The following is a 222,686-nucleotide window of genomic DNA, read 5'->3' as shown; positions in this document are numbered from 1 at the left end:
GATGACGCTGAACGGCATCCCCAAGCCGCCCGCCAACGAGTGGACGTGGATCACCGCCGGCATGTACCCCTCCAAGGTGCACACCGACGAGTGGATGCAGTGGGACAAGAAGTACGGCGACCAGTACCGGCACCTCCAGACCTCCCTCAAGGGGATGGAGAGCATCCAGAAGCGCTTCGACTCGACGGGACAGAACGACCTGCCCGAGGCGTACCTGCTCGGCTTCAGCCCGGAGGGCAACGGCCGCGCGATCGTTGCCAACGGAAACCCGGACACGGCCGCGCACCAGGCCGTCTACGTGCCCGGTACGACCTCGAACCTCGGAAGCATCGGCGGGGACATCGGGCGCATGGAGAACGTCTGGCGTTCGGCCTCCGACGCGGCGGACGGCAAGCCGGTCTCCACCATCACCTGGCTCGGCTACGACGCCCCGCAGGACATCGTCAAGGACTCGCCGTTCAGCCACTACGCCAATGACGGGGCGCCGGCCTTCAACCGGTTCATGGACGGCCTCGACGCGTCGCACACCGGAGACTCGGACCCGCACCGCACCGCGATCGGCCACTCGTATGGTACGACCCTCATCGGATCGGCGGCCCGGCAGGGCGACCTGAACGCGGACGACGTCATCACCGCGGGCAGCCCCGGTGTCCAGGTTCCCAAGGCGGAACAGATGGACGTGCCCAAGGGGCACGTCTGGAACCAGGAGGCCGACGGGGACCCGGTCCCGGACATCGGCCGCTTCGGTCACGGCGGCACCGACTGGGACGGCCCCTGGCGGATCCCCAGCGACGAGGTGTTCGGGGCCAACCAGATGACCACCGGCAGCAACGTCTCCGGCCACAGCGAATACTGGAAGGAGGGGTCGGAGAGCCTTCGGAACCAGGGTCTCGTCGTGGCGGGTCACAGCGAAGGCGTGACCTTGAAGCCGCCGCCGAAGCACTGGGAGCACATGAGGTAGCCGTGACGGCGCCCGCAGGCAGCCCTTCCGGACCGAACGACGATTGCGACCACCCGACGTGAAGATCAAACCGGGCGCTCCGGCGCTCTTCCTGTCCCTCGCCCTCATCACCCTCACTGGATGCAGCATGAATGACTCCCCAGGCCCGGACGAGATCCCCGTCGTGGGCACCAGCACCTCGCGCGATGCCGCCGACGCGGTGGAGAAGGTGTCGAGCGGGCTGTACGACCTGATCGGAGTCAAGGGGAAGGCGTCCGAAACCCGTTCCGGCGTCACGGAGTGCGAGGGCAGGGACCCGGAGAAGTACTTCCAGGTCTTCCACCCGTGGAGCTTCTACCCCGCGTCGGCCGACCAGCTCGACGAGGCGATGGAGCGGCTCAAGACCGAACTCCCCAAGCACGGCTGGAAGATCGTCCGCTACGAGAACGACACGAGCCAGTCCAAGAACCTCAACCTCACCGCCGACAACACCGAGAAGAAGTACAGCGTCAGCGTCGTCCAGATGAAGAAGAACGACCCGCCGAAGCTGAGCCTGACCGTTGTCTCCGGCTGCTATGAGGTCCCGGAGGGCAAGGAAGTCGACAGGTTCTGACCCCAGCGGGCCGCGGGAGACGGCAGGCACTTCCCCGGACAGGCCCTAGGTGACCGGTTCGATGACGACGATCGGGATCTCGCGGTCCGTCTTGGCCTGGTACTCGTCGTACGCGGGCCAGTGCCCGGCCATCACCGGCCAGTACGCGGCGCGTTCCCCGGGGGTGGCGGTACGGGCCGAGCCCTGCATGATCTTCGGGCCGACCTGGATGCGGACCGTGGGGTGCTCGGACAGGTTCCGGTACCAGAGCGGGTGCGCCGGGTCGCCGCCGTTGGACGCGACGATCAGGTAGTTGCCGTCGGCCTCGCCGTAGATGAGCGGGGTCCGGACGGGCCTGCCCGACACCCGGCCCAGGGTGGTGAGCAGGAGGGTCTGGGTGCCGTTCCAGTACTGGCCCTCGGAGCCGCCCGAGCCCACGTACGCCTTGACGTGGTCCAGTTGCCAGGTGCCCTCCCTGGGGTCGGTCGGGTGGTCCCAGTCGATGTCGGTCGTCATGGGGATCTGCCTGCCTTCGCATCGGACGGTCAACGAACCTCACCAACGAGTGCCAACGGCCGTGGGCACGGTGTCCGTTCCGGCCGGGAGCGTGAATCCGCCGAACAGCGCATCCATCGCCCGCTGCGTGGCCCGGGCCGGGGTGGCGCGGACGGCGAGGTCGCGTACGGCCACGGCGAGGGGGTGGGTGACGGCGGCGATCCGGCCCGCCCGGCGGGCGCGGACGCGGATGGCGTCGGTGCGCGCGCAGCGGGCCGCGCTGTAGGCGGCGAGGGCGGCCGGGAGGTCCTCGGTGCCGGCGCCGGCCAGGAGATGGGCGAGGACCGCCGCGTCCTCGACGGCCTGGCAGCCGCCCTGGCCCAGGTTGGGGGTCATGGCGTGGGCGGCGTCCCCGAGCCAGGCCAGGCGCCCGTGGTGGAAGCGGGGCAGGGCGGCAGCCAGGTCGTACAGGTCGTGCTGGAGCACGGCCGCCGGGTCGATCCGCTCCAGCAGGGCCGGGATCGGATCGTGCCAGCTGCCGTAGCGGCGCAGGAGTTCGGCGCGGACGTCGGCGGGACGGTAGCCCTCGGGGGCGACGGCGGTGGCGTAGACGTAGATCCGGCCGTCGGCGAGCGGGACCACGCCGAAGCGCTCGCCGCGGCCCCAGGTCTCGGCGGTCACCGTTTCGGCGCGGCTCGCGGCGGCGGGCAGGACCGTGCGCCAGGCGGTCTCCCCACTGTGGCGGAGGCCGGGGTGGGCCGGGAAGTACTGGCGGCGCAGCGGGCTGTGGATGCCGTCGGCGGCCACGACGAGGTCGGCGCCGTCGAGGTCGCCCGAGCCGGTGCGGACCACCGGCGAGCCCTCGGCGTGGTCCACCGAGGTGACGGCAACGCCGTAGCGGATCGTTCCCGCGGGGAGGGCGGCGGCCAGGGCGCCGGCGAGGGCCGAGCGGTGCAGGGCGAGCGGCGGCCCGCCGTAACGGGCGGCCGGCGCGGCGGTGTCGGCGCGGCTGAGCCAGCGGCCGTCCGGGCGGCGCAGGCCCATGGCGGCGGGGAGGGTGCGGCCCGCCGCGCGGGGAACGTCGAAGCCGATGGTGTCGAAGGCGCGCAGGGCGTTGGGAGCGAGCACGATCCCGGCGCCGACGGCGGCCGGTCCGGCCGCCCGCTCGCACACGGTGACCCGCCAGCCCCGGCGGTGCAGGGCCACGGCCACGGTGAGCCCGCCGATCCCCGCACCTGCCACGACCGCGTGACGCTGAACTGCCGGCATGACGAGTCCCCCTCTTCCTCTACGCTCCGGTTCCTCCGCCGGATCCTCTACATCTGTAGAGTCCAATGCCCCCACTCTACAGCTGTAGAGTGGGCTGATGTCCACCACCGCGGATCGCAGAACGCTGATCGCCGACACGGCGATCGACCTCGTCGCCGCCGTCGGGCTCCGGGGTCTGACCCACCGGGCGGTCGACGGCGCGGCGCGCCTGCCGGCCGGGAGCACCTCGTACTACTTCCGGACGAGGACGGCCCTGATCGGTGCCTGCTACCAGCGGTTGGCCGAGCTGGACCTCGGCGACATCGGCGACTTCGGAGGCGATCCCGGCGGCGATCCCGGCGGTGATCCCGGCGGTGATCCCGGCGGTGATCCCGGCGGTGATTCCGGTGGTGAGGGCCCGTCCGTGCCCGCGATGGCGGACCGGGGGACGGCCGCGGCCGCGCTGGCCGGGCTGCTGCACCGCTGGCTGACCGTGGGGCGCGAGCGCCAGCTGGCCCGCTTCGAGCTCAGCCTCGAGGCGGCCCGCAATCCCGAACTGGAGGCGGACTTCCACCGGGCGGGCCTGGGGGCCCGGGCCCGGGCCGCGGGCATCCTCGCCGCACTCGGCGCCGAGCGGCCCGAGGAGGCCGCCGAGCTGCTGGTCGCCTGGGCCGACGGGCTCCTCTACGACCGGCTGGCGGGCGCTCTCGCCCGCTCCCGCCCGGCGCCGGACCTCGCCGAACTGACCTCCCTCACCCGGCGGATGATCGACGCGGCCCTGGCGCAGCCGCAATAGGATCCGGTCATGATCGCTGAACTGCAGTGCGTGGTCCTGGACTGTCCCGAGCCGCAGCCGCTCGCCGAGTTCTACCGGTCCTTGCTGGGCGGGACCGTCAACCGGCCGGACCGGCGCTGGTCCGTCGACGAGAGCTGGGCGACGCTCCACACGCCGTCGGGCCCGGTCCTCGCCTTCCAGCGGGCCCCGGGCCACGTGCCCCCGCGCTGGCCTGATCCCAGCCGGCCGCAGCAGTTCCACCTGGACCTCGGCGTCCCGGACCTGGACCGGGCGCAGGAGGAGGTGCTGGCGGCCGGCGGGACGCTGCTCGACGGCGCGGACGGGCGCGGCTGGCGGGTCTATGCGGACCCGGCGGGGCATCCCTTCTGCCTGGTCCGGCACTGACCCGCAGGCGGGGTTGCCGCGGCCGGAGCGGTCGCAGCGGCTGTAGGGGTCAGTCCGCCGACCGGGTCCAGCCGATGGCCTCGATGCGGTCGGCGTCGGCGGGGCGGTCCTCCGCGAAGAGCAGGCGACCCGGTTCCGCCACGCGTACGACGTCCACGTACACCCCGCGCCCCACGTAGCGGCCGGTCGCGGTGTGGCGGAAGCGCAGCCGGACCGCACGGCCCGCCCGGTCGGCCGTGAGGGGAGCTTCGAGCCGGTGCCAGACGCGGCCCGACCAGCCGCTCACCTCGCCCCGCGGCCACTGCTCGGGGGCGCCGCCCGTGGACCGCACCGTGCTGAAGGGCAGTGGCTCCCACCGCTCCCCGTCGGCGGAGGCCTCCAGGTGCAGGGCGCCCTCGCCGGGCACGGTGTCCCACCACACGGCGCAGCGCAACCGGGCCCCGGCCGTGGCGGGGGCGAGCGGCGGCAGGGTGAGGGTGCCCGAGGCGCCCGGCCGGATCCCGGAGAACCAGGCCGCGCCGCCGTGCCGGGTGCGGACCGGGACGGCCCGGGCGAAGCGGTTGCCGACCGCGACCCGTGGCGCGCTGCCGGCCCGCCAGGTGCGTACGGGGTGGACGGAGTTGCCGAGCAGGATCAGGAACGAGTCGGTGGAGGGGTCGAGGACGAGGGAGGTGCCGGTGAAGCCGGTGTGCCCGGCGGAGTGCGGGGTGGCCATGGCGCCCATGTACCAGTGCTGGTAGAGCTCGAAGCCGAGGCCGTGGTCGTCGCCGGGGAAGGCGGTGTTGTAGTCGGTGAAGAGCAGCTCGACGGAGGCGGGGCGCAGGATGCGCTTGCCCGCGTAGACCCCGCCGTCGAGGAGGGCGCGGGCGAGCACGGCCAGGTCCCAGGCGGTGCCGAAGATTCCGGCATGGCCCGCGACGCCGCCCAGCGCGTACGCGTTCTCGTCGTGGACCTCGCCCCACACCAGCCCGCGGTCCAGGCCGGACCAGGGTGGGCGCTGCACCTCGGTTGCGGCGATGGAGCGGCGCCAGGAGAGCGGCGGGTTGTACCGCGTGCGGTGCATCCCGAGCGGAGCGGTGATCTCGTCGCGGAGCAGGACGTCCAGAGTGCGACCGGTGATCTGTTCCAGGAGCAGCTGGAGGGTGATCAGGTTCAGGTCGGAGTACCGGTAGACCGTTCCGGGGGTCTCCTGGGGCCTCACCGACCACAGCAGCCTCAGGCGCCCCTCGCGCGTGGACTCCTGGTAGAAGGGCGCCCAGGAGCGCAACCCCGAGGTGTGCGTCAGCAGCTGACGGACCGTGATGACCTCCTTGCCGCTCCCGGTGAACTCCGGCAGGTACCGGCGCACCGGGGCCTCCAGCTCCAGGCGCCCGCGCTCCATCTGCTGCACGGCCAGGATGGAGGTGAACAGCTTGGTCAGCGAGGCCAGGTCGAAGACGGTGTCCTCGGCCATCGCGATCTGCTCGGCCGCCGGGAACGCGCGGACCCGGTCGGTCCGCCCGTCGTAGTCCGCGTACCGCACGGCGTCGCCCATGGCGCGGTGCAGGGCGATGGTGCGGCCCCGGCCGGCGAGGACCACCGCCCCGGCGTAGTAGGGGTGTTCGGGGGAGGGGCCCAGGAACCGCCGGGCCTCGTCCGCCACCCCCTCCAGGTGCTTCTCCAGCAGCCCGGCCTGGCGCGCGGATCCGTACCGCAGCCGCAGGCCCTGGAGCGCGCGCCGCTCGGCCGGGCTGCCCGCCGCGCCCGCGGCCCCCGGGAGCGCCGCGTGCAGGACGAGCACCCCACCGAGCGCCAGCAACCGCGCTCCGAGCCGCCGCCGGCTCAGCCCGCCACCTGCCGCCCCGGGTCCGCCGCTTGTCTTCCCGGGCCCGCCCGTTGCGGCCCGGGCGGGCCGGGCTTCTCCGCTCGCCACGCCGAAAGCCCCCGTGCGTACTGTCATGTCCGCCCTCCTGTCCGCTGTCCACCTGCGGCGTCGTCTCCCAGGGCTCCGCCCCGGACCCCGCGCCCCAAACGCCTGCGGGGCCGGGATAGCCCGGCCTGCACCGTCGTCTCCCGGCGCTGCGCCCCGGCTTCCGCGCCTCGCGCGCCGCCGGGGCGGACTGCCCCGCCGACCACTTGCGGCGTCACCGCCCAGGGCGCCCGCCCGGGGGTCCGGGCCCCGGAACCGCCGAACGCGCCCCGCGGGCGAACAGGTCCCGGCCTCCCGGATCCGCCGAGCGCGCCGCAGGCGCCACCGCACGCTAGTGGGTATCTGCCCGCCCACCGGGCACCCTCCGCACCGACCGGCCCGTAAAGAATCTGACACTGCATCAGAAAACCTCTTCCCTCGGCCGCCGGGCTGCGGCATCCTGCCGCCCATGGAGACGGAGCTGAGCAAGAAACTGGGAGTCGAGCACGCCATCTTCGGCTTCACGCCCTTCCCGGCGGTCGCCGCCGCGATCACCCGCGCCGGCGGATTCGGCGTACTCGGCGCGGTCCGCTACACGGCCCCCGACGACCTGGCGCGCGACCTCGACTGGATGCAGGCGCACACCGACGGCAAGCCCTACGGCCTCGACGTCGTCATGCCCGCCAAGAAGGCCGTCGACGGCATCAGCGAAGCCGACATCGAGGCGATGATCCCGGCCGCGCACCGCGCCTTCGTCCGCGACACCCTCGCCCAACACCACGTGCCCGAGCTCGCCGAGGGCGAGGCCTCCGGCTGGCGGATCACCGGCTGGATGGAGCAGGTCGCCCGGGGCCAGCTCGACGTCGCCTTCGACTACCCCATCAAACTCCTGGCGAACGCCCTCGGTTCCCCGCCCGCCGACGTCATCGCGCGCGCCCACGACCACGGCGTCCTCGTCGCCGCCCTCGCCGGCAGCGCCAAGCACGCCCGCCGCCACGCCGAGGCCGGCATCGACATCGTGGTGGCCCAGGGCTACGAGGCCGGCGGCCACACCGGCGACATCGCCACCATGGTCCTCGTCCCCGAGATCGTCGAGGCCGTTGCCCCGCTCCCGGTCCTCGCCGCCGGCGGCATCGGCAGCGGCGAGCAGATCGCCGCCGGACTCGCCCTCGGCGCCCAGGGCGCCTGGCTCGGCTCCCTCTGGCTCACCACCACCGAGGCCGATCTCCACTCGCGCGCCCTCACCGCGAAACTGCTCGCCGCCGGCTCAGGCGACACCGTCCGCTCCCGGGCCCTCACCGGCAAGCCCGCCCGCCAGCTGCGCACCGAGTGGACCGACGCCTGGGACGACCCGGCGGGTCCCGGCGCGCTCCCCATGCCGCTCCAGGGCCTGCTCGTCGCCGAGGCCGTCTCCCGGATCCAGAAGTACGAGGTCCAGCCGCTCCTCGGCACCCCCGTCGGCCAGATCGTCGGCCGGATGAACGAAGAACGCAGCGTCCAGGCCGTCTTCGACGACCTCACCAGCGGGTTCGAGAAGGCGATCGACCGCATCAACCGCATCGCCGGCCGAGTCCGAGAGGCGTGACCGACATGACCGCCACCACGTCCACCACCCCCGCCGCCGACCGGCAGCCGCCCAACGGCTTCTGGGCCCAGGCCGCCGCCGACCCCGGGCGCACCGTCCTGGTGACCCCCGAAGGCGAGGAATGGAGCGCCGGCCGCCTGCACGCCGACGTCAACCGCCTCGTCCACGGTCTGCGTGCCGCCGGCCTGGAGAAGGGCGACGTCTTCGCCGTCGTCCTGCCCAACGGCGTCGAGTTCCTCACCGCCTACCTGGCCGCCTCCCAGGCCGGTTTCTACCTCGTCCCCGTCAACCACCACCTCGTCGGCCCCGAGATCGCCTGGATCGTCTCCGACTCCGGTGCCAAGGTCCTCGTCGCCCACGAGCGCTTCGCCGACGCCGCCACCGCCGCGGCCGACGAGGCCGCCCTGCCCGCCGGCCACCGCTACGCCGTCGGAGCGGTCGCCGGCTTTCGGCCGTACGCGGAACTGCTAGAGGGGCAGCCCGGAACCGCCCCCGAGGGCCGGACCCTCGGCTGGGTCATGAACTACACCTCCGGCACCACCGGCCGCCCGCGCGGCATCCGCCGCCCGCTGCCCGGCAAGCTCCCGGAGGAGACGTACCTGGGCGGCTTCCTCGGCATCTTCGGCATCCGGCCCTTCGACGGCAACGTCCACCTGGTCTGCTCGCCGCTCTACCACACCGCCGTCCTGCAGTTCGCGGGCGCCGCCCTGCACATCGGGCACCCGCTGGTCCTGATGGACAAGTGGACCCCGCAGGAGATGCTCCGGCTCATCGACGGCCACGCGTGCACGCACACCCACATGGTGCCGACGCAGTTCCACCGGCTCCTCGCGCTCCCGCAGGAGACGAAGGACGCGTACGACGTCTCCTCCATGCGGCACGCCATCCACGGCGCCGCGCCCTGCCCCGACCACGTCAAACGGGCCATGATCGACTGGTGGGGCCGCTGCGTGGAGGAGTACTACGCGGCCAGTGAGGGCGGCGGCGCGTTCGCCACCGCCGAGGACTGGCTGAAGAAGCCGGGCACCGTCGGCAAGGCCTGGCCGATCAGCGAACTCGCCATCTTCGACGACGACGGCAACCGGCTGCCCGCCGGGGAACTGGGCACCGTCTACCTGAAGATGAACACCGGCGGCTTCAGCTACCACAAGGACGAGGGCAAGACCCGCAAGAACAGGATCGGCGACTTCTTCACCGTCGGCGATCTGGGACTGATGGACGAGGAGGGCTACCTCTTCCTCCGTGACCGCAAGATCGACATGATCATCTCCGGCGGGGTCAACATCTACCCGGCCGAGATCGAGTCGGCCCTGCTCGGTCATCCGGCCGTCGCGGACGCCGCCGCCTTCGGAATCCCGCACACCGACTGGGGCGAGGAGGTCAAGGCGGTCATCGAACCGGCCGAGGGCTTCGTCGCGGGCGACGCCCTGGCCGCGGAGATCCTGCACCACTGCGAGCGGCAGCTCGCCGGGTACAAGCGCCCCAAGACGGTCGACTTCATCGAGACGATGCCGCGCGACCCGAACGGCAAGCTCTACAAGCGGCGGCTGCGCGACCCGTACTGGGAGGGCCACGAGCGGCCGCTGTGACCCCGGCAGCGCTGCCCCCGGCCCTCACCGCGCAGTGACGTCAAGGCCCCGGAGGCGTGCCTTGCGCCGCACTGGCGGGATACTTCTGGCAACTTGGCTGATATGAGGACGACTGCGAGCGGATCCCCCCTGACCGATTGGACCGTGGTGGTCCCCGTGGTGGCGCTGGTCGCGCTCGCCCTCAGCTGGGGGCGGGACCTACCCGGCTTCGCGGTGGCGGTCGTCGCCCTCTGCCTGGGCGGCGCGGTCCTCGCCGCCGTCCACCACGCCGAGGTCGTCGCCCACCGGGTCGGCGAACCCTTCGGCTCCCTCGTCCTCGCCGTGGCGGTCACGGTGATCGAGGTGGCGCTCATCGTCACCCTGATGGCCGACGGCGGCGACAAGACCGCCTCCCTGGCCCGGGACACGGTCTTCGCCGCCGTCATGATCACGTGCAACGGGATCGTCGGCCTGTCCCTGCTCGTCGGCGCCCTGCGCAACCGGATCGCCGTGTTCAACCCCGAAGGATCCGGTGCGGCCCTCGCCACCGTCGCGACCCTGGCCACCCTCAGCCTGGTCCTGCCGACCTTCACCACCAGCAAGCCGGGCCCGGAGTTCTCCACCGCCCAGCTCACGTTCGCCGCCGTCGCTTCGCTCGCCCTGTACGGGCTCTTCGTCGCCGTCCAGACGGTCCGTCACCGCGACTACTTCCTGCCCGTGGCCACCGGGCGGCCCGCCGGCGAGCAGGAGGACCACGCGGAGCCGCCCACCGCCCGCGCCGCCCTCATCAGCCTCGGCCTGCTGCTGATCGCGCTCGTGGCCGTGGTCGGCGACGCCAAGGCCGTCTCCCCGACCATCGAGCGGGCCGTCGCGGCCGCGGGCCTGCCCCAGGCGGTCGTCGGTGTGATCATCGCCCTGCTCGTCCTGGCGCCCGAAACCCTCGCCGCCGTCCGCGCCGCCCGCCGCGACCGCGTGCAGACCAGTCTCAACCTCGCCTACGGATCCGCCATCGCCAGCATCGGCCTGACCATCCCGGCGATCGCCCTCGCCTCGATCTGGCTCTCCGGCCCGCTCCTGCTCGGCCTCGGCCCGATCCACATGGTGCTGCTCGCCCTCACCGTCGTCGTCAGCGCCCTCACCATCGTCCCGGGGCGGGCCACGCTGCTCCAGGGCGGCGTGCACATCGTGCTGCTGGCCGCGTACCTCTTCCTGGCCGTCAGCCCGTGAGGGGCCGGGGCCGGGAAGGGGCACGCGGGAGAGTGATCACCGCCGTTCGCGCACCAGCACCACCTTCAGCTTCGGCGAGGTGAGGATGTCCCGCTCGCAGAAGCGTGCCGTGACCCAGCGCTGCTCGGAGTACAGCCGGGTCTGGTCGGCGTAGTACGGCGAGCCCGGGTTCGAGGACTGGCTGTACGTCAGCAGGGTGCGGGCCACCGGGCAGTGGCCGCCGTCCCAGCCGACCGCCTGGATGTGGCTGGAGCCGTGCACGACCTCCGGGTAACCGCCGGCCGCCGCGTTCCAGGGGGCCTCGATCTTGTTCCACACGCCGAGCGCCTCCGTACCGCCGCCCACCGGCAGCTTGCGGCCGCCCCGGACCACGAACTGGTGCTCACCCAGCGGGGCGTCCAGCGCGATCCCGGCCGCCTTCAGCTCCGCCACCGCGTCCGCGAGCGCCCGCCCGATGCCGGGCGCCGCCTGGTTGAGCGTACGGGGGGTGCGTACGGGATCGGCCGCCGAGAACGGCACCAGCCACAGGTCCCTGGCCGGGGTCGACGCCGTCAGCCTGCGCCAGAACCGGTCGAAGAGCAGCGCGCCGCGGCTGGCGCTGTCGGTCGTACGGTCCCAGCCCGCCAGCACCCCGCAGGCCGCCGAGACGTCCACCGCAGTGCCGTCGGTCGCCGTCGCCGTGCCGCCGGGCAGGGCGGCGCAGGCCTTCGCCGCGTCCGCGGCCGCCAGATCACCGGCCGGAGCCCGGTCGGCGAACTGCTGCTTCTGCAGGTCCGCCACGGTCAGCCGGCCCTTCGCGGCCATGGCGGACACGTCCTCGACCGCGCCGCGCGTCCGCAGCGAGCGCGGGGTGGCGACACTGCCCCAGATCCGCTCGTAGCCGGTCAGCGGCCGGTCGGCATTGGCCAGCCAGGCGCTGTCGTTGGAGTTCTCGGCGTACGGGGCGCCCTGCAGCGTCGGTGCCTTCCCCGGGCCGAAGACGCCCGGCTGCACCGCGTCCGGATCCGAGCCGATCGCGCAGTCACCGCGGGAACCGTCCAGCACCGCCAGCCCCGACGCCGGGTAGGTGGCCCGGCCCAGCGCTGTGGAGCAGCGGGCCGCCAGCTCGTCGGTGATGCGGGGGAGCACCTGGGTCTGGGTGAAGAGGGTGCCGCCGGCGGAGTCGGCGGCCACGGTGTTCACCCAGGGCAGGCCCTGGGTGCGCTTCAGCGCGTCCTGGATCCCGGCCACCGAACGGGCCCTGCCCATCGCGAGGGCGGTGTCCGAGCCGCGCAGGTTCGCCGCGTTCGGGTCGTTCAGCGCGTACGCCGTCTGCGCGGTCCAGGGCAGGGGCAGGCCCGCGCCGAGGTCGGAGACCACCGGCCCGAAGCGGGTCCACCACTGGGTGCGGGTGACCGGATCGCCGCCCGCCACCGGGACGGTGACGGTCCGCCGGGTCATCCTCTCCGGCTTGCCGTCGACCAGGTAGGCGGTCGGATCGGCCGGGTCCAGGACGAGCTGGTGCAGGTTGACCGGGGTGCCGGTGGCCACCGTGTGGCTCCAGGCCACCTTCTCGTTGAAGCCGATGTTGACCACGGCGGTGCCGAGGAGGGAGGCGCCCGAGACGTTCAGCTCGCCCGGGATGGTCTGCTGGAACTGCCAGAAGCGGCGTCCGCCCTGCCACGGGTAGTGCGGGTTGCTGAGCAGCAGGCCACGGCCGCTCGCCGTGGTGGAGCCGGCGAAGGCCACCGCGTTGGAGCCCATGTCGTAGCGGCCGGTGTCGAAGAACTCGCGCGCGGCCTCGGCGGCGGCCGCCGGATCGGTCCCCTCGGGGGCGGCCGCAGCGCTCGCCGCGCCTGCCGCGCCCGGGGCGCCCGGGGTGCTCGCCGTGCCCGGGGGCTGGGCGGCCGTGATGCCGTCGACGCCGCGGCCCTGGCCGCCGAGGACGGAGACCGCGAAGCCGCGGGCGGCCACATCGGCCGTGGTGACCGGGCGGACCCAGCCGGCGCCCTTGCACGCCGGATCGGTGACCTTGTTCTGGGCCAGCCAGGCGTTGTACCCGGCGGCCCAGCCGCGCATCAGTTCCTTGAGGTCCTTGGTGGGCCCGGCAGGGGCGGGGGTCGCCAGCAGCTTCTCCACCGTGCCGGACTCCCGCACCCCCTTGAAGTAGAGGTCGCTGGAGAGGTTCTTCGTGGCCGAGGAGAGCGAGAAGTCGGGAGCCGCGTCGGCGCCGAACCAGCGCGAACGCTCACCGGCGACGGTCACGAACCCGTCCGCGAGGACACAGACCTGGTCGGCGGCCTGGGCCCAGCCGGTGCCGAATCCGAGCTGCGCGTAGTCGCGGGCGAAGATGTGCGGGATGCCGTTCTCCGTGTACCGGATGACGGCGGACAGCCCGCCGCCGCCGACCGGTATCCGGTCGTCGGCCGCCGCCGCGGCCTGCGGCATCGAGGCCGTGGCGGCGAGCAGGGCGGCGCCGGCGAGGGCGACGCGGCGGAGTATCGGACGAGTGCTGAGGTGCAACAGTCCTCCCAAGTAGCCTGTGGATGGGCGTGGTTACCCGTTGGACAGGCGGTGCGTCCGTGCCCCCACACTCATGCAGGCGGTCCGATGATCTGTCAACATCCCGTTTGGTATCCGGTTATTGACCTTGGGCGTACCGGAGGACGAGGATCGCGCCATGACGGCAGCGCGGGCAGTGCGGGACAACACGGTCGACGGACTGGTGCACGACAGCGCGCGGCGGGTCCCCGACCGCCCTGCCGTCCGCTACCGCGAGCGGAGCTGGACGTACGCGGAGCTCGACGCGGCCGTCAGCACCGGCGCCGCCGTCCTGCGGGAGCGGTACGGTCTGGCCGTCGGGGACCGGGTCGCCACCTTCGCCCACAACTGCGACGCCTACCTCCTCGCCTTCCTCCCCTGCGCCCGGGCCGGGCTCACCCACGTCCCGGTCAACCAGAACCTCACCGGCGAGGACCTCGCGTACATCCTGGACAACTCCGCGTCCGCCCTGGTCCTCGCCGATCCGGACCTGGCCGGACGGATCCCCGACGGACACCGGGTACGGGCGCTGCGCGACGCCCCCGGCTCCTTCCTGGCGGACCTGGCCGAGCCGCTGCCCTTTGAGGCCGGCCGGGACCCGGGCGCGCTGGCACAGCTCCTCTACACCTCGGGGACCACCGCCCTGCCCAAGGGCGCGATGATGACCCACCGGGCCCTCGCCCACGAGTACGAGAGCGCGATCGAGGCTCTTGACCTGGCCGAGGACGACCGGCCCGTGCACTCGCTGCCGCTGTACCACTCGGCGCAGATGCACGTCTTCCTGCTGCCGTACCTGGCGGTGGGAGCACGGAACACCATCGTGGACGCGCCGGTCGCGGAGCGGATCTTCGACCTCGTCGAGGCCGGGGAGGCGGACAGCCTCTTCGCCCCGCCGACGGTGTGGATCGGCCTGGCCAATCACCCGGAGTTCGAGGCGCGGGAGCTGGGCGCGCTGCGGAAGGCGTACTACGGGGCTTCGATCATGCCGGTTCCGGTCCTGGAACGGCTGCGCGAGCGGCTGCCGGGGCTCGGCTTCTACAACTGCTTCGGGCAGAGCGAGATCGGACCGCTCGCCACGGTGCTGGGGCCGCTGGAGCACGAGGGGCGGATGGACTCCTGCGGGCGGCCGGTGCGCCACGTCGAGGCGAAGGTCGTCGACGAGGACGGCAAGGACGTGCCGGACGGAACGGCGGGCGAGGTGGTCTACCGCTCGCCGCAGCTCTGCCTGGGGTACTGGAGCGATCCGGTGGCCACGGAGAAGGCGTTCCGGGACGGCTGGTTCCGCTCGGGAGACCTCGCGGTGCGCGATGCGCAGGGGTACTTCACGGTCGTGGACCGTGTGAAGGACGTCATCAACTCGGGCGGGGTGCTCGTCGCCTCACGGCAGGTGGAGGACGTGCTCTACACCCATCCGGGGGTGGCCGAGGCGGCGGTGGTCGGGCTGCCCGACGAACGCTGGATCGAGGCGGTCACGGCCGTGGTCGTACCGCGCGGGGAGGTGACGGAGGCGGAGCTGATGGCGTACGCGCGGGGGAAGCTCGCCCACTTCAAGGCCCCGAAGCGGGTGCTGTTCGTGGACGCCCTCCCGCGCAACGCCAGCGGCAAGATCCTCAAGCGGGAACTCCGCGACCGCTTCGCGGAGCCCGGCCACTGACGCCGGCGGCCCGGGCTGCCGTCATCGGGCAGCCCGGGCAGCCCGGTCAGCCCGGTCAGCCCGGTCAGCCCGGTCAGCCCGGTCATGCTCAGCGCGGATGGCCCGGTCAGGCTGAGCGTGGAGGGTGTGCGGCGGGGTCCTCGGGAGGGGAGAGCCCGCTGCGCCGCAGCCGCCGCAGGGTGAGGTGCTCGTGCACGAGCCGGCCGACCAGCGCGCCGCCGTAGACCACGAAGCCGACCCCGACCAGCCAGGACTGGACGACGAGCAGGGTGCCGAAGGGGCCGTAGATCACGGCGTTGGACGCGATGAGCGGGGAGAACACCAGCTGCGAGAAGATCCGCAGCCCCAGCAGCCCGATGCTGGTCGCCACCGCCCCCGGTACCAGGGCGCGCCAGCGGACCCGCCCGCCGAGCAGCAGGCGCTGCGAGCCGACGAAGAACAGACAGGTGCTGAGGAGGTCACCCGCAGCGCCGAGGATCGTGCCGATGGCGTCGTGCGACGGCGCGGGGATCCCTACGAGCAGGCCGAGGTAGCAGACCAGCAGGGCCAGCCAGACGACGTGCCGCCACATGGTGTGCCAGCGCATGGTCGGCAGGTCCCAGACCTTCTCGTAGCCGGTCTGCACCGCCGAGCCGAAGGTCAGGCCGAACACCGCGAGGGCGGCCAGACCGAACGCAGTGGTGCGCTCCAGCGCCAGATCCGCCGCGCCGAACAGCATCTCGACCCGGACCCGCGAGGCGGTCGTCACCCCGAGGGCCTGTCCGAGCCAGCGGCCGAAGCCCGAGCCGCTGCCGGGTGCGGCGGCCGCCACGACCACCAGCAGCGGCACCAGGGTGAGGAAGCCGAGGGCCGCGAAGCCCATCGCCCGGTGCATCAGCTCCATCTCCCGGCCACGGCTCCAGGCCAGCCCCACCTGGGAGCCCTGGAGCCGGTCGTAGAGCAGCCGGATGGTGGAGATCACACCTCATGCACTACCCGCGAGCGTCTGCCCGCTCCCGGGGCCCACCCCGAAATGGGCCCGAAGGGGTGGTTTCAGGTGCCCGGACCAGATACCCCTTAGGCGGTCTCTGCGGCCCCGCGGAGGTCGACCAGCCTCTTGATCTTCCCTACCGAACGCTCCAGCGTCTCCGGGTCGACGACCTCGACCCGGACGGATACCCCGATCCCCTCCTTGACGGCCCGGACCACGGCGGCGGCCGCATCCAGCCGCCGGTCGGCGTCCGTCTCCCGGCGCGCCTCCACCCGTACCGTCAGGGCGTCCATCCGGCCTTCGCGGGTCAGCCGCAGCTGGAAGTGGGGCGCCAGGCCGGGCGTCCGGAGCAGGATCTCCTCGATCTGGGTCGGGTACATGTTCACCCCGCGCAGGATGATCATGTCGTCGCTGCGGCCCGTGATCTTCTGCATCCGGCGGAAGGCCGGCCGGGCGGTGCCGGGCAGCAGCCGTGTCAGGTCCCGGGTGCGGTAACGGATGACGGGCATGGCCTCCTTGGTGAGGGAGGTGAACACCAGCTCTCCGGGCTCGCCGTCCGGCAGCACCGCGCCCGTCAGCGGATCGACCACCTCGGGATAGAAGTGGTCCTCCCAGATGTGGAGGCCGTCCTTGGTCTCCACACACTCCTGCGCCACTCCCGGTCCGATGACCTCGGACAGGCCGTAGATGTCCACCGCGTCGATGCCGAGCCGTTCCTCGATCTCCCGGCGCATCTCCTCGGTCCACGGCTCCGCTCCGAAGATCCCCGTCCGCAGTGAGGTCGAGCGCGGGTCCACGCCCTGACGCTCCATCTCGTCCAGCAGGGTGAGCATGTAGGAAGGGGTCACCATGATGACCTCCGGCCGGAAGTCCTCGATGAGCCGGACCTGCCGGTCCGTCATCCCGCCGGAGGCGGGCACGACCGTACAGCCGAGGCGCTCGGCGCCGTAGTGCGCGCCGAGGCCGCCCGTGAACAACCCGTACCCGTAGGCGATGTGGATGATCTGGCCGGGCCGTCCGCCCGCCGCCCGTATGGACCGGGCGACGACATCCGCCCAGGTGGCGAGGTCCCCGTCGGTGTACCCGACCACGGTCGGCCGCCCGGTGGTGCCGCTGGAGGCGTGGATGCGGCGCACCTGAGAACGCGGAACGGCGAACATCCCGAAGGGGTACTGGTCGCGCAGATCGGCCTTGGTGGTCAGGGGGAACAAGGAGAGATCGGCGAGGGAGTGGCAGTCGTCGGGATGGACACCGGCCTTGTCGAAGGCCTGCCGGTAGAACGGCACCTTCTCGTAGGCGCGGTGCAGGGTCTCGCGCAGCCGCGTGAGCTGGAGGGCGGCCAGCTCGTCGCGGCCCAGCCGCTCGCCCTTGTCGTGGAGATCCGCGTACACCGCCATGCCGTCACCTCATCATGAGAACCGACCGATCATTCGGTAGATTGCCAGGAATTCGCAGGTGAAATCAATGACTCGAACGAGTGATCGTCTTTTGTGTTGGCCGGCACGCCTACCTTCACCACCTTCGACGGAACCGAACTCGCCTATCACCTCCAGGGGGCCGGCGAGCCGCTGATCTGCATCCCGGGCGGCGCCATGCGGGCCTCCGCATACCTGGGAGACCTCGGCGGCCCGGCGGACCGGCGTCTTCTGATCCTCCTCGACCTGCGCGGGACGGGCGACTCCGCGGTACCGGCGGACGAGTCGACCTACCGCGTCGACCACCAGGCCGGCGACGTCGATGCACTGCGGGTGCACCTGGGCGCTGGAGCGCGTGGACCTCCTCGCCCACTCCGCCGGCGGCAACCTCGCCCAGCTCTACGCGGCCGCGCACCCGAGCGGCTGCGCCGGACCGTCCGGGTCACCCCGACCGCGTGGGCGGTGGATCTCCCGGTCACCGCGGAGGACCGGCTGGAGGGGGCCCGGCTGCGGGCGGGCGGCGAGCCGTACGACACGGCCATCGCGGCCTACGAGCGGATCCTCACGGACACCGCCCACGGCGAGGAGGACTGGGAGCGGGCCGCGCCGGTGTTCTACGGGAACTGGGACGAGACGGCCCGGGCGCACTGGGCGGCGAACGCGTGGCAGCAGAACGAGAAGGCCGCCGAGGCCTACGCGGGCCCCGGCGCCTTCGACCCGCCGGCCACCCGTGAGGCGCTCCGCCGGGTCACGGGCGAGGTCCTGGTGCTGGCCGCGGAACTGGACGGCAACCCCCGCCCTGCTCTGGCGGCCCGGCTCGCCACGCTGTTCCCGCGGGGCTCGGTCGACGTCCAGCCCCGGGCCGGCCACTTCCCGTGGCTGGACGACGCGGCCTGGTTCGCCGCCCGCGTGGAGCGCTTCCTGGCGGCGGGTGCCTGACGACGTGATGCCGGGGGGCCGGGGTTCCGCCCCCCGGATCCCGCTCCTCGAACGATCCCGGTGGCCGGTGGCCGGTGGTTCATCAAGATCAGCGGGATGGCAGACTGGCCGGCCGTACCGCGAACCGAGAGGACCACATCATCGTGCGACGGAGACAGGCGCGCACAGCCCTGGCATCCCTGGCCTTGACGGTACTGACGGCGGCGACGGCGACTGCCTGCGCGTTTCCGTTGCGGGACTCCGGCCCCCTGCCCCCGCGATTCTCGGGTCCGCCGCTGCCTGCCGACACGGTGGTGTCGGAGGTGACGTCAGTACTGGCGGCGGAGGGCATCACGGTGGAGAGGGAACCCTCCGGGGCTCTGGGCAGATGCTGGGAACGGCTCTCGGGACGTCATGCGCCGGAGACGGTGGAGGCCGCCCTGAAAGCGGCCTTCGCGCGGGCCCGTTCCGAACACGGCTGGCAGGCCGGCCCCGACACGGGCGGCTGGGAGAGGCTGACCCTGATGAAGGGCAACTGGACGGTCACGACCGGCTTCCCGGGTGAGCCGGCACAGGGTCTGCAGGCACCGGTCATCGTGTCCCTGACGTGCGTGGACCCTGTCGACACCCCCACGGCCCCCACAACGCCTTCTGCCCCGGCCCTCGCCCCCGCACCCGCGTCGTCCTGAGCGAGCGCCCGGGGGCATCCCGTACGGCTCGCCGGCCGGGGCCCTTTCGACGGGCCCCGGCGGCATGTCGGCGGGGCCCGTCGCAGCCGCCTGCGGACGGCATCCGACGCGGGCCCGTGAACACCGCCCGGACAGGGCCCCCGGCTAGGCCGTGTCCGCCTCCGTCGCCACCGCCTTCGCCCAGCGGTAGTCCGCCTTGCCGCTCGGGGAACGCTGGATGGCGGGCGCGATGACCAGCTGCCGCGGGATCTTGTAGCCCGCCAGCCTGGTGCGGCAATGGCTCTGGATCTGGTCCAGGGACGGCGCCGGGGCGCCCTCCCGGACCTGGACCACCGCGGCCACATGGCTGCCCCAGGTCGGGTCCGGCACCCCGGCGACCAGGGCGTCGTACACGTCGGGGTGGGACTTCAGCGCCTGCTCGACCTCCTCCGGATACACCTTCTCGCCGCCCGTGTTGATGCACTGCGAGCCGCGGCCGAGCACCGTCACGATGCCCTGGTCGTCGACGGTCGCCATGTCGCCGAGCAGCACCCAGCGCTCGGTGCCCTTCTGGAAGAAGGTCTCCGCGGTCTTCCCCGGGTCGTTGTAGTAGCCGAGCGGCACGTGCCCGCGCTGCGCGAGGCGCCCCGGCTCCCCGACCGCCACCGGCTCGTGCGTCACCGGGTCCACCACCTGCGTACGGTCGTTGACCGCCAGCCGGAAGCCCTTCTCCGGGCCGGAATCGTCCGTGGCCCGGCCGTTGGACCCCGACTCGGAGGACCCGAAGTTGTTCAGGAGCAGCACGTTCGGCACCAGCCGCTGGAACTCGGCGCGCACCGTCTCCGACATGATCGCCCCCGACGAGGAGACGCTGAACAGCGACGACAGGTCCGTGCCCTTGAGCGGGCCGTTCAGGGCGTCGATCAAGGGCCTCAGCATCGCGTCGCCGACCAGCGACACACTGGAGACCTTCTCCTTCTCGATCGTACGGAGCACTTCCTCGGGCGCGTACTTGCGGTGGATGACCACCCGCTGGCCGTAGTTGAAGGCGATGAACGAGGTCAGCGTCGACGTGCCGTGCATCAGCGGGGGCGCCGGAAAGAAGGTGAGCCCGGCGCCGCGTGCCGCGACCCGCTCGGCCAGTTCCTCGGGCCGCTTCACCGGCTCGCCCGAGGGCTCGCCGCCGAAGAGCCCGGCGAAGAAGAGGTCCTCGGCCCGCCACATCACGCCCTTGGGCATGCCCGTCGTGCCGCCGGTGTAGATGATGAACAGGTCGTCGGGACTGCGCGGCGGGAACCCGCGTCCGGGTGATCCGGCCGCCTCGGCGTCCGCGTACGGGACGGGCGCGATCGCGGGCTCCGGGGCACCCTCGGGGGCCTGCCCGACCCGGATCAGGTGCCGAAGCCCCGGGGTCTGCGGCAGCGCGGCCGCGACCCGCTCGGTGAACTCGCCCTCGAAGACGAGGGCGGCGAGATCGGCGTCGTTGTAGAGGTAGACCAGCTCCTCCTCCACGTAACGGTAGTTGACGTTCACCGGGACCAGCCGGGCCTTCAGGCAGGCCAGTACGGTCTGCAGGTACTCGATCCCGTTGTAGAGGTGCAGGCCCAGGTGCTCGCCGGCCGTCAAGCCGCTGTCCAGCAGGTGGTGCGCGATCCGGTTCGCCGCCGTGTCGAGCTCCGCGTACGTCAGGCGGCGCTCGGCGCCGGTCCCGGGGTGGTCCACGTACACAAGGGCCTCGCGGTCCGGGACCACGTCCACGACCGACTCGAACAGGTCGGCAAGGTTGTACTCCACCGTTCCTCCTGACCCCGAATGTTCCCGATGTGCCCGACGACTGGCCCTGTGGCCGGCCTGCTCCGGCGGTCATTAGAGCGCCGCAGAGGGCAACTGGGAAGGGCGCCACCCAAGAAATCTGACTGAGTGTCAGAAAACTATTGAACTGCACCCGCCCCTACTGCAACCTGTTCTAGGTCTTGAGACGGGAGGACGGCAATGGGTGGGACAGAACACCTGACCGTGGATCGGCACGGCGCCACGCTGGTGCTCACCATGAACAGGCCCGAGGCGAAGAACGCGCTCTCGCTGCCGCTGCTGGTGGGGCTGTACGACGGCTGGCTGGAGGCGGACGCCGACGACGGGATCCGCTCGATCGTCCTCACCGGCGCGGGCGGGGACTTCTGCGCCGGAATGGACCTCAAGGCCCTGGCGGGCAAGGGAATGGCCGGCGACCAGTACCGGGACCGGCTCAAAGCCGACCCCGACCTGCACTGGAAGGCGATGCTGCGCCACCACCGGCCGCGCAAGCCGGTGATCGCGGCGGTGGAAGGCTACTGCGTGGCCGGCGGGACCGAGATCCTGCAGGGCACGGACATCCGGGTGGCGGCCGAGGGCGCCACGTTCGGGCTGTTCGAAGTCAAGCGCGGGCTCTTCCCGATCGGCGGTTCCACGGTGCGGCTGCCGCGCCAGATCCCGCGTACGCACGCCCTGGAGATGCTGCTGACGGGGCGTCCGTACTCCGCGGCGGAGGCCGAGCGGATCGGGCTGGTCGGGCGGGTGGTGCCGGACGGTACGGCGCTTTCGGCGGCGCTGGAGATCGCGGAGCGGATCAACGAGTGCGGGCCGCTGGCCGTGGAGGCGGTCAAGGCGTCCGTCTACGAGACCGCGGAGCTGACGGAGCGGGAGGGGCTGGCCTCGGAACTCCTGCGGGGGTGGCCGATCTTCGACACCGCCGATGCGAAGGAGGGGGCGCGGGCCTTTGCCGAGAAGCGGCCCGCGGTGTATCGGCGCGAGTAGTTCGGGCCGCGCCTCTGCCCGTGGCTGCGCTTGCGCCCGGGTGCGGCGCCGATGCCGGGGGCGCTGCCCCCGGACCCCCGCGCCTCAAACGCCGGCGGGGCTGAAAGGGCGCCTCGAACGCCGGCGGGGCTGAAAGGGCGCCTCGAACGCCGGCGGGGCTGAAAGGGCGCCTCGAACGCCGGCGGGGCCTGACTGGCCGGCGGGGCTGAAACCACCGGAATCGATCGCATCGGAGAATCGCCATGACAGCTGCCTCCCCACCGGAGGTGCTCCGCGCGCCCCTCGTCGTCGAGTTCCCCTTCACCCGGTCCCTCGGGCCCGTGCAGAGCGCCTTCCTCACCGGCCTGCGCGAGCGCACCGTCCTCGGGGTGAGGACCTCCGACGGCAAGGTGATGGTCCCGCCCGTCGAGTACGACCCCGTCACCGCCGAGGAGATCCGCGAGCTCGTCGAGGTCGGCGCCACCGGGACCGTCACCACCTGGGCGTGGAACGACCGGCCCCGCCCCCAGCAGCCCCTGGACACCCCCTTCGCCTGGGTGCTGGTCAAGCTCGACGGCGCCGACACCGCCCTCCTGCACGCCCTCGACGCGCCCGGCCCCGACGCCGTCCGCACCGGCATGCGCGTGCGCGTCCGGTGGGCCGCCGAACGCACCGGTGCCATCACCGACATCGCCTGCTTCGAACCGTACGAGGGCCCCGGGGGCGCAGGGGCCGTCCCGCACGACGGGGGCTTCGCCGACGCCGTCACCGGCATCGTCGCCGAGGCCCGCCTCGACTACGTCTACAGCCCCGGCCGCGCCCAGACCGCGTACATCAACGCCCTCTCCGAGCGGCGGACCGTCGGCGAGCGCTGCCCCTCCTGCCACAAGGTGTACGTCCCTCCGCGCGGCGCCTGCCCCACCTGCGGGGTCGCCACCACCGACCAGGTCGAGGTCGGCCCGGCGGGCACCGTCACCACCTACTGCATCGTCAACATCAAAGCCAGGAACCTCGACATCGAGGTCCCCTACGTCTACGCCCACATCGCCCTCGACGGCGCCGGCCTCGCCCTCCACGGCCGGATCGGCGGCATCCCCTACGACCAGGTCCGCATGGGCCTGCGCGTCGAGCCCGTATGGACCGAGGGCGGCCGCTACCCCGACCACTACCGCCCCACCGGCGAGCCGGACGCGGACTACGACGCGTACAAGGAGCTCATCTGATGGCCCGATACGCCCGCGAGGTCGCGGTGGTCGCCTTCGCGCAGAGCGACCACCTGCGCCGCACCGACGAGCTCAGCGAAGTCGAGATGGTCATGCCGGTCCTCCACCGGGTGCTGGCCGCCACCGGTCTGAAGGCCGGCGAGATCGGATTCACCTGCTCCGGCTCCAGCGACTACCTGGCCGGCCGGGCCTTCTCCTTCACCATGACCCTCGACGGGGTCGGGGCGTGGCCGCCGATCTCCGAGTCGCACGTCGAGATGGACGGCGCCTGGGCCCTCTACGAGGCCTGGGTCAAGATCCAGACCGGCGAGGCCGACACCGCGCTCGTGTACGCGTACGGGAAGTCCTCGCCGGGATCGGTGCGCGACGTGCTGACCCGCCAGCTCGACCCGTACTACGTCGCTCCGCTCTGGCCCGACTCGGTGGCCCTGGCCGCCCTCCAGGCCCGGGCCCTGATCGACGCGGGCGAGACCGACGAGCCCGCCCTGGCCGCCATCGGGGCGCGCAGCCGGGCCGCCGCCGAGGCCAATCCGCACGCCCAGCTCAGTGGCCCCGTCCCGCAGGGCGACTACCAGGTCCGGCCGCTGCGCACCGGGGACTGCCCGCCCGTGGGCGACGGGGTGGCCGCCGTCGTCCTGGCCGCCGGCGACCTGGCCCGGCGGCTGTGCGAACGCCCCGCCTGGATCACCGGCATCGACCACCGCATCGAGGCCCACAGCCTTGGCCTGCGCGACCTCACCGACTCCCCGTCCACCCGCATCGCCGCCGAGCGCGCGGGAGTCTTCGAAGCCCCGGTGGACACGGCGGAACTGCACGCGCCGTTCTCCTCCCAGGAGGTCGTGCTCCGCAAGGCACTCGGGCTCACCGACGACGTGACCGTCAACCCCTCCGGGGGCGCACTCGCCGCCAACCCGATGATGGCCGCCGGCCTGATCCGCATCGGCGAGGCCGCCGCCCGCATCCACCGGGGCGCGTCCGACCGGGCCGTCGCCCACGCCACCTCCGGCCCCTGCCTCCAGCAGAACCTGGTCGCCGTCCTGGAAGGGGACCGAGCATGAGCAAGGAGCCCGTGGCCGTCGTCGGCATCGGCCAGACCAAGCACGTGGCGGCCCGCCACGACGTGTCCATCGCCGGACTGGTCCGCGAGGCGGCGGCGCGCGCCCTCGCGGACGCCGAGCTGACCTGGGCGGACATCGACGCGGTCGTCATCGGCAAGGCCCCCGACTTCTTCGAGGGGGTGATGATGCCCGAGCTGTACCTGGCGGACGCGCTCGGCGCCGTCGGCAAGCCGATGCTGCGCGTGCACACGGCCGGTTCGGTGGGCGGGTCCACCGCCCTGGTCGCCTCGAACCTGGTGGCGGCCCGCGTCCACCGCACCGTCCTCACCCTCGCCTTCGAGAAGCAGTCCGAATCCAACGCCATGTGGGGCCTGTCGCTGCCCGTCCCGTTCCAGCAGCCGCTGCTCGCCGGCGCCGGCGGGTTCTTCGCCCCGCACGTGCGCGCGTACATGCGGCGCACCGGCGCGCCGGACACGGTGGGCTCGCTGGTGGCGTACAAGGACCGGCGCAACGCGCTGAAGAACCCGTACGCGCACCTGCACGAGCACGACATCACGCTGGAGAAGGTCCAGGCCTCGCCGATGCTGTGGGACCCGATCCGCTACTCGGAGACCTGCCCCTCCTCGGACGGTGCGTGCGCCATGGTCCTCACCGACCGGGCGGGCGCGGCCCGTTCACCGAAGCCGCCCGCCTGGGTGCACGGCGGGGCGATGCGCAGCGAGCCCACCCTCTTCGCGGGCAAGGACTTCGTCTCGCCGCAGGCCGGCAAGGACTGCGCGGCCGACGTATACCGCCAGGCCGGGATCACCGACCCGCGCCGGGAGATCGACGCGGTGGAGATGTACGTGCCGTTCTCCTGGTACGAGCCGATGTGGCTGGAGAACCTCGGCTTCGCGGCGGAGGGCGAGGGCTGGAAGCTCACCGAGGCCGGGGTCACCGAACTCGACGGGGACCTCCCGGTCAACCCGTCGGGCGGCGTGCTGTCCACCAACCCGATCGGGGCCTCCGGCATGATCCGCTTCGCGGAGGCGGCCCTCCAGGTCCGCGGCCAGGCCGGCGACCACCAGATTCCGGGAGCGCGGCGGGCGCTCGGGCACGCGTACGGCGGCGGCGCACAGTTCTTCGCGATGTGGCTGGTGGGGGCACAGGAGCCGACCTCCTGAACACAGGCCCGGCCGACGACGGAGGGGCCGGCCGGGGAGCCGGACCGGCCACGGGTGACTCACCGTGGCCTGTCCGGCACCCGCCGCGGTGGTTAACCTTGCCCCCGGACGACGTACCGGGAGGAGCACGCACGTGGCCGAGAGCATGACTTCACAGCCCCTGGCTGGCTGGGGGAAGCCGGACCTCGATCTCACCGAGGCGGACTGGCAGTCGAGCAGCCGGGGAGTGGGCGACGTCCAGATCGCCTTCGTCGAGGGCTTCATCGCGATGCGCAACAGCGAGCGTCCCGAGAGCCCTTCGCTCATCTTCTCGCCGGACGAGTGGCACAAGTTCGTACTGAACGCGCGGGGCGGTGAGTTCGACCTGACCTGAGGGGTCGGCACGGCGCACCACCGGGGCACGGAGCCGCCGCCCCGGTGGCCGCCGAATCCCTCTTCACGCCGCTGCGCTGTGCCCCGGCAGGCCGGGGACGTGAGGCTCATCGTTGCGGCCGGGGCCCGGCGAAACGGGCATAGCCGGAGCAATGGGTAGGGTGGTGGGATGAGTGGAGAGAGCGATCTGCGGACACTGCTGAGCGGTATGCGGCCCGAGCTGAACGAGGGGCGGTACGTCTTCTGCACCGTCGAGGGCGACACCGTGCCCGCCGGGACCACCCCCGTCGCCACCGTCCGCGAACCCGAGGGCCTCACCCTCGTGCTGCGCCGGGAAGAGGCCGACGCCGCCGGGCTCGCCTACGACTACACCGCCGGCTGGATCACCCTGCGGATCCACTCCGCCCTCGACGCCGTCGGGCTCACCGCCGCCTTCGCCGCCGAGCTCGGCGCACACGGTCTGAGCTGCAACGTCATCGCCGGATACCACCACGATCACCTCTTCGTCGCCGTCGACCGGGCGGAGGAGGCCATGGCCGTCCTGGAAGGGCTCGCGGCCCGTTCCGTACACCCCTGATCCTCCTCGGAAAAGAAGATCGGATTCTTTTCCGCAGTGGCATCCCCCGCGCTGTGCGCCGGGCGTACGCTGAACCCCCGAACAGGCCTGGGGGGTACCAGCCATGACGGACCGCCGGACCCGCACACGGCGCACCATGGTCGAACGCGATGCCGAACTCGCGATCGTCGACGAAGCCCTGGACCAGCTCACCGGTCCCGGACCGGACGCAGGCGGCGCGCTGCTCGCCTTCTCCGGCCCCGCCGGCCTCGGCAAGACCACCCTGCTCGCCGAACTGCGCCGCCGCGCCCATGCCCGCAACTGCGCCGTCCTCGCCGCCCGCGGCGGCGAACAGGAGCAGAGCCAGCCCTTCCACGTCGCCCGCCAGCTCATCCAGCCGCAGCTGGCCGGCACCTCCGAGCAGGAGCTGCGCGCCGCCCTCGGCAGCTGGTACTCCATCGTCGGCCCGGCCCTCGGACTCTGCGCCCCCGAACAGGGCGTCCCGCCCGACCCCCAGGGCCTGCGCGACGGACTCGACTGGGTCCTCACCCACCTCGTCGTCAAGCGCGCCCCCGTCGTCCTCGTCCTCGACGACGCCCACTGGGCCGACCCCGAGTCCCTCGGCTGGCTCGCCGCCTTCGCCCCGCGCGCCGAACACCTCCCGCTGCTCCTCGTCGTCGCCTACCGCCCCGACGAACTGCCCGCGCACGCAGACGCCTTCCGTACGCTGCCCGGCCGGGCGGGGCAGCGCCCGCTGCCCCTGGCCCCGCTCACCCCGGCCGCCGTCGCCACCCTCGTCCGCGAGGCCGTCGGTGATCACGCCGACGACGCCTTCTGCCAGGAGGCCTGGGCGGTCACCACCGGGAACCCCTTCGAGGCCGTCGAACTCACCGCCAAGGTCCGCGGCAAGGGCCTGCCCCCGGTCGAGGCCAACGCCCCGCAGCTGCGCGACCTCGCCGCCGCCCAGCGCGGCAGCGGCCTCGTCACCCGGCTCGAACGCCTCGGCCCCTCCACCGTCCGCTTCGCCTGGGCCTGCGCCGTCCTCGGCACCGCCATCCCGCAGGACCTCGCCGCCCGGGTCGCCGCCCTCGGAGCCGAGGAGGCCGCGGACGCCACCCGGCGGCTGCGGGACGCCCGTATCCTGTCGGCCGCCGCTGCCGAGGAGTCCGACGCCGGGCTGGAGTTCGTCCACCCGCTCATCGCCACCGCCATCTACCGCGCCATCCCCGACGCGCTCCGCGTCGCCCTGCACGGCAAGGCCGCGGCGGCCGTCGTCGACGCCGGACTCGGCTCCTCCGCCGCCGCCCGCCACCTGCTGGAGACCCACCCCGAGAACGACCCCTGGGTGGTCCGCACCCTGCGCGAGGCCGCCGGCGAGAACCTCCGGGCCGGCGCCCCCGAGGCCGCCCGCCGCCAGCTCGCCCGGGCGCTGCTGGAACCCCCGGACTTCGACGAACGCGCCGCCGTCCTCTACGAACTGGGCTGCGCCTCCCTGCTCACCGAGCCCGCCAACACCGTCAACCACCTGCGGGCCGCCCTCGCCGAGCCCTCCGACGACCCGGCCCTGCGCCAGGGCATCGTCATCAGGCTCGCCCAGGTCCTCGCGCACAGCGACCGGCTCGCCGAGGCCTCGGAATCGCTCGCGCGGGAGATCCCGAACACCCAGGACGTACGCGGCCGGCTGCGCCTGCAGTCCGAGCAGTTCATGTGGGACGCCTTCAACGCCGCCGAGACCGACTCGCCGGTCCGCTCCCGGCGGCTCGCCCGCCTCGCCGACCGGCTGACCGGGCGCGACCTCACCGAGCGGTACATCATCGGGCTCCGCGCCTGGGACGCCTGCCTGCGGGGAGAGCCCGTGGACGTGGTGCTGCACCACGCCGGACGGGTCCTGGAGCAGCACTTCAGCTGGGCCCACGAGGACCGCGGCTTCGAGGTCCCGGTACTGGCCGCGATGGTCCACATGTACGCCGACCGGCCCGGACGGGCGGAGGAACTGTTCGAGGTGGGCACCGCCGAGTTCGAACGGCACGGCTGGCGCGGGGCGCACCTCTCCTTCGCCTACAGCCTGCGCGCCTACATCCGCTACCGGCGAGGGCGGCTCGCGGAGGCCGAGGAACTGGCCCGGGCCGGGCTGCGCCTCGCCGAACGCGTGGGCCGGCGTACCCCCGTGCACTGGTACGCCATAGCGATCCTCCTCACCACCCTGCTCGCCCGGGGCCGGGCCGACGAGGCCTGGGAGCTGGCGCAGGAGCACGAGTACGGCAGCCCCTTCCCGGCGGCCGTCGTCTTCCCCGACTCCCAGACCGTCTACGCCGAACTGCTCCTGTCCCGCGGCGAGCTGCGGGCTGCCGTCGCCGAACTGGAAGCGGTCGACCGCCGGTTGACCCCGCGCGGCATCCAGAACCCGGCCTGGTGCCCCTGGCAGCTGCACCTCGCCCGGGCGCTGGCCGCGGACGATCCGCAGCGGGCCCGAGCCCTCGCCGACGACGCCGTCCGGCGGGCCCGCGCCTTCGGCGCCGCCTCGGGCATCGGCCAGGCCCTGCGGGTGACGGCGCAGGTCGCCGCCCCCGAGGAGCGGGCCGGGCTCCTCCAGGAGGCGGTCACCCTGCTCTCGGCCTCCCCCGCGGGCTACGAACTGGCCTGCGCCCTGGCCGCGCTCGGCGCCGAGCTGGGGGACGCGGACCTGCTGATGCAGGCCGTGGTGACGGCGCGGGAGTGCGGCGCCGACGGCCTGGCCGCGGACACCACCGCCACCCTGCTGCGCCTGGGCGCCGCGCCGCCGAACGCACCGGCCAGGGAGGACGCGCTCACCGAGGCGGAGCTCCGGGCCGCGGACCAAGCGGTGCGGTCCGAGAAGGAGCCGGTCCCGGAGGCCGTGGTGCTGCCCGCGCCGGACTGGGCACTGTCGGCCGCCTGCCGCAAGCTGGGCACCGACCGGCCCGGCCTCAGGGCGGCACTGGAGGCGTTCGCCCGTAGCTCAACGTGATCGGACCGGCCGCCCGGTGGGCAGGGTGGACCGTATGGATCACGTCGACAGACTCGCCCCCTTCCGGACCGAGGCGGCGGCATTCGAGAAGGCGGTGCGCCGGGCGTTCGACCTCGGAGAGCCGGTGCCGACGGTCCCCTCGTGCCCCGGCTGGACGGTCACCGACCTCGTCCGGCACCTGGGCGGAGTGCACCGCTTCCTCGCGTACGTCCTGCGCGAACGGCTCACGGCCCCGCCCGACCCCGCCGGACTCACCCTCCCCGAGGCACCGGACGGCCCGGACGCGCTGACCGACTGGTTCGCCCAGGGCGCCCGGGAGCTGACGGAGCTCTTCCGCGAGCTGGGGCCGGACACGACCGTCTGGACCTGGTCGGCGGAGCAGACCACGGGATTCTGGCTGCGGATGCAGCTGATCGAGCTGGCCGTCCACCGCTGGGACGCCGAATCCGCGACCGGCACCCCGGGCCGCCTCGACCCGGCCGTCGCGGCGGACGCCGTGACCCAGACGATCGAGGTGATGGCCCCGGCCCGCCGCAGCTGGCAGCAGGCACCACCGGGCACGGGGGAGACGTACCGCTTCCGGCGTACCGACGGTCCGGAATCCTGGACGGTCGTCTTCCCGGGGGACCAGGTCCTGCTGGAGCCCGGTCTCACCGCCCCGGCGGACGTCGAGGCGGCGGGCACCGCCGGCGACCTCGCCCTGTTCCTCTGGGGCCGCCTTCCGCCCACCGCCCTGCGGGTCGAGGGCGACGCCGGCCTGCTCCCGCACTGGTTCACGCTCGTCCCGCCGGTCTGACGGCCCGGGCCGACGGGCCCGGGCCGGGCAGGTCCCCGGATGCGGGCCCCCGGACCGGAAAACTCGCGCGGCCACGTACCATGGCGGCATGTCCTTCCTCCGCCGCCACCGCGCCGCCACACCCGCCGGCCCGGACTTCGACGTCCTGGCCATGGACCCGGGGGACTGGCCGGGCAATCTCGGGGCCGGGCTGCTGCCCGCGCCCGACGGCAGCTGCCAGGGCGTCTTCCTCCGCTACGACCTGTTCGGCGGACGCGGACCCGCGATGATCATCGGAAACCTGCCCGAGGGCTCCCCGGCCCGGGACCTCACCGAGAGCCAGATCCCCTTCGAGGTGGCCCAGCTCCTCGACGCACTGGAGAACGACGAGGACGTCGAGGTCACCGGCGTCGAGGACTGCCCCGTCATGCAGGGCGACAACCTCCTCATCGTCCGGAAGATCAAGCTGTCGGAGTCCCGCATCTCCTGCGTCCAGTTCGACCGCAGTGACAACGTGCTGGTCACCATCGCCAGCTGGGACCGCCCGATCACCGATGACCTCTACGCCCTCCTGAAGCCGCTCCCCGCCGAGCTCTTCCAGCAGGGCTGACCGTCCCCGCGAGCGACCTCGGGCGTCACGCGTCCGCGATGGCGTTGGCCGCCACGTAGCCGAACGTCATCGCGGGGCCGATCGTCGAACCGGCCCCCGCGTAGCTGTGGCCCATCACCGCCGCGCTCGCGTTGCCGGCCGCGTACAGACCCGGGATCACCGAGCCGTCCGGCCGCAGGGCCCGCGCCCGGGCGTCCGTCACGATGCCGCCCTTCGTGCCCAGATCCCCCGGCACGATCTTGAACGCGTAGAACGGCGGGACCCAGACGGGCGCCAGACACGAGTTCGGGTGCACGCTCGGGTCCGTGTAGTAGTGGTCGTACGCCGTGTCTCCCCGGTGGAAGTCGGCGTCGTTGCCGCTCCACGCCTGCGCGTTGAACCGGCCCAGCGTCGCCCGCAGCGCGCCCGCCGGGACCCCGATCTGGCCCGCCAGCGCGTCCCAGGTCCACGCCTTCTTCGCCGCGCCCGCCTGGTACCACGAGTCCGGGAAGGGCAACGTCGGCAGGACGTCCTTGAACAGGTACCTGTTGCGGTAGTTCTGATCCACGATCAGCCACGCCGGGATGTGCGAGCCGACCGCACCCCGGTCCTTCTCGTACATCACGTGCACCACATCGCTGTACGGCGCCGCCTCGTTGACGAACCGCGCGCCGTTCGCGTTCACCATCAGCCCGCCCGGCAGGGTCCGTTCGGCGAGGCAGAAGTACGGCTCCCCGGGCAGCGGGATCGACGGCCCCCACCACGCGTCCTCCATCAGGGCCAGCGAGGCCCCGGCCCGCTGCCCCGCCCGGATCCCGTCGCCGGTGTTCTCCTTCGCGCCCACCGACCACTGGGTGCCGACCGGCTGCTGCTGGTACTGCGCCCGCATCGCCGCGTCGTGCTCGAAACCGCCCGAGCCGATGACCACCCCGCGCCGGGCCCGTACGGTGCCCCGTACGCCCTCCTTCTCCACCACGACGCCCGTGACCGCGCCACCCTCCTGGACCAGGTCCACCAGCGGGCTGTTCAGCCACACCGGCACTCCGGCCCGCTGGAGCCCGGCGCGCAGCCCGGCTGCCAGGGCCTGGCCCATGGTCAGCGGCTTCTCGCCGCGCAGCGCCGCCTTCGCACCGCGTGCCAGGCACTCCGTGGACACGGCGAGCCCCTTGGCGCTGACCGCCGCCAGGTTCAGCCACTTGTAGTCCTGGCTGAAGACCACCATCCCGGCCGGGACCGGCATGTATGCCGGGTTCAGGCGGGCCAGTTCGGCGCCCAGGACGTTCCCGTCGATCTGGTCCGGCTCGACGGAGCGGCCGTTCGGCAGCCCGCCCGGCAGTTGGGGATAGTAGTCGCTGTACCCCTCCATGAAGCGGAACCTCAGCGGGCTGTTGGCCATCACGAAGTCCAGCATCCGGGGCCCGTTGGCGAGGAACGCGGCCTGCCGGTCGGCCGGCACCTCGGGCCCGACGACGGCCGCGAGGTACGTCGCCGCCTTCTGCGGGGTGTCCGGCACCCCCGCGCCCAGGATCACCGAGTTGTTCGGCAGCCAGATACCGGCGCCGGACCGGGCGGCCGATCCGCCGAAGGTCGGGGCCTTCTCGACCACCAGCACACTGAGCCCCCGCCCGGCGGCGGTGAGCGCGGCGGTCATCCCGGCGGCCCCGGACCCGACCACGACGACGTCGTACTCGCCGAGCGGGGGCCCGTCCTGGGTGCTGGTGGCCCGGGCCGCGGCGGACGGCAGCACGGTGGCGGCGAGCACACCGGCCCCCGTACCGGCGAGGACCCCGCGTCTGGAGGGGAGGGCGGCGGGGGAGGTGCGTGAAGCGCTTGCGGACATGGGCAGGCTCCAGCGATGTGGGGAGGAGGGGAAGTGCCTCCAGCATTTCTGATGCTGAGTCAGAAAAGGTGTTCGGGGGATCATGTGATGTCAAGGCATCCGGCGCCCGCACCTGAGACCGGGCACTCGGAGACCGGGCACTCAGCCCTGCGCCTGCGTCCGAGCGTCCAGTTCCTTCACGTGCCGCTTCAGGGCCACGGTGCGGTAGCTCTCCTCCACCCACTCGCACAGCACCTGCACGGACGGCGCCCCCTTCTCCGCCAGGGGGACCGACACCCAGCCGGACCGGCCCAGACCGTATCCGGTCGGCTCGGCTCCCGGCGCGGCCATCGCGTGCCCGTGCAACGCCTCGTCCTTGAGCTTGACGGACAGACCGGGCTGCCCCGGCCCGTCGGTGTTGCCCAGGAAGACGAAGATCTTCTTGTTCACCTTCACCACGCAGTCCTCGGGACCCCACGGATGATCCTCCACCGCCTCCGGAAGGCCGAGGGCGAACTCCCGCACCGCCTCCCACTTGCGCACTCCGGACTTCATCAGCGCCTCCCGTCGGTCGTCTCCCCACGCTAGCGGGAGCGCCCGCGAACGGGCGAAGCCCCGCGGCGGTGGGGGCCACGGGACTTCGCGTACGGGGGGACGACGGTCAGCGCGTACCGACCGCCGCGCGGACCGCTCGGCGCGCCATCCCTGCATCGTCGTGCAGACGGCGGAGCAGCAGCCGCTGCTCCTCACCGCAGGACAGGGCGCCCACCGCCGGCGGCTGGGCCGGGACGGTCGCCAGCATCGAACGCTGCACCGCCGTCTCGGACATCCGGATCTCCCTCGTCAGCACCAGCATCAGGTTGACCAGGAACGCGTCCCGCGCGGCCGGACCGGCCGACTGCGCGAGCCGGCTGATCTGGGCGCGGGCGGCCGGGGCGTCGCCCAGCACCGTCCACAGCGTGGCCAGGTCGTATCCCGGCAGGTACCAGCCCGCGTGCTCCCAGTCGAGCAGTACGGGACCGGCCGGGGACAGCAGCAGGTTCGACAGCAGGGCGTCACCGTGGTTGAACTGCAGCGCCGTGCCCGACAGCTTCACGCCGTGCAACAGCTTCTGCAGGTCGCCGAGGTCCCGGTCGGTCAGCAGGCCCAACTCGTAGTCGCGGGCGATCCGCCGCGCATAGTTCATCGGGGTGCCGAACAGCTCCGCCGGCGGCCGCCACTGGTTGACCCGGCACACCGCGCCCAGGGCCGCCCGGAGGTCCACCCGCGGAGGCGGCTCCACCGGGTGCCGCTGCAGGGCCGCGACCCGGCCCGCCATCCGCTCCACCACCAGCGTGCAGTTCTCGGGGTCGGCGGCGATCAGCCGCGGTACCCGGACCGGTGGGCGGTGCCGGACGAAGGCCCGGTATGCCGCTATTTCGTGCCGGTAGCGCTCACGCCATTCCGGCGAGTGATCCAGTAAGACTTTCGCGACGGCGGTCATCCGTCCGGTGGTGCCGACCAGGAGGACCGAGCGGCCGCTGCGCCGCAGTACCTGCACCGGCGCGAACTCCGGACAGATCCGCTGCACCGAGGCGAGCGCGGTGCGCAGTTGCGCCCCCTGCGGCCCCGAGAGGTCGATTCTTCCGCTGACGGGCTGTGATCCGGTACCCGGCATCCGCCGCGCCCGGACGACGCCCTGCGCGGGAGCCGAGGGGCGGCCGGGTTCGAGGTAGGGGCCGCCGCCCGCCGGAAGCGTGCGGTGCGGCCGGACCGGTGCGGACACGGAGGACGTTGCTGCGTACATGGTGATACGGATCCCTTCGTGCGCCGACGATTTTCGTACGCCGCCCCGCCGGATCCCGTACTTCACCCTGGGGAGTTCCGCCGGTGAACCGGGTCGGGGAGGCGCATTCCTACCTGACACCCGGCGCAAGGTGGCGAACCATCGGGCGTGCCCTGGCGAAGCCTGGCGAATAGTCGCTGGGCATCTGACGGCGGGCTACTGTCAATTCAGCCGAGAACCTGGGGGCTTGACGTGAGCAAAGGTCCAAACACCCGCTTGAACGACCTGTTCGGCCTGGCCGGCTGGTCGAAGGGCGAACTGGCGAGGATGGTGAACCGGCAGGCGGCGGCCATGGGCCACCCCCAGCTGGCCACCGACACCTCGCGGGTGCGGCGCTGGATCGACATGGGGGAGGCCCCCCGCGAACCGGTGCCCACGGTACTGGCAGCACTGTTCACCGAGCGGCTCGGTCGTGTCGTGACCATCGAGGACCTCGGGTTCGTACGGCAGCGGCGCACCTCCAGACGGCAGCCGGACGGGGCTCGTGAGAACCCCGACGGAATGCCGTGGGCGCCCGAACGCACAGCCGCGGTCCTCACCGAATTCACGGGAATGGACCTCATGCTCAACCGTCGCGGTCTGATGGGCGCGGGAGCGGTGCTCACCGCCGGCTCCGCCCTCAGCAATGCCATGTACGACTGGCTGCACACCGACCCCGCCCTGGCCAAGGGGGCCCGGAACTTCGGGGAGTCCTTCCAGGCCGATCCAGCGGGCTACGACCGCTACGAGGCCGCCCCGATCGGGTCCCAGGAGATCGAGGCCCTGGAGCGCTCCGTCGACGTGTTCCGCGCCTGGGACGCCTCCAGGGGTGGCGGACTCCAGCGCAAGGCCGTCGTCGGCCAGCTCAACGAGGTGGGCGGGATGCTCGCCTACCACCACCCCGACCACCTCCAGCGGCGGCTCTGGGGGGTGGCGGCCAACCTGGCGGTCCTCGCCGGCTGGATGTCCCACGACGTGGGACTCGAGCCCACGGCGCAGAAGTACTTCGTCATCGCCGCGCACGCGGCCCGCGAGGGCGGAGACCGCCCGCGCGCGGGCGAGGCACTGTCCCGCGCCGCCCGCCAGATGGTCCACCTCGGCAAGCCGAACGAGGCGCTGGACCTGATGAAGCTCGCCCAGTCCGGTTCGGGCGAGCAGACCCTGCCGCGGACGCGCGCCATGCTGCACACCATCGAGGCCTGGGCCCAGGCCGCCATGGGCAAGGGCCAGGCCATGCGCCGCACCCTGGGCGAGGCCGAGGAGCTGTTCGTCTCCGACAAGGGTGACGTGCCGCCGCCGAGTTGGATGCAGCACTTCGACGAGGCGGACCTGCACGGCATGCAGGCCCTCGCCTACCGGACCCTGGCGGACCACGACGCCGCGGCGGCGCCGGTCGCCGCGCGCCACGCCAAGGAGGCCCTGCGGCTGCGCGGCGAGGGCTACCAGCGCTCGCAGATCTTCGACTACATCTCCATGGCCTCGGCCTGCTTCATCGCCGACGAGCCGGAGCAGGCCGACCGGTACGCGCGCCTCGCCCTGGTGTCGATGAACGAGACCTCCTCGCACCGGACCTGGGACCGGCTGCGCGAGATGTACCGGCTCACCGCCCAGTACTCCGGGTACGCGCGCATCGAGGACCTCCGCCAGGAGATCAAGCTGGCCCTGCCCGACACCCCGGCGGCGCGCGGCCCGCGCGGTACGGGGGTGTAGTCCCACGCCGGCCCGCGCACGCCCGGTACGGAGCCTTGTCATACGGGGCCCGGAGCCTTGTCCGGAGACGAGAAAGGCCGCGCCTTCCGGCGCGGCCCCGAAGCCCGTACAACCGGCGCCCGTTACCCGCCGACCCGGGCGACGAGCACGCAGGCGTCGTCCTCCCGCTCGCTCTCCCCGAACTCCTCGATCACGATCCGTACGCAGTCCTGCGCCGACCGCGCCGCCGCGAACCGGGGCGCGAGCGCCAGCAACCGCTCGGTCCCGTCCGCCCGGCTGAACTCGATGCTGCGCGGGGTGAGTCCGTCCGTGTGCAGGATCAGCAGATCGCCCACCTCGAGGCGTTCCTCGGCCTGTCCGTACGAGGCTCCGGAGGTCGCGCCCAGCAGGACGCCCTCCGGCGGGAGCAGGGAGCGTCCCGACCCGCGGCGGAACAGCAACGGAGCCGGGTGGCCCGCCTGCGCCCAGGAGAGGACCTGGCGCGCGGGATCGTAGCGGCAGCAGACGGCCGACCCGAGCGCGGGCTGTACGGAGGTCTCCAGGAGCTGGTTGAGCCAGCCCATCAGCGGACCCGGCTCGATCCCGGCCATGGCCATGCCGCGCAGGGCGCCCAGCATCATCGCCATTCCGGAGGTGGCGCTGACCCCGTGTCCGGTCAGGTCGCCGACCGTCAGCATCGAGCGCCCGTCGGGCAGTTCGAGTGCGTCGTACCAGTCGCCCCCGATCAGTGCGCTGGTCGCGGAGGGCAGGTAGTGCGCGGCCACGTCCAGCGTGCCCGCGCTGCCGTACGGGAACCGCAGGGAGCCGCGCCACGGGGGGAGCACGGCTTCCTGCAGCTCGACCGCCAGCCGGTGCTCGGTCTGCGCGATCTCCCGCTGGCGCTGCAGCGAGTCACGGGACTCGCGCACCGCACGCTGGCTCCGGCGCAGTTCGCTCACGTCCCGCATGACAGCCCACATCGAGGCCGTGCAGCCGTCGGAGTCGATGACCGGCTCGCCCCTCATGTGCAAGGTCCGGACCCGGCCGTCGGCCCGGACGATGCGGAACTCGCCGTCGATCGCCTTGCCGTCCACCAGGCAGGCGGTGACCCACGAGGTGAGGAGCGGCTGGTCCTCGGAGAACAGGGTCGAGCCCAGTTCGTCGAGGGGGAGCGCGCCGGACTCGGGCGAGCGGCCGAAGATCTGGAACAGCTCGTCGGACCAATTGACCTCGTCGGTCAGCAGGTTCCACTCGGCGCTGCCGACGCGGGTCTGGGCCTCGGGCCCGGCCTCGGGCGCCGCCTGCGGGTACTCGACGGTCTCGGGCGCCGGCGGCAGGCCCTCCTTGAGCTGGCCGAGGTGCTCGCGGAGGTCGTCGAGGTGGTGGACGGCGAGATCGCACAGTGCGCGCTGCCAGCGGCCCTGGGCGTCGTCGTCGTCCACGACGGTGTCGCGGCGGACCGCGTCCACTTCTCCCCGCAGTCGCCGGGTCTGCGAGATCAGCGCGTCCACCGACCCTGGCTCGGGCGGTTGCGCGGGACGGTCCGCGAACAGGTGGGACGGCATGAGAACTCCGATACAGGCGCGGCACGGCCAAGTCTGAAGGAAGGACCGGTAACGACTGTTGCACAGGGCGCGACGGCGTGTAAGGCGTTTGGCAACATCCGCTACGTCCTTGCTTCTGGTATATGCCGCAGGCCTTCCGGGCGGCCCGGCACGTGCGAACGAATCCGGTCAGGCCCACTCCGGGCAGCGGACCGGCACCCGCCGGTGGAGGTGGCGGCGCGCTGCGAACTGCGGTCGGAATTCGGCCATCCGGCGCCCGGGTATCGATCGTACGGTCGAGGTGTACGAGCCCCGCCCGCGGCGGGAATCGCGTGAGGAACGGATCAAGGCGGCCCCTCGCGCTACCCCCGAACGAGTGATGACGCCGATAGGTCCCGGCGGGATCGGGGCTTCCCACCACGTCACGCGGTCGCTACCCTACGTGCCGGTAACAATCGGGGGTGGTCTGCACGGGCGGGCCCGCGCAGCGTGGGGACACTTGACGAACATGACCGGGCCGAACGACGCCGCGGGGGACGACCGGGCCACGGGGCACGACCAGGTCACGGGGCACGACCGGGCCACGGGCCGGAGCCGCCGTTCCTTCCTCACCCACCTGGTGGCCGCGCCGACCCTGGCCCTGGTCACCCGGGCCGGAATCGACGCGCTGGCCCCGCAGCCCGCCCACGCCGTGGTGCCGTCCCTGCCCGCCATCGCCGACGTGATCGACCTCGGTGACCTGTTCATCCTGGCCGGCGCTCCCACCTCCGCCCTGCTGGCGCTCGCCGTCGGGGCGGACGGAGCCATCCGCTTCCGGCTGCCGCGCGAGGAGGTCGGCCAGGGCCTCACCACCGCGGTGGCCATGCTGGTCGCGGAGGAGCTCGACGCGCCACTGGCCGACGTACGCGTGGAGTTGGACGACGCCCGGCCCGAACTGCTCTTCAACCAGCTCACCGGATCCTCCAACTCCATCCGCTCCCTCTACGGGCCGGTCCGCCAGTGCGCCGCCACCGCCCGGGCCCGCCTCGTCGCGGCCGCCGCCCACCGCTGGAGCCTGTCCCCGGCGTCACTGACCACCGCGAACGGCGCCGTCCGCGCCCCGGACGGCCGCACCGCCGACTACGGGGACCTCGCCGTGGCCGCCGCGGACCCCGGCCTCGTCGTCCTCGGCGCCACGCCCAAGAAGACGGCCCGGCACACCCTCGTGGGCCGGCCGACCGGCCGCGTCGACGCCCGCGCCATGGTCACCGGCGCCCTGCAGTACACCCTCGACCTCGACGTGCCCGGTGCCAAGCCCTGCGTGGTGCGCCGCCCGCCCACCCTCGGCGGCTCGGTCCGCACCGTCACCAACCTCGCCGCCGTCCGGGCCATGCCCGGCGTCCTGCACGTGGTGACCGTCCCGACCGGGGTCGCCGTCGTCGCCGAGACCTTCGGACAGGCCATCGACGCCAAGTCCGCCCTCCAGGTCACCTGGGGCCCCGGCCCCGCCGACGGGCTGTCCGACGCGCAGGTCCGCGCGAAACTGCGCGCCGCCATCCCGCCGTTGTTGGTCCCGCCGCTGCTGACCCCGTACGTGGACGCCGAGTTCGACTTCGCCTTCGTCAGCCACGCCCCGATGGAGACCAACTCCGCCATCGCCGACGTGCGCGAGGACCGGGCCGAGATCTGGTCCGGCCTCAAGTCCCCGATCGTGGCCCGCGAGACCATCGCCGCCGACCTCGGCCTGCCCCTGTCCCAGGTCGAAGTGCACGTGGTCCAGGCCGGCGGCTCCTTCGGCCGGCGGCTCTTCTTCGACGCGGCCCTGGAGGCCGCCCGGATCTCCAAGGCCTGCCGCCGCCCGGTCCGGCTGATGTGGACCCGGGTGGACGACACCCGCCACGGCCGGATGCGCCCCGCGACCCACCACAGGATCCGCGCCACCCACCTCCTGGGCGAGGTGCTCAGCTTCGAGCACCGCGTGGCCGCTGCCGAGACCGACTTCCGGCACGGGCTCGGTGAGATCATCACCGCCACCGCGGCCACGCTGCCGCTCGGCATCGGCAACGCGACCCTCGCCCAGACCCTCTTCCTGACCACGGTGAAGTCCCCGTACCACTTCGGACTCACCACCCAGGCGCTCACCGAGGTGCCCACCGGCATCCCCACCGGTTCCTGGCGTTCGGTGTACTCCGCCAACACGCGCGGAGCAGAGGAGATCGTGGTCGACGAACTCGCCGCCCGGACGGGCCGGGACCCGTACGCCTTCCGGCGCACCTTCCTGAAGACCGACGCCCAGCGCGCCGTACTCGACAAGGTGGCGAAGGAGGGGAACTGGGGGCGGCCGATGGAGGCCGGCCGCGCGCAGGGCATCGCCTTCCACGAGGAGTACAAGTCCCGCACCGCGTGCCTGGTGGAGATCGACACCCGCGACCCGGAACACGTCCGCGTCACCAAGGCGGTCATCGCCGTGGACGTGGGCCTCCCGGTCAACCCGCGCGGACTGGAGGCCCAGATGATCGGCGGCCTCACCGACGCGATCTCCACCACCCTGCGCGCCGGGCTGCACCTCGAGAAGGGACTTCCGCTGGAGGGCAGCTACAGCCAGTTCCACTGGGCACGGCAGCGCGACACCCCGCGTGACGTCCGGGTCTTCGTGCTGCCGGCCACCGGCGAGGAGCCCGGCGGCGCGGGCGAGCTCGGCGTGCCCGCGGCGGTCGGCGCGATCGCCAACGCCTGGGCCCGGGCCACCGGTTCCAAGCCCCGCAGCTTCCCCCTCGACTTCGACGTCGACTTCACCCCCTACCCCCGATAGCCCGGATCCAGGAGTCCCCCGTGCCCTCGCACACCTTCACCGTCAACGGGCGGAGCGTCACCGTGGAGGCGCCCGACGACCTGCCCCTGCTCTGGGTGCTCCGCGACATGCTGGGAGTCCGCGGCCCCAAGTACGGCTGCGGGGTGGACGTCTGCAAGGCCTGCACCAGCCACCTGGACGGCGCCGACATCCGCCCCTGCGTGGTGCCCGTGTCCGCGTGCGCGGGCAGGACGGTGACCACCATCGAGGGCCTGGCGAACGGGGACGACCTGCACCCCGTGCAGGAGGCCTGGCTCGAACAGGACGTCTCCCAGTGCGGCTTCTGCCAGCCCGGCCAGATCATGGCCGCCGTCGCGCTGCTGAAGCGGACGAGCGAACCCACGGACGAGGACATCGACGCCATCGCCAACATCTGCCGCTGCGGGACCTACTTCCGCATCCGGGAGGCCATCCGCAGCGCGGCGCGCAGGATGTGAACGGCGGCCGGATCCCGGGGCCTTCCCCCGTGCCCGATCGCATCGAAGCCGCCGGGACCCTGCCGCTCGTCGCCCAACCTATGCGCTGGACGGGACGTTCGCAGGGTTCGCCGTGCCCAGTGACGGGGCGAGACGGGTATCACAGCGCACAGTGTGCGGCGGGTGGTTGAATGCCGCCGTGTCCCGGTCCGACGACGTACTCAAGGTCCACCGGCTCGCCCACGCCGGGGGATCGGCCGCGCTGCTGGAGTGGCTCGTCTCCCACCTCGGGGGATGGGTCGGAGTGGTGGATGCCGACGGGGAACACGCCCAGGAGCACGCACACGCCCCCGAGGCCGCGGTGCGCGGCGCCGCCGAGCTGGGCGCCCGCGGCGTACGGTCGGCGGTCCTGCACGGCGCCGGCTCCGCGACCCTGCTGTTCGCGCTGGACGGCCGGCGCGCACTGGCCGCCGTACTGGAGCAGCCGCACCACCCCGACGCGCCCGCACTGCTCGCGGACGCCGCCGTGCCACTGGCCCTCGTCCTGCGCGCCGAGGAGGCCGTACGACGGGAGGAACGGGTCCGGCGCGCCGAGGCGCGGGTCCGCGAGGCGGTCCTCCACCTGCTGATGAACGGCGGGCTCTCCGCCGCCCACCAGATCGCCGGGACGCTGGGTCCCTCGCTGCCCGACCCGATGCGGATGTACGTCGTCGAATGCCCGACCGGCCGGCGCGGCGAAGTGGCCCGACTGTGCCGGGAGCTGACGGGCGGCCGCGCCTGGATCGTGCGCTGCCCGGTCTACGTACGCCACCTCATCGTGCTCGTCCCGGCCGACCCCGCCGTGGTGTCCGACGGCGGCGACCCCCTGGCCGGGGCCCTGGTGGAGGTGGCCCCGGACTGCGCGGTCGGGGTCAGCGGGCAGATGCAGCTGCGCGAGGCCCCCGCCGCCTACACCCAGGCCTTCCACGCACTGGCCGTCGCCCGGGGCCGGGATGACCGCAACGCCCGGTTCGGGCCCGGCCCCGAGCTGGCGCTCGCCGCGCACGAGGCGGGCGCCCGCTGGGCCGAGGCCCTGCTCGCGCCCCTGCACGCCTACGAGCCCCGGCGGCCCCAGGATCCCGACGGGCGGGAACTGCGCGCCACGGCCCACGCCTGGCTCAACTTCACCTCGCACGCCACCCGGCTGCTGAAGATCCACCGCAACACCCTGGCCGCCCGGATCCGCCTGGTCGAGACGCTGCTCGGCCTGGACCTGGCACGGCTGGCGGACCAGGCGGCGCTCTCACTGGCCCTGCGGCTGACCCCGGGGGAGCGGCGGGGGGAGGGCGCGACCGCGATCGCGCCGGCCGCCCCCGAGCTCGACGAGGTGCTGCGCGATCCGCGCCTGACCGACTGGGCCCGTACCCACCTGGGCGCACTGAGCGGACCGCAGGCCCCGCCGGGAGCCCGCGACACGGTCCGCGCCTGGCTCGCGCACGGCGCCCAACTCGTCCCGGCGGCCGCCGCGCTGGGCGTCTCCGTCCCCGGTGCCCGCAAGCGGCTGACCCGTATCGAGGCGCTGCTGGAGCGCTCCCTGCTGCAGTCCCCGAGCGCTCGGTACGACCTGTGGCTGGCGCACCGGGCGGAGGAGCTCGCCGGGTGACACAAGCCCCAAAAGGGCTGATAGATGAAATAGATGAACGATCATGCCCAAATGAGGCGTATCAATGCGAAACGCATGCTGGTCGGCGAACCCCTCGACACCGCCCGCCTGGGCGAGACCCTCCTCCCCAAGAGGCTCGCCCTGCCGATCTTCTGCAGTGACCCGCTCTCCTCCGTGGCCTACGCCACCGAGGAGATCCTGCTGATCCTCGCCCTCGGCGGCGTCGCGCTGCTGCACCTGACCTGGTACGCGGCCGCCGCGATCGTCTTCCTGATGGTCGTCGTCATCGCCTCCTACCGGCAGACCTGCCACGCCTACCCGGGTGGGGGCGGTGCGTACGTCGTCAGCTCCGAGAACCTCGGACAGACCGCCGCGCTCACCGCCGCCAGCGCCCTGCTCGTCGACTACGTGATGACCGTCGCCGTCTCCGTCGTCTCGGGCGTCTCCGCCATCACCTCGGCCATCCCCTCGCTGAACGACCACGAAGTGGCCCTGTCCGTTGCCTTCGTGGTGCTGCTGACCCTGATGAACCTGCGCGGCGTACGGGAGTCGGGCCGCATCTTCGCCATCCCCACCTACGGCTTCGTCCTCGTCATCTACCTGATGTTCGCCGTCGCCGCCGTACGGCTCGGCACCGGCGACACCATCCGCGCCGAGTCCGCCGACCTCCCGATCACCGCGGTCGGTACGTACACCGGGCTCGCCCTGGTGTTCCTCGCGATGCGCGCCTTCGCCTCCGGATGCACCGCCCTCACCGGCGTCGAGGCGATCAGCAACGGCGTCCCCGCCTTCCGCAAGCCCAAGGCCAGGAACGCGGCGACCACGCTCGCCGCGATGGGCGTGCTCTCCGTGACCATGTTCGCCGGCATCACCGCCCTCGCCATGTCGTACCAGGTGCACGTCGCGGCCGACCCCACCGAACTGGGCCTGCCCCCGGGCACCGCGACCTCCACCGCCCTCGCCCAGATCGGCCGCGCCACCTTCGGCAGCTGGCACTTCCTCTTCTACCTGCTCCAGGCCGTCACCGCGGGCGTGCTGATCCTCGCCGCGAACACGGCCTTCAACGGCTTCCCGATGCTCGCCTCGATCCTGGCCAGGGACCGGTACGCGCCCCGCCAGCTCGCCAATCGCGGCGACCGGCTCGTCTACTCCAACGGGGTCGTACTCCTCGCCCTCGCCGCCATCGCCCTCATCGTGGCCTTCGACGCCGAACTGACCCGCCTCATCCAGCTCTACATCATCGGCGTCTTCGTCTCCTTCACCCTCTCCCAGTCGGGCATGGTCCGGCACTGGCGGAAGGAACTCGCCTCACCCGCCACCCCGCGCGAGGAGCGGGTCCACATCCACCGCAGGCTCGGCATCAACGCGGTCGGCGCCACCCTCACCGCCCTGGTCCTGGTCATCGTCCTGCTCACCAAGTTCACCCACGGCGCCTGGCTGGTCGTCATCGCCATGCCGCTGCTCTTCCTCGGCATGAAAGGCGTGCGCCGCCACTACGACCAGGTCGCCCGGCAGGTCGCCATCGCCCCCGACGCCACGCCGCGCAGGCCCGCCCGCCACCACGTGGTGGTCCTGGTCGCCGCCGTACACGCCCCGACGCTCAAGGCCATCGGCTACGCGCAGGGGCTGCGCCCCGACACCTTGACGGCGCTCACCGTCGCCGCGGACGAGGGGGAGGCGGCCCGGCTGCGCGAGGCGTGGGCCGAGCACGACACCGGCCTCCCGCTGAAGATCCTGCACTCGCCCTACCGGGAGGTGATCGGCCCCGTCCTGACCCACGTCGAGGAACTGGCCGCCGACACCTCGACCGACATGCTGTCCGTGGTGATCCCCGAGTACGTGGTGGGCCACTGGTGGGAACAGCCCCTGCACAACCAGAACGCCCTGCGGCTGAAGGCGCGGCTGCTGTTCACGCCGGGCGTCGCGGTGATCGACGTGCCCTACCTGCTGGAGTCGGCGAAACGCGCGGATCCGGCGCGGCAGGACGGGTAGCCGCCTGCTCGGTGCCCCGCTGCAGCACCGCCGAGTGCGCCAGCGCCAGCTCCACCACGTGCCGCGGGTCGGACAGGGAGCGGCCGGTCAGCTGCTCCAGGCGGCGCAGCCGGTTGGAGACCGTGTTGCGGTGGCAGTACAGGCGCTGCGCGGCGTACGTGGTCGAGCCCTGACAGGCCAGCCAGGTGCCCAGCGTGGTCAGCAGTGTCCGCCGGTCCTCCGCGGGCAGCGCGAGCACCGGCCCCAGCACCACCTGGCGCAGACGGGCGGCGAGTTCGGCCTCGGCGGCGACCAGCGCCGCCGGCAGCCGCTCGTCCAGCAGGGCGGTGCGCGGTCCCTCGGAGTCGGGGGCGGTGCGCAGGGCGAGGGCGGCCAGCCGGTGCGCCCGGGCCAGCTCGGCCGGCGCCCCGACGACCGGGCTGACCCCCGCGCGCACCCCGAGCGGCGCGAGGAGCTCCCGTACGGACTCCAGCGGATGGTGGCCCAGCTCGATCAGGGCGATCTCCCCGTCGGCACGGATCCGCCACAGCACGCGCGGAGCGGAGGCGGCCCCGCCGGGGCCGGCGGGAGGGCCGGCAGGGGCGGGGGAGCCGTCGGAGGCCAGCACGACCACCGCGAAGCGGCCCCGCTCCGGCAGGCCCAGCTGCGCGGCGGCCGCTTCGGCCGCGGCAGCCGACGGGCCGTCAGTACCGTCAGTACCGTCAGTACCGTCAGTGCCGTCGAACAGGACGTCCAGCAGGGCCGACCGGCGCTCCCGGTCGCGGTCTCCGTGCGCGGCCTCCGTACGCCGGTAGGCCTCGCTCACGGCGTCCGTCATCTGGTCCAGTACGTCCCACAGTGCGGTCGCGCCCGGGAGCAGCCGGGGCAGCGCCGCCCGGTCGTGCGCGGTCACGGCCTCGGTGAGGCTCTGCCAGAGCAGCCGGCCGCCGCGGCGGTAGGTGCGCAGCAGGGAGGCGAGCGGCAGCCCCTGCCGGGCACGGAGCTCGCCGACGGCGCGGGCGTCGGCGAGCTCCACCGGCAGGCCGCGGGAGCTGCGGACCAGGCCCTCGACGGCCTGGCGGAGGTGGTGGTGGATCCGCTCGCGCAGCTCGGCCCGGCCCAGCAGGGCGGCGTAGACGGGGTCTTCGGTCAGCGTCCGGTCGGCGAGCCGGTCCGCCGCCACGGCGATCCGGCGGGACAGGTCCTCGCGTATCTCCTCGATGATCCGCTCCATGACGCGCAGCCTGACACGGGGGAGGGGGTGGTGGGGAGGGCCCGGACCGGCCGCGTCCGCTACCTTGTGCGAAGCACTGCACCTGCAGTGATCAACCCGATGTGCCCCACCCACACCCAGGGACCGCCCATGCGCCAGAACCCGCAGCGCCGCGCCGCGCTCCTCGACGCCGCCATCGAAGTCCTGGCGCGCGAGGGCTCGCGCGGTCTGACCCTGCGCGCGGTGGACGCCGAGGCGGGCGTGCCCACCGGCACCGCCTCGAACTACTTCGCCAACCGGTCCCAGCTGCTCGTGCAGATCCTGCACCGCACCCGGGAGCGGCTGGTCCCGGACCCGGCGGACCTCACCGGCCCGCTGGACACCGAGGTGCTGCTCAACGCGCTGCTGGACCGGATGCGGCGCGAGCGCAGTGTGCACATCGCGATGCTGGAGCTGCGGCTGGAGGGCACCCGGCGCCCCGAACTCCAGGCGGAGCTCGCCGGGTTCCAGGGCGCGGAGCTGGAGGCCAACATCGCCTGGCACCTGGAGGCGGGCCTGCCCGGGGACCGGCAGGGCGTGGCCCTGATCTACCTGGCGATGCTGGGTCTCATCGTGGACGACCTGACCGCTCCCGCGATGCTGGAGGCGCACTCGGTGCAGGGGCTCATTCGGACGATGGTCGAGCGCCTCCTCCCGGAGAAGCCCGCGGACTGACTATCGTGCCGGTGAACAAGCACCGGCGGGGTGGGGAAACCGTGGGGAGTGCGGACATGGCGGACATCGCAGAGGACTCGGCGGACGGGATCCGGTGGCTGGCCGACTGGGACCAGTGGTTCGCCGGTCTGACCTTCGCCCGGGGCATAGGCCCCGACGAACTCGCCGCACGGCTCGGCGCGCTGCCGGGCGTGCGCCCCGGACCGCTGGGTGCGCCGGCCGCCTGGAGCATGGTGACCGAGACCGTGGACGGCGACGGTGTGGCCCGGGTCGGCCGGTGGGGCGACTGGTCCTTCGCCGTCGAACACGGACTGCCGGCGGGGGCGGAACGCCTCGCCGAGGTCTCCCGGGCGGGTGTCGAGGCCGTCCACCTCGACCCGCAGCCCGACCACCCGCCCAAGCAGTTCGCGTACGCCCGCGACGGGGAGCTGATGTGCTGCTTCGGTCTCGGTGAGGAATGCTGGCGCGGCGGCCACCGGCCGGACTTCCTGCTTCCGGAGCTGATCGCGGCCGGGATCCTCAGTCCGGCCGGCGCGTGCGCCCGCCCGGCCGACGAGCCGGAGCAGGACCGCGACCGCCACACCCTGGCCGTCCTGGAGCGCCGTTTCGGACTGTTCCTGCCGCGCCATCTGATCGCGGACACCCCGCTGCCGGCGTACGTGACCTGTACGCGCTAGGGGGGTGTCTTGCCGTTCCGGGGCCGGGATGCGGTGATCTTATGCTCAGGTTTACGCGAGTCCGCTGGTTTTGCGCCCGGTGAGCGACTTTGATGGGTTTGCCAGGCCTCGTACCGAAGCAGGGGGACCAGTCATGGACACCGACCACAGTCAGAAGGACAGCACGCCCACCCTGATCGGTTCCGTGCAGCGCGCGCTGCGCCTCCTGGAAGCGATGTCCGCGGAGGGCGGGGCGACGGCCAAACGTCTCGCGCGGCTCACCGGAATCCCGTTGCCCACCGTTTACCACCTGTTGCGCACCCTCAGCCACGAGGGTTACGTGCAGCGCGAGGGAGGGGCGTTCCGTCTCGCGGACGATCTTCCGCTCGCGTCGTGATCAAATTCCGACGCGTTCCGGCCAAGCTCTCACGTCCTTCCTGGCACGTTCCAGCGGAAAATGCCAGAACGCCCTTTCGTACTGTGGAAGTTGAGTAAGTTCCCTCCTGTTGCGCCGTACGACCGTGCACCCAGCACGTCCGGCCGGGAGGGGAGCCCGCGTGCCCGGGATCGACGAATGCCTGCTCGAAGCCATGGCCCTGCCTGGTGCGCGGGGGGCCGCTCTGGTCGACTGGAGCAGCGGACTGGCCCTCGGCACCGCGGGGGAGTCGCCCGTGGGCGACCACGAGACCACCGCCGCCGAGACCGCCGAACTGGCCCGGGCGGCCGCCGAGTACGAGTCCTTCGCCCCCGCGGAGGCCGACCCGGCACACGGTGGCGGAGCCGTCCCCTCCGCCGGTTCGTCCGCCGGCTTACCGGCCGGCCCGCCCGTCGAGGACCTGATCGTCACCACCCGCACTGGATACCACGTACTGCGCTTCGTCGAGACGAGCTTCGACAGCAGCGTATTCCTGCACCTGTGGCTCGACCGCACGGAGGGCAACCTCGCCCTCGCGCGCCACAGGCTCCGCACCCTGGCAGAGGGGCTGGTGCTCAGATGACCACCCCGGCCACGGCGGCGAACGCCTTCGCCGCCGTCTCCCCCCTCCTCACCCGGCTCGCCGCGGAGCGCGCCACCGGCGCCCTGCTCCGCGACCGCGGCACCCTGTTCCTGGAGGACGGCCGCATCGTGCATGCGGAGAGCCCGGCCACCCCCGGCCTCGACGTACTGCTCACCACCGGCGGCGGCCTCGCCCCCGAGCGCTGGCGGGAGGCCGTGGACCGGGCCGGTGCCCGCCGCCAGGTCGCCCGCTTCCTCGTGGACAGCGGCGGGCTCGCCGGCGGGGAGCTGGAGATATGCCACCTCGCCGCCATCTTCGACGCCGCCTTCTTCGCACTCTCCCCGGGCAGCGGCCCCTCCCGGTTCCGCCGCGGGGCCACCCACTGGATCGGCTCCGTCCGCTCCGTCCCCGCCGCCGCCGTCGAGCGGGAGACCCGGCGCCGCCGGGACCTGCTCGACGCCGTCTGGCCCTACCCCCTGCTGGACACCTCCCCGGTGGTTCCCCGGGCGGCCGCGCCCGGCCAGACGATCACTGCCCGGCAGCGGACCCTGCTGGGCCGGGCCGACGGCCTGCGCACCCCGGCCGACCTCGCGTGGGTCCTGGGCCGGCCCGCCTTCCACACCCTGCTCGACGTACGGCGCCTCGCGGCGGCCGGACTGGTCGAGACCCCGCACACCCCCGCCCCGCCACCGGCCGTGGCGCCCCTGCCCGACTGGATGACCGAGGCCCAATCCCCGGACGTGGCGCTGCTCCGCCGGTTACGCGACGCACTGGAGGCAAGCCTGTGAGGCTCCCGCTGCGACCGGCCCTGCGCGCCGACCGCTCCGAGCGTAGGCAGCCCGAAAGGAGAAAGGCCGACATGAGTACGGTGCCCCCCGAGACGGAGGCCGAGATACTCGCCGAGCTCCGCAGGCTGCGGGCCCGGGTACCCCAGCTCACCGGCGCCCTCGCGGCGAGCGCGGACGGCTTCGTCCTGGCCCAGGACAGCGCCGCCGCCGAGGCCGAGTCCGTCGCGGCACTGACCGCCGCCGCCCTCGGGGTGGCCCAGCGGCTCAGCGACAGCACAGGCCAGGGCGCCTTCCGCGAACTGCTCGTGCGCGGCGAGGACGGCTACGTCGCCACCTACGCGGCGGGCATGGCGGCCGTCCTCACCCTGACCGCCGGGCCGCGCGTCAACGTCGGGCGACTCCACCTGGAGGCCCGGCGCTCCAGTCTCCGGATAGCCGAACTGATCGACCACACCCTCGGGCGACGGGGTCCCGGCGCCCCGCCCGGCTGATCCGCGGTCCGGCCGGCGGGAGGCCCCGGCCTGCCCCGGCCCGCCTGCACTGCCACAGCCAGCCACAGCCAGTCACATCCGAGTCACGTTCCAGTCAGTGAAACGAGAAAGAGGACCCTCTCATGGTCAATGTCGAGACCGCACTCAAGGAAGCCACCACCACCATCGAAGGCGCGATCGGTGCCGCCCTCGTCGACTACGGCAGTGGCATGGCCCTCGGCACGATCGGGGGCGGCAAGGACCTCGACCTCGCGGTCGCGGCGGCGGGCAACACGGACGTGGTGCGCGCCAAGGTCCGCACGATGGAGATGCTCGGCCTCAAGGACGAGATCGAGGACATCCTCATCACCCTCGGCAGCCAGTACCACCTGATCCGGCTGATGAAGAGCCGCGGTTCCACGGGCTTCTTCCTCTACCTGGCCCTCGACAAGAAGCGGGCCAACCTCGCGATGGCCCGTCATCAGCTGAAGAAGATCGAGTCCGAGCTGGAGGTCTGACCGGCCCACCGGGCCCGGTCGGACCGCGTCGAACCGCATCGTCGAAGTGGCGGACGGCTGAATTCTTTGCCGTCCGCCCTGGCGATCAGCTGGCTATGCCCCATATGGGTGGAGTTTATGACTCTGTTACAGAGTAAGATGCTGTGAGCAGCTGATCATCGATAAAGCATAAAACGCTGGAGAAACCGCCACCCATGCCCCCGCGCCTGAGCATCGTCGTCCCCGTCTACAACGTCGAGCTCTACCTCGACGAGTGCCTGGAATCCATTGCATCCCAGACTTTCGACGACTTCGAGGTCATCCTCGTGGACGACGGGTCCACGGACACCAGCGCCGTCATCGCGAAGGCGTTCGCCGCCCGGGACAAGCGCTTCCGGGTCGTGATGCAGGACAACGCCGGACTCGGTGCCGCCCGCAACGTGGGTGCCCGCCACGCCGACAAGGACAGCGAGTACCTGGCCTTCGTCGACAGTGACGACACGATGCCGGACTACGCCTACCAGCGGCTCATCGACGCGCTCGACGAGACGGGTTCGGACTTCGCGGGCGGCAATGTCAAGCGTTTCCGCTCCGTCGGCATGCAGCAGTCCTGGGGGCACCGGGCCGCCTTCGCCCGCACCCAGCTGAAGACCCACATCTCCAAGTTCCCGGCGCTGGTCACCGACCGCACCGCGTGGAACAAGGTCTACCGGCGCAGCTTCTGGGACCGGCACGGCTTCCAGTATCCGGAGGGCATCCTCTACGAGGACGCCCCGGTCAGCATCCCCGCGCACTACTTCGCCTCCAGCGTCGACATCATCAGCGACTGCGTCTACCACTGGCGGGTCCGCGAGACCGGCGAGCGCTCCATCACCCAGCGCTCCACCGACCCGGTCTCCCTCATCGACCGCGTGACCTCCGTCCGCCTGGTCCGCGAGGCCCTCAAGGCCAAGCAGGGCGCCAAGTACACCCGTTACCTGCGCGACTACGACTACAACGTGCTGAGCGAGGAACTCCCGCTCATCTACAAGTACGTCGGTGAGGGCGGCCCCGACTTCCGGGCCGCGTTCGTCAAGGAGGTCGGCGGCCTCGTCCGCGAGATCGGCACCGGACCCTGGTCCGACCTGACCGTCGCCGACCGCCTCAAGGCGTACCTCGCCGGCGAGGGCCGGGTCGAGGACTTCATCGCGCTCCAGCACCACCAGCGCGACTACAACTACAGCGTGCCGGTCAAGGGCCTCGCCCGCCCGCAGGCCGACTACCCCTTCCTGCAGGGCCGCCCGCCGGTTCCCGCCAAGATCCTCACCCTCGGCCCGCGCGAGCGCCGCGTCGTCAGCCGCCTGGAGCAGGCGGCCTGGGCCGACGGCAAGCTGCTGCTGCGCGGCTACGCCCTCCCCGGCCACCTCGGCGCGGAGAGCCGCCTCGGCTCCCGCAAGATGCTGGTCTTCCGCGAGGGGGGCAAGCGCCGCCGCTCCGTCGTCAGCACCCGTACCGTCGCCTCCCCGATGGCCACGGTGAAGTCCCCGCACCTCGCCCTGCGGCACGCCGACTGGGCCGGCTTCACCTCCGTCGTGGACCCCTCGATCTTCCAGTCGGGCGGCAAGTGGCGCGAGGGGATATGGACCACGTCCGTCGCCGTCACCGGAGCCGGCGGCCTGCACCGCGCCCGGCTGCGGGGCGGCGAGCACGACACCGGCCAGAACCCGCCGCCGCACTGGGTGGCCCCCGACGTCCGGATCGTCCCGGCCGTCTCCGGAGCCCTCACCATCCAGGTGGAGATCGCCCGCGCCCGCGCTCTGGACGTCCACCCCGCCGGTGACGACGCCGTCGAGATCACCGGTGAACTCTCCGCCGAGGCCGTCGGCGCCACCACGCTGCGGGCCGTCCACGTCACCACCGGCACCGTCCTGCAGTTCCCGCTGGAGAGCACCGCGTCCGGCGCCGGACGGACCCCGTTCACCGCCCGCGTACCGCTGGCCGAGCTGGCCGCCGTACCGGACGCCGTGTGCGAGCCCGGCGAGTGGGCCCCCGAGCCCTGGGGCCTCTCCGTCATCGGCGCCGACGGCACCGAGCACCGCCTGGTCCACGACGAGCGCAGCGGATTCGACGGCCTGGTCCTGCCCCTGCCCGGCGGGGACGCGGACCGCTCCCTCTTCGCCAAGCGCGGCAACACCGGACACCTGACCCTCTCCGTGCAGCCCTCCCCGCCGCTGGTCGACGAGGTCACCGCCGAGGACGGCACCCTCACCCTGCGCGGCCGCTTCGTCGCCCCGGTCGACGAGCCGTACGAGCTCGTCCTGCACAACGCGTACGGCGTGGAGTTCAGCTACCCCGTCGCCCGCGACGGCGACGCCTTCGAGGCCACGTTCGAGCCCGTGCTGCCCGAGGCCTACGCCGGCCGCACCACGCTCCCCGAGGGCCGCTGGTGGCCCACGCTGCGCCCGGCCGCCCTGGGCGGAACCACCGCCGGACTGCTCGGCGTCGACCGCGGCGCCCCCGTACAGATGGGCCCCGGGCTCCTCTTCTCCGGGCCGCACGCCTTCACCGTGCACGGCCGCCGGATGCGGGTCGAGACCCGCTTCCACGACCGCACGGTGCTGGTCGCCGACCCGCTGATCAGCCCGCACGACCGCTCCCACTACGCGCAGCGCGTCGCCCGCTTCGAGACCTACCCGGCGCAACGCGCCCTGCCGGTCAAGGACATCGTCGTCTACGACACCTTCCAGGGGCAGAGCACCGGCGACTCGCCGCGCGCCATCCACGAGGAACTCGTGCGCCGCGGCGAGAAGCTGGAGCACATCTGGCTGGTCCGCGACGGCCGCGCCGAGGTACCGGCGACCGCCCGCGCCGTGCAGTACGGCAGCGTGGAGTCGTGGGAGGTGCTGGCCCGCGCCCGCTACTTCGTGACCAACGACAACGTGCCGCGGCGTTTCCAGCGCCGCACCGGCCAGGTCGTCGTCCAGACGTGGCACGGCACGCCGATCAAGCAGATCGGCCACGACTTCGTGCACGACTACTACACGAGCCCGGAGATCCTGGAGGGGCTGGCGCACGACAGCGCCCAGTGGTCCCTGCTGGCCTCCCCGAGCTCCTACGCCACGCCCGTCCTCAAGCGCGCCCTCGGCTACGACGGCGAGGTCATCGAGGCCGGCAGCCCGCGTACGGACGCGCTGGTGCGGCCCGACGCGCAGCGGGTCGCGGAGGTCCGGCGGCGGCTCGGTCTGCCCGAGGGCAAGAAGGTCGTCCTCTACATGCCCACGTGGCGGGAGAACTGCGAGGGCTGGTCGGGCGGCTACAAGCTCGACCTGCGGATCGACCTGGACCAGGCCCGTCGCGAGCTCGGCGAGGACCACGTCCTGCTGATCCGCGGCCACCACCACGTGACGGAGCAGGTCCGCGACGGCGTCCGCGACGGTTTCGTCGTCGACGTCTCCCGCTGGCCCGACGCGGCCGACCTGCTGCTGGTCGCCGACGTGCTGATCTCGGACTACTCCTCCGCGATCTTCGACTTCGCGCACACCGACCGGCCGATCCTGCTCTTCACGTACGACCTGGCGCACTACCGCGGCACGCTGCGCGGCTTCAACTTCGACCTGGAGGCGAAGGCGCCGGGACCGCTGCTGGCGGACTCGGCGAGCCTGATCGAGGCCGTGCGCAACGCGGACGCGGTCGGGGCGGAGTACGCCGAGGCGCGGGCGGCGTTCCGCGCGGAGTTCTGCGACCTGGACGACGGCAGCGCCACCGAGCGCGTCGTCGAGCGGATGCTCGCAATGGGTGCGGCGCCCGCGCAGTAGCGGCCGCGCCCGTTGAGCCGTACGGGCGAACCTCCGGCTGAACACGGACCGGCCCCGGACCCACCGATGAGTTTCGGGTCCGGGGCCGGTCTGTATGTGAGGGACGGTGTCCGCCGTCCCCCACCGGCCTGGAGGCAGAGATGAGCGGCAACGGATTCACCACGTGTCTGTGGTTCGACGGCACCGCGGAAGCGGCCGCCGACTACTACCTGTCCGTCTTCAAGGACGGCAGGCTCGGCCGGATCGGCCGGTACAACGACGCGGGCCCGGGCCCGGCCGACTCGGTGATGGTCGTGGAGTTCGAGATCAACGGCCAGAAGTTCATCGGCCTCAACGGCGGCCCGCAGTTCACCTTCAGCGAGGCGATCTCCTTCCAGATCCACTGCGCCGACGACGCGGAGGCGGACTACTACTGGAATGCCCTGAGCGGGGACGGCGGCGAGGAGGGCGTCTGCGGCTGGCTCAAGGACAAGTTCGGCGTGTCCTGGCAGGTCATCCCGGCGGGCGCCATCGACCTGATCGCCGACCCGGACCCGGGCCGGGCCTCCCGGGCCACCGCCGCGATGATGGGGATGAAAAAGCTGGACGTGGCGGAGATGCGCCGGGCGGCCGACGCCGGGTAGCGGCGCGGGCCCGGCGCCCGGGCCGGGAGGCAGGCCCGGGCGCCGGGCCCGGACGCGGGCCGGCGCCCCCTAAGGTGCGGCGATCCTGGCCAGCAGGGCCGGCAGGGCGGTGCCGATCGGCTCGCGGACGATCTCGTCGGCGAGCGGGTCGTACGGGGTCTCCTCCGCGTTCACGATGATCAGCCGGGCCCCGGCCTCCGCGGCCATCCCGGCCAGTGACGCCGCCGGCTGCACCTGCAGGGTCGACCCGACGGCGATGAAGATCCGGCACCCCTTGGCCACCGCGACCGCCTGCCCCAGCACCTCCGGGTCGAGCCGCTGCCCGAACATCACCGTGGCCGACTTCAGGATCCCGCCGCATACCAGGCAGGCGGGATCCGGCTCCCCGGCAGCCACCCGGGCCAGCGCCTCCTCCATGCCCGACCGGGCGTGACAGGCCGTGCACACCACCGAGCGGGCACTGCCGTGCAGCTCGAACACCTTGCGGTCGGGCATCCCCGCGAGCTGGTGCAGCCCGTCCACGTTCTGGGTGATCACCCGCACCGGGGTGTCACCGCGCTCCAGCTCCGCGACGGCCAGGTGCGCGGCGTTCGGCCGCGCTCCGAGAGCGCCGATCTCGGAGCGCATCCGCCAGGAGCGGCGCCGGATCTCCGGATCGGCCATGTAGTACGAGTAGGTCACCAGCTTCTCGGCGTCGGGCTCCCGCCGCCACAGGCCCTGGGGCCCCCGGTAGTCCGGAATCCCGGAATCGGTGGACATCCCGGCCCCGCTGAACACTGCGACAAGTGGCTTCCCCATGCATCGACCCTACGTACCGGCGCGGGCCGCCCGCGAGCCCATTTCCGTGCACCGGCCGGAGGGAGGCGGCAGCGGGCGGGGCAGGAGGTGGAAGGGTCGTTTCTGCGGTGAATCCCGACCCCCCGCAGGAGTGAGATCCGGGCCCCGCCCTCCCGATCCGGCGGCCCGGCGGGTACAAGACCGGACATGATGCTCAATCCGTACCGTCTCGGTGCCCTGCTGCTGACCCTGCTCGCGCTGCCGGTCATGCCGTCCGCCCCGGCCCTCGCGGCGCCCGCCGCGGCAGTGAAGGGGCACACCGCCGCCCAGATCGAGGACTTCCTCACCGGCTTCTACGGGGACCACGGTCCCTCGGTGCAGGACCGGGAGGACTACGTATCGCAGATCCTCAAGGAGAGACAGCAGGTCAATGAGGAGGTCGACGTCCTGCTCTGCGCCCAGAACGAGCCGCAGGACATCAGCATCGGCCCGGTCACCGTCGCGAAGACCGCTTCGGTGGGCTGGGCCACCGTGACCACCCACTGGGCCTCCGGGGACACGGACACCTTCACGGCGTACGTACGCCTCGACTCCCAGCCCATCCGGCTCGACGACGTGATCTGCGCGGGCTGAGATCCGTAGGGTGGGCGGATGTCCACGACCGCGGCGACCACCACCGTCCTCTACTGCTCCGACCCGCTGAACGAGCGCCGGGCCGACGCCCACTTCGCGGCGGAGGCCCGGCAGTTGCGCGCCGCCGAGGGCACGGTCGTGCTCCTCGACCACGACGCGCTGCTGGCCGGGGACACCGAACGGGCGGTGGCGCGGGTGCCCGGCGGGGCCGGAGCCGTCTGGTACCGGGGGTGGATGATCCCCGTGGACCGGTACGCCGAACTGGACGCGGCCCTGCGCCGGCGTGGCGGCGCCCTCGCCGTCACTCCGGACGCGTACCGCCGGGCGCACGAACTCCCCGGCTGGTACGAGACCTTCGCGGGCCTGACCCCGGTCAGCGGCTGGCTGCCGACGGCGCCGGGCGTGGTCCCGGACCCGGAGGTTCTCGCGGCCCTCGCGGCGGGCCTGCCGCCGGGAGCCGCCATCGTCAAGGACTACGTGAAGTCCCGCAAGCACGAATGGGACGAGGCTTGCTACGTGCCCGACCTCGCCGACGCGGCCGCCCTGCACCGCGTCGTCGCCCGTTTCGTCGCACTGCAGGGCGGGTTCCTGGCGGGCGGGGTGGTGCTGAGGGCCTTCGAGCACTTCGTCGCGCAGCGGGCGGCGGCCGCGGAGGTACGGGTGTGGTGGCGGGACGGTGCGCCCCGCCTGGTCACCGCTCACCCCGACAGCCCGGTCGCCGAGGTTCCGGCACCGGACCTCGAACCGGTCCGGGCGGCCGTCGAGGCGCTGGGCTGCCCCTTCGTGACCACCGACCTCGCCCTGCGCGCGGACGGGGTCTGGCGGGTCGTCGAAGTCGGCGACGGACAGGTCAGCGACCTCCACCGGGAGGCCGATCAGGCCGCGTTCATCGGCCTCTTGACGGCCGATCAGGCCCCCCTGCGCACGCCGTCCCCATCTGGTACAACACCGGCATGACGGGATTCGAGATCACCGGTGCGAGCGCCGCCGACATGCAGCTGATCCGTGACTGGGCCGACGAGGAGGGCTGGAACCCGGGGGACTCGGACCGGTTCGCCTTCGCGGTTGCCGACCCGGAGGGCTTCCTCGTCGGGCGGCTGGACGGCGATCCGGTGGCCTGCATCTCCGCCGTGCGCTACGGCGCCGGTTTCGGCTTCATCGGCTTCTACATCGCCCGGCCGGCCGTCCGCGGCCAGGGGTACGGCATCCGGCTGTGGCACGCGGGGATGGAACGGCTCGACGGGCGGCTCGTCGGTCTGGACGGAGTCGTCGACCAGCAGGGCAACTACCGGAAATCCGGTTTCCGTTGGGCCTGGAACAACTTCCGCTACGAAGGCGCCCCGCAAGGGGAGGACGGCGCCGGGGTCGAGATCGTGGACGCGGGCACCCTGCCCTTCGGCCTGCTCGCCGCCTACGACCGGCGGTTCTTTCCCGCATCACGCGACGCCTTCCTGTCCGCCTGGACCGGGCTGCCCGGCCGGACGGCGCTGGCCGCCGTCCGGGACGGCCGCATCGAGGGCCTCGGTGTGATCCGCCCGTCCAGTGCCGCCCACCGCATCGGCCCTCTCTACGCGGCCACCCCGGCAGTGGCGGAGGCCCTGCTGCGGAGGCTGGCCCGGCACGCACCCGACGGCCTGGTGTCCGTGGACGTACCGGACGCCAACCCGTCGGCCGCCGCACTGTTCGAGGACCTCGGGCTGGCGCCGACGTTCGAGACCGCCCGGATGTACACGGGCTCGGCCCCGGAGCTCGCCCTGAACGAGCTGTTCGGGGTGACCAGCCTCGAACTGGGCTGAAACACAGGGTGGTTGGGGTGGGTCGGCTCTAGACTGCGCGTGGCCCGAACGTCGCCACGCTGTTCCGGGGGGAACGCCATGTCGTACTTGCTGCTGCTCGTCGCCGCCGTGCTCAGCATCCTGGGCCTGATCAACGACAGTGACGGCCTCACCACCGCGGGCTGGGTGGTCTGGGGCGTCGGCATCCTCTTCCTCCTGCTCCGATGGCGGCGCGGCCGCCGCAGGTTCGCCTCGCTGGAACACGCCGAGACCGCGGCGGCCGCCGGGAACACCCACGCGATGCGGGCCCTCGCGATGCGGCAGAAACTGCTGGACGACTTCACCGAGGCCGAACGGCTGCTGCGCGCGGCGGTCGAACTGGGGGACGTGGAGGCGATGTGGGAGATGGGACGGCTCGTCGAGCAGCGGGACGGCCTGGCGGCTTCCGAGCCGTGGTTCCGGATGGCGGCGGAGCGCGGGCACTTCTTCGCCAAGCGGTTCTTCCGGCCCGGACACGCGCTCAACATGGACGGCGGCAACCCCCTGTGAGCCGGACGGCGGTCGCACGGCGCCGCCCGGCCCACCGCTTCACGCGGGGTCAGATGCCGAACAGCGAGCCGGTGGTGTTCCGCAGGCCGCACGGGTTGGCGAAGGTGTACGAGTAGCTGAGCCGACGGCCCTGCCACACCCCGACGGCCGTCACCGTCATCGGATTCCACTCCCTGGTACAGACGGCGCCGGCGGCCGGTGCCGCGAGCGGGTCGAGCTGCGAGCCGTGCGTGCGTAACTCGCGGCACGCGGCGGCCGGGTTCGGGTGCGTCCCGCCCGGCGTCGGCGAGCAGACGAGCGTGACCGCGCGCAACACCGTGCCCGCGTCGGCATCGGGCCCGGCCGTCACACTGAGCACCAGCGCGGACGGCGCGTACAGGCTCGCCGTGCCGGTCGGTGCGGCGCCGGCCGTGCCCGGCCAGGCCAGTGCGGTGAGCGCGGTGAGCGCCATGGCGGCGGAACCGAGCCCGAGACCCTTTGCGATGGACCGCATTGCGAACACTCCCTTGGGTTGGTGTTTCGGATAGCGGACAGAGTCTTGCCGAGCCGGAGCGTGAACGCCCGTTCGTACCCCCATTTCCCGTCACCGATCGTGTACGAATGACTGCAGACCGCAGCGGCGTGCGCGAGCTGACCTGTGCGGGAGCGGGCGGCCGAATCGGCCGAACACCGACCGGGAGACCCCCCCGAAACACGCCGCGCCCCGGGCTGTGATCTGCCGGTACGGGGGCACGTCAGCGCCGCCGCTGCGGCCGGGCGGCCCCCGGGGGCGGCCTTCGGCGTACGGGACCAGCAGGCGTCCGGACGGCTCCTAGGCGGGACTGGTCAGGCGGGGGGCGTACATCTCCAGCAGGCGGGTGCGGGTCTGCTGGAGGCGCAGAGCGAGGACGCGCCCGACCCAGTGCCCGACCGCCGAGCCGAAGGTGGGGTCGGCGTCCATCAGCATCCGCACGGTCGCGGCGTCGAACTCGTACGCCCGTACCGGCGTCATCGCCTCCGCGCTGAGCTGCCACACGAACGGGGGGAAGAGCCACGACCAGCCCACCAGCTCCCCGGGGCCGAGATTCTCCACGGGCGCGGGCCGACGGCCCGCCACGGGGATCTCCAGGGTCACCGTGCCGGAACGCACGATCCAGAAGGAGTCCGCGCGCGTGCCCTCGTCGAAGATGCGCGCGTTCTCCGGGAAATTGACCTCACGGGCCTGGGACATCAGCCGTCCACGGTGCTCGGTGGACAGGACGGCGGCGATCCGGATGGTGGAAGGTGTGCTCACGACGGCCTCCGATCGGCCCCCCACAACGCTCCTGCTCTCCCCAGTGTCGCCGACGCCCGCCATATCGCGGCCGGACGGGCCACGGTTTCTTCCGCGCCCGCTGTGAGACACCCCCTACGGGGTGTCCTCGGCGTTCGCTTCCAGGCAGGCCAGCTCCATCGCGTCCAGGACCGCCTCGTGACTGCGTCCGCTCAGCTCGGCGACGTTCTCGATCTGGGCCGTCGCCCAGGCCGCCAGCGTCATCACCAGTACCCGGAGCCCGTCGGTGCCGTGCTCGGCCAGGACCGCGTCGGCGACGACCATGGCCTCCTCGGGGACCTGCTCGGGCGGTTCGAGGCCCGCGAGGCCGCGCAGCAGGGTGAGGGTGCGGCGGGAGATCTCCGGCGTCAATCCCGCCAGCCGCATGTCTTCTTGCTCGTCCATCCGCCCCGCCCTCCGGTGCCGTGCCGCCATCGCCTCAGGGCACGGTAGAGGGGCTCGGCGCCACGCGGGGCGGTTTCCGCAGGGTGACAGCGCGTGATCGGCTCCCTCCGGCCGGATCCGGCCCGTGCCGGGTGGCGCCGTCCGGCGCCCGGAAACGTCCGTGCGTTCGACTTCCGCCGGTGGCGACCCGCCGGTAACCTGCCCCGCGGCAGCCGCCCGCCCGGACGGCCGGACCCCTGGCAGGAGCGAGATGAAGAGCCTCTTACGTGCGGTCCTCTGCGCCCTCCTGCTGGGAGCCGGTGCCCTGACGGCGCCGTCCGCGCAGCCCGCCGCACACGCCGTCCCGGCGCCCACGGCCGGCGGTGAGGCCTGGACCCCGCCCCTGTCCACCCGCGGCCGGTACATCGTCGACGCGCAGGGCAACCGCTTCCGCCTGCGCTCCGGAAACTGGGACGGTGCCCAGGGTTCCTGGAACGGCTCGGGCGACCGGGGAGATCCCGCCACGCACCACAGCGGGCAGAACGCCCACGGCATCCCGATCGGCCTGGACCGGGTGCCCCTGCCCACCCTGCTCGCCGACTTCCGTGCCCTCGGGCTCAACAGCATCCGGCTGCCCTTCTCCAACGAGATGCTGCGCGACACCACCCCCGTCCCGGACCCGGCCGTCGCCGCCAATCCGGCCCTGCGCGGCCGCACACCCCTCCAGGTCTACGACGCCGTGGTCGCCGCCCTCACCGACGCGGGCTTCGCCGTCATCCTCAACAACCACACCGTCAGCACCCGTTGGTGCTGCGGCCTCGACGGCAACGAACGCTGGAACAGCGGCCGCTCCACCACCCGGTGGGCCGACGACTGGGTCTTCCTCGCCCGCCGCTACCGGGACAATCCGCGCGTGGTCGGCGCCGACCTCTACAACGAGGTCCGCCGCGACGTCCTCGACGACCCCAACTGGGGCCTCGGCGACAACCACGACTGGCACGCGGCCGCCCAGGAGGCCGCCGACCGCATCCTCACCGAGGCCAACCCCCGGCTGCTGATCGTCGTCGAGGGCATCAACTGGACCGGGCTGCCCGTGGACGGCTTCCCGCACGGCCGCCCCACCCTGACCCCCGTACGCACCCTCTCCCACACCCTGGTCACCTCGAACAAGCTGGTCTACTCCGCCCACTTCTACGGGTACACCGGCCCCCGGCACAGTGGCGCGACCGGCATGGGGGAGACCAGCGATCTCCGCTACCAGGACATGACCGCGGCCCAACTGCAACAGACCCTCTACGACCAGGCCTTCTTCGTGTCCGCGGAGACCGGCACGCACTTCACCGCCCCCGTGTGGATCAGCGAGTTCGGCATCGGGGCCGACGAGAGCGTCGCCGCCCCGCGCGCCTGGTTCGACCGCCTCACCGGCTACCTGACGCGCTCCGACGCCGACTTCGCGTACTGGCCCCTCGTCGGCTGGAGCACCGACGCCCAGGGCGCCCCGGGCGGCGACACCTGGGCCCTCCTCCGCTACGACGCGACCGGCCGCCGCTCCGGCGTCCTCGACCCGGGTGACTGGCGCACCGCCCGCTGGTCCCCGCTCGCCACCACCCCCGGCCGCACCGGGCCGGTCCCCGCGACCACCGCCTGGTACCAGCTGACCACGGACCACCGCGATCACAACGCCTCGCTGCGCACCCGCGCCGCCGGTGACTGGGACAACGGGGCCCGCAAGGCGGTCTGCCCCGACGGCGCCCGCCTCACCGGGCTCGGCCACACCGGCGGCCGGGGCCTGTGCACCACCTCCGACCTGCGCGCCCCGGCCGGCGGGCACACCGTGGTCCGCGACGAGACGTACGTCCCGGCGGGCGGCGACTGGGCCACCGGATACACGAAGTTCCAGTGCCCGACCGGCCAGTTCCTGATCGGCTACAGCCTGCGCGGCGAGCGGGTCTCGGCGGCCCTGTGCGCCCCGGCCCGTACGGCCCTTCCAGGGGGCGGCCGGACCCTGTGGTTCGACCGCGGTGACAACCGCCCGCCCGGCGGCCCCGGCGGGGACTTCGCCTACGGGCACTACAAGGGCCAGTGCCTGCCCACCGAGTACGCGGCGGGCATCGCCTTCACCACCCGCGCCGCCACCCGCCCCTCTCCGGCCGCACTGCTGTGCCGTCCCCTGCCGGGACCGGACGGACGCTAGTCCGGCGAACCGCGGCGAACCGCGGCGGCTGCGGAGGCGGCGGTGACGGCGAGCGCGACCAGGACCAGGACCGCCGCGACCAGGAAGGTGAACCGCATCCCGGTGGCCACGGCCGCCGGGGGCGCCGCGGCGAGGTCGGCCGCCGCCGACGCGTGCGCGAACACGGCGCCCATGACGGACGCACCGGTGACGAGTCCGAGATTGCGCGAGAGGCCCAGCATCCCGGAAACGGCGCCCCGCCGGTCCGGGGCGACGTCCGCCATGACGGCGGTGTTGTTGCCGGTCTGGAACACCGCGTAGCCGGCCGTCACGACCGCGAGGGGGGCGAGGTACCCGAGGACCCCGATCGACGCCGGCGTCACCGCCAGGGTGACGGCGCCGCCCGCCATCGCGGCGAGCCCGAGGAGGGTCGTGCGCTGCGCGCCGAACCGGTCGGTGAGACGGCCGGCCGGCACCCCGGTCACCGCGGCGACCAGCGGCCCGACGGACAGGACGAGCCCGACCGCAGCCTCGCCCAGCCCGAGCGCCCGGGAGAGGTAGAACGGCCCGACCACCAGCGTCGCCATCATCACCGTCGAGACGAGCGCGCTCGAGGCGAGGCCGCCGCCGATCACCGAATCGCGGAAGAGCGCCCGCTGGACCAACGGCGACGCCGCTCTCGCCTCGGCGCGCACGAAGAGGGCGGCCCCGCAGGTGGCGGCCAGCAGCAGCGCCGTGTTGAGGGCACCGAAACGGCCGCCGCCGAGGGTCATGGCGAGGGCGTAGGCCGCGAGCGTCAGCGCGAGCAGCAGCGTCCCCGCGTGGTCGAAGCGGGCCCGGTCGGCCCCGGACCCCTGCCGGTCGGCCGGCAGATGACGGTGGGCGAGCAGGAACGCCAGGATGCCCAGCGGAACGTTGACGAGGAAGAGCGCCCGCCAGCCGAACCCGGCGAGCAGGGCCCCGCCCAGCGAGGGACCGAGAGCGGTCCCCACGGCCGACATCGTGCCGAGCAGCCCCATCGCGCTGCCCGTCCGCTCCTTCGGGACCGTCTCACCGACGAACGCCATGGTGAGCGCCATCATCACGGCGGCTCCCAGGCCCTGCGCCGCCCGGGCGCCGATCAGCAGCCAGAGCGTGGGCGCGGCGGCGCACAGCACCGAGGCCGCGGTGAACAGGGAGATCCCCGCCAGGAGCAGCCGCCGGCGGCCGACCACGTCACCGAGCCGTCCGGCGCCGACGACCAGGGTCGTGAGGGCGAGGAGGTAGGCGAGGACGATCCACTGGACCTCCTGGAAGGAGGCGGAGAACACCTGCGCCAGGGTCGGCAGGCCGACATGGGCGATGCCGGTGCCCAGCGAGGACAGCAGTACGGAGAGCGAAAGGCCGGTGAGGGCCCACCGGACGGCGGGCCCGTGCGCGGCTGCGGGCGCGGTTGCGGAATCACTGTGCGGGGTCATGCCGGGAGGGTGGACGCGGTGCGGGCCGATCGGCAAACCTTGTTGCCGTTTCCGGGACGGCCGAGTGGAATGGCCCCATGGACAAGCCATCGCCCCACCAGGCGGTCCTCGACGAGGTCGCTCCCCGGCTCCGGCAGCTGCGCGCCCGCCGCGGCCTCACCCTGGCCGCGCTCTCCGAGACGACCGGCATCTCGAAGAGCACCCTGTCCCGGCTGGAGTCCGGGCAGCGCCGCCCCAGCCTGGAACTGCTGCTGCCGCTCGCGGCCGCGTACCAGGTGCCCCTTGACGACCTCGTGGGCGCTCCCGAAGTGGGCGATCCCCGGGTACGGCTGACTCCCCGCACCCTGCCGAACGGCGGCACGGCCGTCCCGCTGACCAGGGGCCCCGGTCCCCTCCAGGCGTTCAAGATGCTGATCCCCGACCGGGGCGGCGAGCCGGTTCCGCGGACGCACGAGGGCTACGAGTGGCTGTACGTGCTCGAGGGCCGGCTGCGTCTCGTCCTCGCCGAGCACGACCTGGTCCTCGGCCCCGGCGAGGCCGCCGAGTTCGACACCCGGCTGCCCCACTGGTTCACCAGCGCGGACGGGCGGCCCGTGGAGATCCTCAGCCTCTTCGGGCGGCAGGGGGAGCGCATGCACGTCCGCGCGAAGCCCAGCACGTGACGGCGGGGCACGCGCGCGGGTCCGGAGCGAATTGCATCAGATATGCCAAGTGGGATGAATCAAGCCCTGCATCGCTCTAGGGTGCGCCCGTAGGCATGGCTGTGGACTGCTGTTCGGCGGCTTTCGGCCATGGCTCGTCCGGCCGCACCCTACGGCCGGACCGCACACCGAACTGGGGGATTCATGCGCAGATCCCGAGGGGCGGCGGCCGCTCTCGCCCTGTCTCTGGCCGGAACCGCCGCGGGCGCGGGCCTCGGCCTCGTCCCACAGGCGGCGGCGATCACCCCGCCCGTCGCGTTCACCGCCGACCCGCTGTCCACCTGGCAGCCCAACGGCGTCGTCTGGGCCCTCGCCGAGGCGGGCGGTCAGGTCTTCGCCGGCGGCACCTTCTCCGCCGTGCGCCCGCCCGCCGGAGGCTCCGGAAGCGAGCAGCCGGCCGTGAACTTCGCGGTGCTCGACGCCGCTACCGGCGCCCCGACCTCCTGCAAACTGTCCTTCACCGTCGCCTCCGGCACCGCCACCGTCCGCGCGCTCGCCGTCTCACCGGACAAGGCGACCCTGTACGTCGGCGGCTACTTCGGCGCGGTCAACGGCACCGCCGTCTCCAGCCTCGCCGCCGTCGACGTGGCGACCTGCACGGTGAAGCAGGGCTTCCGCCCGGCCTTCGCGGCCACCGTCCGCGCCCTCGCCGTCACCGGCGACACCGTCTACGCGGGCGGCGACTTCCTGACCGTCGCGGGCCAGCCGCGCCAGCGGTTCGCCGCCGTCGGCGCGGCCGACGGGGCGCTGAGGCCCTTCACCGCCAACGCCGACGAGCCCGGCCGCGCCGTCGAAGTCTCCCCGGACGGCAGCAACGTGGTCCTCGGCGGCGACTTCTTCACCGTCAACGGCACGAACACGCACGCACTGGCCGTCGTCGACGCGACGAGCGGTGCACTCACCAAGTCCTACGCCGGCTTCATCGAGACCAACTCCGTGGTCAAGGACCTCGCGGCCGACGCGAACGGCGTCTACACCGCCAACGAGGGCACCGGCGGTGGCGTCTTCGACGGCCGGATCGCGCTCGACCCGGGGACCTTCGGCCAGCGCTGGCGCGACACCTGCCTCGGTGCCACCCAGGCCGTGCTGCCGTACCGGGACGTGCTCTACAGCGCCTCGCACGCGCACGACTGCTCCGGCGTCGGCGAGTTCCCCGACGGCCAGCGCCACCACCTCCTCGCCCAGCCCACCAGCGGCACCGGCAAGCTCGGCTGGGCCCCCGACACCAACGACGGCATCGGTGAGGGCATCGGGCCGCGCGTGATGACCGTCGGTTCCAAGGGCGGCGTCCAGTACCTGTGGGTCGGCGGCGAGTTCACCACCGTCAACGGCGCGGCGCAGCAGAGCCTGACGCGCTTCGCCTCCACCGGGGACACCGGCGCGCCCACCGTGCCCGTGACGAGTGCGGTCAGCTTCAAACCCGGCGAGGTCCAGGTGCGCTGGCGCACCAGCCTCGACCTCGACGACAGCGCGCTGACCTACCGGATCTACCGCAACGGCGCGGCCACGCCGATCGGCACGGTCACCGCCGACTCGCTGTTCTTCAGGCGACCGCAGGCCTCCTGGACCGACACCACCGCCGCGGCGAACCAGACGTACACCTACCGGGTGACGGCCACCGACGCGGCCGGCAACACCAGCGCCCTGTCCGCGACGGCGAGCGTGACCGTGCCGACCACGGCGGAGGCCTACCCGAACCGGGTCCGCACCGACGGGGCCGAGCTGTTCTGGCGCTACGACGAATCGGCCCTGCCCTTCGTCGCCGACTCCTCGGCCGGCGGCAACCAGAGCGGCGTGCACAACAACGCCCCCGCCCTGCGCCAGACGCCCGGCGCGGTCTCCGGTGCGAGCACGGCCATCGGGTTCAACGGCTCGTACACCCATGTGTACGGGGACAAGCGGCAGACGGTGGGCAGCACCTACACCGTCGAGACCTGGTTCAGGACGAACACCACCCGGGGCGGCAAGCTCGTCGGTTTCGGCAACAGCCAGGCCGGCACAAGCCACCAGTACGACAAGCACGTCTACATGACCAATGACGGCCGGCTCGTCTACGGCGTCTACACCGGAGCCACCCGCACCATCACGACCCCGGCCGCGTACAACGACAACCAGTGGCACCACGTCGTCGCCACCCAGGGACCGGGCGGGATGACCCTCTACGTGGACGGCGCCCAGAAGGGCACCCTGAACGTCACCACGCACGAGAACTACACCGGCTACTGGCGCACCGGCGGCGACAACCTCACCTCCTGGCCGAACCGTCCGGCCGGCGACTACTGGACGGGACAGCTCGACGAGACCGCCGTCTACCCGACGGTGCTCAGCGCCTCGCAGGTGCAGAACCACTACGCCCTCGCCACCGCCCCGGCGGACTCGGTGGTCCGGGTGACCGCCGCGGAGGACACCTACGCCAACGCGGGGGCGCCTTCCACCCACTACGGGACCTCGGGATCGCTCGCGGTGCGCGGCACCTCCTTCTACGCGAGCTACCTGCGCTTCGACCTGCCCGCCGCGCCCGCGGGCACGGTGCTGAAGTCGGCCGCGCTCAGCGTGAAGACGAGCACGATGAGCGGCGCCGGTACCGCGGACACCGTCTCGGTCGTCCCGGTCACCGGATCGTGGAGCGAGGGCGGGACGACGTACAACAACCGCCCCGCGCTGGGCGGACCGGCGCTCGGCGGCTTCGCCGGGATCCCGGACGGCTCGGCCGTGCACACCACCGGGCTGGCCACCGCGAACGTCGCGGCGGCCCTCGGCGGCAGCTACGGCCTGGCGCTGAGCAGCACCGGTACGGACGCCCTGTGGCTGTGGTCCTCCGAGGCACAGGCGAACGAGGGGACACCGCAGCTGACGCTCACCTTCGGCGCGATGTGACCTGACGGGCCCCGTATACAGGGGGCGCGGGCCGCAACGGCCCGCGCCCCCTCCTGGGTCAGAGGCCCAGGTCGTAGCTGAAGGTGTACGCGACGGAGGTGTCGCCGTGGCGGTAGGTGAAGCCGCCGGAACCCGTCAGCCCCGCGAGGTCACCGGTGCCGGAGCCCGGGACCACCTCGAAACGGCAGACCGTGCCGCCGGCGTCGAAGCTTCCCCGCTCCTCCAGCACGAAGCAGCCCTTGCGGCCGTCGACGCTGCCGGCGACCAGTTCCATGCCGCTGTAGGAGCCGAGGTTCTCCCCGGTGTAGGCGATCGTGTAGTCGCAGGCGGTCGCAGGAGCCTCGATCCCACCGGTGAAGGCATTGTTGACATGGGCGTGGGCGAGCCGCGGGACGGCGTCCACCGCGCCGACGGGGCTCTCCTCCCAGTTGGCGAAGGTGAAGCGGCCAACGGTCTCAACGGGCGTGGGCATGACGGTCCTCCCGGCCGGCCGGACGGGCTCTCCGCCCGGCGTGCCTCCAGGCTGGCAGCCGTACCTGACATCTTCTGTCAGGTACCGGCGACAATGACGTCATGCGTGCCGACCGCCTCCTCTCCCTGCTCCTGCTCCTGCAGAACCGCGGCCGGATGACCGCGCCGCAGCTCGCCACCGAGCTGGAGGTGTCCGTACGCACGATCCACCGCGACATCGAAGCCCTCGGTGCCTCCGGCGTCCCCGTCCTGGCCGACCGCGGCCCGGCCGGCGGATACCGGCTGGCCGAGGGCTACCGCACGCGCCTCACCGGCCTCACCGACACCCAGGCCGGCTCCCTCTTCCTCGCCGGTGCCCCCGGCCCCGCGCAGGAGCTCGGCCTCGGCGCCGATCTGGCCGCCGCCCAGCTGAAACTCCAGGCCGCGCTCCCGGCGGCCCTCGCCGAACGGGCCCGCAGGATCCAGGACCGCTTCCACCTCGACGCGCCCGCCTGGTTCCGGGAGGCCGATCCCGTCCCCCACCTCGCGCAGATCGCCCAGGCCGTCTGGGACCGGCACGTCCTGCGCACCCACTACCGCCGCTGGCGCGGCGAGGTCCGGCGCGAGCTGCATCCCCTCGGCCTCGTCCTCAAGGGCGGCATCTGGTACCTCGTCGCCGATGTCGAGGACGCCGTACGGACCTACCGCGTCTCCCGGTTCCTGGCGGTGGACACCGCGCCGGAGCGCTTCGAACGGCCCGCCGGATTCGAACTCGCCGCCTACTGGCAGGAGTCCACCCGCCGCCTGGACGCCGTGCTCCACCAGCAGACCGCCGAACTACGGCTGTCCCCGCGCGGTCAGCAGCTGCTGCCGATGCAGTTCGGGGCGGCAGGCACCCGGGCGCTCGCCGACGCCGCCCCGCCCGACGCGGACGGCTGGGTCCGGCTGCGCCTGGGCGTCGAGTCCCAGGCCGTCGCCGTCGGCGACCTGCTCCGGCTGGGCACCGAGGCCGAGGTGCTCGGCCCGCCCGAACTGCGCCGCGCCCTCGCCGAGACGGTGACCGCGCTCGCCGCACGCTACGCCTGACGGGGGCCGCCGGGCGCCCCTCGTAAGGTGGGCCGTCATGATCGGACAGCAGGGGAGAGGGCGAACGCACATGCGGATCGAGCTGCGGGGGACGTGCGACGACGACCTGGCCGTGTTCTGGGAGCAGCTGAGGCACCCGGGCCTCCAGCAGATGGCGGCGATCACCAGGAAGTACCACTACGACCGGGGCCACTTCGACACGCACTGGGCCAAGGTGCGCAACGACCCCACCGTGATCCTGCGTACGGTGCTGGCCGACGGGGCCGTGGTCGGTCACGCCGCCGTCTTCGGGCCGCCCGAGGAGCGCGAGGTGACCTACGTGATCGGCCCGGAGCACTGGGGCCGGGGCATCGCCACCCGGGCGCTCGCCGAGCTGATCCGGCTGGAGGACACCCGCCCCCTGCACGCCGGGGCGGTGGCCGACAACGCGGGCTCGATCCGGGTGCTGGAGAAGTGCGGGTTCACCGTCACCGGACGCACCCGTGACTTCGCCCAGGCCCGCGGCCGGGAGGTGGACGTCGTCCTGCTCACCCTGAGCTGAGCGGGCGCCCGCCCGGGCCGCCCGGGGGCTCCACCTCCAGGAAGCGGCGCCGGCGCGGGCCCCGGTAGAGCAGGCACACCCAGCCCAGCCGTTCCAGGACGGCCGCGCAGTCCGTCAGCCGCTCCTGCTCCTCACCGCCCGCGCCGCCGCCCGCCGGGCCGACCCAGGTCACCTCCACCCGCCCGGGCTCCGCCGCGGCCGCCACGCGGTAGCCCGTCCGCGTACGCAGCCCCCGCGCGTCCAGCGCCGACGGCTCGATCCCCGCCGCCTCCAGTACGAGGGCCACCGCGCGCGGCAGCTGCCGTACCTCCCACGGCGCGGGAACCGCCGCGCCCGCCGGGCCGTTGACCAGGCGGCGGATCTGCAGCAGCCCCTCGTACGCGGTGCGCAGCTCCGCCCGGCGCCCGGCGGGCGGAGCGGCCGGGCCGTCGCCGGTCGCGGGCTCGAAGCCCTGCCCGGGTACCACCATCACCCACCATCCGTCACGTCTGAGTACCTCACGCCCAACGGCCTGAGTATCCACCCCGATTCCCCGGCGCCGCTGCGCTGGTCGAATGGGGGCATGACCTCACACGCCCCGGGCACCGCGAGCGCCCGCCCGCGCATGCAGCACATGACCACCGCCGGCTCGGCCCTGGCCGTGGCCCTGGTCCCGCTGGTGGTCGGCGTGCTGTTCGCCAAGGCGATGGCCGCCGACCCGATGACCCCGGTCAACGCCCTGATCGCGGGCGGCGGCCAGCGGGCGGTGCTGCCGCGGGGCGAGTGGAAGCGGCGCGGTCACAGCACCGTGCGCAGGCTGCGCACGGCCCGGCGGGACACGGCCCGGCGCTGTGCCCGCGCCTGCGGACGACGACCCTGAGGATCCGGGTCAGGAGGTGCCGGCCAGCGGCTCCTGGAGTTCGGTGACCCACTGCTCCGGGTCCTGCGGGCAGGCCAGGGTCAGCTCGCGCGCGTACCCGGCCGAGCGGTGCCCGTGCGCGTCGATCCACCGCGCCAGAGCCTGCGCCGTCGGCAGGACACCGTCCATCGAGCCCCGGTGCACCACCGTCGCGGCCCGCTCCACCGCGGGCAGCGTGACGATCCGTACCTCGCCCCCGAGGTCCTCGGCGCGGACCGAGGCCGCCACCGGCAGTCCGGCGTGGACGAGGACGGCCCCCGCGGGCTCCGTGCCGGGCGCGTCCTCGTAGTAGGCGGTGCCGGGACCGGTCGGGACGACCCCGGCCCCCTCGATGCGGCGGCACAGCTCGTCGTAGAGCGGGCCGATGACCGGACCGATGTCCCGGGGTTCGTAACTCCCGGCCGTCCCGGTCAGCTCGGCGAGCCGGACGGGCGGGAGGCTCTTCACGACGATGTCGTCGGCAGGCATGGTTCCCTCGTTCTCGATGGTGCGCAGCCTCGCCTCGACCTGGACCAGCCGGGCCGCCGCGGCGGCCAGGGCGGTCTCCAGCTCGGCCTGCCGCAGGCGCAGCATGCCGCGCAGCTCCTCCGCGCCCACCCGCTCGTCGAGGATCGACCCCACCTGGTCGAGGCTGAAGCCGAGTTCCTTGAGCGCGATGACACGGTTGAGGCGGGCGAGCTGCCCGGCCTCGTAGGAGCGGTAGCCGGTGAAGGGGTCGACACGCGCCGGGCGCAGCAGTCCGAGGGCGTCGTAGTGACGCAGCATGCGGACCGATACCCGGCCGTGCTTGGCGAAGTCTCCGATGGTGAACATGACGCTCTCCACTACAAGGTCTGACACAGGGGGAGGGTCAAGCCTCGCATCGGGTGCGGACGCGGTCAGCGGCCGTACTGCCGCAGGCACAGGTCGACGATGGACGGCGGTACCGCGCCTTCTGCTGCCGCGCAGATCCGGTCCATGCGGGGAGGCGGGGCCGGCCGCCGGCGCGGGTGGGCCGTGGCGGGCCCCGGCAGCCGCTTGCGCCGCGGCGGCGGCGCCGCCTTCGCGGGGGCCCGCCCGCGCGACGGCTCCGGCTCCGGGACCGGCTCCCGCGCCGACTCCGGGGCGGGGGAGGCGGCCCGGGGCAGCGCCCCCAGCGGCAAGGCCAGGGGCGTCGGAGTCCCGGGCGCTCCGGCGGGCGGTACGGAACCCCGTACGGCAGCCGGAGCCGCATCCTGCGGACCGACGGAGACACAGCCGGTGCTCGCGAGGAGCACGACGAGGGAAAGGGGCACGGCCCGGCGTAACTGCATGCGACCACCTTGCCGTACGGCCGGGCCGCCCCGGCTCCGCTCTCACGCGTGCGGGTGACACCGGCGCTCACGCGACCCCTGCAGCAGGCCCCGGGCGGGAATGCCCGGGGCGTGTGGGAAATTGGAACGGCAGTACGGATGAAGGGGGAGGCGCGACCCCCGGCTCTCCGTGCCGTGGTGTCCTGCCCGCCGATCGCCCGTACGGAGAACCGATCCATGACCTCAGCTGCCGCGCCCGGCAACGATTCCGCGCCGCCCTCGACCTCTATAGCCCGGCCGGGTACCGGATCCCCACCGGGGAGCGGCGCCGCCCCATGGAAGGGCTGGGCGGCCGTGTGCGCCGTCTCGCTCGGCATCTTCTGCCTGATCACCTCCGAGCTGCTGCCCGTCGGGCTGCTCACCCCCGTCGGCGCCGACCTCGGCGTGTCCGACGGGACCGCCGGCCTGATGGTCACCGCCCCCGGGCTGGTCGCCGGCTTCTGCGCGCCGCTGGTCACCGTCGGCGCCGGGCGGCTCGACCGGCGGCTCGTGCTGTGCGTGCTCATCGCCCTGATGATCGCGGCCAACCTCGCCGCCGCCGTCGCCCCGAACTTCTCCGTCGTACTGGCCGCCCGGCTGCTCGTCGGCGTCAGCGTCGGCGGATTCTGGGCCATCGCCGGCGGGCTCGCCGTCCGCCTCGTGCCCGAGCGGCACGTCGGCCGGGCCACCGCGCTCGTCTTCGGCGGTGTCCCCACCGCCTCCGTGCTCGGCGTCCCCGCCGGAACCCTGCTCGGCGAACTCGGCGGCTGGCGCATCGCCTTCGCGGCGGTCGGCGCCCTCGGCCTCCTCACGCTGACCGCCCTGCTCCTGCTGCTGCCCGCGCTGCCGCCGACCCGGCACATCACCTTTCCCGAGCTCCCCGCCCTGCTCCGCGAGAACCGCGCCGTGCGGGCCGGCGTCATCGTCACCTTCCTCGTGGTGACCGGGCAGTTCGCCGCCTACACCTTCGTACGGCCGATCCTGCAGGACGTCTCCGGCATCGACGCCGACTACATCAGCACCCTGCTGCTCGGCTACGGCGTGGCGGGCGTCGCGGGCAACTTCCTGGCGGGGGCGCGCGACGCCTACCGGACCCTGCTCGTGGTCAGCTCGGCCCTCACCGTGCTCCTCGCGCTGATCGCCGTCCTGCCGGGACCGGTCGCCGGGACCACCCTGCTGCTGGGCTGGGGACTCGCGTACGGAGGGGTCTCGGTGAGCCTGCAGAGCTGGATGATCAAGGCGGCCCCGGATGCGACCGAGGCCGCGTCCTCGCTGATGGTGGCCATGTTCAACTTCGCCATCGCGGCGGGCGCACTGTGCGGCGGCCTCGCGGTCGACGGCATCTCCGCACCCGCCGCCCCGCTCGGCGGAGCCGCCCTGATGCTCGCGGCCGCGGGCACCGTCTGGGCCACGGCGATCCGCCGCACACCGGACGGCACCCTCGCCTGACCGACAGATCGGATGGACGGGTGCGGATCGGACATCCGGCTTGACCAGGCCCCCGCCGGAGGGCGAGAGTGCGCCGATCAAGGACCACTGCCCCAGCCGCCCTTCGGAGACACGCCAGATGCCCATGTCCACGCCAGGCGCCGCCGGCGCGGCCCCGGCTCCCGCCGCCCGGCGGCGCGGAGCCTGACCGGACCGGGTGGGGGCCGGTACCGCACCCGGTCCGGTCAGGCTCCGCGCCGGCCCCCGTCCCAGCCGGGAGACCACCATGCCCCAGGACCCTGATGAGAGCGGGACCGTCCCCGACGGCCAGCCGCTCGTACGCCCGTACGTCGCCCCCTCGGGCCGACCGCCCCGTTCGACGGCGCCCGCCTGGCCGCAGGCCGGCCCGCTCGCCTTCCCCGGCCCGGCGCACGGCCCGGCGCCCGGCGTTGCGCCTGCCGCTCCCGCTCCCGTTTCCGGCCCCGCCCCGGCGGTCGGCCGCAGCCGCCTTCCGTTCGCCGTGATCACCCTGCTGGCGCTCGCCGCGGTGGGCGGCCTGGTGCTCCTGCTGAGCGGCCCCGACCCGCTTGTGCCCCGGGCCGGGGCGCCCGCAGAGCTGTCCGTTCCGGTGCTCCCGGCGCGCAGCCCGGACTCCGCCGACGATGCCGGGGTATCCGGGCCGACCGCGTCGGTGCGGCCCGTCGCGCCGTCACCGTCGCCGTCGCCCTCGGCCACCGACCGGAGCCCGGAACCGCCGTCGGCGCCGACCGCCTCGGCCCCGGGCCGGTCCGGCTCCTCCGGCACGCTGCGGATGGGGGACAGCGGCCCCGAGGTACGCGCCCTGCAGGAGCTGCTCTACGGCCAGGGGTTCACGTACGTCTCCGTCACCGGGGTCTTCGACCACCCGACCAAGCGCGGCGTCAGCCAGCTGCAGCGCGACCGCTCCATCAAGGGTGACCCCAACGGCGTCTACGGCCCGGCCACCCAGGCGGCGATGCGCTGACCGGCCGCCGCTGCCCGCCGCAGCCGTCCCCGTGGGATCAGCGGCCGCCGGAGACGCGCAGCACGGTGCCCGTCGTGTACGAGGCGTCCGCGGAGAGCAGCCAGGAGATCGCCCCGGCGATCTCCTCCGGCCGGCCCGGCCGCCCGAGCGGGATCCCGGCCGCGGCCCGGGCCGGCCGGCCGGGATCGCCCATCGCCGCGTGCATGTCGGTCTCGATGATGCCCGGCGCCACGGCGTTGACCCGGATCCCGTCCGGGCCGAGCTCCTTGGCCAGCCCCACCGTGAGCGCGTCCGTGGCCGCCTTGGTCGCCGCGTAGTGCACGTAGTCCCCGGGGCTGCCGAGGGTGGCGGCCGCGGAGGAGACGTTCACGATCGCCCCGCCGCCGCCCTCCGCCATGTCCCGCGCGGCCCGGCGGCAGCACAGAAGGTACCCGAGGAGGTTCACCTCCACGACCCTCCGCAGATCCTCCGTCCGGGCATCGGCGAGCCGGCCCAGCGGGCCGGTCACCCCGGCGTTGTTGACCAGCCCGGTCACCCTGCCGAGTTCGGCGCCGGCGATGTCGAAGAGCCGCTCGACGGCGCACTCCTCGGAGATGTCACCGCGCACGGTCACACAGCGGACCCCGAAGGACCGCACGCCCGTGGCGACGGCCTCGGCCGCCACCGCGTCGCGGGTGTAACCCAGCGCCAGGTCATGCCCGTCGGCGGCCAGCCGCAGGCACGTCGCCGCCCCGATGCCCCTGCTGCCGCCGGTGACCACGGTGACGGGACGAGGTGACATGGGGCCTCCTGGGTGGCGCGGGCGCGGGGCGGCAGGCTAACACCGTGATAATCGCTGGACCAGCGGAAATGGCCGCAAGCAGAGTGGTCGTCACCGACGCGCCGCACCACCGCGTGTCGTCCCGTCCCCGAGGAATGCCGGAGCCGCACCATGTCGACCCTGCGCGTCACCGCCGAAGAGCTGACCGTCCACGAGCACCCGAACGCCGACGCACTGGAACTGGCCCAGGTGGGCCTGTACCGCGCGGTGATCGCCAAGGGCGCCTACCGCACCGGCGAGTTCGCGCTCTACATCCCCGAACAGGCCGTCCTGCCCGCGGATCTGATCGAGGAGCTGGGCCTCACCGGCCGGCTCGCCGGCGGCTCCGCCGACCGCGTCAAGGCGGTCCGGCTGCGCGGTGAGCTCTCGCAGGGCCTGGTCTGCCGGCCGCGCGCGCTCGCCGACGTCGACCTGGCGCAGGCCGCCAAGGAGGGAGCGGACTTCGCGGAGCTGCTGGGCATCACCAAATGGGCCCCGCCCATACCCACGACCATGAACGGCGACGTCGAGGCCGCCGCCGACCTGATGCCGTGGGTCGACATCGAGAACCTCCAGCGCTACCCGCACATCTTCGAGCCCGGCGAGCCGGTCGTCCTCACCGAGAAACTGCACGGCACCGCCTGCCTGTTCACGTACGTGGCGGACGGCGAGCGGTCCTTCGTCTCCTCCAAGGGGTTCGGCTCGAAGGGGCTGGCGCTCAAGGAGGACGAGCGCAACCTGTACTGGCGGGCCGTCCGCGGCCACGACGTACCGGCCGTCGCGGCGGCCCTGGCCGGCCGTCTCGGCGCGACCCGGATCGGGATCTTCGGCGAGGTGTACGGCGCGGGGGTCCAGGACCTCTCGTACGGCACCGACGTACGCACCGCCGACACGCCACCCGGATACGCCGTCTTCGACGTGTCCGCCGAGATCGACGGACAGGTGCGCTGGCTGGACCCGACCGCCGTCCTGACGGACGGTGAGCTTCCGCTGGTGCCAAGGCTGTACGAGGGACCGTACGACCTCGACACGGTGCTCGAGCTGGCGAGCGGCCGCGAGACGGTCTCCGGGAAGGCCGTGCACCTGCGCGAGGGCGTCGTCATCCGGCCGTCGGCGGAGCGGTACAGCCCGGTCGTGGGCGGCCGAGCCATCGCCAAGGCGGTCAGCCCGGCGTACCTGACCCGCAAGGGGGGCACCGAGTACGAGTGACCGCCCCTCTCGGCACACCGTGCGGTGCAACGCCGCGCCGCGCCCGCCCCGCCTCGTGGGGCGGGCGCTTCGTGCATGGTGGGATGGCCCGGGGGCGGGTTCCACCAGTACACGGAGAGGTCGGGTACATGTCCCAGTCGGGCCGGAGCAGCCAGGAAACCATGCGGGCGATGGCGTACGAGACGTACGGAGGGACGGAGGTGCTCGCCGAGACCCGGCTGCCGATGCCCAAGGTCGGGCCCGGCGAGGTGCTCGTCAGGGTCAGGTGCGCCTCCGTCAACCCCGTCGACTGGAAGATCATGTCGGGCGGGCTCGACCCCTTGATGGACGTCGTCTACCCGGTGGTCCCCGGCTGGGACGTCGCCGGCACCGTCGAGCGGGTCGGCATCGACACCCCCGAATACGCGGAGGGCGACGAGGTCATCGCCTACGCCCGCAAGGACTACGTCCACGGCGGGACCTTCGCCGAGTTCGTCACCGTGCCTGTACGCGCCCTCGCGCACAAGCCCACCTCGCTCGACTGGGCCGAGGCCGCCGGACTCCCGCTCGCCGGGCTCACCGCCTACCAGCTGCTCACGCGGCTCGGAACCGGCAAGGACGACACCGTCCTCATCCACGGCGCGGCGGGCGGCGTCGGCTCCTTCGGCGTGCAGATCGCCCGCGCACTGGGCGCCCGTGTCATCGGTACCGCCTCCCCGCGCAACCACGACCGGGTGCGCGAACTCGGCGCCGAGCCCATCGAGTACGGGGACGGGCTCGCCGAGCGCGTGCGCGCCCTCGTACCGGACGGCCCCACGGTCGTCGCGGACTTCGTCGGAGGGGTCGGCGCCGTCACCCGGGCGGTGCTCCACGACGACGGCCGGCACGCCTCCATCGCCGATCCCAGTGTGCTGGGCGCGGGCGGTGAGTGGATGTGGGTCCGCCCGGTCGGCAGCGATCTGGCCGAGCTGGGCCGGCTCGCCGACAGCGGACAGCTGAAGGTTCCGGTCGCCACGACCTTCCCGCTGGGGGAGCTGGCGGCCGCCTTCGAGCTGAGTCAGGGCGGGCACACGGCCGGGAAGATCATCATCGAGGTCTGATCCCGGATCCCGCTGATCCCCGGGCACTGTCTCCTCACGTCAGGTCCGGCACCTCGCCGCAGGCCGCCCAGGAGACCTCGACCCCCGGCAGGCCGGTCCGCCAGGGGCCGGCCAGGGCGGCCAGCCGCGCCGCGCCGGGCGGGGTGGCACCGAGGCCGATCGCGTAACGGGCCAGGGCCGGACCGGACTCGAACGGGCGGGGCCACGCGTGCGCGTCCGGGACCCCGGCCTCCTCCAGCGCGCCGAGCAGGGCCCGCAGCCGTCCGCGCACCCGGCCCAGGGTCTCCTCGAACTCCCCCTCGGAGGCCGTCCGTACGGTGACCACCGCCCAGGCGGCGTGCCGACGGTGCAGCGGCGGCGGCCCCGGGGCCGGACGGCATCGCGGGGTACCGGACTCCAGCAGCTCCCAGGCCGCGTACAACTCCTGGACCAGCAGGTCGCGCAGGCCCGGTCCCACCTGGGCCGTGCAACTGCGCACCGGCTCCGAGGGGGTGAGCACCGTGACCGGATCCGGCCCGGCCGCCGGGCCCGGGGCCACCGGCGACAGCGAGACCGGCTCCCGCCAGTCCCAGGCGGCCCACCTGCCGAAGAACTCGCGCAGCAGGGCATCGGGCGGCAGCGCCCCGGTCTCCTGGACCGTGCGCGCCGCGAGGACCGCCCACGCCAGCCCGGGCAGCCCGCCGAACGGCGCCGCGTCCAGCCCCCGGGCCCGCGCCCACGCCTTCACCTGCCGCGCCAGCCCGGCGAACGCGGCCTGCTCCGCTCCCACCCGCTCCCGTACGGCATCGGCGTCGCCGACCGCGCTCAGCGCGAGCGCGGCCGCCTCGCCGAGCTCCGCCCGCCGCGCCACCGCGTGCGCCGGATCCAGCCCGCCGGTGGCCACCGCCACCAGATCCACCGACAGGCCGCCGACGCGGAACCGCAGCCCCGGTACCCGCGCCCCCGTCACCTCGCGCAGCCGCCGCGCCTCGGGCAGCGCCGCTGCCACCCGGTCCCGTACTGCGGTGACATCGGCCGGTCCCGGCAGCGCCGCCACCAGGTCCAGGTCGGCCTCCGGCAGGGCGCAGCCCATACGACGGGACCCGGCCAGATGTACCTGGGCCCCGCCCAGGGCCGCCCTGACACGCGCGATGACCGACGCGGCTGCCTCTTCCAGGACCGCGGGCGCGGGCGCGGCGCGGCCCACCGGCTCCGGTTCCGGCTCCCAGCGCACCTCGCCCGTCCCCAGCGCCACCGTCGCCCGGACCCGCATCGGCCCGTCCCCGCGCCGCGAGAGCACGGCCAGCTCCCCGACCCGCGCGGCCACCGGGCCGCCGAGCCGCGCCGCGAAGGCCGCGATCGCCCGCTGCGGGTCCCGGCTGCGCCCCAGCGTCAGATGCGGGGTGTAGCCGTGGTGTTCACCCGTACGCCCCCGGCAGCCCGGGAACCGCTCCGCCAGCGCGCGCCGGAGCTCCTGCCACGGCGCCTCACCGGCCGCCGCCGGGTCCAGCCAGACGGTGGCGTCCTCGCGGTGCCCGAAGCTGTGCACACCCTCCAGCCGGGCGGGGAACGGCCCGGTCGCGGCGGCCGCCTCCGCCAGCAGCGGCAGGGCCTCCGTGAAGGAGGACTCCGGCACGAAGCCGAAGAGCAGGTTCACGTGCGCGGGCCAGCGCCCGGCCTGCGGGTCGTGCTCCCCGCGCAGCTCCCGTACCGCCTCCGGCAGGCCGGGCGGCAGCCACGCCACCGCCGTCCGGGCCGTCGCCGGTACGTCGAGCCGTGCGGGCCCGCCGTCCCGCGCACCGAACCCGACCGTCGCCTCCACGCCGAAGTGGTCCGAGATGAACAGCCCCTCCGGGGCGGGTGAGTCGCCGCGCAGCGCGGCCCGGGTCACCCTCGCCGCCGTGGAGCGCAGCAGGATCCGGTCCAGCCGGGCCGCCCGCCCCGACAGCGAGCCCACCGCGGCCAGCGGATTGGCCACCGGATCGAAGGTCGGCGTGGCGTCCGCGGCCCCGTGCACCTCGCTCCAGGCGTCCCGCATGCCGAGCGCGGCCGCGGGCCCCTCGGCGCCGTGACGGCCGTCGTTGAAGTCGCCCAGCAGCGCCACCCCGGCCTCGATGCCGCCCAGGCCCTCCGCGAGCCGGGCCAGTTCGGCATCGCGCCGGGCGTGCCCGTTCTCGGTGTGGTCGCTGGTCAGGTGCGTGGCGGCGACCACCAGGGGGCCGGCCGCGGTGTCCACGGTCACGGCGGTGACCGCCTTGTGCGGGCGCAGCACGTGCATTCCCGCCTCCCGCACCGGCAGCCGGCTGAGCACCAGCAGCCCGCACTCGTCGACGTCCCGGCCGCCCGGGTCCGTGCCGAGGGTGTACCCGGCCCGCACCCACGGCGCCGCCAGCAGCATGCGGAGCAGCGCCGGTTCGACCTCCTGCAGGGCGATGACATCGGCATCGGCGGCCTCGAGATCGGCCAGCAGCAGCGGCCTGCGCCGGGCCGTGGCGATGTGCGGAGCGTCGTACCGGTCCCAGAGCGTGTTCCAGGTCAGCAGCCGCACCGTGGTGGCGGCGGACACCGTCGTCGCGCCCGGGGGCACGGGCTCGGCGGGGCGCCAGGCGCCGCCCTCCGCCGGGTCCCACGCGTGCGGGGTCCGTGCGGTGAAGAACGGCGCCCGCAGCAGCCGTGGATCGCGGACCCGGCCCGCCGCGGTGACATCGATCCGGTCCACGCCGGTGGCCCGGTCCCACACCAGCTCGCCGTCCGCCTCGACGAACAGCACCCGGTGCCAGGGGATGTCGCCGCCGGGCACGAAGGAGGGCAGCGGGACCCGCTTCGGTGCGGCCCCGCGCTGGAGCAGCCCGAGCACGAACCGCGCCGGATCGAACCGGGAGTCCCAGCGGACCCGGTGGTAGAGCTCCTCGCTGGTACGCATCAGTACCGCCCCCGACCCGTGGCCGTGACCCCGGCCGCGGCATCGGCCGCGGGGCCGGCATCGAGCCCGCCGGCCGTGTCCTCGACGTCCCCGGACGCCCCGATGTACCACGTGCGGTGCGCCTGACCGGCGTACGGCGGGCTGAACCGGTGCACCTGCGAGGCCAGCACCCGCTCCGGCACCGGATGCGGGCGCACGGCGTTGCGCCGCGCCAGCTCCGCCTCCTCCACCAGCACCACGGCGTGGGTGACCAGCGCGTCGCGGCGGCGCGCGACCGAACCGGCCAGCCCGCGCTGCTGGTCGGTCAGCGAGGTGGCGTCCCACACCACGGTTCCACCGCCGGCCAGGGCCGCGTCGAGGCGGTCCAGGCCCTCGCTCAGCACCTCGCCGTTGGCCTGCTGGTCCGCACGGGAACCCCGGGCCGTGCGCAGATCGTCAAGACTGATGTACGTGTCCACGCCGGGCAGTTCGCGGGCGAAGGTGCTCTTCCCGCTGCCCGAGGGCCCGCAGAGCTGCACCAGCCGGGGAAACGTTCCCTCGCGCCACTGCCACGTCGCCGCCACCGCCTCCTCCACCACGGATCCGGAGATCCTGCCCTGCGCGAAGGCCCGCCGGGTCTGCGCCCAGCAGCGGTCGGCAGCGTCCGGGCCCAGCCCGGCGAAGGACTCCCGCAGCCCCGCGCGCAAGGACTCCAGTGGATCGGGGCCCAGCAGCCCCGCCTCCTCGGCGCACAGCGCGGACCACTCCACGCACTCCCGCGCCTCCGGCTCGTCCGCCAGCCCCCCGGCGAGCGCGTGCAGCACCCCGAGGTCGGCCGCCGCGGTCATCCGGACCAGCCCGGCCCGCCGGTCCGCGTCCGGGAACGGCCGCTGCAGGTACGGGTACAGCCCCACCAGGTCGGCGACCCGCCGCCCGAGCCGCATCCCGGCCGGACCCGCCGCGAGGCGCGCCGCGACACGGGCCCGCGGCTCGCGGCGGAGCACGGCGGCCAGGACACCGGCCAGCCGGTCCTCCCCGGTCCGGCCCGCCCCGTCGATCCGGGCGGCGACCTCGGCGATCCCATCGGCCTCGGCGGCCCCGGCCACCTCGTCCGCCTCGCCGTCACCGACCCCGACGGCGGCGCACAGCCCCGGTACGTCGGCCTCGGCCCCCGAGCGCACCGCCCACAACGGGGCCGCCGGCCCGAGCCCGTTCGGCACGACCTGTGCGAACATCCAGTGCGTACTCGTCTGCACATGGCCGCCCCGCACCCACTTGGCCACGCACCGCCCGAAGTCCTCGCGCGCGAAACCGTCCGCCGTGCGGACGACGTAGCCCTCCTGCCGCGCCGTGTCGAGCTTCAGCCTGCGCAGCGCGCGCTCGTCGAAGGTGCCCCGCCACAGCACGCGCGGGGTGGGCACGCCCAGGCCCCGCAGGAACCGTACGGTCCGGTCCCAGTCCAGGCAGTGCTCCCCGTCCCACACCGAGAACCCGTAGAACCAGCTGTCCAGATCCTCGTAGGGGATCGAGTGCCGGGCGTACAGATTCTCCCCGCACACCCGCCAACCGGCCGGGATCCCGGCGCCGATCCGGCCCTGTAGGCCCTTGACCCACGCCCGTGAGGGGTGGTGGGCGGAGTCGAGCGAGCGCGCGTGCAGGCCGTCCGCGTACAGGGTGGTGTTCTCCCCGTCGAGCTTCTCCGTCACCACGACCTCGCGCCCGGCCAGGCCCGACAGCCCGGTGGGCCCGACCGCCCGGACGTCGTCCGCTGCGACCCCGGGGGACCAGGGCAGATGCGGCGTACGGGGATAGTGGATGCGCATGATCCGCTCCTGCTCGACGTCGGGGGTGCCTGGTCACTGTAGGTAGCCCGACCGGACGCATCCACCCAATAACGGCCTCTCGCCCGCTCAGTGGGCGACGGTGAACCGCCGGCCCGCGTGCGCGTCGCGCTCGATCTCGTCGACCAGCGCGACGGCGAAGTCCTCCGTGGAGATCCGGCTCAGGCCCTCGTCGTCGACCACCAGGTCGTCGAGGCCCAGCCGGTACGTGCCCGTGCGCTCGCCGGGCGCGATCTGAGCGGCCGGGCTCAGACACGTCCACCGGACCTCCTCCACCGGCACGGTCCGCAGGTAGTCCAGGGCGTCACCGTGGGCGTGCATCAGGGCCAGGACGGGCGCCGGAACGCCGGGCTGGTCCCAGACCCGAGGGCCGCCGGGGGTACGCAGCGAACCGGCCCCGCCGACGATGACCACCCGCGGCGCGGGAGCGTCCGCACCGAGCGAGCGCACCCCGCCGATCAGCGACCGCGCGGCGGTCACGAGGACGGCGGGGTTCCCGGGGCCGGGACCGAAGGCACTGACCACCACGTCGTGTCCGGCGACGGCTTCGCCCACCGACGCCGGGTCGAGGACATCGCCGCGCACCACAGCCCCGGCTCCCGCCCCGCTCCCGGAGCCGGGGAGCTTCGCCGGATCGCGGACGACCGCCGTGACCTCGTGGCCGCGCCGGAGTGCTTCGTGCAGCACCCGGGTTCCGATGGTGCCGGTCGCACCGAAGAGGGCGATCTTCGTCATGGCGACTCCCTGGGGGTGGAGGGCGGTACGGGGCTCCGGTCGGGCCCCGCCCGGCCCATCCAAGCGAACCGGCCCGCCGGCCCGGGGCAGCCGGGCCGGGGCCAGTCGGATGATCCGGGGCCGGACCACCTGTCCCGGACCACCTGTCCCGGACCACCTGTCCCGGATCGTCAGCCCCGCGCCGGTACCGCGGCGGCCAGTTGACCGGCCGCCGCGAAGTGCAGCCGTTCCAGCCGGGCCGCGTACGGCCAGCCGGCCGCCCGGTAGAAGCACAGGTCGCTCGGGATCGGTACGGCCCGCAGATCGGCGGCGTGCGTCCCGTCCGGCAGTTCCGTGGCCACCGCGAGCAGCGGGTCGGCCGAACCGGCCCACTCGCCGACCGGCGCGGGCCGCGGCCAGGGCTCCCCGGTGTTGGGGAACAGCCACCGGGTGTCCCGGGACATCCGCGCGGCGAAGTCGGGGCCCTCCGCAGCGCGCCGGGCCAGCCGTGCGAAGGTCAGCAGCAGGTCCGGCAGGGACTCGGCGAGCAGCGCCAACTCCGGGTACTCCCGCAGTTTGTCTCCGTCACCGGGCACGGAGACGACGTAGCCCCAGCGCCCCGTGGCCGGGTCGATGCGGATCTGCGCGAGGGCGTGGCTGCGGCCGTAGTCGATGCGGGCCAGCGGCCAGTACGAACCGTCACCGCCCAGCATGCGGTGCAGTTCGGGGTCCACCGCATGCTCGGGCGCCCCGGGCAGCAGCCGCAGCGCGGGCAGTCCGGCGATCGCCACCCCGCCGATCTCCCGGAGCACGACCCGGGCCTCCTCGGGGACCGGCACCGCCCAGCCGTCCATGACGGAGTCGGCGCAGCCCGCGTCGAGTACGACGAAGTCGGGGTGTCCGGCGGCGAGTTCACGCAGTTCGGCCACGGCGCGGCGGGCGGCGTCGGCGGGCGGCCTGTGGCGGCGGACCGCCCGGCCGAGGAAATCCCCGCTGACCACGCTGTGCAGCAGCAGGGCCCGGCCTTCGCCGGCGATCTCGAACTGGACCTCGCTGCTTCCGGTGTCGGCCGTGTTGTGGACGGTGGAGAAGTACGGCTCCCAGTCCACGGCGCACGGATAACCCGGCAGGCCGCGCAGGTCGACGACATCGGTGAGCGAGTCGCCGCGCCCGACGAGCGCGACGAGCTCCGGGTCGCCTCCCGCGGCCCCCTCGGCCAGTTCGACGGTGGGGGTCGCCGGTACGGAGAACCGCCCCCTCGGCCGGTCCGCGACGCCGTCGGCGAACCGCTCGGCGAAGCCGGCGAGCCAGGCGGTGAAGTCCGGGGCCTCGACGGTGACGTCCGGGTCGGCGCCCCACGGGTTGACGGCCACGACCGGCCCCCACCCGGCGGCCCCGATCCCGACGATCAGCGAGCCCTCACCGAAGTCGGTCTCCCCGAGGGTCCAGCAGCCGTCCGCGAACGTCTCCCGTCCGCGCGGTCCGAACCGGTACTCGTGGTCCTCGGTCTCCAGGCCGCCGATCTCCCGCAGGACCTCCCGGACCTCCTTCGGCACCGCGACGGCCCAGCCGTCCAGCTCGGCGTCCGTGAAGCCCTCGAACAGCTCCAGTTCGTCCGGCCGCTCCCGCGCCAGCTCCCTCAGCGCCCGGACGGCTCCCGCCGCCTGCGGCCCCGCGTCGTACATGTTCTCGGCTCCCCGTGTCGTCCGCTCTGCGGCTCCGAGGGTATAGCCGGAGATCACCCGGACATGACCGAGTCGGGCAACCGGGCGTCTTGCTGGGCCGTCCCGTTCGACCGGTGGGTGCGGCCCTGCACTTCGCCGCCCGGTGACCCCTTCAGCGGCAGAGGGCGACGATCGACGGTGACACGGTGCCCTTGGCCGCCTCGCACAGGGCCGCCATGTCGAACGAACGCTGTGGCGCGGGCGGTCGGGGCCCCTTCGCCGCCGGCGGCCGCTTGCGGGGCTTCGCCGGGGCCGCGGGCTTCGCCTGCTTCGCGGGCCTCCGGGACCGCGGGGACTTCGCCTCCGCCCGGTGCGGCCGGTGCGGCCGCTCTGCCGCGGCCGGTGGTACGGGCACGGAGACGGCCGCGGGCGGCGGACCGGGCTCCGCGGCCGCGGGCGACGCGGGCCCGGCCGAACCCGGCAGAGGGCCCAACGGCAGCGCGAGGGGCGCCGGTTGCCGTGCCTGCGTACGGGCCGCCTCGGGCCCCGGCTGCGGCGCGTGCGGCGGAGCGGCGGGATGCACCGTCACGCACCCGGTGGTCATCACGAGCGCGGCAAGGGTCAGGGGCAGGGCCCGGCGCAGCTGCATCCGCCCACCCTGCCGTACCGGCGGCGCGCGGGCCGACCCCATCACACGGACGGGTGACGGCTCGCCCTCAGGCCCGGCTCCGCCCCCGCGCGGCCAGCCGGAGCGCGTGTTCCAGGGGGCCGCGCCGCAGCGGGCTGTCCGCCCAGATGCGCTGCCACACCCAGGTCAGGGCCAGCGCGGCGCCGCTGAACGCCAGCCAGGCGGACCAGGACGCGGCGCCGTGCGCCGGACCGGCCAGCACCAGTGCGTGGACGACGTACGCGCTCAGCGCCATCGCCCCGAGCACCGTGAGCGGCCGCAGCAGGCGGGCGCCCACCCCGTGCCGTGCGGCCAGTGCGCACAGCCCGATGAGGGCGCAGCCCACGCCCGCGTTGCCCAGGGTCTCCAGCGGGGTCTGGCTGTAGGGGTCCGCCACCAGCAGCCAGTCCCAGGAGGTGCTGGGCACGGCGCCGTACTGACCGCGCAGCACCTCCCGTACGGGATCGGCGGCGGCCAGGGCCTGTGGGTGGTGGACCGCTATCGCCTCCAGCAGCCGTTCCCGGGCGCCGAACACATGGCTCGCGAGCCAGGCGGACCCGTAACCGGCGAAGGCGGCCGCCGTGCCCCACACCGCCATCCGCCGGGCCACCGGGCGCTCCCGCACGTCGCACAGCCGGGCCAGGGCCATCCCCGCCAGGACGTACGGGAAGTAGGTGGCCAGCGGATAGGCCCCGGTGAGCAGCAGTTCGCACAGCACCGCGCCCAGCCCGGACCAGCCGGTCAGGTCGGCGGCCTCGGGGACCAGGCCGCGCCCGGACGCCTCGTAGCCGAACACCGGGCCCAGCAGGAACGACAGCAGGGGACCCGCGACCACCGAGACGCCCGCCACGGCGGTGAGTACCGGGGTGGAGAGGCGGGTGAAGGGTTCGGCCGCCAGGAAGTACACGGCGAAGAAGGCCAGGATGACCAGGATCCCGGGCCACAACGAGGCCAGCCACAGGCCGAGTACGGCCAGCACCGCGCAGCGGATCAGCAGGGGACGCCAGCACCCGGCCCAGCCCTCGGGCAGCTGCGCGGGGTCCGTTCCGCGCTGGGCGAGGACCAGGGAGAAACCGGCGAGCAGCGTGAAGAGGGCCGGGGCTCGTCCGTCGGCCGCGACGAGGAGGTAACCGGCGCCCTCGGGCTCCGGGCTGGGGCCGACGTGCACCGCGAACATCCCGAGGACGGCCAGGCCGCGCACGGCGTCGACCCCCGCCAGCCGGCCGGACCCCCCGGCGCCGCCGAGTCCCGTCGCGGTCCGCCTCCTTCCGGGTTCCGCCGGGGTGCCGGTGCCCGTGGGGAAGGCGCGTCGCATGTGTGGGTCTCTCCTCGGCGCGGTCGCGTGCGGTCGCGTGCGGTCGTGTGCGGCGGGTGGAAAGTGGTCGGACCGGCGGGTTTCATACCGCCGGTCCGCATTCGGAACGTACCAGGGAGCGCCTAACCAAGTAATAAAGAGGTATAGGGGTGGCAAAGACGTGGAGTGTCGGCACGGGCGGGCGGGGCGCCGTAACCCGCGGGCCGTGCCCGCTGTTGCACAGACCGGCGGGTCCACCCACGGTGAACGGAGTCCGATGCCGCAGCTGACCGACCAGGGCGCGATCGACGAACACGAGCAGGCGGGGACCTGGATGACCCCGGCGGAGTACGGGGCCTCGCGGGCCGCCGTGTGGACCGCTGCCGTCGTCCTCGTCACCGACGTCCGCGGCCGGATCCTCGTCCAGAGCGTCGACTACCGCGCCGACCGGCTGCTCCCCGGCGGAGCCGTCGACGCGGGCGAGGCGCCGTCCGCGGCGGCCGCCCGCGAGCTGCGCGAGGAGCTCGGCGTCGACGGCCGGTACCCGCGCGGCCTCGCCGTGGACTGGATCCCGGCCGACACCCCCGGCTTCCCGCCCGAGATGCGCTTCCCCGGCGAGATCCTGCACGTCTACGACGGCGGCACCTGGACCCCCGACCGCATCGCGGCCGTCCGCCTCCCGGCCCAGGAGATCACCGGCATCCACTTCGCCGAACCGGCCGATCTGCCCGCCCTGATGGACCCGGGCGACGCCCGCCGCGCCCTGTCCGCCCTGCGCGCCCGCATCAACGACTCCGGCACCGCCCTGCTGGAGGACGGCCGCCCCACCGCCCCGACCGCCCTCGACCGGCTCGGCGTCCTGCGCACCCGGCGGACCCCGCAGCACGACCCCTGGCGGCCGGGGCCGGTCCCGGAGGGCCGTGCCGTGCGGGACCGGAGCGCCTGGCTGTTCGCCCCCGACGGCCGGGTCCTGCTCCTGGTCTCCCGGGCCACCGGCGCCGCCCACCTCCCGCCCCCGACGGCCGGAACCACCGCAGGCGCCGCCCCGCTCGGCTACCGGGACGGCGAGCAGGGCGCCCACGCCCGCGCCGCGGCCCGCCTCGCCGGTCTCCCCCCGGCCGCGGACCCGGAGTGCGCCCGCCTGCTGGCCACGCCCGAACAGGTCCGCGAACTGAGCGACTGGGGGCAGGCGGGCGACGACGAGCTCGCGGCGGTCCACACGGCCCGCGCCCGCCTCGGCCTGCCCGCCCCCACCCGCACCCCGCCCACGGAACTCCCCGAGGAGGGCGCTCGCTGGTGACCTGTCAGTCGCGTCCCGTATCCGGTGGGCGGGCCGGCCTTCCACGCGTACCGGCCGCGATCCCGGCGGCGCATCCGGGATCGCGGCCCGCCCCGCGGCCACCGCCGTGATCGGGAAATCCGGCGTCCGCGGTCCGCGGTCCCGCAGCATGGGCCCATGAGCGACAGTGCGATCACCTACACCCTGTACATCCAGGCCGATCCCGCCCGGGTCTGGCAGGCCCTCACCGAGCCCGCCTTCACCCGCAGGTACTGGGGCCTGAGCTTCGAGACCGACTGGGCGGTGGGCTCGCCGATGGACTGGATCGAGCGGGGGGCCCGGACCAGCGACCCCGAGCAGGTGGTGCTCGGCTGCGTCCCGGACCGCCTGCTCTCCTACACCTGGCACACCTTCACCCCGCAGTGGGCGGCCTCGGTCGGCATCGGCGAGGAGCTGCGGGCCGAACTGGCCGAGGAGCGCCGTACGACGGTGACGTACGAGATCGAGCCCGTCGGCGACACCCTCGCACGGCTGACCATCCTGCACGAGGGCTTCGAACCCGGCGGCACCCTGATCGGCATGTGCGGGCGGGCCTGGCCGATGCTCGCGTCGAGCCTCAAGACCCTGCTGGAGACCGGGGCTCCGCTGCCCGAGCCGGATCAGGAGACGGACGAGGGCTGACCCGCGCCGCGGAGAGCCGGCCCGCACCCGTGCCCCCGACGGACCGGCCCTCCGCGGTTCCCCCCGCCCAACCGCCCCGCACCGCACCTGAGATCATGTGTAGCGACCACGAATCAGGAGCGCAGACATGACACTCGAGCACCACCGCGTCGTCATCACCGCCGCCGGCCGCGACTTCGGTCGTACCCTCGCCCTCAGCTTCGCGAGCAGGGGCGCAGAGGTCCACCTCTCCGCCCGCACTCTCAAGGCCGCCGAACGCGTCCGCGAGGAGATCCGCGCGCAGGGCCACGACGCCGATCGCGTCCACGCCTACGCCTGCGACCTCACCGACGCCGCCTCCGTGCGGGAGTTCGCCGCCGCCGTCGCCGCCCGCACCGGGCACATCGACGTGCTCGTCAACAACGGCTCCCGCTACCAGCACGGCACGGACCTGTTGTCCGCCTCCGACGAGGACGTGACGGACACCCTCGCCTCCGGCGCCACCGGCACGGTCCTGGCCACCAAGGCCTTCCTGCCGCTGCTCCTGAAGTCGCAGAAGCCGGACATCGTCACCATGGTCTCCGGCTGCGGAGAGACCGGCTACCACCGGTCCGACGCCCACGCGGCCTTCTACGCCGCCAAGAGCGCCCAGGCCGGTTTCACCGAGATCCTCTCCCGCAGGCTGCGCGACCAGGGCGTGCGCGTGATCTCCCTCTACCCGCCGGACTTCGACAACCACGACCCGCTGTCGGAGTCCTGGGAGGGAGCGCCGCGCACGGCGAAGGACCCGCTCACCGCACAGTCGCTGGTGGACTGCGTCTTCTTCGCGATCGGCCGGCCCCGTGACTGCTTCATCAAATCCTTCCACTTCGAGCAGGTCTGACGGACATGGGGCAGACACTGACGGAGATCCTGGACGCCGCGGCCGAGGGACGGTTCCCGCCTCCGGACGGCGGCACGACCGTGGTTCCGCAGGAACACCGGCGGGACGCGGGCGTCCTCGCCTTCACCGCGCACTCCGTGGTCTTCACCGACGAGGACCCGGACTGGGTGCACGCCACCCTCGCGGCGCTCGACTGCGACGCCCTGGCCGCCACCATGAACCCGCGGTTCCTGGCCGCGCTGCTCGACCGCACGGGACGCGGCACCGACACCATCGACCTGCTCACCGTCGCCGCCCCGCTGCCCGGCAGGCCCGCGCTCGAGCTCGTGGAGACCACCGACCCCGACCACCCCCGCGTACGCAGGGCCCAGCGCCGCCGGGACGACGTACGGGTCTGGTCGGCGGACGGGGGAGTCCTCGTCCTCGGCCGCGGCGTCGCGGGCCGCTGGGAGGCGGCGATCGAGGTGGACGAGGCCGTCCGCCACCGCGGCCTGGGCCGGGAACTGGCCCGCGCCGCCCGCCACCTCGTGCCCGGCGGGCAGCCCGTCTGGTCCCAGCAGGCCGCAGGCAACGCGCGCAGCATCCGCGCCTTCCAGGCCGCCGGCTACCGGCCGGTCGGTTCGGAGGCCTTGATGCTGCCCCGGAACCGCTGAGCACGCCCTGACGGCACCCTGACCGCCGACCCCTCACGGGGGTCGTGTGGAATGGGTGCCCATGGGGAGAGGAAAGAACCAGCAGCCACCCGGGTGTGCCCGCGCAGGCACAGTCCGCGCAGGCATCGTCTGCGAAGGCGCCGTCGACGAAGGAACCGTCCGCGAAGGTGCGACCCGATGAGCGGGCCCGGCGACGGCACGCCCCCCGAGCACTGGCGCTACGCCCGCCACCTGGACGCCCTGGCCGTGGCACCCGGCGGCGGAGCCGAGGCCGAGGTCGTGGCCGCCGTGCTGGGCGATCCCGACCGGGTGATGGCCGAGAGCGCGGTGGTCACCCACCTCGACCGGCGCGCCGTACACCTGCTCGCCGACGAGGAGTTCCCCGCCTGGGCCCGGGCCATGGCCGACGTCCTCGCCGGCCGGGCGTTCCCCGAGCGCCGGCTGCGGGAGTGGACCCTGCTCAAGGCGGTCAACCGCGGCGAACCCTGGGCCGCCGAGGAGCTCACCGCCGCCTCCGACTGGTGCCAGCGCACGGCCGCCCGGCTGCTGACCTCGTACGAGGCCCTGAGCCTGCTCGCCACAGGAGCCCGCACCCGCCGGGTGCGCAACGCGGCCGCCGAGCGCCTGCGCCGCCGTACCGAGGTCTGAACCGGACCCGTCACGGCCGTCCGGCCGGCGCCCGCCCCGGCCCGTGCAGGGGGCAGGGGCCGGCCGGGTTCAGCGGCGCCGGCACCGCCACCAGCGGCAGCCCCCACGCCTCCCGGATCGCCGTGAGCAGCGGCCGGGCGCTGTACGGGGACACCGCCAGCTCCCGCCGGGCCTCGGCCAGCATCTCCGGGTCACCGTACGGGCCGTTCGCCGCCGCGCTCTCGCGGCGACGGCGCAGGCCCCGCGCGCCGAACACGTCCAGCAGGGTGAGCGAGAAGTACGAGTACACCGACGCCTCCGCGATGAGCTGCCGGGCGGCGTCGGTCAGCTCCGGAGCCCCCGGACCGGTGGGCGTGTACGGGGTGCGCAGCGCGAAGTCCTCCAGCGCCCACTGGAGTTCGGAAGCCTGCGCGGAACACGAGCACGCCGCCCGCAGCCGCCCTGCCAGGGTCCGGAAGGAGACGAGCACGACCGCGTTGTCGGGATTCCACTGCTGCTTGCCCAGCAGGGTGCGGAAACCGGCCAGGGTCTCCGACAGCTCCTCCAGGATCATCGCCCGGGAGATGTCACGGAGTTCGAGGGAGGAGGTGGCACGCTCGACCTCGACGATCCGCCGCCCGTAGCGGATCAGATCGCGCGGCAGCCCGCCCGACAGGGCGTGCGCGAGCAGCACGTACGGGCCGGAGATGCCCGGAGCCCGCATCTCCAGGATGGCTGCCGAGTCGGCGAGCGTGCCCGGCTGGACGTGCACGATGTCGTCCAGGGAGCTGTCGGTGACGTCCCGGTACGGCAGGCCGCGGCGGACGAAGGCGGCGCCCACGTCCTCGGCCACCGAGATCAGGTAGTGGACGTGCGCGATCCCGAGGATGGCCTTGATCTCCCCGAGGAACTCCAGGGCCTTCGCGTCCGAACCGAGCCGGTCCACCTCGTCGATGGCGATGACCACGCTCTGGCCGCGCGCGTGCCGCTCCGCGGCGATCCGGACGAGCAGTTCCCGGAAGTCGGCCACCAGCTCCGGGAACTTCGGCGGGACCGTGGACAGCGAGGTGGTGTGCGAGGTCCCCAGGGTCAGCAGCTGGGTTCCGCTCGAGGTCACACCGGCCGAGGAGCTCTGCACCGTCCGCAGCCGGTACAGCTGGTCCCGGCACTCCCGCACCAGGGGCGGCTCCGCCGGCCGCGGCCGCCACTCGATCAGCCGGGCCAGCAGCAGCCCGGTGACCAGCGCCGCCAGCCGGGCCGGGTTCCCGCCGTCGGTGAGGGCGGCCCGCATCTCCTCGGACCGCAGGACCAGCAGGGCGACGGTGGCCGGGAGCGCGAGCCGCAGCGGTCCGTACACCCGCGCGCGCGGCAGCTCCCACCGCCACACCCGCACCGGGCCGGTGATCGCGGCGTTGTCGTAGACCTGGACGCAGCCCGCGAGCAGCAGCGCCACCGCCAGGGTCCACCGCCAGTCGGACAGGGCCGACGCCGTGTGCCCGCGCACCTGGGGGTCGAAGGCCAGCGACACGAACGGGCCGAGCAGCAGCGCCAGGGCGCTCATCGCGACCAGCGCCGTGCCGAGGTCCTTGAGGTGACGCCGGGCCCCCGCGTGGCGCCGTGCCCGCCACAGCAGGATCCCGGCGGCCGTCACCGCGAGCGCCGCGCCGAGCTCCTCGCCCCGCCACACCCGCGGCACCCAGTCGCCCACGAACTCCGCGGCCGCCTCGTAGGAGCGCCGCAGCGGTGATCCGGGCCGCTCGACGAGCGATCTGACGGTCGGGAACAGGCCGAGTACGACGAGCGCGGCAGCGGGCAGTGCGAAGGCGAGCCGGCGCAGGGCGCGGCCCGCGTGCGGCCGGATCACGCGCAGCGTGCGGCGCACCGCGGACAGCCGGACGAACTCCGGTGCCTCGAAGCCCTCGTCCTCGATGTGGCGACGGCACAGGGTGATGAAGAGCGAGAGCAGGAAGTCGTGCGGCGCGTAGGTGGCGGGCGCCGACACGAACACCGAGAACCCGGCGTTCTCCGTGCAGCCCTTCAGCAGGGTCGTCTTGCCGACGCCCCGGGGGCCGCAGACGGCGATCGTGCCGCCGTCGATCTGGTCCATGCGGCGGCGCAGCTGGTCGGCGGCGCCGCCCGGCACCAGGAAGCCGGGCCCGTGGGAAGCGCGTAACCCGTCGTGGTGGTCCGCGGTGAGCAGCGCGTCGGAGTCCTCTCCGAGCAGCGCCTCCACCACTCGCTCCAGCAGCGGCCCGGTGCCGTGCGCGCGGAGGTCCTCGTACCAGGACTGCTCCAGCCGGTCGGCGCGGACGATCAGCAGCGGCACGTAGAAGACGCCGAAAACGATCACCAGCCGGTCGGTGAGGTCCTGCCCGGACCGCGCGGTGCGTACCGCGAGCGCCACCGAAGCGAAGGCCCACAGGGCGCACACCAGCGCCGTGCCGGCGCGCCCGGCGCCGAGGGAGGCGGCCAGGAAGGCGAGGGAGCAGACCACGGAGAGGAGCCGCCAGGTCGCGGCGGCGACGGAACCGGCCCTCCCACGGCGCTCGCGCACGACGTCGAGCCGCCGCAGCGCCGTCCGGAACGCGTCGAGGGACCGCCCGGTCGGCGTCAGCGCCCGGTGCACGTTCGCGGGCCGCCACATCGCGCGGCGCACGGCGCCCCGGCTGACACCGGGACGGGCGCCGAGCAGCCGGCGTATCCCGGGATCACGCAGGCACTCGTTGACGCTGCGGCGGAAGGTGTCCCGCTCGCGCTCGCACTCCCATATGTGAAGCGGCAGTTCCAGCAGTTCCGCCAGATCGATTTCGCCGGTCGGGTCCGCCCCCGTGCCCCTGTGCATCCGCCGATGCTAGACCGGCAACAGGCCACAACACTACGTAACGGACGGGTAGTTGTGGCGCGGGGTCGATGATTTCCGCGCTTCCCGTCCGGAAGGCCGGTGGCGAATGACATCGTGGGGCCGTGACTCCCTCCAGCCCCGCCCGGCAGCTTGCCGACCACGTGCGCAGGGTCCTCGGCGACGGCCCGTTCCGCCTCCCCGGCGGCTGGTTCCACATGGGGGCCGTCATCTGCGACGCGAGCTTCCAGGCACGCACCCGGTACGTGTCGACCCTCCGGCCGCGCCTGCTCCGGCTGCAGGAGGAATGGCCCGATGGCCGGAATGGACGGACTAGTGCTGTGGCCGGAAAGGTGTGCCGGGTCGCGGCGTCCGGTGCGGTGCATCGCCAGGCGGAGGGCCACGGCTCGTACTACTAGACGTCCTTCCGTGGTCCGACAACGCCGCGAGGTGCCGTGCCGGGCCTCGCGACCCGGTGAACCTTTCCGGTCACAGCACTAGACGCCCCGGCGCACCCGGGCCGCGCGGCGGGCCTCGGCCTGCTGGCGGGCCTCGATCGTCTTGCGCGACTCCTTGCCCCGGCCCGGGCGGGTGCCCATGCCGCGGAACGCGAGCTCCGATCCCGAGGGCCTGCCCTTGGCGTCGGTCGGTGCGGAGCCCGCCAGCGGCACCCCGGAGGGGGCCTTCGCGCCGGTGATGCGGCTCAGTGCCGCCTCGCCGGACCTCACCTGCGTGATCGTCGGCCGGATCCGGGCGTCGGAGAGCAGGCGGACCATGTCCCGGCGCTGGTTCGGCGTGACGAGGGTGACGACCCGGCCGGACTCGCCGGCCCGGGCGGTGCGTCCGCCCCGGTGCAGGTAGTCCTTGTGGTCGGCGGGCGGGTCGACGTTGACCACGAGATCGAGGTCGTCGATGTGGATGCCGCGCGCCGCGACGTTCGTCGCGACCAGGACGGTGACGGCCCCGGTCTTGAACTGCGCCAGGGTCCGGGTGCGCTGCGGCTGCGACTTTCCGCTGTGCAGGCCCTCCGCCCGCACGCCCATGGCCCGCAGGTGCTTCACGAACTGGTCGACCCCGTGCTTGGTGTCGAGGAACATCAGCACCCGGTTGTCCCGGGCCGCGATCTCGGTCGCCGCCGAGATCTTGTCGGCCGCGTGGATGTGCAGCACGTGGTGGTCCATCGTGGTCACCGCGCCCGCCTGCGGGTCGACGGAGTGCGAGACCGGGTCCTTCAGGTACTTCCGGACCAGCTGGTCCACATTGCGGTCCAGGGTCGCCGAGAACAGCATCCGCTGTCCCGCGTGGTGCACCTGGTCCAGGATCTCGGTGACCTGCGGCATGAAGCCCATGTCGCACATCTGGTCGGCCTCGTCGAGCACGGTGATCCTCACGCGCTCCAGGTGCACGTCCCGCCGCCCCACCAGGTCGCTGAGCCGCCCGGGGGTGGCCACCACGACCTCGGCGCCGGTCCGCAGGGAGCTCACCTGGCGGCCGATGGACAGTCCGCCCACCACGGTGGCCATCCGCAGCTTCAGCGCCGCGGCGTAGGGCTCCAGCGCCTCGGTCACCTGCTGCGCCAGCTCGCGCGTCGGTACGAGGACCAGCGCCAGCGGGCGCTTCGGGTCCGCCTGCTGCCCCGCCGTACGGGCCAGCAGCGCCAGGCCGAAGGCGAGGGTCTTGCCGGAGCCGGTCCGGCCGCGGCCGAGGACGTCCCGGCCGGCCAGCGCGTTCGGGAGCGTCGCGGCCTGGATCGGGAACGGCTCCGTCACGGCCTGCGCGGCCATGGTCTCCACCAGCTCAAGGGGCAGGTCCAGCTCGGCGAAGGACTCCACCGGCGCCAGGGCCGGCTCCTTCGGCGCGTGCATCGTGAACTCACCCTGCGGGCCGAGGCTCCGGGGGGCCTTGGCCGGGGTCCGGGTTCCGGCCTTGGCACCGGCCTTCACACCGAAGCGCCCATGAGCTGACGGGTTCCTCATGCAGAACCTTTCGAAGCAGAAAGAAAGAAGATGGTCAACCGCCCATGGTACCAGCGGGGCCTACGCCTCCCGGGCGTCCAGTTCCCCCGACCGCACCTGCGCGCAGTGGGCGCGCACCTCGACCGCCGCGCGCTCGAACCAGTCGGCGATCACGGCGATCTCGTCGGGTGTGTAGTCGGCGAAGAGGGCGCCCAGCCGGTCGTAGAACGGCTGGTACACGGCGATCACCCGCGCGGCGGCCGTGGGGTCGGCCACCACCCGTACCCGGCGCCGGTCGGCGGGGTCGGGCTGGCGTCGCGCGTACCCGGCGCGTTCGAGGCGGTTGAGCACCCCGGTGACGGCTCCGGTGGTGAGGTCCACCAGTCCGGCGAGGTCGCCGGCGGCGAGCGGGGTCTCGCCGGCACCCAGGATGTGGCCGAGGCAGGTCAGGTCGGTGACGTTGAGCCCGAGCCGCTGCGCCACCTCCTGCTGGCCGACGATGCCCAGGGCCACGTACTGGTCCATGCGCGAAAGCGCCTCGGCGGCCGTGGCCGGGGGGCGGGTCTTGCCCTGCACGCACACACTCCTTAGTATCTAAGTTACTTAGTCACTGAGATACTTACCTTGCGAAGTAAGCATCCACTTCCGAGCCTACTGCTGTGGGCAGACCAGGGGAGAACCATGAGCGCGCACGGCCACGTCGACCTCGGCCACACCGTGGCGGGCTGGACGGGAACCGGCCTGGCCCTGCTGGGCTTCGCCGGAGCGGGCGCCTCCGTATGCGCCGCCTGGGCCCCCGGGATCTGGATCGGCCTCGCCGTCGTCGCCGCGGCCGGCGTCGTCACCTGGCTGCTGCACCTCGCCGGATGGGGCAAGCCGAGCGGGCCCAGGCCGGAGACCGACTGGAACTGGCGCACCCGGGACACCGCCGCCCGCACGGGACATGCGGACTGCCTGGGCTGCCGCGTCACCGTGCCGCGGCGAGGCCTCGCCGCGGCAGGCCCTCGGCCTCGGTCCGCCGCGTCGTTGCCCGCTGCGGACAGCGGTGCCTGAAGGGTCCCCGGAGTGGTTTCCGACGGGCTCCGAGGGCTCCGGAAGGGGCCGCTCCCTCGTTTCACGGACAAGGCGGCCAGAAGTTCGAATGTGCGCCGCGCCCCGGTTGGCCGCGTTCAGCGTGTGCTCTGCGGGACCGTTGGGCAGGATCGAGACGGCCGCGTGTGCGGCCCGCAGTGGAACGTTGTGAAGGATCAGCCAGATGGCAACAGGCATCGTGAAGTGGTTCAACTCGGAGAAGGGCTTCGGCTTCATCCAGCAGGACGACGGCGGCCCCGACGTGTTCGTTCACTTCTCCGCGATCGAGGCCCAAGGGTTCAAGTCGCTGGAGGAGAACGCGCGCGTCGAGTACGACGTGTCCCAGGGCCCCAAGGGTCCGCAGGCTGAGCGGGTGGTTCCCCTCGGCTAGTCCGCTTCACGAGCCGAGTCCGTGACGCGTCGCCCCGCCGGTCCGCCCGGCGGGGCTTCGTGCGTTCCGGGGCGGGGCAGCGGCCCGTCCGGCCGGGCTGTCAAGACACGGGATGCAGCGGCATGACGCGGTGCGCCCGCCCGGGCCCAATGGAGGGACGGGCTCACGCGAGGCACGGTGAAGCCCTCCGCGGCGTCCGCGACGGCCCCGGCGCGGGCCCCTTCACGAGGAGTGTCCCCATGGCCCGCACCCAGACCCGGCGTCTCGTTCTCCTCGCCGCCGCGACCGCCCTGGCCACCGCCGGGGTCTCGCTCTCCGCCGCCGCGTTCGCCGATCCGGTGGTGCCGCGTCCGGACGGCAGCGGGCCGATCCTCGTCCGCACCGACCGTCCGAGCATTCCGCCGTGGGAGGTGACGTACCTGCACGCGGGCCGCTACGGCGTCTGAGCCGCCCGCGGTCCGCCGCCGTGGCCGATGGCGCGGTGGAGGGACAGGAGCAGCCGCCACAGGTGGTCCGCCAGGGCCTCCGGATCTGCCGGGATCTCCTCGTGCAGCCAGTCCGCGAGGACACCGGTGAAGGCGGCCGCGACCGCCGACGCGACGAGCTCCGGCTGGGGGGCGCCCACCGCCGCGCGCTCGGCGCGGGCGCGGGCGCGCAGCTCCCGGTGGAGGCGGTCGCCCAATGGGCCGCCGCCGCCCGGCAGGAGCAGGGTCCGGTAGAGCGGTGCCCGGGCGGCGGCCCCGGCCAGGAACTCGGCCAGCGCTGCGGGCGGCCGGGCCGGCGGGAGCGCCGACGCGCCCGTCTGCCAGGCGTGCAGGGCGTCGACCGCCGCGTGCACCACGTCCGCGCAGGCGTCCACGGCGAGCGCGGTGAGGTCCTCGTAGTGCAGGTAGAAGGTGGCGCGCCCGACACCGGCCCGGCGCACCACCGCCGAGACGGTGACCTCGGCCAGCGGCCGGTCGGCGCACTCGGCCAGCAGGCTGTCGCGCAGCCGCCCCTTCGTCCGGGCCGTCCGCGGGTCCTCGGGGCTCACGCGGCCAGCAGCGCGGCGCCGAGGGCGAGGGCGCCGGGCAGGGCCTGGGCCACGAGGATCCGGCGGTTGGCGGTCGCGGCCCCGTACACCCCGGCGACGATCACGCAGACGAGGAAGAAGACCTGTGTGGCGAGCGAGTCGATGACGAGCGACCAGACCAGGCCGGCGGCGAGGAAGCCGTTGTAGAGGCCCTGGTTGGCGGCGAGCGGTGCGGTGACGCGGGCGGTGTCCGCGTCGAAGCCGGACAGTGCGCGTCCGGGGGGCCGCTGCCACAGGAACATCTCCAGAACCATGAAGTACAGGTGCAGCGCGGCCACGAGGCCGATCAGGATCTGAGCGACCGTGTGCATGGCCGCCTCCACTTCTCGAGTTCCGGGATCCGGGTGCCGGCCGATTTCCTGGACAACTGTACAGGAAGTCAGCTGTCAGACCCCGTCGCGCTCCTGGGACCCCTCAGAGGTGGGCGTCCAGGAACGCCCGGAACTCCTCGCGAGTCATCGGGCCGGCCTGGCTCGCGACCGCCTCGCCGGCCTTGATGAGCACGGCGGTCGGTGCGCCCGTCACCCCGTAACGCCGGGTCGGTTCCGGGCAGCGGGTCATGTCGGTGCGGACGGCGGTGAACCGCGTCCCGTACTCCTCGGCCAGTTCGCCGACGACGGCGTCCATCGCGCGGCACGCCTCGACGGCCTTGGGCCAGGTGCCGCAGAAGTACGCGAGGACGGGCCCGGTCGTCATCGAGAGGATGAAGTCGAACTCCTGGTTCTCCAGTGGCTGGTGCACCCGACGTGCCATGCGTGTCGCTCCTTGCTCCTGTGCCTCCCCGGATCGGGAGGGCGGCCCCCATCATCGCCGCAGCGCGACCGGGCGGCCGCCGGGCCCGTTGTCAGTGGCGGCTGTGAAGCTGAGCGGTATGGACGACAGGATGCTTCGGCGCCGGGTCTACGGCGCCGACCACGAGGACCCCGACCCCGGACCGCGACCCGGCCACAGCTACGGCGAGCTGGTCGGCGGGCCGCTCGACGGGCTCCTCCTGGACATCACCGGCTGGAGTGCTCACCGGCTCGCCGAAGAGGCCAGGCTCCCCACGGAGATAGGGCGCTACGGGGCGGGTGGCCGGGCCCACTACCGACGCCGGGCCGGGGACCCGGGCCACTGGGACTGGACGGGCGACAGCCGCTGACGGCGGGGCGCCCGTCGGTCTCAGGCGTCCCGGCTCACCTTGCGGGCCCAGAGCACGAGCGGGACCTGGAGCGGCAGCCGGGCCAGCGCCACGGCCCGGACGGCGGGGGATCGGCGGCGCGCGTCGGCGGCCATCTTCACGTTCGCCGGGAACACGCCGACGAAGAACGCCGCCGTGGCCAGCGCGGCCGCCCGACGCGTGCGCGGATGGGCGACGCCGGCGGCGAGGGCGAGCTCGGCCACCCCGCTGGCGTACGTCCATGCGCGCGGGCTGCCCGGCAGCGAACGGGGCACGGTCGCGTCGAACTGCCTGGGCGCCGCGGCGTGGGCGACCGCCGCTCCGGCCAGGAGGCCGGCGAGCAGAATGGGGGAGGAGATACGCGCCATCGGGGGTCCTTTCGGAGGTGCTGGGCACGCGATCCTACTCACGAGTAGCCGGGTGGGGGCGAGCCCCGGGGGATTCCGAGCCGCCCAGGTGGGCGGCCCAGAAGCGGCTCTCGCGTAACAGGGGTCCGCGGCGGCCGGCTGTCCAGGCTTCCCGCCCAGTCCCTTGCAGAAGTCATTCAGCACCGGGTTGCCACCCCGCCGACCGGTAGGCGAGCGCCGAGTCGTCGTTCGGACAGCGGTCGGGCAAGGGGGCCCGGTCCAGCACACCGCCGACACCGCCGATCGGGGCCGCTGTCCAGAGGGCCGGAGAAGGCCGGAGGAGGCCGGGTGGGCCGGCCCCGGGGCCGCCCCGGTGGTCGCCCCGGGAAATTCCTCGAAGAATTTTCCCGGAGCTGTCGATCCGGGCGTCTCCCGTTCGACGCAGGGGTGAGAGGCGGGGAAGGCCCCCGCCCTCCGGACCGAGGAGTCACCATGCCGCGCTTCCTGACGATGATCCGCATCAACGAGCGGGATCTCCCCGCCGACACCTCCTTCCCGCCCGAGTTCGAGCAGCGCATGGGCGCCCTCCTGGAGGAGATCACCAAGGCCGGGGTCATGCTCGACACCGCCGGGCTGCTCCCCACCTCCGAAGCGACCCGCCTCAGCTGGTCCGGCGGGAAGATCAGCTACACCGACGGTCCCTTCACCGAGACCAAGGAGGTCGTCGGCGGCTACTCCCTCTCCCAGTGCAAGGACAAGGCCGAGGCGATCGAGTGGACCCGGCGGTTCCTTGAGATCCACCCGGCGGAATGGAACGTGAGCGCCGAGGTCCGGGAGATCCAGGAGATGTGATCCCGGCGCGCCCGCGCCGCGTTTGCCCTGCCTCGTCACGGCTGCTCTGATGGGTGGCCGTGACGGCAGTGAGTGCGGCCCAGGCGGTCGAAGCGGTGTTCAGGATCGAGTCCGCGCGGATCATCGCCGGTGTCGCCCGCATCGTGCGGGACGTCGGCATCGCCGAGGAGATCGCCCAGGACGCCCTCGTCGTGGCGCTGGAGCAGTGGCCGCGAGCGGGCGTCCCGGACCGGCCGGGCGCCTGGCTGATGACCACCGCCAAACATCGCGCGATCGACCTCGTCCGCCGCAGGGAGACGTACGCGCGCAAGCTCGCGGAGGTCGGCCGGAGCCTGGAGGACGTGCCACCGCCCGCCGAACCGGCCGACCCCGAGGACATCGACGACGACCTGCTCCGCCTGATCTTCACCTCCTGCCACCCCGTCCTCGCCACCGAGGCCCGGATCGCGCTCACCCTGCGCCTGATGGGAGGGCTGACCACGCAGGAGATCGCCCGCGCCTTCCTCACCTCGGAGGCCACCGTCGCCCAGCGCATCGTCCGGGCGAAGCGGGCCCTGGCCAAGGCCGGGGTGCCCTTCGAGGTCCCGTACGGCGCCGATCGCGAGGCGCGGCTCTCCTCCGTCCTGGAGGTCATCTACCTCGTCTTCAACGAGGGGTACTCGGCCACCGCCGGGGACGATCTGGTCCGCCCCGCCCTGTGCGAGGACGCCCTGCGCCTGGCCCGCGTCCTGGCCGCCCTGATGCCCGAGGAGCCCGAGGTGCACGGCCTGGCCGCCCTGCTGGAGTTCCAGGCCTCCCGGATCGCCACCCGCACCGGACCCGACGGGGAACCGGTGCTGCTCGCCGACCAGAACCGGGCCCGGTGGAACCGCATGCTCATCCACCGGGGCGCCCGGGCGCTGGGCCGTGCCGGGAACGGCCCGTACTCCGTCCAGGCCGCGATCGCCGGCTGCCACGCGGCGGCGGTCCGCTACGAGGACACGGACTGGCCGAGGATCGCCGCCCTGTACGGACGGCTGGTGCAGCTGGTCCCGTCCCCGGTGGTGGAGCTCAACCGGGCGGTCGCGGTCTCGATGGCCGACGGACCCGAGGCGGCCATGCCGCTGGTCGACGCCCTGGCCCGGGAACCGGCCCTGAGCTCCTACCACTTGCTGCCGAGCGTAAGGGGAGACCTGCTCGAGCGGCTGGGACGGACGCGGGAGGCCCGCGCGGAGTTCGAGCGGGCGGCCTCACTCACCCACAACGCCCAGGAACGCACCCTTCTCCTGGGCCGCGCGTCCCGACTCTGACCCTTCGCAGGGGTACGGCTTCCCGCTCCGTTGCGGAGAGGAGGGGTCTGGATGCCCCGTGCGCCCCGGGGGCCGGGCGGATCCGCCGCCCCGCCCGATCTCGCCACCGTCGCCGACCTGCTGTGGCGGGTGGACGCCGAGCGGACCGCCGAGGGCCGCCCGCGCCTCACCCCGCGCCGGATCGTCGCCGCGGCCGCGGCCGCGGCCGTCGCCGTCGTCGACACCGCCGGACTGGCCTACGTCACCGTCACCCCGGTCGCCGCGTCCGTCGAGGCGGGCATCGTCCTGGAGAACCCGGGCGGCCGTCTCGACCCGGCCGTGGACGGCCCGCTCGCCCACGCCAACATGCTGATGCACGGCTCGGCCGCCCGCCTGCTGACCGCGGTCCTCCTCACCGCCGCCGGGTACGCGATCCTGCGCGCCGGGGTCCTGCCGCGCTGGACCGGGTACCCGGCCTGCGCCATCGCGGCCGTCCATCTCGCCTTCGTTCCCTCACTGTTCTTCGGGACGGACGCCGCCTGCTTCTACAGCGCCGTGGGCTGGGGCAACACGGCACTGACGGCCGCCCTCCTCGTGTACTGGGCCTTCGCAGTCGGGATCGCCCTGCTGCGGCGCACCCCGCGGGCCGGTCTGCGGGCGGCTGCCTGACCCCGGGGCGGCTCAGCCGCGGCGGGCGAAGGCGGCCACGTCCAGCGGGGTGCGCACGGGCCGCCGCGGCGCCGTCAGCGCGATCGGCCGGCGGAAACCGCCGGACCGGGCGACCTCCTGGACGGTCAGGCGCAGCGCCTCCTGGAAGTCGCCCATGGTGCGGCGGGCCGCCGGGGTGTCGACGTAGAGGGAGTTCATGTGCATCCCGTCCGCGTCCCGCTGGAACCAGGAACAGGCCCCGTTGGCTCGCGCCGACCACACGTGGGTGGTGGGCCGCCACTCGTCGTGGCGCTCGGCTCCGGGGCACTTGCGCATGTCGATGTACGAGAAGAAGTTCACCGGGTACGGCCAGGAGCGGGCGGCGAACTCCGCGGGCGCCAGCAGCTCCCACGCTCGCACGAACGGCACGTCGAGGTGGCCCATCATCTCGGTGAAGCCGGCCCGGACGGAGGCCATGACCTGGGCGAAGTCCCGGCCGGGCGAGGCGTCGAACTCGATGGGCAGGGTGTTGACGAACCAGCCCACCGAATGCGCCCAGGTGTCCCGGCCGCGTTCGCTGACGGGCATGAGGCCGCGGTAGACGCCGGGGCCGCCGGCCTCGCGCAGGCAGACGGCGACCGAGGCGAGCACCCCCATGAACGGCTTGCCGTCGACCGCCAGACACGTCTTCTCGAACACCTCGGCCTCGGCGGCGTCCAGGAGCGTGGAGGCCTCGTTGACGATCGGGTACATCCGGTCCGGCTCGACGCCGAGATCGAGGGGGAAGCGGGGGAAGAACTCACCGGCCGGCCCCATGAACGCCTTCCAGTAGTCCAGGCGTTCGTCGCGGGCGTCGATGGACAGGTAGCGGCGGCGCTGCTCGTCGGCGAAGTCGAGGTAGCTGGGGGCGGGCGGCAGCTCGGCGCTCTCGCCGCGGCACAGGCCCTCGTAGCCGGTCAGCACCTCGCGGGCCACGATCGGCATCGACATGCCGTCGCAGACGATGTGGTCGAAGGCGAGGTAGACCGTCGCGGAATCCTCACGGACCACGGCCCCCATGATGAACAGCGGCCAGGACAGGGTGTCGATGCTCCGCTTGAACCGCTCGACGAGGAAGCCGCGCAGCTGTTCGGCGGTCCCGAACTCGCCCACCGGCTGGGCTTCGAGGCTCAGTCCGGCCGGGTCGAACGGCTCACAGGCCACCTCGCCGGCCAGGCGGCGGAACGCGCACCGCAGGACCTCGTGCCGCTGCACGAAGGAGAGCAGGGACTGCGCCAGGGCCTGTTCGTCCAGCGGGCCGGTCACCTCGAAGGTCACCGCGACCCAGGACGCGACCGGGTCGTCGGCCGCCCTGCTCTCCTCGGCGACGGTGAAGTGCTTGTCCTGGTTGAAGGAGGCCTTCCTGCTCGCCGCTTCACCGGGATCACCCGCGTGGCCCGGGCCGTCCGGACCGCCCGGGAGGCCCGGGCCGGTGGCCTCCGCCGCCGTGGACCGAAGCCGCCACTCCACCACCCGTCCGGGTGCCATGTGGTGCATCTCCAGAGGAAACTGCCGCATACCGTCATCCCTTCGCCCCCGAGTCAACCCCCAGGCCCTAACGACCCCCGGCCCGGGGAAGTGACGCCAATCACCGGGGGCGGGCCGGGGCGGGGCGTCAGAGGGAGTTCAGGTCGACGGCGTCGGCCATCGCCTTGTATCCGGCGTCGTTCATGTGGAGGTGGTCGAGTGCGGAGGCGTACTCCTCCTTGATCTTGACCTCCTTGGGGCGCTGCGGGTCGGCGGGCGCGGCCAGCACCCGGTCGAAGTCCACGACCCCGTCGTACGCGCCGCTGGTGCGGATCCAGTCGTTGACCGCCGTACGGACGTCCTCACCGCGCTCGGTCCAGTAGGCCGAGCCGTGGAACGGCGGAATGGTGGCGCCGATGACCCTGACCCCGCGGGCGTGGGCCTCGCGGACGAGCTCCCGGTATCCGGCGGTGATCTCCTCGGCGGTGACCCTCGGGCTGCCGGCGGTGCAGTGGTCCGGCGCGGGGGAGTCGGGCATCACGATGTCGTTGGTGCCCTCCAGCAGGATGACGGTGCCCACGTCCGGGCGGCCGAGCGCGTCGCGGCGGAACCGGTCGAGGGCGCTCGCCCCGAAGCACTCCGAATCACTCAGGACCTTGTTCCCGCCGATGCCCGCGTTGAGCACCGGCCGCGAACGGCCGTCCGCGGCCAGCCGCTTGGCGAGCTCGTCCGGGTAGCGGCGGTCCGCGCCAGGGGTGGCTCCGAAGCCGTCGGTGAGGGAGTCGCCGAAGGCGACGACCGCCTTCCCGGCGCCGCCCGGACGGGAGTTCTTCACGTCGACGCCGGCCAGGTAGTACCAGGAGAAGCTCGGCGGCCCGGCGGCGAAGGCGTCCGCCGCCGCGTCGCGCCGGTGGTCCCCGGACGCCTTGTACGAAAGGGACATGGCGACGTTGTGGAAGGTGGCCGGGCCGGTGGGCCGGTCGAAGTAGAAGGTGACGGTGAGCTGTTCGAAGGCCTTGACGGGCAGCGCCACCGGATCGCTGGAGAGCTCACGGCCGGCCGGGACCGTGACCGACTGCGCCCCGCCGAAGCGCACCGTGCGGACCGAGTCCGGCTGCACGGCGGCGCCGCCGGCGGTCCTGGCCACCGTCGCCCCGGTGAGCCGGAGCGGGGTCTTCCCATAGGCGTTGGTGAGCCGGACGCGCACCTCGGACCCCTCGGCGCCGACCCGGATCACCTGGCGCACCGACTCGCGCCCGAAGCCCGCCTCGGACCAGTTGGCGTACCAGGAGGTGTGGGCGGGAGCCTGCGGCGACGCGCCCCAGGCGCTGTGCCAGGGCCCGCGGTGGGCGGCGGAGGCGGGAGCGACGGCGGCCGTGGCGAGGAGCGCGGCGGCCAGCGGGAGGGTGAAGGCGATCTTCTTGATGGTCATGCTCCTCTGACCCGGGGCGACGGGGGAGTGTGACAGCCACGAGGAAATCTTTTCCCGAGGCCCCAACCGGTCGCCTATTCGGTGTGCAGGGCCGCCGCGATCGTCATCCTGGCCGCCGACCGGGCCGGAACCAGCGCGCCGAGGACGGCGATCGCGACCCCCGCCAGCAGCAGGCCGCTCACGTGCGGGGCGTCCCAGACGTCCTTCATCGACTCCGGGAAGGTGATCACCCCGACGTTGTCCACGACCAGCCGGTGCGCGACCATCCCGAGCGGGACGCCGAGCAGCCCGCCGACCGCGCCCACCCCCGCCACCGAGGTCACCGTCATCGCCACGACCTGCCGTGGGGTCATCCCGATCGACTTGAGCATGCCGAGGTCCCGGCGGCGCTCCCGGGTGCTCAGCAGGACGGTGTTGAAGACGCCGAGCGACGCGACGACGGTCAGCAGAAGGGTGAACACCGAGGAGAAGGCGACGACGGTGGTGGTGCCGGCATTCCGGCCGTCCAGCACCGACACGCGCAGGCCCGGGTCGGCCGCCCCGGCCGCCTCGACGTACGCCCGTACGTCGGCCCCGGGAGCGAGGCGCACCTCGTACTCGGCGGCGCGGGCGTCCGGCGACAGCTGGACGAGGGTCTGCCAGGTGGCGTCCAGGGCCTGCGCGTTGCCCTCCACGAGCTCACCCACGACGGTCGCGGCCACCTGCCTGCCGTTCAGGGCCAGGGTGACCCGGTCGCCGACCTTCAGCCCGCGCTGGGTCAGGAAGGCGGGCCCGGCCGTGAGCTCGCCGGCCGCCCGCGCCTCCCGGCCCCTGGCGATCCGGCCGGCGGACGAGGCGTCGTCCCCGCGGTAGAAGTTGGCGAAGACGGGCCGGCTCTGCCCTACGAGGCTCACCTGGGCCAGCCCGCGGGCCCGTACCTGCGTCGCGCCGGGCAGGGACCGCAGCCGTTCCTCGGTCGGGCCGTCACCGAGCGCCGGAGCGGGCCGGTCGTTGTGCGGTCCGCCCGCCTCCACCTGGATGCGGGCACCGCCCTGCCCGCGCCCGGCCTCGTCGAACGCGAGCATCGTGCTGGTCAGCCCGGTCGCCAGGGTCACCGTGGTGACCCCGAGGACGATGGCCGCCATGGTCAGCAGTGTGCGGCCCGGCCGGGCGAACGGCTGCCCCAGGCCCAGGCTGACCGGACGCGGCAGCCGCGTGGCGCCGAGCAGGCGCTGGACGCGCAGCCCGCGCCCGGTCCGGGGAGCGCCGCCCGCGCTGATCGCCCGGGCCGCCGGCAGCCGGTGCGCCCGCAGCGCGGGGACCAGAGCGGTGAGCAGGACGAGGGCCGGCATCCCCAGCAGGCACACGGCGGACACCCATGCACCCACGTCGCCGACGGCGGTACGGCCGGTCTCGATGCCGGAGAACGCGACCCTGAGGACGGGCTCGGCCAGTGCGTTGCCGAGCAGGGTGCCGAGGACGGCGCCGACGGCCGCGGGCAGGGCCATCATCGTCAGGTACACGGCGACGACCTGGTTCGGGGTGAAGCCCAGGGCCTTGAGCACGCCGATGTGCCGGTACCCGGAGACCACCGCCCCGCTGACGACGTTCCCCACGATCAGCGCCGAGACCAGCAGGCCGAGGACGCCGAACAGCGTCATGAACGGGAGGTAGGCGTCGGCCAGCGAGGAGAAGGCCTCCTTCAGGGAGAGGTGGGTCTGCGCGCTGGTCAGCGCCCCGTTGGGCACCCCTGCGGTCGCCCTGGCCAGTGCGCCGGCCAGCTGCGCGTCCGTCGAGGAGTCCGAGAAGCGGTAGAGCATCTGCGCGGCCGACGGACGCATCGCGGCCATCTGCTCGGGCGAGACCCACGCGCCCGCCGACTTGGTCATGCTGGCCGCGAAACCCACGACGGTCAGCGGTGGGCCCCCGGGCACCGGCAGCCCGGTTCCCAGCAGCTGGGGCCCGGGCGAGCCCTCCGAGGTCCAGCCGACGACGATCTCGCCGGGCGCGGTCGCCCAGTGGCCCTCCAGCAGCTCGATCCGGTCCACCGGGCCGCCCGGATCGGCCCGGCCCACCACGGTGAGCGAGCCGCCCGCCATCCACAGCCAGCCTTCGGGAACGTCCACGACGCCCTGCCCGAACGGTCCCGCCGCGGCCTCCACCCCGGGCTGCCGGACGGTCCTCGTCAGCTGCTCGGCCGAGACCTTGGCCGTGTCGAAGGTCGCCACGGTGTGCGCCCCGCGCTGGGCGGCGTATGCCTGGTCGAAGGGGCTGGAGGCGGCGTCGAGCAGCCCCAGCGCGAGGAGGACGGTCGTGGTCGAGCAGAGCACGACGAGTCCGATGACGAACGTCTGGAGCCTGCGGCGCTTCACCGCCGCGCGCGAGGCCCGCCACACGGCGCTCACGCGGTCGCCTCCAGCGCGCTCTGCCGGGCGATCCGGCCGTCGGCGACCTCGACCAGACGGCTCGCGCAGCGGGCGGCCAACTGCGGGTCGTGGGTGACGATCAGCAGGGTCTGGCCGATCTGGTTGAGGTCGATGAGCAGGTCCATCACCTGTTCGCCCGAGCGGCTGTCGAGGGCGCCGGTCGGCTCGTCCGCCAGCAGGAGCGCCGGACGGTTCATCAGGGCACGGGCCACGGCGACCCGTTGGCGCTCACCGCCGCTGAGAGTCGCGGGATAGTTGTTGCGGCGGTCGGCCACACCGAGCTCGTCGAGGAGTTCCAGGGCCCGGCGGCGCGCCTGCCGGGCCGGGGTACCCGTCAGCTGGGCGGCCAGGGCCACGTTGTCCAGGACGGGCAGGTCGTCGATCAGGTTGAAGAACTGGAAGATCATGCCGATGTGCCGGCGCCGGAACAGCGCCAGCGCGGTCTCGTTCAGCGCGCCCAGGTCCTGGCCCTGCACCTCGACGGTGCCCGACGTCGGCCGGTCGAGCCCGGCCACCATGTTGAGCAGCGTGGACTTGCCGCAGCCCGAGGGGCCCATCACGGCCACCGCGTCCCCGGCCCGGATCTCCAACGACAGGCCGTCCAGGGCCTTCGCGTCGCCGTACTCCTTGTGCACCCCGTCCAGCCGTACGACGACCTGCCGTGCCATGTCATGATCGATTGTCATGGCCCGAACCTAAGGCGGAGCCCGTGGGCGCGGCATCGGTCCCCGGATGTAAACGTCCGAGCCGGTCATCCTGGGGATGTACGCCGGGCGTTCGGCAGAATGACATCCAGGCATACGGGGCAGGGGAGTTCGGGGTGGGACTGATCATCGCCGTGGTCGTGGCCTGCGTGTCCACGGCCGGGGCCGGCGCGCTCGGCGTGGCCCTGCGGCGCGCCCGGCGCGCCGGGTGCACGGCGTTCGAGGAACGCGGCTGGCTGCTGGAGCGGGAACGCGAGAGCGCGGCCCGCAGCGCCGTCGACGCCGAACGGGCCAGGATCGCTGCGGAGCTCCACGACATCGTCAGCCACAACGTGAGCCTGATGGTGGTCCAGGCAGGGGCGGCCCGCGAAGTGCTCACCACCCTGCCCGAGGAGGCCGAGGCGGCGATGGGCGCCGTGGAGCGGGCCGGGCGCGACACCATGACCGAACTGCGCCACCTGCTGGGCCTGCTCGCCCCTGCCCAGGACGGCGCGGACGCACCGTACGGGGCCGAGGCCACCCAGCTGTCGCCGCAGCCGAGCCTCGAGCGGCTCAGCCCGCTCATCGACAGGTTCGCCTTCGCCGGGCTGCCCGTGGAGGTGCGGATATCGGGGGAACCGCGCCCGCTCCCGGCCGGAATCGACGTCACGGCGTACCGGATCATCCAGGAGGCGCTGACGAACGCGCTCAAACACGGAGACGGAGGAAGGACCGAGGTGACGGTGCGGTACCAGGAACGCGCGCTGCGCGTGGAAGTGCTGGGCGGCGGGCCGAGCGTGCTGACGACGGGCGCCCCCGGACCACGGCCGGCCGAGGGCCGGACCGGGCCGAAGGCCGAGGGCGCCGGCCGCGGACTGCTCGGCCTGCGCGAGCGCGTCGCCGTCTACGGCGGCGACCTCGATGCCCGCCGCCGCCTCGGCGGCGGCTTCCGGGTGCGCGCCCGCCTCCCGCTGGAGCGACCGTGACCACGCCGGAGGGGCCCGCCGTGCCCGCGCCCGTGCCCGCACCCCGTGTGGTGATCGCCGACGACCAGGACCTGGTCCGTACCGGCTTCCGGCTGATCCTGACCGCTCGTGGGATCGACGTGGTCGGCGTGGCGGCCGACGGGGTGGAGGCGGTCGCGGCGGTGCGCCGGCTGCGCCCCGACGTGGTGCTGCTCGACATCCGGATGCCGAACATGGACGGCCTGGAGGCCGCCCGGCGCATCATCGCCGAAGCCCCGTACTGCAGGGTGATCATGCTGACCACCTTCGACCTCGACCAGTACGTGTACGCCGCCCTCGCCGCCGGGGCCAGCGGCTTCCTGCTCAAGGACGTCACCCCGGAACACCTGGCCGCCGCCGTGCGTTTGGTCGGAACCGGCGACGCGCTGCTCTCCCCGTCGATCACCCGCCGCCTGGTGGAGCGCTGCGGCCCGGGCGCGGCCGCCGCGGACCGCGTCGCCACGGACGCCGTCCACCAGGAGCTCGCCGCGCTCACCCCGCGCGAACGCGAGGTGCTGACCCTGATGGGCCACGGCCGCTCCAACGCCGAACTGGCGCAGGCCCTGACGCTCAGCGAGGCCACGGTGAAGACCCACGTCGCCCGCATCTTCTCGAAGTTGTCGCTACGCGACCGGGCGCAGGCCGTGGTCCTCGCCTACGAGACGGGCCTGGTGACCCCCGGCTCGGTCACGGCTCCGCGCCCAGGACGCCGTCCGGCGCCTGCCGGGTGACCAACCGTCGGCGAGCCTGAAGGCGTGCACGGCACGGACCCGCCCCTGGCCCCGAAGTACCGCGGATCCGTGGTCGGTCACTTCGCGAGCCGTTACGGCACGAGCGCGGTCATCGCGGTGCGTGGCAGTGCGGGGTTGCCCGCCGCCGCCTCCGCGACCTGCCGGTCCTCGTCGGCGAGCAGCTCGGTGACGACCGCGGGCGGCAGCGCGGGGTGGGCGGCCGCGAGGGGGCGGGCCGTCCGGTCCGGGAGGCAGGCGAGCAGGGCCGGGCCGGTCGCGTGGGGGTGCCGGGCGACGTCCTGGAGTGCCTTCCGCACACCCGGCCGATGCTGCGTCAGGTGCTCCAGCAGGGGACCGGAAGCGTCCGGGTTGGCGGCCACCCCCGCGAGGACCTGGACGCCGTGCCGCTCGACCATGGCGCGCAGCAGTCCCTCGGGCAGGCCGGGGTGCGGGGCGACGGCCCTGACCACGGCCGCATCCGGATCGACCGCCAGCGCGTCGCGCAGCTCCGCGGGCAGATCGCGCCGCTGCGCCACCAGCATCCGCACGGCCGCCTGCCGGGACGCGGCCAGCTCCGCGAGCTCGGCGGGCGTGGCGGCGGCGATCCGCGGCAGCAGCCGCCACCCCGCCCGGCCGCCGGCGACCAGCTCGGCCAGCAGTCCGAGCGGCACGTCCGGATGCTCCGTGAGGGCGCGCCGTACGGAGTCCTCGCGGTCGGCGGCCAGGACGCGGATCAGCTCCTGCCCGATCCCGGGGTTGCGCGCGTACGTGGCACGGACCCCGGGCAGCGGGTCGGCGGCCAGCCGGGCGTAGAGCGACTGCGGCAGATCGGTGCGCTCGGAGAGCGCCCAGTTCAGGGTCAGTTCGGGGTCCTCGGCCAGAGCGACCACGGCTTCGAGCGGGGTGGCCGGGTTGGCCGCTACCGCGAAGCGGACCCGCGGATCCGGGTGGAGCGCGAGCCGGACGGTCACGGGTGTGGCGGTCCAGAGGGCGAGTTCCTCCACGACCTCCACATCCGGGTCGACGGCGAGCAGGTCCACGACGTCCGCCGGCAGGTTGGGGCAGGACGCCAGCTTCCAGCGGACCCCGGAGTCCGGGTGCGCCGCGAGGAGACGGGCCCATTCGGGGCGCCCGCGGCCCTCGTCGAGCAGGGCGATGGCGGCGTACGGCATGGACCCGGGATCCACGTCGGCCGCGGCGAGCCTGCCCCTGTAGGCGAGGACCACGGCGGTGCTCTGCGCCTGAGCGGCGAGCTCCAGCACCTGGTCGTGGCGCAGATCGGCCCGGTCGGCCAGCTCGTGGAGCACGTCCTCGGCGAGCTCGGACTCGGGCCCGGTCCGGGCCTCCTTCAGCGCGAGCGCCATCAGCCGGTCGACCAGCGCGGGCGGCAGCGCCGGATTGGCGGCGAGGCCGCTCAGGAGGCGGTTCACGGATGCTCCCCGGCCGGTGAAGAGGCGGCAGCGGCGATCAGGGCGGCGGTCAGGGCCTCGGTGTACGGCTGCGGGCGCCGCCGCCGGGGGAGCACCAGCCCGATGTGCCGGGCGGGGCGCGGGGGTTCGACACGGACCACGGCCAACTCCCGTGCCGGGGAGAGCGAGACGTGCGGGACCAGGGAGACCCCGACGCCCGCCGAGACCAGGGTCTGCGCGAAGAAGTAGTCGGTGGTGGAGGCCGCCACCCGGAGGCCGAAACCGGCGGTCTCCGCGTACCGGAGCAGGAAGGCCTCCGTCTTGAGGCAGCCCAGCACCCAGCGGTCGGCGCGCAGTTCGGCCAGGCCCACCGATGTCCGGGCGGCGAGGCGGTGACCGTGCGGCAGCACCAGCCACAGCGGATCCGCCATCAGCGGCACCCAGTCGAGCCCCGGGCGCTCATCCGGACGCACGGGCGGCGGCCCGTCGAAGTGGTAGGCCAGCGCGAGATCGGCCGCGCCCCGGCGCACCATCGGCACCGCGTCCTCCGGCTCGCTCTCCAGCACCGTCAGCTCCACCTCCGGATGGGCGCCCACGAACCGGGACAGCGCCGCGGGCAGCAGATGCCGTCCCCCGCTGGTGAAGGTGGCGACGGTGAGGCGCGGCCGCTCCGCCGTGAGCCGGTCGATCGCGTGGCGGACCTGGTCCAGCTCGGCGGCTATCGACTCGGCCGCCTCCACCAGCAGCCGGCCGGCTTCGGTGAGGGTGACCCCGCGCGTGCTGCGCACCGCCACCGGGTGGCCGACGGTGCGCTCCAGCGCCGCGATGTGCTGGGAGACGGCCGACGGGGTCAGCAGCAGGGCCCCGGCCGCCCGGTTGAAGCTGCCGTGCTCGGCCACCGCCCGCAGGACGCGCAGCCGCTGCACATCGATCATCAGTTTTCCTTATGACGCGTTCAGCAGCTCGTCGGTACCGCTGGGGACGATACAACGGCAGAGTCGAACGCATGAAGCGGATTCTTGTCATCGGTGGCAGCCGGTACTTCGGAAAGACCCTGGTCACCAAGGCGCGCGACGCGGGCGACGAGGTCACCGTCCTCAACCGGGGCTCCAGCACCCCGCCCCCGGGCGTCGGCCGTCTCGTCGCCGACCGCGACGACGAGGAAGGGCTGCGGGCGGCCCTGAGCGGGCGGGACTTCGACGTGGTCGTGGACCAGGTCTGCTACACGCCGCTCCAGGCCGCCGTCGCGCGCCGGGTGTTCGCCGGGCGGACCGGGCGCTACGTCATGACCTCGACGATGGAGGTGTACGACCCGGCCACGCTGCCCGCCGGGCCGTCGCTCCCCGCCCGGCCGCCCCGCCCTGCGGGGACCTCCCTCCCCGCCGCTCCCGTCACCGAGGAGTCGCTCGACCCCGCGCGCCTGCCGCCCGCATCGGCGGTGCCGGCGGCGTCGCCGCACGCCGCCTATGCCGAGGGGAAGCGGCAGGCCGAGGCCGTCTTCCTGCGCGAGCCGGCCTTCCCGTACGTCGCCGTGCGCACGGCGCACGTACTCGGCGGCGGGCTCGCGGAGTTCACCGGGCGGCTGGCGCACTACGTGCGGCGGATCGGCGCCGGGACCCCCGTCGAGGTCCACGAAGCCCCGTACGGCACCTCGTTCATCCATCACCACGAGATGGCCGGGTTCCTGCAGTGGACGGCGGAACAGACCTTCACCGGCCCCGTCAACGCGGCCTCGCACGGGGCGCCCGATGTGATCGCGCTCTGCGAGGCGGTCGCCGGGCAGGCCGGGCGGCGGCCGCGGTACCGGACGGTCCCGGCGGGCGCCGCCGCCTCACCCTTCTCCTTCGACCGCCCCTACGCCATGGACAACGGCCGGGCTTCGGCCCTGGGGTTCCGCTTCGGCCGGGTCGCCGACTGGCTGCCGGGGGCGATCGCCGAGACCCTGCACGCCGCCGCCTGACGGGGCACTGGTCTGCGACGCGCCGCTCAGAGGGAGTTGCCACCGACGAGTAGCTCACACCGAAGGTCACGCTGCCGGCTCGGTAGCGGTCGTCGGACCACTCGATCGGGCGGCCGGTGTCCGTCGCCGAGACGTGCCGCTGGCGCAGCAGCGGGCTGCCGCGCCGGACCTCCAGCAGCCGGGCGTCCTCGCTACCGGCCGGACGAGCGTCGATGAGGTGCTCACCGTAGTGGGCGACGACCCCGGAGCCCTCGGCCAGGCCGTCCATGACGGAGCGGCAGTCCACCGGCATCGCCTCGACGGCCGCCGCGACCCAGTCGGCGCAGGCGGCGCCCGCGCCCTGGCCCTGCGCCCGCGCGTGCTCCTGCTCGACGAGCCGCTCTCCGCGCTGGACGCCAAGGTGCGGGCGAACCTGCGCGAGGAGACGCGCCGCCTCCAGCTCTCCCTCGGCATCACCACCGTCTTCGTCACCCGCGACCAGGAGGAGGCGCTGTCGATGGCCGACCGCGCCGCCGTCCTGACGCCGGGAAGCCGGAGCCGTGCGCCGCCCCGGCCGAGCGGTACGACCGCCCGGCCACCCCCTTCGTCGCCGAGTTCGTCGGCACCATGAACCGGCTGCCCGGACGGCTCGCCGGCTCAGGCCTGGTGGCGGTGGAGGACTCGCCGGACGGCGCCGCCTCCGCGGAGGCGGCCGGCTGCGCGGCCCTGGTGGTCACCGTGGCCCGGCTGCGGCGCTGCCTGACGGCGACGGGCTGACCGCCCCCGTAACCTCGACCCGTACCTCGACCCGACGCGCGACCCGGGCCTCGAGACGGATCCGGACCGGACCCGGGTTCAGGCCGGCAGGCCGAGGATGTCCAGGATGGCCTCCGCGTAGGCGGCGGTCCCGGAGCCCGGGGCGGTCGCGACCTCACGGCGGAAGCCGTCCACGCCCGTGCGGACGAAGGCGGCGCACTGCCCGTGCAGTCCGGCCTCGTGCGTGCCGCCGTCGTCCACCGTGCACAGCAGCGCGAGCAGGGTCCACAGCAGGGCCTCGCGGGTCGCCCGCCGGGGCGGGTGCGCGGACCACACGGCCATCAGTACGGCGCACACCGCCGGGGCGGGCGGTTTCAGGTTCTCCGCGAAGAACACATGCCCCTCCAGCGCGTGGAACGCGGCGGGATGCCCCTCGGCGGCATCCCGCACCGCGTCCACGAGATGGCCCGCGGACCGGCCGCAGCCGCACACCATGGACTCCCAGTCGTGCCGCGCGATCTCCGCCACCACCGAGTCCGGAACCAGCGGGCTGCGCAGCACCGCGGACTGGCGCAGCAGAGCCTGCTGCCGCTTCTCGCTCCCCGTCATGGGGCACAGTATGAGGCCAGGTCGGAGTGCTCGGCGAGGGGGGTCGGAACCGGATCTCCGGGGCCGTCGTCTGAGACCCCGTGTGGATGAAACGAAGAATTCTGGCACTGCTGTTCGCCCTGCTCGCGACCCAGGTGGGCGCCCTGGTCAACCCCGCCTACGCGTGCGGGTGCGGCGCCATGATCCCCGACGGCCAGTCCCGGCTCGGAGTCGACCGGGAGACCTCCGTCGTGCGCTGGGACGGCCGCACCGAGCAGATCGTCATGCGCTTCACCGTGCGCGGGGACGCCCAGCGGGCCGCCTGGATCATGCCGGTGCCGGGACGGGCCACGGTCGAACTGGGTGACGGGAAGCTGTTCGACGAGCTGGGCCGCCTCACCCGCCCCGAGCACAGGACCCGCAGTTACTTCTGGCCGCGCGAGCGCGACTGGCCGTTCTCCCCGGACAGGCGGAACGGCGTCGGTGACGCGGCACCCGGCGCGGCGGCGCCCCCGGTCGGCGTCGTCGGCCGCGAGCAGCTCGGCGACTTCGACGTCGCCCGGCTCACCGCCACCGACCCGGACGCCCTGAAGAACTGGCTGGAGAGCAACGGCTTCACGCTCCCCGACCGCCTCGCCACCGAGGTTAGGCCGTACGTCGACCAGCGATGGGAGTACGTGGCCGTACGGCTGGCCCCCCGCGGGCAGGGCAAGCCGCTGCGGGGCGACCTGGACCCGCTGAGGATCCGCTTCGAGAGCGACCGGCTCGTCTACCCGATGCGCCTGTCCCGGATGGCGAAGACACCGCAGTCCCTCGGCCTGTACGTCCTGGCCGACCACCGCATGGAGCCCGCCACCGCGATCGGCGGCTCCACCCCCGAGGTGACCTTCGCGGGGACCGTCCACCCCGAGAACGGACCGCTCGCCGAACTGGCGGGCGCCGGGCCGGTGTTCCTCACGGCCATCGACCAGGAGTTTCCGGAGCCGGGGCGGATAGACGCCGACCACGAACTGCGCGCCACCGCCGAGGACACCTCGTACCGCCGGGCGATCTACCACGACAAGCTGCTCGTGGTGGGCGACGTTCCGGTCTGGCTGCTGACGTTGGGGGCCGCCGCGGTGGCCCTGACGACGTCGGCCGTCGCGGTGCTCCGGATCCGAGGCCGTCGGCAGCGCCCTGCCGGGGCGGTCTGACCGGCCGGGGCCACCCGCCGGGCCGCCCCGGGTGCGTCGATCGCCGTAAACCCGTCGAATACGGCGAGAATGGGGCGCTGGTCCGCGCCCTGACGCCGGGCCAGGACCCGGGAAGTTGAGGTGGCCGGTATGGCGGACCCGTCGGTGCAGGCCCCGGACGGCCCGGACGGCGGGGATCCCGTCGAGCTCGGGGGCTACCGGCAGGAGCTGAAACGGACGCTCGGCTCCTTCCAGGTCTTCGCGATCTCGTTCGCGTTCATCTCGGTGGCGGTCGGCATCTTCGCGACGTACGACGACGTGCTGCTGAGCGCCGGGCCGGTCGGGATCTGGCTCTGGATCATCGCCGCGGTGGGGCAGACCCTGGTGGCGCTGGTGGTCGCGCAGTTCGCGGCCCGGATCCCGCTCAGCGGATCCTCCTACCAGTGGGCCTCGCGGCTGGCCAGTCCGAAGGTCGGCTGGGGCTTCGGCTGGCTGACCTTCTGTTATCTGGCGATCAGCGTGGTGGCGGTCGACAACGCGCTCGCGAGTCAGGCGTTCATGCCGCTCGCCGGCCTCCGGGCGGACGAGGGCACGGCGCGCCTGATCACGGTCGTGGTGCTGTTCGTCCAGGTCGTGCTCGCCATCGCGTCGACGCGCCTGGTCAGCTGGATCAACTCGGTCGCCGTGGGGCTCGAACTCACCCTCGTCATCGTCGTGGCGGTCGCGCTCGTCATCGCCGTGGCGATCACGGGCGACGGGTCGGCGGGCAACCTCACCTCGCGCGGAGTCACCGAGAACGCCGCCGACTACTACGCCGTCGGCGGCGGACTGATGATTGCGATGATCATGGGCCTCGCCACGCTCGTCGGCTTCGACTCGGCCGCGAACCTGGCCGAGGAGGCCAAGGACCCGTACCGCACCGTCCCGCGCGCGATCGTGGGGTCGGTCGTGGCAGCCGGACTGCTGGGTCTGCTGTTCCTCATCACGCTCACCGTCGCGATCGAGGACGTCCCCCGGATCAGCGCGGAGGGTTCGCCCGTCGCGGCGATCATGCGGGACCAACTCGGTCCCACGGCGGAGCGGATCCTGCTGGTCGCGATCTCGTTCGCGTTCTTCGGCGCCGGGATCGTGGCCATGGTCGCCTGCTCGCGGCTCATCTTCGCGATGGCGCGCGACGGACGCTTCCCCGCGCACCGGCTGATGCGGAGGGTCGACCCGCGCACGAGGACGCCGATCCCGGCGACGATCCTGATCTTCGCCCTGGGAGTCGTCCTCATGCTCGCGCTGCCGGGGGCCGCACTGCTGGAGCTGATCACGGCGTCGACGATCCTCCCGGCGATCACCTACGGCTCCACGATCGTGCTCTACCTGGCGGTCCGGAAGCGACTCGGCCGCAGGAAGGGCGCCTTCGACCTCGGGCGCTTCGAGCTGCCGGTCGCGATCTGCGCGCTGGTGTGGACGCTCGTCGCGCTGTGCGTGCTGGTGGCACCCGAGGAGGCATTCGTCTCCGTGGTGATCGTGGCCGGCCTGCTCCTCGGCGGTGGGCTCGCCTTCCTCGGCCTCCTGAGATTCAACCGTGAGGCGATGGAGACCGAGCCGGGAGACGCGGACTTCCTCGAGCACTGAGGCACGAGGCACGAGGCACGAGGCAAGGGGCGCGGGGCACGGGGGGCCCACCGCCCGGCCGGGTTACGACCCGGCGGGGCGGCGGAGCAGGGCCGTCCAGAGGAAGGACTCGCCGAAGAGCGGGGACTCGGCCGGTTCGTCCTGCATACGGCGCAGTTCGACCTCGGTCAGGTCGCTGAAGATCGCCCGCAGGGACTCCGGGGTGTAGGCGAGGCCGCCCTGCAGGCCGGCCTCCCGGTAGAACTCCTCGTCGGGGATCTCGGATCCCATCCCGCCGGCTGCGAAGCAGGTGAGCGCGAGATGGCCGCCGGGCGCGAGGGCCCGTTCGAGGAGGGCGAGGTAGCTGATCCGGCGGTGGGGCGGCAGGTGGTGGAAGCAGCCCGAGTCGTAGATCAGGTCGTACGGGCCGCTCAGCGTGGTCGCTGCCAGGTCGAAGGCGTTCCCGCAGTGGAACCGGACCTCGGCCCCCACCTCGCGGGCCCGCTCCTCGCCCCAGGCGATGGCCGTCGGCGACAGGTCGACGGCATCCACCTCGAAGCCCAGGGAGGCCAGGTGCAGCGCGTTGCGGCCGGGACCGCAGCCCAGGTCGAGGGCGCGGCCCGGGCCGATCAGGCCGCGCTCGAGGTACGAGACCAGGTTCTCGTCCGGCTTCGACACGAAGAACGGCACCGGCTTGGAGCGGTCCGCGTAGAACCCGTCCCACCAGGACGCGCCGTCGGCCGTCCACCGGTCGGCCTCCGGTGCGAAGAGGCCGTCCAGCAGCTTCAGTACGTCCTCGACCGTGCGAATGTTCCGGTCCATCCGGTCCCCCTCTCCCGATGATCGGATCCTACTTCCCTGTCCGGTTGGTCAGGGCGGGGGCGTCAGATCGGCCGGGGAGGCTGGGTCCGCCAGAACGCGCAGCTGTGCTCCTCCCCGAACGACGTGGTCGTCCGCGTCGCCGACGGGTTGAGACTGAGCACCGTGGCGGCTCCGGCCCCGGTCGGCGGCCACGGGGTCTGGCCCGCCACCACCGGGGCGCCGAAGCGTGCGAACGCCGCCCAGTAGCGCTTCATCCGGTTCCCGAGCGCGACCTGGACCGGGGTCAGCGGGCGCTCGCCCATCGTGAAGTCGTGCAGATAGGCCAGCTCCGCACTGTGCGCGTTCGACTCATCCAGACCCGGCACCTGCGCGCCCGCGAGCGTCGGCGACCGCGGGTCGTCGAACTCGTAGACGTACGTCGGCACCTGGGCCGCGAAGAGCTGCGCCGTCCAGGCGGTGTGGCACGCGAAGGTCGAGTCCGTCATCACGGCCGACAGCGCCAGATACGGCGATCCGTACGTCGCGACCGGATAGCGGGCGAGCACCTCGGGCCCCGCGGCCCCATAACCGGCCAGGACCTGCGCCGCGTACTGCTCGGCGGTGAGCTGCGGCTGGGTGAGGGCGACGAAGAAGCGGGCCTCGGATCGGGTGCTCCCGATCAGCACCGGCACCTTGTTCCACGCCCCGCTCCCGATGGCCTGCGCGGGAGCCACCGGCAGCAGTCCGTCACCGGCGGCCGGACCCCGGGTGGGCAGCGTACGGGCCGCCTCGACCAGCGCCGCCGGGGAGGCGGCGCGCAGGCAGGCGGCCACCGCGGCCGCCGCCGTGCAGCCCGCCCGAGCGGCGAAGGACCGTGCCTGCCCCTCGGCGTCCGAGCTGTCCGGCGTACCCAGCAGCGTGCACGGACCGCTCTGCAGCACGGCCCGGTGGAACAGGCCGGCGGCCGGCCGGGCGGCCAGCAGCGCGCAGACCGAACCGCTGCCCGCCGACTGCCCGGAGATCGTGACGTTGCCCGGATTCCCGCCGAACGCGCCGATGTTCTCCCGGGTCCAGCGCAGCGCCGCGAGCTGGTCCATCAGCCCGAAGGACCCGGAGCGCAGGGCGTTCTCCCGGCCCAGCTCGGGCAGGGCGAGATAACCGAGCTGTCCCAGCCGGTAGTTGGTGCTGACCACCACGCTCTGGGTGAGATCGGCCATGGTCCGGCCACCGAACTGGGTCCCCGTTCCCTGGCTGTACGCGCCGCCGTGCATCCAGAAGATCACCGGAAGCCGGGCTCCGGGGCGGGCGGTCCGGGGCCGGTACACGTCCAGGTAGAGGCAGTCCTCGCTGACGGCCGCCGGATCGCTCAGGCCGAAGGGCGAGAACTGCAGGCACGCGGGAGCCTGCCCGGTCGCCTGCCGCACCCCGTGCCAGCGGGGCGGCGGCGCGGGGGCGCGTAGCCGTGCGGACCCGACCGGGGGAGCGGCGTAGGGCACGCCGAGGAACTCCTGTGCGCCGTCGCGGGACTGGCCGCGCCGGGCGCCCTGCGCGACGGTGACCACCGGGCGCGGTGACCCGCCGGAGGGCGAGGACAGCGCCGCCGCGGCCGGTGGCGCCGAGGTGAGCAGGGCGACCAGGGCGAGTGCGGTACCGAGCAGGGACCTCGCCGAAGGCAGCCGTTCCCTGGGCTTCTTCATCCGTCCTCCTGGGTGTGCCGGTGCGTGCCGATGTCGTGCCGATGTCGTGCCGGGGTGTTGCCGAAGTGCCGAAGTGCCGAAGCGTTGGAAGGCGTCGAAGGGCGAAGGGCCCTGACCGGCCGGGGCGGAGCGGGGTGCGGGCCCCGCCCCGGCCGACTCGTCAGGGGCGGAGCCCGGCGATCAGTGCGGAGGTCACGGCGTGCTCGACCGGCCCGGTGTTCCAGTTGGGGCTCATGGGGCTGACCGCGATCCGGCCGGCGGTCACGGCCTCGATGTCACCGCCCTTGGCCGCGGGCCGCAGGTCCACCTTCACGGTCACCTTCCAGGTGCCGTCGCCCGCATCGGTGAATTCCGGTTCGAGCAGGGTCTGCGGATCCTGGAAGGTCGAGGACACACCGGCGGCCTTGCCCTTGCCGTCCGCGCCGACCACCGGGTGGTTGACGTTCAGGCCGACGCCGTTGGGCAGCAGCGGCCCGGAGCGGGCCCGCGTCCGCAGCCGGTCGATGAGCTTGACCGTGAAGTCGAGCGTGGGCCCCATCGCGTTGACCGTGGTGACCGGGTCGGGCGCGGTGACACCGCCGGTGCTCAGCGCGATGGCCGGTACGCCGTGCTCCAGCGCGGCGACGGCGCCGCCGACCGTACCTGAGTGGGTGGCGAGACCGGCGACGTTCGGGCCGAAGTTCGTGCCGGAGACGACCAGGTCGGGGGCGTCCCCGGCGAAGACCTCGGCCAGGCCGAAGGCGACGGAGTCGCCCGGGGTGCCGTCGACGGCCCAGACCTTCGGCTCGGGGTGCTTCACCGAGATCGCCGGGGCGCTCATCATCTTCGTCCCGGTGCCGCTCTGGTTGGTGAGCGGCGCGACGATCGTGACGTCGTGTCCGGCGGCGGTCAGACGCTCGAAGGCCTTGCGGATGCCCGGTGCGTTGTAGCCGTCGTCGTTGGTGAGCAGGATCCGCAACGGGCCGGCGGGCGCGGTCTGCGGCGCGGCGACCGCCGGTGCCGTGCCGGCCAGAGCCGGCGTGCACAGCAGCAGGGCGGCCAGCGGCAGAACTCGCTTGCGTCTCACAGGGTGCTCCTTGGGAGGGGAGGGAGATGAGGGTGAGCAGGGGTGGGTACCGGCGGGCGCACGACCCTCGGCGTGCGCCCGCCGGAGCTGTGGACGGGCCCGGAGGGGGTCAGCGAACGCTGCGGATCGGGAGGATGGCGAGCGCGCCGACCAGGGAGAGGGCCCCGCCGACGAGGAAGAGCGGGGTGTAGCCGCCCAGGCCGGTGACGACGGCCGAGGCGACGAAGGGCGCGATGATCTGCGGTCCCGCGTTCGCGATGTTGAGGACGCCCATGTCGCGGGCGGCGTCCTCGGCCCGCGGGAGGACCAGCGTGACGAGCGCGGTGTCGACGGCCATGAAGCAGCCGAAGGCGAGCCCGTTGAGCGCGCTGAAGACGAGCATGCCGGTCCAGGTCGGGCTGACCACGGGGACGACCATGACGAGACCGGCGAGGGCGGCCGATACGCCGACGAACACCTTGCGGCGGTCCCAGCGGTCGGAGAGCAGGCCGCCCACCACGGTGGAGACGGCCATCGCGATCATCGACACCGGGGTGAGGACGGCCATCGCGGCGGGCGGGGTCAGTCCGCCGGGCAGCGTGATGTGGTCGTCGAGGATGTACAGCTGGTAGCCGACGACGGAGAAGTAGCCCAGCACCATCAGGGCCCGGCCGATGAAGGCCCACCGGAAGTCGTGGTTGGCCAAGGCCGAGAGAAAGGCGGCCAGTTGGGCGCCCCGGGGTCTGGCGGGCGCATCTGCGGCGGGCCCGGTGCGCGGCACGTCCCGGCAGAAGGCGCTGAGCAGCAGGGCGGACCCGGCGACGATCGCGCCGAGGATCAGGTAGCCGGTGCTCAGGTGGTCCGCGGTCTGGGAGGCGATGAGGACGCCGACCGTACCGCCGATGGGCAGGCCGAGCCCGACCAGTGCCGACGCGGTGCCCCGGCGGGCGGCGGGGATCCGGTCGGGCACGATCGCGGTGACCGCCGCCTGGTAGACGTTCATGGTCGCCTGGATCAGGCACCAGCCGATGCCGACGAGCAGCGCGGTGCTCACGCTGCCGAGGGCGGCCAGGAGGACGAGCGAGGCCAGGCCGCCGCCCAGGATCCACGGGTTGCGGCGCCCGCTGCGATCGGAGAGGGCGCCGGCGATGGGGTTGAACGCGGTGGCGAAGACCGCGCTGACGCCGCCGATCAGGCCGAGTACGGCGACCTTGTCGTCGGGGGCGATCGCGGCGATCTGGGTGGGCAGCAGGACGGAGCCGACACCCATGTACAGAGCCATCATCGCGGAGTTGGCGACGAGCAGGAGGGGCAGGAGAGCTCGCCGGGGGGCGGGCTCCCCGGTAGGCGTCGGGGGGACGGACGGTTCGGCGACTTCGGGCGTGGCCATGACGACTCCTCGGGGGACGGAGCGGGGAGGTGGCGTGCGGGGAAGAGAGGGGCGGCCCGCGAGGGGGCGCCGGGCGGCGTCGTCGCCGGGCAGTGCGGTGGCGGACGGACGTCGTTCCGTAACGTGATGTTGTTACACGTGTCACCAAGTGCGGTGGACACTGTGTAGCACCCATTTGCGGGCTCCGCCAGGGGATGCGGCGGGTCGTTGTGCAGATCGTGACCGATGGGGGTGCCGGCGAGAGCACGCGTGTAACCACTGCCTCACGGCCACCCGCCGGGGTGGATGTGACGAGAAACCCTCTTGCTCTTGTGGCGGTCGTGACGCATCGGCAATACTCCGTGCCGCACCGCTGCGACCCTGTCGCCGGCGGGCTTTGCCTTCGCCGCGGCGTCACCGGGTGGTTTCCCGCGACCCGTGCGCCTCCCGTCGCGTTTCCTCGGCGTCCGGCCGTGTCGCGCCGCATTCCGCTCCCCGATCTCCTCCGCCCCGCCGCAACGCTCCCGTGCCTGCTCTCCGCGTGCCCCCACCGCCTGGGGAGACGACCGTGAAAGGCCTGCCGTGTTCCCCTCGCCCTCCTTCGTGCCGCTGTCCCGGCCTCCGCTCCCGATCCGCCCACCCCGGCACCACCTTCCGGCAGCCCCGCCGCGCCATGCCCTCGCCGCCGGGATCGCCCTGCTGGTCCTGGCGTTGCTGGTCGGGCTGCTGCTCCGGCTGAACCGGCAGCCCTTCTTCCAGGGTCTCGACGACCGCTGGGCGGCCTCGGTCAACGACTCCGCCGCCGCGGGATCCGGCGGGTCGGACAGCCTGGGCGGATTCAGCATCGTCCTCGACCGGCTCGGCGGCCCGCTCGGCCTGGTCCTGCCGCTCCTGGTGATCGGCTGTCTCTGCGTCTACGGGCGCTGGCGCTCGGGGCTGTTCGTCTTCTCGCTCACCGTCGTCGCCAACCTCGTCGTGCTGCTGCCCCTCAAGGAGCTGGCGGACCGGCCGCGTCCGCCGCACCCGTGGGTCCTGGTCAGCGACGGCTCGTACCCCTCCGGGCAGGTGTTCAGTGCGGTGACGCTGGTGATCGCCGTTGCGGTGGTGGTGTTCCCGCCGCGTGCGCGACGCTGGTGGTGGGCCTTCGGCGCCTCCTACGTCCTCGCCATGATGGGGAACCGGACCTGGCTCCACGCCCAGTGGCTCAGCGACACCTTCGCCGGCGCCCTCGTCGGCGTCGGAACCTGCCTCGTGGTGTGGCGGGTCTTCGCGCCGCTGCTGGAGGTGGAGTCGGAGCGGATGGCCTCGAACAGCCTGTGGCTGTGAGGCCGCCGCGGTCGCCGGCAGCTCCGGATATCGTGAGACGTTGACGTTCGACAAATTTCCGCCATATTCTCGGGGGGTGGCGCGCATACAGCGCGCTGCAGCGAGGAAGGAACGGCTCATGCCTCACCCCCCAGGCCAGGACCCAGCGGTGGTGGACCTGCCCGCAGGCCGCCTGCGCGGCGCGACCGAGGGCGGGGTCACCGTCTTCCGCGCCGTGCCCTACGCCGCCCCGCCGGTCGGTGACCTGCGCTGGAGGCCCGCACAGCCGCACGCCGGCTGGAACGGCACGCGGGACGCCACCACGGACGGCCCGAGCGCGCCGCAGATGTACATGGAAGGCGGCGATCCGGTGCTCGGCGGGCACGGGTCGCCCCCCTTCGACGAGGACTGCTTGACCCTCAACGTCTGGACGCCGGCCGCCGACGGCGCCCGGCGCCCGGTGCTGCTCTGGATCCACGGAGGCGGCTTCGTGTCCGGCTCCGGCTCACTGCCCGGCTACTCCGGCGAGACCTTCGCGCGCGACGGCGACCTCGTCGTCGTGAGCATCAACTACCGCATCGGGCCGCTGGGTTACCTCTACCCCGGTGAGGACGGCCAGGACGGCCAGGACGGCCAGGACGGCGAGGACGGCGAGGGCGACGAGGTCGGCGCGGGAGGCAACTTCTGGCTCACCGACCAGCTCGCCGCCCTGCGCTGGGTGAAGGAGAACATCGCCTCCTTCGGCGGCGACCCGGACTGCATCACGGTCGCCGGGCAGTCCGGCGGCGCGGTGTCCACCGCCGCCCTCGCCGGGCACCCGCAGACCGAGGGTCTGATCCGGCGGGTGATCCTGCAGAGCCCGCCCTTCGGCCTGGACCTCCCCGGCCCGGACGCGTACCTGGAGCGCACCGCCGCCTACCTGGAGCTGGCCGGCGCCAAGGACGTGGCGGAGCTGCGCACGCTGCCCTGGCCGGAGCTGATCGGGGCGGGCGGCGGACTGTTCGCTCAGACCATGCGGTGGGGGTACTGGCCGACGCCCTTCCTGCCCGTGATCGACGGGGTCACCCTCTGCGGCCACCCCGCGCAGGCCCTGCTGGGCGAAGCGGCGGCCGGTATCGACGTCATGATCGGCTGGACGCGGGAGGAGGCCAACTTCGGCTTCGCCCTCGACGAGGGGTACGCCGCCGCCACCCGGGAGCAGGTGACCGACCGGATCGCCGACACCTTCGGGGCCGAAGCCGCGGAGGGCGTGTACGCGGCGTACGAGCGGGCCCGGCCCGGATCCCGTCCCGCCGATGTCCTCATGGACCTCATCACGGACGAGCTGTTCCGGGTGCCGGCACTGAGCCTGGCGGAGGCGCGCGCCGCGGCCGGCAGCCCCGTCTGGGCCTACCAGTTCGACCTGCCCGCCGCCGCCTACGAGGGACGGCTCGGCGCCGCGCACTGCCTCGAACTCCCCTTCGTCTTCGACAACTTCGACCAGTGGTCGCACGCGCCCTTCCTGGCGGGCCTGGCCCCCGCCGTCCGCGACGGGCTTGCGTACGCCATGCACCGCGCCTGGATCGCCTTCGTCCGCACCGGCGACCCCAACCACCCCGACCTGCCGCAGTGGCGCCCGTACGACACGCCGTCCCGCACCACGATGCGCTTCGACTCGGTGGTGTCCGCCCTGGACGACCTCGCAGGGCCCTCCAGGCTCCTGCACACCCCCGCCCCCCTGATTTGACTCGTGTAACCTGAGAAGGGAGGAGCAGCCGAGCGACACCCGAGCAGAAGGAGCGTCGAGGGACGTCATGGCCAAAGACACACACGTCCCGGCATCCATCACCAGTGCCGACGTGGCCCGCCTCGCCGGGGTGTCGCGTGCCACGGTCTCCTTCGTCCTCAACGACACCCAGGGCCACCGGGTCAGCGCCGGCACCCGCGCCCGGGTGCTGGACGCGGCCAAGCAGCTCGGCTACGTACCGCACGCCGCCGCCCGGTCCCTGCGTGCCGGCCGCAGCAACCTCGTCCTGATGCCCGCGTCGATCTCCGCGATCGGCCGCCTCGTCAGCGACTGGGTCGACGACCTGCACAGCGAGCTCGACCGCCTCGGCTACACGGCCGTGCTGCACGCGGGCCGCTTCGCCGACCCCCTCGACGCCGCCCGGGCCTGGGCCGAACTGCGCCCCGCGGCCGTCGTCGCCCTGGACGGCGACCGCTTCACCGCCCCGGCGGCCGAGGTACTGGGCCGCGCGGGAGTGCGGGGCCTGCTGGCCTTCGCGGCCCACCCCGTCGAGGGGGTGCACACCATCGGCTTCGACCACACCCGCATCGGCGCCACCGCGGCCGAACACCTCATCGCGCGCGGCCGGACCAGGATCGGCGTGGTCATGCCCCAGGAGCGCGGCCTCGGCACCCTCGCCGAGCCGCGCCTCGCCGGCGCCGAGTCGGTCGCGGCCCGGCACATGGCCACCGTCACCCCGGTGGAACTGGCCTATACCCGGGAGTCCGCGAGCGCGCTCGCCCGGCGCTGGCGCAGCCTCGGCCTGGACGCCGCCTTCACCTACAACGACGAGTACGCGGCGCTGCTGCTGCACGCGCTGCAGTCCGAGGGCATCGTCGTACCGGACGAGGTCGCCCTGATCGGCTGTGACGACCTCGTCCTCTCCACGCTCCAGCAGCCGGCGCTCAGCACGGTCCGACTGGACCTGCCGCCGGCCGCGCAGATCGCGGGGGCCGTGCACGAACTGATCGAGACGGGCACGGCGGCACCGGTACCGGCGGTGGAGGCCGTCCTGGTCCACCGCGGGACGTCCTGACCTCTGACCTCTGACCTCTGACCTCTGACGTGTGACCCCTTGAGTCACCGTCGCCCCGCACGCGCGCCGCGGGCGGCCGGGCCGCCAGGCCGTCAGCCGTCACGGCATCGGCCGCATCTCATGTGCGCCGCCGGCCGGGGCCCCGGTTACGGGGACCCGAGCCGGCCCGCTCGATGCGCGGGCCGGTCCGTCGCACGCCGCGGTCAGGCCGTGCCCACGCCCGCGGCCGCCCCCCGGCGGTCGTGGGCGCGGGCACGTTCCCGGGCGAGCGCCGGATGGAAGAGCCACCACGCCAGCAGACCCACCCCCGCGCCCACCGCGGCCCCGGCCACCGTGTCGGTGAGCCAGTGCGCATGCAGCCAGGTACGGCTCCACCTCATGGCCGGCGTGAACACCGCGCCCCCGATCCACCACGCACGCCGTTTGGCCGCCGGGATCAGCAGGACCCCGAGGACGACGACCAGGAGCGCCGCCGTGGCCGCGTGGCCGGACGGGAAGGAGCCGTGGTCGACTCGGACCAGGGGGTGGGCGGGGCGTGGCCGGTCCACCAGGTGCTTGAGGCCCTGGACCACGAGCATGTTGCCGCCGAGATGGGCGGCGAGCAGGAAGCCGGCCGAGACCCAGCGCCTGCGGACGAGCAGGAAGACCAGCAGGGACAGGGGTATGAGGGAGCCGACCGGCCCGCCGCACAGGTCCAAGGCCGTGGCGACGGCCTGGTACAGCCCCTCGTGGGGACCGCCCATCCAGATCAGCCACCGGTCGTCCAGCCCCTGGAAGGGTGGATTCGCGAGATCGGATCGGACGACAAAGGCCGACAGTATGGCGGCCCCCAGGAGCAGGAGACCCGCCACGAGGAGCCCGCGGCGTTCGGTCCCGCCGGACCGGTGCGGCCTGCGCGGGTCACGGGGGCTGTCGGGTCTGTGGAGTCTGTGGGGTCTGTGGGGTCTGTCGTGCGGGGTGGTGGCCGGGGTGGCGGACATGGCTGCCTCTCGTGACCGCGGCGGGGCCCGCGGCCGGGTGTGCTGTGAAGGGAACGCGGGGGCGCGGCCGCCGGGCCGCGCCCCCGTTGGAACAGGGGCGCGGGACCGGCGCCGTCAGGCCCCCGCGCCGAGGTGGCGGGCCAGGAAGGCCACGCCCCCCTCGACGATCGCGGGGATGTCCGGGGAGCCGAGGAAGATGTGGTCGGCGCCCGCCACGGGCTGCAGGGTGACCTCGCCCCCGGCGCTCTCGAGCGCCGCGGCGAGGGCCTCGCTCTGGCTGTACGGGACCAGGCCGTCGTGCGTTCCGTGGACCAGCAGGAACGGCGGCGGATGCGAGCCCTCCGCGTACGTCACCGGGCTCGCGGTCCGCGCGAGGTCCGGCCGCTCGGCCACGGAGCCGCCGAGCAGGGCCTCGTAGGGATCGGGGAAGTCCGCACCGGGCATGACCGGCATGGGGTGCTCGGCCAGGGTGACGAGGTCGGAGACGCCGTACCAGTCGACGACCGCGCCGACCCGGGTCTCGCCGGAGCCGACACCCTCAGTGCCCTCCAGCGCCGCCCCCTGCGGGCTGTCGGCGCCGACGAGGCCGGCGAGGGCCGCCAGATGACCGCCCGCGGACTCCCCCCAGACGCCGATCCGGTCCGGGTCGATGCCGAGGGTGCCGGCGAAGGTGCGGACGTAGCGGATCGCGGCCTTCACGTCGTGCAGCTGGGCCGGGAAGGGCGCTTCGAGGCTGTGCCGGTAGTCGATGGAGACGAGCGCGAGCCCTGCTCCCAGCACCGCCCCGTGCAGCAGGGCCGCGGGCACGGTCGGCGGCGGGTAGCGGCGGTCGCCGTCCAGCCAGCCGCCGCCGTGGATCCAGACGACGGCGGGGAACGGTCCTTCGCCGGCGGGCACCTGGACGTCGAGCAAGCGGGGCCGGTAGCCGGGCGTGGTCGCGTAGGTGATCCCGTCGAAGCGGCGTACGCCGTCCGCTCCCGTCACGGACGGTACGGGGGACTGGTACGGCGGGGGCGGCCAGGTCATGTCGGCGAGGTCGATCTCGGCCGGAGGGGATTGCGTCATTGCGGCCCTTTCGGTGCGGCGGTGGCTCGGTAGCTCGGTAGCTAGGTGGCTCTGCGGCTCGATAGCCCGGCGGCTCGGTGCCCGGCGAGGCGGGCGGCGCAGGCTTCGTGCCGTTTGTCCGAAATGCTTGCGCGAGCCAATGGGGGAGGTTAGCGTGTTACACGTGTAATCAATGACTCTAGCGATGCGTTTCCGCTGACCACAAGCCCGGCGACGGTCCAGATTCGGGATCGGTTACACGAGCTATCGCAGCGGCGAGCCGCCTTCCCCCTCCGGGAGCACGTCATGCTCACCACCGTCGACACCTCCGCGGTTCCCGCGGTCCGAAGCTTCGCCCACTGGGTCGCCGACCCCGTCGCGGCGAGCGTTCCGCAGGTCAGGGCCCGTGTGCGCGCCGTGCTCGACGACTGGAGGGTCCCCGTCGAAGTGGCGGAGGCCCTGCTGCTGGCCGTCAGTGAACTCGTCGGCAATGTCGTCCGGCACGTAGGCGTCGGCGCCGGGCGGATGCGCGTCGCCCTGGCGGCGGGCGGGGGATGGCTCCGGCTGGAGGTCGCCGATCGGGGCGCCGGCCTGCCGCGGCTGCCCGCTCCCCGTGCCGAGGCCGACCCGGAGTCCGAGGACGGCCGCGGACTGCTGATGGTGCAGCTGCTCACGGCCGAACTGGGCGGTGAACTCTCCGTCGTCGTCCATGAGTTCGGCAAGGCGATCCGGGTCCGCGTGCCCGCGTCCTGAGTCCCGTCCAGCCTCGCGCCGGGAGCCCGGGAGCCCGGGAGCTCGGGGGGCCGTTGCGGGGGGCACTCGGGGAACTCCTCCACCCTTCAAATATCGCGAGATGTTGACGGACGCCAAATATTCGACATACCTTGCACTCATCTCCCCGCTGCTCCCTGATTGAGGTGCCGCCCCATGGAGCTCTCCCCTTCCGCGTACGCCGATTCCTTCTGCCGGGACCGGCTTCCGCCCTCCGCCCTCTGGCCCGAACTCCACTTCGACCTACCGGAGCTGGAGTACCCGGATCGACTCAACTGCGCTCAGCGCCTGCTCGACGACGCCGTCGAGCGGCACGGCCCCGACCGCCCCTGTCTGCTCACCCCGACCGAGCGCTGGACCTACGGCGAACTGCAGCACCGCGCCAACCAGGTCGCCCAGGTCCTCACCGAGGACTTCGGCCTCCTGCCGGGCAACCGCGTCCTGCTGCGCGGCCCCAACAACCCCTGGCTCGTCGCCGCGTGGTTCGGCGTCCTGAAGGCCGGCGGTGTCGCCGTCACCACCATGCCGCTGCTGCGTGCCGGTGAACTCGCCGAGCTCATCGACATCAGCTGGCCGTCGCTCGCCCTGTGCGACCACCGCTACGCGGAGGAACTCGACCCGAGCCGCCGTTCCGGTCAGCCCGACCTGCCGGTCGTGACCTACGGGAGTGCCGGACCGGAGGATCTGGCCGCGCGCTGCGCCGCCAAGGACGGCCGGTTCACCACCATGCTCACGGCCGCGGACGACGTGGCGTTGATCGCCTTCACCTCGGGTACGACCGGCCGCCCGAAGGCGACCCTGCACTTCCACCGCGATGTCCTCGCCAACGCCGACACCTTCTCCCGGCACGTCCTCAAACCCCGCCCGGACGACGTCTTCACCGGCACACCGCCCCTCGCCTTCACCTTCGGGCTCGGCGGGCTGGTGGTCTTCCCCCTCCACGTCGGGGCCGCAACCCTGCTGCTTGAGCAGGCGGCCCCGCTGCAGCTGGCCGATCTCGTCGCGGAGCACGGGGTGACCGTGCTGTTCACCGCGCCCACGGCCTACCGCGCGATCATGGAGGCGGGCGCGGTGGACCGGCTGGCCGGGCTGCGCCGCTGCGTGTCCGCCGGGGAACCGCTCCCGGCCGCCGTCTGGCACGAGTTCCACGCGGCCACCGGCCTGCGCATCATCGACGGCATCGGCGCCACCGAGATGCTGCACGTCTTCATCTCCTCGGCCGACGAGGACATCCGGCCCGGTGCCACCGGCCGCCCCGTTCCCGGATACCGCGCCGCCGTGGTCGACGAGCACGGCGCCCCCGTCCCCGACGGGCAGCCCGGCCTGCTCGCGGTCACCGGACCCACCGGATGCCGGTACCTGGAGGACCCGCGCCAGGTCTCGTACGTCAGGAACGGCTGGAACGTCACCGGCGACACCTACATCCGCGATGCGGAGGGCTACTTCTGGTACGTCGCCCGCAGCGACGACATGATCGTCTCCTCCGGCTACAACATCGCGGGCCCCGAGGTCGAGAAGGCCCTCGTCACCCACCCGTACGTCGAGGAGTGCGCGGTCGTCGGGGCCCCGGACGCGCGGCGCGGCATGCTCGTCAAGGCGTACGTCGTCCTGGGCGCCGGGGTCCCGGCCGACGGCGCGACCGTCCGGGAGCTCCAGGCGCACGTCAAACAGGCCATCGCCCCGTACAAGTACCCGCGCGCCGTCGAGTTCGTCACCGCACTGCCGCGCACCGGCACCGGCAAGCTCCGGCGCGGTGAACTGCGCGAACGCGCCCGGGCCGACGCGGCCCCCGCGGCCACACCCCGCACGGCTGCCGACCCGGCTCCCGGTACGGCCCCCGACGGGGCTCCGGCCCCGCGGCTCACCGAGCCGCCGAGCGTCGTCGTCGAGCGCCGCGTCGAGTGGACCGACACCGACGCCGCCGGCCACTACCACCACTCCACCGTCGTGCGCTGGGTGGAGGCGGCCGAGGCCGTCCTGCTCCACCGACTGGGCCTGTCACACCTGTTCGGCAGCACGCCCCGGGTCCACTTCGAGGCCGACTACCGCGCCCGGCTCTGGTTCGGGGAGGCCGTGCGGACCGAGCTGAAGGTCACCAAGGTCGGCACGGCCTCCCTGCACTACGCCTTCACCGTACGCGGCGCACAGGGCGGCGAGGCGGCCACCGGCCGCATGGTCATCGCCCACTCGGCCGCCCACGCGACCGGGTCGACCCCCTGGCCCGCAGACGTACGGGAGCTGCTGGGCACGGCCGGACCGCAGCAACCGGAACTACTCACCACCGCGCAATCACCAGGAGGCACGCCGTGCGCGTCGCAGTCATAGGAGGAGGGCCCGGCGGACTGTACTTCGCGGCCCTCACCAAGCAGCTCTCCCCGCACTGGGAGGTCACCGTCTGGGAACGCAACGCCCCCGACGACACCTTCGGCTTCGGGGTCGTCTTCTCCGACGAGACGCTCGACGGCATCGCCCAGGCGGACCGCGAGATCCACGAGGCCATGTCGGCCGAGTTCGCCCGCTGGGCCGACATCGACGTCCGCTACCGGGGCAGCACCCTCACCTCGGGCGGCCACGGCTTCGCCGCCCTCGGCCGGCAGCACCTCCTGCGGATCCTCCAGGAGCGCTGCGCGGCCCTCGACGTCGACGTCCGCTACCGCACCCAGGCCCCGCCCGCGGCCGAACTCGCCGCCGCCTACGACCTGGTGGTCGCGTGCGACGGCGTACGGTCGGCCACCCGCGCCGCCTACGCAGACACCTTCGGCACCGACCTCGACGAGCGCGCCGGCCGCTACATGTGGCTCGGCACGGACAAGGTGTTCGAGGCCTTCACCTTCATCGTCGACGAGCAGGACTTCGGCGCCCTCCAGGTGCACGCGTATCCCTACGACGCCACCCGCTCCACCTTCATCGTCGAGATGGCGGAGGAAGCCTGGCGGCGCGCCGGCTTCGAGGAGTTCGCCGGCCGCGACCATCCGCCCGGCACCAGCGACGAGGACAGCATCCGGCGCTGCGAGGAGCTCCTCGCGGGTCACCTCGACGGCCACCGCCTCATCCCCAACAACTCCAAGTGGCTGCGCTTCACCACGGTCCGCAACCGCACCTGGCGGCACGAGAACGTCGTCCTGCTGGGCGACGCCGCCCACACCGCGCACTTCTCCATCGGCTCCGGCACCAAGCTCGCCATGGAGGACGCGCTCGTGCTCGCGGCCAGCCTGCACGAGCACCCGGACGTGCCGACCGCGCTCGCCGCCTACGAGGACGAGCGCAGGCCCGTGGTGGAGTCCACGCAGCGCGCGGCCCAGGCCAGCCTGGAGTGGTTCGAGCACATCGACCGCTACACCGGCCAGGACCCGCACCAGTTCGCCTTCAACCTCCTCACCCGCAGCCGCCGCGTCACCTACGACAACCTGCGCGTGCGCGACGAGGGCTTCACCAGCGCGGTCAACCGCTCCTCGACCGTGCCGCCGATGTTCCGCCCCTACCCGCTCGGCGGACTGCTGCTGCGCAACCGGGTCGTCGTACCACCCACCGCCCTGCACACCGCACGCGAGGGGGTCCCGGGCGACTTCGACCTCGTCCACCTCAGCACGCAGGCCGTCGGCGGCGCCGGGCTGGTCCTCGCCGGCATGACGGCCGTCAGCGCCGGCAGCAGGGCCACCCCCGGCTGCCCCGGTCTGTGGAACGACGTACAGGAGGCGGCCTGGCGGCGCCTCACCGACTTCGTCCACGGTCAGTCCGACACCTGCCTCGGCATCCAGCTCACCCACGCCGGACGCCGCGCGGCCGGCCGCGACGGTCAGCCGGTCGCCGCCTCGGCCCTGCCCTGGGACGACGCGAGCCCGGTGCCGCGCGAGGCCGACCGGGCCGATATGGATGCGTTCGTACGGGACTTCGTGAGCGCGGCCCGGCGGGCCGACCGGGCGGGCTTCGACGCGCTGGAACTGCAGTACGGGCACGGGCACCTGCTCTCGGGCTTCCTGTCCCCGCTGACCAACCTGCGCACCGACGAGTACGGCGGCGATCTGGAGGGCCGGCTGCGGCTGCCGCTCGAAGTGCTGCGCGCCGTACGGGAAGTGTGGCCGGCCGGGAAGGCGCTGGTCGTGCGGATCTCCGCCGCCGACTGGGCCGAGGGCGGCACCACCGAGGCCGACGCCGTCACGATCGCGGGCGCGCTCGCCGAGGCGGGCGCCGACGCCATCGACGTCTCCACCGGCGAGGTCGTCTCCCACGAGCGGCCCCGCTACGGCCGCAGCTACCAGACCCCGTACGCGGACCTCATCCGCAACGCCACCGGGGTCCCCACCATCGCCGTCGGCGCCATCTCCACGTACGACGACGTGAACTCGATCATCCTGGCCGGCCGGGCGGACCTGTGCGGTGTCGGCCGAGCCCAGCTCCACGACCCGCTGTGGACCCTGCACGCGGCGGCCGCCCAGGGCTACCAGGGCCCGGCCGCGCCCTGGGCACGCGCCTGGCGGGCGGGCAGCGGGCGGCCCCCGTCGGCCCGCACCGACCGGATCCCGCCGCGCCTCGAACTCCTGCGGCAGCCCGCCGCATCCGTCCACCGCCGCTGGCTGCCCCGCGCAGCGGTTCCCGCCCAGCGATAGCCGGAGGTGTCCACCCCCATGGACAGGGACCACCTGCCCCGCTTCACGGCGGCGGCCGTCCAGGCCGCGCCCGTCTACCTCGATCCCGCCGCCACCGTCGACAAGGCCGTCGCCCTGATCGCCGAGGCCGCTGCGGCCGGTGCCGAACTCGTCGTCTTCCCGGAGGTGTTCGTCCCCGGTTACCCCTACTGGAACTGGACGATGAACCCGGTCCAGGGGTCACCCTGGTTCGAGCGGCTCCAGCGCGCCTCCGTCGACATCCCCGGCCCGCACGTCGAACGCCTGCGCGCCGCGGCCCGCCGGCACGGCGTCGTCCTCGTCATCGGGGTCAACGAGCGCGCTCCGCACAGCCTCGGCGTCCTCTACAACACCCTGCTCACGATCGGCCCCGACGGCGCCCTCCTCGGTGTGCACCGCAAGCTGGTGCCGACCTGGGCCGAGAAGCTCACCTGGACCGGCGGCGACGGCAGCTCCCTCGTCGTCCACCCCACCCCCGTAGGCCCCCTCGGCGCACTGGCCTGCGGCGAGAACACCAACACCCTGGCCCGCTTCGCCCTCCTCGCGCAGGGCGAACTCGTCCACGCCTCCTGCTACATCGCCCTGCCCGTCGCGCCCGCCGACTACGACATGGCCGACGCGATCGCCGTCCGCACCGCCGCCCACAGCTTCGAGGGCAAGGTCTTCTCCGTCGTCGCCTGCTCCACCATCTCCCCGGAGATCGTGGACATGCTCGCCGGGGACGACGAGGAGCTGCGCAAGCAGTTCACCCGGCCCCGCAGCGCCCTGTCCGGCATCTTCGGCCCCGACGGCCGCCCCGTCACCGAACCCCTCGTCGACGAGGAGGGCATCGTCTACGGCGAGATCGACCTCGCCCGCTGCATCCAGCCCAAGCAGATGCACGACATCGTCGGCCACTACAACCGCTTCGACGTCTTCCGCCTCGAGGTGGACAACCGCCCCAGGCCGCCGGTCACCTTCACCGCGCCCACCGCGGCGCCCGTCGCTTCAGCCCATCCCACCGCTCCCGCCACTCCCGCCACTCCCGAGGAGGACGTATGACCATCGAGCAGGACGACACCATGCTCGGCCGCGCCCGGGTGTCCGACACCCCCGAGCTCACCGCGTACTACGAGGAGCTCGGCACGCTCGACGCGGGCGCCCTGTGGACCGTCGCCAACGACATCGAGCCCTGGTACCCGCAGCCGCGGTCCGTGCCCGTGCTGTGGCGCTACGCGGACCTGCGCCCCCTGGTCCACAAGGCCCTCGGCCTCGTCAAGGGCGACGACGCCGGCCGCCGGGTCGTCATGCTCGTCAACCCGGGCCGCAAGGAGGTCAGCGCCGCCGCGGGACTCCTCTACACCGGGCTCCAGATCATGGGCCCCGGCGAGGCCATGACGGCCCACCGCCACCAGGCCGCCGCCCTGCGCTTCGTCCACGAGGGCACCGGAGCCTGGACGATCGTCGACGGCCAGAAGCTGAAGGTCGGCCCCCGCGACTTCGCCATCACCCCCAACGGCACCTGGCACGAGCACGGCAACGACGCCGACGACGCCCCCGTCATCTGGCAGGACGGACTCGACATCCCCTTGGTCAACGCCCTGGACGCCGGGTTCTACGAGGTCCACCCCGAGCTGTACCAGACCCCCGGAAAGGTCATCAACTCCTCGGTCCTGACCTACGGGGCGAACCTGCTGCCGTACGGGGTGGAGAAGTGGACCCGCCCCTACTCGCCGCTGCTCGCCTACCCCTGGGAGCCCACGTACGAGGCCCTGCGCGGCCTCGCGAAGGCGAGCGAGGGCTCCCCGTACGACGGGATCATCGCGGAGTACACCAATCCCGTGACGGGCGGCCCGGTCATGCCCACCATGGGCGCCCACATGCAGCTGCTGCGCCCCGGCCAGGCCACCCTCGCCCACCGCCACACCGGATCGGTGATCTACACGGCGGCCAAGGGCCGTGGCGTCTCGGTGATCGCCGGGCAGCGCTTCGAGTGGCAGCAGGGCGACATCTTCTGCGTCCCCTCCTGGGCCTGGCACGAGCACCACAACCTCGACCAGTCCGAGGACGCCTGTCTCTTCTCCTTCAACGACTTCCCCGTCATGCGCTCGCTCGGCTTCCACCGGGAAGAGGCGTACGCCGACAACGGCGGCCACCAGCCCACCACCGCCGCCTGACCCACGAGGAGCCCCTCATGCGACTGCTGACCTTCACCGACAGCTCCGACAGCCCCGACGGCAACTCCACCGAACGCCTGGGCGTCGAGACCGGCGGACTCGTCCTCGACCTCGCGATCCTCGCCGACCACGCCGGCGTGCAACTCCCGCACGACCTGCTCTCGTTCGTCCAGGCCGGCCCCGCCGCCCTGGAGGCGGCCGGGCGGGTGCTCGCCGCGGACCCCGCCGGCCGGCCGGCCGGGGCCGTCCACCGCCTCGACGAGGTGACCCTGCGCGCCCCGCTGCGCCCCGGCAAGATCATCGGCGTCGGCCTCAACTACATCGAACACGTCGAGGAGTCCAGCCGCAGCCTCGACACCGACAAGGACCTGCCGCCGCGCCCGGTCCTCTTCGGCAAGCCCGCCACCGCCGTCACCGGCCCCGGACAGCCGATCCTGCACAACGCCGACCTGACCACCCAGCTGGACTGGGAGTGCGAGCTCGCCGTCGTCATCGGCCGCACCGCCTTCCGGGTGAGCGAGGAGGAGGCGTACGACCACATCTTCGGCTTCAGCATCGTCAACGACATCAGCGCCCGCGACCAGCGCCGCTCCGGCCAGTGGTTCTTCTCCAAGGGCCAGGACTCCTACGCCCCCTTCGGCCCGGTGGTGGTCACCCGCGACGAGATCCGCGACCCGATGGCCCTCGACCTCTCGCTGCGCGTCAACGGCGTCACCAAGCAGAAGTCGAACACCCGGCACATGCTCTTCCCCATCGCGCGCCTCATCGCCGACATCAGCTCCGGCATGACCCTGGAACCCGGGGACGTCATCGCGACCGGTTCCCCGTCCGGCGTCGGCGCCGGCATGGTCCCGCCCGAGTTCCTGCGCCCCGGTGACACCGTCGAAGCCACGGTCGAAGGCATCGGCACCCTGACCAACCCCGTCGTCGACGCCCGCTGACCCCCCACCGGCAAGAGGAGTACCCGTGCCATCCCGCACCTACCGCATCGGCCAGATCGTGCCGAGCTCCAACGTCACGATGGAGACCGAGGTCCCGGCCATCCTCCGGGCCCGCCAGGCCATCGCACCCGACGAGCGCTTCACCTTCCACTCCAGCCGGATGCGCATGACCCATGTGACCCCGGAACAGCTCAAGGCCATGGACGCCGACTCCGACCGCTGCGCCGTGGAACTCTCCGACGCCCGGGTCGACGTACTGGGCTACGCCTGCCTGGTCGCGATCATGAGCATGGGCCTCGGCTACCACCGCACCTCGGAGCAGCGGCTGCACACCCGGACCGTCGAGAACGGCGCGCCCGCCCCCGTCGTCACCAGCGCCGGAGCCCTCGTCCACGGGCTGCACACCATCGGCGCCAAGAAGATCGTGCTGCTGGCCCCCTACATGCGCCCGCTCACCCGGACCGTCGTGGACTACCTCACGCACGAGGGCATCGAGGTCCTCGACCACCAGGCGCTCGAGATCCCCGACAACCTCGACGTCGCCGCCCACGACCCGGCCCGGCTGCCCGGCCTCGCACAGGCCCTGGACCACGCCGACGCGGACGCGGTCGTGCTCTCGGCCTGTGTGCAGATGCCCTCCCTCGGCGCCATCGAGGAGGCCGAGCAACTCCTGGGCAAGCCGGTGGTGTCCGCGGCGGTCTGCACCGCCCACCAGATGCTCCGGGCACTCGACCTGGACGCGGTCGCTCCGGGCGCGGGCCACCTGCTGTCGGGCAAGTACGCGCGGGCACCGCTGCCGCAGTAGCCGCGACACCCCCTAGGGCAGCGGCGGCACCGTGTAGTTCGGGATCGAGGGGTCCTTCGGGTCGAACGGTGTCGGCTTCCAGGCCATGGTCGGGACGTGGGTGGGCGCCGGAGGCGGGTGGGGGCCGCGGTCGGGGTTCTGCGGGATCGGCGACGAGCCCGCCGTGGTCCGCTGCGAGCTCGGCCGTGGCGCCCCGGGGGCCGAGGCCCGCGGTTCGGCCGGCGTCGTCGTGGGAGAGGCGGCGGGCTCCGGCGTCGTCGGCGGCGGGACCGAGGGGGCGGGCGAGGCCGTCGCCGGGCCGGTACTCGCGGCCGGCGCCGCCGGCTGCTCCGCGGCGGGCGCGGTCGCACTGCCGGAGCAGCCGCCGAGCAGCAGCCCGCCCACCAGCACCACGGTCACGGTCCCCGCCACTCTGCCGCCGGCGCCCACGCCCACCACCCGCCCATCCCGCGCTGTCCATCCGGCCGAACCGGGCGATCGTAGCTCAGCCCCCGGCACCCGCTCGCGGCAGGATGACCGTGACCCCGCGCCCCGCCGCCGTGCCCATCGCGGCCAGCGCCGCCGGCGCCGCGTCGAGCGGGATCGTCGAGGTGACCAGCAGGTCCGGCCGCAGCACTCCGCCCCTGACCAGTTCCATCATCGGCGGGTACGCGTGCGCCGCCATCCCGTGGCTCCCGAGGATCTCCAGCTCCCAGCCGATCACCCGGTCCATCGGCAGGGCCGCCGGGCCGGCCGCCGCCGGCAGCAGCCCCACCTGTACGTGCCGCCCCCGCCGGCGCAGCCCCGCCACCGAGGCCGCCGCCGTCGCCGGAGATCCCAGCGCGTCGAGCGAGAGGTGCGCGCCCCCGCCGGTCAACTCCCGGACCGCCTGCGCGGTGTCGGCCCCGTCCCGGGCGTCCACCGAGTGCACCGCGCCGAACTTCCGCGCCAGGTCCAGTGCCGCCGGCGCCGTGTCCACGGCGATCACCCGGGCCCCGGCCGCCGCAGCGATCATCACGGCGGAGAGCCCCACCCCACCGCAGCCGTACACGGACACCCACTCGCCCGCCGCCACCCGGCCCTGCGCCACCACCGCCCGGAACGCCGTCGCGAAGCGGCAGCCGAGGCCGGCCGCCGTCGCGTACGAGAGCTCCTCGGGCACGGCCACCAGATTCACGTCGGCGTGGTCCAGGGCCACGTACTCGGCGAAGGAGCCCCAGTGCGTGAACCCGGGCTGCGTCTGCCGCGCGCACACCTGGTGGTCACCGGCCGCACAGTCGGCGCAGGTTCCGCAGGCGCACACGAACGGCGCCGTGACCCGGTCACCGGCCCGCCAGTTCACGACACCGGCCCCCACGGCCTCGACCACACCGGCGAGTTCGTGCCCGGGGACGTGCGGCAGCACGATGTCCGGGTCGTGGCCCATCCAGCCGTGCCAGTCGCTGCGGCACAGCCCGGTGGCCTCCACCCGCACCACCACCCCGCCGGCCGGCGGGCTCGGCTCCGGTACGTCCCTGACCTCGGCCCGCTCGCCGTACCGCTCGAAGACCACCGCTCGCATGGGTCCCGCCCTCCGCTCGACTGCCCGGCACGCTACCCGGACTCGTCCGCCTCCCGCCCCGGTGGCGGGCTGCCTCAGGGCGCGCCCTCCCCGGCCCGCGCCAGGGCCAGTACCCCCGCGCAGATCAGGGCGATGCCCAGCAGCTGGGGGAGGAGCCACCAGCTCGACCGCAGGTGTTCCTCGTACAGGACCACGCCCAGCGCGACGCTGATGCCCGCGTCGCCCAGGGTCAGCGCGGGCTGCGAGGCGACCAGCGGCCCGCCCTGCATGGCGTGCTCCAGCAGCAGCAGGGCGCAGATCCCGCTCGCCCCGAAGGCGTACGTCTCCCAGGTGGTCAGGAAGGCGACGAAGCCGCTGTCGTCGAGGACGTGCACAGCGGACTTCATCAGGGCCGCCGTGAGCGCGTAGCAGACGGCCGTGGCGGCGCCGAGGCAGCCGGCCCGCGCGCGGCCGGGCGGGCGGCGCAGCCCGGCCACTGCCAGGGCGGCGACCACGACCGCGCACGCCGCCAGGGCCACCACCCAGCGCTCGGCCGGCACGTCCGTACGGTTGCCCGCGGGCGAGGCGGCCACCAGCGCGACCCCGAGCCCCGCCACCACCCCCGCCACGGCCAGCCACAGCGCACCCGGCAGCCGCTGCCGCGTCACCAGCGAGGCGATCAGCAGCGCGAGCGGCAGCTCCAGCACGAACAGCGGCTGTACGAGGGCCAGCGCGCCCGTGGCCAGGGCCACGGCCTGCCCGGCGCCCGCCGCGATCACGGCCAGGATGCCGCCGATCCAGAGCGGCCGCCGCAGCAGATCGAGCACCAGGCCGAAGCGGAAGCCGTCGCTCTGGGGCACGGTGAGTGCGGCCCGCCGCTGGAGCACGGTGGCGAGCGCATTGCTGAACGCCGCGAACAGCGCGCAGAGGACCGGCAGGACGACGCCCATGCCCCCGATCCTCACCGGGGCCGCGGCCGGTCCGCGGCACGACACCGGGCCGGGGGCCTCAGGCCCCGCGCATTCCCCCGTCCGGACCTGCCGGGCACTGCTCGGCACGGCCTTCGGCGTTCTCCGCGGCCCGGCGCAGGGCCAGCGCCGCGAGGGCCTCCGGGGCGCCGGCCTGGCCCCGGATGCCGGGGAAGGCGTTGACGTCCACGATCAGCGGTGTCCCGCCGCCGGTGTCGATGATGTCCACGCCGTAGACGTCCAGGGCGAACACCGCACCCACCTCACGCACCAGCGCGGCCCATCCGGAAGGCAGTTCGGCCAGGGGCAGGGGGCGGGTGGGGCCGCGGCCGCCGGGGGAGAGCTCGGAGCGGCGCAGGGCCGAGAAGACACGGTCCCCGATCGCCCAGAGCTTGTGGTCCCAGCCGCTGTTGGGCGCGTACTCCTGCACCACGACCGGTTCGTGCGGCCACTCGCGCGCCAACTCCCGCAGACGCGCCGTGTCGTCGACGCGGGCGACGAGGTCGCCCCGGCGGCTGCGCAGGCTCTTGACCACCACGGGGGCGTCGAGCCGGGCCCGGGCCGCCCATGCCGCGAGGGACTCGTGCGTACGGGTGGCGGCGAAGGGCAGTCCGGCCCGCAGGGCGAGCTCGGCCATCTCCGTACGGTCCTGGCACAGCGCGGTGGCCGCCGCGGAGTTCACCACCGGCGCCCCCCGTCGCTGCAGGTACCGGGCGAGTCCCAGCGCGTGCGGTGTCCGGGACTTCAGCAGGTACACGTCGGCCAGTGGCAGGGGCACCTCCCCGAGGGTGAGCGGATCGAGTGCCTCCACTTCATGCTCCGGGGTCAGCAGCGCGGTGGTGTCCGCCAGCAGCGGATGCCCGGGCTCCGGGGTGATCAGGCCGATCTTCATGCGCCCTCGCCCGCTACGGCCCGGACCTGCGCGGGGATCGACAGGGGCAGCGGGTACGGCAGCGCGACGGGCACGGGCGGCTGCGCCGCACCGCCGGCCCGGGCCAGCTCCAGCACGGCGCGGGCCACCCGGGCCGTCGCGTCCGGTACCTGGCGGAAGCTCGGGAAGTCGTTCACGTCGACGACCACCGGCCCGTCCGGGCCCAGCAGCACGTCCACGCCGTACAGGTCCAGCCCGTAGACCGCCCCCACCCGGGTGGCGATCGCCGCCACCTCGGCCGACAGCGGCACGCGGCGCTCCCGCACCGAGGGGTCCGGGTGCAGCGGAGAGCACCGCTCGGTCGCGAACAGCTCCCCGCCGACCGCGTACACCTTGATGTCGGTGCCCGAGTTGGGCACGTACGGCTGGGCGATGAGCAGGCCCTCGCCCGCGAGCACGGGCAGCAGCGACTCCAGCCGCTCCGGCGAGGACACCAGGTGCACGGCCCGTCCGGAGCTGCCGTCGGCGGGCTTGACGACGAGCGGGTACTCCGCCGCCGGGATCTCCCTGAGCAACTCGGGGCCGGCCACCGCGTAGGTGGGCGGCAACGGGAGCCCCCGGCCGCGCCCGAGAGCGGCGGCCAGCGCCTTGTCCCGTACGCCCCGGATCGAGCGGGCGTCGTTGACGGTGGTCATCCCGGCCGCGGCCGCGGCTTCCAGCAGCGTCAGACCAGGGCCGCCGGAAACCGTCTTGAGCACCCAGGCGTCGTGCGCACCCGCGTCCACCACCTCGGTCATGCGCAACAGAGAGCCGCCCGGGCGCACCACGTCCACTTGGTGACCCCACGCGCTCAGCTGCCCGATCACCTCGTTCGGCATGCCGTCGTGGCGGTAGTGCTCCTCCACCAGGAAGCAGAGCCTCATGGACCTTCCCCATATTCCCCGGACGTCCGCCGATACCGTCCGGCGAGTTGTGACGTCACAGGATGTCATGGACCGCAATGTGACGATCGGTCCGCGTGTGGGCTTCCTTGTTAGGCTTCCCGCTTCGGCTCGGCGGGGGAGGGTTCGGGGCATGGGCGACCGGTGGACGGGACTGCTGCACGCGCTGGCATACAACAAGGCCACACCGGTGGACGTGCTGCTGCGGCTGCTCGGCCACGAAGACGAGTGGGTGCGACTGCAGGTTCCGCGGCGCGCCGCTCTGCCGCAGGAGGTGATCGAGGCCGTTCTGGTCCACCCGGACCGCCGCGTCCGGATCGCCCTCGCGGAGAACGGCGACGTCGACCCCGACCAGCGTGCCCGGCTGGTCGACGACCCGGCCCCGGCGGTCCACCTCGCCCTCGCGCACGGCCCCATGGCCTACCGGCGGCGGGTGGCCCCGTTGCCCGACTGGGCGTACGAGCGGCTGCTCAACCATCCCAGGGGCCTGGTGCGCAGCGAACTGATCTCGTGGAGTCCCACGCCCGCCCACGTCCTGGCGGGGCTCGCGGACCACGAGGATCCGGTGTTCCGCCGGGCGGCCTGCCGGCGCGCCTGGCACGAGCTCGCGAACGACGTCCGGGAGCGCCTCCTCCACGACGACGACCCCGAGGTGCGGCAGGAGGCCGCCGCGCAGGTCTGCCACGAGGACGAGGAACGGACCACCTGGCTGGTCGGGGAACTGGGCGACGACTGGAGGGTGTCCGGGATCCTGGCGAAGGGACGGCTCACCCGCGAGCTCGCCGAGCACCTCGTCGCCGAGGGGACACGGCTCGCGGCGATCGCCACCAACCCCTCGCTCCCGCCGGACCTGGTGGCGCGGCTGGCCGTCGACCCCGACCCACGGGTCCGGCTCCAGGTGTCCGCCCGCCCCGAACTGAGCGAGTCCGAGCGCGCCGCCATCGACTACACGGTCGGCGCCGAGGACCGGTTGTCCACGCTCGACTGGGTGTGGGAGCGCCGCGAGGACGCCGAGTTTCTGCGACGGTGCGCCCGGTCCCCGCACACCTGGCTGCGGCGCAGCGCCGCGGTCTGCCCCGGCCTGCCGGCCGACGCCGTCGAACTGCTCGCGCGCGACGACGACTTCGCCGTACGGCTGCTCCTCGCGGAGTTCCACCCCGCCCCGCCGCCCGAGCTGCTCCTCGATCTCTACCTGAACGGCACCCACCGCGCCGTGGGCATGCTGGTCACCCGGCCCGGCTTCCCCGCCGCCGGGCTCGCCGCGCGCCTCGGCGACTCCCCGGACCCGAGGGGCCGGCGCCTGGCCCTGCGCGACCCGGGTCTGGAGCCGGAGCTCCTGGACCGGCTCAGCCGGGCCCCGGAGACGCGCGCGGACGCCGGCCGGGACCCGAGGCTCCCCGTGGCCCGGATCCGCGAACTGCTCGCCGATCCCGACCGGGACGCGGCGGCGGCCGCCGCGGCCAACCCGGCCCTCCCCGCCGAGGACATGCGGCGCATGCTCGACCGGGCCGGGGTGCCGGAAATCCCGGTGAATGATCGGACAATCGGCTGCTAAGTTGATCGCGTGCCGAAGCTGAATCAGATCATCGCAGTGGAAAAGGGCGTCAAGTCCAAGTCCCTCCAGGAGCTCACCCAGGCTCACCACGACGTCCAGAAGCCCGCCCTGTTGGCCGGTATTTCCCGGACCTACCAGCCCAAGGACGAGGAGGGCGAGCAGCTGCCGCCCGAGTCCACCCGGGTGCAGGTCAAGGCCGAGGACGTGCTGCGGGCCACGGCGGGAACCCTGACGCGACTGTTCGACGTGACGGCGACCAAGGACTGGGCCAACCGCAGCGCGGCCGCCGACGTCGTCGTGGACGGGACGGTCCTGCTGGCGCAGGTGCCCGTGCCGTACCTGCTCTTCCTGGAGAAGCAGCTCACGGACATGCACACCTTCGTACGGAAGCTGCCGGTCCTGGACGCCTCCGAATCCTGGAACCTGGACCCGTCCACGGACTCCTGGAAGACGGACCCGGTGCGCACCATCCGTACCAAGAAGGTGCCGCGCAACCACGTGAAGGCCGAGGCGACCGAGAAGCACCCGGCGCAGGTCGAGGTGTACTACGAGGACGTTCCGGTCGGGTACTGGACTACCGTGAAGTTCTCCGGTGCGCTGCCGGCCCGGCGGGTCAACGAGCTGCTCGACCGCGTGGAGAAGCTCCAGCAGGCCGTCAAGTTCGCCCGCGAGGAGGCCAACAGCGCCGAGGTCACCGACCAGCGGGTCGGCGACGCGGTGTTCGGCTACCTGTTCAGGTAGCCCCGAAATCTCCCTCTGCATGTCTGCAGGGGGTGCGCGAGAGCGCAAGCTGAAACTGATGTTGAAGCTGAACAAGGGTGTCAGTTGGGGGTTCGAATCCCTCCCCCGGCATTACAGGCCGGGGTGGCCCAAGCCGGTAGAGGCGGCCCTTTAATCTCAGATTCTCGCTCCAGTCTCAGTATTCGCCGCCGAACACCGGATCGACCGAGCGTGGACGATCATCGATGGATGGGGGTTCAAGTCCCCTCTGTGCCTCTCCACATGGCGCGGTAGTTCAAAGGCAGAACACGTCGATCTAAGAATGATCCGCGACTCTTAAACGTGCCGGTGTGCGCAATTGGGTGGCACGCAGGAGCCCGGGAGCTGGATATGCTCCCGGGCTCCGTCACGTTCACGTCCCCCGCGCCCTGGGCGCCCCGGTCAGACCGGTACGGACACGAACGCCTTGCCCGCCTCGTTCTCGACCAGGATCGCCTTCACGTCCGCCAGGTCCACGGCTGCCGACCCGTCCAGCGCCGCGCCCTTGGCCCCGCCGTTCTCCTGACTGCCCGTGACCCAGCTGCCGGCGGTGGTGCGCGTACCGTTCTTCGAGACCACGATCAGCCGGCACCGCTCGCCCGGCGGCACTCCCGTGACCGCCGCGCGCACCCGCACCCACTTCGTGGCGGGCGTCATCTGTACGGTCATCCGCGCACCCGTGACCTGATCGGTCGCGGAGAGCACCTTGGTCCCGGCGGGCGGCGGCGAAGGGTCCGCCGTGGCCGTCGGGGACGGCGGTACGGGCAGCGCGACGGCTCCCGAATCGCCCGTACTCAGCTGGGTACCGGCCCAGAACACCGCGGCCAGCGAAGCCGCCACGGCCAGTCCCGTGAGCCCCGCGCGCCGTCGCCGGTCACCGGCCTGCTCACCGCGCATCTGCCGCAGGGTGCGCTGGAGCAGCAGGTCGCCTCCCTGGGGTGGCCCGTCGAGGAACGCCTCGTCGGGCACCTCGCCCAGTGCCGCCTCCATCTCGCGCAACGCGGCCACCTCCTCCCGGCACGCAACGCATCCGCTCATGTGTTCCTCGACCCGGCGGATCTCCTCGGCGTCCAGGACGCCGAGCACGTACGGGCCGAGCAGTTCCTCCTCGTGCCGCTGCCGGTTCATGCCACCACCTCACGCAGTCCGGCGGGCTGCTGGGGCGGCCTGCCCGATCGTTTTCCTTCTCTGGGACCGATGTCCCTGAAGCCGTCGCTCTTGAAGACGTCGCGCAGCGCCTTGAGGGCGTAGTGCGAACGCGATTTGACCGTACCCGCCGGGATGCCGAGGCTGTCGGCCGCCTCCGCGACGCTGAGCTGCCGGTAGTACAACTCCTTCAGGACGTCCCGGTGTTCCGGCGACAGCTGATCGAGGGCCCCCAGGACCGTCATGCTGTCCACCACGGAATCGGCGTGGTCCGCCTCCACCGGGGGAGCGGACGAGGCACCGGAGACCTCCGGCGGCCGGGCGGCCTTGGCCCGGTAGCGGTCCGTGATGATGTTTCGGGCGACCGTGAGCAGCCAGCCGCGCACGGAACCCTTTCCGTTGACCAGCACCTCGGAGTGCCGCCAGGCCCGGATGAGCGTCTCCTGGACGACGTCCTCGGCGGCGGCCCGGTCGCCCGTCAGACGGGTGGCGTACGCGAGCAGGGCGTGGCCGTGCTCCTCGTACACCGACTTGATCAGTGCCTCATCGGTCGAGCCCCGCCGAGTGCGGGGCCACAGTGGTCCGGCCATCTCACCCTCTCCGTCTTCCTCGCATATGTGGTGCGGTCGGAACACGCCACCGGGACGGATTCGGTTCACGTGACCTGCGTCACTCAGGTGCGGCAGTCGCGGCCCGTGTTGAGGCAGTCGACGACGGCGGCCATCCGGCGCTCGGTCATCACGTTCACGAACATCGCGTGGTCCGTCTTCGGGCTGTGCCGCTGCTCCGGGAAGGAGTCGAGCGCCACGTCCAGCCCCGGGGGTACCTCGTAGGCGAGGGAGACGCGCAGTTCGGGCACCGGGAAGGTGTCCTTCGGGCAGACGCCGTTCGCGGCGGGGAAGCGCAGGTGCGAGCGGTGGGTGGCGCCGATGGTGTCGAGCCCGTTCCAGCAGCTCGGAAAGACCAGGGTGCGGGTGACGCGCTCGCCCGCGGGGCAGCGCGGATAGCGGGTGGTGGCCCGGTCCGGGGAGCCCGAACACCCCCAGCGGGCACGGACGTCGGCCTCGCTGTCCGCCGTGAACGCGACGGCGTCGCCCGTCATCGCGCGCAGGAAGCGCGGCATCGCCACCACCTTGCTCACCGGGTTCCCGCGGAACTCCACCAGGACCGAGGCCTCCGGCAGGATCTCGCCGGCGTTCCCGTGCCCGGCCGACCCCTCGTGCGGGTGCGTGCCGGGGCGGTCGGGGCGCCGCAGGACGGGCCAGTAGTACGTGGACCGGTCGCCGCCGGTACAACTCGTGGCGGCCGCGTCCAGGGAGGCGTCCGTCGACATCGCGTTCGTGGAGAGGTTCCCGACGTAGGCGTGGGTGTGGTGGGCGCCGCCCAGCAGGCCGGGCGAGACCACCAGGTTGTCCTCGTTGTAGTGGCGCTGCTCGTTGCGGCCGCACTCCACCACCACGGACCCGGGCGACCCCTCGGCCCCCGGGGCGGGAGCGGCGGCCGGGACGCGCGGGACGTCCCGTATGTCCACGTAGTCGGAGGGCACGGGCCGCCCGCCCGCCACCCCCGCGCGCGGACCGGCCTCCCGCGTCGCCCCCAGTACCGCTGCGATCAGCCCGCCGCCCAGGACCAGGCAGATGACGAGAGTGAGCAGCCGGCGTTCTTTCCCCATGCCGGTCACGGTTACCGGTGGCGCCCCCGCCGTCAACTGGACATCCACATGACGGTCGCGGCCCCGGTGTTCGTGCGTTCCGATGGGGGCCCTCTCCACACGGCCATGTCTCACGGTGTGCCCCGGGCGGGCCGGTCCGGCAGGGGCTCCCGCCGGGGCCGGGCGTCACTCCCGGGCGGTGTCCGCGGAGATCCGGGCGACGAGGGCCGTGGCCTGCTCCGGGTGTTCCTCCAGCCAGTCCGCAGGGCCGCCGAGGCCGCGTACGACCGCCTTCCGGGCGGCCCCGAGGTGCCGAACCCACGGGTGCGCCGCGCCCGGCGGGGCGGCCGAGGATGTCCGTGGGGCCGCTTGTCCGGCCGTGCGGCGACCGCGCACAGTGGGCCCCATGACATCAGCCCTGACACCCGCCGAGCTCCTGCACGCATTCGCCCGCACCCGCGCCTCGCTCGACGGCGGTGAGGTCACCTACTGGTGGACGGGGGACGTCCACTCCTGGGCCCCCGGCGAGCCCTACCGGCGTCTCTTCGGCTTCGAAGGGGTCAACGTCGCGCGCCTCGTCGTGGACGAGGAGACCGGCGGCTACCAGCTCCTGTCCCGGGAAGCCGCGTTCTACCTCGACCCCGGCACCCGGGAGATCCTGGAGACCTGGCAGGACAAGCCGGTGATCCACGTCTGGAACGATCCGGCCAACCAGAAGTGGCGGCCGTTCCCGGTCCCCGTGACCGAACTGGGCGACCAGGTCTGCTTCAGCCTGGAGATCCCGCTGGCCTACCCCTCGCCCCTGCCCGTCGAGGAGTACCCGGCCCACTCGGCCGACGACACCTACCGGGCACTGGAGCTCTTCCAGTTCTTCGCGCCCAGGACCGCCCTGACCACCGACGCGGCGAGCGTCCCCGCCACGATGTCCTGGACCCGGATGTCCCCGTGGCTGCCCTGGATGGAACAGGGGCAGCGCCCCGGCGGGCTCACCTTCCACTGCCGCGGCCGCAAGCTGGACTCGTACGCCCAGGTCCCGGAGCGCACCCGCGCCTACGTCGCCGAGCGCCACCCCGAGTTCGCCCACGCACCGGAGAAGTGGACCGAGCCGAACGAGACCAGCTGGACGTACTTCCGCAGGCTGTTCCCGCCGCAGTAGGCGCCGTCCCGCCTGCCGCCTGCCGCCTGCCGCCCGCCCGATCGCGGCGGGCGCCGAACGGCGAACGGCCTGGTCACCGCCCTGGCGAGGGACCCCCAGGGGGACCCGCAGGGGGCGGACAAGGGTTTTCCCCGTATCGGGTTCATCCCCGTGTTGCCTACTGTCTGCCCACCGGCGATCTTCCCCTGGCCCTACGGCACACACGCCAACCCCACATGGCGTGAAGGCCGCACCGCCAGGGGGAGAGCCGGGACTGCCGTTGCCTCTGCCTCGCCGTTGTGGCTCGGGCAACGTGGCGCGCGGCGGCCGGGGCGGGTTCGACCACCTCGCTCCCGGCCCCGCGGCCGCCGGAACCTCCCACACTGCACAGACCGGCCGCTCCGGCCTGCCCGGAAACGGCCCGCGAAAGGGAACTCGTGCACGCATCCAGACGTAGGCTCATATCCGTGGTGGCCATGTCCGTCACCCTGCTCGCCGGCTCCGCGACCGCCGCCGTGGCCGTGGCCACCGAGACGCCCGCCGCGGCCCCCGCCGCCACGGTCACCCCCACCGCGCCGGTCCAGAACCTCATCGTCGGATACAAGTCCTCGGCCACCGAGGCCAGCTCGAACGACGCTGCCGCCGACGACGCCGCCGCCAAGGGCAAGAAGGCCGGCAAGAACGCCAAGTTCGACCGTCGCCTCGGCACGGGAGCCGCGCTCGTCAACCTCGGCGGGACCGTCGCCCCGGCCGCGGCGGCCGACGTGATCGCCCAGTTCCGCGCCGACCCGGACGTCGCCTACGTCGAGCCGGACACCCGCGCCTACGCCATGGCCGTCACCCCGAACGACACCGAGTACGCCAAGCAGTGGGACCTCTTCGAGCCCACCGCCGGCATGAACGTCCCCGGTGCCTGGGACAAGACCACCGGCTCCGGCGTCACCGTCGCCGTGATCGACACCGGCTACGTCGCCCACTCTGACGTCGCCCCGAACATCGTCGCCGGCTACGACTTCATCTCGACCTCCGCCGAGGCCCGCGACGGCAACGGCCGTGACGCCAACCCCGCCGACGAGGGCGACTGGAACGCCACCGACGGCGAGTGCGGTGTCGGCTCCAAGGCCAGCACCTCCTCCTGGCACGGCACCCACGTCGCGGGCACCATCGCCGCGGCCACCAACAACTCCAAGGGCGTCGCCGGCATCGCGTACGGCGCGAAGATCCAGCCCGTCCGCGTGCTCGGCAAGTGCGGCGGTGCCACCTCGGACATCGTCGACGCCATCACCTGGGCGTCCGGCGGCTCCGTCGCCGGCGTCCCGGCCAACGCCACCCCGGCCAAGGTCATCAACATGAGCCTCGGCGGCTCGGGCGCCTGCGGCACCAGCTACCAGAACGCCATCAACGCCGCCGTCGCCCGCGGTACGACCGTCGTCGTCGCCGCCGGCAACAGCAACGCGAACGCCTCCGGCTTCTCGCCCGCCAGCTGCAACAACGTGATCAACGTGGCGTCGACCAACCGCGCCGGCGACCGCTCGTACTACTCCAACTTCGGCACGATCATCGACATCGCCGCCCCGGGCGGTGAGACCCGCCGCGCCACCGACACGCCCGGCACCGTCACCACCCCCGAGAACGCGATCCTCTCCACCCTGAACGCCGGCACCACCACCCCCGGCGCCGAGTCCTACAAGCCCTACCAGGGCACCAGCATGGCCGCCCCGCACGTCGCCGGCCTCGCCGCCCTGCTGAAGTCGGCGAAGACCTCGCTGACCCCGGCCCAGATCGAGTCGGCCATCAAGGCCAACGCCCGCCCGCTGGCCGGTACCTGCACCGGTGGCTGCGGCGCCGGTCTCGCCGACGCGGCCGCGACGGTCGCCGCCGTGACCTCGACGACCCCGCCCACCGGCGGCTTCGAGAACACCGCGGACGTCACCATCGGCGACAACACCACGGTGGAGAGCCCGATCACCGTCAGCGGTGTCACCGGCAACGCCCCGGCCACCCTCAAGGTGGGCGTGAACATCGTCCACTCCTACATCGGTGACCTCAAGGTCGACCTGATCGCCCCCGACGGCAGCATCTACACGCTCCACAACCGCTCGGGCTCCGGCACCGACAACATCAACCAGGTCTACACCGTGAACGCCTCCTCCGAGGTCGCGAACGGCACCTGGAAGCTGCGGGTCAACGACAACGCCGGCGGCGACACCGGCAAGATCGACTCCTGGAACCTGACCTTCTGATCAGGCGCCGGACGCCCCCCGGACCGGCTCGACATCCGGACGCCAACTCGGCCTGACGGGTAGATAGTACGGACCAAAGCGAACCCGCGGACCTGCCGATACACCTCGTATCGGCAGGTCCGACGGGTTTTCCCGGGACGTGACTGATTTCTGCGTCACAATCCGTGTCCGCCCGCCACTCGACCTCGTATTGTCGCCTCTCACAGGAAGGGCACAGGAGCTGGGGATCGAGAGGCTGGTGGCTGTGCGTGGTGGCGGCGACGGGGCACGCTGACACAAGTGTCGGACACGGAGAACTGATCAAGGCGGTCGACCGCGCGCTGGCCGCGCACGGCCGGGCGCTCCTGACCGGACCGGCCGGTGCGGGCAAGACCGAGGTGGTGCGCGCCGTCGCGGCCGCGGCCGAATCGCGCCACGAGACCGTGCTGTGCCTCGCTCCCGAGGCCGCCGACCAATGGATACCCGAGGCGTCCGCCGCCGCCCTCCTCGCCTCGGTGCCCTGCGGTGCCCTGGAACAGCTCTCCGGCCCCCAGCGCACCGCCATCGCCCTCCTGCGCCGCGAGGCGGACGCCCCCCGGGCCGGCCGCGACCACATCGCCCTGCGCCTCGCCGTCGTGGAGGTGCTGCGCACGCTCGCCGCCCGCCAGCCCGTCCTGCTCGTCCTCGACAACGCCCAGTGGCTCGACGCCGAGAGCACCGACCTCCTGCGCTTCGCCCTGCGCCTCACCCCGCCCCGCGTACGGGTCCTGGTCGCCGAATGCGTCCAGGGCGGGGCCCCGGTGGGCGAACCCCTGTGCGGCCCCGGCGTCCCTGCCATACGGGTCCCCCCGCTGGGCGCCGACGAGGTCGCCGAACTCCTCGTCAGCCACGGCCTCCCGGCCCGCCTCGCCGGCCGCATCCACCAGGCCAGCGGCGGCAACCCGCGCCTCGCGCTCGCCCTCGGGCACTCCCTCGCCGAAGCCGCCGAGGCCCGCGACGGCAGCGCCCACCACGCCGACACCCTGCCCGTCTCCGGACAGGCGCGCGAGGTGGCCCGCCGGCTCCTCGCCGCGGCCCCCGCCCAGGCCCGCCGCACCCTGCTGCTCGCCGCCCTCGCCACCCGCCCCACCATCTCCCTGCTGCGCCGTGCCGGGCGGCCCGACGCCGAGGCCGAGCTGGCCGAGGCGGAACGGGCCGCGCTGGTCAGGGTGGGGGAGGACGGCACCGTGGAGTTCACCGCCGGAGCCCTGCCCACCGCCCTCGCCGCCGACGCCGGCTGGCCCGAACGCGCCGCCGGGCACGCGGCCCTGGCCGCCGCCGTCGACGATCCCGTCCAGGCCGTACGCCACCGCGCGCTGGCCGTGGACACCCCCGACCAGTGGCTCGCCGTGGAGATCACCGAGGCGGCCGCGGCCTGCCGCCGCCGGGGCCAGCGCGCCCTCGCCGCCGAACTGGGCCTGCTCGCCGCCGAACGCACCCCGTCCTGGCTGGCCGGCGAGGAACTGACCCGCCTGGTCACGGCCGCCGAGGACGCCGGCTGGGCCGGCCGCGCCGACCTCGCCCGCCGCGCCACCCGGGCCGTGCTGGCCCGCGACGCCTCGCCCGCCGACCGGGTGCGGGCCCGGCTCGCCGTGATCGACGCCGCCGGGCAGGCCCTCGGCGCCCTCGACGAGACCTTCGCGTACGCCATGGACGAGGCCGCCGGGGACCCTTCCCTCCAGGCCGCCGTCCAGCTGCGGATCGCCTGGAAGCACAACCTCAGCGACGGCGACCCCGTCCGCTCCCGCGACGCCGCCGCCCGCGCCGGGGCGCTCGCCGCGCTCGGCGGCGACCAGGTCGCCGAGGCCATGGCCCTGACCGTACGGGCCCGCATGGGCCGCATCCTCGGCGACCCGGGCGCCGAGGCGATCCTCGCCGAGGCCCTCGCCCTGCCCGCCCCCGAGGTGCCGCTCGGCATGCGCAACGCACCCCAGTACCTCGCCGTCCGGCACGCCCTCTTCGACGACGGGCTCGACGACGCCCGCCGCCAGCTGATGGTCCTGCTGCCCGCAGTCCAGCGCACCGGCTCCGCCGAGGACGTCTTCGAGGTCCTGCGCAGCCTCACCGAGGTGGAACTGCGCAGCGGCCGCTGCGAGGCGGCCTCCGCCCACGCCCGCCGCGCCCTGGAGCTCACCATCGAGGCCGGCCTGTCGCCCGGCCCCGCCTGGTACGTGGCCGCGACGGCGGAAACCATGGGCGGCAGCTTCGCGCGCGCCGCGGGCTACGCCCGGCGCGGCATCCAGGCCTCGCAGGAGGAGCACGACCAGGTCTTCCTCTCCCGCAGCCTGCACGCGCTCGGCCTCGTCGAACTGGCCACGGGGGAGGCGGCGAAGGCCGTCGCCACCCTGCGCCGGGTCGCCGAACTGGAGGCCGCCCAACAAGTGGTGGACCCTTCGATCCTGCGCTGGCACGGGGAGCTCGCCGAGGCCCTGATCGCCGCGGACGCACCCGACGAAGCGGCCCGGCTGCTCGCCTCCGTCCGCACGGTCGCCGTCGGCCTCGGCCGTACCGGAGTCGTCGCCGCCCTCGACCGGGCCCGGGGGCTGTGCCTGTCCGCGCAGGGCGACGCCGACGCCGCCGTGCACCTGCTGGAGGCCACCGCCCAGCGCTTCGACGCGCTGCGGCTGCCGCTGGAACGCGGCCGTACGCTGCTCGCGCTCGCCCGGGTGGAGCGCCGCCGCCGGCGCCGGGCGCCGGCCCGCGCGGCGCTCCGGGCCGCCGCCGAGGTGTTCGAGCGGGCCGGGGCCGCCCCCTGGACGGACCTCGCCAGGGAACCGGCCCCCGGCGAGGTCGCCGGCGCGCAGGTACCGGCGGCCGCGAGCCTGACCGAGGCCGAGACGCGGCTCGCCCTGCTGGTCAGCCAGGGCGCCAGCAACCAGGAGGCCGCGGCGAAGCTGTTCCTCAGCGTCAAGACGGTGGAGGCACGGCTGACCCGTATCTACCAGAAGCTCGACGTCCGCTCACGGGCCCAGCTGGCCACCGCGCTGCGCGCGCGGTGACCGTACCGCCGGCCGCAGGGCCGGTCAGCAGCCGAGGTTGTTCCCGGGGGTGACCCCGAGCAGCTGGGTGAAGCTCTGGTACTTCGAGATCCGGCTCTGGACCTGGGCGGGGTTGCCGCCGTTGCACTCCAGGGAGCCGTTGATCGAACGGATGGTCTCCCCGAAGCCCGCGCCGTTCACCATGGCGGCGTGGGCGGTCATCGTGCCCGGGCCGTTCTGGGTGTTCCAGTACCAGAGCGCCGTCTTCATGGCGACGGCCGGATCCCGCTCCACGAGGTACGGGTCGGCGAGGAGGTTGATGCCGAGGGCGTCACCGGCCGCCTTGTAGTTGAAGTTCCAGCTGAGCTGGATGGGCCCGCGGCCGTAGTAGGCCGCCTGTCCGGCGGGACATCCGTACGGCTGGCTCGCGTCGCAGTAGTGCGGGTAGTTGGCGGTGTTCTGTTCCACGATGTGCACGAGTCCGCCCGTCTCGTGGGAGACGTTCGCGAGGAAGGCGGCGGCCTCGCGCCGCTTCACGGTGATGTCGCCGGTGTTGGCGAACCCGGGGTAGGCGGACAGCGCCGCGACCAGGCCGTTGTAGGTGTAGAAGGGGTTCCGGTTCGGGAACATCTGGTTGAACTGGGCCTCGGAGACCACGAATCCGGTGGGGTTGCCCGGGTCCGGGTCCGGGTCCTGGCCCCCGCCACCACAGGCGCCCTGGTCCGACCAGACGCCCCACTGGCCGGTGGTCCCGGGCGTCTCGCCCTGGGTCCACCACTTCGCCTGCCAGTTGTGGCCGCCGTACGAGGCGCTCGTGCCGCCCGTGTAGACGGCGGAGGAGGCCCAGGCGCCGGCGCAGGGGGCCGCCGCGACGGCGGGAGAGGAGGGGAGGGCGATGGCGAGGCCGACGGTGACGGCCGCGGCGGCGGCCAGCGAGAGGGCACGGCGGCGAAGCGCACGTATCACGTAACTGCTCCTTCAGTGGGGGGAATTGCCGTGGGGGCAACTGCGCCCACTGAAGCGAAAATGGTCTGAACCTGTCAAGGTCTAGACCAAATGAAACCGCGCCGGTGTCACACGTGACGCGTGACACCGGCGCGGAATCGACCGATCAGCTGCCGGAGGAGAGGTTCCCGGAGAGGATCGGGATGTTGCTGGCGATGTGCGAGACCGACTCGTCGCCCTTGGCCTGGGTGGAGTTCTCGGCGCACTGCTGGTTCTGCGGGTTGGACAGCACGTTGACGTCCTGGACGCCGACGTTGGCGATGACCGCGAACAGGGACTGGGCGTTGACCTTGGCCGGCAGGCCGACGCAGAGCTTGTTGAGCGAGCCCTGGATGGCGTTCAGCTGCGGGCTCATCTTGCCCGAGGTCTCCTGGTTGCCGTAGATCTGGGCCGCGCCGTTGCCGTTGACGGTGTTGACGCCGTTGTCGTTGCCGATCGCCATCGCCGGGGAGGCGACTGCGGCACCCGCGCCGAGCACGGCGGCGGTGGCGGCTGCGGTGGCCATGAACTTCTTGAACATGTGGGGATCCTTCTGTCGCACTGTCGCATGAGATAGCTGCCCTCGGCGGGACGTGCTGATCAACTGCCGACAGTGCTCGGGGTTATCCCCACTCACCCGGGTGGCCCAACGGCGGATCGAGCCACCCCCGGCCGTGACGGCGGGGGCGAGCTCCTCGGGTCCGAGGGTCAGCCGGTCTTGCGACGGACCTTCTTGTTCTTGCCGCCGGGGCCGCTGCTGGCGCCCTGAACCTTGGCCCGGCTCTGGTGCGCCTGCTGGGACTGGGCGTTCGCGGCGTTGCGGTCCAGGGCCTCCCGGAACTTGCGCTTGGCCGCGTCGGCGGGGGACTCGTCCTGCGGGGTGTCGGTTTCGTCGGCCATTTTGTCCTCCTGGGGTGATCGAGCGGTTTCAGTCTGTCAGGTGACGTCCATGCTGACCAGCGAGTTCCCCTAAGCTCCAAGGGTTGCTTGGGGAGGTCATAAGCTTTGATTATGGGGTCATAAAGAGACACCGGGTGCTGAGTTAGGCTTACCTTCGTTTAGGGTTCCCCTTGATCCACCTTGCCGTCGCTCGAAGGGAACCTCTGCCATGCCTCGCCCTCTGCGGGTAGCAATCGTCGGTGCCGGCCCCGCCGGTATCTACGCCGCCGACGCGCTGCTGAAGTCCGAGGCAGCCGTCGAGCCCGGTGTGTCCATCGACCTCTTCGAGCGGATGCCCGCGCCCTTCGGCCTGATCCGGTACGGCGTCGCCCCCGACCACCCCCGGATCAAGGGCATCATCACCGCCCTGCACCAGGTCCTCGACAAGCCGCAGGTGCGTCTCTTCGGGAACGTCGACTACCCGAACGACATCAGCCTCGACGAGCTGCAGTCCTTCTACGACGCCGTGATCTTCTCCACCGGCGCCACGGCCGACCGCGCGCTGACCATCCCGGGCCTCGAGCTCGACGGCTCCTACGGCGCCGCCGACTTCGTCTCCTGGTACGACGGCCATCCGGACGTCCCGCGCACCTGGCCGCTGGCCGCCGAGAAGGTCGCCGTCCTCGGCGTCGGCAACGTCGCCCTCGACGTCGCGCGCATCCTGGCGAAGACGGCCGACGAGCTGCTGCCGACCGAGATCCCGGCGAACGTCTACGACGGGCTCAAGGCGAACAAGGCTCTCGAGGTGCACGTCTTCGGCCGCCGCGGACCGGCTCAGGCCAAGTTCAGCCCCATGGAACTGCGGGAGCTGGACCACTCGCCCAACATCGAGGTCATCGTCAACCCCGAGGACATCGACTACGACGAGGGCTCCATAGCCACCCGCCGTGCCAACAAGCAGGCCGACATGGTCGCCAAGACCCTGGAGAACTGGGCGATCCGCGACATCGGAGAGCGCCCGCACAAGCTGTTCCTGCACTTCTTCGAGTCGCCTGCCGAGATCCTCGGCGAGGACGGCAAGGTCGTCGGCCTGCGCACCGAGCGCACCGAGCTGGACGGCACCGGCAACGTCAAGGGCACGGGCAACTTCACCGACTGGGACGTCCAGTCCGTCTACCGGGCCGTGGGCTACCTCTCGGACGAGCTGCCCAAGCTCCCCTGGGACGTCGAGTCCGGCACGGTCCCGGACGAGGGCGGCCGCGTGATCGAGGCCGGTGGCCACCTGCAGTCGACCTACGTCACCGGATGGATCCGGCGCGGTCCGGTCGGCCTGATCGGCCACACCAAGGGCGACGCGAACGAGACCGTCGCGAACCTGCTCGCCGACCACGCGGAAGGCCGCCTGAGCGAGCCCGCCACGCCGGCGCCGGAGGCCGTCGAGACCTTCCTGGCCGAGCGCAGCGTCCGCTACACGACGTGGGAGGGCTGGCACCGGCTGGACGCGGCCGAGAAGGCCCTGGGCGAGCCGCAGGGCCGCGAGCGGGTGAAGATCGTCGAGCGCGAGGACATGCTCGACGCGAGCGGAGCGTAGTGCGGGAGGGCCGGGACCCAAGGACGGGGTCCCGGCCCTTCGTGCGTCCTGCGTACCTTCTCCGGCGCGATCCGCGGCGCCGCTGTCCGGGCGACGGGACGGGTCCGGCGTACGGGGACCCGTACGGGGAGCGGAGCCGGTTCATACGCCCCGGTCGCGCTCCACCGCGCCCCGTACGAAGGCCGCCTGCCCGGCATGCTGGAGGTCGTCTGCCAGCACGCTGACCAGGCGTGCCCCGAGGGTGACCGGAGGGTCCCAGCGCTCGTCGACCACCCGCTCCAGGTCGGCGGCGGCGAGAGCGCGGACGAACCGCGCGGTCCGCTCGTGCACCGCGTCGAAGTACCCCAGCAGCAGCTCGCCCGAGTCGACCCGGACGGTGTAGACGTCCCGCGGGGAGTGCCCGTACCCGGTCGACCCGGCGGGCAGCGGTAGCGCGAACCGGTCCGACCAGCCCTCGGAGTCCCACACCTGATCGGTGCCGGCGGCATCCGCGATGTGGTCGTCCTGGACCCGCGTCAGATGCCAGACCAGCCAGGTGATCGAGTTCGCCGCCGGGTCCACACGTGCGTTGAGCACCTCCGCCGGGACCCCTTCCACGACCTCGTGCACGATCTCCCGGATGCGTCCGAACCCGTCGGTGATGACCTCCGTAGCCTTCATGCACCCACCATGCAAGGCCCGGCGGCCCGACCGCCGCGAACGACACGCGGGGGCCGGACCGCCGGGCCGGCGGTCGGGTGACGGGACGGGCGGTTGGCCCGTGGGTGGTCAGCGGATGGCGTCGGCCTTCTGGGGCGCCGCGGGCTGACCGGCGGCGGCCGGCACGGTGCCCTGACCGCTGCGCAGGCCGGTCCAGCTGATCACCGCGACCAGTGCGAAGGCCACGGCCCCGATCCCGAAGGTGAGGGTGAACCCGGACTCGGCGGGCAGCGGCGGGACCCCCGCCGGCAGGTGCTCGATGGTCTTGGAGGCCAGGATCGTGGTGACGACGGCGCTGCCGATCGCGCTGCCCGTGGAGCGGGAGATCGAGTTGATGCCGTTGGCGATGCCGCTCTGGTGGTGCGGGACGCTGGACATGATCACGGCGGGCATGGCGGCGTAGCCGAAGCTGACGGCCGCGCCGACGACGAGCCCGGCACCGATCACCGAGAGGCTGTGCTGGTGGTCCAGGACGAGCCAGCCGAAGCCGACCGCGCCGAGCCCCGCGGCCAGGGCCAGCGCCGTGCGCGGACCGCGGTGACGGACGATCTGGCCGCCCACGGGCGAGGCGAGGAGCGAGACGATCGCCCCGGGCAGCAGGAACTGCACGGAGGCGCGCAGGATGGACGCGTCGAAGCCGTAGCCGGTGAGCGCCTCGGGCATCTGGACGAGGTACGAGACGCCCAGGAAGTTCGCGAACATGCCGAAGCCGACGAGGACGCCGGCCAGGTTGGCCATGAGCACCGGGCGGTGGACGAACATCTTCATGTCGACGAGCGGCTCGGCGACCTTGCGCTCGACGAGCACCCAGACCGCGGTCATGACGGCGGCGCCGGCGAAGCTGCCCAGCGTACGGGCGGAGCCCCAGCCCCACTCGTGGCCCTGGGAGATCGGCAGCAGGAGCAGCAGCAGGGCGATGCCGAGGGTCACGGCGCCGAGGAAGTCGGTGCGCCCGCCGGTCTTGTGGCGGGTCGCGGGGACCAGGAACACCACGGCGAGCAGAGCGAGGAGTGCGAAGCCGGTCGCCATCCAGAAGGCGTTGCGGTAGTCCGCGCCGGAGCCGGAGGTGAGCAGGCCGGTCGCGACCAGCGCGAGCCCGCTGCCGAACGCGAGCGTGCCGCTGACCAGCGCCATCGCGCCCGGCAGCTTCTGCGGCCGGACCTCTTCGCGCAGGACCGAGAGGGCCAGCGGGAAGATCGCGGTGGCGGCTCCCTGGAGCACCCGGCCCAGGATCAGCAGCGGCAGCGAGGACGCCAGCGCGGCGATGACGGAACCGACGACCATGACGCCGAGCACGGCGACCAGGGTGGGCTTCTTGCCGTGCTGGTCGCCGAAGCGGCCCAGCAGCGGCGTGAAGACGGCGGCCGACAGCAGCGTGGCGGTGGTCACCCAGCTCACGTTGGCCGTCGTGGTGCCGAGGTCCTGGCGGATGAGGCCGAGGATCGGGACCGGCAGGGTCTGCATCATCGACACGACCATGGCGGCCAGGCTCAGGGCGAAGACGATGACCGTCTCGTTCCGGTGCCCGGGGGCCGGGGTGGCGGGGGAGGGGGTGCTCATGGCTGGGGTGAACCTTCTTCGTGTTTCGGAGCAGAAGAGCTTCGGAACGCAGACGCTTGACTTCCTCAAGTAACTCGACTGACGGTAGACGTCGATAGTTGAGGTGGTCAAGTAAACAATTGATAATGTCAAGCATCCTGAGTACGCTCCAGGGATGAGCAACACCTCCCCGCAGACCCCCACCAAGCTCCAGCTGCTGGAGCTGCTCGCCGCGATCGGCACCGCCCAATGGCGCGAGTTCGCGGCCGCCGCGTCCCACCACGGCCTCACCTCCACCCAGGCCCGGGTCCTCGCCCAGCTCGACGGCCCCGTCCCCATGCGCGGCCTCGCCGCCCTCCTGGTGTGCGACGCCTCGAACGTGACCGGCATCGTCGACCGCCTGGAGGCCCGCGCGCTGGTGCGCCGGGAGGCGGACCCCGCGGACCGCCGCGTCAAGAACGTCGTCGCCACGGACGCTGGCCGCGACGTCATCCGTCGCGTACGGGAGGAGATGCAGGCCATGCACGGCGCGCTCGACACCCTCGACGAGGCCGAGAGCGCGACGCTCTACGCCCTGCTCGGACGCCTGCGCCCCTCGATGGAGAAGGCCTGAGCGCCATGGACGCGGCGACCGTCGGCGGGCTCCGGATCCTGCGGGCGGCCGGTCGCACGGCCACCGTCTGGAAGAACGGCGGGGGAGTCACCCGGGAGATCGCGGCCTGGCCCGAGGGTGCGGGCATGGACGGCTTCGGCTGGCGGGCGAGCCTGGCCGAGGTCGCCGCCGACGGGCCGTTCTCCGCCTTCCCCGGTATCGGGCGCACCCTGACCCTCGCCGAGGGCGCGGGGATGGACCTCACCGTGGCGGGCGTACGCCGGCTCGTGGACGAGCGGTTCGCGCCGCAGGACCTCGCCGGGGACGAGCCGACCGACTGCCGGCTGCTCTGCGGCCCCGTCGTGAACTTCAACGTGATGTACCGCAGGAGTGCGGTGGAGGCGCAGACCGCCGTCGTCCGGGGCCGGCTGTCCCTCGCGGTCGCGCCGGGAGAGACGTTGCTGGTGGTCGCCCTGCAGGGGCCGGCCCTGCTCGAACGGCCCGGTGACCTCGCGGAACTCGTCCCCTACGACGCGGCCCTGCTGACCGGACCGCTCGACTGCCGGGTCCGTACGGCCGGGCGCGCGGCGGTCGTCCGGTTCGCCCCCGCTCCTTAGGAGGTGTCTTGCCGATCAGGCCGGGCTCGCGTCACGACCGACAAGACACCCCTAGCGGGTGCGGACGCCCAGCTTCACCCACTTCGCGGTGCTGGGCACACCCTTCGCGTCGAGCAGGAAGAGCATGTAGTACCCGGGCGGGGCGTCGGCCGCGCTCGGCGGCGTACGGAGTCCGATCGTGGAGCCGTGGACGCCGATGAGCCGGAGGTCCAGGTGGCGCTGGCTGGTGTTCACCGAGTGGGTGACGGTCGTCGGCGCCAGCAGTACGGCCCGCTTCACGTCCTTCGGCGTCGAGCTCGTGACCTGGAAGGCCGTGTCGTAGCCGAGGTCGCCCGCCGGGGCCCGGTCGAGCGAGGGCCGCGCGCCGCGGTGCAGGTAGGCGGGCTCGTACAGCTCGATGCTGCCGTCCATCCCGTCCTTGATGTCCGGGTCGTTGGCGATCTGCTGGAGCTCGTCGCCGGTGACCATCATCCTGCCGTCGGGCAGGACCAGGGCGTTGGAGTGGTAGCCGCGGGGCAGCCGCTGGGCGGGCCCCAGTTTCCAGTGGCCGCGCGCGTCGCGCAGTTCGATCTGCCGGTACTTCAGGTCGGCCTTCGGGTTGAAGGGCCCGTTGCCGTAGTTCCGGGTGTCCAGGGCTCCGTTCACGGTGAGCAGCGTCCCGTCGGGCAGGATCAGCGTCCCGTCCTGGGTGCGGCCGAAGGCCCTCGGCTCCTCGATGCTCCAGCGGCCCCCCGACAGGCGGTACGTGAGCGGGTCGCGCGGGTCGCCGCCGAGCACCAGGACGGAGTCCGGGCCCCGGAACCCGGCCGGCAGCGGCACCGCCGAACCGTAGCCCCGGAAGTCGGCGGGCCGCCGGGGCAGATCGGTGCGGGTGTCCTTGACGGGATCGAACAGCCACTGCTGGTCGGCGTCGCGGCCGAGCCCGTAGATCTTGCCGTCCCGCAGCGAGAAGAGGTGCGGATAGTCGTTCCGGAAGGGTGCCTGCGACCGGAGCCGCTCCGCGGGGACGTTCGCCGGGATGTCGTACGAACGCCAGGGCACGGGACGCCCGAGCGCGGGGAAACGCTCCACCACCGGGGTGGGCGTGCCCGTACCGCGCTCGGACTGGCCGGACATGATGACCTGCCGGCCGTCCGGCCCGGTCACGACCGTGGGGTACCAGCGCCCCACGGACATGTCGCGGTTGCGGAACCACTTCTCGGTCCACGGATCGAACACGAAGGACAGCTTGGCGCCGCTGCCGCCCTTCCCGCCGACGTTGCCGCCGAACACCCCCACCATGCCGTTGGGGAGGTAGGAGTGGCCGGCGCAGAAGAACGGCGCCGGGCGCGGGGCGTAGGCGCCGTCGGGCATCAGCACCACCGGAGGTGCCACGTTCTTGAAGGCCCTGGCGCCGGTCCCCCTGGCGGGGTCCCAGAGGTAGGCGCGGCCCGCGTTCGTCCGGCCGACCGTGTTGGTGGGCCCGGTCTCCTTGGTGGGATCGGCCTCCACGCGTTCGAAGGAGAAGAGCAGCACTTTGCCCGTCGGCAGCTGGGCCACGTGGACGCCGAAGTCGGGTGAGGGGAAGAACTGGGTGAACCGGCCGAACCGGGCCGCGTCGAAGCCCGCGTTGGCCTTGCGCTGGGACTCCTGCAGCGAGGTCAGGCTCGATGTGCGCTTCGCCTGCGGATACCCCTGGGTGCCCTTGGCCGCCTCGCGCAGCCGCGCGTGCGCGCGGGCGTGCTCCTGGCCGAGCACCGAGGCCTCGTCGCCCCCGCCGGTGTGGTGGGCCGCGGCGAAGGCGGGCGCGGGTCCGGTCAGCGCGAAGGCCAGGGCGGCGGCGAGCGACAGCGCCGACCGGATGGCGGAGCGTGGTGCGCGGGACATGGGACTCCTCACCGCAGGAGGGCCCGGCGCCCGGGCCGGCTCCAGAACCCGCTGATTGCCCGAAAGACCTCGCCGATATTAGGAAAAATCGGAACGAGTGGTGGGTGCGACTCGGTGCGCCGAACCACCTGGGGCCATCTGGCAGAGCGATTTGGGCCGATTAATCGTTTCTGCGGTGATGCTCTTCGGCCATCGAGGTGAGACCGCGTGCCCGTCGGCCGGGCGGGCCGGCCGAGGAGGGCTATCCATGGCGATGTGATCAAGACGCTCCGTACCGGACTCACCGCTGCAGCCGTGACCGCAACCCTCGTCACGCTCACCCCCTCGGCCGGGGCCTCGCCCTCGGCTCCCCCGGCCCCCGTCGACCAGGTGAGCGTGGACGTCGCCACCGTGAACGGATCGGGCTGCCGTCCCGGCAGCGCCGCCGTCGCGGTATCGCCGGACAACTCGGCCTTCACCGTCACCTACAGCGAGTACCTGGCCCAGGCCGGCGGCGGTGTCCCCGCCGTCGAAGGCCGCAAGAACTGCCTGCTCTCCCTCGACGTCCACGTGCCGCAGGGGTACACGTACGCCGTGGCCAAGGTCGACTACCGCGGCTTCGGCAGCCTGCAGCCCGGCGCGGTCGGCACGCAGAAGGCCAGCTACTACTTCCAGGGCATGAGCCAGACCGCGTACCGGACCCACAAGTTCAACGGCGCGCTCGACGACAACTGGCAGGCGACCGACATCACGGGCATCGAAGCCCTGGTCTGGGCCCCCTGCGGTGAGCAGCGGAACTTCAACATCAACACCGAGCTGCGCGCGGAGGTGGGCACTTCGGACCCGTCGCAGACCAGCTTCATGGCCCTCGACTCGACGGACGGCAGCATCAACAGCGTGTACCACTTCTCCTGGAAGCAGTGCCCGGTCCGGCGCTGACCGGCCCGGATGCCCCTCCCACTCGCAGGGCCCGCCGCCGTGCGGGCCCTGCGGCGTGGTCCGGCCCGCAGGCTCAGGCCGACGCGCGCCGCACCAGGGCGGTGGCCGTGATCACCGGACCGGGCGCGGTCCGCTCGTCCGGAGCGCTGTTCAGGGTGTGCATCAGCAGCCGTGCCATCAGCCGGCCCATGCCCTCGATGTCCTGACGTACGGTCGTCAGCGGCGGGTCGGCGCTCTCGGCCACCGGGTCGGCGTCGTCGAAGCCCACCAGCGCCACGTCCCCGGGAACCGTCCGGCCGCTCTCCCGCAGCACGCGCAGCGCGCCGGTCGCCATCAGGTCGTTCCCCGCGAAGACGGCGTCGATCCCGGGGTCCCGGTCCAGCAGCTCCGCCATCGCGCGGGCGCCGCCCGCCGGGGTGAAGTCCCCTTCGGCGAACAGCTCGGGGCCGGCGGCCGCGAGTGCGTCCCGGTAGCCGCTCAGCCGGTCGGCCGCCGAGGTCTGGTCGAGCGGGCCGGCGATGTGCGCGATGCGTCTGCGGCCCTGCTCCAGCAGGTAGCGCACGGCCTCCCGCGCGCCCCCGCGGTTGTCCGCGTCGACATAGGCCACGCCGTCGTGTTCGCCGGGCCCGGTGGTCCAGCCGGGGCGGCCGCCGTAGACCGTGGGCATGCCGATGCGGCGGGTGATGGCGGGCAGCGGATCGTCGGTGTGCAGGGAGAAGGCGAGGGCCCCGTCGACGTGTCCGCCGGCCAGGTAGCGTTCGATCCGGTCGTAGTCGCCGCGGTCCTCCACCAGCAGCAGGACCAGCTGGGTGTCGTGCGCGGTCAGCTCCTTCGCGATGCCGCGGACCTGGCGCGAGAAGAACGGGTCCGAGAAGATCCGTACCTCCGGCTCGGCGATGATCACCGCCACGGCCCCGGTGCGCCGGGTGACCAGGGTGCGCGCGGCGTGGTTGGGGACGTACCCCAGCTCCCGGATCGCCGTACGGACCCGGTCCACCAGATGCGCGCGGACCCCGTCCCCGCCGTTGACCACGCGGGACGCGGTGGCCCGGGACACCCCGGCGTGCGCCGCGACGGCCTCCAGGGTGGGACGGCCGCCGGGGCGCGGTTCGGTCACGGATGCTCCTCCACGGGTCCACGCGGGGGCGGTCGCACGGAGCCGCCCCTCGCCGGACAGCAGGGTATCCGGAGATCGCCCCCGGGCGTGGGGTCAGGACGCGGGCGGTGCCGCGCCGGCGCGGACGGTGAGGACGGTGGGGACGGCCTCCCCGGGAGCGACCGGCCCGGGTGGTGTGCCGTCGCCGAAGGGGCGGCCGCCCAGCGCCGCCCGGTCGTGCGGTGCGAGCCAGCCCGACGGGTCCGGCCCGGCGGGCACGATGCCGGTCGGGTTGATGTCGTCGTGGACCAGGTAGTAGTGGCGCTTGATGTGATCGAAGTCCACGGTGTCGCCGAAGCCGGGGGTCTGGAACAGGTCCCGCGCGTAGGCCCACAGGACCGGCATCTCGGACAGCTTCTGCCGGTTGCACTTGAAGTGGCCGTGGTACACGGCGTCGAAGCGTACGAGGGTGGTGAACAGCCGCACGTCCGCCTCGGTGATGGTGTCACCGACCAGGTAACGGGATGCCTTCAGCCGCTCGGTGAGTTGGTCGAGGCGGGCGAACAGCTGCTCGTACGCCGAGGCGTAGGCCTCCTGGGACCCGGCGAAACCGGCACGGTAGACGCCGTTGTTCACCTCCTTGTACACGACCTCGTTCACGGCGTCGATCTCCGCCCGCAGCTCGGGCGGGTAGAGCGCCGGGGCGCCCTCGCGGTGGTACGCGCTCCATTCCAGGGACATGTCGATCGTGATCCGCGCGAAGTCGTTGGTCACCACCTTGCCGGTCGGTACGTCGACGATCGCCGGAACCGTGATGCCCCGGTCGTAGCCGGGATCGAGGGCGAGGTAGGCCTCCTGGAGCCGCTCGATGCCAAGCACGGGGTCGCGGCCGCCGGGGTCGAGGTCGAAACTCCAGCTCCGTTCGTCGTGCGTCGGGCCCGCCACGGCCATCGGCAGGGCCTTCTCCAGGCCCAGGAGCCGCCGTACGACGACGGCACGGCTGGCCCAGGGGCACGCCCGGCTGACGACCAGCCGGTAGCGGCCCGGTTCGACGGCGAACCCCTCCCGTCCGTCGGCGGTGATACGGGTGGTGACGTACCGGCTGTCCCGCGCATAGGCGGCGCCGCGGTTCACATAACTCACGTGAGGCCCCTGTCCTCCATGTGTTCCTGCTGTTCCTGCTACTCGGATCAGCATCCGGGCTTCTCCCCGGCCGTGCCCGGGCGGACACGGGCGGTGACATCGGGCACGCCCTGCGGAGAGGCCCTTTCGGAGGGGCGCATACCCGCCGGTTCGTCCGCCACGCCGGAGATCGGCCGGGGTCAGAATTCGGGGACGAAGGGGAGGTAGTCCGTGTCGGGGCCGGAGGGGATCACCGCGTAGCTGCTCTCGGGAAGCTCGTTCCACACGCCGTGCAGGTCACCGAGCGGTTCGGACACCACCAGTCGGGTCTCGTCCGAGACCTCCCTGAGGTAGGGGAGCTCCGGGTGCAGGTGCCGGACGGTCTCGGCCCTGCTGCTGTAGTAGAGCGACCTGGACTTGCCCTGGCTGGAGTAGCGGAAGGCCCAGACGCGCTCGCCGTCACTCACCGCCACCGTCATCTGGAGCGGCTCCGGTACGCCGTGCTCCTTGCCGAGGCGCTCCACCAGTCCCGCCATCCTGGCCACCGCGCCCGGGACGTCCTGGTCGAGACCGTAGGTGACCGCCAGGTAGAACATCACCTCGGAGTCGGTGGACCCCTCGATCAAGGAGAAGAGCGCCGGATCGACGGCCATGCACAGGTCGCGCTGGAGCCGGTGGAAGTCCGCGATCGCCCCGTTGTGCATCCACAGCCAGCGGCCGTGCCGGAACGGGTGGCAGTTGCTCTGCTGGATCGCCGATCCGGTCGAGGCGCGGACGTGCGCGAAGAAGAGGGGCGAGCGGACGTGCGCACACAGTTCCTGGAGGTTGCGGCTGTTCCACGCGGGTCCGACGTCCCGGAAGACCGCCGGTGTGCCGTCGCCGTCCGCGCTGTACCAGCCGATGCCGAAACCGTCGCCGTTGGTCGGCTCGGCACCCATCCTGGAGCGGAGGCTCTGGTTGATCAGGGAGTGCTCCGGGCGGTAGAGCACGGTGTCGAGGAGCATGGGCGAACCCGAGTAGGCGAGCCAGCGACACATGCGCACCATCCCCTTCGCGACCTGCTCCGAGCCTAACCCGGCGGACGTCGCGCTTCCCGCGGGACAGGCCGCCCGCGGGAGGCCGGGGGTCAGGAGAAGAGCCAGCGCGTCTGGCTGTATCCGCCCTTGCCGAAGCCGAAGGCCGTGCTCGGGCGCACCGCGAAGACCACCGCCTCGCCCGCCTCCGGGTTGGTGAACACGCCGTCACCCACGTCGAAGTGCCACTCGGGGCCGTACTTCTCCTCCCAGGCGGCGGCGAGCCGGCGCAGCCGGTCGGGGTCCGTGACCCGGGCTGCCTCGCCCTCGACGACCAGGTCGAAGCCCTCGTGCAGGGTGTTCGTACCGGTGGTGAGGACGACGTGCGCGTTGCCGCGGAGGTTCTTGGCCTTGCGCTCCTGCGGCCCGGTGCAGAAATGCAGCGCGCCGTCCGCCCACACGCCGATCAGCGGGGTGACGTGCGGGCGTGCGTCCGGGCGCACGGTCGTCAGCCAGTACAGCTCCGCCGCCGCCAGCCGGGTGACGGCGTCCCGCCAGGGCACGGCCGTCGCCTGCTCGTCGCTGTAGCGCTCGTCGAGTTCGGCGCGGGGGTCTTCGTCGGGCATGGGTGTCCTCCTGGTGCGGTTCGCCACCAGCCTGTCCCGGGGCGCCCCGGCCGTCCACCGGGGGCCGCGCGGCGAGGCCGCCCGGGTTCCCCGGCGGACGCCGTGCGGGTCAGTGACCGAAGTCGAACCAGTTGACGTTCACGAAGTCGGCGGGCTGGCCGCTGGTGAAGGTCAGGTAGACGTCGTGCTTTCCCGTCACCGCGGTGATGTTCGCCGGCACCGTGCGCCAGCTCTGCCAGCCGCCGGTGGACGCGACCGCGAAGCTGCCGACGGGGGCCGAGGCCGGGCTGTCGAGGCGTACCTCGACCAGCCCGCTGACCCCGCCGGCCGCACCGCTCGCCACGCGTCCGTAGAACTGCCGGGCCGGCGCGGAACCGAAGTCGACGCCCCGGAACAGTGCCCAGTCGCCGTTGCCGATGGCCGTGAGGTCCTGGCCGCCGCCGCTGTCCGCGGTGGTCTCCCGGCTCACGCCCGACTGGCCGTCGTACGACTCGGCCTGGATCGCGGTGTACGCGTCGCGCTGACCGGGCGGCGTGGTGGGAGGGGTGGTGGGCGGCGTGGTGGGAGGTGTCGTCGGGGGAGTGGAGCCGCCGGTCGACCGCAGGACGGACACGTAGTCGACGACCATGGCGTGCCCCGGCTGGGTGCCCGCGTCGGGGCCGCCGCCGAAGGCGTCCGGGAAGCCGCCGCCCATGGCCACGTTCAGGATGATGAAGTAGCCGTGGTTCGTGGCGTTGGTCCAGGTCGTCGTGTCCACCTGGTTGGCGCGCACCGTGTGGAAGTTGAACTCGTCGACGTAGAAGCGCATCTCCTCGACGGCGGTCGACCGGTCCCACTCGACGGCGTACGTGTGGAAGCCGGCCTGGCAGGTGGCACCGGGGCAGGCGCGCTGTCCGCCGATGCCGGAGGTCTCGTTGCAGGGGCCGCCCGGGCTCATGCCGCAATGCAGCGTCGCCCAGACGTTGTTGAGGCCCTGGACGTTCTCCAGGATGTCGATCTCGCCGATGCCCGGCCAGTTCCACCAGTTGCCCCGGTAGGGGGCGCCGAGCATCCAGAACGCCGGCCAGTAGCCCTTGGCGGCCGGGCCCGTCACGTTCGGCATCTGGATACGGGCTTCCGAACGGAGCTTGCCGCCCGCCGGGGGCTCGAAGTCGGCCCGCCGGGTCTCGACGCGGCCGGAGGTCCAGTTGCCGGCGGCGTCGCGGCGCGGCGTGATGCGCAGGTTGCCCGTCCCGTCGAGGGAGACGTTGGAGGGGTCGGCGGTCATCGTCTCGATCTCTCCGGTGCCGAAGTTGGCGGGTCCGCCGGGGTAGGAGGTGCCGGTGGTGTACTGCCAGTCGGCGGTGTTCACCCCGGCTCCCGCGGCTCCGTCGAACTCGTCCAGGAACACCCGGGACCAGCCGGCCGGTGTGGGGGGAGCCGCGGCGCTCGCGGGCAGGGCGACGCCCGCGGCGGCCGCCGCGACCACGGCGATCGTGCTGAGGGCGGCCAAGACGGCCCGCCGGACCGTCGGCCGCTTTCTGCCGGATATCTCGTGCATGGGTGCCCTCTCTGAAGCGCGCCGAGGCGCGGTGCGGGGGGAAGGGGTCAGCGGGTTCGCCGTCTTGAGAGCGCTCTCAAGACGACGCCGCTGGACACTGTCCTCCGCGTCCTCACGGGCCGTCAAGAGATTGAACCGGCAAAGGGCGTGCAGGCAGGGGGAGTGCAACCCTTGAACGCGAGAGGTGCCGCCGCCGGTCCACGGCCGGCGACGGCACGGTGTTCACCCGTACGAAGCAACTCCCCGAATTCACAACGGCGGACCGAGTACCTCCTCGGCCCCGGGCAGGTCGTGCACGGAGGCCGCCGTCCCGGTCAGCGGCAGCAGACCTGCCAGCGGGCACGGTACGGGCATCTCGTGGTCGACCTCCCACTGCCCGGCCTTGTTCCCGCCGGCGTGGTCCGTGGTGCAGACGGCGTACAGGTTGCCGGCGCAGCCCCGGCACAGCAGCGGCCCGTGGCGGGTCACGGCCGGTCCGGCGCAGGCGTCGTGGCCGGGGGAACGAGGCGGCGCACGGAGCGCGGGTCCCCGCTCGAATCCCCGCTCACATCCCCACCCGGGTCCGCACTCCTGCCCGCACCCGGGCCCGCAACCCGGCCCGGCGTGCCGCGCGCGGCACGCTCTTGTAGCGTCGGTCGCGACAGGATTCCCGGTGATCCGATCACCGGAGTCCGCCGGCCGGTTCGCTCACGCGGAACACGTCCCGTCAGCGCTCCGAGCCATCCGTGTGCCGCCCGCGCCGGAGCAGAGCCGCTCCGCCCCTCGCGATGCGACCGGGCGCACGCGCAGCCCCCGTGAGAGAGGCCGTGCCGATGTCGAAGGATGTCCCGATAGCGAGCCTGCTGCGTGTGGTGAGGGGCGTCGCCGCCCCCGAGGAACTGGCCGCGATCGCGGTCGTCGTCGCGTGTTACGCCCACCGGACCTCCGGCGGCCGGGACGAGGCCGGCGGCGCCGGACCCGGCCGCAGGCGTACCGCCCTGCCGGCCACCGGCTGCTGGGCAGGTTGCTGGGCCTGCCGCTGAACCGCTTCCGCCGGCCGCACGCACGGCCGGCGGAAGCGGGGACGAGGTGATCACGCCCGGCGCAGCACCGTCGAGAGGACCTCGCGCAGCGTCGCCGGGGCATCGGCCACGGCACCCTCCGAGCGCCAGGCCACGAACCCGTCCGGCCGTACGAGCACGGCGCCCTCGGCGTTCATCGCGTGCACGCCGGTCCAGTCGGAGGGCCCGTCCTGGACCAGGTCCACGCCCGGCCCGGAGCCGATGGTGTAGGCCTCCAGCCGCACCGAGAGCTGCTCGGCCACCCGCTGTGCGGCCGCCTGCCACGGCGTCCCCGCGCCGCTGAGCAGCACGAAGGAGCGTTCGTAGAGGTCCAGGGTGGAGATCTGCTCACCCGCCCGGGTGACCCACATGTGCGGGGCCCGGGTCCCGGTGTCGCCGACCAGCCGCAGCGTCTCGGGGATGACGGGCCGTCCGGGTTCGCCGCCGACGAGCGCGCCGCTCGGGTAGCAGTAGCCCATGGCCGTGGTGAGGACCCCGCTGCCCGGCCCGCCGCCCATGGTGGGCGGCGGCGCGTACCCCGGGTGGCTGTGCTCCGCGGAACGGGCCGATGCCCGCTCGCTGGTGGCCCTGGCCACCGGCAGCCGCTCGGCCTGGTAGGTGTCGAGCAGCCCGATGCCGGCCGAGCCGTCCAGTACCGCGGCGATCTTCCACGCCAGGTTGTGCGCGTCCTGGATGCCCGTGTTGGAGCCGAAGGCCCCGGTGGGGGACATCTCGTGGGCCGCGTCCCCGGCCAGGAACACCCGGCCGGACGAATACCGCTCGGCCACCCGTTCGGCCGCATGCCAGGGCGCCTTGCCGCCGATGTTCACGTCCAGGTCGGGTACGCCGATCGCCTCGCGGATCTGGTCCACGCAGCGCTCGTCGGTGAAGTCCTCCAGCGTCTCGCCCTGCTCGGGGTGCCACGGGGCGTGGAAGACCCACTGCGTCTTGTTGTCCACCGGCAGCAGCGCCCCGTCCGCACCCGGGCGCATCAGGTAGCAGACGATGAAGCGCAGATCGCCCAGCACCTCGACGAGCTTCTCGGAGCGGAAGGTGACGCTCACGTTGTGGAACAGCTCGCCGTTACCCGTCTGAGGGATCCGGAGTTGTTCCCTCACGGGACTGCGCGGCCCGTCCGCCGCGATCAGGAAGTCGGCGCGCACCGTGATGTGCTCACCCGTCTCCCGGTCCTTCACCACGGCGTTGACCCCGGTGGAGTCCTGGTCGAAGCTCATCAGCTCGGTGGCGAACCGGACGTCGGCGCCCAGTTCGCGGCTCTGTTCGGCCAGCACCGGCTCGATGTTGTTCTGGCTGCAAAGGCACCAGCCGGTCGGACTGAACCGGGCCAGCGCTCCGGACGGATCGATGGACTTGATCAGCCAGTTGTGGTCGCCGTCGGTCAGTGACCGGGCCTGCAGAATGCCCTGATTTCCCTCCAGTACGGACGCCGCCCGGCGGATCGCGCGCTCCGCCCCTGCCGTGCGGAACAGCTCCATCGTCCGGGCGTTGATGCCACGGCCCCGCGGGTGCGCGGAGGTACCGGAGTGCTTCTCGACCAGCAGGTGCCTCACTCCGTGGCGGCTCAGGAAAAGCGAGGTGGACAGGCCCACGAGGGAGCCGCCCACGACGAGAACCGGTACGCGAACATCGGCGTTGTCTTCCATCAGCTGCGGGCTCCTGTTTTCTGTGTGGGGGAGTGGAGTCTTTATGCCCCCGATCCGGGATCAGGCCCAGTTGATTCGCCGGTTGTCACCCGCTTGATCCGGACATGTAGCGGTACGTCCCCACCCGGATGACGATGAGCGACAGCGGCTCCCCCTGAGACGCGCCGGCCTGCCGTTCCCCACCCAGGCGGCCGCCGGCCCGGGCGGACGCCACCGGTGACGGACGAGGGGTCCGTACGCGATGGATCTCCACCCCCTCATGAAGGAGTGAGTAGATGACAACCACCCTGTCCGAACGGGTGTCGCAGTCAGCCTTCGACGGCTCCATGCTCCGGGTCGTCCTGCTGATGGATCTCCACGAGGGGACCCAGCAGCAGTTCTTCGAGGCGTACGAACAGCTCCGCCACGACATCGCGTCGGTTCCGGGCCACATCAGCGACCAGCTGTGCCAGTCCTTCGAGAATCCCTCCCAATGGCTCATCACCAGCGAGTGGGAAAGCGCCCCGCAGTACCTCGCATGGGTCAACAGCGAGCACCATGCCGAACAGGTGAAGCCGCTCGGCGCGTGCGCCCGGGCCATGCGCCCGCTCAAGTTCACCGTCCTGCGGGAGACCGGCCGCGGCTACGACCAGGCGGCCCGCCCTGCCACGGCGCGACTGCAGACCACGCCCCGCCTCGGCGCCGGCATCGTGCGCCACGCCCTCACCTTCACCGTCAGGCCGGGCAGCGAGAAGGAAGTCGCGTCGATCCTCTCCAGCTACGCCTCCCCGGCGGCCCGGGTGGACGACCACACTCGGCTGTGCCGGACCTCGCTGTTCATGCACGGCAACCGGGTCGTGCGAACGGTGGAGGTGCAGGGGGACCTGATGGCGGCCCTGCGGCACGTCTCCGAGCAGCCCGAGGTGCGTGCGGTGGAGCAGGCCATCAACCCCTATCTCGAACAGGAGCGGAACCTGAACGACCCGGAGTCGGCCCGCATGTTCTTCATGCGCGCGGCGATCCCGGCCGTCCACCACATCGCCGCACCCGAGCCCGAATCCGGCGAGGTGCAGCGGCACGCGCTCTTCTACCCGGCCAAGCCCGGCTGCGGCACCGCGCTCGCGAAGTTCCTCGCCCGCCAGGACGAGGCGGCCGCACACCACCCCGACAGCCCCGTTCGGAGCAGCAGCATCTTCCAGCGTGACGACATCGTCGTCCGGCTCATCGACGTGCGCGGCCCGCTCGACGCCGAGCCCGAGACCACCTTCGGCGTCTCGGGACCGCGCAAGGCCGCGGTGCTCGAGCGGCTGACGGTCCGGGCCGGCGGGCGGGCCCGGCCCGCGGACCACACCATGAACCTGATCACCGATCGCCGGGCACCCGCGGAGTCCTGATCCTCCCCGGCCCATCCGGCGCCCCCGTTCCATCCCACCCCTCTTCACCCACCCGCAGCCAGGCTCTCCCCACACGCAGGAGGAACCCGCCATGACCCAACAGCGCCCACGCATCGTGGACCTCAGCGAGACGCCCCCCAACCGCCGGCGCGGCGGAGACCTGAGGGCCGTGCTCACCCCGACCTCCGTGGGTTCCACCAGCGGCTTCATGGGCCTGGCGATCATGGCCCCCGGAGAGTCGATCGCCGAGCACTACCACCCGTACTCAGAGGAGTTCGTGTTCGTGGTCAGCGGCAGCCTGGAGGTCGACCTCGACGGCGAGGCCCACCCGCTCCGCACCGACCAGGGGCTGCTGGTCCCGCTGAACGTGCGCCACCGGTTCCGCAACGTCGGGGACACCGAAGCCCGCATGGTCTTCCACCTCGGGCCGCTGGCCCCGCGCCCCGAACTCGGGCACGTGGACACCGAGCAGGCCCCGCACCCGGAGGGCACCGCCTGGGAGCAGCCCCCGGACCGTACGGGAGCGGTCTCGTGACCCGCCGGCGGGTGGCCGTCACCGGAGTCGGCGTCGTCGCGCCCGGCGGGATCGGCGTCCGCGACTTCTGGGACCTGCTCTCCAACGGCCGTACGGCGACACGCGGCATCAGCCTCTTCGACCCGGCCGGATTCCGCTCCCGGATAGCCGCGGAGGTCGACTTCGACCCCGCCGCGCACGGTCTCGAAGCGGACGAGGCGGACCGGGCGGACCGGTACATCCAGTTCGCCCTGGTCGCCGCCCGGGAGGCGGTGAAGGACGCGGGACTCGACCTCACCACGGACGAGGCCTGGCGGACCGGGGTCTCCCTCGGCACGGCCGTCGGCGGCACCACCCGGCTGGAGCACGACTACGTCGCCGTGAGCCAGTCCGGTTCCTGGTGGGACGTGGACCACAAGCGCGCCGGCCCGTTCCTGCACCGGGCCTTCACACCCGCCACCCTCGCCTCCGCCGTCGCGGAGCAGACGGGTGCCCGGGGACCGGTCCAGACGGTCTCCACCGGCTGCACCTCGGGACTCGACGCCATCGGGTACGCCGTCCACTCCATCGCGGAGGGCCGGATGGACGTGTGCATCGCGGGCGCCTCCGACTCGCCCATATCGCCGATCACCGTGGCCTGCTTCGACGCCATCAAGGCGACCTCGCCGAACAACGACGACCCGGCCCACGCCTCCCGGCCGTTCGACGCCGACCGGGACGGGTTCGTCCTCGGCGAGGGCGGCGCCGTCCTCGTACTCGAAGAGCTGGAACACGCCCGCGCCCGCGGTGCGACCGTCTACTGCGAGATCGGCGGCTACGCCACCTTCGGCAACGCCCACCACATGACCGGGCTGACCGCCGAGGGCCTGGAGATGGCCCGGGCCATCGAGACCGCCCTCGCCGAGGCCGGCGTCGCCGCCGACGAGATCGACTACGTCAACGCGCACGGCTCCGGCACCAAGCAGAACGACCGCCACGAGACCGCGGCGGTCAAGCGGGTCCTGGGCGACCACGCCTACAAGACGCCGATGACCTCCATCAAATCCATGGTGGGGCACTCCCTCGGCGCGATCGGCGCGATCGAACTCGCGGCCTGCGTACTCGCCATGACCCACCAGGTGGTCCCGCCGACCGCGAACTACGAGACGCCCGACCCCGAGTGCGACCTGGACTACGTGCCCCGCGTCGCCCGCGGCCGGAAGCTGCGCAGCGTGCTCTCGGTGGGCAGTGGCTTCGGCGGCTTCCAGTCCGCCGTGGTCATGACCCGGCCGAAGGAGGAGGTCTCGTGACCAGCCGTACGGTCATCACGGGCATCGGGGTCGTCGCGCCCAACGGCGTGGGCGCCGGCGCCTTCTGGAAGGCGACCCAGTCCGGCATCAGCGTGCTGGACCGCGTCACCCGGGCGGGCTGCGAGCACCTGCCGCTGCGCGTCGCGGGCGAGGTCCGGGGCTTCGACCCCGGCGCGATGGTCGAGGACCGCTTCCTCGTCCAGACCGACCGCTTCACCCACCACGCCCTGGCCGCGGCCGACCTCGCCCTGGAGGACGCCCGGCTCGGCCGCGCCGACTACGAGGGCGACCCCTTCTCCGTCGGTGTGGTCACCGCCGCCGGATCCGGCGGCGGCGAGTTCGGGCAGCGCGAGCTGCAGCACCTCTGGGAGCAGGGGCCGCGTTTCGTGGGCCCGTACCAGTCGATCGCCTGGTTCTACGCCGCGAGCACCGGCCAGATCTCCATCCGGCGCGGGCTGAAGGGCCCCTGCGCGGTCGTGGCCAGCGACGAGGCGGGCGGACTGGACGCCTTCGCGCACGCTGCCCGGGCGATCCGCCAGGGCAGCCGGGCCATGCTGGTCGGGGCCACGGAGGCGCCCCTCGCGCCGTACTCCATCGTGTGCCAGCTGGAGTACGAGGGACTGAGCACCGCGGAGGACCCCGAACGGGCCTACCGGCCGTTCACCGACAAGGCCTGCGGATTCGTGCCCGCCGAGGGCGGCGCGATGTTCGTCGTCGAGGACGAGACCGAGGCCCGCCGCCGCGGCGCCACCGTACGGGCCGTCCTGGCGGGCCATGCCGCGACCTTCACCGGCACCCGGCGCCGGGACGAGTTCGGCGAGGGGCTGGCCCAGGCCATCCGCGGCGCCCTGCGGGAGGCCGACTGCGCGCCCGAGGAGATCGACGTGGTCTTCGCGGACGCCATCGGAACCCCGGAGGCGGACGCGGCCGAGGCGGCCGCCATCGCCGACGCCCTCGGCGGGTACGGGCGGAAGGTGCCGGTGACGGCGCCCAAGTCCGGTACCGGCAGGGCGTACTGCGCCGCTCCCGCCCTGGACACCGCGGCCGCGGTCCTGGCCCTGGAGCACGGCATCGTCCCGCCGACCCCGAACGTCTTCGACGTGTGCCACGACCTCGACGTGGTGACGGGCAGCGCCCGCACGGCGGAGCTGCGCACCGCGCTGGTGCTGAGCCGCGGCCGGATGGGATCGAACGCCGCGCTCGTCGTCCGCAAGGCCGCCCCGGCGCAGTGAGAAGGGAGAACCGAGATGTCCGACCGACTGACCCTGGAGGAACTGGCGGCCCTGATGAAGAAGGCCGGTATCACCGTCGATCCCGGTGAGCTGGCGAGCCGTCCGCACTCCGCCTTCGACGAGTACGGCCTCGATTCACTGGGCCTGCTCGGGATCGTCGGCGAACTGGAGAACCGGCGGGGGCGGGCCCTGCCCACCCACGCCGACCGCTGCAAGACCCCCGGGGAATTCCTCGACCTCGTCAACCACAGTCTGATGACCGGAGCCTGACATGCCAGGACACACCGAGAACGAGATCACCGTCAACGCGCCCGTGGACGTCGTATGGGAGATGACCAACGACCTCCCGAACTGGCCGAACCTGTTCAGCGAGTACGCGTCCCTCGAGATCCTCGAGGAGAAGGGGGACACCACCCGCTTCCGCCTGACCATGCACCCCGACGAGAACGGCAAGGTGTGGAGCTGGGTCTCGGAGCGCACCGTCGACCGCAAGGGCCTCACGGTCCGCGCCCGGCGGGTGGAGACCGGCCCGTTCGCGCACATGGACATCCACTGGCAGTACTTCAAGGTGCCCGGCGGCACCCGGATGAAGTGGACGCAGGACTTCGCGATGAAGCCCGACGCCCCGGTCGACGACACGTGGATGACCGACAACATCAACCGCAACTCCCCGATCCAGCTGGCGCTCATCCGGGACAAGATCGAGAAGCGTCAGCGCGAGGGCCGTGCCCCCGCCGTCAGCCGAGTCTGAGACGAAAGGCAAGCACCCGGATGAACCAGACGCACCGCGCTCTCATCGTCGCCCGGATGGCGCCGGGATCGGCACCGGACATCGCCGACCTCTTCGCGGGCTCGGACGCGGGTGAACTCCCGCACCTGGTCGGGGTCACGCGCCGGAGCCTGTTCCAGTTCGGCGACGTCTACCTGCACCTGATCGAGTCGGACCGGCCGCCCGGCCCGGCCATCGCGAAGGTCACCGACCACCCGGAGTTCCGGGACCTCAGCGACCGGCTGACCGCGTACATCAGCCCGCACAACCCGGACACCTGGCGCAGTCCGAAGGACGCCATGGCCCACGAGTTCTACCGCTGGGAGAACCCCGGCGGGAAGTGACCCGCGGCCGCCCGGACGGGACCCGCACACCGAAGTGTGCGGGTCCCGCCGCGCGTGGCCGGTCCGCCGGCCGCTGCCCAGAGCCGAGCCGGCGTTGCCCAGAGCAGAGCAGGGCCGACCCGACCCGAGCCGACCCGACCCGACCCGAGCAGAGCCGAGCCGACCCGAGCAGAGCAGAGCAGAGAGCAGAGAAGGCGGCATGAACCCGACCGACACCGACCACTTTCCGGCGGATCCGGCCCGTCCGCACGACGGCGGGCCCGCCCGTGACTCCCTGCGCGCGCTCGTCCTGTCCGGGTCCTCCCGCACCGGCTCGGTCAACACCCGTCTCGCCTCCCTGGTCGCCTCCCTGGTGACCCGGGCCGGCGCCACCGTGCAGGCCGCGACGCTCGGCGACTTCCCCATGCCGCCCTACGACGGGGACGCGGAGGCCGACGAGGGACTGCCGGAGGGGGCGCACGCCCTGTGCCGGCGGATCGAGGCCGCGCAGGCGCTGATCATCGCCTCGCCCGAGTACAACGCCTCGGTCCCGGGCGTGCTCAAGAACGCCATCGACTGGGTCTCCCGCTACCGCCCACAGCCCTTCAAGGACAAGCAGGCCCTGCTGGTCTCGGCCTCGCCCTCGATGGTCGGCGGCAACCGCGGCCTCTGGGCCCTGCGGGTTCCGCTGGAACACCTCGGTGCGCGCGTCTACCCCGACATGTTCAGCCTGGCCGCCGCCCACCAGGCGTTCACCGAGGACGGCGCCCTCACCGACCCGGGTCTCGGCGAGCGGCTCACCGCGACGATCGGCTCCTTCCTGGACCTCGTCGAGGCCGACACCCGCTACCTGTGTCTCCAGCGCCGCTGGTACGAGTTCCTGGGCGACCGCACCGACGCTCCCGTGACCTCCCGCGCCCAGGACTGATCATCATCGGCCACAGGGCGTGAGCTATGTTGGAGCGTGAGTGACATGAGCTAGGGAGGCCCTCGAGTGTCATCGGGGCAGCAGGCACGCGCACAAGCGGCTGCGATCACACCAGGGGGTCAGTCGTCCGGAGAGGTCCGTCCTCCGGCCGACCGGCTCCTCGCGCTCTTCGACGGCCGCCGCCTGTCCCCGGGCCAGCGCCGCATCGCCCAGTACCTGATCGACCACCTCACCGAGGCCGCGTTCCTCTCGATCACCGAACTCGCCGAACGGGTGGGCGTGAGCCAGCCCTCCGTGACCCGCTTCGCCGCCTCCCTCGGCTTCAGCGGCTATCCGGCCCTGCGCGACGTACTGCAGCCGATCGCGCTCAGCGCGGTCGCCGGCGCCCCGGACACCCGCGAGCAGATCCGCCGCAACGAGCTGCAGGAAGCCGTCGACGCCGAGATCCAGAACCTGGAGAACGTGCGCAGGCTGCTCGCCGACACCGACCAGGTGCTGAACATCGGCCGCGAGCTGGCCGCCTCGGTGCCGCTGACCATCCTGGGCCTGCGCATCTCGGTCTCGCTCGCGGAGTACTTCGCGTACGCGGCCCGGCGCATCCACCCCGACGTACGCCTGGTGACCCGCGGCGGCAGCGTCGCCTTCGACGCGCTGCTCCAGTCCAGGGCGGCCGGCGGGACCTGGGTGCTGGCCTTCGCCATGCCGCGGCACGCCAAGGAGACCCTGGCCGCCATCCGCGCCGCCCGCAGTACGGGGCTGCGCGTGGTCCTGATCACGGACCCCACCCTGGGGCCGCTGGTGGACGAGGCGGACGTGGCCCTGACGGCGGGGACCGGGTCCCGGCTGGTCTTCGACTCGTACGCGGCGCCCGGAATGCTGTCCGCGGCCCTGTTGCAGGCGATGGCCGACGCGGATCCGGAGCGAACACAGGCGCGTCTGGAAGGCTACGAGCACGTGGCCGACCAGCACGGCTTTTTTCTGTAGGTCCTTCAGCCCCTTCCGGCAGGCTCCACCAGGCGATATTCAGCCCTGAGAGTGCATGAAATTTTTCATACGCTTGCTTACTCGACGGTATATATGTTTACTGACGACGGCGCTCCGGATCCACCAGATGCCAAGGAGGACCCCCATGTCCTCCCGAACGCACGCGCGGCACGGCCAACCTCCTCAGGTCGCGACCGCGTGTCGGGTCCAGGCTTTCGGATCCCGCAGAGCGCCCTGGCGGCCTCGGTCAACCCCTGGGCCGAGGCCGCCCCAGAACGTCTCGATCAGAGTTCGACACCACTCGGAAGTGACGAGAATGCCTCAGACGGCCACGTTTACCCTCAGCCCTGACTGGCCCATGCAGGTCAAGGCACCCGGGACGCACGACTGGGAGCGTACGGCCACGCGCTGGCTGCGGGACCTGCTCCCGGCCCGCTACGGCGGCTACCTGACCCTCACCCGTCACCACGCACTCCTGGCCCGGCACGTTCAGCTCCAGCTGCAGCACGAGATGCGCGCGGTGCGGGCGGCCCTGCAGACCAGCCGCGCCGAGCTGCCCACCATGGGCATCGCCGAGTCGGTCATCGAGAACTCCATCAGGATGTACGCCGTCGAGCTGGAGCAGCTGGGCCGGCTCGCCCGCGGCGCACGCCTCGTGTCCGACGCGCTGCTCGTCGGTACCCCCGCCCAGCGCAGGCGCTGAACCGGACCGTGCGCGCCTACTCCTGGCTGTTGCTCTGCGTGGGCTGCCAGGAGCGGAGCCGGGCGGCCACGTCGAAGGTGGTGGCCCGCAGGGTGCGGATGTCGGTGACGAGGTCGCGCCACTGCTCGTAGGTGGCGTCCACCGCCTTGCCGGAGGCCTCGATGTACGCGACGGCGACCCCGTAGCCGAAGTACTCGTTGGAGTCGGGAAGCGGCCGGAGCAGCACGATCGCGTGGAGCAGCGCGGCCGCACGCCAGTAGGCGTCGGGATCGTCCACTTCCAGGCTGGGCGTGTTCACCCGGTGCCGGGCCACGGCGGCGACCAGGGCGGAGTGGTCGGCCACCGCCACGTCCTTGAACAGTGCCTCCTGCCGCTCCAGCAACCAGCGGTGATCGATGTGCAGTTCCACGCGTCCGAGTATCCCCGCCCGAGGCCCGGCCGTGGGGCGTTTCGGGTCGGGCGGGGACGCGCGCGGGGTTACGGCTTGGGCAGCGAGCAGCCGGGGCGGTTCAGGTCGATCTTGTTGCCGGGGGCTATGCAGGGGACGACGATGTACGTCTGCTGCGCGTAGTTGATGCCCTGGCGGACCGTCACGGTGCCGTTCTGGTCGACCTCGCAGGGGTTGTTCACCGTGCAGCGGGCGCCGTCCTCGTTGCCCGTGTTGTTGACGGCGACGACCTTGCCGGTCGTCGTGTCGATCACCGGGGAACCGGAGGTGCCGCCGATGGTGTTGCAGGCGGAGGTGTAGCGGACCGAGTCCTTCCAGGTCCAGTCGCCCTCCTTGAGGCGGTAGGCGAAGCCGTCGACGTTGCAGCTGTAGATCCGCTTCCAGTAGCCGGAGACGACCTTGATCGCCGAGCCCTGGGCCGGGCGTACGTCATCGAGCGTCAGGGCGGTGATGCCGTACTGGCTCTGGATCTGGGCGTAGGTCCTGGTCAGCTGGTAGATCGAGATGTCGGTGTCGGTCATCGTCGCGTACGCGACCTTGCTCGCGCGAAGCGTCCCCACCTTCGATCCCGTGGAGTTGAGCAGCGAGAACGAGCGGCTGGACGGGCGGTCCTTGACGACCTCGCCGGCGGCCGGGAAGCCCGACTCCAGGCAGTGCCCGTTGGACAGGACGAGGGCGAGGTCGTTCGGCTGGGAGGCGGGCGCGCGGACGACGGAACCGGAACAGTTGCTGAGGGCGACGGTGCCCGCGAAGTTCACCGCGACGGCGGTGGGCGCGGGTGCGGTGGGTGCGGTCGGCGCGGCCATGGCGGGGGTGACCGCCGCTCCCAGCAGGAGCAGGGAGAGTAACGCGCCGACGAGAGGCTTTTTCATGTGGGGGTTCCCCTCTGGTGACAATGCGACCGAAGATCCTCCGGTTGTCATGCGCATTGTTGGGATCTCGGCTCCAAGTCGCAAGAGTGCATGGCGAGTTGACCTCCCGGCCGGGAGAGGGGTCCCGGGCGGCCGGGAGGGCGCGGAGATCTGACCGCCGCACGGGTGTTCCGCCCCGGCGGTTTTGCCTCCTACGGTCGTGGCAGCACAGTTCCGGACCAGGAGGCAGCGTGAAGCGCGAGATCGACATCGACCAGCTGGTGACGGCGATGAAGGCGGTCGACGAGGCGGGGCGGCTCTTCGAGGAGGCCCTCGCCGTGTACGAGGCACGCGGCCCGAAGCGGATCAGCGACGACTTCAAAGTCGCGGGCGGCTCGGTCCAGACGCTGCAGGGCGCCGAGGAGATGGCCCGTGGAGCCCGCAAGTACCTCGCGGAACTCGCGCTGATCGCCGGCTACGCGGCTGCCGGACTCGGGGAGCGCGCGGGAGAGAGACCCGCGGCCGCCCGCGACGGTTTCCCCGGCATCTCGGGCGGCGGAGCGCGGATGGCCCGCCCGCTGCTCGATCCGACCCTGGAGGGCCTGCGGCTGCTGCTGACCGTCGACTTCTTCGAGCCCGCCTTCAAGGCCGGGATCGAAGAAGTCCTGCGGGCCGAGAAGGCGACCTACCCCGACCCCTCGACGTTCCGCATCCCCACGAGGACCGACCGCGCCGCCACGGCCGGCCGTACTCCCTAGGGGGTGGCTTGCCGATCAGGCCGGGCTCGCGGTGCCTGTCACGCACGCCCGCCGCGTTCTCGTCGGTCGCCGACGTCCGCGTCGACTCCCTCCGCGCCCTTGCGACCGGCACGCACCAGGCACCGCTCCCCGATCCGCGGGGGCACCCCCTCGCCGCCCCCGGGGTGCCGGGCCGGGCGGACGGGGCGAGGCTGGGGGTATGCACCATGCACCCGTCGTCGTGCACCGGATCTTCCCGTCGGGGGGCCGGCAGGTGACCCTGCGGACCTCGACCGGAGAGGAGTCCCTGGGCCTTGCCCGCTCGGACGAGGACGTCATCGAGTTCCTGCGCCGGGCCGGTATGCCCGATCCCGACGACGTGGTCCTCGGCGGCGCCGAGCTGCTGGACTGGCAGTGGGACACCCCGCACGTGTACGAGGCCGACCCGCCGACCGACGACCTCCCCTGAGGGCCGTCCGGGCCGTGCGGGGGACTCAGGCGTGGTGCAGGGCCTCCAGGGCGGTCAGATCCTCCTCGGAGAGGCGCAGAGCCCCGGCGGCCACGTTCGCCTCCAGGTGATCCGGGTCGCCCGTGCCGGGAATGGCCAGTATGTGCGGCCCCCGCTGGAGCGTCCACGCCAGCCGTACCTGCGCCGGGCTCGCGCCGTGCGCCCGGGCGACGGCGAGCAGCTCCTCGCTCTCGGCGCCGCTCGCGCCCGCCTGCCGTCCGGTGCCGGCGATGGAGTAGAAGGGGACGAACGCGATTCCCTGCTCCCCGCAGGTGCGCACGAACGCGTCGTGCTCCGGCCGCACCCCGATCCCGTACATGTTCTGCACGCAGACCACCGGCGCGATGGCCCGGGCCTCGACCAGGTGCTCGGGCGTGACGTTGGAGATGCCCAGGTGGCGGATGAGTCCGGCATCGCGGAGCTCGGCCAGTGCGCCGAAACGCTCGGCGATGGAATCCGTTCCGACGATGCGCAGGTTCACCACGTCGAGGTGGTCCCGGCCGAGCTGGCGCAGGTTCTCCTCGACCTGGCCGCGCAGTTGCCCGGGGGTGGCGTGCTCGATCCAGGCTCCGGACGGGTCCCGGCCCGGCCCGACCTTGGTGGCGATCACGAGGTCCTCCGGGTAGGGGGCCAGCGCGGCATGGATCAGCTCGTTGGCGGAGCGCAGCGGCGAGAAGTAGAACGCGGCGGTGTCGATGTGGTTCACGCCGAGCTCGACCGCCCGGCGCAGCACGCCGATCGCCTGGCCGCGGTCCCTGGGCACGGCGTCGTCCGCGAACGCCTCGCCGGTCTGCGGCAGGCGCATCGCGCCGAAGCCGATCCGGTTGATGCGCAGATCGCCGAGGTCCCAAGTGCCTGCCGCCGCCGCGGTAGTCGTCTGTGAGGTCATGACCGGATGATCTCCACCGGGTAGGCTGCCAGGCCATTGATTAAGACATGACCGAATCCTCGGGGTGGCCGTGCTGGCGGAGCTGGCGTTTTCCGTGAGTGATCTGGCGCAGATGCGCTTCGCCGTCTCGCCGATGTGGGAGGTCGGGCCCAGTTACCGGCTGCTGGCCTCCGGAGCCACGCCCCTCGTGCACCGGCCCTGGACCGAGCAGGTGCGACCGCGGCTGGCGGCAGCGGGCCTCGACCGGGGCTGGCTGGCCGAGCTGATCCCGCCCTCGGGATACGTACCCGACTTCCTGAACCCGGCGCCCACCGGGCCGGCCCCCTCGCTGGCGGAGGAGCTGGCCAGGATCCAGGACTCACCGGCTGCCCGGATCCGCCGGGACCTCGACCGCCTGGGGCAGGAGCAGGGAGGCCTCGGCCCGCGCACGCGGACCCTGTACGCCGAGCCGGGGGCCCGCCTGGTCCGCGTCGCGGAGGAGATCGAGACCTACTGGGAGCTGGCCCTCGCGCCCTACTGGGCACGGATCCGCGCGGTACTCGATGCCGATGTCTTCCACCGCGCCCGGCAGGCCGCCGAGCACGGCGCAGCCCGTCTCTTCAACGACCTGCACCCCTCGGTGAGCTGGGGCGACAGCGCGCTGCGGCTGTCGCGCCGGCACCGGCCGCTGTCCCGCAGCACGGCGGGCGCCGGGCTGCTGCTGATCCCCTCGGTCTTCGCCGGACCGGTCCCGTTCACCCGTGTGACGCCCCCGGAACCGCCGCAACTCGCCTATCCGGCGCGCGGCACCGGCTCACTGTGGGAACCCCGGCCCGTCACCGGGACCGGGGCCCTGGCGGCCGTACTCGGGCGCTCCCGGACCCGGCTGCTGACCGAACTGGAAACCCCGGCCTCCACCACCGAACTGGCCCGCCGTACGGGGCTCTCGGCCGCCGGGGTGTCCCAGCACCTCACCGCCCTGCGCGAAGCCGGCCTGGTCAGCGCCCACCGGGCCGGCCGCTCCGTGCTCTACGCCCGTACCTCCGTCGCCGAGTCCCTGCTCGTTGCCTACACTCCCGGCGTGGAGCGGGGACGATCACAGGGAGGGGCACCGTGAGCAGCGAACGCCGGTGGAGCCTGGAGGAGCACATCGTGGTGGACGCGGCTCCCGCGGACGTCCACCGGATGGTGTCGGACCTGCGCAACATGGGCCGTTGGAGCCCGGAATGCCGCCGTGTCTGGGTACGGAGGCCGCCGGCCCGCCCCGGCAGCCGGTTCGTCGGGCTCAACCGGAGAGGGCCCTTCATATGGTTCACCACGGGCCGGATCAAGGCCCTGCGCGCACCGGCGCAGACGCCGGACGGGTCGGGTGAGTTCACCTTCGACGTCGGCGTCCTCGGGCTGCCGATCGCGCGCTGGGGCTACCGGTTCGACCCGGAGGGCGCCGGTACGCGGGTCACGGAGACCTGGGAGGACCTGCGCGCCGGCCGCGGTTCCCGCCTGACCGTGCTGCTCGGCACGGTGTTCGCGGGCACCGGCCCGGAACACCGCACCGCGGTCAACCGAGCCGGCATGCGCACGACCCTGGCCCGCCTGGCGGCCGCCTTCGGCGGGGTCACGCCGCCCCGTCCTTGAGGGACCGGCCGAACTGCTCGTCCAGGACGGACAGCCGCCGCCAGTACTCGTCCTCGTCGATCTCCCCGGCGGCGAACCGCCGCCCCAGGATCGCGATGGGCGACCGCTCACCGTACGTGACGGCCCCGCGACGCCCGCGCCACACGGTACGCCGCAGGACGGTGACGACACCCACGACGACCGCCGCCCAGATCAGCGGAAGGAACAGAATCCACGGGCCCGGCCCGTCGAACGCGAGGGTGGTGAAGGTATCCATGTCGATTCATCTCCTCAACATCACGGCCATTTCGTCTCACCCCGAGACTCCTCCGAAAGCCGCGCCGGGTCGTCGTACACCCGGCTGCACCCCGGGTACTTCCGCGGTAGTACGGGTCCGGTCGGCGAAGCGGGCTCCGTGCCCTTGCTCCGCGCCCGGTGACGGGTGGAGGCGGAGTGCCGCCGGATGAGGAGGGGGGTCGTCTTGGGCTGGAGTCCGGTGATCTACCCGCTCGTTGACGGTGGGGAGGTACCCGTGCCGCCGGACATGGCTGTGGTGCGGTCCGTTCTGCAACCGCGCGACGTAGGGGATCCGCAGCTCACGGTCGGGACGCTGTGCTTCTGGATCCGGGCCGCGGACGGCAGCGAGGCCGAGTTCTTCGCCGACCAGTACGGGATCGTGGTGTCGCGCCCGCACCCCGGCGGCGTGTTCGAGGGCCGGAGTCGTCTGCGGGGCGCAAGCTCACGCACACCTGCCGGCCGGCATGCGGGACGATGCCGTCGTCGTCGACATGACGGTGAGTCCCTACAGGCCGCCCTGACAGGGCCGCGTTGACGCCGGCGGTCCCGATCGGCAGCGGCTGATCGGCAAGACGCCCCGGACCCCGTCCGCGCGGGCGGCCGGGACGGGACGTCAGCTGAGCCAGCCGGGGCGGACCAGGCCGGTTTCGTAGGCCAGGACGACCAGCTGGGCGCGGTCGCGGGCGCCGAGTTTGATCATGGTGCGGCTGACGTGGGTCTTCGCGGTGAGGGGGCTGACGACCAGGCGGTGGGCGATCTCCTCGTTGGACAGGCCCATGCCCACCAGTGCCATCACCTCCCGCTCCCGGTCCGTGAGCCGGCCCAGCCCCGCCGCCGCGGCGGGCTGTTTCGAGCGGGCGGCGAACTCCGCGATCAGGCGGCGGGTGACTCCCGGGGACAGCAGGGCGTCGCCGGCGACCACCGCCCGGACCGCGCGCAGGAGTTCCTCCGGCTCGGTGTCCTTGACCAGGAAGCCGGAGGCCCCCGACCGGATCGCCTCGAAGACGTACTCGTCGAGCTCGAAGGTGGTGAGCATGACCACCCGCACGGCGGCCAGCGACCCGTCCTCGCCGATCCGGCGGGTGGCGGCGAGCCCGTCCAGCACCGGCATCCGGATGTCCATGAGCACGACGTCCGGGCGCAGTTGCCCCACCAGCCGTACGGCCTCGTCGCCGTCGGCGGCCTCGCCCACCACCTCGATGTCGGGCTGGGCGTCGAGCAGTGCCCGGAACCCGGCCCGGACGAGCAGTTGGTCGTCGGCGAGCAGTACGCGGATCACAGGTCCTCCCTGGACGTATCGGCCTTCAGTGGGAGCCCGGCGACCACCCGGAAGCCGCCGTCCGGTCTTGGACCGGCTTCGACGGCGCCGCCCAGGGCCGCCGCCCGCTCGCGCATCCCGATGAGACCGTTCCCGCTGCCGACCGAGGAGCCGCCCGTCGCCGGACCGTCGTCGTCCACCCGCAGCTCCAGGGCGTTCGGCTGCCAGACGAGGCGGATACGGGCCGTGCGCGCCCCGGAGTGCCGCATCACATTGGTCAGTGCCTCCTGCAGGATGCGGAAGGCGGCGAGATCCATGCCGGGAGCCAGCGCCCTGGCCTCCCCCTCGGCCGCGACGTCCACGGTCAGCCCGGCCGCGGCCGCCTGTTCCACGAGCTCGGGGAGGCGGTCGAGACCGGGTGCGGGGGAGCGCGGCGCCTCGCCGGGGGAGCGCAGGGTGTCGAGGACCTGCCGGACCTCGCCCAGCGCCTCCTTGCTCGCTGCCTTGATGGTGGCGAGCGCCGTACGCGCCTGCTCGGGATCGGAATCGAGCAGGGCCAGCCCGACCCCCGCCTGGACGTTGATCACCGAGATGCTGTGGGCGAGGACGTCGTGCAGTTCACGTGCGATCCGCAGCCGTTCCCCGTCCACCCGGCGTCTCTCGGCCGCCGCCCGCTCGGCCCGTTCCCGCGCCCACTGCTCCCGGCGTACGCGCACCAGCTCCGCGACGGTGAGCACCGCCAGCACCCATGCGGTGACGCCCACCTCCTGCGCCCAGGGCGTCGGGCCGTCCCCGGCGGGTGGAAGCCACCGGTACAGCCAGTGCCCGATGAGCAGGTGCCCTGCCCAGAGCAGCCCGACGGCGCCCCAGGCGGCCCGGCGGTGTCCGGCGACGACGGCGGCGAAGCACGCCACGGCCAGGCTGAGGAAAACCGGGCCGTACGGATACCCGGCGCCCACATAGACCAGGGTGACGAGGCTGACCCCGTACGCCACGGCCACCGGATACCGGTGCCGCACCACCAGCAGGGCGGGCCCGAGCAGCAGCAGGAGCCGGCCGACGCCGTCCAGCGGCACCCGCCCGCTCTGCGCGTGCCCGGCCCACCCGGAGCCGATCTGGGTGAAGACGGCGACGAGCAGCGCGGAGCGCCAGGCCGGGCCCCGCCCGGTCCGCTCCACCCACCGCCGCCACGGGGGACCCGGGCGCTCGCGCAGCTCTTCCATACAGCCACGCTAGACCGCGCCCGCCGTCGCCCGCGTCACCCCCGCGTAGCGTTTCAGGCGTACTCCCCACGTAGTACCCGTACCCGGCTTTTCGCCCCGGCGGACAGCGGCACCCCTGGTCAGGGGGTGCGACCGGCACCTGGTGGTGCAGGCGGACCGATCAGGCTAGGTTGCACGGGACCGGAGGGCGTACGGAGATCCGCCCCCGGCACCGACCGACCGCCGCACTGCCGTAAATTGTCCCTCGGCCCGCCCGGTAAGGCCGGGCAAAAGGGATGAGTCGGGGCAGGAGTGGGCAGGACATGGCGCGACGCGGACGTGCGGAAGCGGACCGAGGTGCCACCTCCGCCGCACCCACGGTCCTGGGCTCCGGGATAGCCGCGGCGGCCGACGGCGGGAGCGCAGCCCGGGGCTGGCTCCGGCTGGGGCGGGACGGCCGGCTCACCGCCTACGCGAGCTGCGCCGAGGGCCTGGTGCGCTGGACCGAGTCCGCGCCCGGCTCCGACGTCTGGCAGGGGCCCGAGCTGTTCCCCGTGGAGGGCTGGGCGGGCCGGTTCACCCTGGCCCAGGACTCCAACGGCTTCGTCTGGTTCGCCGGCACCCGCTACCGGGACGGGGCGCCGGGCGGCCGCGAGCTCGTCATCGCCACCCAGTACCAGACCGGCCGCCCGCTCGGTGACTGGCGCGCGGTGGGCAACCCGTTCCCGGAGCGCAAGCAGGAGGACGGGGAGCCCCAGCCTCCGCCCGGAGACCCGATCGTGCTCCCCGACGGCACCGGCGCGCTCCACGTCGTCACCACCCGGTTCGGTGCGGGTGTCCGCGGCCGGACGCGGCGCCCCGATGGCATATGGGGCAATTGGGCTGACTTTCAGGGTAAATGGGTACGTGGGGCCGTCGTGCCGCTCGTGACGGCCCAGGGTCGTGCCGAGTTCCTCGCCCCCTTCCGGGGCGGAGCGTCGTACTGGGGCCAGGGCACGCCCGGGGGTGACTTCAGGTGGCTGGGGCGCATCGAAGCCGATGCGGTTGAGGGAACGTACAGCTCTTTTGAGACAGGCCGTGGCACCGGCACCTATTTCTGGCGCCACCCGGCGGACGGCGGTGTCGTCGCCTACCGCCCGCAGGCTCCCGCCGGCTCGTCGCCCGCGCTCATGTCGCTGGGGGGTGCGGGCGGGGCCGGTCCGGTCGGCGTCGCCCGCACGCGCATCGACGGATACGACTGCACCGTCCTGCTGCAGCGGGGGGCGGAGGGCCATCCGGAAATCGCCGCGTACCCGACCGAGGGCGAGCAGTACGGCACTTGGTGGGCACCTGTGGGGGACCGGTGTGCAGGGCTGCCGGCCATCTCGCTCGACGCCCGTGGCTCGGTCACGATCGCGATGATCGGCATGGACGGCGGTCTGCTGGTCGCGCGGCAGGATCCGACGGACCCGGGCCTGGCGTTCGGCCCGTGGCGCCGGGTGGGGTGACCCACCTCACCAGAGAGCGCAGCTCCTGGTGACAGAGGCGCTGCTTCCGCATACGTCTCCTTGGGTCGGCGGGGAGTTGGCAGGTCAGACCGTTCCAGGGATGCCTCGCCCATTCGCAAACGTGAAGCATCGAGCGCGTGAAGCATTCGTGAATACTTGCTCGTCATTAAGTGATTGCCCTACGCTGCGCAGACGCTGTCAAGGTCGTATAAGTGTGCGTCCGCGGGTGGTGGGGCGGGTCGAATGTTCGGGGAGCGGTGGGTGACCAGATTCAGGGGCGGGTCTGGCGGCGTGCCTCGGCAACTCCCGATGCGCCGTGAGACGTGTGACTATCGAGGAGCTTTCTGAGTGGCAGGTATGCCCCGCCTGAGCGTTGTCGTGCCCTTCCAGGACGTTGAGATATACCTCCAGGAATGTCTGGAATCGATAGCCAGGCAGACGTTCTCCGACCTTGAAGTGATCATGGTCGACGACGGCTCGACCGACTCCTCGACGGCCATCGCAGCGGAATTCGCTCGCCGCGACTACCGGTTCAAGCTTCTGCGGCAGGAGTCGATGGGGCCGGGGCATGCCCGCAATGTCGGCATTCGCGCCGCACACCCCCAGGCCGAGTTCCTCGCGTTCGTCGATGGCGACGACGTCATACCCGAGTACGCCTACGAGCTGCTCGTGCAGACCATCGAGGGCTCCGGCTCCGACTTCGTGTCGGGCAACGTGCAGATGATGAACTCCACCAAGAGGTGGCAGTCCCCCCTGCACAAGGCGCCCATGCAGAAGAGCAGGCGCGGCACGCACATCACCAAACTGCCGGACCTCATCTACGACCGCACGGTGTGGAACAAGCTGTTCCGTCGCTCCTTCTGGGACTACCACTACATCGCGTTCCCCGAGGGCGTCATGTACGAGGACTCCTGGGTCAACATGTTCGCCCACTTCCGGGCCGCCAAGGTCGACATCCTCACGGACATCGTCTACTTCTGGCGCCGGCGCGAGGGCGGCGCCGCCCCCTCCATCACCCAGCGGCACACCGAGTTCAGCAACCTCCAGGACCGTGTCTCCGCGGTCCAGTCGGTCAGCCGCTTCCTCGCCGGACACCGCGCCAGGTCCTACTCGGACCACAAGCGCAAGTACGACCTGGCCTGCCTGAAGTCGGACCTGATGCTCCACCTGAAGGTGCTGCCGGACGCCGACGAGGAGTACCAGGACGCCTTCATGCAGTGGGCGAACGAGTTCCTGGACGAGGCCGACGCGGACATCATCCAGGACCTTCCCGCCGATGCCCGGGTCAAGTGGCTCCTGGTGCGCGAGGGGCGCCTGAAGGAGCTGCTCGACGTCGTCGAGTTCGAGCGCAAGGGCGGGCCCATGCCCGTTCAGCGCCGCTTCCGCCGCTACCTCAACTACCCCTACCTCGGTGACCGTTCGATCGGCCTCGACAAGAGCGCCTACCGGCTCGACAAGGAACTCTCGCTGCACGGCTCGCTGATGCGGGCGCAGTGGGACGACTCCGATCACCTGGTGCTGGAGGGGTCCGCGTACGTCCGCTTCATCAACGTGCACAAGCGGCACATGTCGATGAAGGCGATCGCGCTGCGCAACAAGAAACAGAGCCGGGTGGTCGTCGCCAAGGCGAAGACCACCTACTACCCGCAGGCCACCGAGCACTCCCAGCAGAACCGCTATTGCTACGACTGGTCCGGATTCCAGGCCAGCTTCGACACGACCCGGCTCAAGCACAAGGGCGAGTGGGTCGAGGGTACTTGGGACGTCGCCGCCGGTGTCCTGAGCCGCGGCCTGTTCCGCTACAAGGGCATAGCCAGGGGCGGCGCCGGCAGCGCCGCCAACCCGCCCTACCGCTACGTGGAGAAGAACACCCGAGTGGTGCCGCTCTTCATCCAGGGCAAGCTCAAGCTCCGCGTGGAGCGGGTCCGTTGCCGCATCACCCGGCACCGGGTCGTCGGCGACCACCTCGAGCTCGGCGGCGTCTACCTCGGCGACAAGATCCCCGAGTGGGGCAAGTTCCGGGTCACCAGCATGGGCGGTGCCGGCCGCCACGACTCCTGGGTCCACTTCAAGTACGGCGGCGAGGGCTGGTCCACCTTCGTCACCAGGATCCCGCTGAAGGCGCTTGTCCCCGGACACCGCGGAGCGGCCGACGGCGGCGTTCCGCAGACCTGGAACACCGGCAGCAACGGCTGGAAGACCACCTTCCACGTCGAGGGCCGCAAGGCGGCCATCTACCCGGTCATGGCGGAGGAGGCCGAGGACGGCCACTACCGGCTCCCGGCCGTCCTGCAGACCGACAACGCGGACCGTGAGGTCTTCGTCCACCGCAACGGCTCCGGGTACGTGGTCCTGTTCGAGCGGGACACCCTCCCGATGGCCACGTCGACGACCTGGCTCCAGGACGGTTCCCTCGAAGTCACCGTCAGCTACGCGGCCGAAGACCGCCTGAGCGACTCCGAGTTCGCCGCCGCGCACATCGTCGTGCGCTCCCGTGCCCACGGGGCCGAGCGCGTCGTGCCCATCGCCTGGCACGGCCGGGAGTTCCGTTTCGTCGTCTCGCCCGCGGCGATGCGGACCCTCGCCGGGGACATCCCGCTGGCCGCCGGCCGCTGGGACTTCTTCCTGCGCCGCCAGGACCCCTCCGCGGTCACCCGGGAGAACCGGTCCAACGACCTCATGGTCAAGATGACGCAGGCACTGATCCCCACCTTCCCCAGCGAGATGACGAGCGACGACCGCCGCTACGAACTCCAGGCGGAGGCCTACGACCGCCTCTCGCTCCTGGTCCACTCGGCGATGCCGGACGAGGCCCGCGGCCCGTACCGGCAGAAGCTGATGCGCACCAAGGCGTACCCGGCCGCACGCCGCCAGCCGCTGAACCAGGCGGTGCTCTTCGACGCCTTCAAGGGAACGCAGTACTCCGACAGTCCGCGCGCCCTGCACGAGGAGATGGTCCGCCGCGGCCTGGACCTCGAGCACCTGTGGGTCGTGCGCGACGACCAGGTGCAGGTCCCGCCCACCGCACGACCCGTCCGCATGTGGTCCCCCGACTGGTACGAGGCCATGGCCCGCTCCAAGTACGTGGTGGCCAACAACCACCTCCCGGACTGGTTCGAGAAGCGTGACGGACAGGTCGTCGTGCAGACCTGGCACGGCACCCCGCTCAAGCGCATCGGGCACGACATCGAGGCCGTGCACTTCGCGGACAAGCGGTACCTGGAGCGCGTGGAGAAGGAGGTGCAGAACTGGGACATGCTGGTGTCCCCCAACAGCTTCAGCACCCCGATCCTCAAGCGGGCCTTCCAGTTCCCCGGCGAGATGGTCGAGAGCGGCTATCCGCGCAACGACATCCTGCGCCGCGCCGACTCCGCTCATCGGGCCGCGGAGGTGCGCCGCCGCATCGGCCTGCCGCCGGGCAAGAGGGCCATCATGTACGCGCCCACCTGGCGCGACGACCAGTTCTACGCGCCCGGGAAGTACAAGCTCGACTTCCGCATCGACCTCGACGCGGCCAAGGCGCAGCTCGGCCACGACCACGTCCTGCTCGTGCGGCGCCACCCCAACGTGGTGGACCCCGTACCGGGCGCCGGCGACGGCTTCGTCTTCGACGTGTCCGACTACCCGGACATGGCGGACCTCTCGCTCATCGCAGACGTGATGATCACGGACTACTCCTCCCTGATGTTCGACTTCGTCAACACCGGGCGGCCGATCCTCTTCTTCACGTACGACCTGGACCACTACCGGGACACCCTGCGCGGCTTCTACTTCGACTTCGAGCAGTCCGCCCCCGGCCCGCTCGTGTACACCTCCCCGGAGCTGATCGGGGCGATCCGCAACATCGACCGCATCCAGCACGGCTACGCCGCCCGCTACCGCTGGTTCCAGCAGGAGTTCTGCGACCTCGACGACGGCTACGCCTCGGCGCGACTGACCGACCGCATCCTGATCGCCGGTGGTGACCTCGACCCCGCGCGGGCGCAGGCACCGGCGGTCGGCCGGGCGGGCAGGGCCGGCAGCCAGATCATGGACCATTACGTTCCCTGGCACGCCAACACCCTGGGGCAGGTGCCGGGCCAGCCGGTGAGAAGAATGGATTCCGAGCATGTCTGAGGCAGCCCAGAAAGCGCGCCGCGTCTTCACGGGCGTGGAGTCCTCCGGGCCGGTGCCCATCGAGTACCGCTTCTCGCACGCGAAGAACGGCAACCGCCACCTGGTCGTGGCCTTCGCCAACCACGCGGTCGCCGGTGAGTACGGCGGCTCCGGCGGTCCCCTCCACGACCTCCGGGCCAACGTCCTGTGGGTCCGCGACCTGTTCGACGGGGAGAACAGCCACTACCTGTGCAACGGCATGGACTTCGCGCTCGACGAGTCCGTTGCCGGGCTCATCTCGCGGGTCATGAACGCGCTGTCCCTGTCTCCGGACGACTGCACCCTGTTCGGCACTGCCAAGGGGGCGGGCGCGGCCCTGTACTTCGGGCTGAAGTACGGGTTCAAGAACATCGTCGCCAGCATGCCCCGATTCCTGACCGGCACGTACGCCGGGCAGGACATGCCGGGTGCCGCCGGGGTGGCGCCGGGGGAGCGGGCGGCGTCGAACCTCCCCACCCTCGATTCGCTCCTCCCGGACGTGGTGCGCGGCGGCGTACGCCGTCCCGCAAACGTCTATCTCGTCTCCTCGCCCAGGGACGAGCACTACGCGCGCCAGGTGGAACCCCTCCTCGGACTGTTCCAGGGGTACGAGAACTTCAATTTCGTCTACAACGAATCTCCCCTCATCGCCTCTCACGGGAGGGTGCCCCTGCGGAACCTCCCGGCCGTCACGGGCCTGCTCGACCTTCTCGTCGACGGCATCTCGCCCCGGATCGGCATGGTCCGCAACGGCTACGACCAGCCGGGGCGCAACACCTCCGCGATCGACGACTACCTGGCCGACACCTCCCAGGTGAAGGGCGACTCCTTCCCCCGGCCGGTGGTCCTCGCTCCGGCGGCGAACACCCAGGCACCCCGGAACGCCATCCGCTTCGTGGGCACCGCTCCGATGGGCGCGGTGCGGGTCAGCGTCTGGGAGGACGGCAAGTACCAGGGTGCGGCGCCCGTTGCCGCCGACGGGAGCTGGACCTGGCAGCGGGAGAAGCCCTGGGCCCGCGGGCGGCACGTGGTCCGGCTCTTCGCGGCGGACGCGAACAACTACCACTCCAAGCGCACCGAAGTGATCTTCACGGCCCTGGAGGCGAGCGCCGCGCACGAAGCGGCACCGGCCCGGGCAACCGCCCGGGCGCGGACGTCGGCGCCGGCGCCGGCGTCGGCACCCGTCCAGACGCCCGTGCCGGTCCAGCCGGTGGTGCTGACGGTGACCGCACCGTCAGCGCAGCAGCAGGTGCCGGGGCCCTCGGTCGGCTTCATGGGCTATGCGCCCGGCGCCGTGCGCGTGGAGTTCCGCAAGGACGGTACCGGCCTCGGGGCGGCCCCGGTGATGGCCGACGGAAGCTGGAGCTGGGACGCGGGCTGGGCCTGGCCCCAGGGCGCGCACTTCGTCGAGGCCGTGGCCGTGGACGCCATGGGCAACGCGGCTGCCTGGACCACGGCCGCCTTCACCGTCATGAACGCGTACACCGTTCCGGCGCAGGGGGCCTACCTCAACGCGGGGTACTGACCCCGGCGGGACTCTCCGGGCGCTTCACCCGCATCACCAGCGGCCGGTGGTCGGACGCCTTGGTGTCCACCACCTTGCAGGCGGTGCGGGGGAGCTGGGTGAACAGGTAGTCGATCTTCGTGCCGTCCTTGAGGGTGGCGCCCCCCGCCCGCGAGCTGCCCTTCTGGTCGCACTCGCGGTAGGTGGTGTACGCCTCCGACGGCCAGATCCAGGCGGACGTGTTCCGGTCGCCCACCGGTGGCGGGGAGTTGAAGTCCCCGCCGAAGACCGTACCGGCGTCCGTGGACGCGGCCGCGACCAGCGAGCTCAGCTGGTCGTCGCGGAAGTCCCACTTCGGATGCTCGGCGTCGCTCGCCCGCAGCGAGAGGTGGGCGTTGCACACGCGCAGCCCCACGGCCGGGACCCGGGCGCACAGGATCCCGCGGTGCAGTCCCACCGTGGGCTGCTCGGTCGGGATCGTCTCCACGTCGGTGAGCCGGGAGCCGGCCAGCAGGCCGTAGCCCGCCTGCCCCCGCCCCTGCCCGGTGCAGTCGACGGCGGACCGGCGCCCGGCGGCGTCCACCTCCGCGTACGGTTCGAAGACGGACTGCCATTGCGGGCCGAGGCTCTGGGCCGAGGAGAGCAGGTCCTCCGAGCACACCTCCTGCAGGAGCAGGACATGGACGTCGGAGGCGTCGATCAGGTCGCGCAGCTGCCGGAACTTCTCCTTCGGGCCCCCGGTCTTCTCGCAGCTCCACTGCTGGACCCCGCACATGTTCCAGGTCGCCACGGAGACCTCGCCCGGCGCCGCGGGGCCCATGCCGGCGACCGAAGCCGGTGTCTGCGCCGACGTGCACGCCACCGCGGTCAACAGGCTCAGGGTGCTCGCCGTGCGGCCGAAGCGGCGGCGGAGCGAGCGCTGCCGCGACCACCGCTCGGTCTCCATGTGTCTCTGCATCCGGACATCATTGGGTATGAGCCGGTCAGACCGTTCATCGGGCCCGGTGGGAACGGTTCCGTATCCGTTCCGTGTCCCGGGCGGACACCCCCTAGGCTGGCCCGGTGACGAACGCGAGTACGGGCAAGAGCGCCGACCGGGTGCTGTACGGGTGCATGGGTCTGGGCGGGAGCTGGGAGCCGGGGCCGTACGGGGCCGCCGACATCGACGCCGCCGAGGCGGCCGTGGTCGCCGCCCTCGACAGCGGGATCACCACCTTCGACCACGCCGACATCTACCGGCACGGCAAGGCCGAGGCCGTCTTCGGCGAGGTGCTCGCCCGGACACCGGGGCTGCGCGAGCGCATCACCCTCCAGACCAAGTGCGGGATCCGGCTGGGCGGCGAGGACCGCCCGGGGATCTACGACCTGCGCGGCAAGAGCATCGTCCGGCGCGTCGAGGAGAGTCTGACCCGGCTACGGACCGATGTGATCGACGTCCTCCTGCTGCACCGCCCCGATCCGCTGGCGGACGTGGACTCGATCGCGTCGGCGCTGACCTCCCTGCACCGCCAGGGCCTCGTACGGGGCTTCGGCGTGTCCAACATGGGCGCCGCGCAGATCGCCCACCTCCAGGCTCGTCTCGACGTACCGCTGGTGGCGAACCAGCTCGAGATGAGCCTGCACAGCCGGGACTGGGTCGAGGCCGGTGTCCTGCTCAACACGCCGGAATCCGCGCACAACGGGTTCCCGTTCGGCACGCTGGAGCACTGCCGCGACCACGGCATCCGCCTCCAGGCCTGGGGCGCGCTGGCCCAGGGCCGCTTCACCGGACGCGAGCAGACCCCCGCCGAACGGGCCACCGCGGCGCTGCTGGCCGACCTGGCCCGGCAGAAGGACACCACGCCCGAGTCGGTCCTGCTGTGGTGGCTGATGCGGCATCCCGCCGCCATCGCGCCGGTCGTCGGCAGCGCCCGCCCCGAACGGATCCGCGCCTGCCGTGACGCGGTGCTGCGGGAGCCCGAGCTCACGCACGAGGAGTGGTACGAGCTCTGGATCACCGCCCGCGGTGTGCCGCTGCCCTGAGCCAACAGGGCGCGGGCGGCAGGGGGTTAGCCCCACCGGTGGCCGACCGGCCTGCTGGATGGGATCGTCGGGCGAGATCAACAAGGCTTGCCCCATGACGACTTACAGGAAAAGGGCTCTGCTCCTTGCCGCGGCCACCGTGGCGGCCGGTCTGACCGCGACCGCCGCACCGGCCGCGACCGCCGTACCGACCCCGGCCCGGCCCGCGCCCTCCGGCCCGGAGCTCGACTGGCACCGCTGTTCCCCGGACCTGCCCGCCGCTCAGGAGTGCGCCGAGCTGCCCGTCCCGCTCGACTACGACGACCCCGGCGGCCGGCAGCTCACCCTCGCCGTCTCCCGCATCCGCAGCGACCGCCCCGAGGCCCGGCGCGGCACGCTCGTCGTGATCCCCGGGGGCCCGGGCGGATCCGGTGTGCAGCGCCTGACGCAGAAGGCCGAGGCCCTCCAGCGGGAGCTGGCCGGGGCCTACGACCTCGTCGCCTTCGATCCGCGCGGAGTGGGCGCCAGCACCACCGCGAGCTGTGACCTCGCCCCCGAGGACCGGTACCTGACCAGCCTGCGGTCCTGGCCGGGTCCGAACGGCGAGATCACCGAGAACATCGCCCGCTCCCGGCGCATCGCCGAGGCCTGCGCCCGCAGCGGCGGCCCCGAGCTGCGCAGCTTCACCACCGCCAACCAGGTCCGCGACCTGGACCGCTTCCGCGAGGCGCTCGGCGAGCGCAGGCTCTCCGCCTGGGGCACCTCGTACGGCACGTACGTGGGCGCCGTCTACGCGCAGCAGTACCCCGAGCGCACCGACCGCTGGGTCCTCGACAGCAGCGGCGACCCCGACCCGAAGCGCGTCGCCCGGGGCTGGCTGGCGAACATGTCGCAGGGCGCGGAGGACCGCTTCCCCGACTTCGCGGCCTGGGCGGCCCACCCCGACCGGGACCGGGACGGCCTGCGGCTGGGCGCGGCGCCGCGCGAGGTGGAGCCGCTCCTCCTCGCGCTCGCCGCCCGGCTGGACCGCGAGCCGAGGCCATCGACGGCCCCCGGAGCGCCCCTGACCGGCAACGGCCTGCGCCAGGCCCTCCAGAACGCCCTCTACGGCGACGCCGCCTTCGCCTCCTTCGCCCGGCTGGTCAAGGCGGCGCAGGCCCCGGCGGGGACCCCGGCCGGCACCCCGGAGCTCCCGAAGGAGCTCGCCGCACCCCTGCGGAACGAGGACGCCGCGGTCATGGTCGGGGTCATCTGCAACGACGTGGCCTGGCCGGACGTGCCCGTGGCCGCGTACCGGCGGGCCGTCGCCACGGACCGGGCCCGGCACCCGCTCACGGCCGGCATGCCCGCGAACGTACTGCCCTGCTCCTTCTGGAAGACCCCCACGCAGAAGCCCACCCGGATCACCGGCGACGGGCCGTCCAACATCCTCATGCTCCAGAGCCGCCGGGACCCGGCGACCCCGCTCTCCGGCGGCCTGAAGATGCGCGAGGCCCTGGGCGACCGCGCCCGTATGGTCACCGTCGAGCAGGGCGGCCACGGGCTGTACCTCGGCAACGGCAACGCCTGCGGCAACCGCGCGGTCACCGAGTTCCTCATCTCCGGCCGCCGTCCGGCCCGGGACACGGGCTGCGCGAACTGAGTCCGGGGCGCTGATACCGCCTCCCGCGCGCGTGCGCAAGCCGACGGCGCCAGGATGGAGGGAGGACCGTACCTCGCACAGCTGTGGAGATCGTCATGGGCACGCACAAGGTGGGACCCGACACCACCGTCCTCGCGGACTGCCTGGAGGTGCCGGGCATCGGATTCCTCCCGGTCAACGCATTCGTCCTGCACGCCGAGCAGCCGGTGGTCGTCGACACCGGCGTCGGCCTGCCCGACCGGGACTTCCTCGACACGCTCGGTTCGGCGATCGACCCCGCCGACGTGCGGTGGATCTGGCTGACCCACCCGGACCGCGACCACACGGGCGGCATCTTCGAGCTGCTCGAAGCCGCTCCCGGGGCTCGGCTGGTGACCACGTTCCTGGGGGCGGGGATCATGTCCACCGAGCGGCCGTTGCCCCTGGACCGGGTGTACTTCCTCAACCCGGGCCAGAGCCTGGACGTGGGGGACCGGACGCTGCACGCCTTCCGGCCTCCTCTGTTCGACAATCCGGCCACCGTCGGCTTCTACGACGACCGTTCACGGACCTGCTTCACTTCCGACTGCTTCGGCGGCCCCATGCCCACCGCGGACATCGCCACGAGCACCGACGTCGGCCAGGTGCCCGCCGAGGACCTGCGGGCCGCTCAGCGGCTGTGGGCGAGCGTCGACAGTCCCTGGGTGCAGCTGGTGGACCCGGACAGGTTCCTGACCACGGTGGACCCGCTGCGGGTGATGGACCCGCAGACCATCCTGTGCACGCACCTGCCGCCCGCCGTGGGCCTGACCACGCAGTTCCTCGACACCATCGCCGCGGTGCCGGGCATCGATCCCTTCACGGGTCCGGACCAGGCAGCGCTCGAGCAGATGCTCGCGTCCTTCGAGCCCGGAGGCCCTGCATAGCCTTTGATTCGTAGGGGTATGGACGGATACGCCCCACTGAACATCTGTTAGTGTGCCCGCGCTTGGTGTTCATCCATCAATCCGTCCTCCCCTCGAACGCCGCGTGCCCGAGGGGGCTGCGAGGTGTCTCGTACGTGCACAGCACTCCCTTCTCCCCGACCGGGGCCAGATCCGCACGCGCCCGCATGGGCCTGACCACGACCCAGGTCGCGCACTCCATGGCGGCCTGCGGCACCCCCGTCCACCCCCAGCTGGTCCTGGCCTGGGAGCAGGGCTCCCACGTGCCCTCCGACCGGCAACTCTTCGCCCTGGCCGACGTCCTGTGGTGCGAGGCGACGGCGCTGATGGGCATCGAGCCGCGCACGCTCGCCGAGCACCGGCTGGCCCGCCGCCTCACCGTCGAGCGGCTGGCGTACCGCATAGGCATGGACCCGTCCGAGTACCGCGCGGCCGAATCGGCACAGCACTGGAACGGGGACGCCTGGCAGACCAGGGCGCTCGTGGAGGCCCTCGGGCTGTCGCTGCGCGAACTGATCGGGATCATGGGCCGGGTGGAGGAACTGGCGGAGCTCCTGCGGGCGTCCCTCGACGGGCGGTGGAAGACGTACGTGGACCCGGTGGCGGAGATCGTCGTGGTCGACGCGACGAGCGTGGGGGACGCACTGCGCACGATGCACGCGGAGTTCGCCGCGTTCTCGGAGCGGTACATGGGACACCTGGTCGCACGCAACGACGACGCCCGGCTCAAGGAGATCGCGGCGGAGCGCGCCGCCTTCCTGCGCCGACTGGTCGATCACTTCTGGGAGTTGGTCGGCGAGGCGGGCGAGGTGCCGCCGTTTCCCGCGGGTGGCCGCTGACACGGCGGACCGCCGGGCGCGGACCGGCCGGGGAGGACGTCGTACCGCCGCCTCCCCGGCCTCCGGCCCCGACCGGTCACCGGTCCGCTTCAGTGGGCGGGTACCCCGAAGTGCGGTGCGGCCGGACCGTCTTCGCCGATGTCGTCCCAGTCGATCTCCATCGTGCGGCGCCGCGTGAAGACGTTGAAGAGCAGGTTCAGCATGATGGCCGTCAGCGCGCCCAGGGTGATCCCGCTGTCGAGCACGGCCCGGAGGTCGTCCGGCATCCGGTCGAAGAACGGCCCGACGGTGGTGGGCAGCAGCGCGGCGCCCAGACTGACGGCCAGGATCAGGGTGTTGCGCTCCTCGCGCAGGTCGGCCTTGCCCAGGATCTGGATGCCGACCGCGGCGACGATGCCGAACATGGAGAGCGCCGCCCCGCCCAGCACGGGGTGCGGGATCGAGGCCACGAGGCTGCCCGCCTTCGGCAGCAGCCCCAGCACGACCATGAACACACCGGCCGCGACGACCACGTACCGGCTCATCACCTTCGACATCCGCACGAGGCCGATGTTCTCGGCGAACGCCACGTACGGGAAGGAGTTGAGGACGCCGCCCAGTACCGTCGCCGCGCCGTCGGCGCGCAGGGCCCGGGCGACCGTGTCGGCGTCGACCTTCCGGCGGGTGATCTCGCCGATCGCGTAGACGTCACCGGTGGTCTCCACCATGGTGATCAGGACGACGACGAGCATGGCGACGATGGGGAGCAGCTCGAAGCGCGGCATGCCGTAGTGGAACGGCGTGGTGACCCCGAACCAGTCGGTCTCGCGCACCGCGGCGAAGTCGGTGTCGCCGAAGAGCCAGGAGGCCGCCGTGCCGGCGACGAGCCCGAGCAGGACGGCGAGGCTGCTGAGGAACGGCTTGCCGATCCGGACGATGGTGAGGATGAAGAGCAGGGTGCCGAGCGCGTAGGCGAGGTTCTTCGGATCCCCGTACGCCGGAGTGCCGATCAGGTGCGCGCCGCCGGCGGCGTCCTGCAGCGCCACGGGGATCAGCGTGATGCCGATGATCGTGAGGATGGTGCCGATGACGACCGGAGGGAAGTACTTCACCAGCCGGCTGAAGAGCGGGGCGAACAGGAAGGTCGCGATGCCCGCCGTGATCACCGCCCCGTAGACGACGAGCAGGCCGGCGGTACCGCCGCCCGCTCCCATGCCTATGGCGATCATGGGTGAGACCGCGGTGAAGGTGACGCCCTGGACCAGGGGCAGCCGGGCGCCGATCTTCCAGACGCCGAGGGCCTGGACGATCGAGGCCACGCCGCAGGTCAGCAGGTCCGCGTTGATGAGGTGGACGAGCTCCTGACGGGAGAGGCCGAGCGCGTTCCCGAGCAGGACCGGGACGATGACGGCCGCCGCGTAGAACGCGAGGACGTGCTGGAAGCCGTACAGGGCGAGCCTGGGGAGGGGAAGTACTTCGTCGACCGGGTGCGTCTGCGGCCGGCGGGTGGACTGACGGGGCATTTTTGCCATCTCTGCCTTGCCTTCGCGAGGTAGGTGAATGAGAGGGCCGCCGCCCTCCAGCCCTGGGTGGCAGGGCGAGGGCAGGCCGGCTCGTACCGAGCCGACGCCGGGCGGTGTTGCCGACATCGCGTCGCTCTGCACTGCATACTCATGTCCCGGATTGGCAGGACTTCCTTCGATCGACATGGCGGATCCGCATTTGATCTTGGGATCCGAAGGGGTCTTGACCGGAGGGCGCTCACCATAGCCAAAGGTCGTGTTTCCTCGCGAGTAACCTCCCGGCAAGGTGCCCCGGCCGGTGTTCCCGTCATCGCCACGGCCCCGCGCAACCCGTACGACGTCGCGCGCTCCACCGTGCTGACGGCCGGGCCGCCCGGCCGCCCCCGCTCCGCGGCCGAACTCCGGGCCACCGCAAGGGCCCTCGGCGGCTGGGCGGCCCCCCGAGGTGGCCCCCGGTTCGCCCGCCACCGCACTCCCGGCTCGGCCAAGGCCCCCAATACTCATCCGTACTTGCGGGTACTGCGGCCGAATGGCGCCGGATTTGATAGTTCTGGACTGGTCCGGTGTGAGAAAGCTGCGGGAAGGACACGGCATGTTCGATCTACTGCGCCCGGAGAACGACGTGTGCCCCTTCTGCAAGGCCACCGCCGCGGACGGCGTGGTCCGGACCCTGCGGACCGGGGCGGGATCACTGTCGGTGACCTGGCACACCCTCAATTGCCCGCACTACGCGGCCGACCGCATCCTCGCCGAGAAAGAGGGCTGACCCCACGGTTCTCCCGGGGATCAGACCGGCGCGCCGCTCGGCTCCGCCTCCCGGGCCGCCCGGCGGCGCAGCGCGTCCTCGTCCGTGTCGGCATCGTAGGAGATGAGCTTCGGCAGCAGCGCGGCCAGCACCGCCACCGACGCCACACACGCCAGACCGCCGCCCCAGAACGCCGGCCGGGTACCGGTCCAGCCGGCCATGGCGCCCGCCCGGACCTGACCGAGCTGCGGGCCGACGCTGTACGAGAGCACCTCGATGCCCGCGAGCCGGCCCCGCAGCTCCTCGGGGATCGTCTGGTTCCAGATCGTGGCCCGGCCCAGCCCGCTCACCATGTCGCCCGCGCCCGCAACCGCGAGGCACAGCAGCACCAGCCGGATGTCCGGCGACGCGCCCGCACCCGCGATCGCCAGACCCCACACCGCGGCCCCGAACACCACCAGCAGCCCATGCCGCCGGATCCGGGACATCCATCCGCTGGTCATGCCGAGCACCAGCGAGCCCACCGCCCCCGCCGCGTACATCAGCCCCAGCGCCCAGACCGCGTCGAGTTCGTCCGCGAGGAAGGGGTAGATCGCGTTCGGGAAGGCGAAGAACATCGCCGCCAGGTCGACGGCGTACGTCCCCAGCAGTACGGGCCGGCTCCACGCGTAGCGGGCGCCCTCGGCGATCCCGCGCAGCGACGGGCGCTCGGCCCCCTTCGCCGGCGGCGCCGGACTGAGCCGCAGGCACAGCAGCACCGAGGCGAGGAACCCGACCACGGTGACGGAGTAGGCCGCGGCGTGACCGGCGTACGCGACGACCAGACCGGCCAGCGCCGGACCGGCGATCGCGCCGAACTGGTAGCGCAGCCCGTTGAGCGCCGCAGCGGCCGTGAGCTGGTCGTGCGGCACGATCCGCGCCATCAGCGAGTCCAGGGCCGGCCGCTGGAGCCCGGCCAGCGCCGACACCCCCGCCGCGACCACGTACAGCGGCCACAGCATCGGATCCGGCAGCAGCGCGTTCACCAGCAGCACCAGGGCGAGCGCCCCGAGCCCGGCCTCGGTCAGCAGGATCAGCCGCCGCCGGTCGACCGCATCGGCGAGGGCGCCCCCGTACAGCCCGAAGACCACCAGCGGAACCAGTTCCACCGCACCCATCGCACCGACCGCCAGCGGCGAGTCCGTCAGGTGCTTGATCTGCAGCGGCAGCGCGATCATCGCCATGAAGGAGCCGAAGTACGTCACCGTGCCCTGGTAGAACAGCAGCCTGAAGTCACGGCCGGAACGGAACGGGGCGAAGTCGGGCAGTACGGTCGTCCATCGGGAGGTGCTCACGAGACGCCATCGTCCGTGGGCGTTCCGGCCGGGGCAACGGGTTTTCTCCGCACCTGCCCCGAAAACACCCCGCCGGGCCGCCCGCGTACCGGCCACGGACGGGCGAATCCGGAGCCCGGCGCGTGGCATCGCGGGCCGCCGGTGGCACTCATGGGTCATGCCGCCGGTCTCAGCGTTCCTGCGTACGGCCGCGTCGTACGCCTGGCGCCTGCTGGTCGTCGGCGCCGTCGTCTACGCCCTCTTCGCCCTGCTGGGCCGGTTCCACGAGATCGCCGTGGCCCTCTTCCTCGGGCTCGTCGTCGCCGCCCTGCTCTGGCCGCCCACCCGACGCCTCGCGCGCGTCCTGCCCCGGTCGGTCGCCGTCGCCGTCTCCCTCATCGGCAGCGCGCTGCTCCTGCTCGGTGTGCTGACCCTGGTCGGCGAAGCGGTGGCCGGGGAGAGCACGACCCTGGCCCGCGAGTTCCGCGAGGGACTCGCCAGCATCGAGGAGTACCTGGAGCGGCCGCCCTTCCGGCTGAACCCGAACGCGCTCTCCGACGTCCAGTCCCGGATCGGCGAGTACCTGTCGAGCCACCGCTCCACGCTGCTCAGCACGGCGGTCAGCGGGGCCGGGCGCCTGGTGCACGTGCTGACCGTCCTCGCCCTCGCCGCCTTCTGCTCGTTCTTCTTCCTGCACGGCGGCGACCGGCAGTGGTCGTGGTTCTGCGTGCAGCTCCCCGCATCGGTGCGCGTCCGTGTGGGGATCGCCGGGCGCGCGGCCTGGCGCACGTTCACGGGTTACACCCACGGGATCGTCCTGGTCGCGGCGACGAACGCGGTCCTGGTGGGGGTGGCACTGTACTTCCTCGGGGTACCGCTGGCCGTACCCCTGGCGCTGCTGGAGTTCTTCGCGGCCTTCATCCCCCTCATCGGATCGCCGGTCGCGCTGGCGGTCGCCGCGGTGGTCGCCCTGGCGGCCAAGGGGCCGCTGATCGCGGGCCTGGTGGTCGCGCTCATCGTGATCATCGGTCAGATCGAGGGCCACCTGCTGCATCCCCTGGTGATGAGCCGGGCGGTCCGGCTGCACCCGCTGGTGGTGGCGATCTCGGTGGTCGCGGGGGCCATCGCCGCCGGGGTCGTCGGCGCGGTGGTCGCGGTCCCGCTGGTCTCGGTGATCTGGTCGGTGCACACGGCGTTGCGCGACGCCCGGCTCGGGGACGACGACCTACGACCGGCGGACGACGGCCGAGGACCGGCGGAGGCCGACTGACGGCCCACGGCCCACGGCCCACGACCGGCGGGCAGGTGTCCGGCGGGCCGGACACCTGCCGGTCGCTTCCTGCACAATCGCCTGATGAGCGATGAAGACCCCTACCTGTGGCTGGAAGACGTATCCGGCGATGCCGCCCTCGCCTGGGTCCGGGAGCGCAATGCCGAGACCGTGGACGCGCTGACCGGTTCGCCCGGGTTCAAGGTGCTCGAGCAGGAGATGCGCGAGGTGCTGGACGACGACGGCCGGATCCCGTACACCGTCCGCCGGGGCCGCCACCTCTACAACTTCTGGCAGGACGCCGACCACGTACGCGGCCTGTGGCGGCGGACCACACTGGAGGAGTACCGGACGGACCGGCCGGCCTGGGAGGTGCTCCTGGACCTCGACGCCCTCGCCGAGGCCGAGGGGGAGAAGTGGGCCTGGGCGGGCAGCCGCGTCCTGGCCCCCGAACACCGGCACGCCCTGATCCTGCTGTCGCGGGACGGCGCGGACGCCTGCGTGGTGCGCGAGTTCGACCTGGAGACCCTGGAATTCGTCGAGGACGGATTCACGGTCGCCGAGGCCAAGACCCGGATCGGCTGGATCGACCACGACCGGGTCTGGATCGGCACCGACTTCGGCGCCGGCTCGATGTCCACCTCCGGCTACCCGCTCCAGGTGCGCCGCTGGCGCCGCGGCACGCCCCTCGCGGACGCGGAGCTCGTCTACCAGGGCCGGCCGGCGGACCTGTCCGCCTCCGGATGGCACGACGACACCCCCGGTTTCGAACGGGACTTCGTCCACCGGCAGATCGACTTCTGGAACCAGGAACTCTTCCTGCTCCGGGAGGACGCCGCCGAGCCGACCCTGAAGATCGAGGTCCCGGACGACGCGGGCGCCTCCGTCCACCGCCGGTGGCTGACCGTCACCACCAAGTCGCCGTGGCTCGGCCACCCCGCGGGCAGCCTGCTCGCCTTCGACTTCGAGGCCTTCCTGGCCGGGGAGCGCGAGGCCGAGGTGCTGTTCACGCCGGACGAGCGCACCGCGCTCGCGGGATACAGCTGGACCCGCCACCACCTCATCCTCAGCACCCGCGCCGACGTCTCCTCCCGGATGGAACTCCTCACCCCGGGCCAGGGCCCGGGCGGCTGGCACCGTGCTCCGCTGCCGGGCGTACCGCCGCTGTCCACCGCCTCGGTCACCGACACGGACCCGGACGAGAGCGACGAGTACTTCCACCAGGTCTCCGGATTCCTCCAGCCCTCCACGCTCTACCGCGGCACGGCCGGCGGCGCCGGCGGGAGCGAGAGCCTCAAGCAGAGCCCGTCGCTCTTCGACACCGCCGGTCTCGCCGTGCGCCAGTACTTCGCGACCTCCGCGGACGGCACGAGGGTGCCGTACTTCGTCGTCGGACCCGAGGACCGCCCGGGCCCCGGCCCCACCCTGCTGTACGGGTACGGCGGCTTCGAGATCTCCATGGTCCCGCACTACAGCGCGGTCACCGGACGCGCCTGGCTCGCGCGCGGCGGCACGTACGTCGTCGCGGGCATCCGCGGCGGGCACGAGTACGGGCCCGGCTGGCACAAGGCGGCCCTCGGCGCGAACCGGATCCGGGCGTACGAGGACTTCGCCGCCGTCGCCCGGGACCTCACCGCGCGGGACATCACCACCCCCGCCCAGCTGGGCATCGAGGGCGGCAGCAACGGCGGGCTGCTCATGGGCGCGATGCTCACCCGCGACCCGGAACTGTTCGGCGCGGTCGTCGCGCACGTGCCGCTGCTGGACATGCTGCGCTTCCACAAGCTGCTGGCCGGGGCCAGCTGGATCGCCGAGTACGGGGACCCGGACAGCCCGGCCGACCGGCCGCACCTGGAGCGGATCTCCCCGTACCACCGGGTCCGGGCGGACGGGCCCGCGTACCCGCCGCTGCTCCTGCTGACCTCGACCCGCGACGACCGGGTCCACCCCGGTCACGCCCGCAAGATGGCGGCCCGGCTGCGCGAGTACGGGCATCCCGTCCTCTTCCACGAGCACCTCGGGGGCGGCCACTCGGGCGCCACCGATCACCGGCAGACCGCCTTCAACGAGGCCCTGGTCCATACCTTCCTGTGGGAGCGGCTGACCCCGCAGCGGTGATCCGGCCCCGGTGGGGCCGATCTCGGCCGTTCGGTAGACGGGGGCATCCGTACGGGGGATTTGCGGGGCCAGGTGCTGCCGAACGCCGGGTTGTGCCCCACCATCGGCGGATGCAACCCCGGCCTGGGAGGACCCCATGAGCACCCCGTACGCGTCCGCCGCCCCGTACTACGCCCGCTACCGGCCCCCGTACCCGGCGGAGTTCTACGCGCTCCTCACGGACCGGTTCGCGCTCGACGGCTCCCAGACCGTACTGGACCTCGGCGCCGGACCGGGCACGATCTCCCTGCCGCTGGCGCCGCTGGCCGAGCACGTGTACGCCGTGGACCCGGAGCCGGCCATGCTCGCCGAAGGGTCCCGGCTCGCCGAGGAGTGGGGGCGTACGAACATCTCCTGGCTGAGGGGTGACGCCGCAGGCATCGGCCGGCTGTGCCTGCCCCGGATCGACCTGTGCGTCATCGGCGGAGCCTTCCACCGGATGGACCGGGTCCGGGTGCCGGCCGACCTGGACGCCGTGCTCGCACCGCGCGGCGGGATCGTCGTCGTCACCTCGCTCGGTGCGACCGGGCGGCGGCACGGCCCGCGCCCTTCCTGGCAGGGCGTCGTCGACGAGGTGTGCGCGCGCTTCCTCGGGCCCGGCCACCGGCCGCCGCGGCCGGTGGACGAACGGGCGGACCTGGCAGACCTGGCGGACCTGGAGGACCATCTCGCGAAGTCGGCGTTCTCCCGCGTCGAGACCACGACGTGGGAGCAGAGCACGCGCTGCACCGTGGACGAGCTCGTCGGCCTCCAGTTCTCCCGATCGTCCTGCAGCCCGGCCCTGTTCGGCGACCGGAAGGGCGCGTTCGAGTCCGAGCTGCGCCGCGCCCTGCTGGACCACGACCCGGGCGGCAGCTACGTCCGGACCGTCACCGTCGCGGCCGCCGTCGCGACCAGGCCGCGACGGTGACGGCGATCCCGCCTCAGTGAGTGGGCCCGGCCGCGGGCGAACGGTGCGCGAACCGGTCGGCCGCGCGTCGGCCGCGGCTCTCCAGGGGCAGCACCCCGGTGGCCCCGGCCAGCCCGAAGGGCGGCATGTCGAAGTAGATCGACTCGTACGAGCCCTCGGGCACGACGTAGGACTCGTGCCACAGGCCCACGTGCTGACGCAGCTTCGCCGCGCGCTCCTTGCGGTTGATGACCGACCAGGCTTTGTGGTGCAACATGTCCGGGGCCGCGGCGTACTTGTAGAGCTTTTCCTTGGACTCCCAGTACTGGACCACGTAGTACGTTCGGGGCGACGCGGTGAGCAGGACATGGCCGAGCAGTCCACGGGTGGGGTCCTTGGCGAGCTCCCGGAGCATCCTGGGCATGGCCAGGACCAGCGGAGCCCACTGGTGCACGGCCCAGAAGTGGTTGATGCGCATGCCGATGAGCAGGACGACGACGTCCCCCTCGGCGGCTGCGGTGGTACGGCCCGGTAAGGGTTTCGCGAACACTCCGGCCTCCCGATCGCCTTGTTGGATAGGGCTGCTGTCCAACCGTCACGTGATTGGATAGTGGCACTCGCCAAGGGAAGGTTCAAGAGATTGCGGCTCGCGGAACTGAGTGAGCGGAGCGGCGTGGCCATCGCCACGATCAAGTACTACCTGCGCGAAGGGCTGTTGCCGCCCGGCCACCGCGTCAGCGCGACGACCGCCGACTACGACGAGGGTCACCTGCGCAGGCTGCGGCTCGTACGCGCGATGATCCAGGTCGGCGAGATGCCGGTCGCGCAGGTCCGGAAGGTGCTCGGGCACGTGGACGACGAGTCCCTGGGCCGGACGATCCGCCTGGGCGCCGCCCTGTGGGCGCTGCCCCGGGAGCCCGAACCGGCCGACGGCCAGGGCGAGGACGAGGCCACGGCCGCCGCGCGCGACGAGGTGGACCGGCTGCTCCGGACGCTGGGCTGGTCCACCGCATGGGAGTTGGGCGCGTTCTCACCGGTGCACCGATCGCTCGTGGCGGCGGTGGCCACGCTGATCCGGCTCGGCTATCCGTGGGACGCCGAACTCATGGCCCCGTACGCGCAGTTGATGCACCAAGTGGCCGTGCGGGACCTGGACTTCGTGGAGACGCACCACTCGGAGGCGGAGAAGGTCGAGACGGCCGTGGCGGCGACCATCCTGTTCCAGCCGGTGCTCAAGGCGCTGCACCGGCTGGCCCAGGAGGAGGAGTCGGCCCGGCGGTACGGACTGTCGTGAGGCCCTACTCGCAGGCGACGCCGTCGCCGTCGCGGTCGAGATGGCGGCCGTAACCGGGGTCTCCGCGGCGGACCGGGGCCGCGTGAGCCGCCCTGGCCGCCGTGCAGTTCTTGTAGTAGACGCTGCCGCCGCCCCCGCCCCCGCCTCCACCTGACGAGGAGGCGTTGTCGGGCTCCTCGCTCCTGGGGCTGCTCGCCGGTGCGGGGCCGGCCTCCGGCTGGGCGGCAGGTGTGGGGGGCGGCGCCGGAGCGGCGGTGGTGACGGAGGGGCTCGGGGTCGGTGCGGCGGCGACCGGGGCGGCGGCCGTGGCGGTCACGGTGACCGTGACCGTGACCGTCGGCGCGGGCTGCGGCCGGGCGGCCGCCGCTGCCTGGGGTTTCGGGTCCGAGTTGGCGGCCACGAGGACGACGAACCAGAGGGAGGCGAGGGCCACCGTCACGATCCTGCCGGTCTTGCCCCAGCGGGCGAGGAACGCCAGGGCGGCACCGAGCGGGGGCAGGAGGAGCGTGGCGACGACGACGGCCGGGACGGCCAGGGCGGGCTGCCAGCGCGGCTGCGCGGGCTGCTGGACCGGTGTGAAGGGCTGCGGCTGCGGAGGGTGCGGGTACAAGGATCTCCTGCCATGGACATGGAAGAGGAGCGGGCGCCCAGTTAAGCAAACCAGCCGAATCCAGCCATGCGGAATAGAGAAATCAAGTCAACGCAGTGGGGCGTCAGGACGCCGTCCGTCGCCGAGTGCGGTGAGCAACTGGTGCTCGCGGGCGGTGCTCAGGCCGGCCCGGCGGGGTCGCTCCAGTCCCTCGGCACGCTCCCACCGCAGGAGGTCCTCCAGCATCTCCACCCGCGGGCGGTGGCGCAGCCCGGCCGCGCGCGCCGCGGCTCCGCTGCGGGAGGAGAAGCCCGCCCACGTCGGATCCGGCATCCACATGGCCATCGACTCGGGGCCCATGAACGGCCCCACCCCCTGGTCGAGGAGCCACTGCGGGTCCGCCACCGCCACCGGCCCGGTGTGCCCGGCCACCCGCCGCGACAGGCCGACCCAGTCGTCGAAGGGGACGACGGGCCCGACGGCGTCGAAGGTCCCGGTGGCGCCCTCCTGCGCGAGGCCGAGCAGCCAGAGCGCCAGGTCGCGCACGTCGACCGCCTGGGTCGGCAGGCCGGGGGAGCGCGGGACGAGCAGGGGCTGGCCCCCCTCGCGGGCGGCGCGTGCCACCCAGTACCCGGTCCGTCCGCTTCCGTCGCCGGGGCCGCCGATCAGACCCGCCCGGGCGATGACGAGCCGGTCTGCCACCGCGGCGCGCGAAGCCTCCTCGCAGGCGACCTTGGCCTCTCCGTACTCCTCCCGCCCCACGAGCCGCCCGGCCGCCGGCGCGAGCAGTGCGGCCGACTCGTCGGCGCCGACCGTGCCGTGGTCGGCGTAGGCGCTGACGGACGAGACGTACGTCCAGTGCCGGGCCCGCCCCGCCAGGGCCGCGAGCGCGCCGCGGACGAAGGCCGGCTGCCAGGACACCTCCAGCACCGCGTCCCAGTCGCGGCCGAGGAGCTCCGCGTAGGCGGACTCCTCGTTCCGGTCCGCCGCCACCAGCCGCGCACCGGGCGCGACGCCACCGCTCTCGCCGCGCGCCAGGCAGGTCACCGCGTCCCCGCGCTCCAGCGCCTGCCGCGTGATCTCACGCCCCAACCATGCGGTCCCGCCCAGTACAAGAAGATCCATCCGGCCACCTCAGCACATCGCGGTCGCACCCGCGATGCCGGTTCGCGCTCGGCGAAGAACGGGCCCGCGGATACGCACGCGCACCGGTCCGGCCGTCACAGGTCCCGCCGCATGCACGCGCGCGGCCGGCGGTCCAGGCCGTACGCCGCCTCGCGGTCGCGGATCTCCTGCAGCCCGGGAGTGAGCCCGGAGTCGTCCAGGAGCCGGAAGCCGCAGCGCGCGTAGTACGGGGCGTTCCACGGAACCTCGGTGAAGGTGGTCAGGGTCAGCGCGGGCGCGCCCTCGCGCCGGGCGAACTCCGCCAGGTGCTCGAGCAGGTCCCGGCCCAGCCCGCGGCGCGCACGGTCCGGATGGACGGACACCTGCTCGACGTGCAGATTGCCCTCGACGTGCTCGGCGATCAGGTAGGCGCCGGGGGTGTCGGTCCCGTCGACCGAGACCCAGGCCAGCCCGGCCCGTTGGTAGGGGGCGAGTTCGTCGAGCGTCAGCGGTTCGTCGTCGGCGATCTCCGGCATGCCGATGTCCCGGAAGCAGCGCCCGGCGGCCCTCTCGATGTCCTGGAGGAGGGGCAGTTCGTCCAGCCGTGCTGTGCGGATAGCCATGGGCGCATTGTCGCGGGCGGGCCCCCCGAGGGGCACCCGAGTATCGGGCACATCTCCCCTCCCCGCCCGCCCGGGGCGGCTTCTGTGCTCCGTCCGAGTTCTCTTGGGTGCCCGTTCGGCCGCAGCACCGGGGTAATGATCATCATTTCGGCGCCGCATCGCTTTGATACGGCTATGCCACGAATGCGACGGAGAAGACCGACCAAGGCGTGGGGCGCCGTGGCTGCGGTGACGGGGGCCATGCTGGTCGTCGCCGCAGCGCCGGGACGGGCCCCCGATGCGGACACCGCGGACGGGGTTCCCGCGGGTCCGCCGCGGGAGGCCGCGGTCACCCTGCTGGTCGGGAGGGTGCTGGACGAGGGCCGCGAGTCCGGCGACGGACCCTGTGCGGTGCGCATGTTCCGGCCCGGACTGTGCAGCGGCTGGCAGGAGCAACGGGTACGGGCCACCGCGCGCGGGATGGGGTCCGTACTGAAGGAGCCGGCCCTCGGCGGTACGGCGCGGCGGGCCGCGCGGGTGGAGGTGCTCCCGACGGACTCCGGCGGGCCGCTCCAGATCGCCCTCGCGGAACCGGGCCGCCTCACGGACGTGACCGTACGCGACGGGCACGGCCGCCACTTGGCCGGAGCACTCGCCCCGCACAGCGAGCGGTGGCTGAACAGCGAGCCGCTGCGGGCGGGGGAGAGCTACACCGTGCAGGTCGGGGCCCAGGACGCGGCCGGGACCCCGGTCGGCGTGACGATGGCGTTCCGCACCGCGCCGCCCGCGGAAGGCGGCCGGCTGACGGTCGAGTTCGGGCCGCGCCCCGGCACCTACGGCGCGGGCCGGATCGTGACGGCAAGCCTCAGCCACCCGGTGCCGGCCGACGACCTCCCGGCCCGCGCCCGGCTGGAGCGGTCACTGCAGGTGACCTCGGAGCCCCAGGTCGAGGGCGCCTGGCACTGGGTCGACGAACAGACCCTGCACTTCCGGCCGCGTACGTACTGGCCCGCCCACACCGTCGTCCGCGTCCGCAGCGGTCTCGACGGCGTCGAGGTCGGCGACCACGACTACGGCGGCCCCTCCGACGAGGTGCAGTTCACCATCGCCGACCGGATCGAGGCCGTCACCGACTCCGCCACCCACCGGATGACCGTACGCCGCAACGGACGGGTCATCAGGACGATCCCGGTCACCACCGGCAAGGCGGGCTTCAGGACGCGCAGCGGCATCAAGGTCGTCCTCGGCAAGGAACCCAAGGTGCGGATGCGCGGCGACACCGTCGGCATCAAGCGCGGCACCAGCGAGTTCTACGACCTGCCCGTCTCCTACGCGACCCGGGTGACCTGGAGCGGCGAGTACATCCACGCCGCGCCCTGGTCGGTCGAGGCGCAGGGCGAGGAGAACGTCAGCCACGGCTGCACCGGCATGAGCACCGAGCACGCCGCCTGGTTCTTCGACACGGTCCGCGAAGGCGACATCGTGGAGGTGGTCAACAGCGGCGGAGAGAAGATGGCCCCCTTCGACAACGGCTTCGGCGACTGGAACGTCGACTGGCGGACCTGGCTGTCCGGCAGCGCCCTGGCCAACATCGACGGCGGCCCGGAGAGTTCGCCGAGCACCCCGTCCAGGCTGCACCCCACGACCTGACCCCTGCGCGCACCCACACGGGCGGCCGCCCGCCCCGGCCGCCCGCCCCTGCCCTGCCCTACGATCACCACATGATCCAAGGAGTGATGTTCGACTTCTCCGGCACACTGCTGCGCGTCGAGTCGACCGAGGAGTGGCTCCGCGCCGCCCTGGCCGAGACCGGCACCGCGCTGTCCGAGGAGGAGTTCGCCGAGACGGTGCGGCGGCTGACCGAGTACGGCGCACTGCCCGGCGGGCCGTCGCCACGGCACCTGCCCGCGCACCTCGAGACCCTGTGGGCCCGGCGGGACATCAGCGCCGGGCAACACCGGGCCGCCTACGGCGGATTGACCCATGCGGCCGGTGTCACGGATCCGCGGCTGGCGCAGGTGCTCTACGAGCGCCACATGAGCCCGGCTGCCTGGCGCCCCTACCCGGACACCGCCCCGACCCTGCGCGAACTGCGCAGGCGGGGGCTCCCGGTGGCCGTGGTCAGCAACATCGGATGGGACCTGCGGCCCGTCTTCCGCACGCACGGGCTCGACGAACTGGTCGACGCCTACGTGCTCTCCTTCGAGCTGGGCACCCAGAAACCCGATCCGGAGATCTTCCGCGCCGCCTGCGAGCAGCTCGGCCTGGCCCCCGCCGACGTGCTGATGGTCGGCGACGACCGCCGCGCGGACGGCGGCGCGCGGGCGCTCGGCTGCCCGGTGCACTTCGTCGACCACCTCCCGGTCGATCGGCGCCCCGGCGGCCTGACCCCGCTCCTGGACCTGCTCGGACGCGAACGACACCGGCCCCGGCAAGATCCGGAAGAGACGCCCTAGGGCCGGGGCGCCCTGGTGGTGTCCGACACCTCACCGGGCGCGACTGTGGCGGCCGCGCACATGGGAGCGGCCCACGGGTGTCCCGGATGATTCCGGGCATGACAAGCGGATTCCCTCCCGTGCCCCACGGGACAGCAGCCGCCGGCACCGACCTCACGGGCCGCACCGCCCTGGTGACCGGCGCCGGCAGCGGCATCGGGCGGGCCTGCGCCTCGGCGCTCGCCGCGGCCGGGGCCCAGGTACACGTGGTGGACATCGACGCCGCCGCGGCCCGGTCCGTCGCCGAGACGATCGGCGGGCGGGCGCACGTGGTGGACCTGGCCCGGGCCGAGGCCGTCGCGGAGCTGCCGACCGACCTCGACATCCTGGTCAACAACGCCGGGCTCCAGCACGTCGCCCCGCTGACCGAGTTCCCGCCGGACCGATTCGAACTCATGCAGCGCGTGATGGTGCACGCGCCGTTCCTCCTGATCCGCCGGACCATGCCGTACATGTGCGCGCGGGGCTGGGGCCGCATCGTCAACATCTCCAGCGTGCACGGACTGCGGGCCAGCGCGTTCAAGGGCGGATACGTGACCGCGAAGCACGCCCTCGAAGGACTGAGCAAGGTCGCGGCCGTCGAAGGCGCCCCGCACGGCGTCACCAGCAACTGCGTCAACCCCGGCTACGTCCGCACCCCACTGGTGGAGCGGCAGATCGAGGCCCAGGCCGCCGCCCACGGCATCGCAGCCGGCCAGGTGGTGTCCGACGTACTGCTGAGCCGCTCCGCGGTGAAGCGGCTGATCGAACCGGAGGAGGTCGCCGCCACCGTCCTGTGGCTCTGCGGCCCGCACACCGGCTACGTCACGGGTGCCTCGATCCCCCTGGACGGCGGCTGGACCGCCGCCTGACCCCGACCGGGCGGCCCGGTCCGAAGCGGGTCAGAAGCCGGGCAGGGCGCCCGTGATGCGGTCCCACAGGGAGCGGGTGGCTCCGAAGCCACTCTCGTGAACCCAGACGTGGGTGCACCCGGGGCACTGGAGGTGGAGCAGGCTGCCCGTGTTCGTGAGCAGGTAGCGCCAGTGGACGGAGCAGGTGCGCCGCTGCTCGCAGGGGTCGCAGCCGCGCGCGTCCTCGCACCTCGGGCAGGCCACCCAGGCGCGGCGCCCGGGGTCGGCCTGCGGGTCAAGCGGCAGCACGGCCGTCTCCGCGCGCCGGCAGCACACCGGCCGCGACCAGGTCGTCGTAGACGCGCTGCTGCTCGGCGTCGAGCCCGGAGTACAGCAGGTCGTACGCGGCCTCCTCGCCGAGCAGCACCTCCAGCGGATCCCAGTCCGGGCCGAGGGCAGCCATCACCTGCGCGCGCCGGAGCACCTCCTGCGAGGTGAGGTCGACGGAGAAATCGACCGGCTCGGACGCGTCGGGGGCACCGGAGGCGTCGGAGGGAGGGGTGGAGTCGTGAGGGGCCATGACATCGAAGTTAGGTAAACCTTCCTTCTCCGGTCAAGGGAGGGTGGCCGGAGTCACAGACCGCAGGTCAGGGGCGTGCGGGTCCCGGCGCGGGCGGGGACGCCGCGGACACCGGCCCGGCCGTGCGCGGTCCGCGGACGGAACCGGGCGGACCCGACGGCGGTACGGCCCGCGGCCGCCGGGGCGTGACAAATGTAATGGCCTGTCAAGGTGCTCCTCCGCCTGGAGGTTGACCCCCGGTTCGTCCTGGCGGACGAGGTCGCGCCGCGGGCCGGGGCGAAGAATTGAAGGGACCAAGATCACCGGGCCCCACCGGGCCGCCGCCGAGGAGCCGCCGTGCCCCACACCCGTCCTGCCGACCGACCCATACCGCGGCTGCGCCGCGCCGCCTCCGTCACCGCCGTCGCCATGGCCCTGCTGGCGGGTCTCGCCCCGGCCGCGAGCGCCGCCGGCCAGGAGGCGCCGAGCGCCTACGGCCCGGCCGCCGGCCGGCACCCCGACCGGACCCGGCTGCAGGCCGGGCTGAACGCGATCCACGAGGCGGGGGTGTACGGCGTCTACTCCGCGGTCCGCGACGGCCGCGAGCGCTTCGACGGCGCCGCCGGCCTCGCCGACGTCTCCACCGGCCGCAAGGCCCGCCCCGACCTGCGGCACCGCGTCGGCAGCGTCACCAAGACGTTCACCGCCGTCGCCGTCCTCCAGCAGTCCGCGAAGGGCCGGGTGGACCTGGACCGGCCGGTCGGCGACTACGTGCCCGAGCTCCTGCCCGGCGAGCGGGGCCGCAAGGTCACCGTACGCATGCTCCTCAACCACACCAGCGGCATCCACGACTACATCGGCGACGCCTTCCCCTCCCTCCTGAAGGGGACCACGGAGAGCCTGGACGACCACCGGTACCGCACGATCAAGCCCGCCGAGCTGATCGGCTACGGGGTTGACCGGCCCCAGCTGTTCGAACCCGGCACCGACTGGTCCTACTCCAACACGAACTACGTGCTGCTGGGCGAGGTGCTCCGCAAGGTCACCGGCCAGGACCCGGAGCGGCTGATCACCCAGGACGTGATCCGCCGGGCGGGCCTGCGCGACACCTACTTCCCCGGCACCGACCCGTACATCCGCGGCGCTCACGCCCGCATGTACGAGAACTTCTACGGGCTCATCGACCCGCCGCGCGACTACAGCGTCTACAACATGACCTGGGGCGGCACGGCCGGGGCCCTCGTCTCCACCCCGCAGGACCTGAACACCTTCTACCGCGCCCTGCTCGGCGGCGACATCCTGCCGCGACGCCAGCTGGACCAGATGCGCACCACGGTCGACGTGAAGGACGAGACCGGAGCGGTGGTCATGCGCTACGGCCTCGGCCTCTACTCCATCGACACGCCGTGCGGTCCGGCCTGGGGGCACGACGGAGGAGTCTTCGGCGCCGGCACCTGGGCCCTGTCCAGCGCGGACGGCAGCAGGCAGTTCGCCGTCGGGTACAACCTGATGAAGTACCAGCGCCTCAACGAGAGCGGCACCGCCTTCGTCCCGCACCCGGCCGACGCCGCGCTGCGCGACTACCGCGACCGGTCCCTCTGCGGCACCACCGCGCCCCGCACACCGGACCCCGCCGGCAAGAACGCCGCCGAGAAGAAGGGCGCCGCCCAGGCCCCGTCGGCCGAGTCCCCGACCCCGCTCCGGGTACTGCCCCCGAGCCTCCCGGCCCTCCCCGGCCCGCTGTCGGGCCCCCTGCGCTGAGCAGGAGCAGAAACCGTCCGGTCGTCCACCCCGCGACGGACCTGTCGGCGCCGTCGGTCATCCGGATGCGACGGCGCTGTTCTTACGGATCCGTGACGTGCGGTCCGGCGAGCGCGTAGCCGGGGCGTGAGCGGCATAGCGTCGGGGCATGCGTGTACTTGTGACTGGAGGCGCGGGCTTCATCGGCTCGCACATCGTCGCCGAGCTGATCGGCCGCGGGCACGAGCCGGTGGTCTTCGATCTACTGGAGGACGGGCGGGACGTACGGGATCCGGAGGCCGTGGCGGAGGCGTTGAAGGGCGTGGACGCGGTCTGTCATCAGGCGGCCAAGGTGGGGCTGGGGAAGGACTTCGGGGACGCCCCCGGCTATGTGTCGGCCAACGACCTGGGCACGGCGGTGCTGCTCGCCGAGATGGCGCGGGCGAGGGTGCCGAAGCTGCTGCTCGCCGGTTCGATGGTGGTCTACGGCGAGGGACGCTACGAGTGTCCCGCCCACGGCACCGTACGGCCCGGCCCGCGCGACGAGAGCGACCTGAGGGCAGGGCGGTTCGAACCGTGCTGCCCGGCCTGCGGAGCCGAGTTGGCACCGGGGCTGGTCGCGGAGGACGCCCCGGCGGACCCGCGGAACGTCTACGCCACGACCAAGCTCGCCCAGGAACACCTTGCTTCCTCCTGGGCCCGGGTGACCGGCGGGCTCGCCGTCTCGCTGCGCTACCACAACGTGTACGGGCCGGGGATGCCCCGGGACACCCCGTACGCGGGGGTGGCCGCGCTGTTCCGGTCCTCGCTCGCACGGGGCGAGGCGCCGCGCGTCTTCGAGGACGGCGGACAGCGCCGGGACTTCGTCCACGTACGGGACGTGGCCGGAGCCAACGCGGTGGCGCTGGAGGCGCTGGCAGCGGCGTACGCGGCCGACGGCCCCGCGGGCTTCACCGCGTACAACGTCGGCAGCGGCGACCCGAGGACCGTCGGCGACATGGCCGGGGCGCTGGCCGCCGCGTGCGGTGGCCCGGCCCCGGTCGTCACCGGCGAGTACCGCCTCGGGGACGTTCGCCACATCACCGCCGACTCCGCACGCCTGCGCCGCGAGCTGGGCTGGCGCCCGACCGTCCCCTTCGCCACGGGCATGGCCGAACTTGCCACGGGCCGGTCCGATTCCCTGGCGACGGGACCGTGACGCGCACGGAGCAGACCTTGATCGTCCGGTGAGGCGGAGGCGCCGCGCCTCGCCTCGCCTCAGGACCCGGGGAAGTGGACGTCGTATCGGTCCTGGTGGGGGAGCAGTTCCTCGAACGCCGCGAGCCCGTGCTGGATGCGCCCCAGCGTCCGGAAGTAGCCGAAGCGCTCCACCCCGGGGGTCAGTACGACGAGGAGGTCGGCGCCCCCGCCCGGCGCCGGGCCGAACGCGTGCGTCAGCCCCGGCGGTACGAGGACCAGCCCGCCTTCCGCCACCCGCACGGGCTCGGCGCCGAGCAGGAAGTCGGCGGCGCCGCCGAGTACGTAGAAGAGTTCGGTGGAGCGGGTGTGGAAGTGCTGCGGCGCCCCGGCCGCACCGGCGCCCAGGCTGAGCCGGTTCACCCCGGCCGCGCCACCGTCCGCCAGCAGCCGGAAGGCCCCCGAGCGGGGCAGCGGCACCTCCTCTGCGTCCGGCGCCCGCACCACCAGCGCGGCCGCGCCCCGGCCTCCGCCCGCACCCCGGTCTCCGCCCGCACCTCGGTCTCCGGCCGTGTCCCCGTGTCCCATCCGTGGTCCTTCCGTCGCTTGCGTCCTTCGGTCCGACCGCTCCATTCGAGCAGGGCAACAGCCTCCGAACCAGCACCGTTTCGCGCGTACAGTCATCTCCGATCGTGATGGGTCGAAGGGGAAGGGCCGCGGATGGAACTGCGTCAGCTGCGGTACTTCGTGACGGTCACCGAGGAGGGCGGCTTCGGCCGGGCCGCCGAGCGACTCCACACCGTCCAGTCGGCGGTGAGCCGCCAGATCGGCCTGCTGGAGCGGGAACTGGGCCTGGTCCTCTTCACCCGCACCACCCGCCGGGTGGGCCTCACCGGCGCCGGGGAGCGGCTGCTCCCGGAGGCGCGGGCGGTGCTCGCCGCAGCCGCCCGCACCCGGGAGGTGGCCGCCGAGGTCGCGGCGGGCGCCACCGGTGTGCTCAGGCTGGGCGCGGTGCACGGGCCGGGGGACCGGGTCTACCGGCTCCTGGAGGAGCTCGCGGTCCGCGCGCCCGGGCTCCAGGTGCGGCCGGTGCGGCTGCCGGTGACCGAGCGGCTCGCGGCGGTGCGCGCCGGGGAGCTGGATGCGGCGCTGGTCCGGGCCCGGCCCGACGCACCCGGTCTGGAGCTGCTGCCGCTGTGGCGTGACAGGCTGTACGCGGCGCTGCCCGGAGGGCATCCGCTGGCCCGGGCCGCGGAGCTGGACCCGGAGCAGCTGGCGCACCTGCCGCTGCGGCTGGCAGCGCGGGAGGCCAACCCGCCCTTCCACGACCTGGTCGCCCCGCTGGCCGGAGCCCCGGCAGGGCCGCCCTTCACCGACCTGCTCGCCACGCTGACGTCGATCGGCGAGAGCCCCCTGGCCCCGTCCTGGACGGTGTTCTACGAGGTGGGGCCGCTGCCCAGGCTCCCGCGCACCGCGATCCGGCCGCTGACCCGGCCGGCCCTGACCACGTACCTGGCGGTACTGCCGGGGCCGCCCGCACCGCCACTGCGCCAGTTGCTGGCGGCGGTGGCCGCCTGCACGCCGGAGCCCGCAGGCCCGCACGGCCGAGGCCCGCACGGTTGAGGCCACGCACGGTTGAGGACCCTGGCCGCTCCTTCCGGATCAGGCCCGGACCGCGGCCGCCGGCAGCGTCAGTTCGAAGCGGCAGCCGCCGGAGACGTTGCGGACGTCCGCGTGGCCCGCGTGGGCCTCGACGATGCCCCGGACGATCGCCAGCCCCAGGCCCGCGCCCGAGGGAGGGGTACGGGCCGGGGTGCCGCGCCAGCCGGTGTCGAAGACGCGCGGGAGGTCCTCCTCGGGGATGCCTCCGCAGGCGTCGGTGACCGAGAGCACCACGGAGTCCGCGCGGCGTTCGGCGGCGATCGCGACCGTCCCGTCGGCCGGGGTGTGGCGGATGGCGTTGACCAGGAGATTGGACAGCACCCGGGTCATCTCCTTGCCGTCCACCTCCACCGGCAGCGAGGCGACCCCCTCGCCGACCAGCCGTACGCCGTGCTCGCGCGCGAGCGCGTCCGTCCCGGCGAGGGCGTCGCCCACCAGGTCGTGGAGGGACATCCGGGTGAGGGTGAGGGAGAGCGCGCCCGCGTGGATCCGCGAGAGTTCGAAGAGGTCGCCGACCATGGAGTTGAGACGGTCGACCTCGGTGCGCATCTGCCGGTGGTAGCGGGCGGGATCGGCGGCCATGCCGTCCTCCAGCGCCTCCGACATGGCGCGCAGCCCGGCCAGTGGGGTCCGCAGATCGTGCGAGATCCAGGCCACCAGCTCGCGCCGGGACGCCTCCAGCGCCCGCTCGCGTTCGCGGGAGGCGGCCAGCCGCTCGCTGGTGCGGGCCAACTCACGGCTCAGCGCGGTGAATTCGGCCGGGGCGGGCTCCACCGGCGCCGCGAACGTACCCTCTTCCCCGAAGACCCGGGCCGCGCCGACGAGTTCCCGGCAGCGCCGTACGACCTGGCGGCCCAGCAGCAGCGCGGTGGCCATCGAGACGGCCGCGGCCATCGCGACGACCATCGTCACGACGGCCAGGTCGTGCGAGGACAGGAACATGGCCCAGGCCACGGTCAGGGTCCCCGCGAGCATCGCGGACACCGCGACCGCGGCGACGATCGCGAGCGATACGGCGACACTGCGCCGGCGCAGCATCCGCAGTGCCACGGCCCCGAGCAGTCCGGCGGCGCCCGCCCCGAGCAGGGCGTACAGGGCGATCAGCAGCAGGTCACGCACGGCCGTCCTCCGTTCGGTCCGCCTCGAACCGGTAGCCGGCGCCCCAGACGGTCCGGATCAGCCGGGGATTCGCCGGATCGTCCTCGATCTTTCCGCGGAGCCGGCGGACGTGCACGGTGACCGTCGACAGGTCGCCGAAGTCCCAGCCCCAGACCTCGCGCATCAGCCGCTCCCGGTCGCAGACCTGACCGGGGTGCCGCAGGAAGTAGGCGAGGAGATCGAACTCCCGCAGGGTGAGCGCGATTTCCCTGCCCTCCTTGTGGACCCGGTGGGCGGCCGGGTCCAGCACCAGGCCCGCCGCCGCGAGGCGCGGACCGCCCTCGGGGCTGCTGGCCGGGGCACCGGCCCGCGCCCGGCGCAGGACCGAGCGCACGCGCAGGACGAGCTCCCGCGGACTGAACGGCTTGGTCACGTAGTCGTCCGCGCCCACCTCCAGGCCCAGGATCCGGTCGTCCTCGTCGCCGCGCGCGGTGAGCATGATCACCGGGACGGGCCGGCCGGCGTCCTCCCGCGCGCGCAGCCGGCGGCAGACCTCCAGTCCGTCCATCCCGGGCAGCATCAGGTCGAGGACCATCAGGTCGGGACGGTGCTCCTCGGCGGCGCGCAGGCCGGCCGGGCCGTCCGCCGCCAAGCGCACCGCGAAACCGGCCCGCTCCAGATACCCGGCCACGACCTCCGAGACGGTCGGATCGTCGTCCACGACCAGAACGCTGCCCAGGGCGCCGCCAGCGTCCGTGCCCAGGTCGGCGCCCTCGGTGCGGGGCCCCTCGTTCACGCTCTCCACCTTGCTCACTGCCATGTCCCCAGGCTGCCATCCGCCCGGAGCCGCGTGTGGCGCAGACCCCCTCGTCCGGTACGGCGTCCGCGTTTCGTAAGGTCTGCGGGCCCCTTTTCCCCGGCTCCGCTTCCTACGGTGTGGAGAGTGACCTCATCAGCTTGTGCTCCGCCCAGCGCGGACCTCGTACTGCCGTGCCTCGACGAGGCGGAAGCGCTTCCCTGGGTGCTGGCGCGCGTGCCGGCCGGGTGGCGGGCCATCGTCGTCGACAACGGGTCGACCGACGGCTCGGCGGAGATCGCCCGGAGCCTCGGCGCGACCGTCGTGCACGAGAGCCGGCGCGGTTTCGGCGCCGCCTGCCAGGCCGGGCTGCTCGCCGCGCGCGCCGACCTCGTCTGCTTCTGCGACTGCGACGCCTCCATGGACCCCGGGCTGCTCGCCCCCATGGCCGCCCGGGTCGCCGCGGGCGAAGCCGATCTGCTCCTCGGGCGCCGCCGCCCGCAGGGGCGCGGCGCCTGGCCCCCGCACGCCCGCGCCGGGAACCTCGCGCTGGCGCGGATGCTGCGCCGCCGCACCGGACTGCGGCTGCACGACCTCGGACCGATGCGGGTCGCGCGCCGACGGGAACTGCTCGGTCTGGACCTGACCGACCGGCGCAGCGGCTACCCGCTCCAGATGGTCGTACGGGCCGCCGACGCCGGCTGGCGCGTCGCCGAGACGGACGTCCCGTACCTGCCCCGCTCCGGGAAGTCCAAGGTCACCGGCACCTGGCACGGCACTTGGCACGCCGTGCGCGACATGCGCAAGGTGCTCGACGAACCGCTGTGGGGCACTCGGTCCGCGCCCACCGAAGGGGTTTGCGGATGAGCACCCTCCTCGTCATCGCCAAGGCCCCGGTCGCAGGCCGGGTCAAGACCCGCCTCACCCCGCACTTCACCCCCGAGCAGGCCGCCGGCCTGGCCCGCGCCGCGCTCCAGGACACCCTGGCCGTCGTACTCGCCGCCCCGGCCCGGCGCCGTGTCCTGGTCCTCGACGGACAGCCCGGGCCCTGGCTGCCCCACGGCATCGAGGTCGTCCCGCAGTGCGCGGGCGGCCTCGACGCCCGGCTGGCCGCGGCCTTCGCCCACGCCGGCGGGCCGGCCCTCCTCGTCGGTATGGACACCCCGCAGGTCACCCCGGAACTCCTCGCGCGGGGCCTCGACTTCAGTGCGACGGACGCCTGGTTCGGCCCCGCCGACGACGGCGGGTTCTGGGCGCTCGGCCTGGCCGATCCCGACCCCGCCCTGCTCCTCGGCGTCGCCATGTCCCTGCCTACCACGGGCGAGGCGCAGCGCGGCCGCCTGACTGCCTCCGGGCGGGCGGTACGCGACCTGCCCGAGCTGTGCGACGTGGACACCCCGGCCGACGCGGCGCGGGTCGCCGCCGCCGCTCCCGGCACCCGCTTCGCCGCCCTGCACCGCGGCCTGCGCGCGGTGACGCGATGACCGCCCAGCTCACCGAGCCCGCCCTCGCCTGGCGGGCCGACCCGTACGCCGACGCCCTGCGCGCCGGCCAGGGCCCGCTCTACCTGCGGCGCTCGGACGGCTGGCTGCTGCCGCTGGACGTGGAGCGCTGGTGCGCCGAACCCGACGAGGCCGACGAGGGCGTCCTGGCCCGCTGCGCGGGGTCCGTCCTGGACATCGGCTGCGGCCCCGGGCGCCTGGTCGCCACCCTCGCCGCGCGCGGGCAGCGGGCGCTGGGGGTGGACGTCACCCCCGAGGCAGTGGCCCGGACGACGCGTGCCGGAGGCAGTGCCGTGTGCCGGTCCGTCTTCGATCCGCTGCCCGGTGAGGGGCGCTGGGGCACGGTCCTGCTCATCGACGGCAACATCGGCATCGGGGGAGACCCGGCGGCGCTGCTCCGGCGCGCCGCCGGGCTCGCCGCGCCGGGCGGCTCCCTGCTGGTCGAGGTGGCCGCCGCCGACGTCGACGAACGCGTCGAGGTGCACGTCGACGACGGCCGCGGCGGCCACGGGGCGCCGTTCTGGTGGGCCCGTCTCGGAGCGCGTGCCCTGCGCGGCGAAGCGGCGGACGCCGGCTGGACCGAGGCCGAGACCTGGCATGCCGCGGGCCGCAGCTTCGTGGGCCTGCGGCGCTGACCGACAGGGCGCGCGCAGTGGGGGGGGGGGGGGGGGGGGGGGGGGGGGGCCGGCGCCGCGCCCCCCCCCGGGTGTGGGGGGGGGGGGGGCGGGAGGGGGGGGGGCCCGCGCGGGGGGCGCGCGGGGGCCCCCGCCCCAGCGGCGG

The 222,686-nt window shown here is 73.1% G+C and carries 207 protein-coding genes and 4 pseudogenes (1 of these 211 running past the window's edge); 122 read left to right on the top strand and 89 right to left on the bottom strand.

Annotated elements, in window-relative coordinates:
* Positions 1 to 961, top strand: partial view of an alpha/beta hydrolase gene (locus ACGFZK_RS14185; protein WP_393849138.1) — the 3' portion only. It extends 851 nt beyond the left edge of the window; only the last 961 of its 1,812 coding nucleotides appear in the window; its start codon lies off the left edge, out of view; it ends in the stop codon at positions 959 to 961.
* A gap of 127 nt (positions 962 to 1,088) precedes the next feature.
* Positions 1,089 to 1,553, top strand: a complete 465-nt coding sequence (locus tag ACGFZK_RS14180; protein WP_393849137.1) for a hypothetical protein — start codon at positions 1,089 to 1,091, stop codon at positions 1,551 to 1,553.
* Between the two features lie 45 nt (positions 1,554 to 1,598).
* On the opposite strand, the gene ACGFZK_RS14175 is transcribed toward ACGFZK_RS14180, so the two are convergent.
* Both ACGFZK_RS14175 and ACGFZK_RS14170 read right to left on the bottom strand, forming a co-directional pair.
* Positions 1,599 to 2,048, bottom strand: coding sequence for a nitroreductase family deazaflavin-dependent oxidoreductase (locus tag ACGFZK_RS14175; RefSeq protein WP_393849136.1), 450 nt, complete (start codon positions 2,046 to 2,048; stop codon positions 1,599 to 1,601).
* Positions 2,049 to 2,087: 39 nt separating this feature from the next.
* Positions 2,088 to 3,296, bottom strand: coding sequence for an FAD-dependent monooxygenase (locus tag ACGFZK_RS14170; RefSeq protein WP_393849135.1), 1,209 nt, complete (start codon positions 3,294 to 3,296; stop codon positions 2,088 to 2,090).
* Between the two features lie 97 nt (positions 3,297 to 3,393).
* Between ACGFZK_RS14170 and ACGFZK_RS14165 the strand changes: the two genes are divergently transcribed.
* Positions 3,394 to 4,071, top strand: coding sequence for a TetR/AcrR family transcriptional regulator (locus tag ACGFZK_RS14165; protein WP_393849134.1), 678 nt, complete (start codon positions 3,394 to 3,396; stop codon positions 4,069 to 4,071).
* A 9-nt stretch (positions 4,072 to 4,080) separates the two neighbouring features.
* Positions 4,081 to 4,455: a VOC family protein gene (locus ACGFZK_RS14160; protein WP_393849133.1), complete on the top strand. Its 375-nt coding sequence runs from the start codon at positions 4,081 to 4,083 to the stop codon at positions 4,453 to 4,455.
* A gap of 49 nt (positions 4,456 to 4,504) precedes the next feature.
* Here the strand turns inward: ACGFZK_RS14160 and ACGFZK_RS14155 are convergent, their stop codons facing one another.
* Complete coding sequence (locus tag ACGFZK_RS14155; RefSeq protein ID WP_393849132.1) at positions 4,505 to 6,394, bottom strand: serine hydrolase; 1,890 nt, start codon at positions 6,392 to 6,394, stop codon at positions 4,505 to 4,507.
* A 418-nt stretch (positions 6,395 to 6,812) separates the two neighbouring features.
* Here ACGFZK_RS14155 and ACGFZK_RS14150 point away from each other — a divergent pair, with 418 nt between their 5' ends.
* The 3 genes from ACGFZK_RS14150 to ACGFZK_RS14140 all read left to right on the top strand — a co-directional run bounded on the left by ACGFZK_RS14150 (position 6,813) and on the right by ACGFZK_RS14140 (position 10,723).
* Positions 6,813 to 7,928: an NAD(P)H-dependent flavin oxidoreductase gene (locus ACGFZK_RS14150; protein ID WP_393849131.1), complete on the top strand. Its 1,116-nt coding sequence runs from the start codon at positions 6,813 to 6,815 to the stop codon at positions 7,926 to 7,928.
* A 5-nt stretch (positions 7,929 to 7,933) separates the two neighbouring features.
* The gene (locus ACGFZK_RS14145; RefSeq protein ID WP_393849130.1) at positions 7,934 to 9,517 is read left to right on the top strand and encodes an acyl-CoA synthetase; all 1,584 of its coding nucleotides are present in this window, start codon (positions 7,934 to 7,936) and stop codon (positions 9,515 to 9,517) included.
* A 102-nt stretch (positions 9,518 to 9,619) separates the two neighbouring features.
* Entirely contained in the window at positions 9,620 to 10,723 is a 1,104-nt protein-coding gene (locus ACGFZK_RS14140; RefSeq protein WP_393849129.1) for a calcium:proton antiporter, read from the top strand.
* A 36-nt stretch (positions 10,724 to 10,759) separates the two neighbouring features.
* On the opposite strand, the gene ACGFZK_RS14135 is transcribed toward ACGFZK_RS14140, so the two are convergent.
* Entirely contained in the window at positions 10,760 to 13,150 is a 2,391-nt protein-coding gene (locus tag ACGFZK_RS14135; protein WP_393849345.1) for a penicillin acylase family protein, read from the bottom strand.
* Between the two features lie 232 nt (positions 13,151 to 13,382).
* On the opposite strand from ACGFZK_RS14135, the gene ACGFZK_RS14130 reads away from it, so the two are divergent.
* Positions 13,383 to 14,897 (top strand): fatty acyl-CoA synthetase, encoded by a 1,515-nt coding sequence (locus ACGFZK_RS14130; protein ID WP_393849128.1) that lies wholly within the window; start codon positions 13,383 to 13,385, stop codon positions 14,895 to 14,897.
* Between the two features lie 106 nt (positions 14,898 to 15,003).
* On the opposite strand, the gene ACGFZK_RS14125 is transcribed toward ACGFZK_RS14130, so the two are convergent.
* Both ACGFZK_RS14125 and paaK read right to left on the bottom strand, forming a co-directional pair.
* Complete coding sequence (locus ACGFZK_RS14125) at positions 15,004 to 15,858, bottom strand: YhjD/YihY/BrkB family envelope integrity protein (protein ID WP_393849127.1); 855 nt, start codon at positions 15,856 to 15,858, stop codon at positions 15,004 to 15,006.
* A gap of 95 nt (positions 15,859 to 15,953) precedes the next feature.
* Positions 15,954 to 17,264 (bottom strand): phenylacetate--CoA ligase PaaK, encoded by a 1,311-nt coding sequence (gene paaK / locus ACGFZK_RS14120; RefSeq protein WP_393849126.1) that lies wholly within the window; start codon positions 17,262 to 17,264, stop codon positions 15,954 to 15,956.
* Positions 17,265 to 17,360: 96 nt separating this feature from the next.
* Here paaK and ACGFZK_RS14115 point away from each other — a divergent pair, with 96 nt between their 5' ends.
* Positions 17,361 to 18,221 carry an alpha/beta fold hydrolase gene (locus ACGFZK_RS14115; RefSeq protein WP_393849125.1) on the top strand — a complete coding sequence of 287 codons (861 nt, stop codon included), beginning with the start codon at positions 17,361 to 17,363 and terminating at the stop codon, positions 18,219 to 18,221.
* Positions 18,222 to 18,523: 302 nt separating this feature from the next.
* The gene (locus ACGFZK_RS14110; RefSeq protein ID WP_393849124.1) at positions 18,524 to 18,889 is read left to right on the top strand and encodes a hypothetical protein; all 366 of its coding nucleotides are present in this window, start codon (positions 18,524 to 18,526) and stop codon (positions 18,887 to 18,889) included.
* Between the two features lie 144 nt (positions 18,890 to 19,033).
* Here ACGFZK_RS14110 and ACGFZK_RS14105 read toward each other — a convergent pair whose 3' ends face one another.
* Positions 19,034 to 20,662, bottom strand: a complete 1,629-nt coding sequence (locus ACGFZK_RS14105; protein ID WP_393849123.1) for an acyl-CoA synthetase — start codon at positions 20,660 to 20,662, stop codon at positions 19,034 to 19,036.
* 198 nt (positions 20,663 to 20,860) lie between these two features.
* On the opposite strand from ACGFZK_RS14105, the gene ACGFZK_RS14100 reads away from it, so the two are divergent.
* The 9 genes from ACGFZK_RS14100 to ACGFZK_RS14060 all read left to right on the top strand — a co-directional run bounded on the left by ACGFZK_RS14100 (position 20,861) and on the right by ACGFZK_RS14060 (position 30,383).
* Positions 20,861 to 21,661, top strand: coding sequence for a crotonase/enoyl-CoA hydratase family protein (locus tag ACGFZK_RS14100; protein ID WP_393849122.1), 801 nt, complete (start codon positions 20,861 to 20,863; stop codon positions 21,659 to 21,661).
* A gap of 242 nt (positions 21,662 to 21,903) precedes the next feature.
* The gene (locus ACGFZK_RS14095; RefSeq protein ID WP_393849121.1) at positions 21,904 to 22,863 is read left to right on the top strand and encodes a Zn-ribbon domain-containing OB-fold protein; all 960 of its coding nucleotides are present in this window, start codon (positions 21,904 to 21,906) and stop codon (positions 22,861 to 22,863) included.
* Complete coding sequence (locus ACGFZK_RS14090; RefSeq protein WP_393849120.1) at positions 22,863 to 23,921, top strand: thiolase domain-containing protein; 1,059 nt, start codon at positions 22,863 to 22,865, stop codon at positions 23,919 to 23,921. Before ACGFZK_RS14095 ends, ACGFZK_RS14090 begins: the two co-directional genes overlap by 1 nt.
* Positions 23,918 to 25,084, top strand: a complete 1,167-nt coding sequence (locus ACGFZK_RS14085) for a thiolase domain-containing protein (protein WP_393849119.1) — start codon at positions 23,918 to 23,920, stop codon at positions 25,082 to 25,084. Before ACGFZK_RS14090 ends, ACGFZK_RS14085 begins: the two co-directional genes overlap by 4 nt.
* A 145-nt stretch (positions 25,085 to 25,229) precedes the next feature.
* Complete coding sequence (locus ACGFZK_RS14080) at positions 25,230 to 25,457, top strand: DUF397 domain-containing protein (protein WP_202505543.1); 228 nt, start codon at positions 25,230 to 25,232, stop codon at positions 25,455 to 25,457.
* A gap of 168 nt (positions 25,458 to 25,625) precedes the next feature.
* Positions 25,626 to 26,033, top strand: coding sequence for an ACT domain-containing protein (locus ACGFZK_RS14075; RefSeq protein ID WP_393849118.1), 408 nt, complete (start codon positions 25,626 to 25,628; stop codon positions 26,031 to 26,033).
* A gap of 136 nt (positions 26,034 to 26,169) precedes the next feature.
* Entirely contained in the window at positions 26,170 to 28,998 is a 2,829-nt protein-coding gene (locus ACGFZK_RS14070; protein ID WP_393849117.1) for an ATP-binding protein, read from the top strand.
* 34 nt (positions 28,999 to 29,032) lie between these two features.
* Positions 29,033 to 29,794: a maleylpyruvate isomerase family mycothiol-dependent enzyme gene (locus ACGFZK_RS14065; protein ID WP_393849116.1), complete on the top strand. Its 762-nt coding sequence runs from the start codon at positions 29,033 to 29,035 to the stop codon at positions 29,792 to 29,794.
* Between the two features lie 88 nt (positions 29,795 to 29,882).
* Entirely contained in the window at positions 29,883 to 30,383 is a 501-nt protein-coding gene (locus ACGFZK_RS14060) for a hypothetical protein (protein ID WP_365276827.1), read from the top strand.
* 25 nt (positions 30,384 to 30,408) lie between these two features.
* Here ACGFZK_RS14060 and kstD read toward each other — a convergent pair whose 3' ends face one another.
* From kstD to ACGFZK_RS14045, 3 genes are all read right to left on the bottom strand, one after another.
* Positions 30,409 to 32,202: a 3-oxosteroid 1-dehydrogenase gene (gene kstD / locus ACGFZK_RS14055; protein WP_393849115.1), complete on the bottom strand. Its 1,794-nt coding sequence runs from the start codon at positions 32,200 to 32,202 to the stop codon at positions 30,409 to 30,411.
* A 141-nt stretch (positions 32,203 to 32,343) separates the two neighbouring features.
* A complete protein-coding gene (locus ACGFZK_RS14050; protein WP_393849114.1) occupies positions 32,344 to 32,736 on the bottom strand; it encodes an MmcQ/YjbR family DNA-binding protein in 393 nt (130 codons plus the stop codon).
* A 106-nt stretch (positions 32,737 to 32,842) separates the two neighbouring features.
* A complete protein-coding gene (locus ACGFZK_RS14045) occupies positions 32,843 to 33,967 on the bottom strand; it encodes an aminoglycoside phosphotransferase family protein (protein WP_393849113.1) in 1,125 nt (374 codons plus the stop codon).
* 231 nt (positions 33,968 to 34,198) lie between these two features.
* Between ACGFZK_RS14045 and ACGFZK_RS14040 the strand changes: the two genes are divergently transcribed.
* Positions 34,199 to 35,695, top strand: coding sequence for a hypothetical protein (locus tag ACGFZK_RS14040; protein ID WP_393849112.1), 1,497 nt, complete (start codon positions 34,199 to 34,201; stop codon positions 35,693 to 35,695).
* Between the two features lie 122 nt (positions 35,696 to 35,817).
* On the opposite strand, the gene ACGFZK_RS14035 is transcribed toward ACGFZK_RS14040, so the two are convergent.
* Positions 35,818 to 37,239, bottom strand: a complete 1,422-nt coding sequence (locus ACGFZK_RS14035; RefSeq protein ID WP_393849111.1) for a PP2C family protein-serine/threonine phosphatase — start codon at positions 37,237 to 37,239, stop codon at positions 35,818 to 35,820.
* A 487-nt stretch (positions 37,240 to 37,726) separates the two neighbouring features.
* On the opposite strand from ACGFZK_RS14035, the gene ACGFZK_RS14030 reads away from it, so the two are divergent.
* From ACGFZK_RS14030 to ACGFZK_RS14015, 4 genes are all read left to right on the top strand, one after another.
* Entirely contained in the window at positions 37,727 to 40,009 is a 2,283-nt protein-coding gene (locus tag ACGFZK_RS14030; RefSeq protein ID WP_393849110.1) for a molybdopterin cofactor-binding domain-containing protein, read from the top strand.
* A gap of 20 nt (positions 40,010 to 40,029) precedes the next feature.
* Positions 40,030 to 40,485 carry a (2Fe-2S)-binding protein gene (locus ACGFZK_RS14025; protein ID WP_393849109.1) on the top strand — a complete coding sequence of 152 codons (456 nt, stop codon included), beginning with the start codon at positions 40,030 to 40,032 and terminating at the stop codon, positions 40,483 to 40,485.
* A gap of 178 nt (positions 40,486 to 40,663) precedes the next feature.
* Positions 40,664 to 42,106, top strand: coding sequence for a helix-turn-helix domain-containing protein (locus tag ACGFZK_RS14020; RefSeq protein ID WP_393849108.1), 1,443 nt, complete (start codon positions 40,664 to 40,666; stop codon positions 42,104 to 42,106).
* Positions 42,107 to 42,157: 51 nt separating this feature from the next.
* A complete protein-coding gene (locus ACGFZK_RS14015; RefSeq protein ID WP_393849107.1) occupies positions 42,158 to 44,098 on the top strand; it encodes an APC family permease in 1,941 nt (646 codons plus the stop codon).
* On the opposite strand, the gene ACGFZK_RS14010 is transcribed toward ACGFZK_RS14015, so the two are convergent.
* Positions 44,016 to 45,311: a helix-turn-helix domain-containing protein gene (locus tag ACGFZK_RS14010; protein WP_393849106.1), complete on the bottom strand. Its 1,296-nt coding sequence runs from the start codon at positions 45,309 to 45,311 to the stop codon at positions 44,016 to 44,018. The two genes, ACGFZK_RS14015 and ACGFZK_RS14010, sit on opposite strands and share 83 nt — an antisense overlap.
* A 129-nt stretch (positions 45,312 to 45,440) precedes the next feature.
* Between ACGFZK_RS14010 and ACGFZK_RS14005 the strand changes: the two genes are divergently transcribed.
* The 9 genes and pseudogenes from ACGFZK_RS14005 to ACGFZK_RS13965 all read left to right on the top strand — a co-directional run bounded on the left by ACGFZK_RS14005 (position 45,441) and on the right by ACGFZK_RS13965 (position 53,830).
* A complete protein-coding gene (locus tag ACGFZK_RS14005; protein ID WP_393849105.1) occupies positions 45,441 to 46,004 on the top strand; it encodes a TetR/AcrR family transcriptional regulator in 564 nt (187 codons plus the stop codon).
* Positions 46,005 to 46,060: 56 nt separating this feature from the next.
* On the top strand, positions 46,061 to 46,681 hold the full coding sequence (locus ACGFZK_RS14000) for a DUF6461 domain-containing protein (protein WP_393849104.1): 621 nt from the start codon (positions 46,061 to 46,063) through the stop codon (positions 46,679 to 46,681).
* Between the two features lie 133 nt (positions 46,682 to 46,814).
* Positions 46,815 to 47,036: pseudogene (locus ACGFZK_RS13995) on the top strand (helix-turn-helix domain-containing protein); the annotation flags it as partial.
* A gap of 181 nt (positions 47,037 to 47,217) precedes the next feature.
* Positions 47,218 to 47,658: a hypothetical protein gene (locus ACGFZK_RS13990; RefSeq protein WP_393849103.1), complete on the top strand. Its 441-nt coding sequence runs from the start codon at positions 47,218 to 47,220 to the stop codon at positions 47,656 to 47,658.
* Positions 47,655 to 48,446 carry a transcriptional regulator gene (locus ACGFZK_RS13985; protein ID WP_393849102.1) on the top strand — a complete coding sequence of 264 codons (792 nt, stop codon included), beginning with the start codon at positions 47,655 to 47,657 and terminating at the stop codon, positions 48,444 to 48,446. The genes ACGFZK_RS13990 and ACGFZK_RS13985 overlap by 4 nt, the downstream gene beginning before the upstream one ends.
* Positions 48,447 to 48,517: 71 nt before the next feature.
* Positions 48,518 to 48,937: a roadblock/LC7 domain-containing protein gene (locus ACGFZK_RS13980; protein ID WP_393849101.1), complete on the top strand. Its 420-nt coding sequence runs from the start codon at positions 48,518 to 48,520 to the stop codon at positions 48,935 to 48,937.
* Positions 48,938 to 49,059: 122 nt separating this feature from the next.
* Positions 49,060 to 49,434, top strand: coding sequence for a hypothetical protein (locus ACGFZK_RS13975; protein WP_393849100.1), 375 nt, complete (start codon positions 49,060 to 49,062; stop codon positions 49,432 to 49,434).
* A 194-nt stretch (positions 49,435 to 49,628) separates the two neighbouring features.
* Positions 49,629 to 53,207: a CDP-glycerol glycerophosphotransferase family protein gene (locus ACGFZK_RS13970; protein WP_393849099.1), complete on the top strand. Its 3,579-nt coding sequence runs from the start codon at positions 49,629 to 49,631 to the stop codon at positions 53,205 to 53,207.
* 140 nt (positions 53,208 to 53,347) lie between these two features.
* Positions 53,348 to 53,830 carry a VOC family protein gene (locus tag ACGFZK_RS13965; RefSeq protein ID WP_393849098.1) on the top strand — a complete coding sequence of 161 codons (483 nt, stop codon included), beginning with the start codon at positions 53,348 to 53,350 and terminating at the stop codon, positions 53,828 to 53,830.
* Positions 53,831 to 53,899: 69 nt separating this feature from the next.
* Here the strand turns inward: ACGFZK_RS13965 and ACGFZK_RS13960 are convergent, their stop codons facing one another.
* The gene (locus tag ACGFZK_RS13960) at positions 53,900 to 54,628 is read right to left on the bottom strand and encodes an NAD-dependent deacetylase (RefSeq protein ID WP_393849097.1); all 729 of its coding nucleotides are present in this window, start codon (positions 54,626 to 54,628) and stop codon (positions 53,900 to 53,902) included.
* A gap of 186 nt (positions 54,629 to 54,814) precedes the next feature.
* Between ACGFZK_RS13960 and ACGFZK_RS13955 the strand changes: the two genes are divergently transcribed.
* The 4 genes from ACGFZK_RS13955 to ACGFZK_RS13940 all read left to right on the top strand — a co-directional run bounded on the left by ACGFZK_RS13955 (position 54,815) and on the right by ACGFZK_RS13940 (position 57,564).
* Positions 54,815 to 55,240 carry a hypothetical protein gene (locus ACGFZK_RS13955; protein WP_393849096.1) on the top strand — a complete coding sequence of 142 codons (426 nt, stop codon included), beginning with the start codon at positions 54,815 to 54,817 and terminating at the stop codon, positions 55,238 to 55,240.
* Between the two features lie 18 nt (positions 55,241 to 55,258).
* On the top strand, positions 55,259 to 56,197 hold the full coding sequence (locus ACGFZK_RS13950) for an ATP-grasp domain-containing protein (protein WP_393849095.1): 939 nt from the start codon (positions 55,259 to 55,261) through the stop codon (positions 56,195 to 56,197).
* Positions 56,194 to 57,036 carry a GNAT family N-acetyltransferase gene (locus tag ACGFZK_RS13945; RefSeq protein WP_393849094.1) on the top strand — a complete coding sequence of 281 codons (843 nt, stop codon included), beginning with the start codon at positions 56,194 to 56,196 and terminating at the stop codon, positions 57,034 to 57,036. The genes ACGFZK_RS13950 and ACGFZK_RS13945 overlap by 4 nt, the downstream gene beginning before the upstream one ends.
* A 78-nt stretch (positions 57,037 to 57,114) precedes the next feature.
* Positions 57,115 to 57,564: a sel1 repeat family protein gene (locus ACGFZK_RS13940; RefSeq protein ID WP_393849093.1), complete on the top strand. Its 450-nt coding sequence runs from the start codon at positions 57,115 to 57,117 to the stop codon at positions 57,562 to 57,564.
* A 49-nt stretch (positions 57,565 to 57,613) separates the two neighbouring features.
* On the opposite strand, the gene ACGFZK_RS13935 is transcribed toward ACGFZK_RS13940, so the two are convergent.
* From ACGFZK_RS13935 to ACGFZK_RS13925, 3 genes are all read right to left on the bottom strand, one after another.
* A complete protein-coding gene (locus ACGFZK_RS13935; protein WP_393849092.1) occupies positions 57,614 to 58,057 on the bottom strand; it encodes a subtilase-type protease inhibitor in 444 nt (147 codons plus the stop codon).
* 318 nt (positions 58,058 to 58,375) lie between these two features.
* On the bottom strand, positions 58,376 to 58,837 hold the full coding sequence (locus ACGFZK_RS13930; protein WP_393849091.1) for a Crp/Fnr family transcriptional regulator: 462 nt from the start codon (positions 58,835 to 58,837) through the stop codon (positions 58,376 to 58,378).
* Between the two features lie 114 nt (positions 58,838 to 58,951).
* A complete protein-coding gene (locus ACGFZK_RS13925; protein ID WP_393849090.1) occupies positions 58,952 to 59,260 on the bottom strand; it encodes a hypothetical protein in 309 nt (102 codons plus the stop codon).
* A gap of 250 nt (positions 59,261 to 59,510) precedes the next feature.
* On the opposite strand from ACGFZK_RS13925, the gene ACGFZK_RS13920 reads away from it, so the two are divergent.
* Positions 59,511 to 61,433, top strand: coding sequence for a glycoside hydrolase family 5 protein (locus ACGFZK_RS13920; protein WP_393849089.1), 1,923 nt, complete (start codon positions 59,511 to 59,513; stop codon positions 61,431 to 61,433).
* Here the strand turns inward: ACGFZK_RS13920 and ACGFZK_RS13915 are convergent.
* The gene (locus ACGFZK_RS13915) at positions 61,430 to 62,869 is read right to left on the bottom strand and encodes an MFS transporter (RefSeq protein WP_393849088.1); all 1,440 of its coding nucleotides are present in this window, start codon (positions 62,867 to 62,869) and stop codon (positions 61,430 to 61,432) included. The two genes, ACGFZK_RS13920 and ACGFZK_RS13915, sit on opposite strands and share 4 nt — an antisense overlap.
* Before the next feature lie 77 nt (positions 62,870 to 62,946).
* Here ACGFZK_RS13915 and ACGFZK_RS13910 point away from each other — a divergent pair, with 77 nt between their 5' ends.
* A complete protein-coding gene (locus ACGFZK_RS13910) occupies positions 62,947 to 63,531 on the top strand; it encodes a helix-turn-helix domain-containing protein (RefSeq protein ID WP_393849087.1) in 585 nt (194 codons plus the stop codon).
* A gap of 183 nt (positions 63,532 to 63,714) precedes the next feature.
* Positions 63,715 to 66,447, top strand: a complete 2,733-nt coding sequence (locus tag ACGFZK_RS13905; RefSeq protein ID WP_393849086.1) for a DNRLRE domain-containing protein — start codon at positions 63,715 to 63,717, stop codon at positions 66,445 to 66,447.
* Positions 66,448 to 66,505: 58 nt separating this feature from the next.
* On the opposite strand, the gene ACGFZK_RS13900 is transcribed toward ACGFZK_RS13905, so the two are convergent.
* Complete coding sequence (locus tag ACGFZK_RS13900) at positions 66,506 to 66,919, bottom strand: DUF3224 domain-containing protein (protein ID WP_393849085.1); 414 nt, start codon at positions 66,917 to 66,919, stop codon at positions 66,506 to 66,508.
* Positions 66,920 to 67,020: 101 nt separating this feature from the next.
* Here ACGFZK_RS13900 and ACGFZK_RS13895 point away from each other — a divergent pair, with 101 nt between their 5' ends.
* The gene (locus ACGFZK_RS13895; RefSeq protein ID WP_393849084.1) at positions 67,021 to 67,983 is read left to right on the top strand and encodes a helix-turn-helix transcriptional regulator; all 963 of its coding nucleotides are present in this window, start codon (positions 67,021 to 67,023) and stop codon (positions 67,981 to 67,983) included.
* A 70-nt stretch (positions 67,984 to 68,053) separates the two neighbouring features.
* Complete coding sequence (locus tag ACGFZK_RS13890) at positions 68,054 to 68,524, top strand: GNAT family N-acetyltransferase (RefSeq protein ID WP_393849344.1); 471 nt, start codon at positions 68,054 to 68,056, stop codon at positions 68,522 to 68,524.
* Here the strand turns inward: ACGFZK_RS13890 and ACGFZK_RS13885 are convergent.
* On the bottom strand, positions 68,511 to 68,993 hold the full coding sequence (locus tag ACGFZK_RS13885; RefSeq protein WP_393849083.1) for a hypothetical protein: 483 nt from the start codon (positions 68,991 to 68,993) through the stop codon (positions 68,511 to 68,513). The two genes, ACGFZK_RS13890 and ACGFZK_RS13885, sit on opposite strands and share 14 nt — an antisense overlap.
* 93 nt (positions 68,994 to 69,086) lie before the next feature.
* Here ACGFZK_RS13885 and ACGFZK_RS13880 point away from each other — a divergent pair, with 93 nt between their 5' ends.
* Complete coding sequence (locus tag ACGFZK_RS13880) at positions 69,087 to 69,383, top strand: hypothetical protein (protein WP_393849082.1); 297 nt, start codon at positions 69,087 to 69,089, stop codon at positions 69,381 to 69,383.
* Positions 69,384 to 69,392: 9 nt separating this feature from the next.
* Here ACGFZK_RS13880 and ACGFZK_RS13875 read toward each other — a convergent pair whose 3' ends face one another.
* Both ACGFZK_RS13875 and ACGFZK_RS13870 read right to left on the bottom strand, forming a co-directional pair.
* Entirely contained in the window at positions 69,393 to 70,235 is an 843-nt protein-coding gene (locus ACGFZK_RS13875) for a MerR family transcriptional regulator (RefSeq protein ID WP_393849343.1), read from the bottom strand.
* 65 nt (positions 70,236 to 70,300) lie between these two features.
* On the bottom strand, positions 70,301 to 70,714 hold the full coding sequence (locus tag ACGFZK_RS13870; RefSeq protein ID WP_393849081.1) for a hypothetical protein: 414 nt from the start codon (positions 70,712 to 70,714) through the stop codon (positions 70,301 to 70,303).
* 333 nt (positions 70,715 to 71,047) lie between these two features.
* Between ACGFZK_RS13870 and ACGFZK_RS13865 the strand changes: the two genes are divergently transcribed.
* Together ACGFZK_RS13865 and ACGFZK_RS13860 are read left to right on the top strand one after the other, a co-directional pair.
* Positions 71,048 to 72,181 carry an MFS transporter gene (locus tag ACGFZK_RS13865; protein WP_393849080.1) on the top strand — a complete coding sequence of 378 codons (1,134 nt, stop codon included), beginning with the start codon at positions 71,048 to 71,050 and terminating at the stop codon, positions 72,179 to 72,181.
* Between the two features lie 265 nt (positions 72,182 to 72,446).
* The gene (locus tag ACGFZK_RS13860) at positions 72,447 to 73,163 is read left to right on the top strand and encodes a peptidoglycan-binding protein (protein WP_393849079.1); all 717 of its coding nucleotides are present in this window, start codon (positions 72,447 to 72,449) and stop codon (positions 73,161 to 73,163) included.
* Between the two features lie 37 nt (positions 73,164 to 73,200).
* Here the strand turns inward: ACGFZK_RS13860 and ACGFZK_RS13855 are convergent, their stop codons facing one another.
* Positions 73,201 to 73,944, bottom strand: coding sequence for an SDR family NAD(P)-dependent oxidoreductase (locus ACGFZK_RS13855; protein WP_393849078.1), 744 nt, complete (start codon positions 73,942 to 73,944; stop codon positions 73,201 to 73,203).
* Between the two features lie 150 nt (positions 73,945 to 74,094).
* On the opposite strand from ACGFZK_RS13855, the gene ACGFZK_RS13850 reads away from it, so the two are divergent.
* Positions 74,095 to 75,171: an RNA ligase (ATP) gene (locus ACGFZK_RS13850; RefSeq protein ID WP_393849077.1), complete on the top strand. Its 1,077-nt coding sequence runs from the start codon at positions 74,095 to 74,097 to the stop codon at positions 75,169 to 75,171.
* A 161-nt stretch (positions 75,172 to 75,332) separates the two neighbouring features.
* Positions 75,333 to 76,250, top strand: a complete 918-nt coding sequence (locus ACGFZK_RS13845; protein WP_393849342.1) for an NADP-dependent oxidoreductase — start codon at positions 75,333 to 75,335, stop codon at positions 76,248 to 76,250.
* A 34-nt stretch (positions 76,251 to 76,284) separates the two neighbouring features.
* Here ACGFZK_RS13845 and ACGFZK_RS13840 read toward each other — a convergent pair whose 3' ends face one another.
* The 6 genes from ACGFZK_RS13840 to ACGFZK_RS13815 form a co-directional block, all read right to left on the bottom strand.
* Entirely contained in the window at positions 76,285 to 79,152 is a 2,868-nt protein-coding gene (locus ACGFZK_RS13840; protein ID WP_393849076.1) for a poly(A) polymerase, read from the bottom strand.
* On the bottom strand, positions 79,152 to 80,954 hold the full coding sequence (locus ACGFZK_RS13835) for an RNA ligase family protein (RefSeq protein ID WP_393849075.1): 1,803 nt from the start codon (positions 80,952 to 80,954) through the stop codon (positions 79,152 to 79,154). Before ACGFZK_RS13835 ends, ACGFZK_RS13840 begins: the two co-directional genes overlap by 1 nt.
* An 87-nt stretch (positions 80,955 to 81,041) precedes the next feature.
* Positions 81,042 to 81,707, bottom strand: coding sequence for an NAD(P)-dependent oxidoreductase (locus ACGFZK_RS13830; RefSeq protein ID WP_393849074.1), 666 nt, complete (start codon positions 81,705 to 81,707; stop codon positions 81,042 to 81,044).
* A 170-nt stretch (positions 81,708 to 81,877) separates the two neighbouring features.
* Positions 81,878 to 83,371 (bottom strand): hypothetical protein, encoded by a 1,494-nt coding sequence (locus ACGFZK_RS13825; RefSeq protein WP_393849073.1) that lies wholly within the window; start codon positions 83,369 to 83,371, stop codon positions 81,878 to 81,880.
* Positions 83,372 to 83,522: 151 nt separating this feature from the next.
* Positions 83,523 to 83,999: a hypothetical protein gene (locus ACGFZK_RS13820; protein WP_393849072.1), complete on the bottom strand. Its 477-nt coding sequence runs from the start codon at positions 83,997 to 83,999 to the stop codon at positions 83,523 to 83,525.
* 67 nt (positions 84,000 to 84,066) lie between these two features.
* The gene (locus ACGFZK_RS13815; RefSeq protein WP_393849071.1) at positions 84,067 to 85,332 is read right to left on the bottom strand and encodes a DUF418 domain-containing protein; all 1,266 of its coding nucleotides are present in this window, start codon (positions 85,330 to 85,332) and stop codon (positions 84,067 to 84,069) included.
* A gap of 256 nt (positions 85,333 to 85,588) precedes the next feature.
* On the opposite strand from ACGFZK_RS13815, the gene ACGFZK_RS13810 reads away from it, so the two are divergent.
* The 5 genes from ACGFZK_RS13810 (at position 85,589) to ACGFZK_RS13790 (ending at position 89,434) form a co-directional block, all read left to right on the top strand.
* Positions 85,589 to 86,611 carry an NUDIX domain-containing protein gene (locus ACGFZK_RS13810; RefSeq protein WP_393849070.1) on the top strand — a complete coding sequence of 341 codons (1,023 nt, stop codon included), beginning with the start codon at positions 85,589 to 85,591 and terminating at the stop codon, positions 86,609 to 86,611.
* A gap of 156 nt (positions 86,612 to 86,767) precedes the next feature.
* Positions 86,768 to 87,271, top strand: coding sequence for an SRPBCC domain-containing protein (locus tag ACGFZK_RS13805; RefSeq protein WP_393849069.1), 504 nt, complete (start codon positions 86,768 to 86,770; stop codon positions 87,269 to 87,271).
* A gap of 127 nt (positions 87,272 to 87,398) precedes the next feature.
* Positions 87,399 to 88,133: an SDR family oxidoreductase gene (locus ACGFZK_RS13800; protein ID WP_393849068.1), complete on the top strand. Its 735-nt coding sequence runs from the start codon at positions 87,399 to 87,401 to the stop codon at positions 88,131 to 88,133.
* Positions 88,134 to 88,138: 5 nt separating this feature from the next.
* Entirely contained in the window at positions 88,139 to 88,786 is a 648-nt protein-coding gene (locus ACGFZK_RS13795; RefSeq protein ID WP_393849067.1) for a GNAT family N-acetyltransferase, read from the top strand.
* 177 nt (positions 88,787 to 88,963) lie between these two features.
* Complete coding sequence (locus tag ACGFZK_RS13790; RefSeq protein ID WP_393849066.1) at positions 88,964 to 89,434, top strand: hypothetical protein; 471 nt, start codon at positions 88,964 to 88,966, stop codon at positions 89,432 to 89,434.
* Positions 89,435 to 89,444: 10 nt separating this feature from the next.
* Here ACGFZK_RS13790 and ACGFZK_RS13785 read toward each other — a convergent pair whose 3' ends face one another.
* Complete coding sequence (locus ACGFZK_RS13785) at positions 89,445 to 92,255, bottom strand: hypothetical protein (RefSeq protein ID WP_393849065.1); 2,811 nt, start codon at positions 92,253 to 92,255, stop codon at positions 89,445 to 89,447.
* A 122-nt stretch (positions 92,256 to 92,377) separates the two neighbouring features.
* Here ACGFZK_RS13785 and ACGFZK_RS13780 point away from each other — a divergent pair, with 122 nt between their 5' ends.
* Positions 92,378 to 92,671, top strand: coding sequence for a hypothetical protein (locus ACGFZK_RS13780; RefSeq protein WP_393849064.1), 294 nt, complete (start codon positions 92,378 to 92,380; stop codon positions 92,669 to 92,671).
* A gap of 78 nt (positions 92,672 to 92,749) precedes the next feature.
* Here the strand turns inward: ACGFZK_RS13780 and ACGFZK_RS13775 are convergent, their stop codons facing one another.
* Complete coding sequence (locus ACGFZK_RS13775) at positions 92,750 to 94,228, bottom strand: DEAD/DEAH box helicase (RefSeq protein ID WP_393849063.1); 1,479 nt, start codon at positions 94,226 to 94,228, stop codon at positions 92,750 to 92,752.
* A 60-nt stretch (positions 94,229 to 94,288) separates the two neighbouring features.
* Complete coding sequence (locus ACGFZK_RS13770; protein WP_393849062.1) at positions 94,289 to 94,783, bottom strand: MarR family winged helix-turn-helix transcriptional regulator; 495 nt, start codon at positions 94,781 to 94,783, stop codon at positions 94,289 to 94,291.
* 105 nt (positions 94,784 to 94,888) lie between these two features.
* Here ACGFZK_RS13770 and ACGFZK_RS13765 point away from each other — a divergent pair, with 105 nt between their 5' ends.
* From ACGFZK_RS13765 to ACGFZK_RS13755, 3 genes are all read left to right on the top strand, one after another.
* Positions 94,889 to 95,260, top strand: a complete 372-nt coding sequence (locus tag ACGFZK_RS13765; protein ID WP_393849061.1) for an HGxxPAAW family protein — start codon at positions 94,889 to 94,891, stop codon at positions 95,258 to 95,260.
* 202 nt (positions 95,261 to 95,462) lie between these two features.
* Positions 95,463 to 95,669 carry a cold-shock protein gene (locus ACGFZK_RS13760; RefSeq protein ID WP_393849060.1) on the top strand — a complete coding sequence of 69 codons (207 nt, stop codon included), beginning with the start codon at positions 95,463 to 95,465 and terminating at the stop codon, positions 95,667 to 95,669.
* A 239-nt stretch (positions 95,670 to 95,908) separates the two neighbouring features.
* On the top strand, positions 95,909 to 96,115 hold the full coding sequence (locus ACGFZK_RS13755; RefSeq protein WP_393849059.1) for a hypothetical protein: 207 nt from the start codon (positions 95,909 to 95,911) through the stop codon (positions 96,113 to 96,115).
* On the opposite strand, the gene ACGFZK_RS13750 is transcribed toward ACGFZK_RS13755, so the two are convergent.
* From ACGFZK_RS13750 to ACGFZK_RS13740, 3 genes are all read right to left on the bottom strand, one after another.
* Complete coding sequence (locus ACGFZK_RS13750) at positions 96,103 to 96,702, bottom strand: TetR/AcrR family transcriptional regulator (protein ID WP_393849058.1); 600 nt, start codon at positions 96,700 to 96,702, stop codon at positions 96,103 to 96,105. The two genes, ACGFZK_RS13755 and ACGFZK_RS13750, sit on opposite strands and share 13 nt — an antisense overlap.
* On the bottom strand, positions 96,699 to 97,052 hold the full coding sequence (locus ACGFZK_RS13745) for a DUF1304 domain-containing protein (protein ID WP_393849057.1): 354 nt from the start codon (positions 97,050 to 97,052) through the stop codon (positions 96,699 to 96,701). Before ACGFZK_RS13745 ends, ACGFZK_RS13750 begins: the two co-directional genes overlap by 4 nt.
* 103 nt (positions 97,053 to 97,155) lie before the next feature.
* The gene (locus ACGFZK_RS13740; protein WP_393849056.1) at positions 97,156 to 97,494 is read right to left on the bottom strand and encodes a thioredoxin family protein; all 339 of its coding nucleotides are present in this window, start codon (positions 97,492 to 97,494) and stop codon (positions 97,156 to 97,158) included.
* Positions 97,495 to 97,612: 118 nt separating this feature from the next.
* Here ACGFZK_RS13740 and ACGFZK_RS13735 point away from each other — a divergent pair, with 118 nt between their 5' ends.
* Positions 97,613 to 97,882, top strand: coding sequence for a hypothetical protein (locus ACGFZK_RS13735; protein ID WP_393849055.1), 270 nt, complete (start codon positions 97,613 to 97,615; stop codon positions 97,880 to 97,882).
* A 20-nt stretch (positions 97,883 to 97,902) separates the two neighbouring features.
* Here the strand turns inward: ACGFZK_RS13735 and ACGFZK_RS13730 are convergent, their stop codons facing one another.
* A complete protein-coding gene (locus ACGFZK_RS13730) occupies positions 97,903 to 98,268 on the bottom strand; it encodes a hypothetical protein (RefSeq protein WP_393849054.1) in 366 nt (121 codons plus the stop codon).
* Between the two features lie 471 nt (positions 98,269 to 98,739).
* On the opposite strand from ACGFZK_RS13730, the gene ACGFZK_RS13725 reads away from it, so the two are divergent.
* The 3 genes from ACGFZK_RS13725 (at position 98,740) to ACGFZK_RS13715 (ending at position 101,036) form a co-directional block, all read left to right on the top strand.
* Positions 98,740 to 99,099 (top strand): YciI family protein, encoded by a 360-nt coding sequence (locus tag ACGFZK_RS13725; RefSeq protein WP_393849053.1) that lies wholly within the window; start codon positions 98,740 to 98,742, stop codon positions 99,097 to 99,099.
* 68 nt (positions 99,100 to 99,167) lie between these two features.
* A complete protein-coding gene (locus tag ACGFZK_RS13720; protein WP_393849341.1) occupies positions 99,168 to 100,388 on the top strand; it encodes an RNA polymerase sigma factor in 1,221 nt (406 codons plus the stop codon).
* 51 nt (positions 100,389 to 100,439) lie between these two features.
* Entirely contained in the window at positions 100,440 to 101,036 is a 597-nt protein-coding gene (locus tag ACGFZK_RS13715) for a hypothetical protein (RefSeq protein ID WP_393849052.1), read from the top strand.
* Positions 101,037 to 101,048: 12 nt separating this feature from the next.
* Here ACGFZK_RS13715 and ACGFZK_RS13710 read toward each other — a convergent pair whose 3' ends face one another.
* The 4 genes from ACGFZK_RS13710 to ACGFZK_RS13695 form a co-directional block, all read right to left on the bottom strand.
* Complete coding sequence (locus ACGFZK_RS13710) at positions 101,049 to 102,572, bottom strand: condensation domain-containing protein (RefSeq protein WP_393849051.1); 1,524 nt, start codon at positions 102,570 to 102,572, stop codon at positions 101,049 to 101,051.
* A 97-nt stretch (positions 102,573 to 102,669) separates the two neighbouring features.
* The gene (locus ACGFZK_RS13705) at positions 102,670 to 103,953 is read right to left on the bottom strand and encodes an SGNH/GDSL hydrolase family protein (RefSeq protein ID WP_393849050.1); all 1,284 of its coding nucleotides are present in this window, start codon (positions 103,951 to 103,953) and stop codon (positions 102,670 to 102,672) included.
* A 74-nt stretch (positions 103,954 to 104,027) separates the two neighbouring features.
* Complete coding sequence (locus tag ACGFZK_RS13700) at positions 104,028 to 106,337, bottom strand: FtsX-like permease family protein (RefSeq protein ID WP_393849049.1); 2,310 nt, start codon at positions 106,335 to 106,337, stop codon at positions 104,028 to 104,030.
* A complete protein-coding gene (locus ACGFZK_RS13695; RefSeq protein ID WP_393849048.1) occupies positions 106,334 to 107,044 on the bottom strand; it encodes an ABC transporter ATP-binding protein in 711 nt (236 codons plus the stop codon). The genes ACGFZK_RS13700 and ACGFZK_RS13695 overlap by 4 nt, the downstream gene beginning before the upstream one ends.
* A 134-nt stretch (positions 107,045 to 107,178) precedes the next feature.
* Between ACGFZK_RS13695 and ACGFZK_RS13690 the strand changes: the two genes are divergently transcribed.
* Together ACGFZK_RS13690 and ACGFZK_RS13685 are read left to right on the top strand one after the other, a co-directional pair.
* On the top strand, positions 107,179 to 108,027 hold the full coding sequence (locus ACGFZK_RS13690) for a sensor histidine kinase (RefSeq protein ID WP_393849047.1): 849 nt from the start codon (positions 107,179 to 107,181) through the stop codon (positions 108,025 to 108,027).
* Complete coding sequence (locus tag ACGFZK_RS13685) at positions 108,024 to 108,776, top strand: response regulator (RefSeq protein WP_393849046.1); 753 nt, start codon at positions 108,024 to 108,026, stop codon at positions 108,774 to 108,776. The genes ACGFZK_RS13690 and ACGFZK_RS13685 overlap by 4 nt, the downstream gene beginning before the upstream one ends.
* Positions 108,777 to 108,868: 92 nt before the next feature.
* On the opposite strand, the gene ACGFZK_RS13680 is transcribed toward ACGFZK_RS13685, so the two are convergent.
* Together ACGFZK_RS13680 and ACGFZK_RS13675 are read right to left on the bottom strand one after the other, a co-directional pair.
* On the bottom strand, positions 108,869 to 110,206 hold the full coding sequence (locus ACGFZK_RS13680) for a hypothetical protein (RefSeq protein ID WP_393849045.1): 1,338 nt from the start codon (positions 110,204 to 110,206) through the stop codon (positions 108,869 to 108,871).
* Positions 110,203 to 111,120 carry a LysR family transcriptional regulator gene (locus ACGFZK_RS13675; RefSeq protein ID WP_393849044.1) on the bottom strand — a complete coding sequence of 306 codons (918 nt, stop codon included), beginning with the start codon at positions 111,118 to 111,120 and terminating at the stop codon, positions 110,203 to 110,205. The genes ACGFZK_RS13680 and ACGFZK_RS13675 overlap by 4 nt, the downstream gene beginning before the upstream one ends.
* Before the next feature lie 71 nt (positions 111,121 to 111,191).
* Here ACGFZK_RS13675 and ACGFZK_RS13670 point away from each other — a divergent pair, with 71 nt between their 5' ends.
* On the top strand, positions 111,192 to 112,145 hold the full coding sequence (locus ACGFZK_RS13670) for a reductase (RefSeq protein ID WP_393849043.1): 954 nt from the start codon (positions 111,192 to 111,194) through the stop codon (positions 112,143 to 112,145).
* A 136-nt stretch (positions 112,146 to 112,281) separates the two neighbouring features.
* On the opposite strand, the pseudogene ACGFZK_RS13665 reads toward ACGFZK_RS13670, so the two are convergent.
* A pseudogene (locus ACGFZK_RS13665) lies at positions 112,282 to 112,584 on the bottom strand (UTRA domain-containing protein); the annotation flags it as partial.
* Here ACGFZK_RS13665 and ACGFZK_RS13660 point away from each other — a divergent pair.
* A pseudogene (locus tag ACGFZK_RS13660) lies at positions 112,474 to 112,799 on the top strand (spermidine/putrescine ABC transporter ATP-binding protein); the annotation flags it as partial. The pseudogenes ACGFZK_RS13665 and ACGFZK_RS13660 sit on opposite strands and share 111 nt — an antisense overlap.
* Before the next feature lie 180 nt (positions 112,800 to 112,979).
* Here the strand turns inward: ACGFZK_RS13660 and ACGFZK_RS13655 are convergent.
* Entirely contained in the window at positions 112,980 to 113,489 is a 510-nt protein-coding gene (locus ACGFZK_RS13655; protein ID WP_393849042.1) for a hypothetical protein, read from the bottom strand.
* An 86-nt stretch (positions 113,490 to 113,575) separates the two neighbouring features.
* Here ACGFZK_RS13655 and ACGFZK_RS13650 point away from each other — a divergent pair, with 86 nt between their 5' ends.
* Both ACGFZK_RS13650 and ACGFZK_RS13645 read left to right on the top strand, forming a co-directional pair.
* The gene (locus ACGFZK_RS13650; protein ID WP_393849041.1) at positions 113,576 to 114,661 is read left to right on the top strand and encodes a DUF2330 domain-containing protein; all 1,086 of its coding nucleotides are present in this window, start codon (positions 113,576 to 113,578) and stop codon (positions 114,659 to 114,661) included.
* 129 nt (positions 114,662 to 114,790) lie between these two features.
* Entirely contained in the window at positions 114,791 to 116,266 is a 1,476-nt protein-coding gene (locus ACGFZK_RS13645) for an APC family permease (RefSeq protein WP_393849040.1), read from the top strand.
* 63 nt (positions 116,267 to 116,329) lie between these two features.
* On the opposite strand, the gene ACGFZK_RS13640 is transcribed toward ACGFZK_RS13645, so the two are convergent.
* From ACGFZK_RS13640 to ACGFZK_RS13625, 4 genes are all read right to left on the bottom strand, one after another.
* The gene (locus tag ACGFZK_RS13640; protein ID WP_393849039.1) at positions 116,330 to 117,067 is read right to left on the bottom strand and encodes a class I SAM-dependent methyltransferase; all 738 of its coding nucleotides are present in this window, start codon (positions 117,065 to 117,067) and stop codon (positions 116,330 to 116,332) included.
* Positions 117,068 to 117,129: 62 nt separating this feature from the next.
* Complete coding sequence (locus ACGFZK_RS13635; protein WP_393849038.1) at positions 117,130 to 118,743, bottom strand: carboxylesterase/lipase family protein; 1,614 nt, start codon at positions 118,741 to 118,743, stop codon at positions 117,130 to 117,132.
* Between the two features lie 160 nt (positions 118,744 to 118,903).
* Entirely contained in the window at positions 118,904 to 119,809 is a 906-nt protein-coding gene (surE, locus tag ACGFZK_RS13630; RefSeq protein WP_393849037.1) for a 5'/3'-nucleotidase SurE, read from the bottom strand.
* A 109-nt stretch (positions 119,810 to 119,918) separates the two neighbouring features.
* Entirely contained in the window at positions 119,919 to 121,178 is a 1,260-nt protein-coding gene (locus ACGFZK_RS13625; protein ID WP_393849036.1) for an MFS transporter, read from the bottom strand.
* Between the two features lie 561 nt (positions 121,179 to 121,739).
* On the opposite strand from ACGFZK_RS13625, the gene ACGFZK_RS13620 reads away from it, so the two are divergent.
* The 3 genes from ACGFZK_RS13620 (at position 121,740) to ACGFZK_RS13610 (ending at position 125,263) form a co-directional block, all read left to right on the top strand.
* Positions 121,740 to 122,483: a phosphatase PAP2 family protein gene (locus tag ACGFZK_RS13620; RefSeq protein WP_393849035.1), complete on the top strand. Its 744-nt coding sequence runs from the start codon at positions 121,740 to 121,742 to the stop codon at positions 122,481 to 122,483.
* A gap of 118 nt (positions 122,484 to 122,601) precedes the next feature.
* Complete coding sequence (locus ACGFZK_RS13615; RefSeq protein ID WP_393849034.1) at positions 122,602 to 124,188, top strand: carboxylesterase/lipase family protein; 1,587 nt, start codon at positions 122,602 to 122,604, stop codon at positions 124,186 to 124,188.
* A 67-nt stretch (positions 124,189 to 124,255) separates the two neighbouring features.
* Complete coding sequence (locus ACGFZK_RS13610; RefSeq protein ID WP_393849033.1) at positions 124,256 to 125,263, top strand: LacI family DNA-binding transcriptional regulator; 1,008 nt, start codon at positions 124,256 to 124,258, stop codon at positions 125,261 to 125,263.
* Positions 125,264 to 125,466: 203 nt separating this feature from the next.
* Here the strand turns inward: ACGFZK_RS13610 and ACGFZK_RS13605 are convergent, their stop codons facing one another.
* Together ACGFZK_RS13605 and ACGFZK_RS13600 are read right to left on the bottom strand one after the other, a co-directional pair.
* The gene (locus tag ACGFZK_RS13605) at positions 125,467 to 126,006 is read right to left on the bottom strand and encodes a phosphatase PAP2 family protein (protein WP_393849032.1); all 540 of its coding nucleotides are present in this window, start codon (positions 126,004 to 126,006) and stop codon (positions 125,467 to 125,469) included.
* 351 nt (positions 126,007 to 126,357) lie between these two features.
* Positions 126,358 to 127,308, bottom strand: a complete 951-nt coding sequence (locus ACGFZK_RS13600) for an alpha/beta hydrolase fold domain-containing protein (protein ID WP_393849031.1) — start codon at positions 127,306 to 127,308, stop codon at positions 126,358 to 126,360.
* Between the two features lie 285 nt (positions 127,309 to 127,593).
* On the opposite strand from ACGFZK_RS13600, the gene ACGFZK_RS13595 reads away from it, so the two are divergent.
* The 8 genes and pseudogenes from ACGFZK_RS13595 to ACGFZK_RS13560 all read left to right on the top strand — a co-directional run bounded on the left by ACGFZK_RS13595 (position 127,594) and on the right by ACGFZK_RS13560 (position 136,585).
* On the top strand, positions 127,594 to 128,040 hold the full coding sequence (locus ACGFZK_RS13595; RefSeq protein ID WP_393849030.1) for an ATP-binding protein: 447 nt from the start codon (positions 127,594 to 127,596) through the stop codon (positions 128,038 to 128,040).
* Positions 128,041 to 128,214: 174 nt separating this feature from the next.
* Positions 128,215 to 129,846: pseudogene (locus ACGFZK_RS13590) on the top strand (AMP-binding protein); the annotation flags it as partial.
* Between the two features lie 159 nt (positions 129,847 to 130,005).
* Positions 130,006 to 130,383: an acyl-CoA thioesterase gene (locus ACGFZK_RS13585; protein ID WP_393849340.1), complete on the top strand. Its 378-nt coding sequence runs from the start codon at positions 130,006 to 130,008 to the stop codon at positions 130,381 to 130,383.
* The gene (locus ACGFZK_RS13580; protein WP_393849029.1) at positions 130,365 to 132,665 is read left to right on the top strand and encodes an FAD-dependent monooxygenase; all 2,301 of its coding nucleotides are present in this window, start codon (positions 130,365 to 130,367) and stop codon (positions 132,663 to 132,665) included. The genes ACGFZK_RS13585 and ACGFZK_RS13580 overlap by 19 nt, the downstream gene beginning before the upstream one ends.
* 18 nt (positions 132,666 to 132,683) lie before the next feature.
* Positions 132,684 to 133,724 carry a carbon-nitrogen hydrolase family protein gene (locus tag ACGFZK_RS13575; protein ID WP_393849028.1) on the top strand — a complete coding sequence of 347 codons (1,041 nt, stop codon included), beginning with the start codon at positions 132,684 to 132,686 and terminating at the stop codon, positions 133,722 to 133,724.
* The gene (locus ACGFZK_RS13570) at positions 133,721 to 134,839 is read left to right on the top strand and encodes a cupin domain-containing protein (RefSeq protein WP_393849027.1); all 1,119 of its coding nucleotides are present in this window, start codon (positions 133,721 to 133,723) and stop codon (positions 134,837 to 134,839) included. The genes ACGFZK_RS13575 and ACGFZK_RS13570 overlap by 4 nt, the downstream gene beginning before the upstream one ends.
* A 17-nt stretch (positions 134,840 to 134,856) precedes the next feature.
* Complete coding sequence (locus ACGFZK_RS13565; protein ID WP_393849026.1) at positions 134,857 to 135,780, top strand: fumarylacetoacetate hydrolase family protein; 924 nt, start codon at positions 134,857 to 134,859, stop codon at positions 135,778 to 135,780.
* Positions 135,781 to 135,859: 79 nt separating this feature from the next.
* Positions 135,860 to 136,585, top strand: a complete 726-nt coding sequence (locus ACGFZK_RS13560) for an Asp/Glu racemase (protein ID WP_393849339.1) — start codon at positions 135,860 to 135,862, stop codon at positions 136,583 to 136,585.
* Positions 136,586 to 136,597: 12 nt separating this feature from the next.
* Here ACGFZK_RS13560 and ACGFZK_RS13555 read toward each other — a convergent pair whose 3' ends face one another.
* The 5 genes from ACGFZK_RS13555 to ACGFZK_RS13535 form a co-directional block, all read right to left on the bottom strand.
* A complete protein-coding gene (locus ACGFZK_RS13555; RefSeq protein ID WP_393849025.1) occupies positions 136,598 to 136,984 on the bottom strand; it encodes a hypothetical protein in 387 nt (128 codons plus the stop codon).
* 85 nt (positions 136,985 to 137,069) lie between these two features.
* Entirely contained in the window at positions 137,070 to 138,125 is a 1,056-nt protein-coding gene (locus ACGFZK_RS13550) for a zinc-binding dehydrogenase (RefSeq protein WP_393849024.1), read from the bottom strand.
* Between the two features lie 74 nt (positions 138,126 to 138,199).
* Entirely contained in the window at positions 138,200 to 139,054 is an 855-nt protein-coding gene (locus ACGFZK_RS13545; RefSeq protein WP_393849023.1) for a DMT family transporter, read from the bottom strand.
* A gap of 58 nt (positions 139,055 to 139,112) precedes the next feature.
* A complete protein-coding gene (locus tag ACGFZK_RS13540) occupies positions 139,113 to 139,964 on the bottom strand; it encodes a RimK family alpha-L-glutamate ligase (RefSeq protein ID WP_393849022.1) in 852 nt (283 codons plus the stop codon).
* On the bottom strand, positions 139,961 to 140,866 hold the full coding sequence (locus ACGFZK_RS13535; protein WP_393849021.1) for a RimK family alpha-L-glutamate ligase: 906 nt from the start codon (positions 140,864 to 140,866) through the stop codon (positions 139,961 to 139,963). Before ACGFZK_RS13535 ends, ACGFZK_RS13540 begins: the two co-directional genes overlap by 4 nt.
* Positions 140,867 to 141,017: 151 nt before the next feature.
* On the opposite strand from ACGFZK_RS13535, the gene ACGFZK_RS13530 reads away from it, so the two are divergent.
* Both ACGFZK_RS13530 and ACGFZK_RS13525 read left to right on the top strand, forming a co-directional pair.
* Positions 141,018 to 142,439 (top strand): hypothetical protein, encoded by a 1,422-nt coding sequence (locus ACGFZK_RS13530; protein WP_393849020.1) that lies wholly within the window; start codon positions 141,018 to 141,020, stop codon positions 142,437 to 142,439.
* Positions 142,440 to 142,448: 9 nt separating this feature from the next.
* Positions 142,449 to 143,180, top strand: coding sequence for a hypothetical protein (locus ACGFZK_RS13525; protein ID WP_362859388.1), 732 nt, complete (start codon positions 142,449 to 142,451; stop codon positions 143,178 to 143,180).
* Positions 143,181 to 143,600: 420 nt separating this feature from the next.
* On the opposite strand, the gene ACGFZK_RS13520 is transcribed toward ACGFZK_RS13525, so the two are convergent.
* The 4 genes from ACGFZK_RS13520 to ACGFZK_RS13505 form a co-directional block, all read right to left on the bottom strand.
* Positions 143,601 to 144,326, bottom strand: coding sequence for a zf-HC2 domain-containing protein (locus tag ACGFZK_RS13520; protein WP_393849019.1), 726 nt, complete (start codon positions 144,324 to 144,326; stop codon positions 143,601 to 143,603).
* A complete protein-coding gene (locus tag ACGFZK_RS13515; RefSeq protein WP_393849018.1) occupies positions 144,323 to 144,934 on the bottom strand; it encodes a sigma-70 family RNA polymerase sigma factor in 612 nt (203 codons plus the stop codon). The genes ACGFZK_RS13520 and ACGFZK_RS13515 overlap by 4 nt, the downstream gene beginning before the upstream one ends.
* Before the next feature lie 83 nt (positions 144,935 to 145,017).
* Positions 145,018 to 146,016, bottom strand: coding sequence for a DUF1996 domain-containing protein (locus ACGFZK_RS13510; protein WP_393849017.1), 999 nt, complete (start codon positions 146,014 to 146,016; stop codon positions 145,018 to 145,020).
* A gap of 165 nt (positions 146,017 to 146,181) precedes the next feature.
* The gene (locus ACGFZK_RS13505; protein WP_393849016.1) at positions 146,182 to 146,403 is read right to left on the bottom strand and encodes a hypothetical protein; all 222 of its coding nucleotides are present in this window, start codon (positions 146,401 to 146,403) and stop codon (positions 146,182 to 146,184) included.
* On the opposite strand from ACGFZK_RS13505, the gene ACGFZK_RS13500 reads away from it, so the two are divergent.
* From ACGFZK_RS13500 to ACGFZK_RS13490, 3 genes are all read left to right on the top strand, one after another.
* Complete coding sequence (locus tag ACGFZK_RS13500; protein WP_393849015.1) at positions 146,402 to 147,151, top strand: DUF1838 family protein; 750 nt, start codon at positions 146,402 to 146,404, stop codon at positions 147,149 to 147,151. The genes ACGFZK_RS13505 and ACGFZK_RS13500 overlap by 2 nt on opposite strands.
* 455 nt (positions 147,152 to 147,606) lie before the next feature.
* Entirely contained in the window at positions 147,607 to 149,373 is a 1,767-nt protein-coding gene (locus ACGFZK_RS13495) for a S8 family serine peptidase (protein WP_393849338.1), read from the top strand.
* Positions 149,374 to 149,621: 248 nt separating this feature from the next.
* On the top strand, positions 149,622 to 152,390 hold the full coding sequence (locus tag ACGFZK_RS13490; RefSeq protein ID WP_393849014.1) for an AAA family ATPase: 2,769 nt from the start codon (positions 149,622 to 149,624) through the stop codon (positions 152,388 to 152,390).
* Positions 152,391 to 152,414: 24 nt separating this feature from the next.
* Here ACGFZK_RS13490 and ACGFZK_RS13485 read toward each other — a convergent pair whose 3' ends face one another.
* The 3 genes from ACGFZK_RS13485 to ACGFZK_RS13475 all read right to left on the bottom strand — a co-directional run bounded on the left by ACGFZK_RS13485 (position 152,415) and on the right by ACGFZK_RS13475 (position 154,253).
* Positions 152,415 to 153,335 (bottom strand): glycoside hydrolase family 19 protein, encoded by a 921-nt coding sequence (locus tag ACGFZK_RS13485; protein WP_393849013.1) that lies wholly within the window; start codon positions 153,333 to 153,335, stop codon positions 152,415 to 152,417.
* 145 nt (positions 153,336 to 153,480) lie between these two features.
* A complete protein-coding gene (locus ACGFZK_RS13480; protein ID WP_393849012.1) occupies positions 153,481 to 153,894 on the bottom strand; it encodes a rodlin in 414 nt (137 codons plus the stop codon).
* Between the two features lie 167 nt (positions 153,895 to 154,061).
* Complete coding sequence (locus tag ACGFZK_RS13475; protein ID WP_030384532.1) at positions 154,062 to 154,253, bottom strand: DUF5302 domain-containing protein; 192 nt, start codon at positions 154,251 to 154,253, stop codon at positions 154,062 to 154,064.
* A 208-nt stretch (positions 154,254 to 154,461) separates the two neighbouring features.
* Here ACGFZK_RS13475 and ACGFZK_RS13470 point away from each other — a divergent pair, with 208 nt between their 5' ends.
* Complete coding sequence (locus tag ACGFZK_RS13470) at positions 154,462 to 155,823, top strand: FAD-dependent oxidoreductase (RefSeq protein WP_393849011.1); 1,362 nt, start codon at positions 154,462 to 154,464, stop codon at positions 155,821 to 155,823.
* Between the two features lie 141 nt (positions 155,824 to 155,964).
* Here the strand turns inward: ACGFZK_RS13470 and ACGFZK_RS13465 are convergent, their stop codons facing one another.
* Both ACGFZK_RS13465 and ACGFZK_RS13460 read right to left on the bottom strand, forming a co-directional pair.
* Positions 155,965 to 156,483: a DUF664 domain-containing protein gene (locus tag ACGFZK_RS13465; protein WP_393849010.1), complete on the bottom strand. Its 519-nt coding sequence runs from the start codon at positions 156,481 to 156,483 to the stop codon at positions 155,965 to 155,967.
* 108 nt (positions 156,484 to 156,591) lie between these two features.
* Positions 156,592 to 158,082: an MFS transporter gene (locus ACGFZK_RS13460; protein WP_393849009.1), complete on the bottom strand. Its 1,491-nt coding sequence runs from the start codon at positions 158,080 to 158,082 to the stop codon at positions 156,592 to 156,594.
* 154 nt (positions 158,083 to 158,236) lie between these two features.
* On the opposite strand from ACGFZK_RS13460, the gene ACGFZK_RS13455 reads away from it, so the two are divergent.
* Together ACGFZK_RS13455 and ACGFZK_RS13450 are read left to right on the top strand one after the other, a co-directional pair.
* Positions 158,237 to 158,674 (top strand): MarR family winged helix-turn-helix transcriptional regulator, encoded by a 438-nt coding sequence (locus ACGFZK_RS13455; RefSeq protein ID WP_393849008.1) that lies wholly within the window; start codon positions 158,237 to 158,239, stop codon positions 158,672 to 158,674.
* Between the two features lie 5 nt (positions 158,675 to 158,679).
* Complete coding sequence (locus ACGFZK_RS13450) at positions 158,680 to 159,270, top strand: HutD family protein (protein ID WP_393849007.1); 591 nt, start codon at positions 158,680 to 158,682, stop codon at positions 159,268 to 159,270.
* Between the two features lie 51 nt (positions 159,271 to 159,321).
* On the opposite strand, the gene ACGFZK_RS13445 is transcribed toward ACGFZK_RS13450, so the two are convergent.
* Entirely contained in the window at positions 159,322 to 161,136 is a 1,815-nt protein-coding gene (locus ACGFZK_RS13445; RefSeq protein ID WP_393849006.1) for a galactose oxidase-like domain-containing protein, read from the bottom strand.
* Between the two features lie 255 nt (positions 161,137 to 161,391).
* Here ACGFZK_RS13445 and ACGFZK_RS13440 point away from each other — a divergent pair, with 255 nt between their 5' ends.
* Positions 161,392 to 162,054 carry a DUF4360 domain-containing protein gene (locus ACGFZK_RS13440; protein WP_393849005.1) on the top strand — a complete coding sequence of 221 codons (663 nt, stop codon included), beginning with the start codon at positions 161,392 to 161,394 and terminating at the stop codon, positions 162,052 to 162,054.
* 73 nt (positions 162,055 to 162,127) lie between these two features.
* Here the strand turns inward: ACGFZK_RS13440 and ACGFZK_RS13435 are convergent, their stop codons facing one another.
* From ACGFZK_RS13435 to ACGFZK_RS13410, 6 genes are all read right to left on the bottom strand, one after another.
* A complete protein-coding gene (locus tag ACGFZK_RS13435) occupies positions 162,128 to 163,171 on the bottom strand; it encodes a LacI family DNA-binding transcriptional regulator (RefSeq protein ID WP_393849004.1) in 1,044 nt (347 codons plus the stop codon).
* A gap of 93 nt (positions 163,172 to 163,264) precedes the next feature.
* On the bottom strand, positions 163,265 to 164,284 hold the full coding sequence (locus tag ACGFZK_RS13430) for a glutathione S-transferase family protein (protein WP_393849337.1): 1,020 nt from the start codon (positions 164,282 to 164,284) through the stop codon (positions 163,265 to 163,267).
* Positions 164,285 to 164,472: 188 nt separating this feature from the next.
* The gene (locus ACGFZK_RS13425; protein WP_393849003.1) at positions 164,473 to 165,309 is read right to left on the bottom strand and encodes a class II glutamine amidotransferase; all 837 of its coding nucleotides are present in this window, start codon (positions 165,307 to 165,309) and stop codon (positions 164,473 to 164,475) included.
* An 89-nt stretch (positions 165,310 to 165,398) separates the two neighbouring features.
* The gene (locus ACGFZK_RS13420; protein ID WP_393849002.1) at positions 165,399 to 165,911 is read right to left on the bottom strand and encodes a pyridoxamine 5'-phosphate oxidase family protein; all 513 of its coding nucleotides are present in this window, start codon (positions 165,909 to 165,911) and stop codon (positions 165,399 to 165,401) included.
* Positions 165,912 to 166,020: 109 nt separating this feature from the next.
* Positions 166,021 to 167,451 carry a glycoside hydrolase family 16 protein gene (locus tag ACGFZK_RS13415; protein WP_393849001.1) on the bottom strand — a complete coding sequence of 477 codons (1,431 nt, stop codon included), beginning with the start codon at positions 167,449 to 167,451 and terminating at the stop codon, positions 166,021 to 166,023.
* A 249-nt stretch (positions 167,452 to 167,700) separates the two neighbouring features.
* A complete protein-coding gene (locus ACGFZK_RS13410) occupies positions 167,701 to 167,919 on the bottom strand; it encodes a hypothetical protein (RefSeq protein WP_393849000.1) in 219 nt (72 codons plus the stop codon).
* 344 nt (positions 167,920 to 168,263) lie between these two features.
* On the opposite strand from ACGFZK_RS13410, the gene ACGFZK_RS13405 reads away from it, so the two are divergent.
* A complete protein-coding gene (locus tag ACGFZK_RS13405) occupies positions 168,264 to 168,473 on the top strand; it encodes an acyl-CoA carboxylase epsilon subunit (RefSeq protein ID WP_393848999.1) in 210 nt (69 codons plus the stop codon).
* Between the two features lie 50 nt (positions 168,474 to 168,523).
* On the opposite strand, the gene ACGFZK_RS13400 is transcribed toward ACGFZK_RS13405, so the two are convergent.
* Positions 168,524 to 170,155: an FAD-dependent oxidoreductase gene (locus ACGFZK_RS13400; protein WP_393848998.1), complete on the bottom strand. Its 1,632-nt coding sequence runs from the start codon at positions 170,153 to 170,155 to the stop codon at positions 168,524 to 168,526.
* Between the two features lie 275 nt (positions 170,156 to 170,430).
* Between ACGFZK_RS13400 and ACGFZK_RS13395 the strand changes: the two genes are divergently transcribed.
* From ACGFZK_RS13395 to ACGFZK_RS13350, 10 genes are all read left to right on the top strand, one after another.
* Entirely contained in the window at positions 170,431 to 171,528 is a 1,098-nt protein-coding gene (locus ACGFZK_RS13395) for a SchA/CurD-like domain-containing protein (protein WP_393848997.1), read from the top strand.
* Positions 171,529 to 171,619: 91 nt separating this feature from the next.
* Positions 171,620 to 172,063 (top strand): cupin domain-containing protein, encoded by a 444-nt coding sequence (locus ACGFZK_RS13390; protein WP_393848996.1) that lies wholly within the window; start codon positions 171,620 to 171,622, stop codon positions 172,061 to 172,063.
* Positions 172,060 to 173,331 carry a beta-ketoacyl-[acyl-carrier-protein] synthase family protein gene (locus ACGFZK_RS13385; RefSeq protein ID WP_393848995.1) on the top strand — a complete coding sequence of 424 codons (1,272 nt, stop codon included), beginning with the start codon at positions 172,060 to 172,062 and terminating at the stop codon, positions 173,329 to 173,331. Before ACGFZK_RS13390 ends, ACGFZK_RS13385 begins: the two co-directional genes overlap by 4 nt.
* Complete coding sequence (locus tag ACGFZK_RS13380; RefSeq protein WP_393848994.1) at positions 173,328 to 174,563, top strand: beta-ketoacyl synthase N-terminal-like domain-containing protein; 1,236 nt, start codon at positions 173,328 to 173,330, stop codon at positions 174,561 to 174,563. The genes ACGFZK_RS13385 and ACGFZK_RS13380 overlap by 4 nt, the downstream gene beginning before the upstream one ends.
* A gap of 15 nt (positions 174,564 to 174,578) precedes the next feature.
* Positions 174,579 to 174,833 carry an acyl carrier protein gene (locus tag ACGFZK_RS13375; protein ID WP_393848993.1) on the top strand — a complete coding sequence of 85 codons (255 nt, stop codon included), beginning with the start codon at positions 174,579 to 174,581 and terminating at the stop codon, positions 174,831 to 174,833.
* Position 174,834: 1 nt separating this feature from the next.
* Positions 174,835 to 175,314 carry an SRPBCC family protein gene (locus ACGFZK_RS13370; RefSeq protein WP_393848992.1) on the top strand — a complete coding sequence of 160 codons (480 nt, stop codon included), beginning with the start codon at positions 174,835 to 174,837 and terminating at the stop codon, positions 175,312 to 175,314.
* A 20-nt stretch (positions 175,315 to 175,334) separates the two neighbouring features.
* A complete protein-coding gene (locus ACGFZK_RS13365; RefSeq protein WP_393848991.1) occupies positions 175,335 to 175,676 on the top strand; it encodes a TcmI family type II polyketide cyclase in 342 nt (113 codons plus the stop codon).
* A 274-nt stretch (positions 175,677 to 175,950) separates the two neighbouring features.
* The gene (locus ACGFZK_RS13360; protein ID WP_393849336.1) at positions 175,951 to 176,583 is read left to right on the top strand and encodes an NADPH-dependent FMN reductase; all 633 of its coding nucleotides are present in this window, start codon (positions 175,951 to 175,953) and stop codon (positions 176,581 to 176,583) included.
* 66 nt (positions 176,584 to 176,649) lie between these two features.
* On the top strand, positions 176,650 to 177,567 hold the full coding sequence (locus ACGFZK_RS13355; protein ID WP_393848990.1) for a MurR/RpiR family transcriptional regulator: 918 nt from the start codon (positions 176,650 to 176,652) through the stop codon (positions 177,565 to 177,567).
* Positions 177,568 to 177,883: 316 nt separating this feature from the next.
* Complete coding sequence (locus ACGFZK_RS13350; protein ID WP_030725700.1) at positions 177,884 to 178,270, top strand: hypothetical protein; 387 nt, start codon at positions 177,884 to 177,886, stop codon at positions 178,268 to 178,270.
* Positions 178,271 to 178,286: 16 nt separating this feature from the next.
* On the opposite strand, the gene ACGFZK_RS13345 is transcribed toward ACGFZK_RS13350, so the two are convergent.
* Both ACGFZK_RS13345 and ACGFZK_RS13340 read right to left on the bottom strand, forming a co-directional pair.
* Positions 178,287 to 178,679: a toxin Doc gene (locus ACGFZK_RS13345; protein WP_393848989.1), complete on the bottom strand. Its 393-nt coding sequence runs from the start codon at positions 178,677 to 178,679 to the stop codon at positions 178,287 to 178,289.
* Between the two features lie 68 nt (positions 178,680 to 178,747).
* The gene (locus tag ACGFZK_RS13340; RefSeq protein ID WP_393848988.1) at positions 178,748 to 179,590 is read right to left on the bottom strand and encodes a serine protease; all 843 of its coding nucleotides are present in this window, start codon (positions 179,588 to 179,590) and stop codon (positions 178,748 to 178,750) included.
* A 230-nt stretch (positions 179,591 to 179,820) separates the two neighbouring features.
* On the opposite strand from ACGFZK_RS13340, the gene ACGFZK_RS13335 reads away from it, so the two are divergent.
* The gene (locus ACGFZK_RS13335) at positions 179,821 to 180,327 is read left to right on the top strand and encodes a hypothetical protein (protein WP_393848987.1); all 507 of its coding nucleotides are present in this window, start codon (positions 179,821 to 179,823) and stop codon (positions 180,325 to 180,327) included.
* A gap of 199 nt (positions 180,328 to 180,526) precedes the next feature.
* Positions 180,527 to 180,775: a hypothetical protein gene (locus ACGFZK_RS13330; protein WP_393848986.1), complete on the top strand. Its 249-nt coding sequence runs from the start codon at positions 180,527 to 180,529 to the stop codon at positions 180,773 to 180,775.
* A gap of 25 nt (positions 180,776 to 180,800) precedes the next feature.
* On the opposite strand, the gene ACGFZK_RS13325 is transcribed toward ACGFZK_RS13330, so the two are convergent.
* On the bottom strand, positions 180,801 to 181,703 hold the full coding sequence (locus ACGFZK_RS13325; protein WP_393848985.1) for an oxidoreductase: 903 nt from the start codon (positions 181,701 to 181,703) through the stop codon (positions 180,801 to 180,803).
* A gap of 112 nt (positions 181,704 to 181,815) precedes the next feature.
* On the opposite strand from ACGFZK_RS13325, the gene ACGFZK_RS13320 reads away from it, so the two are divergent.
* Together ACGFZK_RS13320 and ACGFZK_RS13315 are read left to right on the top strand one after the other, a co-directional pair.
* Positions 181,816 to 182,799, top strand: coding sequence for a helix-turn-helix domain-containing protein (locus ACGFZK_RS13320; RefSeq protein WP_393849335.1), 984 nt, complete (start codon positions 181,816 to 181,818; stop codon positions 182,797 to 182,799).
* A complete protein-coding gene (locus tag ACGFZK_RS13315) occupies positions 182,796 to 183,317 on the top strand; it encodes an SRPBCC family protein (RefSeq protein ID WP_393848984.1) in 522 nt (173 codons plus the stop codon). Before ACGFZK_RS13320 ends, ACGFZK_RS13315 begins: the two co-directional genes overlap by 4 nt.
* On the opposite strand, the gene ACGFZK_RS13310 is transcribed toward ACGFZK_RS13315, so the two are convergent.
* From ACGFZK_RS13310 to ACGFZK_RS13300, 3 genes are all read right to left on the bottom strand, one after another.
* Positions 183,298 to 183,573, bottom strand: coding sequence for an SHOCT domain-containing protein (locus ACGFZK_RS13310; RefSeq protein ID WP_393848983.1), 276 nt, complete (start codon positions 183,571 to 183,573; stop codon positions 183,298 to 183,300). The two genes, ACGFZK_RS13315 and ACGFZK_RS13310, sit on opposite strands and share 20 nt — an antisense overlap.
* Positions 183,574 to 184,206: 633 nt before the next feature.
* Positions 184,207 to 184,872 carry a response regulator gene (locus ACGFZK_RS13305; RefSeq protein ID WP_393848982.1) on the bottom strand — a complete coding sequence of 222 codons (666 nt, stop codon included), beginning with the start codon at positions 184,870 to 184,872 and terminating at the stop codon, positions 184,207 to 184,209.
* The gene (locus tag ACGFZK_RS13300; protein WP_393848981.1) at positions 184,869 to 186,074 is read right to left on the bottom strand and encodes a sensor histidine kinase; all 1,206 of its coding nucleotides are present in this window, start codon (positions 186,072 to 186,074) and stop codon (positions 184,869 to 184,871) included. The genes ACGFZK_RS13305 and ACGFZK_RS13300 overlap by 4 nt, the downstream gene beginning before the upstream one ends.
* A gap of 302 nt (positions 186,075 to 186,376) precedes the next feature.
* Between ACGFZK_RS13300 and ACGFZK_RS13295 the strand changes: the two genes are divergently transcribed.
* From ACGFZK_RS13295 to ACGFZK_RS13285, 3 genes are all read left to right on the top strand, one after another.
* Complete coding sequence (locus ACGFZK_RS13295; protein ID WP_393848980.1) at positions 186,377 to 187,540, top strand: hypothetical protein; 1,164 nt, start codon at positions 186,377 to 186,379, stop codon at positions 187,538 to 187,540.
* A 357-nt stretch (positions 187,541 to 187,897) separates the two neighbouring features.
* Positions 187,898 to 191,656, top strand: a complete 3,759-nt coding sequence (locus ACGFZK_RS13290) for a CDP-glycerol glycerophosphotransferase family protein (protein WP_393849334.1) — start codon at positions 187,898 to 187,900, stop codon at positions 191,654 to 191,656.
* Positions 191,649 to 193,199 (top strand): hypothetical protein, encoded by a 1,551-nt coding sequence (locus ACGFZK_RS13285; protein ID WP_393848979.1) that lies wholly within the window; start codon positions 191,649 to 191,651, stop codon positions 193,197 to 193,199. The genes ACGFZK_RS13290 and ACGFZK_RS13285 overlap by 8 nt, the downstream gene beginning before the upstream one ends.
* Here ACGFZK_RS13285 and ACGFZK_RS13280 read toward each other — a convergent pair.
* Positions 193,183 to 194,136: an endonuclease/exonuclease/phosphatase family protein gene (locus ACGFZK_RS13280; RefSeq protein ID WP_393848978.1), complete on the bottom strand. Its 954-nt coding sequence runs from the start codon at positions 194,134 to 194,136 to the stop codon at positions 193,183 to 193,185. The two genes, ACGFZK_RS13285 and ACGFZK_RS13280, sit on opposite strands and share 17 nt — an antisense overlap.
* A gap of 104 nt (positions 194,137 to 194,240) precedes the next feature.
* Between ACGFZK_RS13280 and ACGFZK_RS13275 the strand changes: the two genes are divergently transcribed.
* From ACGFZK_RS13275 to ACGFZK_RS13260, 4 genes are all read left to right on the top strand, one after another.
* Positions 194,241 to 195,200, top strand: coding sequence for an aldo/keto reductase family oxidoreductase (locus tag ACGFZK_RS13275; protein ID WP_393848977.1), 960 nt, complete (start codon positions 194,241 to 194,243; stop codon positions 195,198 to 195,200).
* A gap of 94 nt (positions 195,201 to 195,294) precedes the next feature.
* Positions 195,295 to 196,821, top strand: coding sequence for an alpha/beta hydrolase (locus ACGFZK_RS13270; RefSeq protein ID WP_393848976.1), 1,527 nt, complete (start codon positions 195,295 to 195,297; stop codon positions 196,819 to 196,821).
* A 95-nt stretch (positions 196,822 to 196,916) separates the two neighbouring features.
* A complete protein-coding gene (locus tag ACGFZK_RS13265; RefSeq protein ID WP_393848975.1) occupies positions 196,917 to 197,726 on the top strand; it encodes an MBL fold metallo-hydrolase in 810 nt (269 codons plus the stop codon).
* 134 nt (positions 197,727 to 197,860) lie between these two features.
* Positions 197,861 to 198,583 (top strand): transcriptional regulator, encoded by a 723-nt coding sequence (locus ACGFZK_RS13260; RefSeq protein ID WP_393848974.1) that lies wholly within the window; start codon positions 197,861 to 197,863, stop codon positions 198,581 to 198,583.
* Positions 198,584 to 198,672: 89 nt separating this feature from the next.
* Here ACGFZK_RS13260 and ACGFZK_RS13255 read toward each other — a convergent pair whose 3' ends face one another.
* A complete protein-coding gene (locus tag ACGFZK_RS13255) occupies positions 198,673 to 200,085 on the bottom strand; it encodes a nucleobase:cation symporter-2 family protein (RefSeq protein WP_393848973.1) in 1,413 nt (470 codons plus the stop codon).
* A 592-nt stretch (positions 200,086 to 200,677) separates the two neighbouring features.
* Between ACGFZK_RS13255 and ACGFZK_RS13250 the strand changes: the two genes are divergently transcribed.
* Complete coding sequence (locus tag ACGFZK_RS13250) at positions 200,678 to 200,851, top strand: hypothetical protein (protein WP_393848972.1); 174 nt, start codon at positions 200,678 to 200,680, stop codon at positions 200,849 to 200,851.
* A 20-nt stretch (positions 200,852 to 200,871) separates the two neighbouring features.
* Here the strand turns inward: ACGFZK_RS13250 and ACGFZK_RS13245 are convergent, their stop codons facing one another.
* Positions 200,872 to 202,164 (bottom strand): MFS transporter, encoded by a 1,293-nt coding sequence (locus tag ACGFZK_RS13245; RefSeq protein ID WP_393848971.1) that lies wholly within the window; start codon positions 202,162 to 202,164, stop codon positions 200,872 to 200,874.
* Positions 202,165 to 202,321: 157 nt separating this feature from the next.
* Between ACGFZK_RS13245 and ACGFZK_RS13240 the strand changes: the two genes are divergently transcribed.
* The 3 genes from ACGFZK_RS13240 (at position 202,322) to ACGFZK_RS13230 (ending at position 206,480) form a co-directional block, all read left to right on the top strand.
* The gene (locus ACGFZK_RS13240) at positions 202,322 to 203,413 is read left to right on the top strand and encodes an AI-2E family transporter (RefSeq protein ID WP_393848970.1); all 1,092 of its coding nucleotides are present in this window, start codon (positions 202,322 to 202,324) and stop codon (positions 203,411 to 203,413) included.
* Between the two features lie 84 nt (positions 203,414 to 203,497).
* On the top strand, positions 203,498 to 205,531 hold the full coding sequence (locus ACGFZK_RS13235; protein WP_393848969.1) for a prolyl oligopeptidase family protein: 2,034 nt from the start codon (positions 203,498 to 203,500) through the stop codon (positions 205,529 to 205,531).
* A gap of 136 nt (positions 205,532 to 205,667) precedes the next feature.
* Positions 205,668 to 206,480 (top strand): class I SAM-dependent methyltransferase, encoded by an 813-nt coding sequence (locus ACGFZK_RS13230; protein WP_393848968.1) that lies wholly within the window; start codon positions 205,668 to 205,670, stop codon positions 206,478 to 206,480.
* 13 nt (positions 206,481 to 206,493) lie between these two features.
* Here the strand turns inward: ACGFZK_RS13230 and ACGFZK_RS13225 are convergent, their stop codons facing one another.
* The gene (locus ACGFZK_RS13225; RefSeq protein WP_393848967.1) at positions 206,494 to 207,009 is read right to left on the bottom strand and encodes a DUF4188 domain-containing protein; all 516 of its coding nucleotides are present in this window, start codon (positions 207,007 to 207,009) and stop codon (positions 206,494 to 206,496) included.
* Between the two features lie 90 nt (positions 207,010 to 207,099).
* On the opposite strand from ACGFZK_RS13225, the gene ACGFZK_RS13220 reads away from it, so the two are divergent.
* Complete coding sequence (locus ACGFZK_RS13220; protein ID WP_393848966.1) at positions 207,100 to 207,753, top strand: MerR family transcriptional regulator; 654 nt, start codon at positions 207,100 to 207,102, stop codon at positions 207,751 to 207,753.
* Positions 207,754 to 207,757: 4 nt separating this feature from the next.
* Here ACGFZK_RS13220 and ACGFZK_RS13215 read toward each other — a convergent pair whose 3' ends face one another.
* The 3 genes from ACGFZK_RS13215 to ACGFZK_RS13205 form a co-directional block, all read right to left on the bottom strand.
* A complete protein-coding gene (locus ACGFZK_RS13215) occupies positions 207,758 to 208,363 on the bottom strand; it encodes an excalibur calcium-binding domain-containing protein (RefSeq protein ID WP_393848965.1) in 606 nt (201 codons plus the stop codon).
* 87 nt (positions 208,364 to 208,450) lie between these two features.
* The gene (locus ACGFZK_RS13210) at positions 208,451 to 209,467 is read right to left on the bottom strand and encodes an NAD-dependent epimerase/dehydratase family protein (protein WP_393848964.1); all 1,017 of its coding nucleotides are present in this window, start codon (positions 209,465 to 209,467) and stop codon (positions 208,451 to 208,453) included.
* Between the two features lie 95 nt (positions 209,468 to 209,562).
* Complete coding sequence (locus ACGFZK_RS13205) at positions 209,563 to 210,069, bottom strand: GNAT family N-acetyltransferase (RefSeq protein ID WP_393848963.1); 507 nt, start codon at positions 210,067 to 210,069, stop codon at positions 209,563 to 209,565.
* Between the two features lie 219 nt (positions 210,070 to 210,288).
* Between ACGFZK_RS13205 and ACGFZK_RS13200 the strand changes: the two genes are divergently transcribed.
* From ACGFZK_RS13200 to ACGFZK_RS13190, 3 genes are all read left to right on the top strand, one after another.
* The gene (locus ACGFZK_RS13200; protein WP_393848962.1) at positions 210,289 to 211,698 is read left to right on the top strand and encodes an Ig-like domain-containing protein; all 1,410 of its coding nucleotides are present in this window, start codon (positions 210,289 to 210,291) and stop codon (positions 211,696 to 211,698) included.
* 71 nt (positions 211,699 to 211,769) lie between these two features.
* Complete coding sequence (locus ACGFZK_RS13195; protein ID WP_393848961.1) at positions 211,770 to 212,504, top strand: HAD family hydrolase; 735 nt, start codon at positions 211,770 to 211,772, stop codon at positions 212,502 to 212,504.
* A 98-nt stretch (positions 212,505 to 212,602) separates the two neighbouring features.
* Positions 212,603 to 213,394: a 3-hydroxybutyrate dehydrogenase gene (locus ACGFZK_RS13190; RefSeq protein ID WP_393848960.1), complete on the top strand. Its 792-nt coding sequence runs from the start codon at positions 212,603 to 212,605 to the stop codon at positions 213,392 to 213,394.
* A 30-nt stretch (positions 213,395 to 213,424) separates the two neighbouring features.
* Here the strand turns inward: ACGFZK_RS13190 and ACGFZK_RS13185 are convergent, their stop codons facing one another.
* Together ACGFZK_RS13185 and ACGFZK_RS13180 are read right to left on the bottom strand one after the other, a co-directional pair.
* Positions 213,425 to 213,682 carry a hypothetical protein gene (locus ACGFZK_RS13185; RefSeq protein ID WP_393848959.1) on the bottom strand — a complete coding sequence of 86 codons (258 nt, stop codon included), beginning with the start codon at positions 213,680 to 213,682 and terminating at the stop codon, positions 213,425 to 213,427.
* The gene (locus ACGFZK_RS13180) at positions 213,669 to 213,953 is read right to left on the bottom strand and encodes a DUF6400 family protein (RefSeq protein ID WP_393848958.1); all 285 of its coding nucleotides are present in this window, start codon (positions 213,951 to 213,953) and stop codon (positions 213,669 to 213,671) included. The genes ACGFZK_RS13185 and ACGFZK_RS13180 overlap by 14 nt, the downstream gene beginning before the upstream one ends.
* Before the next feature lie 408 nt (positions 213,954 to 214,361).
* On the opposite strand from ACGFZK_RS13180, the gene ACGFZK_RS13175 reads away from it, so the two are divergent.
* Both ACGFZK_RS13175 and ACGFZK_RS13170 read left to right on the top strand, forming a co-directional pair.
* Complete coding sequence (locus ACGFZK_RS13175) at positions 214,362 to 215,693, top strand: serine hydrolase domain-containing protein (protein ID WP_393849333.1); 1,332 nt, start codon at positions 214,362 to 214,364, stop codon at positions 215,691 to 215,693.
* 148 nt (positions 215,694 to 215,841) lie between these two features.
* Positions 215,842 to 216,870, top strand: coding sequence for an NAD-dependent epimerase/dehydratase family protein (locus ACGFZK_RS13170; protein WP_393848957.1), 1,029 nt, complete (start codon positions 215,842 to 215,844; stop codon positions 216,868 to 216,870).
* A 59-nt stretch (positions 216,871 to 216,929) separates the two neighbouring features.
* Here ACGFZK_RS13170 and ACGFZK_RS13165 read toward each other — a convergent pair whose 3' ends face one another.
* Positions 216,930 to 217,436 (bottom strand): cupin domain-containing protein, encoded by a 507-nt coding sequence (locus ACGFZK_RS13165; protein WP_393848956.1) that lies wholly within the window; start codon positions 217,434 to 217,436, stop codon positions 216,930 to 216,932.
* 132 nt (positions 217,437 to 217,568) lie between these two features.
* Here ACGFZK_RS13165 and ACGFZK_RS13160 point away from each other — a divergent pair, with 132 nt between their 5' ends.
* Complete coding sequence (locus tag ACGFZK_RS13160; protein WP_393848955.1) at positions 217,569 to 218,471, top strand: LysR family transcriptional regulator; 903 nt, start codon at positions 217,569 to 217,571, stop codon at positions 218,469 to 218,471.
* A gap of 39 nt (positions 218,472 to 218,510) precedes the next feature.
* Here ACGFZK_RS13160 and ACGFZK_RS13155 read toward each other — a convergent pair whose 3' ends face one another.
* Complete coding sequence (locus ACGFZK_RS13155; RefSeq protein ID WP_393848954.1) at positions 218,511 to 219,629, bottom strand: sensor histidine kinase; 1,119 nt, start codon at positions 219,627 to 219,629, stop codon at positions 218,511 to 218,513.
* Entirely contained in the window at positions 219,622 to 220,428 is an 807-nt protein-coding gene (locus ACGFZK_RS13150; protein ID WP_393848953.1) for a response regulator transcription factor, read from the bottom strand. Before ACGFZK_RS13150 ends, ACGFZK_RS13155 begins: the two co-directional genes overlap by 8 nt.
* A 123-nt stretch (positions 220,429 to 220,551) precedes the next feature.
* Between ACGFZK_RS13150 and ACGFZK_RS13145 the strand changes: the two genes are divergently transcribed.
* The 3 genes from ACGFZK_RS13145 to ACGFZK_RS13135 are packed head-to-tail and all read left to right on the top strand — an operon-like array spanning position 220,552 to position 222,541.
* On the top strand, positions 220,552 to 221,271 hold the full coding sequence (locus tag ACGFZK_RS13145; RefSeq protein ID WP_393848952.1) for a glycosyltransferase family 2 protein: 720 nt from the start codon (positions 220,552 to 220,554) through the stop codon (positions 221,269 to 221,271).
* Entirely contained in the window at positions 221,268 to 221,888 is a 621-nt protein-coding gene (locus ACGFZK_RS13140; protein WP_393848951.1) for a DUF2064 domain-containing protein, read from the top strand. The genes ACGFZK_RS13145 and ACGFZK_RS13140 overlap by 4 nt, the downstream gene beginning before the upstream one ends.
* Positions 221,885 to 222,541, top strand: a complete 657-nt coding sequence (locus ACGFZK_RS13135) for a class I SAM-dependent methyltransferase (protein WP_393848950.1) — start codon at positions 221,885 to 221,887, stop codon at positions 222,539 to 222,541. The genes ACGFZK_RS13140 and ACGFZK_RS13135 overlap by 4 nt, the downstream gene beginning before the upstream one ends.
* The last annotated feature ends 145 nt before the right edge of the window (positions 222,542 to 222,686 follow it).

It is taken from the genome of Streptomyces sp. NPDC048257 (assembly GCF_043201855.1).
Taxonomy (GTDB): Bacteria; Actinomycetota; Actinomycetes; order Streptomycetales; family Streptomycetaceae; genus Streptomyces.
This window is presented reverse-complemented; position numbering and strand designations above follow the sequence as displayed.

Excerpts from the sequence above, each read along its gene's own strand:
- ACGFZK_RS14180 (WP_393849137.1), top strand. The coding sequence starts at position 1,089 with ATGAATGACTCCCCAGGCCCGGACGAGATCCCCGTCGTGGGCACCAGC.
- ACGFZK_RS14175 (WP_393849136.1), bottom strand. The coding sequence starts at position 2,048 with ATGACGACCGACATCGACTGGGACCACCCGACCGACCCCAGGGAGGGC.
- ACGFZK_RS14170 (WP_393849135.1), bottom strand. The coding sequence starts at position 3,296 with ATGCCGGCAGTTCAGCGTCACGCGGTCGTGGCAGGTGCGGGGATCGGC.
- ACGFZK_RS14165 (WP_393849134.1), top strand. The coding sequence starts at position 3,394 with ATGTCCACCACCGCGGATCGCAGAACGCTGATCGCCGACACGGCGATC.
- ACGFZK_RS14160 (WP_393849133.1), top strand. The coding sequence starts at position 4,081 with ATGATCGCTGAACTGCAGTGCGTGGTCCTGGACTGTCCCGAGCCGCAG.
- ACGFZK_RS14155 (WP_393849132.1), bottom strand. The coding sequence starts at position 6,394 with ATGACAGTACGCACGGGGGCTTTCGGCGTGGCGAGCGGAGAAGCCCGG.
- ACGFZK_RS14150 (WP_393849131.1), top strand. The coding sequence starts at position 6,813 with ATGGAGACGGAGCTGAGCAAGAAACTGGGAGTCGAGCACGCCATCTTC.
- ACGFZK_RS14145 (WP_393849130.1), top strand. The coding sequence starts at position 7,934 with ATGACCGCCACCACGTCCACCACCCCCGCCGCCGACCGGCAGCCGCCC.
- ACGFZK_RS14140 (WP_393849129.1), top strand. The coding sequence starts at position 9,620 with ATGAGGACGACTGCGAGCGGATCCCCCCTGACCGATTGGACCGTGGTG.
- ACGFZK_RS14135 (WP_393849345.1), bottom strand. The coding sequence starts at position 13,150 with ATGCCGCAGGCCGCGGCGGCGGCCGACGACCGGATACCGGTCGGCGGC.
- ACGFZK_RS14130 (WP_393849128.1), top strand. The coding sequence starts at position 13,383 with ATGACGGCAGCGCGGGCAGTGCGGGACAACACGGTCGACGGACTGGTG.
- paaK (WP_393849126.1), bottom strand. The coding sequence starts at position 17,264 with ATGGCGGTGTACGCGGATCTCCACGACAAGGGCGAGCGGCTGGGCCGC.
- ACGFZK_RS14100 (WP_393849122.1), top strand. The coding sequence starts at position 20,861 with ATGGGTGGGACAGAACACCTGACCGTGGATCGGCACGGCGCCACGCTG.
- ACGFZK_RS14095 (WP_393849121.1), top strand. The coding sequence starts at position 21,904 with ATGACAGCTGCCTCCCCACCGGAGGTGCTCCGCGCGCCCCTCGTCGTC.
- ACGFZK_RS14090 (WP_393849120.1), top strand. The coding sequence starts at position 22,863 with ATGGCCCGATACGCCCGCGAGGTCGCGGTGGTCGCCTTCGCGCAGAGC.
- ACGFZK_RS14085 (WP_393849119.1), top strand. The coding sequence starts at position 23,918 with ATGAGCAAGGAGCCCGTGGCCGTCGTCGGCATCGGCCAGACCAAGCAC.
- ACGFZK_RS14080 (WP_202505543.1), top strand. The coding sequence starts at position 25,230 with ATGACTTCACAGCCCCTGGCTGGCTGGGGGAAGCCGGACCTCGATCTC.
- ACGFZK_RS14075 (WP_393849118.1), top strand. The coding sequence starts at position 25,626 with ATGAGTGGAGAGAGCGATCTGCGGACACTGCTGAGCGGTATGCGGCCC.
- ACGFZK_RS14070 (WP_393849117.1), top strand. The coding sequence starts at position 26,170 with ATGGTCGAACGCGATGCCGAACTCGCGATCGTCGACGAAGCCCTGGAC.
- ACGFZK_RS14065 (WP_393849116.1), top strand. The coding sequence starts at position 29,033 with ATGGATCACGTCGACAGACTCGCCCCCTTCCGGACCGAGGCGGCGGCA.
- ACGFZK_RS14060 (WP_365276827.1), top strand. The coding sequence starts at position 29,883 with ATGTCCTTCCTCCGCCGCCACCGCGCCGCCACACCCGCCGGCCCGGAC.
- kstD (WP_393849115.1), bottom strand. The coding sequence starts at position 32,202 with ATGTCCGCAAGCGCTTCACGCACCTCCCCCGCCGCCCTCCCCTCCAGA.
- ACGFZK_RS14050 (WP_393849114.1), bottom strand. The coding sequence starts at position 32,736 with ATGAAGTCCGGAGTGCGCAAGTGGGAGGCGGTGCGGGAGTTCGCCCTC.
- ACGFZK_RS14045 (WP_393849113.1), bottom strand. The coding sequence starts at position 33,967 with ATGTACGCAGCAACGTCCTCCGTGTCCGCACCGGTCCGGCCGCACCGC.
- ACGFZK_RS14035 (WP_393849111.1), bottom strand. The coding sequence starts at position 37,239 with ATGCCGTCCCACCTGTTCGCGGACCGTCCCGCGCAACCGCCCGAGCCA.
- ACGFZK_RS14030 (WP_393849110.1), top strand. The coding sequence starts at position 37,727 with ATGACCGGGCCGAACGACGCCGCGGGGGACGACCGGGCCACGGGGCAC.
- ACGFZK_RS14015 (WP_393849107.1), top strand. The coding sequence starts at position 42,158 with ATGAGGCGTATCAATGCGAAACGCATGCTGGTCGGCGAACCCCTCGAC.
- ACGFZK_RS14010 (WP_393849106.1), bottom strand. The coding sequence starts at position 45,311 with ATGGAGCGGATCATCGAGGAGATACGCGAGGACCTGTCCCGCCGGATC.
- ACGFZK_RS14005 (WP_393849105.1), top strand. The coding sequence starts at position 45,441 with ATGCGCCAGAACCCGCAGCGCCGCGCCGCGCTCCTCGACGCCGCCATC.
- ACGFZK_RS14000 (WP_393849104.1), top strand. The coding sequence starts at position 46,061 with ATGGCGGACATCGCAGAGGACTCGGCGGACGGGATCCGGTGGCTGGCC.
- ACGFZK_RS13985 (WP_393849102.1), top strand. The coding sequence starts at position 47,655 with ATGACCACCCCGGCCACGGCGGCGAACGCCTTCGCCGCCGTCTCCCCC.
- ACGFZK_RS13980 (WP_393849101.1), top strand. The coding sequence starts at position 48,518 with ATGAGTACGGTGCCCCCCGAGACGGAGGCCGAGATACTCGCCGAGCTC.
- ACGFZK_RS13975 (WP_393849100.1), top strand. The coding sequence starts at position 49,060 with ATGGTCAATGTCGAGACCGCACTCAAGGAAGCCACCACCACCATCGAA.
- ACGFZK_RS13970 (WP_393849099.1), top strand. The coding sequence starts at position 49,629 with ATGCCCCCGCGCCTGAGCATCGTCGTCCCCGTCTACAACGTCGAGCTC.
- ACGFZK_RS13965 (WP_393849098.1), top strand. The coding sequence starts at position 53,348 with ATGAGCGGCAACGGATTCACCACGTGTCTGTGGTTCGACGGCACCGCG.
- ACGFZK_RS13960 (WP_393849097.1), bottom strand. The coding sequence starts at position 54,628 with ATGGGGAAGCCACTTGTCGCAGTGTTCAGCGGGGCCGGGATGTCCACC.
- ACGFZK_RS13955 (WP_393849096.1), top strand. The coding sequence starts at position 54,815 with ATGATGCTCAATCCGTACCGTCTCGGTGCCCTGCTGCTGACCCTGCTC.
- ACGFZK_RS13950 (WP_393849095.1), top strand. The coding sequence starts at position 55,259 with ATGTCCACGACCGCGGCGACCACCACCGTCCTCTACTGCTCCGACCCG.
- ACGFZK_RS13945 (WP_393849094.1), top strand. The coding sequence starts at position 56,194 with ATGACGGGATTCGAGATCACCGGTGCGAGCGCCGCCGACATGCAGCTG.
- ACGFZK_RS13940 (WP_393849093.1), top strand. The coding sequence starts at position 57,115 with ATGTCGTACTTGCTGCTGCTCGTCGCCGCCGTGCTCAGCATCCTGGGC.
- ACGFZK_RS13935 (WP_393849092.1), bottom strand. The coding sequence starts at position 58,057 with ATGCGGTCCATCGCAAAGGGTCTCGGGCTCGGTTCCGCCGCCATGGCG.
- ACGFZK_RS13925 (WP_393849090.1), bottom strand. The coding sequence starts at position 59,260 with ATGGACGAGCAAGAAGACATGCGGCTGGCGGGATTGACGCCGGAGATC.
- ACGFZK_RS13920 (WP_393849089.1), top strand. The coding sequence starts at position 59,511 with ATGAAGAGCCTCTTACGTGCGGTCCTCTGCGCCCTCCTGCTGGGAGCC.
- ACGFZK_RS13915 (WP_393849088.1), bottom strand. The coding sequence starts at position 62,869 with ATGACCCCGCACAGTGATTCCGCAACCGCGCCCGCAGCCGCGCACGGG.
- ACGFZK_RS13910 (WP_393849087.1), top strand. The coding sequence starts at position 62,947 with ATGGACAAGCCATCGCCCCACCAGGCGGTCCTCGACGAGGTCGCTCCC.
- ACGFZK_RS13905 (WP_393849086.1), top strand. The coding sequence starts at position 63,715 with ATGCGCAGATCCCGAGGGGCGGCGGCCGCTCTCGCCCTGTCTCTGGCC.
- ACGFZK_RS13900 (WP_393849085.1), bottom strand. The coding sequence starts at position 66,919 with ATGCCCACGCCCGTTGAGACCGTTGGCCGCTTCACCTTCGCCAACTGG.
- ACGFZK_RS13895 (WP_393849084.1), top strand. The coding sequence starts at position 67,021 with ATGCGTGCCGACCGCCTCCTCTCCCTGCTCCTGCTCCTGCAGAACCGC.
- ACGFZK_RS13890 (WP_393849344.1), top strand. The coding sequence starts at position 68,054 with ATGCGGATCGAGCTGCGGGGGACGTGCGACGACGACCTGGCCGTGTTC.
- ACGFZK_RS13885 (WP_393849083.1), bottom strand. The coding sequence starts at position 68,993 with ATGGTGGTACCCGGGCAGGGCTTCGAGCCCGCGACCGGCGACGGCCCG.
- ACGFZK_RS13880 (WP_393849082.1), top strand. The coding sequence starts at position 69,087 with ATGACCTCACACGCCCCGGGCACCGCGAGCGCCCGCCCGCGCATGCAG.
- ACGFZK_RS13875 (WP_393849343.1), bottom strand. The coding sequence starts at position 70,235 with ATGTTCACCATCGGAGACTTCGCCAAGCACGGCCGGGTATCGGTCCGC.
- ACGFZK_RS13870 (WP_393849081.1), bottom strand. The coding sequence starts at position 70,714 with ATGCAGTTACGCCGGGCCGTGCCCCTTTCCCTCGTCGTGCTCCTCGCG.
- ACGFZK_RS13860 (WP_393849079.1), top strand. The coding sequence starts at position 72,447 with ATGCCCCAGGACCCTGATGAGAGCGGGACCGTCCCCGACGGCCAGCCG.
- ACGFZK_RS13855 (WP_393849078.1), bottom strand. The coding sequence starts at position 73,944 with ATGTCACCTCGTCCCGTCACCGTGGTCACCGGCGGCAGCAGGGGCATC.
- ACGFZK_RS13850 (WP_393849077.1), top strand. The coding sequence starts at position 74,095 with ATGTCGACCCTGCGCGTCACCGCCGAAGAGCTGACCGTCCACGAGCAC.
- ACGFZK_RS13845 (WP_393849342.1), top strand. The coding sequence starts at position 75,333 with ATGCGGGCGATGGCGTACGAGACGTACGGAGGGACGGAGGTGCTCGCC.
- ACGFZK_RS13840 (WP_393849076.1), bottom strand. The coding sequence starts at position 79,152 with ATGCGTACCAGCGAGGAGCTCTACCACCGGGTCCGCTGGGACTCCCGG.
- ACGFZK_RS13835 (WP_393849075.1), bottom strand. The coding sequence starts at position 80,954 with ATGCGCATCCACTATCCCCGTACGCCGCATCTGCCCTGGTCCCCCGGG.
- ACGFZK_RS13830 (WP_393849074.1), bottom strand. The coding sequence starts at position 81,707 with ATGACGAAGATCGCCCTCTTCGGTGCGACCGGCACCATCGGAACCCGG.
- ACGFZK_RS13825 (WP_393849073.1), bottom strand. The coding sequence starts at position 83,371 with ATGTACGACGCGGGGCCGCAGGCGGCGGGAGCCGTCCGGGCGCTGAGG.
- ACGFZK_RS13820 (WP_393849072.1), bottom strand. The coding sequence starts at position 83,999 with ATGCAGCTGCGCCGGGCCCTGCCCCTGACCCTTGCCGCGCTCGTGATG.
- ACGFZK_RS13815 (WP_393849071.1), bottom strand. The coding sequence starts at position 85,332 with ATGCGACGCGCCTTCCCCACGGGCACCGGCACCCCGGCGGAACCCGGA.
- ACGFZK_RS13810 (WP_393849070.1), top strand. The coding sequence starts at position 85,589 with ATGCCGCAGCTGACCGACCAGGGCGCGATCGACGAACACGAGCAGGCG.
- ACGFZK_RS13805 (WP_393849069.1), top strand. The coding sequence starts at position 86,768 with ATGAGCGACAGTGCGATCACCTACACCCTGTACATCCAGGCCGATCCC.
- ACGFZK_RS13800 (WP_393849068.1), top strand. The coding sequence starts at position 87,399 with ATGACACTCGAGCACCACCGCGTCGTCATCACCGCCGCCGGCCGCGAC.
- ACGFZK_RS13795 (WP_393849067.1), top strand. The coding sequence starts at position 88,139 with ATGGGGCAGACACTGACGGAGATCCTGGACGCCGCGGCCGAGGGACGG.
- ACGFZK_RS13790 (WP_393849066.1), top strand. The coding sequence starts at position 88,964 with ATGAGCGGGCCCGGCGACGGCACGCCCCCCGAGCACTGGCGCTACGCC.
- ACGFZK_RS13785 (WP_393849065.1), bottom strand. The coding sequence starts at position 92,255 with ATGCACAGGGGCACGGGGGCGGACCCGACCGGCGAAATCGATCTGGCG.
- ACGFZK_RS13775 (WP_393849063.1), bottom strand. The coding sequence starts at position 94,228 with ATGAGGAACCCGTCAGCTCATGGGCGCTTCGGTGTGAAGGCCGGTGCC.
- ACGFZK_RS13765 (WP_393849061.1), top strand. The coding sequence starts at position 94,889 with ATGAGCGCGCACGGCCACGTCGACCTCGGCCACACCGTGGCGGGCTGG.
- ACGFZK_RS13760 (WP_393849060.1), top strand. The coding sequence starts at position 95,463 with ATGGCAACAGGCATCGTGAAGTGGTTCAACTCGGAGAAGGGCTTCGGC.
- ACGFZK_RS13755 (WP_393849059.1), top strand. The coding sequence starts at position 95,909 with ATGGCCCGCACCCAGACCCGGCGTCTCGTTCTCCTCGCCGCCGCGACC.
- ACGFZK_RS13745 (WP_393849057.1), bottom strand. The coding sequence starts at position 97,052 with ATGCACACGGTCGCTCAGATCCTGATCGGCCTCGTGGCCGCGCTGCAC.
- ACGFZK_RS13740 (WP_393849056.1), bottom strand. The coding sequence starts at position 97,494 with ATGGCACGTCGGGTGCACCAGCCACTGGAGAACCAGGAGTTCGACTTC.
- ACGFZK_RS13735 (WP_393849055.1), top strand. The coding sequence starts at position 97,613 with ATGGACGACAGGATGCTTCGGCGCCGGGTCTACGGCGCCGACCACGAG.
- ACGFZK_RS13730 (WP_393849054.1), bottom strand. The coding sequence starts at position 98,268 with ATGGCGCGTATCTCCTCCCCCATTCTGCTCGCCGGCCTCCTGGCCGGA.
- ACGFZK_RS13725 (WP_393849053.1), top strand. The coding sequence starts at position 98,740 with ATGCCGCGCTTCCTGACGATGATCCGCATCAACGAGCGGGATCTCCCC.
- ACGFZK_RS13715 (WP_393849052.1), top strand. The coding sequence starts at position 100,440 with ATGCCCCGTGCGCCCCGGGGGCCGGGCGGATCCGCCGCCCCGCCCGAT.
- ACGFZK_RS13710 (WP_393849051.1), bottom strand. The coding sequence starts at position 102,572 with ATGCGGCAGTTTCCTCTGGAGATGCACCACATGGCACCCGGACGGGTG.
- ACGFZK_RS13705 (WP_393849050.1), bottom strand. The coding sequence starts at position 103,953 with ATGACCATCAAGAAGATCGCCTTCACCCTCCCGCTGGCCGCCGCGCTC.
- ACGFZK_RS13695 (WP_393849048.1), bottom strand. The coding sequence starts at position 107,044 with ATGACAATCGATCATGACATGGCACGGCAGGTCGTCGTACGGCTGGAC.
- ACGFZK_RS13675 (WP_393849044.1), bottom strand. The coding sequence starts at position 111,120 with ATGATCGATGTGCAGCGGCTGCGCGTCCTGCGGGCGGTGGCCGAGCAC.
- ACGFZK_RS13670 (WP_393849043.1), top strand. The coding sequence starts at position 111,192 with ATGAAGCGGATTCTTGTCATCGGTGGCAGCCGGTACTTCGGAAAGACC.
- ACGFZK_RS13655 (WP_393849042.1), bottom strand. The coding sequence starts at position 113,489 with ATGACGGGGAGCGAGAAGCGGCAGCAGGCTCTGCTGCGCCAGTCCGCG.
- ACGFZK_RS13650 (WP_393849041.1), top strand. The coding sequence starts at position 113,576 with ATGAAACGAAGAATTCTGGCACTGCTGTTCGCCCTGCTCGCGACCCAG.
- ACGFZK_RS13645 (WP_393849040.1), top strand. The coding sequence starts at position 114,791 with ATGGCGGACCCGTCGGTGCAGGCCCCGGACGGCCCGGACGGCGGGGAT.
- ACGFZK_RS13640 (WP_393849039.1), bottom strand. The coding sequence starts at position 117,067 with ATGGACCGGAACATTCGCACGGTCGAGGACGTACTGAAGCTGCTGGAC.
- ACGFZK_RS13635 (WP_393849038.1), bottom strand. The coding sequence starts at position 118,743 with ATGAAGAAGCCCAGGGAACGGCTGCCTTCGGCGAGGTCCCTGCTCGGT.
- ACGFZK_RS13625 (WP_393849036.1), bottom strand. The coding sequence starts at position 121,178 with ATGGCCACGCCCGAAGTCGCCGAACCGTCCGTCCCCCCGACGCCTACC.
- ACGFZK_RS13615 (WP_393849034.1), top strand. The coding sequence starts at position 122,602 with ATGCCTCACCCCCCAGGCCAGGACCCAGCGGTGGTGGACCTGCCCGCA.
- ACGFZK_RS13610 (WP_393849033.1), top strand. The coding sequence starts at position 124,256 with ATGGCCAAAGACACACACGTCCCGGCATCCATCACCAGTGCCGACGTG.
- ACGFZK_RS13605 (WP_393849032.1), bottom strand. The coding sequence starts at position 126,006 with ATGGGCGGTCCCCACGAGGGGCTGTACCAGGCCGTCGCCACGGCCTTG.
- ACGFZK_RS13600 (WP_393849031.1), bottom strand. The coding sequence starts at position 127,308 with ATGACGCAATCCCCTCCGGCCGAGATCGACCTCGCCGACATGACCTGG.
- ACGFZK_RS13595 (WP_393849030.1), top strand. The coding sequence starts at position 127,594 with ATGCTCACCACCGTCGACACCTCCGCGGTTCCCGCGGTCCGAAGCTTC.
- ACGFZK_RS13575 (WP_393849028.1), top strand. The coding sequence starts at position 132,684 with ATGGACAGGGACCACCTGCCCCGCTTCACGGCGGCGGCCGTCCAGGCC.
- ACGFZK_RS13570 (WP_393849027.1), top strand. The coding sequence starts at position 133,721 with ATGACCATCGAGCAGGACGACACCATGCTCGGCCGCGCCCGGGTGTCC.
- ACGFZK_RS13565 (WP_393849026.1), top strand. The coding sequence starts at position 134,857 with ATGCGACTGCTGACCTTCACCGACAGCTCCGACAGCCCCGACGGCAAC.
- ACGFZK_RS13560 (WP_393849339.1), top strand. The coding sequence starts at position 135,860 with ATGGAGACCGAGGTCCCGGCCATCCTCCGGGCCCGCCAGGCCATCGCA.
- ACGFZK_RS13550 (WP_393849024.1), bottom strand. The coding sequence starts at position 138,125 with ATGCGAGCGGTGGTCTTCGAGCGGTACGGCGAGCGGGCCGAGGTCAGG.
- ACGFZK_RS13545 (WP_393849023.1), bottom strand. The coding sequence starts at position 139,054 with ATGGGCGTCGTCCTGCCGGTCCTCTGCGCGCTGTTCGCGGCGTTCAGC.
- ACGFZK_RS13540 (WP_393849022.1), bottom strand. The coding sequence starts at position 139,964 with ATGAAGATCGGCCTGATCACCCCGGAGCCCGGGCATCCGCTGCTGGCG.
- ACGFZK_RS13535 (WP_393849021.1), bottom strand. The coding sequence starts at position 140,866 with ATGAGGCTCTGCTTCCTGGTGGAGGAGCACTACCGCCACGACGGCATG.
- ACGFZK_RS13530 (WP_393849020.1), top strand. The coding sequence starts at position 141,018 with ATGGGCGACCGGTGGACGGGACTGCTGCACGCGCTGGCATACAACAAG.
- ACGFZK_RS13520 (WP_393849019.1), bottom strand. The coding sequence starts at position 144,326 with ATGAACCGGCAGCGGCACGAGGAGGAACTGCTCGGCCCGTACGTGCTC.
- ACGFZK_RS13515 (WP_393849018.1), bottom strand. The coding sequence starts at position 144,934 with ATGGCCGGACCACTGTGGCCCCGCACTCGGCGGGGCTCGACCGATGAG.
- ACGFZK_RS13510 (WP_393849017.1), bottom strand. The coding sequence starts at position 146,016 with ATGGGGAAAGAACGCCGGCTGCTCACTCTCGTCATCTGCCTGGTCCTG.
- ACGFZK_RS13500 (WP_393849015.1), top strand. The coding sequence starts at position 146,402 with ATGACATCAGCCCTGACACCCGCCGAGCTCCTGCACGCATTCGCCCGC.
- ACGFZK_RS13505 (WP_393849016.1), bottom strand. The coding sequence starts at position 146,403 with ATGGGGCCCACTGTGCGCGGTCGCCGCACGGCCGGACAAGCGGCCCCA.
- ACGFZK_RS13495 (WP_393849338.1), top strand. The coding sequence starts at position 147,607 with ATGTCCGTCACCCTGCTCGCCGGCTCCGCGACCGCCGCCGTGGCCGTG.
- ACGFZK_RS13480 (WP_393849012.1), bottom strand. The coding sequence starts at position 153,894 with ATGTTCAAGAAGTTCATGGCCACCGCAGCCGCCACCGCCGCCGTGCTC.
- ACGFZK_RS13475 (WP_030384532.1), bottom strand. The coding sequence starts at position 154,253 with ATGGCCGACGAAACCGACACCCCGCAGGACGAGTCCCCCGCCGACGCG.
- ACGFZK_RS13470 (WP_393849011.1), top strand. The coding sequence starts at position 154,462 with ATGCCTCGCCCTCTGCGGGTAGCAATCGTCGGTGCCGGCCCCGCCGGT.
- ACGFZK_RS13465 (WP_393849010.1), bottom strand. The coding sequence starts at position 156,483 with ATGAAGGCTACGGAGGTCATCACCGACGGGTTCGGACGCATCCGGGAG.
- ACGFZK_RS13460 (WP_393849009.1), bottom strand. The coding sequence starts at position 158,082 with ATGAGCACCCCCTCCCCCGCCACCCCGGCCCCCGGGCACCGGAACGAG.
- ACGFZK_RS13455 (WP_393849008.1), top strand. The coding sequence starts at position 158,237 with ATGAGCAACACCTCCCCGCAGACCCCCACCAAGCTCCAGCTGCTGGAG.
- ACGFZK_RS13450 (WP_393849007.1), top strand. The coding sequence starts at position 158,680 with ATGGACGCGGCGACCGTCGGCGGGCTCCGGATCCTGCGGGCGGCCGGT.
- ACGFZK_RS13445 (WP_393849006.1), bottom strand. The coding sequence starts at position 161,136 with ATGTCCCGCGCACCACGCTCCGCCATCCGGTCGGCGCTGTCGCTCGCC.
- ACGFZK_RS13425 (WP_393849003.1), bottom strand. The coding sequence starts at position 165,309 with ATGTGTCGCTGGCTCGCCTACTCGGGTTCGCCCATGCTCCTCGACACC.
- ACGFZK_RS13420 (WP_393849002.1), bottom strand. The coding sequence starts at position 165,911 with ATGCCCGACGAAGACCCCCGCGCCGAACTCGACGAGCGCTACAGCGAC.
- ACGFZK_RS13415 (WP_393849001.1), bottom strand. The coding sequence starts at position 167,451 with ATGCACGAGATATCCGGCAGAAAGCGGCCGACGGTCCGGCGGGCCGTC.
- ACGFZK_RS13405 (WP_393848999.1), top strand. The coding sequence starts at position 168,264 with ATGTCGAAGGATGTCCCGATAGCGAGCCTGCTGCGTGTGGTGAGGGGC.
- ACGFZK_RS13400 (WP_393848998.1), bottom strand. The coding sequence starts at position 170,155 with ATGGAAGACAACGCCGATGTTCGCGTACCGGTTCTCGTCGTGGGCGGC.
- ACGFZK_RS13395 (WP_393848997.1), top strand. The coding sequence starts at position 170,431 with ATGACAACCACCCTGTCCGAACGGGTGTCGCAGTCAGCCTTCGACGGC.
- ACGFZK_RS13390 (WP_393848996.1), top strand. The coding sequence starts at position 171,620 with ATGACCCAACAGCGCCCACGCATCGTGGACCTCAGCGAGACGCCCCCC.
- ACGFZK_RS13375 (WP_393848993.1), top strand. The coding sequence starts at position 174,579 with ATGTCCGACCGACTGACCCTGGAGGAACTGGCGGCCCTGATGAAGAAG.
- ACGFZK_RS13370 (WP_393848992.1), top strand. The coding sequence starts at position 174,835 with ATGCCAGGACACACCGAGAACGAGATCACCGTCAACGCGCCCGTGGAC.
- ACGFZK_RS13365 (WP_393848991.1), top strand. The coding sequence starts at position 175,335 with ATGAACCAGACGCACCGCGCTCTCATCGTCGCCCGGATGGCGCCGGGA.
- ACGFZK_RS13350 (WP_030725700.1), top strand. The coding sequence starts at position 177,884 with ATGCCTCAGACGGCCACGTTTACCCTCAGCCCTGACTGGCCCATGCAG.
- ACGFZK_RS13340 (WP_393848988.1), bottom strand. The coding sequence starts at position 179,590 with ATGAAAAAGCCTCTCGTCGGCGCGTTACTCTCCCTGCTCCTGCTGGGA.
- ACGFZK_RS13330 (WP_393848986.1), top strand. The coding sequence starts at position 180,527 with ATGCACCATGCACCCGTCGTCGTGCACCGGATCTTCCCGTCGGGGGGC.
- ACGFZK_RS13325 (WP_393848985.1), bottom strand. The coding sequence starts at position 181,703 with ATGACCTCACAGACGACTACCGCGGCGGCGGCAGGCACTTGGGACCTC.
- ACGFZK_RS13320 (WP_393849335.1), top strand. The coding sequence starts at position 181,816 with ATGCGCTTCGCCGTCTCGCCGATGTGGGAGGTCGGGCCCAGTTACCGG.
- ACGFZK_RS13310 (WP_393848983.1), bottom strand. The coding sequence starts at position 183,573 with ATGGATACCTTCACCACCCTCGCGTTCGACGGGCCGGGCCCGTGGATT.
- ACGFZK_RS13300 (WP_393848981.1), bottom strand. The coding sequence starts at position 186,074 with ATGGAAGAGCTGCGCGAGCGCCCGGGTCCCCCGTGGCGGCGGTGGGTG.
- ACGFZK_RS13295 (WP_393848980.1), top strand. The coding sequence starts at position 186,377 with ATGGCGCGACGCGGACGTGCGGAAGCGGACCGAGGTGCCACCTCCGCC.
- ACGFZK_RS13290 (WP_393849334.1), top strand. The coding sequence starts at position 187,898 with ATGCCCCGCCTGAGCGTTGTCGTGCCCTTCCAGGACGTTGAGATATAC.
- ACGFZK_RS13285 (WP_393848979.1), top strand. The coding sequence starts at position 191,649 with ATGTCTGAGGCAGCCCAGAAAGCGCGCCGCGTCTTCACGGGCGTGGAG.
- ACGFZK_RS13280 (WP_393848978.1), bottom strand. The coding sequence starts at position 194,136 with ATGCAGAGACACATGGAGACCGAGCGGTGGTCGCGGCAGCGCTCGCTC.
- ACGFZK_RS13270 (WP_393848976.1), top strand. The coding sequence starts at position 195,295 with ATGACGACTTACAGGAAAAGGGCTCTGCTCCTTGCCGCGGCCACCGTG.
- ACGFZK_RS13265 (WP_393848975.1), top strand. The coding sequence starts at position 196,917 with ATGGGCACGCACAAGGTGGGACCCGACACCACCGTCCTCGCGGACTGC.
- ACGFZK_RS13255 (WP_393848973.1), bottom strand. The coding sequence starts at position 200,085 with ATGCCCCGTCAGTCCACCCGCCGGCCGCAGACGCACCCGGTCGACGAA.
- ACGFZK_RS13250 (WP_393848972.1), top strand. The coding sequence starts at position 200,678 with ATGTTCGATCTACTGCGCCCGGAGAACGACGTGTGCCCCTTCTGCAAG.
- ACGFZK_RS13240 (WP_393848970.1), top strand. The coding sequence starts at position 202,322 with ATGCCGCCGGTCTCAGCGTTCCTGCGTACGGCCGCGTCGTACGCCTGG.
- ACGFZK_RS13235 (WP_393848969.1), top strand. The coding sequence starts at position 203,498 with ATGAGCGATGAAGACCCCTACCTGTGGCTGGAAGACGTATCCGGCGAT.
- ACGFZK_RS13230 (WP_393848968.1), top strand. The coding sequence starts at position 205,668 with ATGAGCACCCCGTACGCGTCCGCCGCCCCGTACTACGCCCGCTACCGG.
- ACGFZK_RS13210 (WP_393848964.1), bottom strand. The coding sequence starts at position 209,467 with ATGGATCTTCTTGTACTGGGCGGGACCGCATGGTTGGGGCGTGAGATC.
- ACGFZK_RS13205 (WP_393848963.1), bottom strand. The coding sequence starts at position 210,069 with ATGGCTATCCGCACAGCACGGCTGGACGAACTGCCCCTCCTCCAGGAC.
- ACGFZK_RS13195 (WP_393848961.1), top strand. The coding sequence starts at position 211,770 with ATGATCCAAGGAGTGATGTTCGACTTCTCCGGCACACTGCTGCGCGTC.
- ACGFZK_RS13190 (WP_393848960.1), top strand. The coding sequence starts at position 212,603 with ATGACAAGCGGATTCCCTCCCGTGCCCCACGGGACAGCAGCCGCCGGC.
- ACGFZK_RS13180 (WP_393848958.1), bottom strand. The coding sequence starts at position 213,953 with ATGGCCCCTCACGACTCCACCCCTCCCTCCGACGCCTCCGGTGCCCCC.
- ACGFZK_RS13175 (WP_393849333.1), top strand. The coding sequence starts at position 214,362 with ATGGCCCTGCTGGCGGGTCTCGCCCCGGCCGCGAGCGCCGCCGGCCAG.
- ACGFZK_RS13170 (WP_393848957.1), top strand. The coding sequence starts at position 215,842 with ATGCGTGTACTTGTGACTGGAGGCGCGGGCTTCATCGGCTCGCACATC.
- ACGFZK_RS13165 (WP_393848956.1), bottom strand. The coding sequence starts at position 217,436 with ATGGGACACGGGGACACGGCCGGAGACCGAGGTGCGGGCGGAGACCGG.
- ACGFZK_RS13160 (WP_393848955.1), top strand. The coding sequence starts at position 217,569 with ATGGAACTGCGTCAGCTGCGGTACTTCGTGACGGTCACCGAGGAGGGC.
- ACGFZK_RS13150 (WP_393848953.1), bottom strand. The coding sequence starts at position 220,428 with ATGGCAGTGAGCAAGGTGGAGAGCGTGAACGAGGGGCCCCGCACCGAG.
- ACGFZK_RS13140 (WP_393848951.1), top strand. The coding sequence starts at position 221,268 with ATGAGCACCCTCCTCGTCATCGCCAAGGCCCCGGTCGCAGGCCGGGTC.
- ACGFZK_RS13135 (WP_393848950.1), top strand. The coding sequence starts at position 221,885 with ATGACCGCCCAGCTCACCGAGCCCGCCCTCGCCTGGCGGGCCGACCCG.